General features: G+C 44.3%; 224 protein-coding genes, 1 tRNA gene, 4 pseudogenes, 1 riboswitch and 1 other annotated feature (2 of these 231 running past the window's edge). Of the genes and pseudogenes, 129 read left to right on the top strand and 100 right to left on the bottom strand.

Annotated features, from left to right (window positions below; translation table 11 throughout):
- On the top strand, positions 1 to 238 hold the 3' end of the coding sequence (locus AR1Y2_RS09475; RefSeq protein WP_137328739.1) for a precorrin-8X methylmutase. Its footprint begins 395 nt before the window's first position; 238 of the gene's 633 nt are visible here — the last part of the coding sequence; its start codon lies beyond the left edge, outside the window; the stop codon is at positions 236 to 238.
- A gap of 44 nt (positions 239 to 282) precedes the next feature.
- On the opposite strand, the gene AR1Y2_RS09470 is transcribed toward AR1Y2_RS09475, so the two are convergent.
- From AR1Y2_RS09470 to AR1Y2_RS09420, 10 genes and pseudogenes are all read right to left on the bottom strand, one after another.
- Positions 283 to 744 carry an XRE family transcriptional regulator gene (locus AR1Y2_RS09470; RefSeq protein ID WP_137328738.1) on the bottom strand — a complete coding sequence of 154 codons (462 nt, stop codon included), beginning with the start codon at positions 742 to 744 and terminating at the stop codon, positions 283 to 285.
- 43 nt (positions 745 to 787) lie between these two features.
- The gene (locus AR1Y2_RS09465; protein WP_009243663.1) at positions 788 to 2,401 is read right to left on the bottom strand and encodes a recombinase family protein; all 1,614 of its coding nucleotides are present in this window, start codon (positions 2,399 to 2,401) and stop codon (positions 788 to 790) included.
- A gap of 111 nt (positions 2,402 to 2,512) precedes the next feature.
- Positions 2,513 to 2,722 (bottom strand): hypothetical protein, encoded by a 210-nt coding sequence (locus AR1Y2_RS09460; RefSeq protein ID WP_002303258.1) that lies wholly within the window; start codon positions 2,720 to 2,722, stop codon positions 2,513 to 2,515.
- Positions 2,723 to 3,708: 986 nt separating this feature from the next.
- Complete coding sequence (locus tag AR1Y2_RS09450) at positions 3,709 to 4,923, bottom strand: XRE family transcriptional regulator (RefSeq protein WP_009243662.1); 1,215 nt, start codon at positions 4,921 to 4,923, stop codon at positions 3,709 to 3,711.
- A 399-nt stretch (positions 4,924 to 5,322) separates the two neighbouring features.
- Positions 5,323 to 5,853: a dihydrofolate reductase family protein gene (locus AR1Y2_RS09445; protein ID WP_002303421.1), complete on the bottom strand. Its 531-nt coding sequence runs from the start codon at positions 5,851 to 5,853 to the stop codon at positions 5,323 to 5,325.
- Between the two features lie 181 nt (positions 5,854 to 6,034).
- A complete protein-coding gene (locus AR1Y2_RS09440; RefSeq protein WP_002303420.1) occupies positions 6,035 to 6,691 on the bottom strand; it encodes a hypothetical protein in 657 nt (218 codons plus the stop codon).
- 260 nt (positions 6,692 to 6,951) lie between these two features.
- Positions 6,952 to 7,447 (bottom strand): annotated as a pseudogene (gene dfrF / locus AR1Y2_RS09435) (trimethoprim-resistant dihydrofolate reductase DfrF).
- Positions 7,448 to 7,841: 394 nt separating this feature from the next.
- On the bottom strand, positions 7,842 to 7,988 hold the full coding sequence (locus AR1Y2_RS09430; protein ID WP_456298060.1) for a helix-turn-helix domain-containing protein: 147 nt from the start codon (positions 7,986 to 7,988) through the stop codon (positions 7,842 to 7,844).
- Between the two features lie 149 nt (positions 7,989 to 8,137).
- Positions 8,138 to 8,476, bottom strand: coding sequence for a hypothetical protein (locus tag AR1Y2_RS09425; RefSeq protein ID WP_137328737.1), 339 nt, complete (start codon positions 8,474 to 8,476; stop codon positions 8,138 to 8,140).
- 37 nt (positions 8,477 to 8,513) lie between these two features.
- Complete coding sequence (locus AR1Y2_RS09420; protein WP_137328736.1) at positions 8,514 to 9,344, bottom strand: class I SAM-dependent methyltransferase; 831 nt, start codon at positions 9,342 to 9,344, stop codon at positions 8,514 to 8,516.
- A gap of 535 nt (positions 9,345 to 9,879) precedes the next feature.
- On the opposite strand from AR1Y2_RS09420, the gene AR1Y2_RS09415 reads away from it, so the two are divergent.
- Positions 9,880 to 10,479, top strand: a complete 600-nt coding sequence (locus AR1Y2_RS09415; protein WP_137328735.1) for a TetR/AcrR family transcriptional regulator — start codon at positions 9,880 to 9,882, stop codon at positions 10,477 to 10,479.
- Entirely contained in the window at positions 10,442 to 11,800 is a 1,359-nt protein-coding gene (locus AR1Y2_RS09410) for an MATE family efflux transporter (RefSeq protein WP_330554724.1), read from the top strand. Before AR1Y2_RS09415 ends, AR1Y2_RS09410 begins: the two co-directional genes overlap by 38 nt.
- Before the next feature lie 5 nt (positions 11,801 to 11,805).
- Here AR1Y2_RS09410 and AR1Y2_RS09405 read toward each other — a convergent pair whose 3' ends face one another.
- Both AR1Y2_RS09405 and AR1Y2_RS09400 read right to left on the bottom strand, forming a co-directional pair.
- Positions 11,806 to 12,573 carry a sulfite exporter TauE/SafE family protein gene (locus AR1Y2_RS09405; RefSeq protein WP_024727625.1) on the bottom strand — a complete coding sequence of 256 codons (768 nt, stop codon included), beginning with the start codon at positions 12,571 to 12,573 and terminating at the stop codon, positions 11,806 to 11,808.
- Between the two features lie 19 nt (positions 12,574 to 12,592).
- The gene (locus AR1Y2_RS09400; RefSeq protein WP_137328734.1) at positions 12,593 to 13,030 is read right to left on the bottom strand and encodes a MarR family winged helix-turn-helix transcriptional regulator; all 438 of its coding nucleotides are present in this window, start codon (positions 13,028 to 13,030) and stop codon (positions 12,593 to 12,595) included.
- A gap of 142 nt (positions 13,031 to 13,172) precedes the next feature.
- Between AR1Y2_RS09400 and AR1Y2_RS09395 the strand changes: the two genes are divergently transcribed.
- From AR1Y2_RS09395 to AR1Y2_RS09385, 3 genes are all read left to right on the top strand, one after another.
- Positions 13,173 to 13,736: a TetR/AcrR family transcriptional regulator gene (locus AR1Y2_RS09395; RefSeq protein ID WP_243118718.1), complete on the top strand. Its 564-nt coding sequence runs from the start codon at positions 13,173 to 13,175 to the stop codon at positions 13,734 to 13,736.
- 113 nt (positions 13,737 to 13,849) lie between these two features.
- Complete coding sequence (locus AR1Y2_RS09390; protein WP_137328732.1) at positions 13,850 to 15,244, top strand: MATE family efflux transporter; 1,395 nt, start codon at positions 13,850 to 13,852, stop codon at positions 15,242 to 15,244.
- Positions 15,231 to 16,385: a cation diffusion facilitator family transporter gene (locus AR1Y2_RS09385; protein ID WP_137328731.1), complete on the top strand. Its 1,155-nt coding sequence runs from the start codon at positions 15,231 to 15,233 to the stop codon at positions 16,383 to 16,385. Before AR1Y2_RS09390 ends, AR1Y2_RS09385 begins: the two co-directional genes overlap by 14 nt.
- A 2-nt stretch (positions 16,386 to 16,387) precedes the next feature.
- Here the strand turns inward: AR1Y2_RS09385 and AR1Y2_RS09380 are convergent, their stop codons facing one another.
- From AR1Y2_RS09380 to AR1Y2_RS09370, 3 genes are all read right to left on the bottom strand, one after another.
- Positions 16,388 to 17,722 carry a hypothetical protein gene (locus AR1Y2_RS09380; protein ID WP_137328730.1) on the bottom strand — a complete coding sequence of 445 codons (1,335 nt, stop codon included), beginning with the start codon at positions 17,720 to 17,722 and terminating at the stop codon, positions 16,388 to 16,390.
- Between the two features lie 340 nt (positions 17,723 to 18,062).
- Positions 18,063 to 18,326 carry a CD3324 family protein gene (locus AR1Y2_RS09375; RefSeq protein ID WP_137328729.1) on the bottom strand — a complete coding sequence of 88 codons (264 nt, stop codon included), beginning with the start codon at positions 18,324 to 18,326 and terminating at the stop codon, positions 18,063 to 18,065.
- A gap of 175 nt (positions 18,327 to 18,501) precedes the next feature.
- Entirely contained in the window at positions 18,502 to 19,092 is a 591-nt protein-coding gene (locus AR1Y2_RS09370; RefSeq protein WP_137328728.1) for a hydrolase, read from the bottom strand.
- 188 nt (positions 19,093 to 19,280) lie between these two features.
- Between AR1Y2_RS09370 and AR1Y2_RS09365 the strand changes: the two genes are divergently transcribed.
- From AR1Y2_RS09365 to AR1Y2_RS09325, 9 genes are all read left to right on the top strand, one after another.
- Positions 19,281 to 20,174: a Fic family protein gene (locus tag AR1Y2_RS09365; protein WP_137328727.1), complete on the top strand. Its 894-nt coding sequence runs from the start codon at positions 19,281 to 19,283 to the stop codon at positions 20,172 to 20,174.
- 35 nt (positions 20,175 to 20,209) lie between these two features.
- Positions 20,210 to 20,389 carry a helix-turn-helix domain-containing protein gene (locus AR1Y2_RS09360; protein WP_137328726.1) on the top strand — a complete coding sequence of 60 codons (180 nt, stop codon included), beginning with the start codon at positions 20,210 to 20,212 and terminating at the stop codon, positions 20,387 to 20,389.
- Positions 20,382 to 21,944: a type I restriction-modification system subunit M gene (locus AR1Y2_RS09355; RefSeq protein WP_137328725.1), complete on the top strand. Its 1,563-nt coding sequence runs from the start codon at positions 20,382 to 20,384 to the stop codon at positions 21,942 to 21,944. Before AR1Y2_RS09360 ends, AR1Y2_RS09355 begins: the two co-directional genes overlap by 8 nt.
- Before the next feature lie 2 nt (positions 21,945 to 21,946).
- On the top strand, positions 21,947 to 22,552 hold the full coding sequence (locus tag AR1Y2_RS09350) for a restriction endonuclease subunit S (RefSeq protein ID WP_137328724.1): 606 nt from the start codon (positions 21,947 to 21,949) through the stop codon (positions 22,550 to 22,552).
- 13 nt (positions 22,553 to 22,565) lie between these two features.
- Positions 22,566 to 25,793: a type I restriction endonuclease subunit R gene (locus AR1Y2_RS09345; protein WP_137328723.1), complete on the top strand. Its 3,228-nt coding sequence runs from the start codon at positions 22,566 to 22,568 to the stop codon at positions 25,791 to 25,793.
- A 148-nt stretch (positions 25,794 to 25,941) separates the two neighbouring features.
- A complete protein-coding gene (locus tag AR1Y2_RS09340; RefSeq protein ID WP_175403628.1) occupies positions 25,942 to 26,622 on the top strand; it encodes a response regulator transcription factor in 681 nt (226 codons plus the stop codon).
- Positions 26,623 to 26,625: 3 nt separating this feature from the next.
- Entirely contained in the window at positions 26,626 to 27,753 is a 1,128-nt protein-coding gene (locus tag AR1Y2_RS09335) for a HAMP domain-containing sensor histidine kinase (protein ID WP_137328721.1), read from the top strand.
- A gap of 52 nt (positions 27,754 to 27,805) precedes the next feature.
- Complete coding sequence (locus tag AR1Y2_RS09330; RefSeq protein WP_137328720.1) at positions 27,806 to 28,564, top strand: ABC transporter ATP-binding protein; 759 nt, start codon at positions 27,806 to 27,808, stop codon at positions 28,562 to 28,564.
- 1 nt (position 28,565) lies between these two features.
- A complete protein-coding gene (locus AR1Y2_RS09325; RefSeq protein WP_137328719.1) occupies positions 28,566 to 30,929 on the top strand; it encodes an ABC transporter permease in 2,364 nt (787 codons plus the stop codon).
- 574 nt (positions 30,930 to 31,503) lie between these two features.
- On the opposite strand, the gene AR1Y2_RS09320 is transcribed toward AR1Y2_RS09325, so the two are convergent.
- From AR1Y2_RS09320 to AR1Y2_RS09310, 3 genes are all read right to left on the bottom strand, one after another.
- On the bottom strand, positions 31,504 to 33,549 hold the full coding sequence (locus AR1Y2_RS09320) for a HelD family protein (protein WP_137328718.1): 2,046 nt from the start codon (positions 33,547 to 33,549) through the stop codon (positions 31,504 to 31,506).
- A complete protein-coding gene (locus tag AR1Y2_RS09315) occupies positions 33,536 to 34,396 on the bottom strand; it encodes a helix-turn-helix domain-containing protein (protein ID WP_137328717.1) in 861 nt (286 codons plus the stop codon). The genes AR1Y2_RS09320 and AR1Y2_RS09315 overlap by 14 nt, the downstream gene beginning before the upstream one ends.
- A gap of 69 nt (positions 34,397 to 34,465) precedes the next feature.
- Entirely contained in the window at positions 34,466 to 35,065 is a 600-nt protein-coding gene (locus AR1Y2_RS09310) for a nitroreductase family protein (protein WP_137328716.1), read from the bottom strand.
- Positions 35,066 to 35,195: 130 nt separating this feature from the next.
- Here AR1Y2_RS09310 and AR1Y2_RS09305 point away from each other — a divergent pair, with 130 nt between their 5' ends.
- Genes AR1Y2_RS09305 through AR1Y2_RS09295 form a run of 3 tightly spaced genes read left to right on the top strand, consistent with a single transcriptional unit; the run spans position 35,196 to position 38,757 of the window.
- A complete protein-coding gene (locus AR1Y2_RS09305; protein ID WP_243118717.1) occupies positions 35,196 to 35,801 on the top strand; it encodes a TetR/AcrR family transcriptional regulator in 606 nt (201 codons plus the stop codon).
- Positions 35,798 to 36,499 carry an ABC transporter ATP-binding protein gene (locus tag AR1Y2_RS09300; RefSeq protein ID WP_137328715.1) on the top strand — a complete coding sequence of 234 codons (702 nt, stop codon included), beginning with the start codon at positions 35,798 to 35,800 and terminating at the stop codon, positions 36,497 to 36,499. The genes AR1Y2_RS09305 and AR1Y2_RS09300 overlap by 4 nt, the downstream gene beginning before the upstream one ends.
- Positions 36,499 to 38,757 carry an ABC transporter permease gene (locus tag AR1Y2_RS09295; RefSeq protein WP_137328714.1) on the top strand — a complete coding sequence of 753 codons (2,259 nt, stop codon included), beginning with the start codon at positions 36,499 to 36,501 and terminating at the stop codon, positions 38,755 to 38,757. The genes AR1Y2_RS09300 and AR1Y2_RS09295 overlap by 1 nt, the downstream gene beginning before the upstream one ends.
- Positions 38,758 to 38,868: 111 nt before the next feature.
- Here AR1Y2_RS09295 and AR1Y2_RS18330 read toward each other — a convergent pair whose 3' ends face one another.
- The 5 genes and pseudogenes from AR1Y2_RS18330 to AR1Y2_RS09275 all read right to left on the bottom strand — a co-directional run bounded on the left by AR1Y2_RS18330 (position 38,869) and on the right by AR1Y2_RS09275 (position 42,370).
- Positions 38,869 to 39,657 carry a sirohydrochlorin cobaltochelatase gene (locus tag AR1Y2_RS18330; RefSeq protein WP_243118905.1) on the bottom strand — a complete coding sequence of 263 codons (789 nt, stop codon included), beginning with the start codon at positions 39,655 to 39,657 and terminating at the stop codon, positions 38,869 to 38,871.
- A 315-nt stretch (positions 39,658 to 39,972) separates the two neighbouring features.
- A pseudogene (locus tag AR1Y2_RS18325) lies at positions 39,973 to 40,410 on the bottom strand (energy-coupling factor ABC transporter ATP-binding protein); the annotation flags it as partial.
- 113 nt (positions 40,411 to 40,523) lie between these two features.
- A complete protein-coding gene (gene cbiQ, locus AR1Y2_RS09285; RefSeq protein ID WP_137328712.1) occupies positions 40,524 to 41,297 on the bottom strand; it encodes a cobalt ECF transporter T component CbiQ in 774 nt (257 codons plus the stop codon).
- A complete protein-coding gene (locus tag AR1Y2_RS09280) occupies positions 41,287 to 41,619 on the bottom strand; it encodes an energy-coupling factor ABC transporter substrate-binding protein (RefSeq protein WP_137328711.1) in 333 nt (110 codons plus the stop codon). Before AR1Y2_RS09280 ends, cbiQ begins: the two co-directional genes overlap by 11 nt.
- On the bottom strand, positions 41,609 to 42,370 hold the full coding sequence (locus tag AR1Y2_RS09275; RefSeq protein ID WP_137328710.1) for an energy-coupling factor ABC transporter permease: 762 nt from the start codon (positions 42,368 to 42,370) through the stop codon (positions 41,609 to 41,611). The genes AR1Y2_RS09280 and AR1Y2_RS09275 overlap by 11 nt, the downstream gene beginning before the upstream one ends.
- Before the next feature lie 149 nt (positions 42,371 to 42,519).
- A riboswitch (cobalamin riboswitch) is annotated at positions 42,520 to 42,703 on the bottom strand.
- A 64-nt stretch (positions 42,704 to 42,767) separates the two neighbouring features.
- Between AR1Y2_RS09275 and cobA the strand changes: the two genes are divergently transcribed.
- The gene (gene cobA, locus AR1Y2_RS09270) at positions 42,768 to 44,285 is read left to right on the top strand and encodes a uroporphyrinogen-III C-methyltransferase (RefSeq protein ID WP_137328709.1); all 1,518 of its coding nucleotides are present in this window, start codon (positions 42,768 to 42,770) and stop codon (positions 44,283 to 44,285) included.
- Entirely contained in the window at positions 44,278 to 44,553 is a 276-nt protein-coding gene (locus AR1Y2_RS09265; protein WP_137328708.1) for a cysteine-rich small domain-containing protein, read from the top strand. The genes cobA and AR1Y2_RS09265 overlap by 8 nt, the downstream gene beginning before the upstream one ends.
- On the opposite strand, the gene AR1Y2_RS17795 is transcribed toward AR1Y2_RS09265, so the two are convergent.
- Positions 44,547 to 45,068 carry a DUF305 domain-containing protein gene (locus AR1Y2_RS17795; RefSeq protein WP_175403627.1) on the bottom strand — a complete coding sequence of 174 codons (522 nt, stop codon included), beginning with the start codon at positions 45,066 to 45,068 and terminating at the stop codon, positions 44,547 to 44,549. The genes AR1Y2_RS09265 and AR1Y2_RS17795 overlap by 7 nt on opposite strands.
- A 407-nt stretch (positions 45,069 to 45,475) precedes the next feature.
- Here AR1Y2_RS17795 and AR1Y2_RS09255 point away from each other — a divergent pair, with 407 nt between their 5' ends.
- From AR1Y2_RS09255 to moaA, 16 genes are all read left to right on the top strand, one after another.
- Complete coding sequence (locus AR1Y2_RS09255) at positions 45,476 to 45,814, top strand: helix-turn-helix domain-containing protein (protein WP_137328706.1); 339 nt, start codon at positions 45,476 to 45,478, stop codon at positions 45,812 to 45,814.
- Positions 45,815 to 45,924: 110 nt separating this feature from the next.
- A complete protein-coding gene (locus AR1Y2_RS09250) occupies positions 45,925 to 46,179 on the top strand; it encodes a hypothetical protein (protein WP_137328705.1) in 255 nt (84 codons plus the stop codon).
- Between the two features lie 112 nt (positions 46,180 to 46,291).
- Positions 46,292 to 46,936, top strand: a complete 645-nt coding sequence (locus AR1Y2_RS09245; RefSeq protein ID WP_137328704.1) for a ribonuclease H1 domain-containing protein — start codon at positions 46,292 to 46,294, stop codon at positions 46,934 to 46,936.
- A 24-nt stretch (positions 46,937 to 46,960) separates the two neighbouring features.
- Entirely contained in the window at positions 46,961 to 47,623 is a 663-nt protein-coding gene (locus AR1Y2_RS09240; RefSeq protein ID WP_137328703.1) for an HAD family hydrolase, read from the top strand.
- Between the two features lie 116 nt (positions 47,624 to 47,739).
- On the top strand, positions 47,740 to 48,051 hold the full coding sequence (locus AR1Y2_RS09235) for a hypothetical protein (RefSeq protein WP_137328702.1): 312 nt from the start codon (positions 47,740 to 47,742) through the stop codon (positions 48,049 to 48,051).
- A gap of 3 nt (positions 48,052 to 48,054) precedes the next feature.
- The gene (locus tag AR1Y2_RS09230) at positions 48,055 to 49,104 is read left to right on the top strand and encodes a V0D/AC39 family V-type ATPase subunit (protein WP_137328701.1); all 1,050 of its coding nucleotides are present in this window, start codon (positions 48,055 to 48,057) and stop codon (positions 49,102 to 49,104) included.
- Entirely contained in the window at positions 49,101 to 51,062 is a 1,962-nt protein-coding gene (locus AR1Y2_RS09225) for a V-type ATP synthase subunit I (RefSeq protein WP_137328700.1), read from the top strand. Before AR1Y2_RS09230 ends, AR1Y2_RS09225 begins: the two co-directional genes overlap by 4 nt.
- Positions 51,059 to 51,484, top strand: a complete 426-nt coding sequence (locus AR1Y2_RS09220) for an ATP synthase subunit C (RefSeq protein WP_137328699.1) — start codon at positions 51,059 to 51,061, stop codon at positions 51,482 to 51,484. The genes AR1Y2_RS09225 and AR1Y2_RS09220 overlap by 4 nt, the downstream gene beginning before the upstream one ends.
- A 3-nt stretch (positions 51,485 to 51,487) precedes the next feature.
- On the top strand, positions 51,488 to 51,796 hold the full coding sequence (locus AR1Y2_RS09215) for a V-type ATP synthase subunit F (RefSeq protein WP_137328698.1): 309 nt from the start codon (positions 51,488 to 51,490) through the stop codon (positions 51,794 to 51,796).
- Positions 51,797 to 51,819: 23 nt separating this feature from the next.
- Positions 51,820 to 52,407: a V-type ATP synthase subunit E gene (locus AR1Y2_RS09210; protein WP_137328697.1), complete on the top strand. Its 588-nt coding sequence runs from the start codon at positions 51,820 to 51,822 to the stop codon at positions 52,405 to 52,407.
- Entirely contained in the window at positions 52,400 to 54,166 is a 1,767-nt protein-coding gene (locus tag AR1Y2_RS09205; RefSeq protein WP_137328696.1) for a V-type ATP synthase subunit A, read from the top strand. The genes AR1Y2_RS09210 and AR1Y2_RS09205 overlap by 8 nt, the downstream gene beginning before the upstream one ends.
- A 188-nt stretch (positions 54,167 to 54,354) precedes the next feature.
- Positions 54,355 to 55,803, top strand: coding sequence for a V-type ATP synthase subunit B (locus AR1Y2_RS09200; RefSeq protein WP_137328695.1), 1,449 nt, complete (start codon positions 54,355 to 54,357; stop codon positions 55,801 to 55,803).
- Between the two features lie 29 nt (positions 55,804 to 55,832).
- On the top strand, positions 55,833 to 56,453 hold the full coding sequence (locus AR1Y2_RS09195; RefSeq protein WP_137328694.1) for a V-type ATP synthase subunit D: 621 nt from the start codon (positions 55,833 to 55,835) through the stop codon (positions 56,451 to 56,453).
- A gap of 15 nt (positions 56,454 to 56,468) precedes the next feature.
- On the top strand, positions 56,469 to 57,053 hold the full coding sequence (locus AR1Y2_RS09190) for an SOS response-associated peptidase (RefSeq protein ID WP_137328693.1): 585 nt from the start codon (positions 56,469 to 56,471) through the stop codon (positions 57,051 to 57,053).
- 22 nt (positions 57,054 to 57,075) lie between these two features.
- Positions 57,076 to 58,446 (top strand): aldehyde dehydrogenase, encoded by a 1,371-nt coding sequence (locus tag AR1Y2_RS09185; RefSeq protein WP_137328692.1) that lies wholly within the window; start codon positions 57,076 to 57,078, stop codon positions 58,444 to 58,446.
- 13 nt (positions 58,447 to 58,459) lie between these two features.
- The gene (moaA, locus tag AR1Y2_RS09180; protein WP_137328691.1) at positions 58,460 to 59,434 is read left to right on the top strand and encodes a GTP 3',8-cyclase MoaA; all 975 of its coding nucleotides are present in this window, start codon (positions 58,460 to 58,462) and stop codon (positions 59,432 to 59,434) included.
- Between the two features lie 62 nt (positions 59,435 to 59,496).
- Here the strand turns inward: moaA and AR1Y2_RS09175 are convergent, their stop codons facing one another.
- On the bottom strand, positions 59,497 to 60,696 hold the full coding sequence (locus AR1Y2_RS09175; protein ID WP_137328690.1) for an FprA family A-type flavoprotein: 1,200 nt from the start codon (positions 60,694 to 60,696) through the stop codon (positions 59,497 to 59,499).
- 249 nt (positions 60,697 to 60,945) lie between these two features.
- Between AR1Y2_RS09175 and AR1Y2_RS09170 the strand changes: the two genes are divergently transcribed.
- The 17 genes from AR1Y2_RS09170 to AR1Y2_RS09090 all read left to right on the top strand — a co-directional run bounded on the left by AR1Y2_RS09170 (position 60,946) and on the right by AR1Y2_RS09090 (position 80,527).
- Entirely contained in the window at positions 60,946 to 61,347 is a 402-nt protein-coding gene (locus AR1Y2_RS09170; RefSeq protein ID WP_137328689.1) for a hypothetical protein, read from the top strand.
- A gap of 11 nt (positions 61,348 to 61,358) precedes the next feature.
- On the top strand, positions 61,359 to 61,961 hold the full coding sequence (locus AR1Y2_RS09165) for a SanA/YdcF family protein (protein ID WP_137328688.1): 603 nt from the start codon (positions 61,359 to 61,361) through the stop codon (positions 61,959 to 61,961).
- Entirely contained in the window at positions 61,946 to 62,509 is a 564-nt protein-coding gene (locus tag AR1Y2_RS09160) for a M48 family metallopeptidase (protein WP_137328687.1), read from the top strand. The genes AR1Y2_RS09165 and AR1Y2_RS09160 overlap by 16 nt, the downstream gene beginning before the upstream one ends.
- A 13-nt stretch (positions 62,510 to 62,522) precedes the next feature.
- Positions 62,523 to 63,356 carry a purine-nucleoside phosphorylase gene (locus AR1Y2_RS09155; protein WP_137328686.1) on the top strand — a complete coding sequence of 278 codons (834 nt, stop codon included), beginning with the start codon at positions 62,523 to 62,525 and terminating at the stop codon, positions 63,354 to 63,356.
- Between the two features lie 34 nt (positions 63,357 to 63,390).
- Complete coding sequence (locus tag AR1Y2_RS09150) at positions 63,391 to 64,674, top strand: amidohydrolase (protein ID WP_137328685.1); 1,284 nt, start codon at positions 63,391 to 63,393, stop codon at positions 64,672 to 64,674.
- Positions 64,675 to 64,690: 16 nt separating this feature from the next.
- Positions 64,691 to 65,137: a D-aminoacyl-tRNA deacylase gene (dtd, locus tag AR1Y2_RS09145; protein WP_137328684.1), complete on the top strand. Its 447-nt coding sequence runs from the start codon at positions 64,691 to 64,693 to the stop codon at positions 65,135 to 65,137.
- A gap of 122 nt (positions 65,138 to 65,259) precedes the next feature.
- Positions 65,260 to 65,955 carry a UMP kinase gene (pyrH, locus tag AR1Y2_RS09140; RefSeq protein ID WP_137330237.1) on the top strand — a complete coding sequence of 232 codons (696 nt, stop codon included), beginning with the start codon at positions 65,260 to 65,262 and terminating at the stop codon, positions 65,953 to 65,955.
- A gap of 18 nt (positions 65,956 to 65,973) precedes the next feature.
- Positions 65,974 to 66,519, top strand: a complete 546-nt coding sequence (gene frr / locus AR1Y2_RS09135) for a ribosome recycling factor (RefSeq protein ID WP_137328683.1) — start codon at positions 65,974 to 65,976, stop codon at positions 66,517 to 66,519.
- Positions 66,520 to 66,626: 107 nt separating this feature from the next.
- Entirely contained in the window at positions 66,627 to 67,325 is a 699-nt protein-coding gene (locus AR1Y2_RS09130; RefSeq protein ID WP_137330236.1) for an isoprenyl transferase, read from the top strand.
- 4 nt (positions 67,326 to 67,329) lie between these two features.
- Positions 67,330 to 68,142: a phosphatidate cytidylyltransferase gene (locus AR1Y2_RS09125; protein ID WP_137328682.1), complete on the top strand. Its 813-nt coding sequence runs from the start codon at positions 67,330 to 67,332 to the stop codon at positions 68,140 to 68,142.
- Entirely contained in the window at positions 68,142 to 69,281 is a 1,140-nt protein-coding gene (locus tag AR1Y2_RS09120) for a 1-deoxy-D-xylulose-5-phosphate reductoisomerase (protein WP_137328681.1), read from the top strand. Before AR1Y2_RS09125 ends, AR1Y2_RS09120 begins: the two co-directional genes overlap by 1 nt.
- Positions 69,282 to 69,285: 4 nt before the next feature.
- On the top strand, positions 69,286 to 70,317 hold the full coding sequence (gene rseP, locus AR1Y2_RS09115; RefSeq protein ID WP_137328680.1) for an RIP metalloprotease RseP: 1,032 nt from the start codon (positions 69,286 to 69,288) through the stop codon (positions 70,315 to 70,317).
- 12 nt (positions 70,318 to 70,329) lie between these two features.
- Complete coding sequence (gene ispG / locus AR1Y2_RS09110; protein ID WP_137328679.1) at positions 70,330 to 71,391, top strand: flavodoxin-dependent (E)-4-hydroxy-3-methylbut-2-enyl-diphosphate synthase; 1,062 nt, start codon at positions 70,330 to 70,332, stop codon at positions 71,389 to 71,391.
- 1 nt (position 71,392) lies between these two features.
- Positions 71,393 to 75,820, top strand: a complete 4,428-nt coding sequence (locus tag AR1Y2_RS09105) for a PolC-type DNA polymerase III (protein WP_175403708.1) — start codon at positions 71,393 to 71,395, stop codon at positions 75,818 to 75,820.
- 185 nt (positions 75,821 to 76,005) lie between these two features.
- A complete protein-coding gene (locus AR1Y2_RS09100) occupies positions 76,006 to 77,577 on the top strand; it encodes a sensor domain-containing diguanylate cyclase/phosphohydrolase (RefSeq protein ID WP_243118716.1) in 1,572 nt (523 codons plus the stop codon).
- A 148-nt stretch (positions 77,578 to 77,725) separates the two neighbouring features.
- Positions 77,726 to 80,254 (top strand): heavy metal translocating P-type ATPase, encoded by a 2,529-nt coding sequence (locus tag AR1Y2_RS09095; protein WP_137328677.1) that lies wholly within the window; start codon positions 77,726 to 77,728, stop codon positions 80,252 to 80,254.
- A gap of 9 nt (positions 80,255 to 80,263) precedes the next feature.
- Positions 80,264 to 80,527 (top strand): metal-sensing transcriptional repressor, encoded by a 264-nt coding sequence (locus tag AR1Y2_RS09090; RefSeq protein WP_137328676.1) that lies wholly within the window; start codon positions 80,264 to 80,266, stop codon positions 80,525 to 80,527.
- 116 nt (positions 80,528 to 80,643) lie between these two features.
- Here the strand turns inward: AR1Y2_RS09090 and AR1Y2_RS09085 are convergent, their stop codons facing one another.
- On the bottom strand, positions 80,644 to 82,644 hold the full coding sequence (locus AR1Y2_RS09085) for a BglG family transcription antiterminator (protein WP_175403626.1): 2,001 nt from the start codon (positions 82,642 to 82,644) through the stop codon (positions 80,644 to 80,646).
- Positions 82,645 to 82,876: 232 nt separating this feature from the next.
- Between AR1Y2_RS09085 and AR1Y2_RS09080 the strand changes: the two genes are divergently transcribed.
- From AR1Y2_RS09080 to AR1Y2_RS09020, 13 genes are all read left to right on the top strand, one after another.
- Entirely contained in the window at positions 82,877 to 83,893 is a 1,017-nt protein-coding gene (locus AR1Y2_RS09080; RefSeq protein ID WP_175403625.1) for a thiamine pyrophosphate-dependent dehydrogenase E1 component subunit alpha, read from the top strand.
- Between the two features lie 18 nt (positions 83,894 to 83,911).
- Positions 83,912 to 84,880, top strand: a complete 969-nt coding sequence (locus tag AR1Y2_RS09075) for an alpha-ketoacid dehydrogenase subunit beta (protein WP_137328674.1) — start codon at positions 83,912 to 83,914, stop codon at positions 84,878 to 84,880.
- A 14-nt stretch (positions 84,881 to 84,894) separates the two neighbouring features.
- The gene (gene lpdA, locus AR1Y2_RS09070; RefSeq protein WP_137328673.1) at positions 84,895 to 86,262 is read left to right on the top strand and encodes a dihydrolipoyl dehydrogenase; all 1,368 of its coding nucleotides are present in this window, start codon (positions 84,895 to 84,897) and stop codon (positions 86,260 to 86,262) included.
- 25 nt (positions 86,263 to 86,287) lie between these two features.
- On the top strand, positions 86,288 to 86,530 hold the full coding sequence (locus AR1Y2_RS09065) for a biotin/lipoyl-containing protein (RefSeq protein WP_137328672.1): 243 nt from the start codon (positions 86,288 to 86,290) through the stop codon (positions 86,528 to 86,530).
- Positions 86,523 to 87,176 (top strand): 2-oxo acid dehydrogenase subunit E2, encoded by a 654-nt coding sequence (locus AR1Y2_RS09060; protein ID WP_137328671.1) that lies wholly within the window; start codon positions 86,523 to 86,525, stop codon positions 87,174 to 87,176. The genes AR1Y2_RS09065 and AR1Y2_RS09060 overlap by 8 nt, the downstream gene beginning before the upstream one ends.
- Before the next feature lie 18 nt (positions 87,177 to 87,194).
- Complete coding sequence (locus AR1Y2_RS09055; RefSeq protein WP_137328670.1) at positions 87,195 to 88,235, top strand: alcohol dehydrogenase catalytic domain-containing protein; 1,041 nt, start codon at positions 87,195 to 87,197, stop codon at positions 88,233 to 88,235.
- A 31-nt stretch (positions 88,236 to 88,266) separates the two neighbouring features.
- Complete coding sequence (locus AR1Y2_RS09050; RefSeq protein WP_137328669.1) at positions 88,267 to 88,560, top strand: PTS sugar transporter subunit IIB; 294 nt, start codon at positions 88,267 to 88,269, stop codon at positions 88,558 to 88,560.
- Positions 88,561 to 88,603: 43 nt separating this feature from the next.
- A complete protein-coding gene (locus tag AR1Y2_RS09045; protein WP_175403624.1) occupies positions 88,604 to 89,080 on the top strand; it encodes a PTS sugar transporter subunit IIA in 477 nt (158 codons plus the stop codon).
- A gap of 24 nt (positions 89,081 to 89,104) precedes the next feature.
- Positions 89,105 to 90,373: a PTS transporter subunit IIC gene (locus AR1Y2_RS09040; protein WP_137328667.1), complete on the top strand. Its 1,269-nt coding sequence runs from the start codon at positions 89,105 to 89,107 to the stop codon at positions 90,371 to 90,373.
- 89 nt (positions 90,374 to 90,462) lie between these two features.
- Positions 90,463 to 90,726: an HPr family phosphocarrier protein gene (locus AR1Y2_RS09035; RefSeq protein ID WP_137328666.1), complete on the top strand. Its 264-nt coding sequence runs from the start codon at positions 90,463 to 90,465 to the stop codon at positions 90,724 to 90,726.
- 154 nt (positions 90,727 to 90,880) lie between these two features.
- Entirely contained in the window at positions 90,881 to 92,125 is a 1,245-nt protein-coding gene (locus AR1Y2_RS09030; protein ID WP_137328665.1) for a RuBisCO large subunit C-terminal-like domain-containing protein, read from the top strand.
- Positions 92,122 to 92,922, top strand: a complete 801-nt coding sequence (locus tag AR1Y2_RS09025; protein ID WP_137328664.1) for an MBL fold metallo-hydrolase — start codon at positions 92,122 to 92,124, stop codon at positions 92,920 to 92,922. The genes AR1Y2_RS09030 and AR1Y2_RS09025 overlap by 4 nt, the downstream gene beginning before the upstream one ends.
- Positions 92,906 to 93,895: a lipoate--protein ligase gene (locus AR1Y2_RS09020; RefSeq protein ID WP_137328663.1), complete on the top strand. Its 990-nt coding sequence runs from the start codon at positions 92,906 to 92,908 to the stop codon at positions 93,893 to 93,895. Before AR1Y2_RS09025 ends, AR1Y2_RS09020 begins: the two co-directional genes overlap by 17 nt.
- A gap of 120 nt (positions 93,896 to 94,015) precedes the next feature.
- On the opposite strand, the gene AR1Y2_RS09015 is transcribed toward AR1Y2_RS09020, so the two are convergent.
- Positions 94,016 to 94,453: a hypothetical protein gene (locus AR1Y2_RS09015; protein WP_137328662.1), complete on the bottom strand. Its 438-nt coding sequence runs from the start codon at positions 94,451 to 94,453 to the stop codon at positions 94,016 to 94,018.
- Between the two features lie 204 nt (positions 94,454 to 94,657).
- Here AR1Y2_RS09015 and AR1Y2_RS09010 point away from each other — a divergent pair, with 204 nt between their 5' ends.
- The 38 genes and pseudogenes from AR1Y2_RS09010 to thrS all read left to right on the top strand — a co-directional run bounded on the left by AR1Y2_RS09010 (position 94,658) and on the right by thrS (position 135,366).
- Positions 94,658 to 95,563 carry a metal ABC transporter substrate-binding protein gene (locus AR1Y2_RS09010; protein WP_137330233.1) on the top strand — a complete coding sequence of 302 codons (906 nt, stop codon included), beginning with the start codon at positions 94,658 to 94,660 and terminating at the stop codon, positions 95,561 to 95,563.
- A complete protein-coding gene (locus AR1Y2_RS09005) occupies positions 95,560 to 96,273 on the top strand; it encodes a metal ABC transporter ATP-binding protein (protein ID WP_137328661.1) in 714 nt (237 codons plus the stop codon). Before AR1Y2_RS09010 ends, AR1Y2_RS09005 begins: the two co-directional genes overlap by 4 nt.
- Entirely contained in the window at positions 96,260 to 97,081 is an 822-nt protein-coding gene (locus AR1Y2_RS09000) for a metal ABC transporter permease (RefSeq protein WP_137328660.1), read from the top strand. The genes AR1Y2_RS09005 and AR1Y2_RS09000 overlap by 14 nt, the downstream gene beginning before the upstream one ends.
- Before the next feature lie 56 nt (positions 97,082 to 97,137).
- Positions 97,138 to 97,533 carry a hypothetical protein gene (locus tag AR1Y2_RS08995; protein WP_137328659.1) on the top strand — a complete coding sequence of 132 codons (396 nt, stop codon included), beginning with the start codon at positions 97,138 to 97,140 and terminating at the stop codon, positions 97,531 to 97,533.
- Between the two features lie 98 nt (positions 97,534 to 97,631).
- Positions 97,632 to 100,733, top strand: coding sequence for a UvrD-helicase domain-containing protein (locus tag AR1Y2_RS08990; protein ID WP_137330232.1), 3,102 nt, complete (start codon positions 97,632 to 97,634; stop codon positions 100,731 to 100,733).
- A gap of 197 nt (positions 100,734 to 100,930) precedes the next feature.
- Positions 100,931 to 101,395, top strand: coding sequence for a ribosome maturation factor RimP (locus AR1Y2_RS08985; protein WP_137328658.1), 465 nt, complete (start codon positions 100,931 to 100,933; stop codon positions 101,393 to 101,395).
- 17 nt (positions 101,396 to 101,412) lie between these two features.
- Positions 101,413 to 102,627 (top strand): transcription termination factor NusA, encoded by a 1,215-nt coding sequence (gene nusA / locus AR1Y2_RS08980; RefSeq protein ID WP_137328657.1) that lies wholly within the window; start codon positions 101,413 to 101,415, stop codon positions 102,625 to 102,627.
- Positions 102,628 to 102,644: 17 nt separating this feature from the next.
- Positions 102,645 to 102,914: an RNase P modulator RnpM gene (rnpM, locus tag AR1Y2_RS08975; RefSeq protein WP_137328656.1), complete on the top strand. Its 270-nt coding sequence runs from the start codon at positions 102,645 to 102,647 to the stop codon at positions 102,912 to 102,914.
- Positions 102,904 to 103,218: a L7Ae/L30e/S12e/Gadd45 family ribosomal protein gene (locus tag AR1Y2_RS08970; protein ID WP_137328655.1), complete on the top strand. Its 315-nt coding sequence runs from the start codon at positions 102,904 to 102,906 to the stop codon at positions 103,216 to 103,218. Before rnpM ends, AR1Y2_RS08970 begins: the two co-directional genes overlap by 11 nt.
- A gap of 14 nt (positions 103,219 to 103,232) precedes the next feature.
- Positions 103,233 to 105,554, top strand: coding sequence for a translation initiation factor IF-2 (gene infB, locus AR1Y2_RS08965; protein WP_137328654.1), 2,322 nt, complete (start codon positions 103,233 to 103,235; stop codon positions 105,552 to 105,554).
- Between the two features lie 23 nt (positions 105,555 to 105,577).
- Complete coding sequence (gene rbfA / locus AR1Y2_RS08960; RefSeq protein ID WP_034549369.1) at positions 105,578 to 105,928, top strand: 30S ribosome-binding factor RbfA; 351 nt, start codon at positions 105,578 to 105,580, stop codon at positions 105,926 to 105,928.
- Between the two features lie 11 nt (positions 105,929 to 105,939).
- On the top strand, positions 105,940 to 106,884 hold the full coding sequence (locus AR1Y2_RS08955; RefSeq protein WP_137328653.1) for a DHH family phosphoesterase: 945 nt from the start codon (positions 105,940 to 105,942) through the stop codon (positions 106,882 to 106,884).
- Between the two features lie 8 nt (positions 106,885 to 106,892).
- Positions 106,893 to 107,783: a tRNA pseudouridine(55) synthase TruB gene (truB, locus tag AR1Y2_RS08950; protein ID WP_137328652.1), complete on the top strand. Its 891-nt coding sequence runs from the start codon at positions 106,893 to 106,895 to the stop codon at positions 107,781 to 107,783.
- 10 nt (positions 107,784 to 107,793) lie between these two features.
- Complete coding sequence (locus tag AR1Y2_RS08945) at positions 107,794 to 108,726, top strand: bifunctional riboflavin kinase/FAD synthetase (RefSeq protein WP_137328651.1); 933 nt, start codon at positions 107,794 to 107,796, stop codon at positions 108,724 to 108,726.
- Between the two features lie 107 nt (positions 108,727 to 108,833).
- On the top strand, positions 108,834 to 109,454 hold the full coding sequence (locus tag AR1Y2_RS08940) for a cytidylate kinase-like family protein (protein WP_137328650.1): 621 nt from the start codon (positions 108,834 to 108,836) through the stop codon (positions 109,452 to 109,454).
- A gap of 256 nt (positions 109,455 to 109,710) precedes the next feature.
- Positions 109,711 to 110,082: pseudogene (locus tag AR1Y2_RS08935) on the top strand (SpaA isopeptide-forming pilin-related protein); the annotation flags it as partial.
- A gap of 136 nt (positions 110,083 to 110,218) precedes the next feature.
- Positions 110,219 to 111,076, top strand: a complete 858-nt coding sequence (locus tag AR1Y2_RS08930) for an alpha/beta fold hydrolase (RefSeq protein WP_137328649.1) — start codon at positions 110,219 to 110,221, stop codon at positions 111,074 to 111,076.
- Between the two features lie 77 nt (positions 111,077 to 111,153).
- Positions 111,154 to 111,735, top strand: coding sequence for a TetR/AcrR family transcriptional regulator (locus AR1Y2_RS08925; protein WP_175403623.1), 582 nt, complete (start codon positions 111,154 to 111,156; stop codon positions 111,733 to 111,735).
- Positions 111,736 to 111,838: 103 nt separating this feature from the next.
- Positions 111,839 to 112,684 (top strand): ABC transporter ATP-binding protein, encoded by an 846-nt coding sequence (locus tag AR1Y2_RS08920; RefSeq protein ID WP_132276891.1) that lies wholly within the window; start codon positions 111,839 to 111,841, stop codon positions 112,682 to 112,684.
- Positions 112,681 to 113,364, top strand: a complete 684-nt coding sequence (locus AR1Y2_RS08915; protein ID WP_137328647.1) for an ABC transporter permease — start codon at positions 112,681 to 112,683, stop codon at positions 113,362 to 113,364. The genes AR1Y2_RS08920 and AR1Y2_RS08915 overlap by 4 nt, the downstream gene beginning before the upstream one ends.
- Positions 113,361 to 114,059 carry an ABC transporter permease gene (locus AR1Y2_RS08910; protein WP_137328646.1) on the top strand — a complete coding sequence of 233 codons (699 nt, stop codon included), beginning with the start codon at positions 113,361 to 113,363 and terminating at the stop codon, positions 114,057 to 114,059. Before AR1Y2_RS08915 ends, AR1Y2_RS08910 begins: the two co-directional genes overlap by 4 nt.
- 11 nt (positions 114,060 to 114,070) lie before the next feature.
- Positions 114,071 to 114,982 carry a cation diffusion facilitator family transporter gene (locus AR1Y2_RS08905; RefSeq protein WP_137328645.1) on the top strand — a complete coding sequence of 304 codons (912 nt, stop codon included), beginning with the start codon at positions 114,071 to 114,073 and terminating at the stop codon, positions 114,980 to 114,982.
- Between the two features lie 506 nt (positions 114,983 to 115,488).
- Positions 115,489 to 115,909 (top strand): annotated as a pseudogene (locus tag AR1Y2_RS08895) (site-specific integrase); the annotation flags it as partial.
- Between the two features lie 256 nt (positions 115,910 to 116,165).
- Positions 116,166 to 117,521 (top strand): MATE family efflux transporter, encoded by a 1,356-nt coding sequence (locus AR1Y2_RS08890; protein WP_137328644.1) that lies wholly within the window; start codon positions 116,166 to 116,168, stop codon positions 117,519 to 117,521.
- Between the two features lie 21 nt (positions 117,522 to 117,542).
- Positions 117,543 to 117,968, top strand: coding sequence for a hypothetical protein (locus AR1Y2_RS08885; RefSeq protein ID WP_137328643.1), 426 nt, complete (start codon positions 117,543 to 117,545; stop codon positions 117,966 to 117,968).
- A complete protein-coding gene (locus AR1Y2_RS08880) occupies positions 117,952 to 118,872 on the top strand; it encodes a DNA/RNA non-specific endonuclease (protein WP_137328642.1) in 921 nt (306 codons plus the stop codon). Before AR1Y2_RS08885 ends, AR1Y2_RS08880 begins: the two co-directional genes overlap by 17 nt.
- A 384-nt stretch (positions 118,873 to 119,256) precedes the next feature.
- On the top strand, positions 119,257 to 120,618 hold the full coding sequence (locus AR1Y2_RS08875; RefSeq protein ID WP_137328641.1) for an MATE family efflux transporter: 1,362 nt from the start codon (positions 119,257 to 119,259) through the stop codon (positions 120,616 to 120,618).
- A gap of 43 nt (positions 120,619 to 120,661) precedes the next feature.
- Complete coding sequence (locus AR1Y2_RS08870; protein WP_137328640.1) at positions 120,662 to 121,681, top strand: alpha-hydroxy-acid oxidizing protein; 1,020 nt, start codon at positions 120,662 to 120,664, stop codon at positions 121,679 to 121,681.
- Positions 121,682 to 121,985: 304 nt separating this feature from the next.
- A complete protein-coding gene (locus tag AR1Y2_RS08865) occupies positions 121,986 to 124,628 on the top strand; it encodes a calcium-translocating P-type ATPase, PMCA-type (protein ID WP_137328639.1) in 2,643 nt (880 codons plus the stop codon).
- 59 nt (positions 124,629 to 124,687) lie between these two features.
- Complete coding sequence (locus AR1Y2_RS08860; protein ID WP_137328638.1) at positions 124,688 to 125,746, top strand: tyrosine-type recombinase/integrase; 1,059 nt, start codon at positions 124,688 to 124,690, stop codon at positions 125,744 to 125,746.
- Positions 125,747 to 125,764: 18 nt separating this feature from the next.
- Positions 125,765 to 126,322: a CDP-alcohol phosphatidyltransferase family protein gene (locus tag AR1Y2_RS08855; RefSeq protein ID WP_137328637.1), complete on the top strand. Its 558-nt coding sequence runs from the start codon at positions 125,765 to 125,767 to the stop codon at positions 126,320 to 126,322.
- A gap of 77 nt (positions 126,323 to 126,399) precedes the next feature.
- Complete coding sequence (locus tag AR1Y2_RS08850) at positions 126,400 to 126,864, top strand: helix-turn-helix transcriptional regulator (RefSeq protein WP_137328636.1); 465 nt, start codon at positions 126,400 to 126,402, stop codon at positions 126,862 to 126,864.
- Positions 126,861 to 127,205: a hypothetical protein gene (locus tag AR1Y2_RS08845; protein ID WP_137328635.1), complete on the top strand. Its 345-nt coding sequence runs from the start codon at positions 126,861 to 126,863 to the stop codon at positions 127,203 to 127,205. The genes AR1Y2_RS08850 and AR1Y2_RS08845 overlap by 4 nt, the downstream gene beginning before the upstream one ends.
- 50 nt (positions 127,206 to 127,255) lie before the next feature.
- Positions 127,256 to 129,112 carry an ATP-dependent nuclease gene (locus AR1Y2_RS08840; protein WP_137328634.1) on the top strand — a complete coding sequence of 619 codons (1,857 nt, stop codon included), beginning with the start codon at positions 127,256 to 127,258 and terminating at the stop codon, positions 129,110 to 129,112.
- 11 nt (positions 129,113 to 129,123) lie between these two features.
- Positions 129,124 to 129,483: a YccF domain-containing protein gene (locus AR1Y2_RS08835; RefSeq protein ID WP_024727534.1), complete on the top strand. Its 360-nt coding sequence runs from the start codon at positions 129,124 to 129,126 to the stop codon at positions 129,481 to 129,483.
- A gap of 14 nt (positions 129,484 to 129,497) precedes the next feature.
- Positions 129,498 to 131,213 (top strand): B12-binding domain-containing radical SAM protein, encoded by a 1,716-nt coding sequence (locus AR1Y2_RS08830; protein WP_137328633.1) that lies wholly within the window; start codon positions 129,498 to 129,500, stop codon positions 131,211 to 131,213.
- Positions 131,214 to 131,217: 4 nt separating this feature from the next.
- Positions 131,218 to 132,999: a DUF975 family protein gene (locus AR1Y2_RS08825; protein ID WP_243118895.1), complete on the top strand. Its 1,782-nt coding sequence runs from the start codon at positions 131,218 to 131,220 to the stop codon at positions 132,997 to 132,999.
- Positions 133,000 to 133,086: 87 nt separating this feature from the next.
- Positions 133,087 to 133,295 (top strand) — a binding site (T-box leader).
- 136 nt (positions 133,296 to 133,431) lie between these two features.
- Positions 133,432 to 135,366, top strand: coding sequence for a threonine--tRNA ligase (thrS, locus tag AR1Y2_RS08815; protein ID WP_137328632.1), 1,935 nt, complete (start codon positions 133,432 to 133,434; stop codon positions 135,364 to 135,366).
- A 68-nt stretch (positions 135,367 to 135,434) separates the two neighbouring features.
- On the opposite strand, the gene AR1Y2_RS08810 is transcribed toward thrS, so the two are convergent.
- Positions 135,435 to 135,509, bottom strand: a tRNA-Pro gene (locus AR1Y2_RS08810).
- Positions 135,510 to 135,626: 117 nt separating this feature from the next.
- Between AR1Y2_RS08810 and AR1Y2_RS08805 the strand changes: the two genes are divergently transcribed.
- The 4 genes from AR1Y2_RS08805 to AR1Y2_RS08790 all read left to right on the top strand — a co-directional run bounded on the left by AR1Y2_RS08805 (position 135,627) and on the right by AR1Y2_RS08790 (position 138,988).
- Positions 135,627 to 136,325: a response regulator transcription factor gene (locus AR1Y2_RS08805; protein ID WP_137328631.1), complete on the top strand. Its 699-nt coding sequence runs from the start codon at positions 135,627 to 135,629 to the stop codon at positions 136,323 to 136,325.
- The gene (locus AR1Y2_RS08800; RefSeq protein WP_137328630.1) at positions 136,322 to 137,257 is read left to right on the top strand and encodes a sensor histidine kinase; all 936 of its coding nucleotides are present in this window, start codon (positions 136,322 to 136,324) and stop codon (positions 137,255 to 137,257) included. The genes AR1Y2_RS08805 and AR1Y2_RS08800 overlap by 4 nt, the downstream gene beginning before the upstream one ends.
- A gap of 92 nt (positions 137,258 to 137,349) precedes the next feature.
- Positions 137,350 to 138,285, top strand: a complete 936-nt coding sequence (locus AR1Y2_RS08795; protein ID WP_137328629.1) for an ABC transporter ATP-binding protein — start codon at positions 137,350 to 137,352, stop codon at positions 138,283 to 138,285.
- Positions 138,278 to 138,988 carry an ABC transporter permease gene (locus AR1Y2_RS08790; protein ID WP_137328628.1) on the top strand — a complete coding sequence of 237 codons (711 nt, stop codon included), beginning with the start codon at positions 138,278 to 138,280 and terminating at the stop codon, positions 138,986 to 138,988. Before AR1Y2_RS08795 ends, AR1Y2_RS08790 begins: the two co-directional genes overlap by 8 nt.
- Before the next feature lie 60 nt (positions 138,989 to 139,048).
- Here AR1Y2_RS08790 and AR1Y2_RS08785 read toward each other — a convergent pair whose 3' ends face one another.
- Both AR1Y2_RS08785 and AR1Y2_RS08780 read right to left on the bottom strand, forming a co-directional pair.
- A complete protein-coding gene (locus AR1Y2_RS08785) occupies positions 139,049 to 139,504 on the bottom strand; it encodes a hypothetical protein (RefSeq protein WP_137328627.1) in 456 nt (151 codons plus the stop codon).
- Positions 139,501 to 139,965, bottom strand: a complete 465-nt coding sequence (locus tag AR1Y2_RS08780) for a DUF3990 domain-containing protein (RefSeq protein WP_137328626.1) — start codon at positions 139,963 to 139,965, stop codon at positions 139,501 to 139,503. The genes AR1Y2_RS08785 and AR1Y2_RS08780 overlap by 4 nt, the downstream gene beginning before the upstream one ends.
- Positions 139,966 to 140,146: 181 nt before the next feature.
- On the opposite strand from AR1Y2_RS08780, the gene AR1Y2_RS08775 reads away from it, so the two are divergent.
- The 3 genes from AR1Y2_RS08775 to AR1Y2_RS08765 all read left to right on the top strand — a co-directional run bounded on the left by AR1Y2_RS08775 (position 140,147) and on the right by AR1Y2_RS08765 (position 142,145).
- Positions 140,147 to 140,392 carry a helix-hairpin-helix domain-containing protein gene (locus AR1Y2_RS08775; RefSeq protein WP_137328625.1) on the top strand — a complete coding sequence of 82 codons (246 nt, stop codon included), beginning with the start codon at positions 140,147 to 140,149 and terminating at the stop codon, positions 140,390 to 140,392.
- A 15-nt stretch (positions 140,393 to 140,407) separates the two neighbouring features.
- Entirely contained in the window at positions 140,408 to 140,845 is a 438-nt protein-coding gene (locus AR1Y2_RS08770; protein ID WP_137328624.1) for a GNAT family N-acetyltransferase, read from the top strand.
- A 196-nt stretch (positions 140,846 to 141,041) separates the two neighbouring features.
- Positions 141,042 to 142,145, top strand: coding sequence for a LacI family DNA-binding transcriptional regulator (locus AR1Y2_RS08765; RefSeq protein ID WP_137328623.1), 1,104 nt, complete (start codon positions 141,042 to 141,044; stop codon positions 142,143 to 142,145).
- Positions 142,146 to 142,169: 24 nt separating this feature from the next.
- Here the strand turns inward: AR1Y2_RS08765 and AR1Y2_RS08760 are convergent, their stop codons facing one another.
- Positions 142,170 to 142,904 carry a tRNA lysidine(34) synthetase gene (locus AR1Y2_RS08760; protein ID WP_137328622.1) on the bottom strand — a complete coding sequence of 245 codons (735 nt, stop codon included), beginning with the start codon at positions 142,902 to 142,904 and terminating at the stop codon, positions 142,170 to 142,172.
- Positions 142,905 to 143,073: 169 nt separating this feature from the next.
- Between AR1Y2_RS08760 and AR1Y2_RS08755 the strand changes: the two genes are divergently transcribed.
- Positions 143,074 to 143,817, top strand: coding sequence for a hypothetical protein (locus AR1Y2_RS08755; protein WP_137328621.1), 744 nt, complete (start codon positions 143,074 to 143,076; stop codon positions 143,815 to 143,817).
- 43 nt (positions 143,818 to 143,860) lie between these two features.
- On the opposite strand, the gene AR1Y2_RS08750 is transcribed toward AR1Y2_RS08755, so the two are convergent.
- The 10 genes from AR1Y2_RS08750 to AR1Y2_RS08705 are packed head-to-tail and all read right to left on the bottom strand — an operon-like array spanning position 143,861 to position 153,033.
- A complete protein-coding gene (locus tag AR1Y2_RS08750; RefSeq protein WP_137328620.1) occupies positions 143,861 to 145,300 on the bottom strand; it encodes an NAD-dependent succinate-semialdehyde dehydrogenase in 1,440 nt (479 codons plus the stop codon).
- A 24-nt stretch (positions 145,301 to 145,324) separates the two neighbouring features.
- Positions 145,325 to 146,626, bottom strand: coding sequence for a phosphopyruvate hydratase (eno, locus tag AR1Y2_RS08745; protein WP_137328619.1), 1,302 nt, complete (start codon positions 146,624 to 146,626; stop codon positions 145,325 to 145,327).
- A complete protein-coding gene (locus AR1Y2_RS08740; RefSeq protein ID WP_175403622.1) occupies positions 146,623 to 147,642 on the bottom strand; it encodes a phosphotransferase in 1,020 nt (339 codons plus the stop codon). The genes eno and AR1Y2_RS08740 overlap by 4 nt, the downstream gene beginning before the upstream one ends.
- A gap of 22 nt (positions 147,643 to 147,664) precedes the next feature.
- Complete coding sequence (locus AR1Y2_RS08735; protein WP_137328617.1) at positions 147,665 to 148,522, bottom strand: class II fructose-bisphosphate aldolase; 858 nt, start codon at positions 148,520 to 148,522, stop codon at positions 147,665 to 147,667.
- 20 nt (positions 148,523 to 148,542) lie between these two features.
- Positions 148,543 to 149,316, bottom strand: coding sequence for a DeoR/GlpR family DNA-binding transcription regulator (locus AR1Y2_RS08730; RefSeq protein WP_137328616.1), 774 nt, complete (start codon positions 149,314 to 149,316; stop codon positions 148,543 to 148,545).
- 44 nt (positions 149,317 to 149,360) lie between these two features.
- Positions 149,361 to 150,407 (bottom strand): zinc-dependent alcohol dehydrogenase, encoded by a 1,047-nt coding sequence (locus AR1Y2_RS08725; protein WP_137328615.1) that lies wholly within the window; start codon positions 150,405 to 150,407, stop codon positions 149,361 to 149,363.
- A 14-nt stretch (positions 150,408 to 150,421) separates the two neighbouring features.
- On the bottom strand, positions 150,422 to 151,249 hold the full coding sequence (locus AR1Y2_RS08720; protein ID WP_137328614.1) for a PTS system mannose/fructose/sorbose family transporter subunit IID: 828 nt from the start codon (positions 151,247 to 151,249) through the stop codon (positions 150,422 to 150,424).
- Between the two features lie 14 nt (positions 151,250 to 151,263).
- A complete protein-coding gene (locus AR1Y2_RS08715; protein ID WP_137328613.1) occupies positions 151,264 to 152,082 on the bottom strand; it encodes a PTS mannose/fructose/sorbose/N-acetylgalactosamine transporter subunit IIC in 819 nt (272 codons plus the stop codon).
- Positions 152,083 to 152,106: 24 nt separating this feature from the next.
- Positions 152,107 to 152,583, bottom strand: a complete 477-nt coding sequence (locus tag AR1Y2_RS08710; RefSeq protein ID WP_137328612.1) for a PTS sugar transporter subunit IIB — start codon at positions 152,581 to 152,583, stop codon at positions 152,107 to 152,109.
- Positions 152,584 to 152,595: 12 nt separating this feature from the next.
- Entirely contained in the window at positions 152,596 to 153,033 is a 438-nt protein-coding gene (locus AR1Y2_RS08705; protein WP_137328611.1) for a PTS sugar transporter subunit IIA, read from the bottom strand.
- Between the two features lie 154 nt (positions 153,034 to 153,187).
- Here AR1Y2_RS08705 and AR1Y2_RS08700 point away from each other — a divergent pair, with 154 nt between their 5' ends.
- Entirely contained in the window at positions 153,188 to 153,964 is a 777-nt protein-coding gene (locus tag AR1Y2_RS08700; protein WP_137328610.1) for a DeoR/GlpR family DNA-binding transcription regulator, read from the top strand.
- 94 nt (positions 153,965 to 154,058) lie between these two features.
- Here AR1Y2_RS08700 and AR1Y2_RS08695 read toward each other — a convergent pair whose 3' ends face one another.
- Positions 154,059 to 155,435 carry an MATE family efflux transporter gene (locus AR1Y2_RS08695; protein ID WP_137328609.1) on the bottom strand — a complete coding sequence of 459 codons (1,377 nt, stop codon included), beginning with the start codon at positions 155,433 to 155,435 and terminating at the stop codon, positions 154,059 to 154,061.
- A gap of 84 nt (positions 155,436 to 155,519) precedes the next feature.
- On the opposite strand from AR1Y2_RS08695, the gene AR1Y2_RS08690 reads away from it, so the two are divergent.
- Together AR1Y2_RS08690 and AR1Y2_RS08685 are read left to right on the top strand one after the other, a co-directional pair.
- A complete protein-coding gene (locus AR1Y2_RS08690; protein WP_137328608.1) occupies positions 155,520 to 155,861 on the top strand; it encodes a MerR family transcriptional regulator in 342 nt (113 codons plus the stop codon).
- Positions 155,834 to 156,346, top strand: a complete 513-nt coding sequence (locus AR1Y2_RS08685; protein WP_137328607.1) for a GyrI-like domain-containing protein — start codon at positions 155,834 to 155,836, stop codon at positions 156,344 to 156,346. The genes AR1Y2_RS08690 and AR1Y2_RS08685 overlap by 28 nt, the downstream gene beginning before the upstream one ends.
- Before the next feature lie 90 nt (positions 156,347 to 156,436).
- Here the strand turns inward: AR1Y2_RS08685 and ilvC are convergent, their stop codons facing one another.
- The 7 genes from ilvC to AR1Y2_RS08650 all read right to left on the bottom strand — a co-directional run bounded on the left by ilvC (position 156,437) and on the right by AR1Y2_RS08650 (position 165,838).
- A complete protein-coding gene (gene ilvC, locus AR1Y2_RS08680; protein WP_137328606.1) occupies positions 156,437 to 157,453 on the bottom strand; it encodes a ketol-acid reductoisomerase in 1,017 nt (338 codons plus the stop codon).
- Between the two features lie 70 nt (positions 157,454 to 157,523).
- Positions 157,524 to 158,024: an acetolactate synthase small subunit gene (gene ilvN / locus AR1Y2_RS08675; protein WP_137328605.1), complete on the bottom strand. Its 501-nt coding sequence runs from the start codon at positions 158,022 to 158,024 to the stop codon at positions 157,524 to 157,526.
- Between the two features lie 66 nt (positions 158,025 to 158,090).
- On the bottom strand, positions 158,091 to 159,371 hold the full coding sequence (locus AR1Y2_RS08670; RefSeq protein WP_137328604.1) for an LCP family protein: 1,281 nt from the start codon (positions 159,369 to 159,371) through the stop codon (positions 158,091 to 158,093).
- Positions 159,372 to 159,566: 195 nt separating this feature from the next.
- Complete coding sequence (locus AR1Y2_RS08665; protein WP_243118894.1) at positions 159,567 to 160,631, bottom strand: LCP family protein; 1,065 nt, start codon at positions 160,629 to 160,631, stop codon at positions 159,567 to 159,569.
- 75 nt (positions 160,632 to 160,706) lie between these two features.
- Positions 160,707 to 161,630 (bottom strand): glycosyltransferase, encoded by a 924-nt coding sequence (locus AR1Y2_RS08660; protein WP_137328602.1) that lies wholly within the window; start codon positions 161,628 to 161,630, stop codon positions 160,707 to 160,709.
- Between the two features lie 20 nt (positions 161,631 to 161,650).
- Positions 161,651 to 163,912, bottom strand: a complete 2,262-nt coding sequence (locus tag AR1Y2_RS08655; protein WP_137328601.1) for a DNA gyrase/topoisomerase IV subunit A — start codon at positions 163,910 to 163,912, stop codon at positions 161,651 to 161,653.
- Positions 163,913 to 163,924: 12 nt separating this feature from the next.
- Positions 163,925 to 165,838 carry a DNA gyrase/topoisomerase IV subunit B gene (locus AR1Y2_RS08650; RefSeq protein ID WP_137328600.1) on the bottom strand — a complete coding sequence of 638 codons (1,914 nt, stop codon included), beginning with the start codon at positions 165,836 to 165,838 and terminating at the stop codon, positions 163,925 to 163,927.
- Between the two features lie 169 nt (positions 165,839 to 166,007).
- Here AR1Y2_RS08650 and AR1Y2_RS08645 point away from each other — a divergent pair, with 169 nt between their 5' ends.
- A complete protein-coding gene (locus tag AR1Y2_RS08645; RefSeq protein WP_137328599.1) occupies positions 166,008 to 166,667 on the top strand; it encodes a hypothetical protein in 660 nt (219 codons plus the stop codon).
- Positions 166,668 to 166,733: 66 nt separating this feature from the next.
- On the opposite strand, the gene AR1Y2_RS08640 is transcribed toward AR1Y2_RS08645, so the two are convergent.
- Both AR1Y2_RS08640 and AR1Y2_RS08635 read right to left on the bottom strand, forming a co-directional pair.
- Positions 166,734 to 167,243, bottom strand: coding sequence for a VanZ family protein (locus tag AR1Y2_RS08640; RefSeq protein WP_137328598.1), 510 nt, complete (start codon positions 167,241 to 167,243; stop codon positions 166,734 to 166,736).
- A 40-nt stretch (positions 167,244 to 167,283) separates the two neighbouring features.
- The gene (locus AR1Y2_RS08635) at positions 167,284 to 167,472 is read right to left on the bottom strand and encodes a DUF6472 family protein (protein WP_137328597.1); all 189 of its coding nucleotides are present in this window, start codon (positions 167,470 to 167,472) and stop codon (positions 167,284 to 167,286) included.
- 118 nt (positions 167,473 to 167,590) lie between these two features.
- On the opposite strand from AR1Y2_RS08635, the gene AR1Y2_RS18170 reads away from it, so the two are divergent.
- Both AR1Y2_RS18170 and AR1Y2_RS08630 read left to right on the top strand, forming a co-directional pair.
- A complete protein-coding gene (locus AR1Y2_RS18170) occupies positions 167,591 to 167,722 on the top strand; it encodes a hypothetical protein (protein ID WP_282432144.1) in 132 nt (43 codons plus the stop codon).
- A 61-nt stretch (positions 167,723 to 167,783) separates the two neighbouring features.
- Positions 167,784 to 167,990: a DUF378 domain-containing protein gene (locus tag AR1Y2_RS08630; protein WP_137328596.1), complete on the top strand. Its 207-nt coding sequence runs from the start codon at positions 167,784 to 167,786 to the stop codon at positions 167,988 to 167,990.
- 95 nt (positions 167,991 to 168,085) lie between these two features.
- Here AR1Y2_RS08630 and AR1Y2_RS08625 read toward each other — a convergent pair whose 3' ends face one another.
- From AR1Y2_RS08625 to AR1Y2_RS08615, 3 genes are all read right to left on the bottom strand, one after another.
- Positions 168,086 to 168,304 (bottom strand): helix-turn-helix domain-containing protein, encoded by a 219-nt coding sequence (locus tag AR1Y2_RS08625; RefSeq protein WP_137328595.1) that lies wholly within the window; start codon positions 168,302 to 168,304, stop codon positions 168,086 to 168,088.
- 79 nt (positions 168,305 to 168,383) lie between these two features.
- Complete coding sequence (locus tag AR1Y2_RS08620) at positions 168,384 to 169,301, bottom strand: NYN domain-containing protein (RefSeq protein WP_137328594.1); 918 nt, start codon at positions 169,299 to 169,301, stop codon at positions 168,384 to 168,386.
- Between the two features lie 22 nt (positions 169,302 to 169,323).
- Entirely contained in the window at positions 169,324 to 170,169 is an 846-nt protein-coding gene (locus AR1Y2_RS08615; protein WP_243118893.1) for a hypothetical protein, read from the bottom strand.
- Between the two features lie 185 nt (positions 170,170 to 170,354).
- On the opposite strand from AR1Y2_RS08615, the gene AR1Y2_RS08610 reads away from it, so the two are divergent.
- Positions 170,355 to 171,353 carry an SPL family radical SAM protein gene (locus AR1Y2_RS08610; RefSeq protein ID WP_137328593.1) on the top strand — a complete coding sequence of 333 codons (999 nt, stop codon included), beginning with the start codon at positions 170,355 to 170,357 and terminating at the stop codon, positions 171,351 to 171,353.
- A gap of 9 nt (positions 171,354 to 171,362) precedes the next feature.
- Here AR1Y2_RS08610 and AR1Y2_RS08605 read toward each other — a convergent pair whose 3' ends face one another.
- Both AR1Y2_RS08605 and fliB read right to left on the bottom strand, forming a co-directional pair.
- A complete protein-coding gene (locus AR1Y2_RS08605; protein ID WP_137328592.1) occupies positions 171,363 to 172,541 on the bottom strand; it encodes a GGDEF domain-containing protein in 1,179 nt (392 codons plus the stop codon).
- Between the two features lie 36 nt (positions 172,542 to 172,577).
- Entirely contained in the window at positions 172,578 to 173,642 is a 1,065-nt protein-coding gene (gene fliB, locus AR1Y2_RS08600) for a flagellin lysine-N-methylase (RefSeq protein WP_137328591.1), read from the bottom strand.
- A gap of 146 nt (positions 173,643 to 173,788) precedes the next feature.
- Here fliB and truA point away from each other — a divergent pair, with 146 nt between their 5' ends.
- The gene (gene truA / locus AR1Y2_RS08595; protein ID WP_175403621.1) at positions 173,789 to 174,535 is read left to right on the top strand and encodes a tRNA pseudouridine(38-40) synthase TruA; all 747 of its coding nucleotides are present in this window, start codon (positions 173,789 to 173,791) and stop codon (positions 174,533 to 174,535) included.
- A 7-nt stretch (positions 174,536 to 174,542) separates the two neighbouring features.
- On the opposite strand, the gene AR1Y2_RS08590 is transcribed toward truA, so the two are convergent.
- On the bottom strand, positions 174,543 to 176,036 hold the full coding sequence (locus AR1Y2_RS08590; protein ID WP_137328589.1) for a L,D-transpeptidase: 1,494 nt from the start codon (positions 176,034 to 176,036) through the stop codon (positions 174,543 to 174,545).
- Between the two features lie 232 nt (positions 176,037 to 176,268).
- On the opposite strand from AR1Y2_RS08590, the gene AR1Y2_RS08585 reads away from it, so the two are divergent.
- Positions 176,269 to 176,445, top strand: a complete 177-nt coding sequence (locus tag AR1Y2_RS08585) for a DUF1540 domain-containing protein (protein WP_137328588.1) — start codon at positions 176,269 to 176,271, stop codon at positions 176,443 to 176,445.
- Between the two features lie 479 nt (positions 176,446 to 176,924).
- On the opposite strand, the gene AR1Y2_RS08580 is transcribed toward AR1Y2_RS08585, so the two are convergent.
- The 6 genes from AR1Y2_RS08580 to AR1Y2_RS08555 all read right to left on the bottom strand — a co-directional run bounded on the left by AR1Y2_RS08580 (position 176,925) and on the right by AR1Y2_RS08555 (position 184,201).
- Positions 176,925 to 178,733, bottom strand: coding sequence for an ABC transporter permease (locus AR1Y2_RS08580; protein ID WP_137328587.1), 1,809 nt, complete (start codon positions 178,731 to 178,733; stop codon positions 176,925 to 176,927).
- Positions 178,730 to 179,413 carry an ABC transporter ATP-binding protein gene (locus AR1Y2_RS08575; protein WP_137328586.1) on the bottom strand — a complete coding sequence of 228 codons (684 nt, stop codon included), beginning with the start codon at positions 179,411 to 179,413 and terminating at the stop codon, positions 178,730 to 178,732. The genes AR1Y2_RS08580 and AR1Y2_RS08575 overlap by 4 nt, the downstream gene beginning before the upstream one ends.
- A gap of 73 nt (positions 179,414 to 179,486) precedes the next feature.
- Positions 179,487 to 180,524, bottom strand: a complete 1,038-nt coding sequence (locus tag AR1Y2_RS08570) for a sensor histidine kinase (RefSeq protein ID WP_137328585.1) — start codon at positions 180,522 to 180,524, stop codon at positions 179,487 to 179,489.
- The gene (locus AR1Y2_RS08565; RefSeq protein WP_137328584.1) at positions 180,521 to 181,219 is read right to left on the bottom strand and encodes a response regulator transcription factor; all 699 of its coding nucleotides are present in this window, start codon (positions 181,217 to 181,219) and stop codon (positions 180,521 to 180,523) included. The genes AR1Y2_RS08570 and AR1Y2_RS08565 overlap by 4 nt, the downstream gene beginning before the upstream one ends.
- Positions 181,220 to 181,397: 178 nt before the next feature.
- A complete protein-coding gene (locus tag AR1Y2_RS08560) occupies positions 181,398 to 182,909 on the bottom strand; it encodes a flotillin family protein (RefSeq protein WP_137328583.1) in 1,512 nt (503 codons plus the stop codon).
- Positions 182,910 to 183,349: 440 nt separating this feature from the next.
- Entirely contained in the window at positions 183,350 to 184,201 is an 852-nt protein-coding gene (locus AR1Y2_RS08555) for a hypothetical protein (protein ID WP_137328582.1), read from the bottom strand.
- Between the two features lie 207 nt (positions 184,202 to 184,408).
- Between AR1Y2_RS08555 and AR1Y2_RS08550 the strand changes: the two genes are divergently transcribed.
- The gene (locus AR1Y2_RS08550) at positions 184,409 to 185,329 is read left to right on the top strand and encodes an InlB B-repeat-containing protein (RefSeq protein ID WP_137328581.1); all 921 of its coding nucleotides are present in this window, start codon (positions 184,409 to 184,411) and stop codon (positions 185,327 to 185,329) included.
- Between the two features lie 76 nt (positions 185,330 to 185,405).
- On the opposite strand, the gene AR1Y2_RS08545 is transcribed toward AR1Y2_RS08550, so the two are convergent.
- The 6 genes from AR1Y2_RS08545 to AR1Y2_RS08520 all read right to left on the bottom strand — a co-directional run bounded on the left by AR1Y2_RS08545 (position 185,406) and on the right by AR1Y2_RS08520 (position 191,863).
- Positions 185,406 to 186,614: an iron-containing alcohol dehydrogenase gene (locus AR1Y2_RS08545; protein WP_137328580.1), complete on the bottom strand. Its 1,209-nt coding sequence runs from the start codon at positions 186,612 to 186,614 to the stop codon at positions 185,406 to 185,408.
- A 25-nt stretch (positions 186,615 to 186,639) separates the two neighbouring features.
- Positions 186,640 to 187,197, bottom strand: a complete 558-nt coding sequence (hxlB, locus tag AR1Y2_RS08540; protein WP_137328579.1) for a 6-phospho-3-hexuloisomerase — start codon at positions 187,195 to 187,197, stop codon at positions 186,640 to 186,642.
- A gap of 17 nt (positions 187,198 to 187,214) precedes the next feature.
- Complete coding sequence (gene hxlA, locus AR1Y2_RS08535; RefSeq protein ID WP_137328578.1) at positions 187,215 to 187,841, bottom strand: 3-hexulose-6-phosphate synthase; 627 nt, start codon at positions 187,839 to 187,841, stop codon at positions 187,215 to 187,217.
- Between the two features lie 18 nt (positions 187,842 to 187,859).
- Positions 187,860 to 189,020 carry a mannitol dehydrogenase family protein gene (locus AR1Y2_RS08530; RefSeq protein ID WP_137328577.1) on the bottom strand — a complete coding sequence of 387 codons (1,161 nt, stop codon included), beginning with the start codon at positions 189,018 to 189,020 and terminating at the stop codon, positions 187,860 to 187,862.
- Between the two features lie 247 nt (positions 189,021 to 189,267).
- Entirely contained in the window at positions 189,268 to 189,651 is a 384-nt protein-coding gene (locus tag AR1Y2_RS08525; RefSeq protein ID WP_330576977.1) for a GNAT family N-acetyltransferase, read from the bottom strand.
- Positions 189,652 to 189,817: 166 nt separating this feature from the next.
- Positions 189,818 to 191,863, bottom strand: coding sequence for a BglG family transcription antiterminator (locus AR1Y2_RS08520; RefSeq protein ID WP_243118892.1), 2,046 nt, complete (start codon positions 191,861 to 191,863; stop codon positions 189,818 to 189,820).
- A gap of 297 nt (positions 191,864 to 192,160) precedes the next feature.
- Here AR1Y2_RS08520 and AR1Y2_RS08515 point away from each other — a divergent pair, with 297 nt between their 5' ends.
- Together AR1Y2_RS08515 and AR1Y2_RS08510 are read left to right on the top strand one after the other, a co-directional pair.
- Positions 192,161 to 193,105 (top strand): ABC transporter ATP-binding protein, encoded by a 945-nt coding sequence (locus tag AR1Y2_RS08515; RefSeq protein ID WP_137328575.1) that lies wholly within the window; start codon positions 192,161 to 192,163, stop codon positions 193,103 to 193,105.
- Entirely contained in the window at positions 193,102 to 193,857 is a 756-nt protein-coding gene (locus tag AR1Y2_RS08510) for an ABC transporter permease (protein WP_137328574.1), read from the top strand. Before AR1Y2_RS08515 ends, AR1Y2_RS08510 begins: the two co-directional genes overlap by 4 nt.
- A gap of 151 nt (positions 193,858 to 194,008) precedes the next feature.
- Here AR1Y2_RS08510 and AR1Y2_RS08505 read toward each other — a convergent pair whose 3' ends face one another.
- From AR1Y2_RS08505 to AR1Y2_RS08495, 3 genes are read right to left on the bottom strand one after another with little or no spacing between them, the layout of a single operon-like run.
- Positions 194,009 to 196,567, bottom strand: coding sequence for a hybrid sensor histidine kinase/response regulator (locus tag AR1Y2_RS08505; RefSeq protein ID WP_137328573.1), 2,559 nt, complete (start codon positions 196,565 to 196,567; stop codon positions 194,009 to 194,011).
- A 5-nt stretch (positions 196,568 to 196,572) separates the two neighbouring features.
- Positions 196,573 to 196,935 carry an Hpt domain-containing protein gene (locus tag AR1Y2_RS08500; RefSeq protein ID WP_137328572.1) on the bottom strand — a complete coding sequence of 121 codons (363 nt, stop codon included), beginning with the start codon at positions 196,933 to 196,935 and terminating at the stop codon, positions 196,573 to 196,575.
- Positions 196,936 to 196,953: 18 nt separating this feature from the next.
- Positions 196,954 to 198,606, bottom strand: coding sequence for a diguanylate cyclase (locus AR1Y2_RS08495; RefSeq protein ID WP_137330228.1), 1,653 nt, complete (start codon positions 198,604 to 198,606; stop codon positions 196,954 to 196,956).
- A 161-nt stretch (positions 198,607 to 198,767) separates the two neighbouring features.
- Here AR1Y2_RS08495 and AR1Y2_RS08490 point away from each other — a divergent pair, with 161 nt between their 5' ends.
- The gene (locus AR1Y2_RS08490) at positions 198,768 to 200,231 is read left to right on the top strand and encodes a GntR family transcriptional regulator (protein ID WP_137328571.1); all 1,464 of its coding nucleotides are present in this window, start codon (positions 198,768 to 198,770) and stop codon (positions 200,229 to 200,231) included.
- Here the strand turns inward: AR1Y2_RS08490 and AR1Y2_RS08485 are convergent.
- On the bottom strand, positions 200,228 to 200,770 hold the full coding sequence (locus AR1Y2_RS08485) for a cysteine hydrolase family protein (protein WP_137328570.1): 543 nt from the start codon (positions 200,768 to 200,770) through the stop codon (positions 200,228 to 200,230). The genes AR1Y2_RS08490 and AR1Y2_RS08485 overlap by 4 nt on opposite strands.
- A gap of 216 nt (positions 200,771 to 200,986) precedes the next feature.
- Here AR1Y2_RS08485 and AR1Y2_RS08475 point away from each other — a divergent pair, with 216 nt between their 5' ends.
- Positions 200,987 to 201,970, top strand: coding sequence for a serine hydrolase domain-containing protein (locus AR1Y2_RS08475; protein ID WP_137328569.1), 984 nt, complete (start codon positions 200,987 to 200,989; stop codon positions 201,968 to 201,970).
- Between the two features lie 124 nt (positions 201,971 to 202,094).
- Here the strand turns inward: AR1Y2_RS08475 and AR1Y2_RS08470 are convergent, their stop codons facing one another.
- The 5 genes from AR1Y2_RS08470 to AR1Y2_RS08450 form a co-directional block, all read right to left on the bottom strand.
- A complete protein-coding gene (locus AR1Y2_RS08470; RefSeq protein ID WP_137328568.1) occupies positions 202,095 to 202,607 on the bottom strand; it encodes a hypothetical protein in 513 nt (170 codons plus the stop codon).
- 118 nt (positions 202,608 to 202,725) lie between these two features.
- On the bottom strand, positions 202,726 to 203,442 hold the full coding sequence (locus AR1Y2_RS08465) for an N-acetylmannosamine-6-phosphate 2-epimerase (protein ID WP_137328567.1): 717 nt from the start codon (positions 203,440 to 203,442) through the stop codon (positions 202,726 to 202,728).
- 69 nt (positions 203,443 to 203,511) lie between these two features.
- Positions 203,512 to 204,423: a glycyl-radical enzyme activating protein gene (locus AR1Y2_RS08460; protein WP_137328566.1), complete on the bottom strand. Its 912-nt coding sequence runs from the start codon at positions 204,421 to 204,423 to the stop codon at positions 203,512 to 203,514.
- Entirely contained in the window at positions 204,420 to 206,723 is a 2,304-nt protein-coding gene (locus tag AR1Y2_RS08455; protein ID WP_137328565.1) for a pyruvate formate lyase family protein, read from the bottom strand. Before AR1Y2_RS08455 ends, AR1Y2_RS08460 begins: the two co-directional genes overlap by 4 nt.
- A gap of 24 nt (positions 206,724 to 206,747) precedes the next feature.
- The gene (locus AR1Y2_RS08450; RefSeq protein WP_137328564.1) at positions 206,748 to 207,494 is read right to left on the bottom strand and encodes an N-acetylmannosamine-6-phosphate 2-epimerase; all 747 of its coding nucleotides are present in this window, start codon (positions 207,492 to 207,494) and stop codon (positions 206,748 to 206,750) included.
- 239 nt (positions 207,495 to 207,733) lie between these two features.
- Here AR1Y2_RS08450 and AR1Y2_RS08445 point away from each other — a divergent pair, with 239 nt between their 5' ends.
- Positions 207,734 to 208,591, top strand: a complete 858-nt coding sequence (locus AR1Y2_RS08445; RefSeq protein ID WP_137328563.1) for an AraC family transcriptional regulator — start codon at positions 207,734 to 207,736, stop codon at positions 208,589 to 208,591.
- Position 208,592: 1 nt separating this feature from the next.
- On the opposite strand, the gene AR1Y2_RS08440 is transcribed toward AR1Y2_RS08445, so the two are convergent.
- From AR1Y2_RS08440 to AR1Y2_RS08365, 16 genes are all read right to left on the bottom strand, one after another.
- On the bottom strand, positions 208,593 to 209,300 hold the full coding sequence (locus tag AR1Y2_RS08440) for a hypothetical protein (protein WP_137328562.1): 708 nt from the start codon (positions 209,298 to 209,300) through the stop codon (positions 208,593 to 208,595).
- Entirely contained in the window at positions 209,297 to 209,998 is a 702-nt protein-coding gene (locus tag AR1Y2_RS08435; RefSeq protein WP_137328561.1) for a fluoroquinolone export ABC transporter permease subunit, read from the bottom strand. The genes AR1Y2_RS08440 and AR1Y2_RS08435 overlap by 4 nt, the downstream gene beginning before the upstream one ends.
- Positions 209,995 to 210,849, bottom strand: coding sequence for an ABC transporter ATP-binding protein (locus tag AR1Y2_RS08430; protein WP_137330227.1), 855 nt, complete (start codon positions 210,847 to 210,849; stop codon positions 209,995 to 209,997). The genes AR1Y2_RS08435 and AR1Y2_RS08430 overlap by 4 nt, the downstream gene beginning before the upstream one ends.
- Positions 210,842 to 211,438 (bottom strand): TetR/AcrR family transcriptional regulator, encoded by a 597-nt coding sequence (locus AR1Y2_RS08425; protein ID WP_137328560.1) that lies wholly within the window; start codon positions 211,436 to 211,438, stop codon positions 210,842 to 210,844. Before AR1Y2_RS08425 ends, AR1Y2_RS08430 begins: the two co-directional genes overlap by 8 nt.
- Positions 211,439 to 211,570: 132 nt before the next feature.
- On the bottom strand, positions 211,571 to 213,007 hold the full coding sequence (locus tag AR1Y2_RS08420) for an MFS transporter (RefSeq protein ID WP_137328559.1): 1,437 nt from the start codon (positions 213,005 to 213,007) through the stop codon (positions 211,571 to 211,573).
- Between the two features lie 44 nt (positions 213,008 to 213,051).
- The gene (gene rihC / locus AR1Y2_RS08415; RefSeq protein ID WP_137328558.1) at positions 213,052 to 213,978 is read right to left on the bottom strand and encodes a ribonucleoside hydrolase RihC; all 927 of its coding nucleotides are present in this window, start codon (positions 213,976 to 213,978) and stop codon (positions 213,052 to 213,054) included.
- Positions 213,979 to 214,003: 25 nt separating this feature from the next.
- On the bottom strand, positions 214,004 to 214,909 hold the full coding sequence (locus AR1Y2_RS08410; protein ID WP_137328557.1) for a ribokinase: 906 nt from the start codon (positions 214,907 to 214,909) through the stop codon (positions 214,004 to 214,006).
- A gap of 27 nt (positions 214,910 to 214,936) precedes the next feature.
- Positions 214,937 to 216,118, bottom strand: a complete 1,182-nt coding sequence (locus AR1Y2_RS08405; RefSeq protein ID WP_137328556.1) for an iron-containing alcohol dehydrogenase — start codon at positions 216,116 to 216,118, stop codon at positions 214,937 to 214,939.
- Between the two features lie 2 nt (positions 216,119 to 216,120).
- Positions 216,121 to 216,786, bottom strand: a complete 666-nt coding sequence (locus AR1Y2_RS08400; RefSeq protein WP_137328555.1) for an HAD family hydrolase — start codon at positions 216,784 to 216,786, stop codon at positions 216,121 to 216,123.
- Entirely contained in the window at positions 216,786 to 217,757 is a 972-nt protein-coding gene (locus AR1Y2_RS08395; RefSeq protein ID WP_137328554.1) for a nucleoside hydrolase, read from the bottom strand. The genes AR1Y2_RS08400 and AR1Y2_RS08395 overlap by 1 nt, the downstream gene beginning before the upstream one ends.
- Positions 217,758 to 217,775: 18 nt before the next feature.
- Complete coding sequence (locus AR1Y2_RS08390) at positions 217,776 to 218,732, bottom strand: carbohydrate kinase family protein (RefSeq protein WP_137328553.1); 957 nt, start codon at positions 218,730 to 218,732, stop codon at positions 217,776 to 217,778.
- Positions 218,725 to 219,426, bottom strand: coding sequence for a phosphoribosylanthranilate isomerase (locus AR1Y2_RS08385; protein WP_137328552.1), 702 nt, complete (start codon positions 219,424 to 219,426; stop codon positions 218,725 to 218,727). The genes AR1Y2_RS08390 and AR1Y2_RS08385 overlap by 8 nt, the downstream gene beginning before the upstream one ends.
- 4 nt (positions 219,427 to 219,430) lie before the next feature.
- Positions 219,431 to 220,240 (bottom strand): energy-coupling factor ABC transporter ATP-binding protein, encoded by an 810-nt coding sequence (locus tag AR1Y2_RS08380; protein WP_137328551.1) that lies wholly within the window; start codon positions 220,238 to 220,240, stop codon positions 219,431 to 219,433.
- The gene (locus AR1Y2_RS08375) at positions 220,237 to 221,091 is read right to left on the bottom strand and encodes an energy-coupling factor ABC transporter ATP-binding protein (protein ID WP_137328550.1); all 855 of its coding nucleotides are present in this window, start codon (positions 221,089 to 221,091) and stop codon (positions 220,237 to 220,239) included. Before AR1Y2_RS08375 ends, AR1Y2_RS08380 begins: the two co-directional genes overlap by 4 nt.
- Before the next feature lie 15 nt (positions 221,092 to 221,106).
- Positions 221,107 to 221,898 (bottom strand): energy-coupling factor transporter transmembrane component T, encoded by a 792-nt coding sequence (locus AR1Y2_RS08370; RefSeq protein ID WP_137328549.1) that lies wholly within the window; start codon positions 221,896 to 221,898, stop codon positions 221,107 to 221,109.
- 10 nt (positions 221,899 to 221,908) lie between these two features.
- Positions 221,909 to 222,541 (bottom strand): ECF transporter S component, encoded by a 633-nt coding sequence (locus tag AR1Y2_RS08365; RefSeq protein ID WP_137328548.1) that lies wholly within the window; start codon positions 222,539 to 222,541, stop codon positions 221,909 to 221,911.
- Between the two features lie 269 nt (positions 222,542 to 222,810).
- On the opposite strand from AR1Y2_RS08365, the gene AR1Y2_RS08360 reads away from it, so the two are divergent.
- A complete protein-coding gene (locus tag AR1Y2_RS08360) occupies positions 222,811 to 224,706 on the top strand; it encodes a PfkB family carbohydrate kinase (RefSeq protein WP_137328547.1) in 1,896 nt (631 codons plus the stop codon).
- A gap of 65 nt (positions 224,707 to 224,771) precedes the next feature.
- On the opposite strand, the gene AR1Y2_RS08355 is transcribed toward AR1Y2_RS08360, so the two are convergent.
- Entirely contained in the window at positions 224,772 to 225,131 is a 360-nt protein-coding gene (locus AR1Y2_RS08355) for a helix-turn-helix domain-containing protein (RefSeq protein ID WP_137328546.1), read from the bottom strand.
- 150 nt (positions 225,132 to 225,281) lie between these two features.
- On the opposite strand from AR1Y2_RS08355, the gene AR1Y2_RS08350 reads away from it, so the two are divergent.
- Positions 225,282 to 225,506, top strand: coding sequence for a sporulation initiation factor Spo0A C-terminal domain-containing protein (locus AR1Y2_RS08350; protein ID WP_137328545.1), 225 nt, complete (start codon positions 225,282 to 225,284; stop codon positions 225,504 to 225,506).
- An 88-nt stretch (positions 225,507 to 225,594) separates the two neighbouring features.
- On the opposite strand, the gene AR1Y2_RS08345 is transcribed toward AR1Y2_RS08350, so the two are convergent.
- The 5 genes from AR1Y2_RS08345 to AR1Y2_RS08325 form a co-directional block, all read right to left on the bottom strand.
- Entirely contained in the window at positions 225,595 to 226,392 is a 798-nt protein-coding gene (locus tag AR1Y2_RS08345; RefSeq protein WP_137328544.1) for a class I SAM-dependent methyltransferase, read from the bottom strand.
- 32 nt (positions 226,393 to 226,424) lie between these two features.
- Positions 226,425 to 227,012, bottom strand: coding sequence for a TetR/AcrR family transcriptional regulator (locus AR1Y2_RS08340; RefSeq protein WP_137328543.1), 588 nt, complete (start codon positions 227,010 to 227,012; stop codon positions 226,425 to 226,427).
- Between the two features lie 78 nt (positions 227,013 to 227,090).
- Positions 227,091 to 227,942, bottom strand: a complete 852-nt coding sequence (locus AR1Y2_RS08335) for a BtrH N-terminal domain-containing protein (protein ID WP_243118891.1) — start codon at positions 227,940 to 227,942, stop codon at positions 227,091 to 227,093.
- Complete coding sequence (locus AR1Y2_RS08330; protein WP_137328541.1) at positions 227,935 to 230,415, bottom strand: ABC transporter permease; 2,481 nt, start codon at positions 230,413 to 230,415, stop codon at positions 227,935 to 227,937. Before AR1Y2_RS08330 ends, AR1Y2_RS08335 begins: the two co-directional genes overlap by 8 nt.
- On the bottom strand, positions 230,402 to 230,686 hold the final stretch of the coding sequence (locus AR1Y2_RS08325; protein WP_137328540.1) for an ABC transporter ATP-binding protein. 411 nt of this gene lie beyond the right edge of the window; 285 of the gene's 696 nt are visible here — the last part of the coding sequence; the start codon falls outside the window, past its right edge; the stop codon is at positions 230,402 to 230,404. The genes AR1Y2_RS08330 and AR1Y2_RS08325 overlap by 14 nt, the downstream gene beginning before the upstream one ends.

The raw sequence follows: 230,686 nt of genomic DNA, 5'->3' as shown, positions 1-230,686 counted from the left end.
TATATTTGCAGTTGGGAACGCCCCTACGGCATTGGTCAGACTGTATGAGCTCATCAGAGAGGGAAAACTGGATCCCCATCTGGTTATCGGGGTGCCAGTGGGATTTGTCAATGTGGTACAGTCCAAGGAACTGATCATGGAGGCTGGAGTCCCTTATATTGTTGCCCGGGGAAGAAAAGGCGGGAGCAATATTGCGGCCTGCATTGTAAATGCGATGCTGTATATGATGGAGAAATAGAGTGATGGGCATATCATGCCGGCAGACAGGGATCGTTTGAACCCTTAAAATAAAAGTGACGAAATAAACTTGATAAAACAACTTACCACTGTGGCAGCCACGATGGCCAGTAGTATTAAGATACTCTTTGGCGCTGTACTCTGAATTCTTCGATTTTCCGTCGTTTTCAATAGTCCTGTGGTATATAGTAATATCATAACTGGCGTAACAAAGATCAGTGTATGACAGTAGTTTGACAAAAGCCCAATCCAGGCATATGATGGCATCGCTGCTCCGGCAGTATCAATAACAAAATAGACTGCTAAAGCGGCTACTCCGAATATACTTTGTATACGTATGTTTTTTATAAGGTTTTCCTTTTCTTTTAACGCATAATCAGATAACGACATTGCAACTTCTTTTGACTCTTCCTTCATTTTCTCGCTTTTCCTTTCTCCGTCAATAATCTCTGGAATACTCACATCATAAAACTCAGCGATTTCAACCAGCAGACTGATCTCCGGCATATTATTTCCGGTTTCCCTTAGTTAAAAATATTACTCTTGTTGATTACTCAACTTTTCCGATAAATCGGTAATATATCTCAATTTCCTGTATTCTTTCGTTATCCTCATTCGTTGTTGCTTCATGTATGAGGATTTTTTCTATCATGGCATTTAATAATGGTGCTGTCAGTTCCTTTGGTACGGAATATTCCTTGATTAACTCAATCCACTTTTCAGCACCTATCATATCCTGTTCCATTTTACTTAGTTCTTCTCTTAGGCTTGTTATCTGCTGTTCCAGTTCTATCTGTTCTTTTTGGTACTTGCTGGACAACATCACAAAATTTCGCTCTGTTATCTTCTCACAGGCTCTATCTTCATACATTTTCGCAAATAAACGGTCAATCTCATTTTGTCTGTTCTCGGCTTTCTTCAATGTACTTGCCTTTTTCTTCTTTTCCCGTATTCGCTCTGCATTGCCGACTTTCTGTATCTTGTTCAATACCTTTTCTTCGTCCTGCTGTACTGCCTTAGCCCAATACTGCAAGCGTTCCAATACGGCTTGATACAGCACATCATAACGAATGTAGTGCATAGAACAATTACCTTTGCCAAACTGCCCGTAGTAACTGCAAGCATAATAACTGTAAGGCGTTTTATTTGCCTTATTCGTTCCAAATCTCATAGACCAGCCACAATCCGCACACTTGACAAGCCCTGCAAAAATCGGCGTTGCCTTTTCCTTTGTCTGTCTGCGTCTTGATTTTATCTGCTCCTGCACACGATAGAACACTTCCTTGTCAATAATCGGCTCGTGAGTGTTTTCTACTCGAAACCATTCACTTTCGGGTTTACGCACTTTCTTTTTACTCTTGAACGATACCGTAGACTGCATATTGTGAACACTGTTTCCGATATAAACCTCACTTTTCAATATCGCCTTGACATGAGCAATCGTCCACTCATAACGCTTACTTTCGGGTTTTCCCTCAAAGATATGTGCAAAAGTACCGTATCTTGTAAAATTTAGCCATGACGCTGTCGGAACTTTTTCTGCTCTTAACTGCTTTGTGATTTTTGCACTTCCGTAACCTTGATAGGCTAGGGAAAAGATTTTTTCAATAATCCATTTTGTTTCATCATCAATCAACAGTTTTCCTTTGATGTCAGGGTGTTTCTTATATCCTAACGGAGCATAAGCACTGTAATGAGCCCCCTCCGCAAACTTTGTCTTAAATGCTGATTTGACTTTACGGCTTGTATCTCTTGCCACCCATTCATTGATGATGTTCTTAAATGGTGCAATCTCACTTTCGCCTTTTTCGCTGTCTACACCGTCATCAATCGCTATGTAGCGGACATTATGACTAGGGAAATACAATTCTGTATATTGTCCTGTCATAATATAATTTCTGCCAAGACGGGAAAGGTCTTTCGTTACAACACAGTTGATTTTTCCTGCCTCTATATCCTCAATCATTCTTTGAAAACTCGGTCTGTCAAAATTTGTTCCCGACCAGCCGTCATCAATATATTCATCAATGACATTCAAATGATGTTCTTTTGCATATAAACGCAACATACTTCTCTGTGTGGTAATGCTGGAACTTTCGCCCTGTAATTCATCATCTCGGCTTAACCTAAGATAAAGTGCAGTATTGTAAATCTGTTGTTTCATTGTCAGTTATCCTCCTTTATAACTAACCCGTGTTTACAATACCTGCTTGCAAGTAAAGTATAACACGGGTACTTTTTGTCATTCAATCTATTTCTTACAACTGCACTGATTTTATGCGATTGTCTGCTTTGCTTTTTCCAGCATGACATCAGTTAGAAGTTCTTCCATTGTTTTGCCCTTTTCGGAAAAATGCTCTTTTACTACAATCTTTGTCTTTCCTCTGTTGCCAATGCCACACTTGCCATTTTTCTTTTGAATTGTTTTTACAGCATTATCAATAACACATACCCCCTTTCTGTAAAATCTTTCTAAGCAATTCAACGGCTTTTGTCATAGCCCACAGGAGTTCCACCTCTGCATAGTTCTTATGTAGCCGTACCCATTGCGTGCGACGCTCTGAACGCTCAAGCTGTGGCTGTACGGGAGTATCATTATCTGACAGTACAGGTCATGGCGATAAAAGAGGACAAATCTTTTATAAGAACACAAATAGGTTTTCGCTCGCTCTTGCAGGGGAAAGGTCGTGGCGTATTTGTTTCAACGGCTCGCTGTCTGTCAAACGTATTGAATTGCTTTATTCAGTTGTCAAAGAACACGAAAGAAGAAAATCATCTTTCCTATATACCGCGTTGGAAAAGAGGGGAAACGTAACCAAAATCCAAAACTTTTTCCGTTATTAGTACAAATGGAACGGTTCATTTTGGCAATCAACGGTTGATTTTCTCCTTTTTCACTACTATCTGTACAGCAAACGTCCATTTGCTAAGTTGAAATGGAAAAATTTTAACTTCTTTTCTTGCACCATATAGGGATAGACATTGTCATTTTGCTAAGTTAATGACGAAAAAAGATTATTTTTCTTTTCACACCCTAACTACCCAAACCATACCGTTACTGCCAACAATAGAATGAAATATTTTCTTTGCACCATATAGGGAACGGAAACCTTAAATTGTTAAGTTTAGAATAAAGTATTTTCCTCTTTTCACATCAACACTCAACTGCTAATGCCTGTTTGAATACAAAATGATGATGCTTTTCTTCTTTTCATAGAACACTGTCCACTAATCACGAATTTCCGTCATTTTTTCAAAACTTTTTTCTTCTTTCACTTCATATAGGGACAGCAAGCCCCGATTTAATGACCTATTTTCAAAAAAAGTTTAGATTTCCTTTTCTCGCACCATATCTGTACGCAAGTAGCCGTTTTGTTGCAGATTTAATAAAAAATTTATTTTTCTTCTTTCACTTCACATAGGGAATGAAAACAGCTCTTTGCTGACTAAATCTGAAATTTTTCAATTACATTAAAAAATACCGTCATTCTCTTGTGGAACAGCGGTATCTATACGTTCTTCTATGGTTGATTTCTCTAATTGTAATAAATGTTTATGCTTGTCTTTAAGTTCTGCCTGCTCAATCATATCTTTCAGTATCGTTGTATGATTTTCTCTGTCTAATGCCTGTACCATTTTTATTGTTGGTGCAACTTGTCTTTGTAGCCAATGCAACGCTTTTTGTAAAGTGTAAGGCTCTGGCTTTGTGGTTAAGCGTATCGGCTCTCTGTTTTCCCCTACAAACCATGCCCAATCATCATTTGTTATCCATTGACTTTTTGGCTTGTCGTCCTCTCTGTCAACAAAGCGGACATAATGATTGATGATAGAAAAAGCGGTGCGTTCAGCGTCCCGATAGGTCAGTAAATCTACAACCGCATAATAGGCTCGTTCATTCTTCATGCGTATTTCAAAACGGTTCTTAATCTCCGTATCTTCAATTTCTGTGCCATTCTTGACATACTGCTCATAATTTTTCTGATAAGCACACATATATAATTCGCTACTTGTTGAACCGAGATATAAGGTTTCTCCTGTATTCTTTGGTAAATCGCTACCGCATTTTTCTGTACCGCTGTAATCTTTCTGCATACGAAAATAGGAAACACATTCGCCAGCTTTGTATTTTTCCTTTAACTTTGGAATATCCAATATTCCTGCTCGGTCATTGATAGCCAAATCAAGCCGTTTCATCACACCACCAGCCGTCATACAATCCAGCATGAAGTCATACCATGAGCGTTCCTGTGCCAGCAGATAACATTCCATTTGCCGACAGCCTTTGCCTTTCAGTTCCAATAAAACACCTAAATGCTCCTGCATGGAACACATGATATTGATGTCGCCAAGTACATATTTGCTTTCATATCCGTATTTTCCATAATCTTCATAAAGCATATAATCAGATTTCAGTTGTAATACATCACGGATAATCGCCAATGCGTCCGTAGTAGGAAAGCGGACACGAAAGTAATCAATCAATAAGAATAGTGGTTCTTGCGGATTGAAACGCTCAATCTGTTTTTCTATGACTTCTCTTAATTCGTCATTCAATGGCTGTTTCCCTTTTTCAATGCGGTTGTAATATTCACGGCTGATACCACAGGCAACAGCAAGCCTTGTTTGTGTTACTCCGTATTCCTCACGCTTTTGTCTTAGTTCTTCAATAAAGTTTTTATCATTCATTCTAAAATTCCTCCAATCAAAAAAGCAACTACCGTATTTGATAATTGCCTATACTTAAATTTCTGCAAAAGAAAAAGACAATCAATTTCTCGTTTGAAATCAACTGTCTTTCCTATGTCTTGTTCAATTTTCCCAAGTGATAATGGCATAATTTATATCACACCATGTAAAATGCAGTTTCGCCTTGTAAATACAGCGTTTTCCGCTTGTTAATGTATATTGACTCTTGTTTTTTGTGCCCCCCTTGTTAGATAACGGGGGCTTTGAACGGCTCGCAAGCTCGCCGAACCGCCGAAGCGAACCGCCCCCTTGCAAGCATGGCGGAAAAATCTTAAGGATTTTCCCGCCAACGTGGTCGGATCGCTCCGTCGGTTTAACAGCTTTTCTGTTTCTCTCTAGTTATCTACGCATATAAATCAAATCGGTTATTCCGTTATAAGTCTGTGTTTTACAAAGCCTTAACTTTATTTCCCTGTCTATGTTGCCCAAAAGACGAACCCCATTTCCTAACAGAGTAGGAATAACAGAAATGTAATATTTATCAATCATATTTTTGCTTACCAACTGCTGAACAAGATTTGCTCCGCCACAAATCCAAATATCCTTTCCTGCTTCTTGTTTTAGCCGTTCCAATAATAAAACAGGATTTTCACTTGTAAAATGAATTTGTTGGGAAGAATTGCACTCTTTATGTGTTAATACATAAGTTGTAAATTTATTATATACCCATTCTTGCGGAGAAAGTTCAGTAACAACCTGATGAGAAGTATTCCACCCCATTAAGACAGTATCTATATCTTTGGTAAATTCTGTATAAGTGTCGATGTTTTCATTGTCATTTCCATGACCATTTAGCCAAGCTACTCCACCATTACCGTCCGCAATATATCCGTCAAGGCTCATGGCAATAAATAAAACTACTTTTCTCATTTTTTCTCTTTTATAAATACAAACAGGAATTTATTTCTCTTTTTTACTCATAAGGGAACAACTGATTGCTACAAATAAACCCATTAAAATCCATGGAAATGCTGCTCTTATAAAATCACTAACCATACTTTATTCCTCCTTAAATTCCAATTTCCTTAGTTCTACAAACTGAAATTTTTGCCTATGAATGTATCTTGTTCTTTATACGCAAACAGGCTTCTGTGTGCATAATCCAATGTCTTGAAAACGGCATTTGAATTAGTCCACAAATATCTTTATTACACCAATAATCAATCAGCCAAATTGCTTTTTCATTGTCGTTTACTACATTCAACGATTCTAAGTATCCTTTTCTTTCTTTCGGTATTTTTCTTTTCAATTCATCATAAGATAACCGTTCAAGCATTTTCTCAGTGCTTTCCCATACTTCGAAAATATATAAATATAATTCTTCCAGATTAAGCTGTTTTGAAAAGTCTGCAATCTGCTGTTTCATGAGTTCATTTCCTGTTGTAATGATAGGTGAATTGATACGCTCTTGATAATTGCCTGCAAAAAATACTTGTTCATCTTCATTTATCACTGTATGCACAACTATATCTTCAATGCGGAAAATATGCCAAATAGAATAAGCAATCGTCTTACTATGATAACCATCAGCGTTTATGAAGGGGATTGAGTTAAAATCTTCTCTGCATAATTCTTCTTTGAAAGATACTAAGGTTTGTATTAACTGACTTCGTAAAGTAAGTAAAGTATCAATACCCCTCTTATAAGTATCTTTCTTTTTTATTTGTGCCTGCATTGTTTTATTAAGTTCAGACCATTCCTTATTCATATTCAATACTCTCTCAAATTCTGATTTTATCGCCCCATACAAATTATTTCGTAAACAATCGGCGTCAGGACAGAGGAAAAAGCAGACTACATTTAGAATGTATCTGCCCATTCCTCTGGACTGCACACCGATTTTTACCAATTGAACCAAATCGCTGCGCCACAGCCTTGGCAGGCCATCGCGCAGCGATTTGGTTCAACTGGAATTTGTCTTACAACAATTTATATATGCATAAAAAGCAATATATTTATGAAAACACCCTAAATCCAAAATTTACTCAATTCATTTTTTCCTTACATAAAATGTTCTCGTATATTTCACTTCCTCACCAAGTGTTTCCCCTATCAAAACTTCAAAATCATTGATATCAAATTCTGGAAAGAATGTATCTCCATCTTCAATATTTAAATCTACTTCTGTGATATACATTTTATCTACTATTTGCAAAGCTTCCTTAAATAGTCCATATCCACCAGATATGTATACATCTCGTCCTTTAGCCAATAATAATGCATCTTCTAATGATTTAACTGAAACTAAATTATCTCCTTGATACTCTGTTGTGGTGGAAACAACAATATTCATTCTATTAGGCAACGGATGACCGATTTCTTCATAAGACTTTCGCCCCATAATAACCACATTACCCGTTGTTAACTCTCTAAATTGCTTTTGTTCTCCCTTTATTTTCCATGGTATATTACCATTCTTGCCTATAACATTATTCTTTGACCTCGCAACAATCAAACCTATCATCTATTTCATCCTCCATAATATGATGTCGTACCTGTGATTCCATCAAGTGCACCACATCTTAACAAACTCAAAATTATCTCGAACTAACCAGCTCGACAAATTCCTTTTTTGTCTTCATCTGCATTATATCATATTGTTATAAGCATTGCCATTTCTTTTCTGCTTTTGAAAAGTTACTTATCAGCCTATGTTTTGTAAAGGGTGATATTCAGCATTTCTCACGCAACAAGCCCTTGACAAACCATAGACTAATAAGTTTTAAGGTAATCAAGCAGAAATGAAATAGTCTGCTGTTTCACGGCAACAAAAAAGAGATACCAACACACTTATGTAGTATCTCTTAGTCTAGTAGCAATATTCTTTTGTTTGCAAGCAGGTAAACATGGGCTGTTTCTTAATATCTTTTTGTTTGGGAAACACCAGTTTCCCATCTTGAGACGGTTCTTCCAGATACATTTAATTGTTCTGCCAACTGTTCCTGTGTGAGTTGTTTTTCCTTCCGAAGTTGTTTGAGGAAACCTCCGACCTTTTGTTGATTCATGCTGCACTCCTCCTTTCACTCACAGAATAGCACTGTTTTCTTATCCATAACACGACACGAAGCGAGAAAATGCCGTTTTGGGTGACTAGACAACAATGTCTAGAAAAAACAGATATAATGATTGATTGTACAGTTTACTTTTTTAGAGTTTACCGCAGATATTTCTTTTTTAATTTGTTGTGATACAGAATCATGAAAACTACTGGAATCAAAAGACCTCCACACATTGGTACAACACTCCAAGCGGAATCACCAATCATCGCTCCAATAAAATAGGAAATCATGATGATGATTCCATACAATACCCACATTGTTCCGTGCTTTTTATTCCATGAAATAACATCTGTTAATTCATCTTTATTGGGTGGTTTCTCACCTGAATAAAAGCCTACAGGTTCCTGACTTTTTAATTGGGATACCCCGATACTTATCATGAGCAGTGCAACTAAAAAATAAATAGCAAAGCAAATAATATTTACTGTTGTCATACCATACCTCCATCAAACTAATTTGTCCTAACTCAATTTATTTTTCTAACAGTATTGCAATTGTAGGACTTCCGTTATGATAGGTACATCCAGCTACGTCACCATATAGGTCAATAACCTTAAAACCTGCGTCTGTAGCTTCTTGTTTCAGAGTTCTCGGCGAAAAATAGGTATTCCAAAGATAAAAATTGCGGATAATATCTCCAGAAACAAGAGCAGTATGCTCCAAAGTAACTTTGCCTGAATACTTATAACACCCGTTAAAGCAAATATACGGTTCCAGGCTCCAAAATCCACCATTTTCACAGACATCCCAAGTTTGTATTTCGTTAAACTCTTCATATTTAAAAGTTGAAAAAACATCCAGTAAGAATTTACCACCTTTTCTAAGATGCTGATATACCGTTTGCATTAAAATTTTTCTGTCATTTGTTGACAACGCTCCATAATCACAATAAATCATAGATGCAAAATCAAAAGTTTTGCCTAAATCCATCTTTAGATAGTCGTGACAGAGATAACAAATATCCATGTTCTTCTTTTCCGCTGATTCTATGGCATACTGTATGGAGCGTCGAGACAAATCAATACCTGTTACTTTATAGCCAGCCTGCGTGAATTTTTCGGCATAGATGCCAGGGCCACACCCAAAATCAATCAGTTGATGATAACTGGTGGCAGGTACAAGTTCTTCTATCCATCGTACGGATTTTTCGATAAACTGCAATTTTCTGCTTGCTCCCTCAAAGTCAGGGGCAAGATGAGCCTTAAGCATTTGGCTGGATATATGTTCATCGTCCCAAAATGGAATTTGTGTCTTTGTGTAAAGCGGGGGTTTTTTTAATACTGAATTTAAAGTTTTATACATCCTAAGTTTCTCCTTAATACTTAATAAATGAAGTTCATAAAGTTTTTATATTACTTTTTAAAACACAAATTCTAATTTTCTCCCACTCCTTTTCATTAACTATAAACGGAATATACAAGGCTTTATCTTACTATGAAGCAACAAATTATGATTGTTTTCTGGTGAATACCGGATAACCTTGATTCCAAGATTCATTTCTTTTAAAACATTCTTCATCAGAAAGTTCTTTCAAGAGAAGTCATTCATTTTGGATTTTGTTGTTCAAGCGATAATATTTCATAGCTATTAGTCACATTTTATCATAAGTATCTTGTAAAGTCTTTTCTTTTCCGTTTACAGAAGTGTACTCATCATCCCTATAAAATTTCCCTGTTTTCCATATTTGGTGAATAGACAGAAGAAACAAATAAAAAAAGCCCTCTCTTGGAAGTACTTATAATATCCTAGCATTTATTCGCAAGAATTTGACAAACGAACACTGTTCATATTAGAATATAAACGAACAGTGTTTGTTTGAGCGTGGTGGAGGATTTATATGAGCAGAAGAAGTTTATCTTATGAAAGTATTATGAAAACTGCTATCAAATTGGTAGAACAAAAGGGATTCAACAATTTTTCTCTTAGGGAGCTGGCCGCTGAGCTACAGGTACAGCCTTCCTCGTTGTATAACCACATAAGAGGGATCAACGAGATTCAAAAAGCCGTCGGCCTGTATGGGATACATGAGATGGAAAAAGGCCTGACAGAAGCCTCAAGAGGGAGAAGTATGGAGCAGGCATTAAAAAAAATGGCACTCTGGTACCGGGATTATGCCAAAAACAATCCTGAATTATATCAGGCAGTCATAGGTCTTCAAATGTCGGAGGATGAAGAATTAAAAAATGCACTGAAACGGATCGTAGCACCTATCATCAGGGTGATCTCTGAGAAGGTAAAGGAGAAGGAACCTATCATTCATTTTGAACGGGCTTTCAGAAGTATGCTTCATGGCTTTATTTCCCTCGAAATGACTGGATATATGAACCGCCTGGAGATCGGCCCGGAGGATAGTTTTCTATTTATGGTGGAGCAGTTTATCGATTCGATTGGAAAAGAAGGTGAAAGCAGTGGAAGACAAGGCGTTAGAACATTATAAGAAGATGACGGAGACCCCGGTTTCCAGACTGGTCATATCCCTGGGGATCCCAACCATCATCAGTATGCTGGTGACGAACATTTATAATATGGCAGATACCTATTTTGTTGGAAAGATCGGAACCAGTGCCAGCGGCGCGGTGGGCATTGTCTTTGGCCTCATGTCCATTATCCAGGCAGTGGGTTTCATGCTGGGACACGGAGCAGGAAGCAATATTTCAAGAAAACTGGGAGCAAAAGATACGGAGAGTGCGTCGTCCTTTGCATCCACAAGCTTTATCTGGTCTATCCTTTTAGGAATTCTTTTGGGCCTTTTTGGGCTTATCTTTCTGGATCCTTTGATGCGCCTGCTTGGCAGTACGGATACGATCCTTCCCTTTGCCAGAACCTATGCCGCCTGTATCCTTATTTCCGCGCCCTTGATGACCAGCAGCTTTGTTCTAAACAATATTCTGCGGTATGAGGGAAAGGCATCCTTGGCTATGATTGGTCTGACAGCCGGAGGTTTTCTGAATATTTTTGGAGACTGGGTACTAATGACAAAATTTCATATGGGGATCCTGGGAGCCGGAATTTCAACGGCAGTGTCCCAGGTGGTGAGCTTTTTGATTCTGTTTAGTATATTTTTCGGAAAGAAGACTCAGAGCAGGCTGTCTGTCCGGTTTTTCTCCAGGGACCGCCAAGTTTTTTCTTCCATCATCAAAACCGGATTTCCAAGCTTGATCCGTCAGGGACTGACCAGCATTTCAACGATGGTACTGAATGGACAGGCTGGCATTTATGGTGATGCAGCCGTAGCCGCTATGGCGATCGTCAACCGGATCTGCTTTTTTCTATTTGCCGTGGGCCTTGGCATCGGACAGGGATTCCAGCCAGTTTCAGCTTTTAACTTTGGAGCAAAAAAATATTCCAGAGTACGGAAAGCGTTCCGGTTTACACTGGGGGCGGGGGAGTTATGTCTCGGCAGCCTTGCGGTCATAGGCTTTTTCCTATCCTCACAGCTAGTAGGCTGGTTCCGGAATGATCCCGCTGTCATTGAAATCGGGACCTTTGCGTTGAGAGCCCAGCTTCTCACATTGTTTCTGCAGCCAATGGCAGTATGTGCCAACATGATGTTTCAGAGCATCGGAAAAAATGGGACCGCTTCCTTTTTGGCAATGTTAAGAAGCGGAATCTGCTTTATCCCGGTGATCTTTTTGCTGCCCCGTTTGTTGGGGCTCACCGGAGTGGAAGTATCCCAGACCGTGGCGGATTTTCTGACATTTGTGATCACCGTTCCGTTTGTGGTACAGTTCTTTCAGCATCTTCCGAATGATGACTAGACGTTCTAAAAATAATTCACAGCAACAATAGCCAGTCCAAGTACTGTGAGAACTGCTCCGGTGGCACGGTTTAATACAATGGCGGAAGCTTTGTTGGCAAATTTGGCTGCGACCCTGGCCCAGAGGAAGGTACTTAATACACAGAATATCAGGCTTAACATATCCGGACGTCCTCCGATGGCAAAATGACTTAAAGAGCCAGTCAGCGCGGTAAAAGTCATGATGAAGACGCTGGTGCCTACGGCAGTCTTCAGCTCATATCCCAGGACACTGGTCAGCAGAAGAAGCATCATCATACCTCCGCCTGCACCGACGAAACCGCAGATAAATCCCACAACAGCACCGCAGATGACAGACTGAAGGAATCTCTTTTTTGCGTTCACAGATTCCATGCTGCTTTTTGTGGTCATGACCGGGCGGACGAGGAACTTAATTCCAAGCAGCAAGGTCATGAAAGTAGAAAAACCGCCCATGGCTGTGCTTGGTACAAGGCTTGAAATATAGCTCCCAACTAAAGTAAAGCATAGCACGGAGGCCATCATGACCAATCCGTTTTTAATATCCAGGTTCTTATGTTTGCCATAGGTATAGGCAGATACAGCGCTGGCACACACATCGCTTGCCAGGGCAATGCCCACTGCCATGTAAGGATTCATTCCGAGAAAGGCTATGAGCATGGGACTGATGACAGCAGCTGCGCTCATACCGGCAAAACCTGTGCCCAGCCCCGCGCCGATTCCTGCCAAAAAACAAATGATAAATTTATATAACATAATCGTTACCTCATACTTGTTATTTTTTTTCTTTCAGTGACTTTGTGATATTATCATCGATCCTGCTGAAAAACTCCTGGAGTTTTTCCCGTTCTGCCTTAGAAAAACCATCCAGCAAAAGTGCAAAGCATTGTTCCTGACAGCCAGCCAGGGCATTAATCCGGTCTTTCATATCAGCAGATAGGATCAGCCGGTGCACCTTCCGGTTTACAGGGTCAGGAGAAGAAGTGAGATACTTCTGCATTCTGAGAGATTCCACGGCCTTCGAGACATTGGATTTGGCAAAGCCCCTCATGATGGAGATATCCTTGGCAGTATTATGCATTGGATTATTTTTTAGAAAAAGCAAGACATCAATTTCCAGCTGCGAAAGTTCGTACTGATCCGACAAAGGCTGGAATGTCTGCCGATACAAATGCTTAAAATGGTTTGCATAGGTCAAAACATGATTCTGCATGAAAATCAGTCCTTTCTGTTAAAAGTTATTTTTATAACAGTTCTAATTATAACTATTAGGGCATAGGCTGTCAATGAGTTAAAAATATTGACAAAGAATTAGAACTATTATAATATTGAATTACAGTTCAATATTAGGAGGAATGATGGCACAAGTTTTAAAAGAAGAGATCCGGCAGGGGATTCTCCATGCGGCCCTGGAGGAGTTTTATGAAAATGGATATGTCCAGGCGACCATGCGCAGTATCGCTGACAGAGCCGGGATACCGGCCGGTCTTATTTATTCTTATTATAAAAATAAAGAGGCATTGTTTGATGAAGTCCTACGCCCGGTGCATTTTGACTGGAAGCGGGTCATGAAAGGCAGCGGATCATCGGACCATCAGAATTACCAGTATCTGAGCCAGATGGAAGAGGACTGTATCAGAAGTCTTTTCAGGCACCATAAGGAATTCATCATTATGATGGATAAAAGCACTAAGACAAAATATGAGTGTGAAAAGGAAAACCTGGTCTGTGAGATCGAGGGCCATCTGAACTCGCACCGGGATCTGTGCAGGCATTACGATCCAGTGTTTGTACACATCATAGCCAACAATTTTTTAGATGCACTATTGCAGATCGCATACCACTATGAAAGCGAGGAGTGGGCCATGAAACTACTAAACAAGATATCAAAAATGTATTTACAGGGAATTGGTTTTTAAACCGGTTCCTTTTTTTATTGAACAATATTGAATATATATTCAATATTGAACTGAGTAGGATTTGTACGGTCTTTGGAACCGTTCAGATAAATAAAAATTTGGAGGTAAGAAAAATGAAAGAAGCGAAGAAAAACAATCATCTTCTGGGGGAGGAGACGGTGGCAAAGGCGCTGTTAAAACTTGGAATCCCGACCATGATTGGAATGCTGATCTCTGCCCTTTACAACGCCGTGGATGCCTATTTTGTCGGAGGACTGGGTACCAGCCAGATGGGCGCTGTCTCTGTGGTCTTCCCGATTGTCCAGCTGGTGATCGGACTTGGAATGATGTTCGGGGCAGGAGCATCGTCCTATATATCCAGGCTGCTTGGGGCAAAAGAGTATGAGCTGGCTGACCGGACGGCCTCCACGGCTCTGTTTACCGGACTGTTGACGGGAGGTGCTGTCATCGCCGGGATTCTGATCTTTTTGACACCGGTATTATCCGCACTTGGCGCTACACAGACCATTCTGCCCTATGCCAGGGAATATGCTCTCATCTATGTGACCGGATCGATCCTCAATATATTTAATGTTACAATGAACAATCTTTTGACAGCCCAAGGAGCAACCCGGTTTACAATGGCAGCGATGATGACCGGAAGTATCCTCAATGTTATTTTGGATCCGCTGCTCATCTATGGATTACATATGGGCATCCGGGGAGCAGCGGCGGCTACGGTGATCTCCCTGTGCGTCAATTCCTTCATGTACGTGATTTACCTGATGAAAGGAAAAGGGCTTCTGCACCTGTCTTTCAGGAACATGACACCCAGCAAAGCCATCTACTGTGAGATATTAAAAATAGGGATTCCTGTACTGGTATTCCAGCTCTTTGCCAGTATCGCATTGGGACTGACTAATACTGCGGCAAAAGCATACGGGGATTACGCGGTGGCTGCCATGGGCGCAGTCAGCAGGATCATGACCGTTGGGATCTACGTGGTGTTTGGTTTTATGAAAGGATTCCAGCCATTTGCGGGATTTAATTTCGGAGCCGGACAGTATGACCGGCTGAAAGAGGCGGTAAAACTCTGCTGTCTCTGGTCCACCAGCTTTTGTGTTCTCATGTCGGCCGTCTGCTTCCCCTTGTCCAAACAGCTGATTGGACTATTTGGCACTGATCCGCAGATGATCCTGCTGGGCGGCCGGGCTCTGCGTTTTAATGCAGTCTTACTGCTGACCTTCGGATTCCAGATGGTGTATGCGTCTCTCTATCTCTCCGTCGGAAAAAGCGGAGCAGGAAGTATCTTAAGTCTGGGAAGACAGGGAATCTTTTTCTTCCCGCTGATCCTTGTGCTTCCGAGGCTGTTTGGACTTTCAGGAATCGTCTGGGCCCAGCCGGCGGCTGATGTATGTGCGGCCCTGGTGACTCTATGGTTTGCCTGGAACATGAACGAAATACTTGGGATCAGCTCAAAGAAGAGGGCACCTGGTTCCGGGGAGGAGTGTATACATGAAAAAGGATAAAAAAAGCGCCAGCCTTTTCCAGTTGACTGTATTGGGTATTGTCTTAAATCTTTTTCTGAGCATCCTAAAATTCACGGCGGGAGCTGTCAGCCATTCCGTGACCGTGACGGCGGACGGGTGGAACAACTTAACGGATGCGGGAACAACGGCCGTGACCATGTTCGGCCTCTGGGCGGCAGGCTGCGGCGCGGGGAAACACCATCCATACGGACACGGCAGGCTGGAGTGGCTCCTTGGAATGCTGGCGTCAGCCTCCGTGATCACCATAGGATTTGAATTGTTAAAAACTTCGGTCTCAGCTTTATACAGGGGACAGCAATCGGATTATCAAACCGTCGTTTTTTTCGTATTGTTTCTCTCTGTGGCAGTAAAGATATGGATGTACTTTTATCAAAAAAGGGCTGGTCTTGCCATGGAGTCAGAGACATTAAAAGCCATGTCTAAGGACTCTTTATCAGATGCCTTTGCGACAGGGGCAGTCCTCATTTCTGCTTTCGTCACAAGGTTCACTGAGTGGAACATTGACGGGTGGTGCGGCATAGGGGTTGCAGTCCTCATCCTGGCCAATGGATTGAAAAGTTTTACAGAGATCGTAGAAAAAGTGATCGGAACACAGCCAGAGGGCAGTATTTTACAGGAGGTTGAGGATATCATATCAAAGCAGGAGGGCGTTGCATGTTTTTATGGACTAAACATCCATGACTACGGCCTTAAGCACTACATCGTTTCCGTCAAAATATTGGGTAAGGACAGCGGTATTTTTACAAAAGCCCTGGAACTTTCTTTGATGCTTGAGCAGAAGTACAACTGCAGCTGTACGGTTCAGGCAGGAATTGCAGCAGAAGAGTCCAACGAAATAAAACAACTAAGAAATGACCTGAATGAAAAAGCAGGGGAGATCCATCCGCTGCTGGAGCTTATAAACTGCCGTTTTATCAGGGCAGGAGAACATACCCTGATTACGGCAGACCTTTGTGTTCCTATTTCACTCCAGAAAAAGGAAGATATGATTTTAAAAGAACTCAGACATACGGCAGGAAAGGCCGGAACCCAGTATCAGCTGGAACTAAGTCCTTTTGTGGAAAATAACCATATCCGCTCCTGGAAGACTCTGAAGAAATCTAAAAAACAGAAGGGGTAGGGCTAAGGGTTCATGCCCAGAAAATGACTGCGGTCAGATACGGCAAAGGAAGCCAACTGTCCGGCAGAGTCCCGGTTCAGCGCCATGACTCTGCCATGATACGGATAGTAGATCAGGTTAGACCAGAGAACCTCATAGCCGCCTTTGTCATACTCTTCTGCAGTGGGCAGATAGCTGTCGATCCCGTTGGTGTAGCCGTTGAGAAAAAAGAGCGAATCCTCGGATTTCTGCCACACGTCCAGTGAAATCTCGCACATGATCTCATTGGCAACACCGCAGAAACAGCCGTCATTTAACATAAAATATTGAAATTCAATGTCTGCTGTCTGCGTAAATACTTTCTTTTCCCGAAGTTTGCGGACTTCCATAAGCCATCCATTTCCGTCTATACCAGCTTCAGTTTCGGCTTCCTCTGCGATTTCCTCTGCCCGCTTCAATGATGGGACATCAGCTGCAAAGGGATGAATTACAGAAAACATTGCAAGTCTGTGGACCGGCTCTGTCTTTAATTTTTTCCAAATAGGAACAACAGAAGCTAGGACAGAGTCTGCCATGTTCTCCAATGCATCTAGACTTTGCTGAAAATATTTCTGTTTTTCAGTGTCAGTGTAAGGCTTTTCTAAAGCATCCACACCCTGTATCTCCATAAAATCTGCATTTTCCTGCTGAAATCTTGGACGGAGATTCCCAGATGCCCCTTGGACCATCATAACAGGGCAGCCAAAAGTGTTGGAAAGCTTCTGCCTTGTAAGGCCAAAATAATCAGAAGAAATCTTGTAGTTGTCGCTAGTGAGCACATTGGCATGGGCTGACACTCTGAGAAGAAGCAGTGCCGGTTTCTCGTCCGGATCCTCCAGTTTTAAAATCCCAAGCCGGGGTTCTACAGCGGATGTGTCTGATCTTCGGTTGATGCCGATCAAATGATCCCCGATCCCCCAAGCCACATGAAATGGCCTCATCTGTTTCTCTGCCTCTTTTGCCGCAACACATATCTGATCACATACAAAGGTAAAGTAAGCGGGTTCCTCCGCTGCATTAGGTGCAGAATGGGTATGGGAAAAACATACCATGATCTTATCTGTTGAAATATTGAGAACGCTGGCGATCTCTTTTCTTAACTTCATAGTCAGCTCCACGGTAAAGCCCAGGCTGTCCACAGCTGCCAGGCACATGGTTTCTTCCTGGAATCTGAAGATGAGGATCTGGGCATTTAATGGATGAAGGATTCCTCTGGATTGATTATCAATTCTCGGAAACCCTACCAGCTGGACCGGACCATCCGGGGTAATATTGGTATCAGCAAATCCGAAAGAAGCAGTGTTTTGATTTTGTTTCATAAGTAACACCTCCTGTATCAAAAGATAACAGAAGTGGAAAGAGCCTTCAATATCCAAGATCATACAGAAACAATTTATACCTTAACGCGCGAAGCGCGTGCACCCGAAGGGTATGAAATACGGTGTGCCCTGTGGGTATACCTTAACGCGCGAAGCGCGTGCACCCGAAGGGTATAAAATACGGTGTGCCCTGTGGGTATACTTATGAGGCAGGTTACCATAGGAAGGGAATGAGACGATATTTTGTTATTTGGGTATATTCAAGATAGCCGTCCATTCAGAAAAGCAGTGAATATCAAGTGATAGATATCCACTGCTTTTTCAGATGTTTTCAGCTTATTCATCTGCCGTATACAATCTTTCGAATGGTATGTACGGAAAGAAAATATGTATCTGACAGTTTTTCTATGGACATCCCTGAATGATAATCCTTTCGGATACGTTGATTGCGCTGGGAAGTCCTGGTCCGGCTCCCTGTCTTATCACCCCATTTTTTATGCTGGTCTTCTTTTTTAGGTATGTACAGATAACCTCCCTGTACATAGTCCTGAAGCTGTTCCAAAAGGGATGCGGGAAGAATGGAAGCTGCATTTTTATAATTCATAATTGGTCTCACTCCTTAAACAGTATTGTTTTTGGAAACAAGGCCGTTAAGAATATGAAAGCGCCTTTTACTCCATGCAGCCGGCGCTTCTTTTATTCCATAGGAAATTCCTGGGCCCTGCATGGAGACGTACATCTGCTTTTCTTTTTTTATTAATACACATAATGATCACCGCCTATTGTTCGTATTTCTGCATTTCCTGTTTAATAGAATCTTCACAGGAGCGCATGGCCAGAATTGTTTTTTCAAAGAGCTCGTTTAACTCCCAGCCCAGATTTTGTGCACCCTGGGAGATTACATCCCGGGAGCAGCCGGCCGCAAACTTTTTATCTTTAAACTTCTTACGGATGCTGGAAAGTTTCATATCCTGGACACTTTTAGAAGGGCGCATCAATGCGGCGGCTCCGATCAGGCCGGTCAGCTCATCTGCCGCAAATAAGACTTTCTCCATCTGGTGGTCCGGCTGGATGTCAGAACAGATCCCATAGCCGTGAGAACAGACGGAACGTATCATATCTTCCCCTATGCCGCCTTCCCGTAAAAGTTCCGGGGCCTTTTGGCAGTGTTCCTCTGGGTATAATTCAAAGTCAATATCGTGAAGAAGTCCGGTGATCCCCCAATAGTCTTCCTCCTGTCCGTAACCCAATTCATTGGCATACCATCTCATGACACCTTCGACTGTCAGTGCATGCTGGATGTGAAAAGGCTCTTTATTATATTTCTTTAGAAGCTTAAAGGCTTCATCACGTGTTATTGTTGTTTCCATAGGACCTCCCTTGCTGATATGGTGTTTTGTCATTTGTTCTGGTTTTATTTTAGCACTTGAGATGGGGAAAGTAAAACAGGAGGGGAAGGGAAAATTATATTGTTCCGATACAGGAAAAATATTATTCCGATTACATTGCTATTATTCCGAATAGAGCGTATACTAGTTTTGAAACGAGGTACAGATTTATGTTTATGACAGTGAAAGAAGCTGCAGAGAAATGGGGAATTTCAGATCGGAGAGTGCGAATTCTTTGTTCAGAAGGAAAAATCCCAGGTGTTACCCGTGAAGGACGCAGTTGGGCAATACCGGCAGATGCGGTGAAACCAGAGGATGGGCGATACAAAACGGTTGAAAGTCTGCTGGCAATGATTGATACGAAGAAAGCTGAGCTGGATACCAGGCGACCATTGACAGAAGGTGAAGTAGAACGCTTGACGGAGGAGTTCATAGTTGAGTACACTTATAATTCCAATGCCATGGAAGGTAATACGCTTACGCTGCGTGAAACTGATATGGTGCTACGAGGATTAACCATCGATCAGAAACCGCTGAAGGATCATATGGAGGCGATTGATCACAAAGAGGCTTTTGAATTTGTCCAGGACTTGGTAAAAGAACAGGTGCCCTTGACAGAGAATATCATCAAACAGATTCATTATCTTGTATTAATGGATAAAAAAGATGATCGTGGTGTTTATCGGAGAGTGCCTGTGAGAATCATGGGGGCAAAACATGAGCCAGTACAACCGTATTTGATTCAGCCAAAAATGGAGCAGCTTCTAGATAGTTACCGGAATAGTACAGAGCATGTTATTCCAAGGCTTGCCCAATTTCATATTGAATTTCAGGGAATTCATCCTTTCATTGATGGGAACGGCCGTACTGGGCGTTTGCTCATAAATTTGGAACTGATGAAGGCTGGATATCCGCCGATTGATATTAAGTTTACGGATCGGGTGGCCTATTATAAGGCTTTCGACGAGTATTATGGTAAACATAAGCCGGATGCAATGGGGAAGTTACTTGCTGGATATGTGAATGAGAGGCTGGACAGCTATTTGGCAATGTTGAAGGAGTAGAGCAGAATGTTATGAAATGATACAGATAAAAAGATATGTCAAACACATCACTACAACAGGGGGCTGTATTCTCTGCAAATATGGTCACATGGCTGAAATGCATTGAAGACATATCTTTCGACAGCAAAGAAAACAACTGCCACTTTTTAAAGTGTAGCGTGGATGATATTTTGGAGTTTATTCCAGATGAAGACGGAGGAAAAGAGAATGATTGATACTAAAAAAGAACAGGAACGGGACGAACTGCACCGTGCAATATGGGCAATCGCAGATGAACTGCGTGGAGCGGTTGATGGATGGGATTTCAAAAACTATGTCCTTGGCACGATGTTTTACCGATACATATCCGAAAATTTGTGTAATTATATCAATGAGGGGGAAATCAAAGCCGGAAATACAGACTTTGACTTTGCTATCATGTCCGATGAGGATGTAGAAGAAGCCAGAGAAGGTTTGGTGCAGGAAAAGGGATTTTTTATTTTGCCAAGTGAACTGTTTTGTAACGTAAGAAAACGGGCTGCTGAGGATGAAAACCTGAACGAAACCTTAGAGCGCGTATTTCGTCACATTGAGGAATCTGCAAAAGGCAGCGAGGCTGAGAGCGATTTTGCCGGACTGTTTGATGATTATGATGTAAACAATAATAAGCTGGGTTCTACCGTAGCTAAGCGCAATGAAAAATTGGTCAAGCTGTTAAACGGTGTCGGTGAGATGAATTTAGGTGAGGTCAAGGACCACAGCATTGATGCCTTTGGCGATGCCTATGAATACTTAATGACCATGTATGCGTCTAATGCAGGTAAATCGGGTGGTGAATTCTTTACTCCTGCTGAGGTATCAGAATTATTGACACGTCTTGGTACTGTGGGCAAGACTGAAATCAATAAGGTATATGACCCTGCGTGCGGATCTGGCTCGCTTCTTCTCAAGGCTGAAAAAATTCTTGGTAAGGATGCAATACGTAACGGCTTCTACGGACAGGAAATCAATATCACCACATATAATCTTTGCCGTATCAATATGTTTTTGCATGATGTCGGCTTTGATAAATTCGATATTGCTTGTGAAGATACATTAATATCTCCGAAACATTGGGATGATGAACCTTTTGAATTGATTGTTTCCAATCCGCCGTACTCTATCAAGTGGGAAGGTGACAAAAATCCACTGCTTATCAATGACCCGCGTTTTGCTCCTGCCGGAGTGCTTGCTCCAAAGAGCAGGGCAGACATGGCATTTATTATGCACAGCCTTTCATGGCTTGCATCCAACGGCACGGCGGCTATCGTATGTTTTCCTGGTATTATGTATCGTGGCGGTGCAGAGCAGAAAATCCGTAAGTACCTCATAGAGAATAACTTTGTGGACTGCATTATCCAATTGCCGGGCAATCTTTTCTTCGGCACTTCCATTGCCACCTGCATTATGGTAATGAAGAAAAATAAGAATGATAACAAGACATTGTTCATTGATGCATCTACTGAATGTATAAAGGTCACCAATAACAATAAGCTGACTCCGGAGAATATAGACCGTATCGTGAATGTATTCGCAAAACGTGAGAAAGTGGCACACTTCTCTCATCTGGCAGCCTACGAGCAAATTAAGGACAACAATTACAATCTTTCTGTATCCACCTATGTGGAGGCAGAGGATACCCGTGAGAAGATTGACATCGTAAAGCTGAATGGGGAAATCGAAGAAATAGTCAAGCGTGAAGATGAACTGCGTGAAGCCATTCGAACTATCATTGAAGAAATCGAGGTGTGATTATGAGCAAATTAGGTGAACTGATTCGGGAGTTATGCCCGAATGGAGTGGAGTTTTGTAAAATAAAAGATGTATATACAAGACTCAAGGGTACTCCTATCACAGCTGGAAAAATGAAGGAAATAGATAACCCGGATGGAGAAGTTAGAGTTTTCGCGGGAGGTAAGACGGTAATTAATGCATTTGAAGAAGACATTCCAAAAGCAAATATTACAAGGGTCCCTGCTGTTCTAGTTCAATCTCGTGGAGTTATTGATGTAGTGTACTATGAAGAACCATTTACTTTCAAAAATGAAATGTGGGCATATACAGCGGATGAGAAGATATCAGTAAAATATCTATATTATGTAATGAAGAACAATATTCAGCAGTTTAGAGGTGCGGCTTCTGGTATGGGTTCGTTACCACAGATTTCGCTGAAGGTAACAGAAGAATTCGTTATTCCAATGCCTCCGTTACCAGTACAGAGTGAAATTGTCCGTATACTAGACAATTTCACGGAGCTTACGGCGGAGCTTACGGCGGAGCTTACGGCGGAGCTTACCGCGAGAAAAAAACAATATGAATACTACAGAGATAAATTACTAACATTTAACGAATTATCCTAAGGAGGTGACCCATGTGCCTTATTTCAATATTGTAGCCGAAACATCGGAGAACACTGTTGTTACAGAATATGAGCCAGTCAAGGCTCGTTCCGATATCTATCAGAGTGAGGCTGCATTAGAAAAAGAATTCATTCGTCTGCTCTGTGAACAAGGCTATGAATATCTGACCATTCATACGGAGAAGGACTTGATTGCCAATCTCCGCAATCAACTGGAAGAACTAAACAGCTACCATTTTACTGATAATGAATGGGAGCATTTCTTCGCAGATTCCATTGCAAACCCTAATGAGCATATCGTTGAGAAAACACGAAAAATCCAAGAGGACTCTGTCGAAGTCCTAAAGCGAGACGATGGTTCCACCAAAAACATTGCTTTGATTAACAAAAAGAATATTCACAGCAATCGTCTGCAGGTTATCAACCAGTATGTTCTTGGTAAAGAAGAGGGCGCGAAATATGATAATCGCTACGATGTGACCGTGCTTGTAAACGGTCTGCCTTTGGTACATATCGAACTGAAAAGGCGTGGTGTTGCCATTCGTGAGGCGTTTAATCAAATTAACCGCTATCAACGTGACTCCTTCTGGGCAGGTTGTGGCTTATTTGAGTATGTGCAGATTTTTGTTATATCCAATGGCACGAATACAAAATATTTTTCCAACAGCACAAGAAAGAATGTGGAGAAGGAAAACGAAAAGAAAGGTAGTAGTAAAACGAAAACAAGCAACAGCTTTGAATTCACATCATTCTGGGCGGATGCCAACAATCGCATCATCCCGGATTTGATTGATTTTACCAAGACCTTTTTTGCAAAACATTCCCTCTTAAATGTACTGACTAAATATTGCATTTTCACATCAGAAAATATGCTGATGGTTATGCGTCCGTATCAGATTACGGCAACAGAACGTATTCTAAATCGGATTGAGATTGCTAATAACTATAAAAAATATGGCAGCGTAGAAGGTGGCGGATATATCTGGCACACCACAGGAAGTGGTAAAACTTTGACTTCTTTTAAGACTGCACGGCTTGCTTCAATGCTCCCATATATCGACAAGGTGCTGTTTGTGGTAGACCGTAAGGATCTGGACTATCAAACTATGAAGGAGTATGACCGTTTTGAAAAAGGTGCTGCCAACAGCAACACTTCCACAGTTATTCTGAAAAAACAGTTGGAAGATCCTAACACGCATATTATCATTACAACCATTCAAAAGCTGGCTACCTTTATCAAAAAGAACAGTAATCATCCAGTTTATGATAAGCATATTGTTATTATCTTCGATGAGTGCCATCGTAGCCAGTTTGGGGATATGCATATAGCCATCGTAAAGAACTTCAAAAAGTACCATTTGTTTGGTTTCACCGGGACACCTATTTTTGCGGTCAACTCTGGCAGAGCAAAGAATCCAGAATTCTTTACCACCGGACAGACCTTTGGCGACCAGTTACATACCTACACCATTGTAGATGCCATCAATGATAAAAATGTTCTGCCATTCCGTGTGGACTATATCAAGACAATGGACATGGACGAAGAAATTACAGACGAGATGGTTTGGGACATCAACCGTGAAAAGGCTATGATGGCTCCTAAGCGGATTGAATTGGTGACACGGTATATTCTGGAGCATTTTGACCAAAAGACGTATCGTGGGAATAAAACCTATATATATAATACATTAACAAATATTGCAGAGGTGGCTTCTGCTGATCGTGGTGCTGTGGATGAAATCAAACGAAAACAGCGTGTCAGCGGTTTTAACTCTATTTTTGCCGTTGCCTCTGTACCTATGGCAAAACTATACTACCAAGAATTTATGCGGCAGATGGCAGCAGACCCGACAAGGAAACTGCGGATTGCTACCATATTCAGTTATAGTGCAAACGAAGAGGAAACAGACGGTATTCTGGATGAAGAGAATTCGGAAAATACATCTGCCCTCGACCAACCCTCCCGTGATTTTTTAGAAGCAGCCATCAAGGACTACAACAAGATGTTTCATACCAACTATGACACCTCCAGTGACAAATTCCAGAATTATTATAAAGATGTATCTCTGAGAATGAAGAATAAGGAGCTGGATCTGCTGATTGTAGTGAATATGTTCCTAACAGGATTTGATGCCACTACACTTAATACGTTGTGGGTGGATAAGAATTTAAAAATGCATGGACTGATACAGGCATTCAGCCGTACCAACCGTATCCTCAATTCAATCAAGACCTTCGGAAATATTGTATGTTTCCGAAATCTTCAAAAACGTGTAGATAATGCTATTTCCCTGTTTGGGGATAAGGATGCGGGAGGTATCGTACTGCTGCACAGTTTCAAAGATTATTATTACGGTTATGAATCTGTAGACGGAAAGCCCATGCCGGGATATGTGGATTTAATGGAGGACTTGTCAAATAAGTTTCCACTTACAGCTCCCCAGATTATTGGAGAACAGAATCAAAAGGATTTTATTTCACTGTTCGGAGCAATCCTGCGTATGCGTAATCTGCTCGTTTCTTTTGATGAATTTCAAGGTAAAGAACTGATAACAGAGCGTGACCTGCAGGACTACCTTGGAAGATACCAGGATTTGCGTGATGAATGGAAACGCAGGCGTGATGCCGGGGAAAGTACGGATATCACAGATGATATCGTGTTTGAAGTGGAATTGATAAAGCAGATTGAAATCAATATCGATTATATTTTAATGCTTGTAAAAAAGTATCACGATACCCACTGCGAGGATAAGGAAGTACTCATTACCATTAACAAGGCAATCGATGCCAGCCCGGAACTCCGTAGCAAGAAACAGTTGATTGAAAACTTTATTTCAGGGGTCAATGATGTGGATGATGTCATGAGTGAATGGCACAGGTATGTTGTAAAACAACGAGAGGAAGATTTGGAAACCATTATTACAGAGGAAAAGCTGAAGCCGGAGGATACCCGTAAATTCCTGGATAACGCATTTCGTGAAGGTGAAATTAAAACTGCCGGGACGGACATTGATAAATTGATGCCTCCTGTTTCTCGTTTTGGCGGCAGTGGAAGAGCCAAGAAAAAGCAAGGTATTATTGACAAACTAAAAGTGTTTTTTGAAAAGTATTTTGGCATCGGCGGGCCGGCATCCTTCACAGAGCCGGAAGAACACAGAGCTACCATCTATGAATTGGACCCACAGGCCACCCTTCCTATGGCAGCAGAATCCAATTCACCATATGGAAAGAAAGACGAATAATATGTCGATAACAACTACGCAAGCAATTAACAGCCTGCGTGGTTGTTCTATTATAATTCTTCATATTTTATTTCCTACTTCTCATCATTTCCAACCAATTCCCCTCCAAAGTCATGCTATAATTATAAAACAAACAGGAGGGAAACATATGCTTCAATCAGAAATATTGATCGTAGAAGACGACAGGGATCTTGCAGAGATTGCCATAGATTATATGGAACAAAAAGGACTTGAATGTCTCCGTGCAGGCAGTGCGGAGGATGCATTTGATGCTTTATACCAACAGCCCATCAGGCTGATTATCCTGGACATCAATCTGCCAGGAATGAATGGTTTTCAATTTATAGAAAAACTCAGAAAAGAAACGCAGGTGCCAGTTATCTTTATTTCTGCAAGGACCAGTGACACGGATAAGGTAAAAGGGCTGATGCTCGGCGGAGATGATTACCTCTCCAAACCGTATTCACTGGCAGAGCTGCATTCCAGAGTTCTGGCACTGCTCCGGAGAACTTATGGATATTCCGTATTACAGCCACTCTGTTTTTCTGATATCATCATTGACCAGAAGAGCCAGACAGTAAAAAAGGCGGGCAGGCCATTGGAATTAACCTCAAAAATGTACGAACTGCTTGTCTATCTCGCTGCCCATCCGGAAGAGATTTTGACAAAAGAGCGGTTGTTTACAGAAATCTGGGGGTATGGCTCAGAATCCACACCTTCCGTGCTGGCAGTCCACATCCGGTGGCTGAGGGAGAAAATCGAAAAAAATCCCTCTAATCCGAAGCATATTTTGACTGTTTACGGTAAGGGTTACCGTTTTGAGGAGTAGTAAATGAAAAAGCATTTTTTAAGAGTTGTCCTTGTGTCCTATATCTTATTCTTTATCCTTATTTTTATAGGGGGATGGTACATAAAAAAGAATTCCGATCCTTCCAATAAAATGCTCCCTGTATGGAATGAGATGATCCACGATCAATCTCTCACTAAGACCCAGCAAGAAGCTTTATTAAAAAAGGCTAAAAATTTTCATACAGGAACAGGGGATCTTCCTTTGGTAAGAATTTACGGTACAGTCTGTGGCATACTGTTTGCAGGTATGTCGTGTTTTTTTCTGTACTTCTATTTTTATGCGATACGTCCTATCTCCAGAATGGAACGCTTTGCCGGGGAGATTGCCAGAGGTAATCTGGATTTTCCACTGGAAGCGGAACGTTCTAAGACTTTTGGAGTATTTAGCTGGGCTTTTGATTGTATGAGAACGGAACTCAAAGAAGCCAGAAAAAAAGAAGAAGCAGTCAAAGAGCAGAATAAAACAATGATCGCAGGGATTTCCCATGATATAAAGACACCGGTTGCTAATATCCGAAACTATTGTGAAGGACTATCTGTGAATCTGGATGCCTCACCAGAGAAGCGAAAACGTTATCAGGAAACGATCATGAGGAAATGTGATGAGGTCAGTGCATTAACCGATGATCTGTTTTTACATTCCCTGAATGATATGGACCGGCTGGAAGTAGTACTGATACCAACGGACTTTCAAGATATTTATGAAAGAGTACTGTGCCCGCTTGGTGAAGAAGGGACAGAGGTATTTCCATGTGATATCAAGGAAAGAGTTTTTGCAGATGAGAGGCGTCTGATCCAAGTGATAGATAATATTCTTGGAAATGCCAGAAAATATGCAGAAGGGTTTTCAGTAGAGATCAAAATGGAAGAACAAAAAGAGTACGTTGTCATCTGTATCAAAGATTTAGGACCTGGTATACCTGAGGAGGATTTCTTATATGCAAAGCAGAAATTTTACCGGGGACGGAATGCCCTAGATCAGCAGGGTGCAGGTCTTGGGCTGTACTTGAGTGATGTACTGATGAGACAGATGGAGGGGAGACTGGAACTGGAAAATAAAGCAGGGCTTCAGGTTTCTCTGTATCTTTTAAAAGATAAGCAGACCATTTAAAGACTTTTTAATATTTCTTTTGCTAGGATAGCAGCATAAGGAGGAGTAATACATGAAAACAATCATTGAGACATCAAACCTATGCAAAAGCTATGCCAGCGAAGGACAGCAGCTTCACGTCTTAAGAAATATCGACTTGGAAATTTATGACGGACAATTTACGGTCATTATGGGTCCCAGCGGTTCTGGAAAGTCGACACTGCTTTATATGCTGAGCGGTATGGACACAGCTACCAGCGGGACAGTTTCTGTCTGTGGAGAACCGGTGCACAAAAAGAAGGACCGGGATACTGCCCGGTTCCGCCAGGAGACGGCTGGTTTTATTTTTCAGCAGATGAATCTTCTGTCTCATTTAACCTGCTTTGAGAATATATGTACGGCGGGTTATTTAAAGAAAGGGAGAAGTAAAAAGGAAACACATCAGGAGGCACGGGAGTTGATAGAGAGAACCGGTATCCAGGATCTTTCCCGGAGACTGCCGTCGCAGATGTCTGGGGGCCAGCAGCAGAGATGTGCCATCGTAAGGGCTCTGATTAACCGTCCTAAGATCCTATTTGCGGATGAACCAACCGGTGCCCTTAATTCGGCTTCTGGAAAAGAAATTTTAGACCTGCTTTATTCTCTGTGCCGGGCAGGCCAGAATACTCTGGTGGTGACCCATGACTTAAAGGCGGCCTTAAGAGCTGACCGCATTTTATATTTAAAAGACGGGAAGATTGAGGGAGAATTAAGCCTGCCGCCTTATGAGGAGGCAAGTGCCCCTGTCCGGGAGAAGCAGCTGATCGGCTGGCTGTCAGGAATGGGGTGGTAGCATGGGTATCTTTATGGTCATAAAAAATGATATCCGCAAGCGAAAAAGCCAGACGGTGATTCTGATTCTTTTAAGCCTGCTGATCACCCTTTTGATGACCACAGCAGTATCCGTTCTGTGGCAGAGCAGGGAACAGTATGACCTTATGGCACGGAAGGTAAATGCCCCGGAAGTCATCAATATTTTTACAAAGCAACAAAAACCAGAGGCGGAAAAAGTCTATCAGAAGCTTAAAAAACAAACAGAAACCAAAAGTGTGCAGAAGGAAGATATTCTTTTGCTCGGCCAGGACAACAATGTCAGATTCGGCGGGAACAAATGGTTTTCAAACGGGATCATCATCCGTGCGGTTCCTGGGCAGTATACCTTGACAGAGGGCAACCTGCATAGAAAAGGAATTTTTGTTCCTGTATCCTTACAGTCTTCAGAGCAGTTAAAGCTGCAGGATGATGTAACGCTGCAGATGTCGGGGCAGAAAAAGAAGTATCCGATTGCTGGATTTTTTGAGGATCCCTTTCTGGGAGGAGCCATGACCGGATATAAGCAGCTGTTCCTGGATCAGGAGACCTTCCGTGAACTAATGAAATCACCGGGAGCCCAGCACTATCAGGCTTCTCTGGTCAGCCTTTGGACGAAGGCGCATGCCGGCACAACTTTTACTGACCGGATAAAAACTTTGAATGAAAAGACAGGGTTTTCCAGAACCGGTTCTCTGTATATGGAAAGCTCAATGATGAAGATGTCATCCATGATTCTTACGGATATTTTTATGGGACTGATCTTTCTGTTCAGCCTTCTTTTATTGGTTATCATGCTCATTACCATCCGGTATCTGATTGCCTCATCTCTGGAGGATGATTATAAGGAAATCGGTGTTCTCAATGCACTGGGTTACTCAAAAAGGACGCTGGTGTCGGGGAAGAGGTTGTATATGATACTTTTATTTATGCTTGGTGGTGCAGGCGGATGTATCGGATCGGTATTTACCGTATCCCCGCTGGCCAGGTATGCCATGGACGGTTCAGGGATCTTATGGCACGGCGGTGTCCGCCCAGTACCAGTCCTGGCCTCTGTGACTGTTATGGCAGTATTTGTGCTGCTGGTTTCCTGGCTCAGCCTTAAAAGAATTTATAAGCTTTCTACGATACAGGCGATCCGCAATGGGAAGGAAGATATTTATTTTAAAAAGAGATATCAGGTTCCCATGGAGCGTTTAACAGTCCTTCCGCTGCCGTTTCGAATGGCAGTGAAAAATGTATCCGTCCGTCTGCCTCAATATATGCTTTTAATCATAGTGTGTGGTTTTATGGTTTTTTCATTGGTCAGCATTTCTGCACTGAACGAAAATATGAAGGATATTAAAAAGACAGCGGCGTTGTTTGGAAATACAGACTCTGATATTTCCGTGTCTGAGACGTTTACGCCGGGTACAAAGGAAAACGACAGTTTTGAGGAATTTATGAAGACCATGGAGCAGGAAAAGGATGTCCAGTCTGTTTATTCGTCAGAGCATGAATACGTGGATATGGACGGGCAGAAAATGCTCTTGTCCGTGATCAGCAGGTTTACTGACGGAAATTATCAGGAGCCGCTTGATGGGCGGATCCCGAAGTATGATAACGAGATGATGCTGACGGAAATTTCGTCAAAATATCTCTCAAAGAATATTGGGGATACGGTGCAGATCACTTATGAGGGAAAAGAGAAGAAGTACCTGGTGGTCGGCTTGTATCAGTCCAGCAACGATGGAGGAAAAATTGGATGTATGACTGTTGAAGGATTTCGAAAGATTTTCTCTGGATACAAGTACCATTCTTGTGAGATTCTTTTGAAGGATCAGTCAAAAGAACAAAAAGTGATAAAGAGGATTGGGCAGATAGGAAGGAAAAACGGACTTGATTTGAAGATAGAAAGTGTCAGAGACCAGGTGGAAGAGATGATGTCAGATATCCAGAATGGAATTTTGGCCTTGGTTGTCCTGTTTTACGTCTTATGTCTCTGTATGTCGGGTTTCATCACATTTCTTCTGTCTATGACATTCTTAAAACAGCAGAAGCGCGATCTGGCTATCCAGAGAAGTCTTGGGTATTCAGTCCGTCAGCTGAGGCTTCAGTTTGCATTGGGCTTTGGAATCATTGGGCTTTCTGGGGCTCTGCTAGGGGTACTGTCTGTGGGGCTTTTAACAAACCGTATGTTTGGTGCTTTATTTGGCAGTATAGGGATTACAAAATTTCATGCGGAGATTACAGCAGCGGGGATTGTAACTCCTGTGATTTCTCTGACGGTATTTTTGATCGCTTTTTCCTATTTGATATCCAGAGTGATAAAGAAATATGGGGTCAGACAGCTGTCAGAGGATGTGTAATAAGTTTAAGCGTAACAAGATGATTATTTTTGTAAAAGAGTAACAGCAGTAAGAATACTATGACAAGCAGGGGCAGTAAGAGCCCCTGCTTAGTCTTGAGAAGGATTAATTTGTAATCCTGTACAAGAGTAACATATGTTCAGGAAATAATACAATCAGCATACCAAGCAGTAGGAAAACTATATAGCTTAATACAGGGTACTTTCTTGATATATGTCTATCATAATTAGTATGATAAAATACTTTTGTTTTAATAAACCGTCCAGGAAAGATATTGAACAAATATCAATTCCTGTGTTTTCAGCAGAAGTAGTTTATTTTTTAACATTATAATATGGAATGTTATGCAATAGATCTGAATAGGAAAAATAGGATGTGAGAAAACACGAACTGGACTACTTAACTACTACAAAGAATCATTGTATGCAGATAAACAGAACTTTTGGAGAATGAAACCGGCTGATGGGTCTTTCAGAGATTTGTTGAGTTAAAAGAGAGCATAACGGCGACAGACAACAGCCTGCCGCCGGGGTGAATTATTTTTCTTGTTATTCTTTCTAGATTATCTTAAAACTTAATCAGTCTTAACAAAAGGAGACAACTCATCTACATACATAAGGGTCAGCCGGTGCATTGCCCTAGTGCAGGCGATATACAGCAGATTCCTGTCATAGTCTGTGCGATAAGAGGAACTATCCGCATCAGGAATAAGGACTTCATCAAATTCCAGTCCTTTTGCCATCTGTACAGAAGTGACGGAGATTCCATTATGAAAAGTAGAACTTTCCGGTGAAATCAAGTGCAGGTCAAATTCTTTGGAGAGGATATCGTACAGTGTTTTTGCTTCTGTGTTTGTTTTAGCGATCAGACCGAGAGACATAGCTCCGCTTTTTTCAAAGCTTGAGAGTAGCTTTTTTATCTGATTCATCTTATCCCTGTTGTCACAGCACGCAGTTATGACTGGCTTTTCACCGTGCCGTTTTACAGCTTCCAGGGAGGGATTGTCCTGGAGCTGCTTTGCAAATGATATGATCTCATAGGTAGAGCGGTAGCTTTTGTTAAGCATGACAAATTCCGCGTCATGATACAGCAGGCGGAGATCCTCAAGTGTGTGGAGATGATCTGGGTTCAGTGACTGCCCAAAGTCACCGAGGATCGTTTTGGGACAGGGAAACAAGAGATTGATGACCGCATACTGAACAGGGGTATAATCCTGCATTTCGTCTATGACCAGATGCCTGGTGATCTTGCTTTCTTTTAATCCTTCAAAAGCAGCGGTTAGGTAGAGGTATGGAAAGACGTCTGCCCACTCCAAGGTCCTTTTCGATGGAAGGACTAACATACTTGGTTTCTTTAGACTTTTATAAAAGTCCCTGTATAATGCCAGGCTGTTTTTAATGGTAAGCATGGAAGTCAGGTTTTTTAAGACGGCCCCTGTCCTTGGAATTTCATCCTTCATGATGTTTTCAGAGGCAAATAGATCGCAGATATCGTCAGCGATCATCTTAAGCCGCTGTTTTACTGGATGTTTTTCATATGCGCGGAACCGTTTTTGTATCCATTCTTTCTTTGCGGTAAAGCCGCCAAAAGAATAATCGGAGGGCTGAAAGACGGTATCCGGCAGCTTTTTGATATACGCATCCAGAAGCTGTTTAAATCCTATAGTAGATTTAAACCGGGTTCTCTGATGATATTCATCATGGTCCGGATCCAGAGGGTCCCGTTCCGGTTCAAAACCAACGGTCTGTCCCAGCTGTATTTCTGCCAGATCAGAAAAGGCCAGTTCAAAGATCGGCTCTTCTCCAAGTTCAGGGATGACATTGGAGATATAATCGCCAAAAACTTTGTTGGGAGAGAGGATGGTGACATTTCTTGCACTGAGCTGATGTTTCAGCCGGTACAGCAGAAAGGCAATCCGGTGCAGGGCAATGGATGTTTTGCCGGATCCGGCAACTCCCTGGATGATGAGAGTGTGGGCATGTTCGTTCCGGATGATCTGATTTTGTTCCTTTTGGATTGTTGAAATGATGGATTTCATTTTTTCGCTGGACGTCCGGCTCAGTTCTCTCTGGAGAACATCGTCCTGAATATTAGAGGAGCTCTCGATGGCATATTCCATGAAACCGTCCTTGATACAAAACTGCCGTTTCTTTGTCAACTCTCCGTCTATTCTGCCTGCCGGTGCCTCATAACCTGCCGGGCCCGGCTCGCAGTCATAAAACATGCCGGATATGGGGGCACGCCAGTCAAAGATCAGCAGCTCATATCCATGGCGGAAGGAAAAACGTCCGATATAGTATGAAAAGGACTCTTGACTTCCTGTTTCCCGAAAATCGATCCGGGCAAAGTAGGGAGAATCTTTCAGTTTCGCCAGTCTTAAGCATACCTCCGCGGCAAAGGCCCCTGTCTGGTCAGCCTGTTTCAGCAGCAGTTCCGTTTGGAACATCTCATTGGGATCGATTTCTCCGCGGGCATCCGACATATATTGTCTGGTATTCGTATACTGCCGCTCCATTCTTCCGGCGGACGCCTCTGCGTCCTGGAGTGCAGCATCCAGCCTGGACTGGATCATGGCAAGGTGTTCAAGCTCATCGGGAAATACGGTGTCATGACTCTTCATGTTCTGAATCCTCCTGCTTCAAAATAAATTTCTGTGTGGGATAACCAAACTCCACAAGCAGTTCCGCCTCCGCAAATCCCAGCTCTTGTATCTCCCGGCGCTGTCCGGTATCTGCCTTGTCTCCTGCCCGGTAGGTTGTGATACTTAAGTCTTTCTCTTTTACCAGTTCCCCCATGACTTTAGAAAGGAGTGCTCTGGGAATGCCCATATTCCGGTAGAGGGGATGGCAGCCCATAAAATCAATACTTCCGTTTTCATGAGAAAACAGCAGAATGCCGGCTGCCGCAGCGCCGTCCTTAAGAATCAGTGCTTCCCCGGAGCAGATGCGGGATTGTAATACATCCAGATATTCCTCTTCGTGTAGATGAGGAAAACCGTCGATCACAAGACGGACCAGATCCATCCAGCACGGAATGTCTTCTTCTGAGGCAAAAGAAATATCCCAGTGGGGCTTATTTTCATGTTTCGGCATGGACAGACTCCCTTCAAATTCAAATCGCAGTGACAGAGGATAAAATCTCTCATTTTCTCTGAATCTCCGGGGCGACATTTTGTACATGGCGACAAAAGCGTCGGTGAATGCCTGCTGGCTTTCATATCCTGCAAGCAGTGCGATGTCAAGGATAGGCTGATCAGAAAAGACCAACAGTTTTGCGGCCTCCGTAAGCCTTCGTCTCTGAAGATAATCATGGATGGTAAGCCCAACCGTGTTTGTAAACATACGGTGAAGATGGTATTTTGAATAATGAACCGCCTTTGCCACCGTGTCCAGATCCAATTTTTCAGTCAAATGATCTTCTATGTAATCAATGACTGATTTGATATTTTCAAGTTTATTGTTTGACATATTGAATCCTCCTTTCAAAACACGATTATATCTATACCAGGCAGATATTTTTTCATATATCTTGCTCTTTTATGTTTCTCTCCACTCTGTGATCTCATCCATAGGGTTTCTGGACCGGGCATCTGGGGCCTCATCTGCATATCCGAGGGCCAATGCGGCGTACAGCTGGCCGTTTTTATCTGTACAAAGCCAATTGGACAGCTCTTCATAGGCAAAGAAAATATCACAGATCCACAGGCTTCCAAGTCCCAGTCCGGTGGCAGCCAGGGTCATATTCTGGATTGCCGCGCCGATGGACTGTGCATTGCATATTTCATAGATCCGGTCCTCCGCGGATAGCGGCTTTGACAGATCAAGACCGAGGCTGTTTGTGATAAAGATGATCACAGGTGCCTGTTCCATAATGTGCAGCGTGTGTATGGCTCCGTCCAGATGCTTCCTGCTGTTGGGGAGCATCGGGTCGGCAGCTTCCCTGGAAAGTCCCAGGCTCATTTGCGCCAGCATATCCGTTTTTGCAGCCCCATAGACTACGGTAAACTTCCATGGCTGTCTGTTTTTTGACGACGGGGCAAGGATTCCGGCCTGTATCACTTGTTGAATCATATGTTTTGGCACGGTGGCAGGCCGATATTTCCGGATGCTCCGCCTTTTTTCTATCATATCTGACATATTGGTTCCTCCTTTTTTATTCCATTATGATTATACGTCAATAATGATCACTTGATAAGTTTTGATTTTTATAAGCACGATCGAGTTGTAAGGAACAGGGAAACTGGATATGATGGACCTGGGAGGTAGAATGATGCAGATAAAAAAAGAAGAAATCAGAGAAACAATCTTAGAGGCGGCACAGGAAGAATTTCTGATCCATGGCTACGAAGGGGCCTCCATGAGAGTGATCGCAAAGAAAGCAAATACAACCATCGGCAATATTTATCATTATTATGACAGCAAGGAGGCCATCCTGGAAGAAATGCTGAAGGAGCCTATAAAAGGGCTGCATAAGCTTGTGAAGCAGCATTTTGAAAGAGAACAGCGGGTTTACACCTTGGAGGAGATCGAAGAGGCATTTTCGCAGATGGAGGACGTCGTTAAAGTAATGGAAGAGACGGAGCTTCAGTATATAATGGACAAACGGCTTCTCATCTTGTTTGACCTGAAAACAACACGTTTTTCAAAAGTCAAAGAACACTTTATCGGGCAGTTTAAGGAACATATGGCATGGCATCTGGGACTTGATGACAGCGATTCCCCGTATGTGGATATTATCACGGAAATGTTTATTGCCTGCATCCGGCATGTACTTTTGCAGCACCAGGATTCCATAGAGGCCCAGAAAGAATTCATCAAAGTTTTCCGTATGCTCTGCGCGGGATTAGTCGTTAATCAGGAGGATAAGCCATGAAACAATTGGAATTTGGCCATGTGAATAAGATCTATCATACAGGAACCAGGGAGACTTATGCATTAAAAGATGTCTCTTTTTCCGTCCGTCAGGGAGAGTTCACAGTGATTCTGGGGCCCAGCGGAGCGGGAAAGTCAACCATCTTAAACATTCTTGGTGGGATTGACACGGCAGACGGAGGGACTGTCATAGTTTCAGGGCAGGATATCACCGGTCTGGGAGAGAGGGAGCTGTCCCGGTACCGGGCAGAAAAGGTCGGGTTTGTTTTTCAGTTCTATAATCTGATCCCCACTCTGACGGTCAGCGAAAATGTAGCTTTAATGGGAGAACTGAAAAAGGGCTCTATCCCTGCAAAAGAAGCATTAGATCGAGTGGGACTTCGGGGCCATGAACATAAATTTCCTGACCAGCTGTCAGGGGGAGAGCAGCAGAGGGTTTCCATCGCCAGGGCGATTGCCAAGAATCCGGAGATTCTTCTGTGTGATGAACCCACCGGGGCTCTGGACAGTGAGACAGGCTGCCTGGTGCTGGAGCAGCTGTGGAGGCTCTGCAGGGAAGATAAGAAAACAACACTGATCGTCACTCATAATGCCGGCATAGCACAGGCGGCAGATAAAGTCATATACGTTAAAAACGGAGAAATCACAGACATAAGGATAAATCCGTCTCCTCTTAAGATAAGTGAGGTGGAGTGGTAATGCTTTTGATCAAAAAGACATTTCGTGATATCAGAAAGAATAGAGTGCAGTTTCTGGCTATTTTTCTCATGATGTTTTTTGGCTGTTTTCTATTTTCCGGCATCACAGGAGAGTGGAACGGCCTTAAGACCAGCTGGAAGTCTTACATAGACCGGCAGGAGCTGGCGGACCAGTGGGCTTACAAAAAAGCCTTCTCCAAAGCAGAGTTAGAGAAGCTCAAAAGCGATAAGCGGGTGGAAAAAGCAGAAGGCCGTCTGTTTCTCCCGATGAATCTTGAAGGAAAGGATAAAACATCCATAGACTGCTATTTTGCGCAGACAAATATGGTATCCAGGCTTTATATAAAATCTGGGGAAGCGTTTAACAGCTCGAAAAAGGGAATCTGGCTGGATGAATTGTTTGCCAGAGAAAACGGCTATAAAACAGGTGATATGATGACCGTGGTCCAGGGAAATCGAAAGGTGTCCGGAAGGATTCTTGGACTGGTTTTAAGCCCGGAATATATCTACAGCGCAGGAAAGGGCACCATGGCACCCGACCACAAAAACAGCGGATTTGCATGGATCAGCCCAAAGCTGTTTCCTGTGTCCGGACAGCTTCCTTATAATCAGGTCGCACTGAAAGCAAACAAACCTTATAAAGGGCAGAAGCTGGCCGGAAAGATCCTTGGAGCTGATGGAATGACGGAAGTGCTGGAAAAAGATCATCCAGCGGTGTCCATGATCACTGATGAGATCAGACAGCACCAGTCCATCGGAGATATTTTTTCCGGAGCCTTTCTTTTCATGGCCTTTATGATCACGGTGACTACCATGCACAGAATGCTGAAAAATCAGAGAACACAGATTGGGATTTTGAAAGCGCTTGGATTTTCAAAGAAAAAGCTTACACTCCATTATCTGACCCACAGCCTGCTGATCTGTGCTGCCGGTGTTGGACTGGGCTATATTTTAGGATACAGGATACTTCCAGAGCTAATCTACCGGTTTTTAAAAGAGATGTATGTACTGCCCCGCTGGGAGGGAAGTCTTCCGGCATCATTTGCGGTGCTGCCTGTGGGATGTATTTTTCTCTGTCTGGGCATCAGCTTGTTTGTCTGCCAGAATTATTTAAGGGGAACAGCGGCGGAAAGTCTTGGAGGGGAGGTACCGTCTAAGAGCAGGAAGAATTCCATGAGGCTTCCCCAAAAGCTGTCTTTCTCCAGCCGGTGGAATTTGAGGGATATCAGCAGGAACCGTCTCAGGGGTTTTATGACTTTATGCGGCATCCTTGGATGTACGGCTCTGTTGTTCTGTGCCTTTTCTCTGTATGATACCTTTACAAATCTTTCAGACTGGACCTTTCACAGACAGCAGTCCTACCAGTGTAAGATCACAGATCTGCCGGACAAAAAGGGGAAGAAGGATCTGTTGCAAAAGACGGACGGAGAATATCTAATGGAGGGGACTGCCTCTATTAAAAAAAATGGAAAACAGGAGGAGGTGAGTTTAACCGTCCAGGAGTCAGCCAAGTATCTCCGACTGGCAGTGAAGCTTGACCAGTTTACAGAGATCAGGGATGGGATCGCTGTGTCAAAAAAGACCGCAGATCAATTGAAAATCAAAAAAGGGGATACCGTTGTGTGGAAGGTATCCGGAGAGAAAAAAGAGATCCGCTCCAAAGTACGGGCAGTTATACGGACACCATCCACCCAGGGGATCACGGTGATGAGATCTGATTTCCAGAAAAGCGGTATGGCTTTTAGACCCACGGCAGTCATTGGGAAAATATCGGAGAACGGATTCGGAAAATATAAAAAGCAATGTACAGTTTCCCAGCAGAAGGATCTGACAAAAAGTATGGATGACCTGATGGCGGGTATGGTGATGATGATCGGCATCCTGGTGTTTGGCGCCGTGCTTCTCGGCAGTGTCATGCTGTACAATCTGGGTGTTCTCTCTTATCTGGAAAGATACCGTGAGTTTGCCACTCTAAAGGTCCTTGGATTTCAGGACAGCCAGATCCGGACCATCATGGTTCAGCAAAATGTATGGATTTGTGCGGCCGGGATTCTTCTGGGGCTGCCGGCGGGATATGGACTGCTCTGTTATATGCTCTCCACAGTCCAGGAATCCATGGATATCCCGGTTTATATCCGGTGGAGTTCCTGGCTGCTTAGTGCTGTCGGAACCCTAGTTTTATCTTGGCTCATAAGCCGTGTGGTATCGAGAAAAATACCTGGCATTTCTATGGCAGAGGCGTTGAAGTTAAAAGAATGACGGATCCGTATAGATCAGAAAGTGCTGTCGCACTAAGTACTATCAAATCAAACTTCCGCTGGATGTAGAAATTTTGATCCCGGCAGATGATCCGGTCCGGATACGTTGGTGCTAAAGAACCGCTTCCTCTGCGTGGGTTACAAACAGTTCTCTGACGCCGGGATATTCCCCGAGGCCTTTCATGACGCACTCTGTCTTTAGGCCCTCGGACAGAAACTGGCTATACCAGGAATCCGGGTCATCTCCGGCCATATCGTGTCTGGCATGGTCACCGGCCACAATCATAAAAGGTGCAAGGATCACTCTTTCCGGCTGGAATTCTTTTACCATCCGCATAAGGGACTGCATGCTGGGGAAGGCTTCCACGGTGCCCAGGAAAATGTTTTTATATCCCATATCTTTGAATCGGTAATCTAAAGCTGCATAGACCGTGTTGGCATAGTGGGTGGTCCCGTGCCCCATGAGCACCAGAGCATCCCGGTCAGACATCCAGGAAAACTCAGATGCCACAGCCTTCACCATGGTCTCATTGTCTGACTCAGATGTAAGAAGAGGTGCTCCAAATGAGATGGAATGGAAAGAATCTCTATGGGATTCGGCATCCTCTTTCATCTGGTCGTTCTCCACTCCGTTTATTACATGGGTGGGCTGGATGACCACGTCGGTGATGCCATCTGCTTTCATCCGCTCCATAGCTTCGGAAACGGTATCAATATGCAGGCCGTCCCTCTTTCTGATCTTTTCGATGATCATGCGGCTGGTCCACGCCCGGTAAATCTTATGTTCCGGAAAGTGTGTTTCCAGTGTCTGTTCAATCGCCTCAATAGTCTTTTTTCTTGTATCTTCATAGCTCGTACCGAAACTGACAGCTAAGATCGCTTTCTTTTTGATATGATGCATTGTTTTTCCTCCGTAGACGGGAACTCTCTGAATTCCTTCGATGATATGTTCCAGTTCTGAAAGATTTCTGGGAACCGGAGTTTTGGCGCTTATGATTTCCTTCCGGCACAGGCTTTCGAACATGGCAAGTACAGCCGGCTGGAAGAGATTTGCAGCCTTAAGGGCTGTGTGGTCAGCGAACACTTCCTCAGGGGCTCCGGATATGAGAACCCGGCCCTGGTGAAACAGAATCACTTCATCGGCCCATGAGAAGGCATAGTCGGAGTCATGGGTTGACAAAAGGACAGTGATTCCAGCGTCTGTCATCCGGTCGATGATCTTGTTCACAAGGGAAGTATGTTTGGGATCCAGGGCCGCTGCAGGTTCATCCAGGATCACGATGTCAGGATGCATCACAAGGATATCAGCGATGGCAACCTGTTTTTTCTGTCCCCCGCTCAAGGCGTGGGTGGGCCGGTCTTGAAACTCTGTAATATCCAGCTCCTCCATGATCGTTTCTGTTTCTCTTAAAGCCGTCTCATTGTCAGCCCCGAGATTTAAGATGCCAAAGGAGATTTCCTGGCGGACACTGGCTGAAAACAGCTGGTTATCGGGATCCTGAAATACGATGCCGACCCGGCTTCTCAGAGCCAGCAGGCTCTTTTTGTCATAGGAATATGGGGTGCCGCAAAAAGACAGCGTACCTTTCTGTGGCCTTAAGATTCCGTTGAGGCAGAGAAAAAAAGTTGATTTGCCGGATCCGTTGGCGCCCATGACCGCAATCTTTTTCCCCTGCTTTATTTCCAGAGAAAGTCCGTTTAGAGCCGGCTGCTCCTCTCCTTCATAGGTGTAACACAGATTTTGTGCTTTTATGATAGATTCTTTTTTCATCCGTATATTTTCCTTCCTATTATGAGAAACAGTAGAACAAGTTCAAATATGACAATATAAATGATCTCTTTCTTTTTCGGCGGGTATTCCTCCAGAAGAACCCGTATGGTCCCATCATAGCATCTGGATTCCATGGCATCGTATAATCTGGCTGAACGCTTCATAGCCCGGATCAACAGGGCCGAGGCCATGCCCCCGAAGGAATGGAGGGCTGTCTTAAAGTTCCGGTTGGAAAGCCTTGCTTCCTGGGAGGTTCTGATGGCAGAAGCCTCCGACATCAGGATAAAGATAAACCGGTAAATGAGCAGAAACAGTTCTATGAACAGGGACGGACAGTGAAGTTTTTTAAGAATGTTTACCAGGTCAGTGACCGGAGTGCTGAGGGATAAAAAATACAGGCAGGATACTGCGGAAAGGGCAGAGAGAATCAGCCTGAAACCAAAGATCAGAGAACTGGTGCTCCCAGTTATATAGTAGGAACCTGCCGGAACTGCATAAGCATCCAAAGGGGTTTTAGAGATATTGACGAGGATTGCCAGTGTGCTCAGGAGTAGGAAAGCCGCAGGGACCCGCAAAAGCTTTCCATACTGGCGCAGCGGGATACCGCCCTTTTTTACGGTCAGCCATCCGCAGCTAAAAAGGACCAGGACAGAGGCTGCCAGGGACCTGCTGAGGATACAGAGTAGAAGTGTTGTCATGGAAAAACAGAATTTTTCCATGACATTTACTTTTCTCAACCTGGACCGGTAGCAGTACTTGTCAATCAGCATTTTCTGCTGCCCCAGTTCCGGAGAGAAGGCGTTTGCGTTCCCTTAAACGTCCCAAGTTATAGGCGATGATCCCAACCCCGATCCCAGTCTGTACACAGAACAGGAGGCTTTCCACTTCGCCTGGAAGTTCACCGTCGATAAAGGTTTCCAGTACAGGAGTGAACCAAGGCTGATATTCTTTCCCTTCGATCTTTGATATCATGACACTTCCGGCATCGTCAGAGCCGCCGAATTCAGCTCCCTTTAAGGCAAACAGAGGGACCACGGCGATGAACGCAGCCAGCGCAAGCAGGAGGATGACTTTTTTCTTATCACTTTTCATATGCTTGTCCCTCCTTGATGAAGTTGAGGAGTTTAAGCTCGGGGCGTGCGTAGGATTCCAGCGCAATGATGATCACGACAGTCAGAATCCCTTCCACAATGGCAAGGGGGAGCTGAGTCGGAGCAAATACCCCGAGAAATTTCAGCGCAGAAGCCATAAATCCGCCCTGTTCTGACGGATATGCCAAAGCCAGCTGAATACTCGTTATGCAGTATGTAAAAATATCTCCCAGCATAGCGGCGAAAAAGACACTGACCCGTCGGTTCAGTCCGAATTTTTTACAGAGCTTATAGATGCCGAAGGATAAGAACGGGCCTGCGATGGCCATGGAAAAGGTATTGGCGCCAAGGGTCGTCAATCCGCCGTGGGCCAGAAGAACTGCCTGGAAGATCAGTACGATGATACCCAAGATGCTGACAGCGGCAGGCCCGAATAAAATGGCTCCAAGACCGGTACCGGTCATATGGGAACAACTGCCTGTGACGGAAGGAATCTTTAACGAAGAAATGACGAAGATGAATGCCCCTGACATAGCCAATATGGTCATCAGCCGCCGGTCTTTACGGACCGTTTTCTTGATGGAGAGAAATCCTGCGGCTAAAAACGGCAGGCTTAATGCTCCCCAGGCAATACAGAATTTGGGAGGAAGGTATCCCTCCATGATGTGCATGGCGTTTGCTGTGGGGCCGAAGCCGAAGATAACAGCTGCCGCCAATGCAGCGGTTACAAGGATCTTTTGTGAGTTTTTCATGTTTGCTCCTTTCGATTCACAAATGTGTTTCAGCGGAAACATACACCGCTAAAAACGCCAGTAAAAACTGACGCACCGAATATAAGCGCAGGAGGGTGCGAATCCTCCGACGGTAATATTCTACACTGGCTGTCTTTCGCAGCTTCAGTGTAAATCGCATGCTTACGGCAGGTCTTCTGACTCAGGCCTCACTGCGGCATTTCGCCTTCCCGGTTTCCCAGTGACATGATTGAAATGCAGCTCTTCCTATACAGCGGCGGGACCGTGCGGGATTCTCACCCGCTTTCCTATTCTCCTTCCAAAAGAAAGGCACCTGTAAACATTCAATTTCTCCCATTTTATCGAGTTGTTAGAACCTTGTCAATATGCTATGATGGAAAATAAAAGGAGGGTAATGATGAAGACAGGAAAAGTATGGCTTGCCGGTGCAGGACCGGGAGCAGTTGGTTTGTTGACTATAAAGGCAGCGGAAGTATTAAAAACAGCGGACGTGATCGTCTATGACAGCCTGGTGGGCCCCGAAGTATTGTCATCGCTTCCCAGACAGGCAAAATATATTTATGTAGGGAAACGTGCTGGATGCCATACAATGACACAGGAAGAAATCAATCAGATACTGCTTTCTGAGGCGAAAAAAGGAAATTATGTGGTTCGGTTGAAAGGGGGAGATCCCTTTATGTTTGGCAGGGGAGGAGAGGAATTGGAACTGCTGAGACAGCATAACATTCCGTTTGAGGTCATTCCAGGGATCACATCTCCCGTTGCGGTGCCGGAATACAATGGAATCCCGGTAACCCACCGGGACATAAGCTCTTCCTTACATATCATTACGGGGCATAAAAAGGCCGGCGCCGAATATGATATTGATTTTGAAGCGCTCGTGAGGACAAAAGGAACCCTGGTATTTCTAATGGGAATCTCATCCCTTCCGGATATTATAAAGTCCCTCACAAAAGCTGGGATGAATTCTGAGATGCCGGCAGCAGTGCTCTCAAAGGGAACGACAGCAGGGCAGAAAAGAGTTTTGTCAACTCTTTCTGGATTGGAGGATGCCGTGCGCCGAAGCAGGATCGAAACCCCTGCGGTCATTGTAGTGGGAGAGGTCTGTAAGCTTTCAGAAGAGTTTGCCTGGTATGAGGACCTTCCCCTGGCAGGGTGCCGTATTCTTTTGACCCGTCCAAGGGATCTCATTTCAAGGACTGCGGCCATGTTTCGGGAAAAGGGGGCGGAAGTACTTGAAATGCCCTCAATATTGATTAAGCCAAAAGAAGATCAAAGCATGCTCTCTTCAGCACTGGACAAAATAAGCTCTTATGATTGGATCGTTTTTACAAGCCCAGGTGGAGTCAGGATTTTCTTTGAAGAATTGAGAAAACAAAAGAGAGATATCCGTATTCTTGGCGGCTGTAAGATTGCTGCCATCGGAGCGGGGACAAATCGTGCGTTAGAAGAAAGAGGACTATTTTGTGACTTGATGCCGGAGATCTACGACGGAGTTTCCCTAGGCAGGGCGCTTTTTGACGTTCTGTCCGGAGGGGAACATATCCTGATCCCGCGCGCGGCTTTAGGAAACCAGGAACTGATCCGGATTCTTGAGGGCAAACCGGATATCAGAGTGGATGATGTGGCGGTTTATGAGACCTGCCATGAAAGATGGCAGTTGGTTCCTGTAAAAGAAATGATCGAGAACGGAGAGATCAGCTGGGCTGTCTTTACCAGTGCCTCTACTGTGCGCGGCTTTGCCAAAGCTCTGCCGGACACCGGTATCAAAGGCTTGAAAGCGGCCTGTATCGGGGAGCAGACAGCCAAAGCGGCAAGATCTCTTGGTATGGATGTGTATGTAGCTGACAAGGCAGACATCGAAAGTCTGGTCCGCCTTGTGATCAAGCAGCAGAAGGGAGGGAGACATGGCTAAAAAATCAAAGAACTATCAGTTTTTTAGCCATAGGGATTGTGAGTTTTTCCCTTGTCACGAAACGGACGACCCTGACAATTTTAACTGTCTGTTTTGTTATTGCCCGCTTTATATGCTTGGAAAAGACTGTGGCGGCAATTTTAGATATCAAAACGGTATAAAAGACTGCAGCCATTGCATGGTGCCTCACAAAAGAGACAATTATGACGATATCATCGGAAAGTTTTCCGAAATAACTGCCGCCATGAAGAAAGGCGGATCTCAGTGATGAGAATGGTTCCTTTCTTTTAAAACCACGTTCATCTTACGAATCTCTGCCTGTTGTGTTTTTATGATATTCTTGGCCAGTTTGGTGACATCCTTTTGTTTTGTATATTTAAGGATCAGTTCTGACATATCTACCGCCATCTGATGGTGTTCGATCATACCTTCTGCAAAGGCTTCATCAATGGATGAGGCGTCTGCGGATGAGGTATGACCGGAATGGGATTGGTGAAACATCTGCCGGTACTCCTTCATATAAGAGGATGACCTGCTTCTTGAGTGGTTCTTGCTGCTGTCCAGTTTTTGGATCAGAGTCTGCATCTGTTTGATCTCATCCTTCTGTACTGTGATGATATCCTCCGCAAGCGGCTTTAATGTTTTTTGGTCCCCGCCATGTTTGAGATAGCTTTCAGCCATGGCGACTGCAGATTCGTGGTGGGGGATCATTCCTTCTAGAAAATCAACAGCCTCATTTTCTGATACAGGTATATCTAACATATCCTTCATCATTTTTTCCATAATAGTATCCTGGTCTTTCCTATATAACGAGAGACTCTCAACGGAAGCATTCTTCGAGTTTTTAAAATTGAAGGCTATGGCCCATGCTGCAATGATAACAGCAAAGACTGCTATTCCAATAACCCAAAAATTAATTCTCTTTTTCATATTCTGCTCCTTTCTTCCATAATTATGTTTAGTATGGTTGATTGGAGGCAGAATTATGCGCGACAAAATTCGACATAATGAGAGGAAGTATGAACCTCTCCGCCTGCTGTGTATGCTAAAAGGTACATGAACATACATTTCGGCATCTAGTGGAACAGGAACCCTTTTGTATATAATGAAATGCATGTATTAAAAACTAGTGTGATCAGGCTGTGAAAGGATATGAGAGAGAGAAAATAAGACCGATTGGAACCATACATATGGAACGCAGATTGTTGGGTAAGAGGATCAACCAGATTCGGAAGGAGAGAGGGCTGACTTCCGAAGCTCTTTCAGAAATTTGTGATGTCAATGCAGGGCACATCAGGCAGATAGAATCAGGGATCAGGCTGCCAAGTCTGCCTTTGTTCGTCAAAATATGCCGGGCGTTGAAAACGGCACCAAACGAAATTTTGAAAGATCAGTTTGATCCGGAAATTATTGAAAGCGAAAGCAAACTTCTCCTGAAGGTGGAGAATCTGACACCGAAACAAAAACGGATTTTATCAGATTTGTTGGACACTTTCAATAAAAGCATGAAGGGAGAATCTGTCGAATAGAGACGGATTCCTTCCTTTTATGTCTGTCGAAAAGAATAGACTTTTTCAGTATTTTGCTATAATCTAAGAGTATGAGCTGTGTTACTTTTTAGATGATAAAAGGAGCAAATATGAAATATATGTCTGAAGTTTTTTTAGAGTTGCTTGGAAATGATTTTAGCACAGAAAACGTAAAAAAGACAGCGGCAGCCGTTGGGAAGTTACTAAACGATCGGACAACGGAGCTGAGCGGGCAGGAAGCCAGAGATCTATGGGATGTGATGAAAGAGTTCTCCTATCTGATCGATGACTGCTCTGTAAAGCAGAAGGTCTTGTCCAAGGCAAACGCTACATACAGTTTTTCTGTAAATTTGTCGAATAACTAAAACTTCATCTCTTATTATCAAATATCGACAATCAGACAGGGGGCATCTGTACTTTCAGATGTCTCCTGTTTCTGTTATAATGAAAGTGATAGAAAAAATGGAGGACTAGAACGTGGCAAATAAATATTATGCAGTAAAACAAGGACGGACCCCTGGGATTTACCGTACATGGAAGGAGTGCCAGGCACAGACTTCCGGGTTTGCATGTGCCCAGTTTAAGAGTTTCCCGACGATGGAGGAGGCGCAGGCCTTTCTTGACTCTTCGTTAGGACAGGCCATGGAGATCGATGAGCATACTCTGACCGCTTATGTAGATGGAAGTTATGACCATAGCAGGAAAGAATACTCATACGGTATGGTGCTGAAGGAGAAGGATGGGGAGCTGTATTTTGCGGAGAAGTATGCGGATCCGGCGCTGGCCTCAATGAGGAACGTGGCCGGGGAGATCAAGGGAGCTGAAAAGGCTATGAGATATGCCGCTGACAGCGGTTATGAGAAGCTGGCGGTCTATTACGACTATGAAGGCATTGCAAAGTGGTGCACCGGTGAGTGGAAGACCAAAAAAGAAGGAACAGCCGCCTACAAAAGATTCTATGACGGGATCAAAGACCGGCTTCAAGTGAGGTTCGTCAAGGTCAAAGGACATTCCAATGACGAATACAACGATATGGCAGATATGCTGGCAAAGTCCGCCCTTGGGATCGGCGACGGAAGTTTTGTTCCAAAAGGGGACGGCCAGTGGGTTAAGCAAACATAGACCAGATAAAAAGAGAGGTAGAAGATGTTGGCAATCTTGTTCGATGTGGATGACACTCTTTATGATGTGTCAATCCCGTTTTGTGCTGCCTGTGACCAAGTTTTTAGAGAGAAGTATCCCGTATCTTCCATGGAGTTATTCCTGGCCGGAAGAAAGCATGATATCCCGGTGGTGGACCGAATCCGGAAGGCATTCCTGTCTTATGGCCTCCAGCTTACACAGGCAGAAGTGATGCAGTTTCATGATGTCTACCGTATTGAGCAGACAAAGATCAGGCTTACGGAGGAAAGCAGGGAAATACTGGACTTCTGCCGTGAGAGAGACATATTTATAGGAGTGATCACAAACGGATTTTCACGGCCTCAGTGGAACAAAGTGAAACAGCTTGGGCTGGAAAAGTGGATTCCCAAAGATCGGATCATTGTCTCAGGAGACGAGGGGGTACGTAAGCCGGATCCAGAGATTTTTGAACTTGCCCAAAAACGGTTCGGGCTGGACCGGAAAGAGACGTGGTTTATCGGGGATACTTACGCCACAGATATTTCCGGGGCCATAAAAGCCGGATGGAACAATATCTGGTTCAACCGGAGACGAGATGAGCTTCCGGAAAAGGGAAAGCAGCCGGACTTTATGGTTTCGGACGAACGGCAGTTATTGCACATATTAAAAACAGAGTGTGCCAGTTAAAACTAAGTTTCGCATCTGAAAAGCAGGAAAAATATCCTTAGCTTTTCAGATGTTTTTTTTATATAGAAGGTGTATAATGGAGAGAAATAAAAGGACTGCAAAAAGGGGGCGTAAAGATGGATTCCATTGTAAAAAAACTGACGGAGATTGAGAATGCCGCTGCCGCCATCATAAGACATGCAGACGAGCAGAAAAAAGAGCTGGAACAGGAGATGTGGCAGAAACAAAAACAGTTTGATGAAGCATTAAAGGCGGAGACAAAACAGCGGCTTTCGGGTACCTCTGATGAGGTGGAGAGACAGCTGTCAGAAGAAAAAGCCCGCTTAAGAAAGGAACAGGAGGCAAAGATCCAGGGGCTTATGGCGGAGTATGAACGAAGAGGGGACCAGTATGCCAGGGAGATCGTAAAAAGGATCAGCGAGGTATAGCCTATGGGAAGCATGATAAAATACAGTGCCATGGTCACGAAGATAAGGGCTATGAGCGCAAAACTGCTGAAGGAAGAAGATTTTAAAATGCTGTCAGAGCTTGGAAGTGTCCCAGAGGTAGTCAGCCGTCTGAAAGGATTTCCTGCCTACCGGGATATCTTGTCAGTTCTGGATGATACGGATCTTCATCGGGGGAAGATTGAAAAGGTGCTGATACAGCCCTTGTATGAGGATTATACCAAGCTTTATAGGTTTTCGGGGCTGGAGCAGAGGAGATTTTTGAAGTTGTATCTGAAACGGTACGAGGTGGAGTTGATCAATTACTGTTTCCGCATTATTTTTAATCATTATCAGAAACCCTTTGACCTGGATTATAAAAAGCAGTTTTTTGACCAATATTCCCAGATTTCCATTGACCGCCTGATCAGGGCAGAGAATATCAGAGAGCTGGTGGAAGCCCTCAGGGATACAGAGTATGGTACGCCTCTGTCAAAACTTGTAGAGGCAGGGGCCTCGGAGTTGTTTGATTATGATCTGGCCCTAAACCTATATTATTTTTCATCAGTATGGAAAGAAAAGAAAAAGATCCTTAAAAAGAAAGAACTTGAGATCTTTACAAAAGAAGCGGGCACACAGATCGATCTGTTAAATCTGCAGTGGATCTACCGCTCCAAAAAATATTACGATATGCAGCCTGCGGATATTTATGCGCTGCTGATTCCGATCCATTTTCATATTCCCACAGAAGATTTAAAGAAACTGACCGAAGTTTCGGGGATCAAGGAGTTCAGCGCAGTGGTGTTTGGCGGGTACTATGGAAAACGGTACCGCATGGAGGAAGTAGACTCCATCGAATACATGTATAGAGAATGCCTTCACCGTCTTTATTTGACAGAGAGAAGGAGGGATCCCTATTCCATCGCAAGCCTCACGGCGTATCTTTTCTATAAAGAGGAAGAGATACAGAGGCTGATCACCATTATGGAACGTGTCCGGTACGGCCTGCCCCCTGAACCTGCGGCGGGTTATGTGAAAGGAGTGATCGGCATATGATTGTGAAAATGAAATTTATAACGATTACGGGTCCAAAACACGATATCGACCGGGTCACCAACGACTATCTGTCAAAGTATGAGATCCAGCTGGAGAATGCATTGTCAGAATTAAAAACGGTTGACAACCTGCAGCCATTTACGGAGTCCAATCCTTATAAAAAGGCACTGGAGGAGGCGGACAGGTTTGCCGGGCTTCTGACCCAAAAAAAAGAGGACTATCTTCCGGAGCTGACTTCTGACCAGGCCCTGAGGACCATAAGCCAGGCAGGAAAGATTTTTAATGATTTTAAGGCAAAAAAGGAAGCTCTGGAACTGGAGGAGAAGAACCTGACGGAACGGATGAAGATGATCGAGCCGTTCAGACCCATGCAGTTTGTCCTGCGGGAAGTCTTTCATTACAAGTTTGTTAAGTTCCGGTTTGGACGGGTGCCCTTAGAGTATTTTGAAAAGATGCTGGAATTCATCAGACAGAATCCAGACGTAATTTTTGTTGAGGGAGTACAGAACAACAGCTATGGATATGGGGTGTATTTTACTTCCCGGTCCAAGTCTGAGCAAATTGACGCCATTTTTAAGTCTCTTCACTTTGAACGGATTTTTATTCCAGATGAATTTGTTGGAACCCCGGAGGAAGCCTTCGTCGATCTGGACAAGAAGCTCAAGATTCTCACCGCAGAAAAGGAGAAGCTTAATGGAAAGATGGCTGCGGCTCTAAACGAAAGTGCCGGTAAGATCTATGCCGCCAGAGAGTTGATCGCCACATTGTCTGCTAATTTTGATGTGAGAAAGATGGCGGCCTGTGTGGAGGATAAGCACGAGAACTTCTATATTATATGCGGGTGGATGTCTGAGGAAGATGTAAAAAACTTTTCAGAAGATATCAAAAATGACCGCAGGCTGTTTTTGATGGTGGAGGATGAGCACGAGGACTACTTTGGAGAGCCACCCACAAAGCTTGACAACCCCAAGGTTTTAAAACCCTTTGAGATGTTTGTGAAAATGTACGGTCTGCCGTCCCACAATGAGATTGATCCGACCATCTTTATTGCAATGACATATCCACTGATCTTTGGTATCATGTTCGGTGACCTGGGGCAGGGATTATGCCTATTTGCTGGCGGTCTGCTGCTCTACCTTATGAAAAAGATAGATCTGGCGGGGATCATTGCCGCGGCCGGCGCCTGTTCTGCCTTTTTTGGCTGGATGTACGGCAGTTTCTTTGGATTTGAAAACGTCATACAGGCCAGATGGCTGAAACCTCAGGAAGCCATGATGAATGTTCCCGGCATCGGGAAAATGAATACTGTGTTTGTGGCAGCCATTGTGTTTGGAATGTTTTTGATTCTTCTGACCATGATCCTCCACATCGTGTTTTCAGCACGTTCCGGAAATCTGGGAGAATCTTTGTTCGGGGCCAGCGGAGCTGCAGGGCTGGTATTTTATGGGTCTGCCGTTCTGGCGATCTTTTTGTTTGCCACAGGGCGCAGGCTGCCCGGTGCCGTCATACTGACTGTCATGTTCGGCATCCCGCTGCTGCTCATTGCGTTAAAAGAACCGCTTTCTGCCCTGGCGAAAAAGCACAAGCCGGAGATGCAGGAAGGGCGTCTTATGTTTTTAGTACAGGCATTTTTTGAATTATTCGAGACTCTGCTCAGCTATTTTTCCAACACACTGTCTTTCGTACGGATCGGCGCGTTTGCTGTCAGCCACGGGGCAATGATGGGCGTGGTCATGATGCTCTCAGGAGCCGAGGCAGGACATATCAACTGGGCCGTGATCGTATTCGGCAATCTGTTTGTCTGCCTTATGGAGGGGCTGATCGTAGGCATTCAGGTACTGAGGCTTGAGTATTATGAAATATTCAGCCGTTTTTATCAGGGGGGCGGAAAGGAGTTCAAGCCGTACAGGCATAGAAAAAAACAGGATATCACAGATCAAAGGAGGTCATCATTATGAATACATTGACAAAATTAGTACTGGTTGCGGCTTTACTCTTAAGTGTCATCATACCGTTTGGCTATTTTTTGCTGGGGAAGAGAAAGAAGTCCAGATATAAAAAAGCTCTCGGCATCAATGTTTTCGCTTTTTTCGGCACGCTGCTCATCGCCGCGGTCATCATGCTGTATCCCGACAGGGTTCAGGCAGCACAGGCTGCCCAGAATTCTTCCGCGGGCATCGGCTATCTGGCGGCAGCGCTTTCCACGGGACTTTCCGGTATCGGCGGAGGGATCGCTGTTGCCAGCGCAGCCAGTGCGGCATTGGGCGCTATAAGTGAGGACAGCAGCATATTCGGTAAATCTTTGATCTTTGCAGGGCTGGCTGAAGGCATCTGCCTATATGGGCTGGTCATCGCCTTTATGATCCTGGGAAAGCTGTGAGCTATGAAGATGTTTTTAATCAGTGATAATGTAGACACTTGTACAGGAATGCGTCTGGCCGGCGTGGACGGGATCGTGGTCCACGAAAAAGAAGAACTTTACCAAGCATTAAAAAGGGTCATGACAGATGAGACCATCGGCATTGTTCTGCTTACAGAAAAGTTTGGCAGGGAATTCCCCGATATGATCGATGAGATCAAGCTAAACCGAAAGATGCCCCTGATCGTGGAAATCCCGGACCGCCACGGCACGGGACGCAAGAAAAACTTTATCACATCCTATGTAAATGAAGCCATTGGACTGAAACTCTGATGATATAAAGAAGGTGACCTGAAATGACATTGGAAGAAAAGATTCAAAATCTGCAGAGGGTTTCCATGAAGGAGGCGAGGGCAGAGGGAAATGCCCTGATCCAGGGACATTCTGACCTGCTCTCCCGCAGATTTGAAGAACACAAAGAAAAAGCCAGGATGCAGGCGGAAATCAAAGTAGAGATTGAGAAAAGCCGTACAAAGCTTAAGCTGAACAAGGAACTGTCTGAGTTTCAGCTTAAGCTTCGGAGGCAATTAAATGAACGCCAGAAGGAATTGAAGCGCAAGCTGTTTGACCAGGTTCGGGGGCTCTTGTCTGATTATATGAAAAGTACAAAATACACGGACCTGCTGTGCCGGAAGGTCACGGAGGCCATGAAGTATGCAGGCGGAGAAGGGATCGTCATTTATCTGAATCCTACAGACGAAGCGTTAAAGGCTCAGGTGGAAGAGCGGACGGGAGCTTCTCTTCTGATCAGCAGAGAAGACTTTGTCGGAGGCATCCGGGCCGTGATCCGTTCAAGAAACGTTTTGATCGACCGTTCCTTTGGTTCTGCGCTGGAAAAAGAGTATGCGGATTTTCTATTCCTGGGAGGTGAGGATCATGTCTGAGTCAGGCAGCATTTATGGAATCAACGGGCCAGTCATTTATGTCAAGGGAGACGTCGGGTTTAAGATGTCAGAGATGGTCTATGTGGGAGACGAGAAGCTGGTGGGCGAGGTGATCGCATTGGACCGGGATGCGGCGACGATCCAGGTATTTGAGGATACCACAGGCATTCGCCCGGGGGACCAGGTGAAGACCTCTGGACATGCGCTTTCCGTAACGTTGGCACCCGGAATTCTTCATAACATCTTTGACGGGATCGAACGACCTTTGGAGCAGATCGCAGCCCAGTCTGGCCAATATATCAGCAGGGGCACCCAAGTGGATTCCCTGGACCGCCAAAGACTCTGGAAGACCCATGTGACAGTGTCAGCCGGTGACCAGGTCAAGACGGGGCATGTGATCGCAGAAGTGCCGGAGACATCCGCCATCACCCACCGATGCATGGTGCCTCCGGGAGTTGAAGGGGTCGTGGAGCACGCTGTTGATGATGGCAGCTATACCATTGAGGATACGCTGGTCACGGTCAGGCAGGACAATGGTGATGTGATTCCCCTCTCTATGTGCCAGCAGTGGCCGATCAGGATTCCAAGGCCGGTCAGTTTCCGTTTCCCGGCTTCCAAGCCTCTGATCACCGGACAGAGGATACTGGATACGATGTTTCCCATTGCCAAGGGAGGCACGGCCTGTATTCCAGGAGGCTTTGGTACCGGAAAGACCATGACCCAGCATCAGATCGCCAAATGGTCCGATGCGGATATCATTATCTATATCGGATGCGGAGAGCGGGGAAACGAGATGACCCAGGTGCTGGATGAGTTCTCCAAGCTGATGGATCCAAGAACCGGGAATCCTTTAATGGACCGCACTGTTTTGATCGCTAACACGTCCAACATGCCCGTGGCAGCCAGGGAGGCCAGCATCTATACCGGCCTTACACTGGCTGAATATTACCGGGATATGGGGTATGACGTGGCGATCATGGCAGATTCCACATCCCGCTGGGCCGAGGCATTAAGAGAATTGTCCGGCCGTCTGGAGGAGATGCCTGCGGAGGAGGGATTCCCCGCTTATCTTGCATCCCGGCTGTCTGCATTTTATGAGAGGGCAGGAATGATGAAAAACCTCAACGGCTCTGAGGGCTCCGTATCTATTATCGGCGCCGTTTCTCCTCAGGGAGGGGATTTCTCCGAGCCAGTGACACAGAATACAAAACGGTTTGTGCGGTGTTTCTGGGGTCTGGATAAAAGCCTGGCCTACTCCCGGCACTTTCCCGCCATCCACTGGCTGACCAGCTACAGTGAATATCTGAAAGATCTGGCCCCGTGGTACTCCGAACATGTCTCCATGGAGTTTGTCAGCCACAGAAATCAGATTATGGCGATCCTGAATCAGGAAAGCAGCCTGATGGAGATCGTCAAGCTCATAGGAAGCGATGTGCTCCCGGATGACCAGAAACTGATTCTGGAGATTGCACGCGTCATCCGTCTGGGATTTTTGCAGCAGAATGCCTTTCACAGGGATGACACCTGTGTCCCTATGGAGAAGCAGTTTGAGATGATGGATGTAATTCTCTACCTGTATGAAAAGGCGAAACTGCTCATCTCTATGAATATGCCGATGTCTGTGCTGAAGGAGGAAACGATCTTTGAATCTGTGATCTCCATCAAATACGATGTGCCCAACGACAAGCCGGAAATGTTTGATGAATACAGGAGGGCAGTGGACGACTTTTACCGGAGGGTGATGGAACGGAATGCATGAATTATTTACGACTATTTCCGTCGCGCTTTTGAAATGCGCTTCTCCAATAGTGGTAAATAACTTTCGTAAAGTGGCTCCTTAGGTGCCATCTTACGATCGTTTTTCTTCATTGTCGGAAGGAGGACTTTCCAGAGCCGACTGGAGATAATGAAGAAAAATGATCGAAAATATCTGAAAGGAGTTTTGGTATGCCGATTGAATATTTGGGTCTTGACAGCATTAACGGCCCTTTGGTGGTGCTGGAGGGATGCAGGGATGCTTTTTATGAGGAGATTGTGGAGTTTGTTGTGGAGGGGCAGGAAAAAAAGCTTGGCAAGGTCATTGAACTGTATGAGGATAAGGCTGTCATTCAGGTGTTTGACACCACTGACAATATGGGACTTTCTAATACGCATACAAGGCTCACGGGGCGTCCCATGGAGATTTCCCTTTCGCCGAATATCCTTGGGCGGACCTTCAACGGCCTGGGCAAGCCTATCGACGGATTGGGTCCTGTTGCCTCCAAAATAAAACGTAACGTCAACGGACTTCCATTAAATCCAGTCCGCAGGGAATATCCGAGGAATTATATATGTACCGGTGTCTCGGCCATTGACGGCCTGATGACTCTGATCCGGGGGCAGAAGCTGCCGATCTTTTCGGGCAACGGTCTTCCCCACGACCAGCTTGCGGCCCAGATCGTGACCCAGGCATCTCTCGGGGAAGGCAGCATGGACAACTTCGGGATCGTGTTTGCTGCCATGGGCGTCAAACATGACGATGCTGATTTTTTCCGCAGGACCTTTGAGGAGAGCGGAGCCCTTGACCACGTGGCCATGTTTCTGAATATGGCCAATGATCCGGTTGCGGAGAGGCTGATCACGCCGAAGGTTGCACTGACTGCGGCAGAGTATCTGGCGTTTGAAAACAATATGCACATTTTAGTCATTCTGACAGATATGACGGCTTTTGCGGAGGCTATGAGGGAGGTGTCTTCCTCCAAAGGAGAAATTCCAAGCCGGAAGGGGTTCCCTGGATATTTATATAGTGAACTGGCAATGATCTATGAGAGGGCAGGCATCGTGGAAGGAATTGATGGCTCTGTGACCCAGATCCCGATTCTGACCATGCCCAACGATGACATCACCCATCCCATCCCGGACCTTACAGGATATATCACGGAGGGACAGATCGTGCTGGACCGCAGTCTGCACGGCCAGGCCGTTTACCCGCCCATCAGTGTACTCCCGTCTCTTTCCAGACTGATGAAGGACGGCATTGGGGAGGGATACACCAGGGAGGATCATCAGGATCTGGCGAATCAGCTGTTCTCTGCCTATGCCAAGGTAGGGGATGCAAGAAATCTGGCCTCCGTCATCGGAGAAGATGAGCTGTCGCCCATTGATAAAAAGTATCTGGAATTTGGGAAAGAATTTGAACAACGCTATATCGGACAGGGTATTGAGGAAAACCGGACAATGGATGACACCCTTGACCTTGGCTGGGAGCTTCTCGGCATCCTGCCGAGAGAAGAGCTTGACCGTGTCGACACAAAGGTCTTAGACCGCTACTACAAGAAGACCGGAGACAAAGAATCCTACACTAAGGTACTAAAGGACGGCGGGCCTCTGGCGGCCACAGACTCCCAGATGTATTAAAAGGCTGATGACAGAAAGGAAGTGAGCGTATGGATCCAAGGACGTTTCCCACCAAAGGGAATCTGATGCTGGCCAAGAATTCCCTGGACCTGGCAAGACAGGGCTATGATCTGATGGATAAAAAACGGAATATTTTGATCAGAGAGCTGATGAGTCTCATTGACCAGGCAAAGGAGATCCAGGAAAAGATCGATGTGACATTTACCTATGCTTACCAGTGCCTTCAGGACGCCAACATTGAACATGGGATCAGCGAGGTAGACCAGCTGGCATACACAGTGCCCATTGAAGACTCCATCCGCATCAAGAGCCGCAGTATCATGGGAACCGAGATCCCGCTGGTGGATTACACCGCCAAAAAAAATGTACCGACTTATTCCTTCAGTACCACAAGAGAATCCATTGACAAAGCAAGAGAGGCATTCCGGAGGGTGAAGGATCTGACGGTCCGGCTTTCTATGGTGGAGAATTCTGCTTACCGTCTGGCGGCCAGCATCAAAAAGACGCAAAAGCGTGCCAATGCCTTAAAAAATATCACAATCCCGGCTTACAGCAGCCTTGTATCCGAAATCTCCAATGCGCTGGAGGAGAAGGAAAGGGAAGAATTTACTCGGTTAAAGGTCATTAAACGCAGAAAAAACAAAGCATAACGACAGGAGAGTTTCATGTGCGGAAGATATTTTATTGATCAGACAGTGACAGAAGAACTACATGATCTGTTTCAGATCGTTCCACAAACCGGCCCGCCAAAAGACCAGGATATCCATCCATCGGAGAAAGCGGACGTTCTCGTAAAGATACCACAGGGGATCGGGGTCCAGAAGATGCAGTGGGGATATCCGGGATTTGAAAAAAACCAGCTGATCTTTAATGCCCGGTCAGAAGGAGTCATGGAAAAAAGAATGTTTCAGGACAGTATTCGTTTTCGGAGGCTGCTGGTCCCTTCCCGGGGGTTTTATGAATGGGACAGTCAGAAAAACAAAAACATTTTTCAGAGAGCGGATGGAAAACTGCTTTTGATGGCCGGCTGCTGGCAGCAGTTTGGCAAAGAACAGCGCTTTGTGATCCTTACTACAGAAGCCAATGAATCTGTACGGTCTGTCCACCACAGGATGCCGCTGGTCCTGGATGAAAAGGATGCGCGGGCGTGGCTTTTGGATGACGGACAGACAGAATTTTTATTACATAAAGCGCCAGATGCACTCCATAAGCAGTCTGATTATGAGCAGCTGGTCTTTCCATTTTTCTAAAAAATATCAGAGAGGGTTTGTTATGACTATTGACAGATTGGTAAAACTTCAAAGGAATTTTTATGATACAGGGAGAACACGGCCGTATGCCTTTCGGATAAAAGCTCTCTGCCGTCTGGAACAGGCCCTGCGAAGGAATCAAAAGCAGCTGGAGTACGCACTGAAAAAGGATCTCAATAAGTGTGGATTTGAATCCTATATGACTGAGACTGGACTGGTGCTCAGTGAGCTGGGATATGCCAAAAAGCATCTGAAGAGCTGGATGAGGCTGAAAAGAAAGCCCACTCCTCTGTCTCAGTTTCACGCCAAAAGCTTTGAAGCCGCAGAGCCTCTTGGGGTGGCATTGATCATATCCCCATGGAACTATCCCCTTCTGTTGACCCTGGCGCCTTTGATCGGAGCCATTGCCGCAGGAAATTGCTGCGTCCTGAAACCGTCCAAGGATGCGCCGGCGGTATCCAGAATGATCCGGCGGATTGTAGAAGAAGCCTTTCCGCCAGGTTTTGTGGCTGTTGTGGAGGGCGGAAGAGAAGAAAACCAGCAGCTTCTCTCAGAGAAGTTTGACCATATATTTTTTACCGGAAGTAAAGCCGTGGGCAAGGTGGTTATGGAAAAGGCGGCAGTCCATCTGACTCCGGTGACCCTGGAGCTGGGAGGCAAAAGTCCCTGTATCGTAGATTCCACGGCTGATTTATCACTGGCAGCAAAGAGGATCGTGTTCGGCAAGCTTTTAAATAGCGGACAGACCTGTGTTGCGCCGGATTATATCTTGGTACACGAATCTGTAAAAGACCGCCTTGTAAAAGAGATGGTTCAGTGGATCCGCAGGATGCTGGGAGATGATCCGCTTTTAAACTCTGACTATCCCAGAATGGTCAATGTTAAGCATTATGAGCGGGTTATGAAACTGATGGAGGGAGAAACCGCTGCCTGCGGGGGATACGGATGCAGGGAGACGTTAAAGATTGCCCCATCCATCCTGCCCGGAGTTGCCTGGGAGTCGCCGGTCATGCAGGAAGAAATCTTTGGGCCGGTACTTCCTGTCATTTCTTATCAAAATATCTCTGAGGCAGCAGAGTATATCAAGGCAATGGAAAAACCGCTGGCTCTCTACCTGTTTACCGAAAATAGAAATATGGAACGGTGGGTCCTCAGAAATCTGTCCTTTGGAGGCGGCTGTGTCAACGATACGGTCATACACTTGGCTACTTCTCATATGGGATTTGGAGGAGTGGGAGAGAGCGGCATGGGGGCTTATCACGGTGAGTATGGGTTCTGGACCTTCAGCCACAGAAAAAGTATTGTAAAAAAATCTACATGGATGGATCTTCCAATACGCTACCATCCATATCAAAAGAAGAAGGACAGGCTGCTTCACCTGTTTTTAAAATAGAAAGGATACAGTGATGAACGATATCTACGGACGGAATATTGACTACATGAGGATTTCCGTCACTGACCGGTGTAATTTAAGATGCAGGTATTGTATGCCCCAGGATATCCCGGCAGTGGAACATGCAGAGGTCCTGAGCTATGAGGAATTATTAAGCGTGTGCGAAAGTGCCGTGGATCTGGGAATCTGCAAGTTTAAGATCACCGGCGGAGAACCTCTGGTGAGAAAAGATGCAGTATCCTTTATAGAGCGCCTGAAGCTTCTTCCAGGTGTAAAACAGGTGACAATCACAAGCAACGGACTGCTGCTGGAGCCTTATCTTGAACGTCTGAAGGCTGTAGGAATCGACGGTATCAACATCAGCCTGGATACGATGGACAGGGAGAAATATCAAAAGATTACAGGGACAGACGGGGCAGAAACAGTCTTGTCCGCAGTTCTAAGATCTGCAGATATGGGACTGAAAACCAAGCTCAACTGTGTCATCATTAAGGGGATCAATGACAATGAGATCTTTGATTTACTGGAGATTGGGAGGCAAAAACCGGTGGATGTCCGTTTTATTGAGATGATGCCCATCGGCTATGGCAGGCAGTTTACCGGAATGAGCGGCGATGAGATCCTGAACATTCTCCATACCCGGTACACCGGTATCGAGGAGACAAAACACAAGCGGGGCAACGGACCGGCCAGGTATTTTAAGATCCCGGGATTTCTCGGATTTGTCGGGTTCATCGATGCGGTTCACTGCAATTTCTGTCAGCAGTGTAACAGGATCCGGCTGACACCAGAAGGATGTTTAAAACCATGTCTGTACTACAGCCGCGGCATATCGCTGAGAGAACCTCTGCGTTCCGGGGTGTCAAGACAGGAACTTTCACAACTCATCGCAGAGGCTGTCATGGAGAAACCTGAAAAGCACCGCTTTTCAGAGCAGGGTCTGGATGAAGGGGCAGACAGCCGCAGGATGTCACAGATCGGCGGATGAAAGAATAAAAAAGAAGCTTTTGGAAGTAAAATGGATTCCAAAAGCTTCTTTTTTACGTATCTTTATAATTCCATTGAGTCTAAAATTGCATCAACCATTGCGTCAATTTCTTCTGACTGGTTGTCATTTAATGCGGATTTGATCGTGATAGCTGGCTCTAGAACTGTCATTTCTTTCATACCGGATATCATTTCATTCATCTGTCTTCCGGAAGTGGCAGCCCATGTACCGTTTTGCATGAAAGCAACGGTACGTTTCTGGAGGTTATGTGCTTTTAAGTCTAACAGCACAGTTTCCATGTTCGGGAAGATGCCGCCGTTGTATGTCGGGGAGGCAAATACAAGATGGCTTGCGCGGAACGCCTCAGATACGACCACAGATGGATGGGTCACGGATACATCGTACATAGCAATATTCTTAAGCCCCTTGTCGGCCAGGCGGGAGGCCAGTACATTGGCAGCGTTCTCAGTATTGCCGTAGATAGATGCATAGGCGATCATCACGCCCTGGTCTTCCGGCTCGTAGGTGCTCCATTTCTGGTATTTCTCAACAAACCATCCAATGTTTGTGCGCCATACTGGTCCGTGAAGCGGGCAGATCATCTCAATATCTACCTTGGATGCCTTCTTTAACAGAGCCTGAACCTGTGCTCCGTATTTTCCTACGATATTTGTGTAATATCTTCTCGCATCGTCCAGCCACTTCGTCTCAAAATCCACTTCGTCTGCAAACAGATTGCCGTTGATCGCCCCGAAAGTACCGAAAGCGTCTGCGGAATACAGAACCTTATCCGTGGTATCATAGGTGACCATGACTTCCGGCCAGTGGACCATCGGCGCCATGAGGAAGGTGAAGGTATGCTTTCCTGTACACAGAGTATCGTTTTCTTTTACGATAAGTGCGTCAGTTTCAATTTTGAAAAATTGTTTGATAATGTCCGCTGTTTTGGCATTGCACACGACCTGGACTTTCGGATAGCGGAATATAACTTCCTTTAACATGGCACAGTGGTCAGGCTCCATGTGGTTGATGATTACATAATCCAGATCCCGTTCTCCCAGCACGTGAGTGAGGTTTTCAAAAAACTGTTCTCCTACAGCCTTGTCCACTGTATCCAAAAGTACTGTCTTTTCATCTAACAGTACATAGGCGTTGTAGGAAACACCATTTGGCACAGGAAAAATGTTTTCAAAAAGGGCGAGCCTTCTGTCGTTGCCGCCGATCCAATATAAATCATCTGTAATATTTTTTGTGCAGTACATGATTTCATCCCCTTAACTTATTTTGATTATTTTTTGTCAATGTGATTTCTCTAATAGTATAATATCCAAAAATCCATTTTACAAGTCAAATATACCAACTGAAAAAGATTCTACATAATTCCCAGCGAATTGATATGAATTAATTTCTTTTTAGTAAAATTTGACACACTACCATTCCTCTTTTATAATGAAGACGGCATAAAGAATAAAAATAATACAGGAACGAATATAAGAACAGGAGATAGGACAATGCATATCAGCAAAAAAAATATGATCGCACTGATCTTCGGGACAGTGGCTGTGATCATTTGTATGGTGATCGTTGTGGCATTTTCCGGCGGCCTTAAAAAGGATAAGAAAGAGAAGGCAACAACGGAGACCTCCACAGAGGATGCGTCCGATGAGGATACAACTTATTCAGAGGATGGGCAGACGCCGGAGGATCACACGAACAGTACCGCAACGAGATACCGCAGTACAACCACTGCCCGGCAGAAATCCACCACACGGAAACAGCACCATAAGACTACCACAGAACGTCAGAAGACAACAACGGCGACACAGAAGACAGAAGCGCCAAAACCTACGACCACGGAACAGCAGCCGACCACATCCCAGCAGCAGGAACAAGATCAAGAGGAAAGCCAGTAAGGAGCAGACAGATGAATCATAGAAAAAAACGAATATGGCCCTGGCTCCTTTCGGGGCTCCTGCCTGCCGTATTTTCTTTCTTTGCTTACCGAAAGCTTCACGGAAAGCAGAAACGGGCGGTGCCGGATGTCTTCTTTTGTGAGGCACTAAAAAAGCGGGATGGAATCCTTGTTCCCGGTGCCCTTGTGAAAAACGGTGTCATCGGAGCGCAGTTAAAAGACCGCTTAGACGGAGCGTTGCGGCTTTACCGCTCAGGAATAGGAAGCTGCATTTTAGTTTCGGGTACGGCCAGAGAAGTAAAATTCATGAAGATGTATCTACTTCTAAGAGGGTTTCCCGAAGATAAACTGTATGAGGACCGGAACGGATTTGACACATTTCAAACGATGAAGAATACCCAGTCCGCATTCCAGGGGAAGACATTTTATGTATGTACACAAAAGCTCTACATCCCAAGAACAGACTATCTGGCAGAGACAGCGGGTCTAGATGCCCATGGCATCATCGTGGATTCCATGATCTACCGAAACAGGCATAAAGACAGGCTCCGGGAATACTTTGCGGCATCCAAAGCCTGGATGGAAGGGGTGTATTACCGGTGGAACAGGCATTAGCCTACGAGGTAGTCTACAGCAAGAGAAAAACCCTGGCGGTCTCCGTGGCTTTCGACGGCAGAGTTGTCGTCCGGGCGCCCCGGAATTTCCCAAAGAGTGAGATCACCAGGTTTTTGCAAGAAAAGCAAGATTGGATCGCACATCATGTAAAGAAGGCTGGGGAAAGAGAAAAAAACCAAAAGATCTTCCGTATGACGGCAGAGGAACGGGAAGACTATATCCAGGAGGCAAGGTCTGTGATTACACAGCTGTGCAGACTGTATGCCAGACGGATGGGCGTTTCTTACAAGAAAATAACGATCCGGGAGCAGAAGACACGCTGGGGCAGCGCAAGCAGCAAAGGCAATTTGAATTTTAACTGGAAACTGATCCTGATGCCCCGGAAGGTACTTGAATATGTTGTGGTCCATGAGCTTTCCCATTTAAAGGTCATGAATCACTCCCCGGCATTTTACCAGGTTGTGGCACGGTATATGCCGGATTATAAACAGCAGAAGAAATGGCTGTCAGAACATGGAACAGAATATAAAATAGATTTGATTTCATAAAGGAGGGACCGTGATGAATGCGGTTTATGAAAAATTACAGCAATGCTATGAGAGCATGCAGGAAAAAACAGATTTTAAGCCTTTGGTAGCCATTGTGCTTGGGTCAGGACTCGGAGATTATGCCGAGGAGATCCAGATCGAAACTGTGGTGGATTACCGTGATCTTCCCGGTTTCCCAGTGTCTACCGTGGAAGGCCACAAGGGAAGGTTTATCTTCGGATATATAGAGAAGGTACCCGTAGTGATCATGCAGGGAAGGGTCCATTATTATGAAGGCTATGATATGACCGATGTGGTCCTGCCAATCCGCCTGATGAAGATGATGGGCGCTAAAGCCCTGATCCTTACCAATGCAGCAGGAGGAGTCAACGATGAGTTTGATGCTGGTGATTTTATGATGATCACGGACCAGATCTCTACCTTTGTCCCGTCACCGCTGATCGGACCGAATCTGGAGAAGCTGGGAGAACGATTCTGCGACATGACAGGAATCTACAATGACAGATTTCAGGATGTTCTGTTGAAAGCGGCAAGAAAACTGAATATTGATTTGAAAGAGGGAATTTATGTTCAGCTGAGCGGTCCGAATTTTGAATCTCCCCAGGAGATCAAGATGTGCAGAATCCTGGGGGCTGACGCGGTGGGTATGAGCACTGCCTGTGAGGCGGTTGCGGCAAAACATATGGGCATGAAAATCTGCGGAATTTCCTGTATCACCAATCCGGGGGCCGGTATCACCATGAAACCTCTTTCCCATGAAGAAGTCCAGGAGACAGCGGACAAAGCGGCACCTCAGTTTAAGGCATTAATCCATGCCGCCGTCACGGGGATCGCAGAGCTGCTGTGACCGGACAGGAGAAATTGCCAAAGGAGGTATCCTGATGATACGGATCTATAATGGTAAAGTTCTTACGCTAGAAAACGGGATGAAGTTCCTGGACGGAGAAGTCTGGGTCGAGGATTCCCGCATTGCATATGCAGGAGAAAAGGTTTCCGGCCAGTATTTGTCAGGGCTTCAGTGGGAGAGATCTATCGATGCCAGGGGTGGGCTGATTATGCCTGGATTTAAGAATGCACATACCCATTCTGCCATGACCTTTCTCCGCTCCCATGCAGATGACCTGCCGCTGCTCCAATGGCTGAACAAGCAGGTATTTCCGTGGGAGGCAAAGCTTACACCTGAGGATATTTATCATCTGTCTAAGCTTGCGGTCATGGAATATCTAACCAGCGGAATTACAGCCAACTTTGATATGTACCTGACTCCTGATACCATTGCGCAGGCGTCAAGGGACTGTGGATTCAGGACCGTACTCTGCGGCGCGATGAATGATTTTTCCCAGTCGGTCGAACAGATGGAGGAGTGGTACCAGAGATACAATCAGCCTGGAAGTTTGATCAGCTTTCAGCTTGGTTTTCATGCAGAGTATACAACCTCCAGAGAAAATCTGCGCTGTGTGGCCGCACTTTCCAGCAAATATAAGGCACCAGTCTATACCCACAGTTCGGAAGGTCAGCCAGAAGTTCTGTCCTGCAGGGAACGCACCGGCATGACGCCCACAGCCTATCTGGACAGTCTGGATCTGTTTCAGCACGGCGGAGGCTGCTTTCACTGTGTCCATATGGAGACAGAGGACTTGGAAATCTTAAAGAAAAGAGGTGTCTTTGTCATCACAAACCCTGCATCCAATCTAAAGCTTGCCAGCGGTATCGCCCCGGTGAGGCAGATGATGGATATGGGGATTCCTTTGGCGATCGGAACAGACGGTCCTGCCAGCAACAACTGTCTGGATATGTTCCGGGAGATGTTTTTGGTGACCGGATTATCCAAGTACCGGGAGAATGATGCCTCTGTCACCGATGCCGATGAGGTGCTTAAAATGGCTACCTTAGGTGGTGCGGCCGCCATGGGCCTTGCAGACTGTGATACCCTCAGCGAGGGAAAGCAGGCGGATTTGATCCTCATCGATGTAAACCAGCCCAACATGAGGCCGTTTCATAACTTGACGAAGAACCTTGTCTATAGCGGAAGCAAGCAGAATGTGCGCCTTGCTATGGTCGCGGGAAACATTCTCTATGAGGACGGGGAATTCTTTATCGGGGAAGAACCGGAAAGGATTTATACAAAAGCAGAAGAAATCACGGAAAGAATCTTCGGATCTTAATGGAAAGAGGGACATTATGAAATTTGTGATACAGAGAGTCAGCCGCGCCAAGGTTGACGTGGATCAAAAGACAGTGGGCAGCATTGAGAAAGGATTTCTTGTTCTGATCGGGGTGGGCCACGGCGACACGAGGAATACGGCGGATAAGCTGGTCAAGAAGATGACAGGGCTTAGAATCTTTGACGATGCAGACGGAAAGACAAATCTTTCCCTTAAGGATGTGGACGGCAGTCTGCTGCTTATCTCCCAGTTTACACTCTATGCGGACTGTAAAAAAGGCAACCGGCCTTCCTTTACCAATGCAGGAAAACCGGATCTGGCTGAAGAACTGTATGAATATATCATTGCTCAGTGCAGGGCTATAATTCCCAGGGTGGAAACGGGAATTTTCGGTGCGGAGATGGAAGTGAGCCTGACCAATGACGGGCCTTTTACCGTCATATTGGACAGTGAAACTCTGTAGGAAAGTCATAGATCCGGGCAGCTGATTTTCAGTTGTCCTTTGCTATTGTTTATGCTATAATTCATCAGAGAGAAACAGAAAAATACGATAGATGAGGTATGTTCATGAACGATATAAAGGATATGAAGAGAGTTCTTTTAAAACTAAGCGGTGAAGCCCTTGCAGGGGATAAAAAGACCGGTTTTGATGAAGCCACCTGCATGGATGTGGCAAGACAGGTGAAGGCCCTTTCTGACCAGGGACTTCAGATCTCCATTGTCATCGGCGGCGGAAATTTCTGGCGCGGGCGCACCAGTGAGAACATGGAACGCACCAAGGCGGACCAGATCGGCATGCTGGCCACTGTGATGAACTGTATTTATGTAGCGGACGCTTTCCGCACTGCCGGACTTGACACTGAGGTGTTCACCCCGTTTGTGTGCGGCTCCTTCACAGAGCTGTTTTCCAAGGACAAGGCAGTTAAAGCCATGGAAGAAGGGAAAATCGCCTTTTTTGCAGGCGGAACTGGACATCCGTATTTTTCTACCGATACGGCCACTGCTCTTCGTGCCGTGGAGATTGAAGCTGACGCGATCCTTCTGGCTAAGTCTATTGACGGTGTCTATGACAGCGATCCCGCCGTCAATCCAGAGGCCCAAAAATACGATTCCATTACGTTAGATGAAGTTTTAGACCAAAAGCTTGCGGTAGTGGACTTGACCGCGACTATCATGTGTCTGGAGAATAAGATGCCCCTTGCGGTCTTCGGTCTCAATGAGCCAGACAGCATTGCCAATCTATTAAAAGGAGAATTTAACGGTACCTATGTGACCGTTTAAATAATAGGAGGAAGAAAGATGTTAAAGAAATTTGAAGAAAAGATGCAGAAATCATATGAGAGTATGACAACAGAGTTTATGGCAATTCGTGCCGGACGTGCCAATCCCCACGTTTTAGACAAAGTCACAGTGGATTATTACGGAGTTCCGACTCCGATCCAGCAGGTGGGTAATGTATCTGTCCCGGAGGCAAGGACAATTCTGATTCAGCCTTGGGAACCGAATCTGCTCGGTGAGATCGAAAAAGCCATTATGATGTCTGACATTGGGATTACCCCCAACAATGACGGATCTGCTGTCCGCTTAAACTTCCCGGAACTTACGGAAGAGCGCAGAAAAGATCTTGCGAAGGACATCAAGAAACGTGGAGAGAATGCTAAGGTTGCTGTCCGAAATATCCGCAGAGACGCCAACGATGAGTTGAAAAAGATGAACAAGTCCAATGAATTAAACGACGACCAGCTCAAGGACCAGGAAACGGAAGTTCAGAAGCTCACGGACGTATACATCAAGAAGATTGACGATGCTGTGGAGGCAAAATCAAAAGAGATCATGACAGTATAACAAAGATAAGCTGCAGGGCTGGCTTGAGTCGGCCCTGTTTTTTCAATGAGTGGAGGCGGATTGGTCCGCTTTGTAAATGGATGTAACGGAGGTGTTCTATGGAGTCAATGAGGGTGCCGGAGCATGTGGCGATCATTCTGGACGGCAATGGGAGATGGGCAAAAAAGAGATTTCTTCCCCGGAATATGGGGCATGCGCAGGGCAGCAAGACTGTGGAGAGGATCATCGAGGACGCATATGATATGGGAATCAAATATCTGACGGTCTATGCTTTTTCCACAGAGAACTGGAAGCGTCCGAAGGATGAGGTGGATGCCTTGATGAAGCTCTTGAGAGATTATTTAAAGACCTGTATCAAAAGAGCAAATAAGAATAATATGAGGGTCCGGGTCATCGGCGATGTGACCGGGCTGACTGATGATCTCCGCGAAAAGATCGCACAGCTGGAGGAGGCATCCAAAGACAACACAGGCATTAATTTTACCATTGCCTTAAACTATGGCAGCCGGGATGAGATGATCCGGGCTATGAAGAGGATGGCAGATGACCTTCTTTCCGGAACGTTAAAAAAAGAAGGGATCACAGAGGAAGTGTTTGCGGGATATCTGGACACCAAAGGAATTCCGGAACCAGATTTGATGATCCGTACCAGCGGGGAGCAGAGGTTGTCGAATTTCATGCTTTGGCAGCTGGCCTACACAGAGTTTTATTTTACCGATGTGCTCTGGCCTGATTTTAACAAAAAAGAACTGAAAAAGGCTGTTGAGTACTACAACGGAAGAGAACGGAGATTTGGAGGAATATAGACTTATGTTTAAACAGAGACTTATCAGCGGAATTGCTTTGGTAGCAGTCACTGTCCTTGGGCTTTACCTTGGAGGAATAGTAACTTTATTTTTAACGGCGATCGTGGCATTGATCGGCTACAATGAGATCCTAAAAATTTTTCAGATCGAAAAGTCATCTCTTGCAGTCCTGGGATATACGGGAACGATTCTTTACTACGCAGCATTATTTTTTGATCTGGGACAATGGTCTACATCCATTATCATTTTATTTATGATTTTTCTATTGGGATGTTATGTGATCCGTTTTCCGAAATACCACATGAACCAGGTTATGGCCTGCTTTTTTGGATTTGTCTATGTAAGCGTTATGCTTTCTTATATTTATCAGCTGCGTGTAGGACAAAACGGAGGAGAATTTATTGTACTTCTGTTCCTTGCCGCATGGGGAAATGACACTCTTGCCTACTGCACCGGCATGCTGATCGGAAAGCATAAGATGACGCCGGAATTAAGTCCTAAGAAGAGTATTGAGGGACTGATCGGCGGTATTGTGGGCGCTGTTATTTTAGGAGCCGCTTACGGCATTTATCTGAAGACAAAGATCCGCTTCAATTTTAATCCGATGATGATGTTTGGTATCATCTGCGGTGTCGGAGCTGCGATCTCTGTCATCGGCGATCTGGCTGCGTCCGCTATCAAAAGGGATTCCAAGATCAAGGATTTTGGGACTCTGATTCCGGGACACGGCGGTATTTTAGACCGGTTTGACAGCATCATATTGATTGCTCCGGTTATTTATTATCTGACAATGATGATCTCAGGAGGCACAATGTAGTGAAGTTTATTTCCATCATTGGCTCTACCGGGTCCATAGGTACCCAGACGCTAGAGCTTGTACGGGCAAATGAGGATCTCGCGGTGACGGCTTTGGCAGCCGGAAGCAACGTAACGTTGCTGGAACAGCAGATCAGGGAGTTTCATCCGCGCATTGCGGTACTATATGACAGGCAGAGTGCAGATGAACTGCGTCTGCGTGTCAGCGATCTGGATGTAAAGGTATTCTCCGGTCCAGAAGGACTGGTGGAGGCGGCTGTGGAACCCTCCTGTTCCCTGGTTGTCACTGCGGTGGTGGGTATGATTGGCATCAGGCCTACCATTGCCGCTATCCAGGCAAAAAAGGATATTGCCCTTGCCAACAAAGAGACCCTGGTGACTGCAGGGCATCTGATCATGCCGATGGCGGAGCAATACGGAGTTTCTATTTTGCCGGTGGACAGCGAACATTCCGCCATCTTCCAGTGTCTTCAGGGAGAGGACGCAAAAGAAGTGGATTCCCTGATCATCACCGCATCCGGGGGACCGTTTCGTAAGAAGACACAAAAGGAACTTACGGCAGTTACACTAGAAGATGCTTTAAAACACCCAAACTGGTCTATGGGAAAAAAGATCACCATAGATTCGGCTACTCTGGTCAACAAGGGACTGGAAGTGATTGAGGCCCGCTGGCTGTTCGGGGTGGACTTTGAACAGATCAAAGTGGTGGTCCAGCCACAGAGTATCATCCATTCCATGGTGCAGTTCAAGGACGGAGGGGTCAAAGCCCAGCTGGGTACTCCGGACATGAAGCTTCCGATCCAGTACGCTTTATTTTATCCGGAGCGCAGATTTCTTCCGGGAGAACGTTTAGATTTTGCCGCATTGGGAAGTATTTCTTTTGAAGAGCCGCCCACGGATGTTCTAAAAGGGCTTTCTTTTGCATATGATGCAGGACGGACCGGAGGTTCTATGCCGACTGTGCTGAACGCTGCAAATGAAAAGGCTGTAGCATTGTTTTTACAGGAAGAGATATCATTTCTTGAGATATATCAGCTGATTGAAGATGCGATGAATGCACATCATGTGATAGAGAATCCATCCCTTGAGGAGGTACTGGAAACAGAGCAATGGGTATATGAATTCATAGAAAGCAGGTAATTACTTGAATATTGTTATTGCAATCTTAATCTTTGGTATTATTATCATTGTACATGAGCTGGGACACTTTTCCGTGGCAAAAAAGAACGGCATCCGTGTGGACGAATTCTGTATCGGCCTTGGTCCCACCTTATTTGGGAAACAGGTAGGGGAAACCTATTATTCTATTAAGCTGCTCCCGTTCGGAGGGGCATGTATGATGGGAGAGGACGAGGACCGGCCGGAGGCAGACGCATTCGGGAACAAATCCGTATGGGCCAGAATGGCGGTTATCTTTGCCGGCCCATTCTTTAACTTTATCTTTGCCCTGATCCTTGCGGTCATTATGGTTGGTATATCAGGAGCGGATTTGCCCAATGTAGCCAAAGTGACTGAAAATTCACCGGCATTGGAATCCGGGATTAAGTCCGGAGACCAGGTGGTGAAGGTAAATGGCAAGAGGATTTACAACAACAGGGAGTTGTCCTATTATTTTATTCTGGATTACAAGGGAGGCCAGGTGCCGATCACGGTAAGACGGGATGGACAAGAAAGAGACTTGTCTGTGACACCACAGTACAATAAAGATGCCAAAAGATATATGATCGGGATCCAGTGGGAGGGCTACCAGAAATTAAATCCCCTTAAGACCATAGAGTATGGATTTCACGAGGTGGGATTCCAGATCCGGGTAACAGTAAAGAGTGTTGTGAAATTGGTCACAGGCCAGCTGACCTTAAAGGATCTCTCAGGTCCGGTAGGCATTGTCAAACAGGTTGGGGATACGTATAACCAGGCTGCCACTCACGGCTTTATCGTCCTGCTCTCCACGATGCTGAGCATTGCGGTTTTGATCAGCGCGAACCTGGGTGTTATGAACCTGCTTCCGCTGCCGGCTTTGGACGGAGGAAGATTATGTTTTCTCATCATAGAAGCTATTAGGAAAAAGCCGGTTTCCAGAAATGTAGAGGCCACGATTCACACGGTCGGTCTGTTTCTGCTGCTGGGCCTTATGATTTTTGTCATGTTTCAGGATATTTATAAGATTATGTTGTAAAGGAGTCTCAGTATGGTTACGAGAGAGAATACAAGAGTCATCCAGATCGGAAACCGGAAGATCGGAGGCGGCAATCCGGTTCTGATCCAGTCTATGACCAATACAAAGACGGAAGACGTTAATGCTACCATAGCGCAGATCTTAAGCCTTGAGAAGGCAGGATGCGACATTGTGAGATGTACGGTGCCGACTCCGGAGGCAGCAGAAGCCCTGGGCAGGATCAAGGAAAAGATTCATATCCCTCTGGTTGCCGATATCCATTTTAACTATAGATTGGCCATTGCGGCCATGGAACACGGTGCAGACAAGATCCGGATTAATCCAGGCAATATCGGAGGAGAAGGCAACATCCGCGCGGTCATTGACAAGGCCAGGGAACGGAGCATCCCGATCCGGGTGGGAGTCAACAGTGGTTCCCTGGAAAAAGAGCTGGTGGAAAAATATCACGGTGTCACCGCAGAAGGCCTGGTGGAGAGTGCCGTGGATAAGGTCCGTATGATCGAGGCCTTTGACTACGATAATCTGGTGGTCAGCATTAAGTCATCCGATGTACTCATGTGCGCCAGAGCCTATGAGCTGGTGGCCGAACAGATTGATTATCCTCTCCATGTGGGGATCACCGAAGCCGGAACCGTGTACAGTGGAAATATCAAATCCGCGGTGGGACTGGGCATTATTCTCCATCAGGGGCTCGGCGACACAGTCCGTGTATCCCTGACCGGGGATCCGGTCAATGAGATTGCCAGTGCTAAACTAATATTAAAGACGCTGGGACTGCGAAGCGGTGGAATTGAGGTTGTCTCCTGCCCGACCTGCGGCAGGACCAACATTGATCTGATCAGTCTTGCGGGACAGGTAGAGACCATGGCTGCTGATTTTGAACATTTAAATATCAAGGTTGCGGTCATGGGCTGTGTTGTCAACGGGCCTGGAGAGGCAAAAGAAGCAGATATCGGCATCGCCGGAGGCATCAAAGAAGGGCTTCTGATGAAAAAAGGACAGGTCATCCGCAAAGTTCCGGAAGAAGAGCTATTAAATACCCTTCGATATGAATTGGAGCATTGGGGTGAATAAGATGCAGGCCGTTAAAGAAAATACCAAAGAATTTTTCCAGGTCTTTCCGGACCTGAAGGTATCAAAGGATGTAGAAGAGTTGTTTTGTACTGTCTGCATCCGCCAGGTTGTGTTCAAAAAGTCGGAAAATACGCTTATGATCTCTTTTACAAGCGACCATCTGATCCCAAGGATCGATACATGGCGTATGGAACAGCAGATCAGAGAGCAGCTTTTCTCAAAGCGGTATGTCAAGATCCGCTTTCAGGAATATTTCCAGCTTTCGGCACAGTATGACCTGGAGTATTTATTTGAACATTATATGAAGAGCTTCCTCTTTGAGTTAAAAGGCAAAGGGGAGGTTATTTTTAATGTGGTCAGAAAAGGGGATTATTCCATCGACGGCAACGTGGTCACCTTTATATTTGAAAATACCTTTGTGAACAAGAGCAAAGCCGAGGAGATCAAGGAGTATTTTGAGTCAGCCCTGCGTCACAAATTTGGCATGGATATCAAGGTCGGTTTCGATTTTTCCAAGACAAAGGACCGGTCTCTGAAAAAGGAAAGCCAGTACAAACTCCAGAAGGAGATCGAGGGTATCGTAGAACATGCGGACCTGCTCAGCAAAGAACAGGATGAAGAGAAGAAGGCCAGAAAAAAGAAAAAAGAATCCTCATTCTCTTATGATTCCAAGTTTAAGCGTAAGCCAAAGTTTAAGGATGATCCGACGCTGCTTTACGGTCGTAACTGTGAGGGCGATCTGATGGAGATCAAAGATATATTTGACGAGATCGGGGAAGTGGTCGTCCACGGACAGATCATAAATCTGGATACAAGGGAAATACGGAACGAAAAGACCATCATCATTTTCCATATCACGGATTTTACAGACACCATCTCCTGCAAGATCTTTGTGCGCAATGAGCAGCTGCCGGAAGTGCTCACAGACCTGAAAAAGGGAGGATTCTACCGGGTAAAAGCGGTGGCCATGTATGATAAATTTGACCGTGAGATCTCATTGGGATCTGTGGTGGGCATCAAGGCCATCTCTGATTTCAGGGAAAAACGGCAGGATCATTCTCTGGACAAGAGAGTGGAGCTTCATCTGCATACGGTTATGAGTGACAATGACAGCGTGGTTCAGATACATGACATCGTAAACCGGGCCTACGAGTGGGGGCATCCTGCGGTTGCCATTACCGACCACGGTGTTCTCCAGGCCTTTCCTATCGCAAGACATGCCTATGAGGACTTAAGGCTGCCGGAGGATGATCCGTTTAAGATCATCTACGGGGTGGAGGCATACTTTGTGGATGATCTGGGGGATCTGGCAATCCGGTCCAAGGGCCAGTCTCTGCGCGCAGACTACGTTGTGTTTGATATTGAGACTACAGGATTTAACAGCCAGACGGACCGTATCATCGAAATCGGGGCCGTAAAGGTCGTCGATGGAGAGATCACAGAAACCTTCAGCGAGTTTATCAATCCCCAGATCCCAATTCCGTTTAAGATCACCCAGCTGACTACTATAACGGATGAGATGGTAATGGACGCGGATACCATTGAGGAAGTGCTGCCAAGATTTCTTGAGTTTTGTGGTGATTCCTCCCTGGTTGCCCACAACGCAGGGTTTGACACCGGATTCATCCATGAGAACGCAAAGCGGCTGGGTCTTAATTTTGAACCCACCATCGTGGACACTCTGGGGCTTTCCAGAAGTCTGATGACGCATCTTGCTAAGTTTACGCTGGATAACCTCTGCAAAAATTTAAATATTAAACTGGAAACCCACCATCGGGCAGTAGATGATGCGACAGCAACAGGAAAGATCTTCATCAAGTTCATACAGATGCTGGAGGAAAAAGAGATCTTCAACCTGGATCAGGTGAACGAATTTGTGGCAAGCTCGGAAGATTTTATTAAAAAGGGACGTACATATCACGGGATCATCCTAGTGAAGAATAATACGGGAAGGGTAAACTTAAACCGTCTGGTCTCAGAGTCCCATGTCCGTTTCTTTAACCGGCGTCCGAGAATGCCCAAGTCCCTGATCAACAAATACAGGGACGGACTGATCATCGGTTCGGCGTGTGAGGCCGGAGAGCTTTACAGCGCCATCGTGGACCAGCGCTCAGAGGAAGAGATCGCAAAAATCGTTGAATTTTATGATTATCTGGAGATCCAGCCGGAGGGGAACAATCAGTTTATGATCGAATCCTCCCGGCATGAAAATGTCAATTCCTTTGAGGATATCAGAAATTTCAACCGCAAGATCGTAGAACTGGGGGAAACCTTCCACAAGCTTGTGGTGGCTACCTGTGATGTCCATTTTATGGACCCTGATGACTCCATCTACCGCGCCATCCTCATGGCGGGTAAGGGATTTAAGGATGCAGACAGCCAGCCGCCCCTGTACTTCCGCACAACGGAGGAGATGCTAGGCGAGTTTGAGTATCTGGGCAGCGACAAGGCCAGGGAGGTTGTCATAACCAATCCCAATAAAATAAATGACCTGATCGAAAATATTTCACCGATTCATCCGGACAAATGTCCTCCGGTCATTGAAAATTCAGACCAGGATCTAAGGGATATCTGTTATAAAAAAGCACACGATATCTACGGTCCAGATCTGCCGGAGATCGTAACGACCAGGCTTGACAAAGAGCTGAATTCCATCATAGGAAACGGCTATGCGGTGATGTATATCATCGCCCAAAAGCTGGTTTGGGATTCCCTGGACCATGGCTATCTGGTAGGCTCAAGGGGTTCTGTAGGTTCTTCTCTGGCGGCAACCATGTCCGGTATCACGGAAGTAAACCCGCTCCCGGCCCATTACATCTGTCCTGAATGCTACTATGTGGACTTTGACTCAGATGCAGTCAGGAAGTACTCAAAGATGGGTATGTCCGGCTGCGATATGCCGGATGCAGTGTGCCCTAAGTGCGGAGCAAAGATGAACAAGGAGGGGCATGACATCCCGTTTGAAACCTTCCTTGGGTTCAAGGGAGACAAGGAACCGGATATTGACCTGAACTTTTCTGGGGAATACCAGAGCAAAGCCCATGCCTATGTGGAGGTCATTTTTGGCAAAGGAAAGGCTTACCGGGCGGGGACCATCGGAACTCTTGCGGAGAAGACCGCGTTTGGATATGTGTTAAAGTATCTTGAGGAGCGTGAGGTCACAAAACGCAAATGTGAGATTGAACGTCTGGCTAAAGGGTGCACTGGGGTCAAGAGGACCACAGGACAGCATCCTGGCGGTATTATCGTAGTTCCCCACGACAAAGAGATCTATGATTTTACCGCGGTTCAGCGTCCGGCCAACGATGTGAATTCTCCGATCATCACAACCCATTACGAGTACCACTCCATTGACTCTAATCTATTAAAGCTGGATATCCTGGGACATGATGATCCGTCCATGATCCGAAGGCTTGAGGACCTGACTGGCGTTGACGCCCAGTCTATTCCGCTGGATGATGAATCCGTCATGGCCCTGTTCCATGGCACAGAAGTCCTGGGAATCACTCCGGACCAGATTGGAGGAACAAAGCTTGGATCTCTTGGAATCCCTGAATTCGGAACGGACTTTGTTATCCAGATGCTCCTGGATACCAATCCTCAGAGTTTCTCTGACCTGGTCCGTATATCCGGGCTGTCCCATGGAACGGACGTGTGGCTCGGCAACGCCCAGAAATTGATCGAGGAAGGGGAGGCTGCCATTTCCACAGCTATCTGTACAAGGGATGATATCATGGTCTATCTGATCAACCAGGGGCTTGACGAAGCGTTGTCCTTTACCATCATGGAGAGTGTGAGGAAGGGAAAAGGCCTGAAACCGGAGCAGGAAGAGGCCATGAGAGCCCAAAACGTGCCCGAGTGGTACATCTGGTCCTGTAAACAGATCAAATACATGTTTCCGAAGGCCCACGCCGTTGCTTATGTCATGATGGCGTGGCGGATCGCCTGGTTTAAAGTGTTCCATCCTCTGGCTTATTATGCGGCATATTTCAGCATCCGCGCCAAGTCCTTTTCCTATGAGGACATGTGCATGGGCAAGGAAAAGCTGAACACTAGGATGAAAGAGATACAGAACACACCTAAATTCGAGGTAAAAAATGCCGATCTGGACCTTTTAAGAGAAATGAAGATCGCCGATGAAATGTACGCCAGAGGATTTGAGTTTATGCCTTTGGATATTTACCGTGCAAAGGCCAAAGACTTCCAGATTATAGACGGCAGGATCATGCCCCCTTACTCTGCCATCGACGGCATGGGGGAGAAGGCTGCCAAGGAAGCAGAGGAGGCCTCCAAGGGAGAGCCGTTTACTTCCATGGAAAACTTCCGCGACCGGACCAAGGCCCCGAAAGCCGTCGTGGACAAGATGAAAGAGCTCGGGCTGTTAGGGGATTTAGAAGAAAGCGACCAGTTGACTTTTCGTTTTGTATAATTAGTCAAAAAAGAGGGAAAGTACCCGAAAAGTATGGAAAATTGTCTATTTAATTTTCCGTACTTTTTTTTATACAAATATTATGTTGTATTTTAAAATATGGAAACATATAATAGTCTTGGTATCTATCATACATATAGAAATAATTTACAGCTTGAACATACCGCAAGGGGGAGTTTTCTATTTTGAATAGGCGGGGTTATCAGCATACAGCCGAAAAATTGAATGAAATAAAAGTACAAAAGAAAGAAGGAGAACAATCCATTGAGCAGCTGGCTTCCAAAAATGAAAAGCTCAGAGCACACAATGAGAAGCTGGAAAGACAGCTGAAAGCAAGCCGTCAGGAGGAACAACGGTTCCAGAGTCTTTTTCACAATGCTCCGGCCGGTTATCTGGTTTTTGATCAACATGGTCAGATATGTGATGCAAATCTGCGATTCTGCAGTATGGTATCGATTCCGTTTAAACAACGGCGCAGGATGAACATTCAAGATCTGATACAGGAGGAAGACCGGGAGACCTTCCGTTTTATGATCCATCAGCTTTTGAACAAAAATCAGACATGCTCTATAGAAGCAAGGCTTTTATCCGGCAGCGGATTCCTTCATGTGATCATCACAGGAAATCGGTATGAGTGTCCGGCTTTATCTGCTTCAGAGGATTCCAAAGTATTATTTGCAGGCATCGTGACTGAGGTATCTAAGCTGAAAAGGGAGCAGCAGATCATCAAAGACAGAAGTATGCGTGATACCCTGACAGGGCTTTACAATCGTACATTTTATAATGACTATCTGACCTATCACGGGAAGGCTGATGAACTCCCTTTCTCTGTCGCGATCATGGATCTGGATCGGCTGAAGATGATCAACGATTCCCTGGGACATACCTTTGGCGACCGTGCCATCACAACAGTGACAAAGGTATTAAAAAAGTATGCCAAAGATAAGTATATCTTTGCCCGGATCGGCGGGGATGAGATCGTGGCTTTTTTCCCTGATACAGAATTAGCTGAGGCTGAAAAATTCTTAAAAAATGCGGAGAATCAAGTTGCCAAATACAGTCTCTCCGGCATTCGTCTGTCCTTTTCCTGGGGCTGTGCGGTAAAAACCAATCCTGAACAGGATCTCCACACGGTACTGTCTGCAGCCGAAGATATGATGTACCGGAAAAAGTTCAGAAATAATACAGTGAAAAAGTCCGAGACATTGGATGTGATCCTCAACGCTCTTTTTAACCGAAATCCTAATATCCATAAGCATTGCTTAAGAATGTCCCGTCTGTTGGAACGATTCGGGAGTTATCTCGGTCTGGAAGATAAACGCATTTCATTTCTACAGGGGCTTGGTTATGTCCATGATATTGGAATGGCCTCTATCTCCGATGAAATCCTGAATAAGCACGGCCGTCTGACACAGAGCGAGAGACGGGAGATCAAACGACATCCTGAGACAGGATACCGGATCTTAAAATCCGTACCGGATATGGAAAAGGAAGCGCAGATTGTCTTATACCACCATGAAAACTGGGACGGCAGCGGCTATCCCTATGGGCTGTCCGGTGAGAGCATTCCGGTGGAATCCAGAATGGTCCTGATTCTGGATACCTACGACCGTATGAAATATGCTCCGTTTGGAAGGCACCATTTTTCGGAGGCTGAGATCGTGAGGGAATTGGAGCGCTGGTCTGGACAGCAGTTTGATCCTTTTTTGACCGGACGATTTATTGAATGGCTGGAAGACAGCAAAAAGCAGCATTGAAGGCTGCTTTTTGCTGTCTTTTGCTGTCTTCAGAGATAATCTGGGCAGGTTCGGGGAATACTATCTGAGAAATATTATCGTTGACATAAACTCTGACGTCACATATAATATACCCATACCCCGGGGGAGGGGTGTCTAGGAGGTGCTTATGAAGCAAAAATTTGATGTAACAGGTATGACATGCAGCGCATGTAGTGCCCATGTAGATAAAAGTGTACGTAAACTGGACGGAGTTTCCGAGGTCAACGTAAACCTTCTGCAGAACGCTATGACAGTGGAGTATGACGACTCCAGGGTAAACGATGATGAGATCATCCGGGCTGTCATTGACGGGGGCTACGGAGCGTTTGTTCATGACCGCAGAGAAGAAACCAATAAGAGCAAGGATACCGGTGTGGATGATGAGATCGCAGGAATGAAACAAAGACTGTGGGTCTCTGTCCTGTTTATGATCCCGCTTATGTATATATCAATGGGGCATATGGCAAATCTGCCTCTCCCGGCCTTTTTGTCCGGAACGCAGAATGCGGTATCCTATGGTCTGACCCAGATGCTCCTGGTGCTTCCAGTCATGTATATCAACCGTAAGTTTTATCAGGTAGGATTTAAAACATTATTTAAGGGTTCTCCGAATATGGATTCGCTGATCGCCATTGGTTCCGGTGCCGCGTTTGTCTATGGGGTATTTGCCATTTACCGTATGGGCTACGGCCTCGGGGTGCAGGATCTTGCGTTGGTGCATCAGTATCATATGGATCTATATTTTGAGTCCGCCTCTATGATCCTGACTCTGATCACTGTAGGAAAATACCTGGAAGCCAGGTCGAAAGGCAAGACTTCAGAAGCTATCAGCAAGCTTTTGGATTTAGCTCCAAAGACCGCAACGGTGGAGCGAAATGGAGAAGAAGCAGAGATACCGGTGGAAGAGGTAAATGAGGGAGATATCGTAATCGTACGTCCCGGTGCCAGCATACCAGTGGATGGAATCATCACAGAAGGTATGACTTCCATTGATGAGAGCGCCCTGACCGGGGAAAGCATACCGGTGGAGAAGACTTCAGGCGACAAAGTCATCAGTGCATCCATCAACAAAGGCGGATTTATTAAGTTTCGCGCTACCAAAGTCGGAGATGACACTACGCTGGCACAGATCATCCAGCTTGTGGAGGACGCATCCGGCTCCAAGGCCCCTATCGCGAAACTGGCTGATAAGATCGCAGGTATCTTTGTACCAGTTGTCATCGCCATTGCGTTGGCTTCCGGAATCATATGGATCCTTTCCGGGCAGACATTTGAGTTTGCCCTGTCCACGGCCATTGCGGTACTGGTGATTTCCTGCCCTTGCGCCCTGGGCCTTGCAACGCCTACAGCGATCATGGTGGGAACTGGAAAAGGAGCGGAAAACGGAATTTTAATCAAATCAGCGGAAAGTCTTGAGACAGCTCATGAAGTAAAGACCGTTGTCTTAGATAAAACCGGAACCGTCACGGAAGGACGGCCCCAGGTGACGGATGTTGAGACCTCAATTGGAACCTCCCATGAGGAGCTGGTAAAAATCGCTGCCAGCATGGAGAAGCCCTCTGAACATCCTTTGGCAGATGCCATTGTCTCCTATGGAGAGGAGACTGGCGCAGGCCTTTCTGAGGTGTCAGGATTTGTATCTGTCCCCGGAGAGGGGATCGAGGGAACCATCGCCGGAAAAAAGGTCTACGCCGGCAATTTAAAGATGATGGAGCGCATCGGTGTTTCATTGGGAGACCTGGAAGAAAAAAGCGGGAATTTTGCCTCTCAGGGAAAAACTCCTCTGTACTTTGCCAGAGAAAAGAACCTTCTGGGGCTGATCGCAGTCGCCGATGTGGTGAAACCAACCAGCAGGCAGGCCATCCAGGAATTTGAAAAGATGGGAATTGAGGTCGTCATGCTCACCGGAGATAACAAAAAGACAGCCGAGGCGATCCAGAGACAGCTGAACATCAGCCGGGTCATCGCGGAGGTTCTTCCACAGGATAAAGAAGCGCAAATCCGCAAGATCCAGGAAGAGGGCAAAAAGGTGGCGATGATCGGAGACGGGATCAACGATGCTCCGGCACTGGCCAGAGCCGATGTGGGTGTTGCCATCGGTGCCGGAACGGATATTGCCATTGAATCCGCGGATATTGTCCTGATGAAGAGCGATCTTTTAGACGGGGTCTCTGCTATCCAGCTGAGCAAAGCAGTCATTAAAAATATCAAAGAGAATTTATTTTGGGCATTTTTCTATAATGTGATCGGAATTCCGCTGGCCGCAGGCTGCCTGTATCCATTTTTCGGTTTAAAACTAAATCCGATGTTCGGCGCTGCCGCCATGAGCTTAAGTTCTGTCTTTGTAGTAAGCAATGCCCTGCGCCTGAAGTTTTTCCGGCCAGGTTTTATAAGAGAGAAAGTAGAACCAGTAACATCAGAACCAATTCATGTTGAGGAGGAAACAGCAATGAAAAAGACCATCGCAATTGAAGGAATGATGTGTGAGCACTGTGTAAAACATGTGACCGACGCATTAAACAAGCTTGACGGCGTAGATGCAGAGGTAAGCCTTGATGACAAGAATGCCTGTGTCGAACTGAAAACAGATATCAGCGACGAGGAACTAAAACAGGCCGTGGAAGATGCGGGATACCAGGTGACAGGCATCCAGTAGGGAGGTAGTATGCAGGCAGACCAATCTCAGATCACAAGACTTTTAAAAACCGCCAGAGGCCAGATCGACGGCATCTTAAAAATGGTGGAGGAGGACCGTTACTGTATGGATATCTCCAATCAGCTCATGGCTACGGAAGCCATGATACGCAAAACCAACAAAGAGATTCTCAGGGCACATATGAAAGGCTGCATAGCCGATGCTCTGGCAGAAAACAACGGTGACGAAAAAGTCGATGAACTGATAGAACTCATTGATAAATTTGCCAAATAACTCACAGTTTATATGAAATAAGACGGTGCTTTACGAGCGCCGTCTTATTTTCGTTTCAGGATGTATTCCGTGCCGATGATATTCCGGCCAAACCGGATGCACTGTCTTGAAAATAATCACAATTCCTTTTCTAATTTGTGGATGATCTCATAGGCTTCTTCAGGTGTTTTCGCCTCATCCAGGTACTGGAACAAAGTGGGGCTGGACGCAATATTGATGATGGACAGGATCTTATCGTCATTCTCAGATGTATCTGAGGCTATAAACGTAAAGATATATTTCACCGGATCGTTTAGCTCGTTTCCAAAAAATACTGGATGTGACAGACGGATCAGGCTTGCGGCAAACGGAGTAGAATCTGAGTTGGAATTGGCATGTGCCAGAGCAATATGGGGCCAAAACACAAAATAGGGACCGTTAATATGAATATTCTTGATGATGGAATCAATATAGTTCTGGGTCATCAGACCATCCTGTATGAGCAGATTGCCGCTTAACTGGACAGCATCCTGCCATGTATCTGCGTCCAGATCCAACGCGATCAGATGAGGTGAAAAAATACTGGCAGGCCTGTGTGCCACGGCTTCCTGGTTTTCAGCCCGCTTGACCATCCGCTTATTCAGAATATTGTTTTCATCTTTCCGGGACGCATACATTTTTTCCTGAAGCCTTATGAGATCGGTGGACGGAAGCCCTGGAGATACAATCACCACCGGAATGGAGGTCTCGTCCAGTGGATAGAAGGAGACGATCAGATTGGGCGAAGGGTTACTATGTCTCATATAATTCTTGTATTCAAAGGATATGATCGTCTGGACATCATCCACTTTACAATAGTATTTTAATTTGTTTGTGACATAGGAAGTGGCAGCGGCACCGGCATCGCAGATCAGCAGAATTTTAAATTCCTGCCGCTCTGTCAGGATCTTGGAGACAGCGGCGGCGATATGCATCACCAGAAAAGCGGTCTCATTTTCACTGTAGGTGCGGTGAAAGCTCTGTTCCAGAATATACAAGTTATTTTTAACGGACTTGCAGATGGCCGGATATTCGTCTTCCAGTTCCTTGTAAAAACTCTGATCAAAGGAAGTGTTGCGCTCCAGCAGAGAAAAAAAGCTTTTTATATGGGCTGACAGCTGATGATATAATTTGACATCGTTTGCAAGCTTTAGCTTCAGATCATGGGATACATTCACCAGAAATGTATGGATCACCGTGTTGGATGGAATGGTGCCGAGCGGTGTCTGAGGAAGGTTTGTAAGTACCAGCCCGTCAATATAGGATGCCAGAAAATAGGATTCCTGCGGCGGGATTGTGATGGAATAAACCTTTTCCACCCGTGCGTACAGATCTTTGGATATGCAGACCGTATGGCGGTCAGAAGCACATGGGAAGGAAGTCAAAGGATTTCCCTGGCGGATTCGCTCGATGGTGACCACCAGGATCCAGAGCAGCTGGTAGAACTGATAACCCTCAATGTTGATGTTATTTTCCTTCTGCCAGGTCAGGAGAATAGGAAATACCTGCATCTTGAATGCTTCCAGATCAAAATGTCTGGAGATCCATATGTCAATGCCTGAAAAAGAAGAGTTGTCTCCCACAATATTTAAAAACGTATGGAAACTGTTGATGAGATAATCTCTCCTGAAGACTTCAGTGACATCGATAGAATAGCCGCGGGATGTGGTGATAAACGGAATATCCTGGTTTTTAAGATCTCTGGAGACATGCTTTATGTCAGAAAGGCATGTCTTTTTGCTGACGTCCAGAGACCGTATGATGTCGGCGGTGGAGACTAGATTCTGTCTGCAGAGCAGCAGCTTGATGACAGTACATCGCTCCTCTGATGAAAAATGGTATTCATACAGGGGGCGGGAATAATACCTTTTTCTGATGAGTCCCAGCTCATTGATGGAACTGTCCAGCAGAAGTGAATTGTCGGGAAGGATCCGGATCTTATGGAATCCGTTTTCAGTTAAAAAGTCATTGATCTCTGTAATATAATTGTTGATCGAACGTTTTCCCACATGCAGGATCTCTGTTAATTCTGTATATGTATATTTCTTCTTTTCAGAAGATGTAAATAAAGTTATAAGCTGATATTGTTTTTGATTCATAGCAATCTCCTGATTATTTATCCTTTGCGGTGTGTATAAAATTCGGTTGAACATAAGTAGATTTTAATAAAGAAAATAGAAAAAGGCAAGAAAAAGTGTTCAATATGACGGAAACAAATGTTACCGGAAAAGCTTCGGGGCCGATTGTACGCCAAAAAGTACATTGCTATAATTGCGGTAGAAAGATGGAAATAGCATTAAAAACTTTTACCCCCTACGGGGTAGCCAAAGTATGAAAGGAGAACATCTGACTGCCATGACAAAAGAACAATTATTAGAATTCTACCGGAAAATGATCCGGATCCGTGAATTTGAAAATGAGGCCATTGAGTTAGCAAAAATGAATCTCACACGTGCCGCCGTACACACTTACAACGGTGAGGAGGCAATTGCTGTAGGCGTATGCGCCCATTTGACGGATCATGACTACATCACCTCAACCCACAGAGGACACGGACATTGTATCGCAAAAGGCGCCGATATGAAGCTCATGTTTGCCGAACTGATGGCAAGAGAATCTGGTTACTGTAAAGGTAAGGGAGGTTCCATGCATATTGCGGATATGTCCATCGGTATGCTGGGGGCCAACGGAATCGTCGGAGGAGGGCTTCCCATCGCAGTTGGTGCAGCTTTTGCTCTTAAATATAACGAAAGTGAGGACATTGCTGTATGTTTCTTCGGCGACGGTGCTTCCAACGAGGGGTCCTTTCATGAGTCATTAAATCTTGCTTCTGTCATGAAACTCCCAGTGATCTTTGTATGTGAAAATAACCAGTGGGCCATCTCAACTAGTCAGAAAAAGTCCTGCAATATTGAGAATATCAGCGACAGAGCCGCGGGATACGGAATAGAAGGAGTTACCGTAGACGGAAATAATATCGAGTCCGTGTACGAGGAATTCGGAAAGGCGGCCCAAAAGGTCAGGAGCAAAAGCGGACCAATCCTGATGGAGATGAAGACCTACCGCATTGCCGGACATTATTACGGGGACAACGAAAATTACAGGGACAGAGAAGAGGTCCAAAAATGGAAGGAAAGGTGTCCGATCAAACATGCGGAAAAGCTTCTTTATGAGACCTATGGCATGAAGGAAGAGGAGCTGGATAAGATCCAGAAGGAAGAACTTCAGATGGTTCTCTCTGCCAGCGAAAGTGCAAAAAAGGAGAAAGAACCTTCCCCTGGGGACCTTAAAAATGATCTTTACGACACTTCATTTGCAGATATCCAGTGGAACATGTTTGTGAAATAAGGAAAGGAAGAAGACAATATGAGAAAGATTTCTATGCGGCAAGCAATCAATGAAGCGCTTCATACAGCGTTTAACAGCGATCCGAAGGTGTTTTCCATCGGAGAAGATATTGCAGTTTACGGCGGTCAGCTGCGCTGCTCCTATGACCTGATCAAGAACTTCGGGGAGAAACGGATTATGGATACGCCGATCTCTGAAACTGCTATCGTCGGAACCGCCATCGGCTCCTCCATGCTCGGTCTGCGCCCAGTAGTAGAGATTTCCTACATAGATTTTATCGGAACCTGCTTTGACCAGATCATGAACCAGGCAGCAAAACTGAGATACATGTACGGCGGTCGGGTCAGCCTTCCGCTAGTCATCCGCACGCAGGGCGGGGCGGGACTTGGAAACGGAGCTCAGCACTCTCAGTCTCTGGAGTCTATTTTGGCACACATTCCAGGGATACGTGTGGTGGTCCCGTCCAATGCCTATGATGCTAAAGGCCTGCTCCTGCACGCGATCCGCGATAATAATCCGGTGGTTTTCATTGAACATAAAGGCCTGTACAAGAAGAAATGTGAAGTGCCAGAAGAACCGTATGAGTGTGATTACTGCTGCGACATTAAACGGGAGGGAACCGATATCACCATCGTTGCATACTCTTCCATGGTAGATCAGAGCCTTAAGGCGGCACAGGAGTTAGAAAAAGAAGGAATACAGGCGGAAGTAGTGGATGTCCGTTCATTGGAGCCGTTTGACGCCGAAACGATCCTTGCCTCTGTGAAAAAGACAGGACATGTTGTCGTAGCCCATGAGGCCTGTGTCAAAGGCGGTTTCGGAGCAGAGATCGCTGCGGTGATCCAGGAAAAAGCTTTTGATCAACTAAAAACCCCTGTCAAAAGAGTAGGCGCTCCTAATGTTCCGGTTCCGTTTGCGCCGGTGCTGGAAAAGGCGTATCTTCCTGATGCCCAGGATATTTTAGAAGCAGCCCGCTCTTGTCTGTAAAAGAAAGGAGAACTATGGATATCTTAGACTTGATCGTAATCGGAGGAGGACCTGCCGGGTACCTGGCAGCCCAGAGAGCTGCTGAGGGCGGTATGAAAGTAATGCTGTTTGAGAAGAAAAGACTTGGCGGCGTGTGTCTAAACGAGGGATGCATCCCCACAAAAACTCTGCTGAATTCCGCCAAAATATTTGATCACGCAAAAAATGGACAGGCCTATGGGGTGAAGGTTTCGGACGCCGTCTTTGACTCGAGAGCTGCGCTTGCCAGAAAGAACAAGGTCATTCAGATGCTGGTTTCCGGCGTTGGAATGACCATGAAGAAAAACAAAGTGACAGTTATCTACGAGAAAGCCAAACTGAAAGAAAAAACCAGCGAAGGATTTCTGGTAGAAGCCGGCGGGGAAGTTTACACAGCGAAACATGTACTGGCTGCGGCGGGTTCTGACACCCTGATCCCCCCAATTCCAGGAGTAAAGGAAGCTCTCATGGACGGACTGGCGGCAACCAGCAGGGAGATGCTGGAATTGGAAGAAATGCCGGAACACCTGGCGGTCATCGGAGCAGGCGTGATCGGATTGGAAATGGCGGCTTACTATTGTACCGCCGGTGTAAAAGTCACTGTGATCGAAATGCTTGATAAGATCGCGGGAACGATGGATTTCAAAGTTTCCAAGATGCTTCAAAAGGAACTTCAGAAGAAGGGCGTATCCTTCTTACTTGGACATAAGGTGACAGAAGTAAACAGCTATGGTCTTGTATGCGAAAAAGACGGGGAGACAAAGCAGATCACAGCGGACAAAATCCTGCTCTCCATAGGCAGAAGGCCTTCCATTGAAGACTGTGGACTCCAAAACGTCGGTGTTGTGGTTGAACATGGAAAAGTAGTAACTGACGAAAACTTATGCACCTCCGTGGAAGGTATCTATGCGGCGGGTGATATCAATGGAAAAGTCATGCTGGCCCACACAGCATACCGGGAGAGTGAGGCAGCAGTCAATCATATGCTCGGCATAGACGATGAGATGAATTATCAGGCGATCCCGTCTGTCATCTATACCTTTCCGGAATTTGCCGGTGTGGGAGAGACCGAGGAGTCAGCGAAAGAAAAAGGATTGAAAGTAAAGACTGCAGAGCTCCCAATGGCATATTCCGGCCGTTTTGTAGCTGAAAACGCAGGTGGAAACGGAGTCTGCAAGCTGATCATGGATGAGAAAACAAGATGTCTTGTAGGGGCCCATCTTCTTGGAACCTACGCCTCTGAGATCATTTGGGGCGCAGCGGCTCTGATCGAACAGAAGGTGCCAGTGGAAGAGATCAAAAAAATTGTTTTCCCGCATCCGTCGGTGAGCGAGATCATCAGAGAAACAACATTTCAATTATAAACCAAGAAACGAAAGGAGAAGCAGCATGAGAAAAGAAGTGATAATGCCTAAGATCGGATTGGATATGGAGGAAGGTACGATTTTAGAGTGGAAAAAGAAAGAAGGAGACAAGATTTCCAAGGGAGAGGTCCTCTTGGAGATCGAGACAGACAAGGCTGTCACAGAGGTAGAGTCAGCTTTGGACGGTATGTTGGCCGAGATCGTGGCTGACGAAGGCGATACCGTTGAGATCACAAATACGATCGCATGGGTGGAAGTCGATGACTGAAAAAAAACTTTCGCCTTTAGCCAAAAGTATGGGGAAGCAGATGATAAAAAGCTGGGAAGCTCCACAATTTACACATTTTTCAGTCGTAAACTGTGAGCAGATGGCCGCTTACAGAAAGAGTCTGCCTTTTAAGGTCTCATACACAACCATTTTGATCAAAGCCGTGGCAGATACCATCGCCGAGTATCCTGTCATGAACGCTTCCTGGGATGATGGAACAGTTATCATTCAAAATGAAACTATCAACATGGGTGTTGCCGTAGATACAAAACGCGGGCTACTGGTTCCTGTCATAAGGGATGCCGATAAACTTCCCCTTGAGGAGATCCATCGATGCATGGAAGATATCAAAAACAGATCAGGCAAAGGGAATTTTACGATGAATGACCTAAGCGGCGGAACGTTTGTCGTGAGCAACCTGGGCATGTTCAACATCTCCACATTTACAGCTATCGTCAATGCACCCAATTCCGCCATTATCTCCGTGGGAAAGATGGAAGAAGTCCCTCTTGTAAAGGACGGTGAGATCGTCATAGGAAAAACCATGACCATCGCGCTGAACATGGACCACCGTGTGATCGACGGGGCGACGGGAGCTAAATTTCTGACAGCCCTGGTGGAGCGATTGGAAACTTTAAATGAATAAGGAAAGGAAGATGTGTCTATGAAAGCTGCTGTATTATATGGAGCAAACGATCTACGTTATGAAACGGTTACGACTCCTGTGTGTCCGGAAAAGGGAATTTTGCTAAAGACCATAGCCTGCGGTATCTGCGGTTCTGATTTAAGGACCTATGGGGGAGGCTCCTCCAAAGCCCGGTATCCATCCATTTCCGGCCATGAGATCGCCGGAGAAGTGGTGGAGAGCGACAATGAAAAGTTTCCAAAAGGTTCAAAATTATCTGTGGCGCCTGTGATCGCATGCGGACACTGCTGGTACTGTAAAAACGGCATCCAGAACCAGTGTGACAATATGAAAATGATCGGAACTGCGGAAGGAATCCCAGGAGGATTTGCCGAGTATGTGTCATTTTCTGCGGATATGCTGGAAAACGGATGCTTTAACATCATCCCGGACCATGTGGATCCTATCGATACGGTGATCGCGGAGACCGCATCTTCTGTACTGAATGCACAGATCAATACAAATATCGTCATGGAAGATCTTGTGGTCGTCATCGGAGCTGGTACTATCGGCTGCCTCCACAGTGAGATTGCCTCAATTCGGGGAACGAAGGAAGTGATCATCGCTGAGATGAATCCGGAAAAGGCTGATCTTGCCAGAAAACAAGGCTTTAAAAATGTTCTCACCATGGGCAGCGGTGATCCCGAATTAAAGAAACTCATCATGGAAAAAACCAACGGACGGGGTGCGGATACGGTCATCTGTGCGTGCCCGGTGGGACAGGCGCAGGCAGATGCCATCGGACTTGTGAGAAAAAGAGGAAAGGTGATTTTCTTCGGAGGGATTTCCGCAAGCAGCGCCGCTGTCATTGACACCAACGCCATTCACTATAAAGAAATCACGGTTTATGGAGCGTCAGCGTATTCTCCCGAAGTCAACCGGCGCGCGTTGGATCTTGTTCTGAGCGGCCAGCTTGACGCTTCAAAGTTTATCACCCACCGTTATGAATTGAAAGATTTGGCACAGGGATATGAGGATATGCGCCAGGGAAAGATGATCAAGGGTATCGTAGTCTTTTAAACAGAAAAATACAAAAAATGAGGTGAACAGTATGGAAAATAAAACAATTTTAGTATTGTGCGGAGCAGGATTTGCAACTTCAACGGTAGGTGCCAAAATGTGTGAGGATGTATGTAAAGAGCTGGGGATCAAAGGCAACGTCCAGAAAAGGCCTGCAACCCAGGGAAAGACAGCCATCAAACAGTTGGAGCCAGATGCCATTCTCTTGATGGCAAAGATCACATTGGATTTTGGAGATATTCCGGTGGTAAACGGAATCCCGCTGATCACAGGCAGGGGAAAAGACGAAGTGAGAAAGAATCTGAAAGAGGTACTGTCCAAATAAACGGCAGACACCAGGACTGACCGAAATGAAACATCAGGAGGTGATGAAAATCGAAAACATAACAACAGTACCTCAAATCCTAGGGTACCAAATATCAGGAACAAGCAGAGATGACGTTCTTCAGGAAATGGCAGATTACCTGGCATCAAAAGGCATGGTCAAATCAACTTACGGCCAGGCTGTCATTGACCGGGAAAACATATATCCCACCGGCATCTGCACAGAACCGATCGCGGTTGCCATTCCGCACTGTGAACGTGACGGTGTTATAAAAACTGCCATTTTAGTAGGCCAGACAAAAGGCAGCGGGATCACATTTCAGCGCATTGATGACACGGAACTCATGGTGGATGCCAAGGTTGTCTTTATGCTGGCAGTGGACACAAATCAAGGCCAATTGGAGGTGATATCAAAACTTATGGATGTGATACAGGATGAAAAAGTGATTGAAGCAATCGCAAATGCCGACACATGTGAAAAGATAAGAGAAATCATGACAGATGCGTTTGTCATGAGATAATCACAGAATTGAAAGGAGATTTATATGGAAGCTTTTTTTAATGGATTGTCCTCCGCTTTGTCCAGCTTGGGATCCAACGGTATTCTGCCGATCGGGCTGTTTGTCCTTGCCCTGGTTTTTCGGATGAAAATCGGGGAAGCCCTCCGCGCAGCACTTACAGGCGCCGTGGGTATGGTCGGAATGAACTTGACAACCGACATGCTGGTGGCACAAATGACACCGGCGACCCAGTCTATGGTGGAACGTCTTGGCTGGAAACTGGATATCGTAGACACCGGATGGTCGCTGATTTCCTACGCATGGGGGTCTCCTGTTTCAGGAATTCTCATCCTTCTGGGAATCGGGCTTAACTTATTACTTCTGGTAACAAACTTCACAAAAACACTTATGATCGACTTTTGGAATTACTGGAGTTTCCTTGCATGCGGCGCTTTAATTTACGGTGCCACGGAAAGTGTTCTGTGGTCCGTAGCAGCCACAGGAATCTATATGATCATCACCTGGAAATGGTCTGACCATGTTGCCCCTATTTACCAGGAGGCAAGCGGTATGGATGCCGTTACCTGGCCTACAGGCGCGATCATCGCACCGGCTATGATCGGTTTTCCTGTGATCAAGTTATGCCAGAAGATCCCTGTAATCAAGGATATCAAAGCTGATCCGGAACACCTCCAGAACAAACTAGGTGTGTTCGGCGAAACCATGGTGGTCGGCTTTTTCATCGGTATTATCATCGGTATCTTAGCAGCTTTTGATGTGATCAAATGCTTCCTTTTGGGTGTCAACATGGGCGCAGTCATGGTACTGCTCCCGAGAATGATCGCCATTATGATGGAAGGTCTCCTTCCCATCGCCAATGCGGCGCAGGAATTCTGTGAAAAGCATCTGCACGGCAAAAAAATCTGGATCGGTATTGACGCTTCAACCCTAATGGGGAATCCGTGTAACATGACAAGTATCATGATCATGACACCGGTTGTAACCGTCATGTCCATCATCCCTGGAAACCGTATGCTTGCTGTAGCCAGCCTTGTGGCGGTTCCATGGTTCATTATTCCACTGGCTTATTATGCAAAAGATAACATCCTGCATACTTGTATCGCGGCATTTGTGGTATTCAGTGTGTACTTCCTGTGCGCCACAGCTTTGGCCGGAGCCCACACGAACATTGCCCATATCTGCGGTTCACTGGCCAACGGAAACACACTGACAAGCTGTCTGTCTGAAGGCGGTAATCCAATCACCTGGATCATTTACAAGCTGTTACATATATTCGGACAGACTGTCGTATAACACGAAACATGTTCTTCCTCTGATCAGATGGAGACGGTGAAGACAAATTTACTGTCTCCATCTGACAATTTTAAGATAGGAGTTTTATCATGGTGAAGAGAAAAGTCGTTGTAACAAACGCATCGGGGCTTCATGCGAGACCGGCATCCACATTCGTAAAAGAAGCTAAAAAATATAAGTGCAGTCTGACGATCAAAACAAAGGGCAAGGAAAAAGACGGAAAGTCGATCATGGGCATATTAAGCTGTGCGATCTGCCAGAACACAGAGATCGAACTAGTCTGTGATGGCGAAGATGAAGAGGCGGCAGCGGATGCGCTGGCAGAACTCATAGAATCCGGGTTCGGCGAATAAAAGAGCAGGGCAGAAGGAAGGTGATCGTATGTACTATCTGATATTCCTGGTCATTGGCGGGGCAGTCTGGACGCTGGTTCTGAGAAACCGCCGGGAGAAAAGAAATCGTATGTACCGCAAATTTTAACAAACAGAAAGAATGGAGGAGTTTTACATGAAATTTGAAACAATGAGATTACCGGAAAGTGTCGATGAAGACTTTTTGATCGCAACTTACTATATGAACTCAGAAAAGGAGCCGGATATCTATGACTGGGTCAAACTTGTGGCGGCTGACCAGAGTGCAGGCACATGGACCCATGTAGAAGGAGAGACCCCGGAGGTCATCGAAAAGTACGGTGGAAAGGTCATAGGCATCTACCCCATGGCGGAAGAACATGCGTGTATCGCACGCATCGCTTTTCCTACTGCAAACTTTCCGGCTTATCTTCCGATGATCATGAGTACGGTAGCGGGAAATGTACTGGGACAGGACGGGATCCGTCTCGCAGACATCGAGTTCCCGGAAAAAGTCTTAAGAGAGATTCCCGGACCTTTGATGGGAGTAGAAGGAATCCGTCAATTGATCGGAGTGCCTGAACGTCCTTTGGTAGGCGCTATCTTAAAGCCGTGCATCGGAGTGCCGCCAGAGATCAGCGCGAACGGAGCGCGGCAGGCTGCTGTCGGCGGGGCAGATGTGATCAAAGATGATGAGCTTCTTTCGTATCCGGAATATTCTCCAATGGAAAAACGCGTTGCAGCTGTCATGGAACAGCTCAAAGATGTTGGAAAAGATAAGAGCTGCCTTTATGCCGTCAACATCACCGGAGAAAATTTATTTGACCGGGCAAGGCGGGCGATCGATGCCGGAGCCAATGCCCTGATGGTTAATTATCAGGCGATGGGCTGGGGCGCAGTGGAAGATTTTATCCGTGCGATGAAGCGGGAAAATCTGATCTATCCAATCTTTGGCCACTGCGCAGGAATGGGAGCTTATTACCGTTCCAAGACCAACGGCATTTCAACAGCACTTTCCATGGGTAAGCTTGCCAGACTTGTTGGTATGGATATGCCTTTGGTATATCCGGACAGCGGAAGGTTCGGCCTTTCTACCAATGAATTTGTAGAAACTCATGCACAGTGCATTGCACCAATGAAGAATATCAAGAGAGCATTTATGACGGTGGCAGGAGGCGTACAGCCGGGCGCCATAGAATACTTGATGGATCTGCTTGGCAATGACTGTATCCTCATGGCTGGCGGCGGTATTTACGGACATCCTATGGGAGCAGAAGCAGGGGCGAAAGCGATCCTGTCTGCCATCAATGCCAAGATGGAAGGAAAAACGATCTTGCAGGCGGCCGAGGAATGTGAAGAGCTAAAAGCAGCCATCGATGTCTGGGGAACAAAAGGCCATTGAAAACCTGCCAGATCCATTTGATCGGAAATGCGGGTGTTCTGGTCTGTGTTGGTAAAACCTCTGTGCTGATTGACGGTCTGTACAGTCCCAGGGGAGAGGGGTTTCATACCAGCCCGATCCCCAAAGGTGTGTTTGCAGATCTCTGCCGTCCAGAGGGCCGGCTGCCCAGTCCGGATTATCTGATCTTTTCCCATCATCATTTCGACCATCTTTCAGAGAATCTGCTGGGTTCCTATCTGGATGCCAGGCAGCCCGGATGTGTGTTTCTGCCCGGCGGAGAGGATTCCGGGGATGGGCACCTGGTCCGCAGCCTGGGACAGAGAGGCATCAGCCATGAGGTTGTCACAGGAGAGAGAAGAACTTATCAGCCGGAAAAGGATCTTGAGGTTTCTTTTTACAGAACCAGGCATTTAGGCCGTCAGTTCGGCAGGGTTCTCCACTACTGCATTCTGATCACACTTTGTTCCTGCCGTCTGCTGTTTACTGCAGATGTGGATTTTTTTACGGAATCACTTCATCAGTTTCAAGGACTTCCCCTGCATGCTGTGTTTGTAAATCCTTTGTTTTACCATAATAAAACAGGTCAGCAGATCCTACATGATACTCTGAAGGCAAGAAATACTTTTATTTATCATGTACCTTTTCAAGAAGATGACATCTATCATATGCAGCATATGGTAAAGACGGATATCCGCAGATATCAAAATACATCGCCTGCCATACTGCTTGGCAGGCCGAAACAAAACCACGGTCTCGCCATCCAGGAAGGAGAACAAAACTATGATGTATTATATTGAAAGTAAAAGCAGCGATCCCTGCTTTAACTTGGCACTGGAGCAGTATGTATTTGATTCTCTAAGCCGCTCCCACAGTTATTTTATGTTGTGGCAGAACGACAATGCCATCATTGTGGGAAAACACCAGAACACCGTTGCCGAGATCAATGAGGGTTATGTGAGGGAACACGAGATCCGAGTGGTGCGGCGTCTTTCTGGGGGAGGTGCGGTTTACCACGATATGGGGAATATTAATTTTACCTTCATCGTGGATAAAGAAAGCGGTCTGTTTGACTTTTCAAAGTTTTGTATGCCTTTGGTCCGCGCCCTGAAAAGCATCGGGGTGGAGGCAGAAGTCAACGGCCGCAATGATATGACCATTGACGGCAGGAAATTCTCAGGGAATTCCCAATATTCCAAAGAGGGGCGGACCATGCATCACGGGACTGTCATGTACGATAGTGATTTAAATACGTTGGAAAAGGCATTGAATGTCTCCAGCGATAAAATAAAATCAAAAGGATGCAGGTCCGTAAGGAGCAGAGTGACAAACGTACGCCCCTATGTCAAAAATGATATGGAAACAGAACAGTTTTTTAAGATTCTTAGGGATTATATGTTCAGGGAAAACCAACTGGTTCTCTATGAACTGACACAGAAGGATCTTGAGGCTGTGGAACGCCTCAAGAAGGAACGTTACGGCACATGGCATTGGAATTATGGATTTTCCCCTAAATATGCAGTGGAAAAAAAGCGCCGCATAGAAGGCTGCGGCAGTATAGAGGTTCATATGAATGTAGAACACGGGGTCATCACCGATATGGTTTTTTTCGGCGATTATTTCTCTGACACTGACAGTTCCTCTCTGTCAGAGCTGTTAAAAGGCTGCCGGCTCTGCCGGCCGGATCTCTCCGAGAGATTAAAAACTGTTCAGGCGGGCCGTTATTTTCATAATCTGACCAATGAACAACTGCTGGATATACTGCTGCAATGAAAAGCACGTAAGGATTTTACGTTCGTCATAGCTTTTTGAAACAGGAATTTAGTTGAACTATAACGGTAAGAAAAACAAGCCCTTGAAAGTCAGTTTACTGTACTTTCAAGGGCTTGTTTTTTAGTTGTGGAAATGTCCAGCTTTGTTCCGCTTTATAAAATAAGATACAGCTACAAGCATACCGAGCACAGAGCTGATCAAGAAAAATCCATTGCTGGATATAGATTCTGTGATCAGAAAAAAGCTGTCCTTACTAAAAAATATCAAGTATGCCTGATTTGCAAAGACTCCCAGACTGCCAATCCCCACAGCTGCTGCCAACGCGGTCCAAACTGGATCCTTCAGGTTAAAAGCATTTTTAAAGATCATCTCTAGAATGACCACAGTAAAAGCCACAATGATAATAAACGTATTATCCCATATCCCATCGATGAGGATATAACTCCTTGTCCTCAAATATGTATCTGCTATAAGCAGTAGAGACATCAAAAGAATGCCATGTAATAATGCGTTTCCTCGATCCCTGAGCTGTTTCTTCACGATTGCTTCTTGACTCATAAAAAAGTACCCCTTTCTCTTTTAAGATTCCAGTATAAGATATTTCGACAAAAAACACAAATCTATCTATTATAATTGAGATAAAAACCCCACATTTGCATTGAGAAGTTTTTCCTGCTATCATATTCAATTAGATATCGTAAAGAAAGGAAGTTTTTAGTGAAACGATGGATCGCTATATTGCTCTGCTTCACTGTTTCCCTGATGGTACTGTCAGGATGCAGGCCTGAAAAGGAATCAAAAAGCAGCAGTTCTAAAAAATTAAATGTCGTAACCACGATTTTTCCATACTATGACTTTATAAGACAGATTGGGAAAGATAAGGTCCATGTGAAGATGATCGTCTCTGCAGGCAAGGACAGCCATACCTTTGAGCCGACCCCCTCTGACCTGATCACTATACAGAAAGCGGATGTCTTTTTATACAACGGCGGCGCCATGGAATACTGGGTTCAAAAGGTACTCAAATCCCATAAAAACAGCCGTCAGATCACCTATGCCTTTATGAATTCCGTCCATCCGGTGGAAGAAGAAGTGACAGAGGGCATGAGTCTTCCAAAAGAAGAGGAGGGGGAGACAGAATATGACGAACATATTTGGACTTCCCCTGTCAATGCCCAGATCATCGTCAAAAAAATCTGTGCTGTTTTATCAGAAAAGGATCCGGACAATGCCGGCTTTTATGAGAAAAACACAAAGGCTTACTTAAAAAAGCTGAAAGCACTGGATCAAGATTTCCGTGATACAGTAAAGCACGGAAAACGAAACGTCATGGTTTTTGGTGATAAATTTCCAATGCGTTATTTTACAGATGAATACGGGCTCTCCTACAGAGCGGCATTTCCAGGGTGTAGTGAAGAATCTGAACCCAGTTCCAGGACACTGTCCTATTTGATCAAAATGGTTAAAAAAGAGAAGATTCCTGTGGTTTATCACATGGATTTTGGCAGCAGTAAGATTGCAGACGTAATCTGTGAGGCGTCAGGCGCAAAAGTTTTGACATTCTATTCCTGCCACACCGTGACGAAACAGCAGTTTGACCAGGGCATCACTTATCTGGACCTGATGAAAAAAAACGTAAAGAATCTGGAGAAAGGACTGAGAAAATGAGTTCAATCATAACATGCAGCCATGTGGATCTTGGTTATGACGGACATGTCATCGTCAAGGACCTGAATATGGACATAGAGCGCGGATCTTATATCTCCGTGATCGGACAGAACGGTTCCGGAAAAAGCACTTTTATCAAAACTTTACTCGGCCTGGTGCGCCCGGTTTCCGGAAAAATCCACAAAAACCTACCGGCAAACGGCATCGGGTATCTTCCTCAGCAGACGGAAATGCAGAGAAATTTTCCTGCCACTGCCATGGAAGTCGTCTTATCGGGTTTTCTGAGCCAAAAAAAGTACAGGCCTTTTTATACGAAGAAGGAGAGATTCACAGCTTTGGGACAGTTGAAAAAGCTGGGAATCCTGGATCTTTCAAAAACCTGTTACCGGGAGCTCTCCGGGGGCCAGCAGCAGAGGGTTCTTCTGGCCAGGGCATTGTGTGCTTCCGGCCATCTGCTAGTTTTAGATGAGCCGGTTACCGGGTTGGATCCGGCAGCCGCAAAAGAGCTCTACCGTTTATTAAAGAAATTAAACGAAGAAGATGGGATGGCAGTTTTAATGGTTTCCCACGATCTATCCAACGCATTAAAGGATGCGGATCATATTCTTCATATCGGACATGAAGACTATTTCTTCGGAACAAAAGAGAGTTACCGGGAATCCGAATATTATCAGAAGATCAGTGGAGGTGCTGTCCATGGAATTAATTAAGGAAATGCTCTCCTATCCGTTTATTATAAGGGCTTTTATCGTAGGTATTTTGATTTCACTGTGTGCTGCGCTCCTGGGGGTCAGCCTTGTGCTGAAGAAATTTTCTATGATCGGAGACGGGCTGTCCCATGTATCCTTCGGGGCTCTCTCCATCGCTGTGGCTCTGGGTATCGCTCCGCTGAAGCTATCTATACCGGTCGTTGTCATTGCGGCCTTTTTTCTGTTAAAGATCACGGAAAACGACCGGATCAGCAGTGACGCGGCTATCGCCGTCATGTCCGCGTCAGCGCTGGCAGCCGGAGTACTGGTGACCTCCTTTACTTCCGGTATGAATATGGATGTATATAGCTATATGTTCGGCAGTATTCTGGCTATGAGCAGGGAGGATGTCAGGTTCAGTGTCATCCTTTCCGCAGCGGTCCTGATCCTGTTTTTCTTCTGCTACCATAAGATCTTTGCGGTGACCTTTGATGAAAGCTTTGCAAGGGCATCGGGAGTGGATGTGTCCTTTTATAATTCCCTGCTGGCCATCCTGACCGCTGTGACCATTGTCATCGGTATGAGGATGATGGGGGCAATGCTGATCTCAAGTCTGGTCATTTTTCCGGCGCTGACAGCAATGCAGCTTTTTAAGAGCTTTCGGGGAGTAGTCATCTGCTCAGGATGTTTGTCTGTTGTCTGCTTCTGTGTGGGTCTGTCCGCATCCTATTTATGTTCGGCGCCGGCAGGGGCCAGTATCGTTATTGCCAACTTATGCGGATTTCTTGTTTTCCGTTTTCTGAGAATGGTTTTCGGTAGGAATGTTTGATTTCCAAAACATTCTGTGATAAAATAATTCCATTATCGACAAGTTAGGAGAAATATATGAACAATAAGAGAAATATGATGTTAACAATTATGAGTGTTATCCTGCTGATTGCCGGGATACTAAACATTGTTTCTAATGTCACATTGCTGACAAGTGGTAAGTTGATGCAGATGGCCATGGAGCAGGTGAAGCTGAGCGGCGTAATCTTGAGTGTATATCTTGTCATCTGTATCATCTTTGGGGCACTTGAAATAGTGTGCTGTATTTACGGCTTAAAAGCAGCAAAACATTTTGAATTTGGGGAAACCTGTTTTAATCTTGCGATTGGGTTGTTAGCTGCCGCTATCATCATATTTATTTTTAACTTATTTGCAAACGGTTTTACTGTTTCCAGTCTGGGTGGATTTGTATTCCCGTTGCTGTATCTTTTTTCAATTAAATTCTGCAAATAATTTTATAGGTATTCATATAAAACAGATGATCTTTTTTGATTGTCTGTTTTGTTCATTACAGCTGAATTGTTTTTCGATTACACAAGAAGGAGATCATGATGTACATTGCAGATTTACATATCCACTCCAGATATTCTAGAGCCACCAGCAAAGATTGCGACCCGGAACATCTGGAGCTCTGGGCCAGAAGAAAAGGCATCGATATTGTGGGCACCGGTGATTTTACCCATCCGGCCTGGAGGGAAGAATTAGCCGAGAAACTGGAGCCTGCGGAGGAAGGTCTCTATGTCCTGAAGGAAGAATTCAGGATACGGGACGGAATCGCTTCGGATGGAAAAAGGCCGCGTTTTGTAATCACAGGAGAGATTAGTTCCATCTATAAAAAGAATGAGAAGACGAGAAAGATCCATAACCTAATCCTGCTGCCGGGACTGGATGCCGCATCCAAGGTTTCCGCCAAGCTTGAGACCATCGGCAATATCCACTCTGACGGCAGGCCGATCTTAGGGCTGGACAGCAGAGACCTGCTGGAAATCCTGCTGGATATATCCCCCGATTCTGTGCTGGTGCCCGCCCACATATGGACACCCCACTTTTCCCTCTTCGGCGCTTTTTCAGGCTTTGACACTATAGAGGAATGCTTTGAAGATCTGACTGGGCATATCCATGCACTGGAAACCGGTTTATCCTCTGATCCTCCTATGAACTGGAGACTGTCGGCGCTGGATTCTTTCCAGCTGATCTCTAACTCCGATGCCCACTCTCCCGGTAAGCTCGGCAGGGAGGCCAATCTGATGGACATTGACCTTTCCTATCCTTCTCTGACAGAAGCGATCCAGACGGGAAAAGGCCTTTACGGAACCATTGAGTTCTTCCCGGAGGAAGGCAAATATCATTTTGACGGCCATAGGAAATGCAATCTGGTTTTGACTCCTTCTGAGACAGAAGAATACGGCGGTATCTGTCCAGTCTGCGGAAAGAAAATAACCATCGGGGTTCAGCACCGGGTGGAACAGCTGGCCGACCGGGGTGAAGGATACATGAGAGCGGATGCAAAACCCTTTGAGAGCCTGGTCCCTCTCCCTGAGGTCATCGGTGCATCCACAGGCATGTCCGCCGCAGGAAAAAAGGTCAATGCCCAGTTTGAGAAGATGCTTGCGGAACTAGGGCCGGAATTTCATATTTTGCGGGAAGTGCCTTTGGAAGACATCCGCCACAGCGCCGGCGCCTGTGTGGAAGAAGGTATCCGTCGCTTAAGGAAAAAGGAAGTCCGCCGGGAACCTGGATTTGACGGTGAATACGGAAAGATCCATCTCATAGAAAAGGATGAGATCGACGCCATCAACGGGCAGATGACCTTCTTTGACGCTCTGGGAATCGCAGCCACGGCAGAACCGAAAAAGCAGAAAAAGAAGCCCGTAAAAAAAGAGAAAAAGAAACCGGCCGAAAAGCCATCAGCATTGTCAAAAAAGGACTCCGGCGTCAATGAAGAACAGCAGGAGGCTGTTGTCACCGAACACCGAGCAGTGGCTGTGATCGCAGGCCCCGGGACTGGCAAGACAAAAACACTCATAGACAAGATCGCTTATCTTGTGAAGGAACGCGGAGTATCCCCGGCTCAGATCACAGCTGTTACATTTACGAACCAGGCAGCGTCGGAGATGAGGGAACGTCTGGACAATAGACTTGGGAAAGAAGTACATACGCAGGATATGACCATAGGGACCTTCCACTCTATTTGTCTCCATCTGCTCAGGCAGAGGGGAGAAGAGATCGTATTGGCCGACTCCGCGGAGCTTTTGGAGGCGGCAGAGGAGACATTGACCCGTCTTAAGTCAGATAAAAAGCCAAAGAACTTCTTAAAACAGATCTCCAGCTATAAAAACAACATAAAAGGACAGGATTCTGCCACAACAGAAGAGGCAGACTGCTATCAGGAAGTCATGGATGAACTGGGGCTTACGGATTTTGACGACCTGCTCCTTAAGGTGCTGTCACAGAGTGATGCGGCACCGGAACAGACCAGTCAATTTTCTTATCTCCTTGTAGATGAAATGCAGGATATGAATGATATCCAGTTCCGTCTGGTCCTCTCTTGGTCCCGCCGTGGAAAAGAGCTGTTTGTCATCGGAGATCCAGACCAGTCTATCTATGGTTTCCGTGGATCGGACGCCCGGTGCTTTGACAGGCTTAAGGAAGAAATGCCGGATCTTAAAACCATTTATTTAAAGAAGAATTACCGCTCCACGCCGGAGATCATCGGGTCCGCCCTCTCCGTCATCAGTGAAAATCCCGGGGAGGAACGCCGTCTTCTGGCAGTCAGGAACAGCAAAAGCCCAGTGCGTGTGGTCACTGTCCAGAACGACTGGTCCGAGGCCATCTTTATCGCCAAAGAGATCAACCGCCTCACCGGAGGGATGGATATGATGGATGCCCAGAACTATGCGGCCAAGTCAGAACGGCCCAGGGGATTTGGAGAAATCGCTGTTTTGTACCGCACCCACCATCAGGCCAGGGCTATCGAAAAATGTCTAAGACAGGAGAGCATTCCATGTGTCATCACCGGACAGGACAGCTTTCTTGAGGAAGAGCAGGTAAAGGGAACAACCTCCTTTTTCCGGTATCTTTTGAATGAAAAAGATTCAAAGGCGCTCTCCATTGCCCTGAAAGCTTTTCCTGACTGCGGGGAGCTGGCAGAAGAATTCAAACTGCTGATGAAAACGGAACGGCCGGACAGGATCTTGAACCTGTGGATGGAAAAAAACAGCCTCACAGAGGACGAGTTCCTGTTGAGCCTTAGTAAAATGACCCTGTTCCACGATGATATGGCTGCCTTTCTGTCCAACCTTTTACTCGGAACAGAAGGAGATCTAAAACGGAGCGGCGAGAGAGAATATACTTCGGATGCGGTCACCTTAATGACGCTTCACGGCTCCAAGGGCCTGGAATTCCCGGTGGTCTTTATAGCCGGTGTGAAGCAGGGCAGCATCCCTTTGGAATCTCCTGTGCACCCGGCGGATAAAGAGGAGGAACGCCGTTTGTTCTTTGTGGGCATGACCAGGGCAAAGGAGGACCTGATCCTTATGACACGGAAAGAAAGCTCTGAATTTCTTTCGGCCCTTCCCAAAAAATATAGAAACGATGAGTCCGCAGGGAAAAAGCAGCCAGAGGCAGAGCAGCTCTCACTGTTTGATATTTAAACATCAGGCTTTACGAAAAACTCTTTTATAAAAAAAGCAGAAGATGAAGAGAAAACGGTCTCAAATAAGATTTTCCATGCAAACCCTTGTATTCTGAAAACCGAAGTGCTATAATAACTAATAACATATAGGATGAACTTAAGGAGTGGACGAAAGTCCACTCTTATTGTTTGCGCGGAAAAGGAGGCAGGATCAACTTGGCAGGAAGAGTAGAAATAGAACAGAAAACAGAAGCACTGGTTGCGCCGATCATTGATGAAAACCACTTCGAACTTGTGGATGTGGAATACGTAAAAGAGGGTGCCAACTGGTATCTGCGTGTTTACGCAGACAAAGAAGGTGGAATCAGTATCGATGACTGTGTGCTGATCAGCCGGGCACTGGAAGCCAAATTGGATGCTGATGATTTTATCGAAGACGCATACATTTTGGAAGTCAGTTCACCGGGACTTGGAAGAACGTTAAAAAAAGAAAAACACTTCCAGCGAAGCATAGGACAGTCGGTGGATATCAAACTATATAAAGCCATTGATAAGCAAAAGGAATTCACCGGCATTTTAAAAGAGTATTCAAAGGAAAAGATCATACTTTCCATCGATGGCGCTGATCAGGAATTTGAAACAAAAAGTGTGGCATCAGCCCGTTTATCATTAGATTTTTAAGGAGGACAACAGAAAAAATGAGTGAATTAATTGATGCATTAAACCAGTTAGAAAAAGAGAAACATATTGATAAAGACGTCATTATGGAAGCGATTGAAAACTCTCTGGTTGCTGCATGCAAAAGGGACTTTGGAAATGCGGACAATGTGGTCGTAAACATGAACCGTGAGACCGGAGACATTGTGGTATATGCTGAAAAAGAAGTCGTGGAGACTGCGGACGGGGAGGAATTTGACCCGGCACTACAGATCAGCCTTGCCAAAGCAAAAGCCATGGATCCTAAGTATGAGCTGGGAGACATTGTCCGTGTGGAGATCACCCCGAAGGATTTCGGAAGGATCGCGGCGATGCATGCCAGAAGTGTTATCGTGCAGAAGATCAAAGAAGAGGAGAGAAGAGTGGTCTTTGACCATTTCTACTGCAAAGAAAAAGACATTGTCACCGGCGTGGTACAGCGCTATGTGGGTGAAAATGTCAGCGTCAGCTTAGATGACAAGACAGACGCTCTCCTGATGAAGTCTGAACAGATCAGAGGAGAAGTGTTCCAGCCTACAGAACGGATCAAACTTTATATTGTGGAAGTCAAGGACACAAACCGCGGACCGAGGATTTTAGTCTCCCGCACACATCCGGATCTGGTAAAACGCCTTTTTGAAAAAGAAGTGGCGGAGATCCAGGACGGCATCGTGGAGATCAAGAACATTGTCCGTGAGGCAGGCTCCAGGACAAAACTTGCGGTCTGGTCCAACGAACCCAACGTAGACCCTGTAGGTGCCTGTGTCGGCATGAATGGTGCCAGAGTCAATGCGATCGTCAACGACTTAAAGGGAGAGAAGATCGACATCATCAACTGGAATGAAGATCCTTGTGTCTACATTGAAAATGCATTAAGTCCGTCAAAGGTTGTGTCTGTATCCGTGGATGTAGAAGAAAAAAGCGCCCAGGTAGTAGTTCCTGATTACCAGTTATCTCTGGCCATCGGAAAAGAAGGGCAGAACGCAAGGCTTGCGGCAAGACTGACAGGATATAAGATCGATATCAAGAGTGAGTCCCAGGCTGAGGAGGAAGAAGAACTCCGCCAGATGCATCCGGATATGGAAGAAGATCAGGATATGGAATGGACAGAAGAATTTACTGAGGAGGAAGCGGCAGAGGAGGCAATGGCCTACGATGATGAGAATGCCGTGGAAGAAGAACTTCTCACTGAAGAATCTGAATCGTTGGATGAATAAAAATAGGATGTGATCGTATGAACAAAAAGATGCCCATGAGAAAGTGCATTGGATGCCAGGAATCAAAAGCAAAGAAGGATCTTGTAAGAGTAGTAAAGCCGAAAGAAGGAGATATTTTTATCGACCCCACAGGCAAATCCAACGGGCGAGGAGCCTATATCTGCCGGTCATTAGACTGTCTGAAAAAGGCCAGAAAGTCCAAGGGGCTTGACCGCTCATTTAAGACATCGATCTCCGAGGAAGTCTATGACGCACTGGAAAAGGAGATGATAGATCTTGAATCATAAAGTCTTGTCTCTGCTCGGGCTTGCGGCCAGGTCAAGAAATCTGGTCAGCGGTGAATTTGCAGTGGAAAAGTCTGTGAAGTCCGGCCATGCATGCCTGGTCCTTGCGGCCAATGATGCTTCCGGCAATACGAAAAAAATGTATCAGAATATGTGCGAATATTATCATGTGCCGCTGTATTTTTTCAGCGATAGAAGCGAACTGGGCCACGCCATCGGAAAAGAATTCCGGGCGGCGGTAGCTGTGGAAGATCAAGGATTTGCAAAGGCCATTCGCGGGAAACTAGAAAACAGTCAGAATGAATAGTGGAGGTGCAATCTATGGGAAAACCTAGAGTCCATGAGATAGCTAAAAAATATAACAAACAAAGTAAAGAGATCATTGAAATATTAAAGAAAAACAATATCGAAGTAAAGAACCATATGAGCACGGTGGAAGATGCCCAGGTAGCGGTCATTGAAAAGGCCCTTGGAGCAAAAAAAGAAGAGAAACCGGCCAAAAAAGAAAACCGACCGGATAACCGTCAGGACAAATCCAGAAACCAGCAGAGGAACAGAGGACAGCAGAGACCTCAGAACAGTCAGAATAACCAGAACCGTGGCGGCAAAAAACCGGAGGGACAGCTGAAGGATAAAGACGGCAGCCAGAATCAGGGAGGCCAAAAGAAGGTCCTGAAAAAAGAAAATCCTCAGAATTCACAGAAATTCTCCAATAATAATAACGGACAGAATGGGAAGAATAAAAACAATAAGTTTAACAAAAACAACAAAAAGAACAGAAACAATAAGTTCAACAATAAAAATCAAAATACCCAGAAGAAGAAAAAGACAGGACCGGGAGCTTTCATCAAGCCGGATCCGGTCAAGAAACCGGAATATGATCCAAGTGAACCAGTAAAGATTCCTGAGATCCTGACATTAAAAGAGTTTGCGGAGGCGATCCATATTCCTGCAAATGACATCATCAAAAAGCTTCTGATCTCCGGCGGCGGCCTTGTGAACCTCAACACGGAATTGGATTTTGAACGTGCAGAAGAGATCGCTTTAGAGTATGACCGTATCGTGGAATTAGAAGAAACCGTGGATGTCATTGAAGAACTATTAAAGGATGATGACGAAGAAGATACAAAAGATCTTGTGACCAGACCTCCGGTTGTGTGCGTTATGGGACACGTTGACCATGGTAAAACATCCCTTTTGGATGCCATCCGTTCTGCCCGTGTCACCGCTGGTGAAGCAGGCGGGATCACACAGCATATCGGTGCTTATACGGTACAGACGGAAAGTGGAACTATCACCTTCCTGGATACACCTGGACATGAGGCTTTCACATCCATGCGTATGAGAGGTGCACAGTCTACCGATATCGCGATCCTTGTTGTGGCTGCGGACGACGGTGTTATGCCACAGACCATCGAGGCGATCAACCATGCAAAAGCAGCAGGTGTTGAGATCATCGTAGCCATCAATAAAATTGATAAAGAGAGCGCCAACATTGAGCGTGTAAAACAGGAACTGACAGAATACGAACTGATCCCTGAGGACTGGGGCGGAACAACCATTTTCTGTCCGGTATCCGCACACAGCAAAGAGGGAATCGACGATCTCTTAGATATGATCTCCCTTACCGCGGAAGTGCTGGAGTTAAAAGCAAATCCAAATCGTAAAGCGAGAGGAATCGTCATCGAGGCTGAGCTTGACAAGGGACGTGGTCCTGTGGCAACTGTACTGGTACAGAAGGGTACCCTTCACGTTGGAGATGCTATTGCGGTGGGAAGCGCTCACGGAAAAGTCCGAGCTATGATCGATGACAAGGGAAAACGTGTCAAAGTTGCAGGACCGTCAACTCCTGTGGAAATCCTTGGATTGAGCGAAGTGCCGTTTGCAGGTGAAGTCTGCATGGCAATGGAAAATGAAAAAGAAGCCAGATCCACTGCAGAGAAGTTTATTGCATACGGCCGTGAGAAAATGCTCTCTGAGACAAAATCACAGCTGTCACTGGATGATCTGTTTGACCAGATCCAGGCGGGAAGCGTAAAAGATCTGAATATTATTGTAAAAGCGGATGTTCAGGGATCTGTGGAGGCTGTAAAACAGAGCCTTTCCAAGCTTTCCAATGAGGAAGTCGCAGTCAAGGTCATCCACGGCGGAGTCGGTGCCATCACAGAATCTGACGTTATGCTTGCATCTGCATCCAACGCCATCATCATTGGATTCAACGTGCGTCCGGACCCTGCCGCAAAGGATGCCGCTGAGGGCGAAAAAGTAGATCTCAGGTTATACCGTGTCATCTACAATGCCATTGAAGATATCGAGGCAGCCATGAAGGGTATGCTGGAGCCGGAGTATGTAGAGAAGGTCATCGGCCATGCCGAGGTACGCCAGACATTCAAGGCATCCGGTGTGGGAACCATTGCAGGTTCTTATATCCTGGACGGTGTGATCCAGAGAGGAAGCACTGCAAGACTGATCCGCGACGGCGTTGTTCTGCACGAGGGTGAGTTTGGATCTATTAAGCGTTTTAACGACGACGTAAAAGAAGTCAAGACCGGATTTGAATGCGGACTTGTACTTGAAAATTATAATGATATCAAGGAAGGCGATCAGATTGAAGCCTATATTATGGAAGAGATCCCTAGATAAGCCTTCTTGACAGGAGGGAAACAATGAGAAAGAACAGCATTAAGAATACTAGAATCAATGGGGAAGTACAGCGGGAGTTAAGCCGCATCATCAGCCGGGAGATCAAAGATCCACGCATCGCGCCTATGACTTCCGTGGTGGATGCCGTGGTCACTTCCGACTTGAAACAGTGCAAAGCCTATATCAGTGTCCTCGGTGACCAAAAAGCAAAGGACGATACACTAGCAGGCCTTAACAGCGCTGTCGGCTATATCCGAAGAGAACTGGCCCATTCCATCAATCTCAGGAATACCCCGGAAATCACTTTTGTTTTGGATGATTCCATTGAATACGGAGTGGAAATGTCAAAAAAGATTGACGAACTGAACAAATAGGAGAAGCGATCATGAATGAATTCATATCATCCATCGAAGCTGCAGATTCCATTGCCATCACCGGCCATATCCATCCGGACGGTGACTGCATTGGGAGCTGTCTGGGGCTTCGGCAGTACATTTTAGATAATTTCCCCGGAAAAACTGTCGCTGTTTATCTTGAATTACCCGCACCGGAATTCCAGTTTCTTTCCGGCGCAGATTCTATCAGACAAGAGGCAGAAGCGGTCCGATATGACTTGTTTTTTGTTTTGGACTGCAGCTCACTGGATCGGATCGAACCTTTTATCTCCATGTATGAACATGCTGCTAAGACGTTTTGTATCGATCATCATATCAGCAGCAAGGGTATAGGACAGGAATATATTTTAAAACCCCAGGCCAGCGCCACCTGCGAAGTGCTATATGAATTGTTCGATCCTGAACATATTTCGCTGGATTGTGCTTACTGTCTTTACACCGGTATTGTACATGACACCGGTGTATTCAAACATTCTAATACGACAAAACAGACCATGGAGTATGCAGGAGATCTAATTTCCAAGGGGATTAACACTTCCAAAGTGATCGACGAGACATTTTACCAAAAGACATTTACCCAGAACAGGGTTCTTGGACAGGCTTTATTAAACAGCTGTCTGTATGAAGACGGACAGGTCATCCTTTCTTATCTTACAGGCGAAGAGATGAAGCAGCTGGAAGCTGGTTCTGGAGATACCAACGGTATCATCGATCAGCTCAGAGTCACAAAAGGCGTGGAGGCCGCAGTCTTTTTATACGCACTGGATGCTGACACATATAAAGTCAGCATGCGTTCCAACGGAAAGGTAAACGTGGCTGCTATCTCTGAAGAATTTAAGGGCGGAGGACATGTCCGTGCCGCCGGCTTCAGCATGAAAGCGGATCTTGCTAAGGTGACCGATACCGTTCTTTCAAGAATCCAAAAACAATTATAGAGGTGCTTATGATAAATGGTATCTTAAATGTATACAAAGAACCCGGCTTTACCTCCCACGATGTGGTGGCCAAGCTCAGAGGCATCATAAAACAAAAGAAAATAGGACACACCGGTACCCTGGATCCGCAGGCCACCGGTGTGCTTCCCGTCTGTCTGGGCAAAGCAACAAAGCTCTGCGACATGCTCACCGACAAAAAAAAAGAGTACCGGGCGTCGTTCCGGCTCGGATTAAAAACAGACACCGAAGACATATGGGGGACAGTCACTGAAGAGTCAGAAGTCAATATTTCCGAAAAACAGGTTGAGGACGCTGTATTCTCGTTTGTAGGAGACTATGAGCAGGTGCCGCCAATGTATTCTGCCCTGAAAGTGGGCGGTAAAAAGCTGTATGAGCTTGCCAGAGAAGGCAGGGTGATCGAGCGTAAGACACGCCCTGTCACCATTTTTGAGATCAACGATTTGAGGATTGATCTTCCGGATATCCACATGACTGTGGTCTGCAGCAAAGGCACCTATATCCGCAGTCTCGGACGCGATATAGGGGAAAAGCTTGGATGCGGAGCCTGCATGACTGCACTGGAGCGCACCGCTGCCAGTGGTTTTTATAAGTCAGGCAGCCATACACTGGAAGAGATCGAAGAACTCATGAGGGAGAACAGGATCATGGAGGCGGTCATTCCTCCGGACCAGATATTTTCAGATCTTCCTGAACGCACAGTGAAAAAACAGCATGCCAAGATTTTGTATAATGGAAATCCGCTGAAAAAGGATTGCTTTACAATGCCTGTAGGCACAGAACAGCGTCTTAAAATCTATGATGAAGACGGCCATTTCATCGGGATTTATGACTGGAAAGACCAAAAGAGCATGTACTTTCCGGATAAAATATTTTACTGAAAGGAGCACTATGGAATACATACATCAAACGGAGAACTTTCAATTTCATAACTCTGTGGTAGCGCTTGGAAAATTCGACGGACTGCACAAAGGACATCAGCTTATTTTTGACGAGCTGTTGAAATACAAAAAACAGGGATATCAAACGGTTGTCTTTTCTTTTGACCGTCCCCCAGTCAATACCCTGAAGTCAGAAAACTATCATATGATTTATTCAAAAGAGGAAAAAGAACGTTTACTTGCAAAAAAAGGACTGGATGTCCTGATTGAACATCCTTTTACAAAGGAATTCTCCAAGCTCTCCCCCAGGGATTTTGTCACTGAAATACTGATCAAAAAGGTCGGAATGAAGATTCTAGTGGTAGGGGATGACTGCGGCTTTGGTTATAAACGCCAGGGCAACGTGGAACTCTTACAGGAAATGCAGAGAGAGTATGATTTTAAACTGATCGTGATTCCAAAGCTGGAATTAAACGGCGGCATTGTCTCCAGCAGCCGTGTCCGCAGTCTGCTTAAAGAAGCCAGGATTGAAGAAGCCAACCGCCTTCTTACCTCCCCGTTTCTCGTCTACGGTCCTGTTGTAAAGGGAAACCATATGGGCAAGGATGTTCTGGGAATTCCCACCGCTAATCAGATCCCGAATCCTGAAAAACTGCTTCCGCCCAACGGAGTCTACGTTTCCAGAATCACCATCAGAGACCAGGTCTATTATGGCATCAGCAACATTGGAGTAAAACCTACTATTGAAGGCAAGAAACATATGGGTGTGGAAACCTATATCCTGGATTTTGATAAGAATATTTATCACAAACCTATTTCTGTGGAGCTTCTCTGTTTTAAGCGTCCGGAAATGAAGTTTGATTCATTGGAGCGTCTGTCAAAACAGATGAAAGAAGATGCTGATTTTGCCAGGGAATGGATAAAAAAAGAAGGTCTTATGTAGTAGAAACCGTATAAAATACGGTACGCCCCTGGGTGTACTTTTTTCCCAAGATGCGGTATAATGGATGTAACTTAAATGAAGTTACTGAAAAGAAGGGAGCGGTTCATATGGCTACAAAGACGATTATTACGATTGAAAGACAGTACGGAAGCGGCGGGCATTTGATAGGGAAAAAGCTTGCAGAGGATCTGAATATTCCTTTTTATGACGGGGAGTTATTAAAAGTCGCAGCAAAGGAAAGCGGAATCTGTGAGGAGATATTTGAAAGCTTTGATGAGAAGCCGACCACGAGCTTTTTATATTCCCTTGTCATGGACCCATATTCTTTAGGATATAACGCCAATTCCTTTGACCTTCCGCTGAACCACAAAGTATTTCTGGCCGCATTTGACACCATCAAGGACATAGCCAGCAAAGGTCCATGTGTTTTTGTCGGAAGATGTGCCGACTATGCACTGGAGGATTTTGATAACTGCCTGAGTATTTTTATCCACGCTCCTTTTGAAGATCGGATCAAACGGATTGAAGAAGTATATGAAATCCCGAAAGCCAAAAGCAAGGAAGCTCTTCTAAAGAAGGATAAACAGAGGGCCAGCTATTATAATTATTACAGCTCAAACAAATGGGGCGATGCCAAAGCCTACGATTTCTGTATCAACAGCAGTCTTTTAGGCATTGACCAGACCGTGGATCTGCTCAAACAGGTCATCGCAGAAAAAGAGAAGTGATCAGAAATATTTTATGATCTGTACATTTTCCAATCATTTATCATCTAAGAAAGTCCGTGGAATATTCTCACGGACTTTCTTTTGTCTAGTGCATCATTAAATTTTTGAAAAATATGTCATTTTTTTATAAAAACGCAATACAAATCTGATTATCCGCTTCTATTTCCAGCTGTTCTTATTGGACAGCTATTTTATTACCCAAAATGAAAGGAGCATTAGAATTATGAAAAAGTAATGAATGACGGTTCGATTGGTCTTTGTCAAAGAAAATAAAGAACGCCATGAATGTAGCGGTTATATCTACTCTGGCGAGGGGCAGGAATTAGGACAATTCTGGGCGAAACTGAATGTAGGAAATGCGAAACTGCAAAAGACTTCCAGTAATACCAGCATTACAGACGTTAACGGAAATTACTCTATCGCTGGTAGAACCTATGGTGTCTCTTCTGATAAGGACTGCACAAAACAGCTTGCCACCCTTACGACTGATGAAAGCGGAAATACGAGCGTTGTGGAGGTAAAAGCTACTATTGTATATATTAAAGAACTGTCTGCACCTTTGGGTTTTAAGGTTGATACAACAGTATATTCCTTAAAGGTTGAAGCTGGAAAAACAACAACCTTGAGATTTCATTGTATTTTAAGCAATGAAATTTTTCTTTACAATTTACCATAAATCATATATTTATAGCTATTGACTTTCTGCTTGCAATAAGTTATGATATGACTATAAAATCAAATCGGTCATATAGGAGTTATAAGGTATGTATAAAGAAGTTAACATTGCTTCAAATAATGTTCCGATAACACTTTCTATTTGGTATACAGAAAGAAGTAGTCCTACCATTGTTTTTTTGCCGGGTACTATGTCACACCCTCTCATGTATGAGAATTTTCTATGTGGATTGAGTGAAAGAGGATTTAATATAATAGGTGTTCACTATCTTTCACACGGAAAAAGCCCTAAACTCAAAAAAAATTATACAATGGAAGATATGTTGCATAATGTATATGACGCAACAACTTACGGAATAGAAAAATTCGGTGAAAACATAGCTGTCATGGGTTCCAGTCAAGGTGGGATTTTAGCTGCAATGGCGGCGGGTAGGGACACAAGGTTAAAAGCCGTTTTTCCACATAATATCATGCTAACTACATTAAAAGAAACTATGAGCTTAACAAAATATCCCGCATGGTCACACCGTTTTATGGGGCTGATACAGTGGGGCTTTCGTGTAGGTGGAAAATTGCTGCCTAACTACAAGGTTCCAGGAGACGCTTATTTAGACTATGACAGAGTATTTTATAGTGAACAGGCAAAACAAGATTGCTTAAATGACCCTATGCTTTTACCTTATTATCCTTTAAGATTTGTCGCCAGCTTATTTAATGCTGACTTATCGTGCCTGGAGAATGGGGCTATACAGTGTCCTGTTATTTTAATTACTGCCAAAGGCGATCCGCTTTTTAGCCTTGATTATACCAACAAAGTATTTGATTTAATTCATGTACCGCAAAAGGAATTACTTACTTTAGAGCTTAATCGTCACATGATTTTTAATGAGGACACGGACACTACAATAAACGCATTGGAAGCTACCTTGCATAAATATCTTGGATAGCATATTGATTATATAATCAGAAAATGTTATACTTTTTATGACGATGCAAATATTTTAGTCATAAGGAGGCCATGAGTTTGCCACGATTTACGGAACAAGAAAAAGAAATCATAAACAGTAAACTTTTGATAGAGGGAGAAAAGCTGTTTGCATTACACGGCTTAAAAAAAGTAACAGTTGATGATTTAGTAGCTGCTGTAAACATATCAAAAGGTTCTTTCTATGCTTTTTATCCCAGTAAAGAACATCTATATGTTGAAATCAATTTTCGCTTACAAAAAGAGTTATTTACAAGTATAGAAACAACCATTAAAAAGAAAAAGTATAAGAACCAAAGAGATTTAGCAAAGGACGTTATTATGCTAAGTTTAACGGGGGTGATTACTTCGCCTATTCTTTCACAGATTGATTTATCTTTAATGGACTATCTGCAAAGAAAAATATCGTCAGATATTTTTGAAAATCATATGTACAGTGATATTCGTATATTGGAGATACTGGAAGATTTAGGAGTTGTATTTTTGGTTCCGCATACGGTTATCATAAAATCTCTGTATTCTGTTTTATCCTGTTTGGAACAATTCAAAGAGGACGAAGAACTGAATATGATACAAAATCTTTTAGTGAATGGTATTATTCAGCAAGTAGTAGCAGAGTAACAATTTTGTTTGGTTATTTGACAGGCAGGTAGCCAAACAAATTTTTTACAGTTTATATGACTATATGTCTATAAACGTCATAAAGTTAGAGGAGGAAATAATAATGATTGATGTAAAAAAACTGTATTTTAGCTATACTGACAAACCGTTTGTTGAGAATGTAAGTTTCCATGTTGGGAGAGGAGAAATTTTCGGTTTTTTAGGACCCTCTGGTGCTGGAAAATCGACTATTCAAAAAGTTTTAACTGGGCTTAATACAAGATATAAAGGCAGCGTAAAAGTTGCAGGTACAGAAATAAGGGAGCATACAAATCGGTTTTATGAAAATATTGGAGTAGACTTTGAATTTTCAACCTGCTACGAGAAATTCACCGCACGACAAAATCTCGCCTATTTTGCTTCTCTATATGAAAAGCAACCTCGGTCTATTGATGAATTATTGCATATGGTAGGCTTGGAAAATGATGGGGACAAAAAAGTTGCTGACTTTTCCAAAGGTATGCGTTCTCGCTTGAATTTCATTAAAGCGTTAGTCCATGACCCTGATATATTATTCCTTGATGAACCTACAAGCGGCCTTGACCCTACAAATAATCGTTTAATGAAAGATATTATTCTTGCGGAAAAGAAACGCGGAAAAACGATTATCATTACTACTCACAATATGTTTGACGCAACAGAGCTATGTGACCAAGTAGCCTTTATCGTTGCCGGAAAAGTCAGTGCATTGGATAGCCCGCATAATTTGATTATGTCAAGGGGAGCTGCCAAAATACAATATACCTACTATGATAAAGGCGAGAAAACCGGAGAATGTCTGCTTGATAGAACCACAGAAGATAAATTGTTAAAAAGTTTAATTTCCGAAAACCGTTTGCTTTCTATTCATAGTAGTGAGCCTACATTAAATGATATTTTTGTTGATATTACAGGGAGGACACTTCAATGAGATTGGGACGTTTAATTTGTGGTGATATACATTTCCAATGGAAATATGGTTTCTATTTTATCTACTTTATATTAACAGTTTTATATGTGTGTGGGATTGCCGCTTTGACGGGACATTGGAAAACGGATATTGCTTCTATCATGATATACTCTGACCCGGCAGCAATGGGATTGTTTTTTATGGGAGCGATTGTCCTCTTGGAAAAAAGTCAAAAGGTGTTAAATGCTATGGTAGTATCGCCTGTAAAAGTATCGGAGTACATACTTTCAAAAACAGTTGCGTTAATTGCCATATCTACAGTAATTGCAATGATATTAGGATTCGTTTCCGGTAGCAATCAGTTACTTAGTATCGCAATTGGTACAGCTTTGACATCAGCAATCTTTACTATGCTTGGAATTATTGCGGCTACAAAAATTTCAAACTTGAACCAATTTCTCATTGTGATTATGCCGATAGAAATTGTTTGCTTTGTTCCACCTATCGTTGGTCTGTTTGTAAAGCTACCAGATATATTCCGCTTTTTTCCGTTCACAGCTTGCATGAACCTCATAACTGGAAAAAGTATTTTACTATCGTTTGATATGGTACTTGTAATTGCTACGTTGATTATCCTCTACATAGTTGCGCGACATACAGTTAAGCATATGTGGAGAAGTTTAGGAGGTGTAAAGCTATGAAAAGGATATTATCCAGTACCATACAGGTATTTAGACAAATCAAGAGCGACCCTATGATGTTTGCAGCTTGTTTTACGCCTTTTGTCATGGGAACTTTGATTAAATTCGGTATTCCCTTTCTTGAAAGAATAACAGATTTTTCTTTGCAAGCATACTATCCAATCTTTGATTTATTACTTTCAATCATGGCTCCTGTATTGCTCTGCTTTGCATTTGCAATGATTACATTAGAGGAAATCGACGATAAAGTGTCACGGTACTTTTCGATTACCCCTCTTGGTAAGTCGGGGTATCTCTTTACAAGGTTGGGAGTACCCTCAATTATTTCGGCAATCATCGCTTTTATTGTACTGTTACTTTTTTCATTAGAAAAGTTGTCCATTGGAATGACAATATGTTTGGCGCTTCTCGGCTCAGTACAGGCAATTATTGTTTCACTTATGATTATTACATTATCAAGCAATAAATTAGAGGGTATGGCAGTTACAAAACTAGCTGCACTTACATTACTCGGAATACCAGCCCCCTTTTTTATTGATAGTTACTACCAGTTCGCGGTTGGCTTCCTTCCATCATTTTGGGTAGCGAAAGCCATGCAGAATGAAGCGGTTCTTTATTTCTCCATAGGATTGGTGGTAGCTTTAGTCTGGTACTACTTCCTTACAAAACGTCTGTTTCGGAAGCTGGCAGGATAAGGAGTCATATTATGGAAAAAGGTAGACTTCTGCAAAACAAAAATGTAAATAAGGCTATTCAGGTTTCCAAAATCACACTAATCCTCAACCTGAGTTTATCGCTACTTAAATTTGTTGCCGGATATATAGGAAAGTCAAGTGCCATGCTGTCGGACGCTGTACACTCGGCTTCTGATGTATTAAGCACAATCGTTGTGATGGTTGGAATTAAAATATCAGAAAAACAGCCTGATAGAGAACATCCTTATGGGCATGAACGTATGGAATGTGTGGCTTCCATTATTCTTTCTGTTGCATTGGCTATAACAGGTGCTGGAATTGGATATTCAGGTATCAAGAAAATCTTTTCAGAACAGTACAATACGCTTTCTGCTCCTAGTGGAATCGCACTTACGGCGGCAGTCTTATCCATTGTTATAAAAGAGTGGATGTACTGGTTTACAAGAAGTGCTGCAAAGCATACAAATTCTGACGCACTTATGGCTGACGCATGGCACCACCGCTCTGATGCACTCTCGTCGGTTGGTTCCTTAATTGGCATTTTAGGAGCGCGTTTAGGCTATGCTATTCTCGACCCTATTGCAAGCGTTGTGATTTGCGGTTGTATCTTAAAAGCTGCTTTGGACATTTTCAAAGAAAGCATTAACAAAATGGTAGACCATAGTTGTGACAATGCTACTGAAACAAAGATTAGGGAAGTTGTGCTTCAGCAGCAAGGGGTTGATGGTATTGATGAATTAAAAACCCGCATGTTTGGAGCGAAAATGTATGTAGATATTGAAATATTAGCTGATGGTAATTTAGCTCTTTATGACGCTCATAGAATTGCTGAGGGAGTCCATCAAACGATTGAAAACAACTTTCCACAATGTAAACATTGTATGGTACATGTTAATACGAATGAACTTCTCTATTCTGCGTAGGACAGGGAAGATGATTTAAGACTATTGAAAGGGAAAGGGGGGAAGTAGGTATGGAACAATACTGGTGGATTATCATTGTTGTGGTTTTGATTGTCGTTGGCTTACTTAAAATTGTAATTATGAAGAAGTATAACCAAAGGAGAAATTCTAACAATCGTTCAAAAGATAGCGAGGACGACAAGATGTATTAAGGTTTATTGAAATCTGTTATGTTGAAGAATGATGTTTTTAGATACTAGAAAGTGCTTTAAGGGGGCTAATGTTATGGAAAGCTTTAAGTACAATTCCATACAATCAAATACAATTTAATAAATCTTTACAAAAAATTGAATGCAATACAGCTTTAAAGGCTCGTACAAACCATATGTTTTGTGCGGGCTTTTTTAGTGCAAATAATTTTTTTAATTTTTTCGGTTTCAAATTAGCAAATCACACCTGCAATTCCCTATATGGTGCGAAAAGAGGAACAAACACTTTTCACGTTATAACGGAAAGGCGGTAATGATATTCATATTTCTGAATTTTGTGGATTGACAACGCATATTGATATGCAGAACAGAATACTCAATATGTACCACCAGCTATTAAGAGATATCGAAATCGGCTACTATATTGATACTCCAAAAACAAAGAACGGAAAACGAGAACTTCCATTGGCAGAAAGAGCTTATCAAGCACTCCAAAGAATACTAAAGAACAGAGGAAAAGCACAACCGCTGATTATGGCTGGTTACAGTAATTTCCTATTCCTAAACCGCGAGGGATTGCCTAAAGGACAAGTTACCGAACATCACACCTCATTCATTCAGACATACCTATTATACGAATATGGAAAACAAAGGAATGAACCCTAATACTCTGCAATATCTCATGGGACACGCTAACATAACCATAACACTTGGCTATTATGCACAAGGTACATTTTAATCTGCAAAAGCGGAACTGGAAAGACTGGTAAGCTGGGATAATTTAAAAATCAGCTTTCTTTGAAAATGTTAAAACCCTTTTCAAAAGTAAGACAAGCAGAATAAATGATCCATGAGACGTTATCATGGATCATTTTTCTATCCATTCATTATTATGAGACTATCAAATAATTTAAATTTATACAATATAGTGAAGATATCTTGATTGCTTTTTGGTATAATAAAGATAATTATCAAGGAAAGATGAGAGTATTAATATGATATCTGAAAAATCTTTTTATAAAACCTTCGCTCTGCTGACGTTATCGCTGGCATTGCAGAATCTGCTCACCTACGGTGTCAATCTCGCGGACAACCTGATGCTAGGTTCTTACAGTGAGACGGCTTTGTCCGGCTCGGCCCTGTGCAACCAGATACAGTTTTTTTTACAGATGCTGGTGGTGGGTGCCTCGGAAGGGGCAGTGGTCATGGGAACCCAGTATTTCGGAAAAGGCAGGTTTGAGCCCATCGTACATACCATCGGGACCGCAGTGCGCTTCGGCGGCGGTATTGCTGCAGTCATGTTTCTGCTGATTCTGTTCTTCCCAGGACAGATCCTGGGCCTTCTCACCAATGACGCCGCTGTCATTGCAGAAGGAGTAAAGTATCTGCAGATCATTTGCTTTACCTACCTGATGTTTACAGTGACTAATATTTTGACGGCATCCCTGAGATCCGTCGGGATCGTTAAAATAGGATATATCATCTCAGCATCTACGCTGATCCTGAATATGATCCTGAACTCATGCCTGATCTACGGCAATTTTGGATTTCCGGAGCTGGGTATCCGGGGCGCAGCCGTTGCGACGCTATGTTCCCGCACGGTGGAACTTCTGATCGTGATCTGGTATTTAAAATATAAGGAACATTCCCTGAATCTGACCTTAAAAAAGCTGGTCTTCATCGATCGGTCGTACATCAGAGACTATAAAAGGACCGCACTTCCGGTACTCACAAGCCAGGCACAGTGGGGCCTCGCCCAGATGGCACAGACCGGGGTGCTCGGACATTTAGGAGCCCCGGCCATTGCGGCCAACTCCATAGCCACCATTGTATTTCAGATCATCACGGTGGTGGTCTACGGCTCTGCCAGCGCCTCAGGAATCATGATCGGATGGACCATAGGGGAGGAAAAAGAAAAGAATATAAAACCTATGGTAAAAACCCTGGAGATTTTATTCCTCTCCATCGGTATTCTATCGGGACTGGCCATTTTCCTGATCCGGGAACCTGTCCTGTCCCTGTATCAGATCTCCCCGCAGGCAAAGGCACTTTCCATGCAGTTTATGGCAATACTGTCGGTGACAACCGTTGGGACCGCTTATCAGATGTCCTGTGACAACGGTATTATCCGCGGGGGAGGCAACACCAGCTTCAGCATGAAAATGAACCTGATCAGCATGTGGCTGATCCTTCTGCCGATCTCCATCTTTGCCGCCTTTGTCCTGCATCTGCCCCCGATCGTCGTCTTCTTCCTGCTGAAATGGGATCAGCTTTATAAAGCAATCCCTGTATTCATAAGGCTGCACCGCTGGAAGTGGATCACCAAGGTCACAAGGGAAGAAGCTGCCTAGAGAGAAAGGAGAGAACCTGTCATGAAACTGATCACCTGTCTGGATGACAAAAACGGCCTATTATTCCATTGCAGAAGGCAGAGCCAGGACCGTGGGCTCAGGGCTTTTATGAAAGACATGGTAAAAGAATCCAGAGTATATATGAACTCTTACACCTATGGGCTCTATAAAGATATCCCAAACGCTGTGGTCTGCGATGATTTCTTAGAAAAGGCAGACACCGGGGATTACTGTCTGGTAGAAGACTGCACGGTAAGGGATTATGAGGACCGAATTAATGAATTGATCCTTTTCCGTTGGAATAAGATCTATCCGGCAGACTTGTATTTTGACCTGGATCTGTCGGCATGGCATCTGGAAGAAACAGAGGAGTTTGAAGGATCCACCCATCATATCACAAAAGAAAGATATACAAAGGAGAAACATCACTATGAAACTGCGAAATAGAATCTCAGCCGCATTATTGACCCTGATCCTGGTATTCAGCCTCGGAGCGTGCCAGCCAGCGGACAAAACCGATTCAGCTGTCAAAGAGACGGCAAAAACCGAAACACAGAATGTATCCATAGACAATATCCCCGACTATTCGGGCAAAATGTATGTGGAGCTAAATAACAACAGCCCTGATTTTACTTCAAAGGATTTAAAATCCAAATCCTACGAATCCTACAGTAAACTGGATTCCCTGGGCAGATGCGGCACAGCACAGGCAAACATCGGAAAAGACATCATGCCCACCAAAAAGCGCGGAGCCATCGGAATGGTGAAGCCTACCGGGTGGCATACTGTCAAATACAACAACGTAGACGGCAAGTATCTCTATAACCGCTGTCACCTGATCGGCTATCAGCTCACCGGAGAAAATGCAAATGAAAAGAATCTCATCACCGGAACCAGAGCCATGAACGTGGACGGGATGCTGCCGTTTGAAGACATGGTGGCCGACTATGTAAAGGAAACTGGAAACCATGTTCTGTACCGGGTCACTCCAGTCTATGAAAAGAAGGATCTGGTAGCAAAAGGTGTCCAGATGGAAGCTAAATCTGTGGAGGATAAAGGAAAAGCAGTGGAGTTTAATGTCTTTGTCTATAATGTACAGCCAGGTATATCCATTGACTACAAAACAGGTGAGAGCACGGCTTCAAAAGCGGCATCCGGCCAAAAGAGCACATCTTCCAAAAAAAGCAGTCATGAAAGTACCTCAAGCTATATCTGCGGTAATTCCAGGTCCAAAGTTTATCACTGCCCCGGACAGAGAGATTATGAAAAGATGAAATCCTCTAAGTATCTTGTGAAGTTCCAGAGTGAAAAGGAAGCACAGCAGGCAGGATACAGAAAAGCGAAACGATAGCGATTTTAATTGGAGTATTGATACAGATGCCTTTCTCCAGACATTGGATCATACATGTAGAAGCAAGTCTGCGTATAAAAAACAAGATACTTAGAAGTTCATCTTTTTTATCATACGAATAACAGAACATAAAAAACATCCATGAACAAGAGTAAAAAAAAAGCTCTTGTACCATGGATGTTTTTTTATGTTCTGTTACATACAATGGTTTATCAAAGTCCATCTTAGGTAACAAAAAAGTAGTTTTGGACTTATTCATTTTATGAGACATCTATAATAGAAATGTTGACAGATACTATAATTTATAGTACTATCAACTTTGTGTTTGTTTATTGCTATAAATTATAGTAGTATATCTTAGATTAAGAAAAGGAGAAAAAAACTATGAGTAAACCGAGCAAGAATACACAATTACTTGGAAGTGCGCCAATCCCAAAGGCGCTGTTGGCATTAGGGCTTCCGACCATGATCGGGATGATGGTCAATGCGCTTTATAACCTGGTGGACGCCTATTTTGTGGGAGGGCTGGGTACCAGCCAGACAGGGGCCATCACAGTGGCCTTTCCCCTTGGGCAGATCGTCGTGGGATTAGGCCTGCTGTTTGGCAACAGCGCTGCATCCTACATTTCCAGATTATTAGGCCGAGGCGACAAGGAAACTGCAGATAAAGTTGCCAGCACAGCTCTTTACAGCAGTGTTTTGGCAGGGGCGGTCCTGATCCTCTGCACCATACTCTTCCTTGAGCCGGTCCTGAGAGTACTGGGTGCCACCGACAGCATACTGCCCTATGCTTTGACCTATACGGGCATTTATCTGATCTCATCCATCTTTAATGTGTTTAATGTCACAATGAATAATATCGTAACCAGCGAAGGAGCCGCAAAAACTACCATGTGCGCACTACTGACAGGCGCTGTCCTGAATATCATATTGGATCCGGTCTTTATCTATGTTCTGAATCTGGGAATCGCCGGAGCAGCGGCAGCCACAGCCATCTCACAGTTTGTCTCTACACTGGTATATCTGTACTATATATTCAGCCAAAGAAGCAATTTCAGCTTCCGCCTGAAACAATGCTGTTTTTCAAGGGAGATCCTGTCTGAGATTTTTAAGATCGGCATTCCCACGCTAGTATTCCAGCTGCTGACCAGCCTTTCCATCGCTTTAGTCAGTATGCAGGCAAAGATCCACGGTTACGGAGATTCCGTTATCGCCGGGATGGGGGATGCCTCAAGGATCATTTCTATGGGAAGCCTGATGGTGTTTGGGTTTATCAAAGGCTTTCAGCCTGTTGCGGGATTTAATTACGGGGCAAAAAAGTATGACCGCCTGCATGAGGCCATTCGGACCATGGTCCTATGGTCAACCGTCTTCTGTGTCATTTTTGGTCTGTCTGTTGCTTTGTTTTCTACATCTATCATATCCCAGTTTACAAAGGATGACCTTATCATGATCGATGTGGGACGGAAAGCACTGAGGGCAAACGGACTGTCATTTTTTGTGTTTGGGTTCTATACAGTATATTCCTCCCTTTATCTCGCGCTTGGAAAGGCAAAAGAGGGTTTTATCCTGGGAACCTGCAGACAAGGGATCTGTTTTCTTCCTATCATCCTGGCAGCTCCGGCGGCTGTAGGGATCAGCGGAATCCTTTATGCCCAGCCTGCTGCTGACGTTCTGGCCGCTGCGGTCACTGTTTTTATGGCTTTCAGCCTTCGCAGAGAGTTGATTGCCTTTTCCTGTGCCTGATGATAAAATGAAATCACATTTTAAAAACAGATTGGAGGATCATATGACTTATGAAGAATTGCTGGCTTCAGCCAGAACCTGTATGGGGGCTTACTGCAAGGCCTGTCCTGTGTGCAACGGAAAAGCCTGCGGCAGCCAGATCCCTGGACCGGGAGCTAAAGGATCAGGGGACACAGCGATCCGCAATTATCAGAAATGGCAGGAAATACGGGTAAATATGGATACCCTGTCTGAAAACCAGCCGGTGAGCACCGCACTTGAATTGTTTGGACAGACATTTCGTTATCCGTTTTTTGCCGGTCCCGTAGGCGCTGTAAATCTTCACTATGGTGATAAATACACAGATGTGTCCTACAATGAGATCCTGGTCTCGGCCTGTGCACAAGCGGGAATTGCTGCTTTTACCGGTGACGGAGTTAATCCGGAAGTGATGACGGCAGCCACTCAGGCCATCAAGGCAGCCGGCGGTATGGGTGTACCCACAGTAAAACCATGGAATCTGGAGACGATACGGGAGAAGTTTTCTCAGGTTCACAGCTGCGGTGCCTTTGCGGCGGCGATGGATGTGGACGCAGCCGGGCTTCCTTTCTTAAAGAATATGACACCTCCCGCTGGAAGAAAATCGGTAGAAGAATTGGCAGAGATCATCAAAGAATCCGGACTGCCTTTCATCGTAAAGGGTGTCATGACGGTCAAGGGTGCGCTAAAAGCCAAGGAGGCGGGTGCCTCAGCCATCGTTGTGTCCAATCACGGAGGGCGTGTTCTGGATCAGTGCCCGGCCACGGCAGAAGTGCTGGAGGAAATCACAGAAGCAGTAGACGGCTCTATGAAAATCCTGGTTGACAGCGGACTGCGTTCCGGAGCCGATATCTTCAAGGCGCTGGCATTAGGGGCAGACGGGGTCATTATATGCCGTCCGTTTGTGACCGCCGTGTACGGAGGCGGAGCAGAGGGTGTCCATACATATATTGAGAAAATTGGAGCAGAGCTTCAGGATACCATGGCCATGTGCGGTGCAAATTCTCTGGAGGAGATTACAAGGGATATGGTCCGCTGTCTCTAAACGAAAAGATTGCAGAAAAGCAGTTGACAAACCCAATAGAACAATGGTAATATTTATCAACAATTAAAAAACCCGTGAGGGAGTAGTTAGCATATGGATATGTGGCAAGTCAACATACTGACCGTCTAGGTCTGGCTTGTCTTAAATAACGAGACTCATGTATAGCCGTCACCAGTTATATATCGTCTTTTGGACCCAAGTATAGCATGATCGGCTGTACTTGGGTCTTTTTATATTGTTTGAGCGGGCTTGCCTGCTTGATTCCAGGAAACAAAACATTGCAGGAAACAACAGGAGGATAAAGATGAACATATTCATGGAATCTCCACAGGAGACGCTCAGACGGCTGGGCGTGGAGAAGGAAAAGGGGCTTTCCGGCCCCCAGGTAAAAGAAAGCAAAAAGATCCACGGTGAAAATTCATTTTCCCGTGAAAAACCGGTATCCCTTGTGAGACGGATATGGGAAGCGTCCACGGAGCCTATGCTGATCATGCTCTTGACAGCCGCTTTTATCACGCTGGGAGTCAACATCACCAGATATTATTCTGGAGGAGAAGCAGACTTTCTGGAATGTATCGGTATCTTTGTTGCCATATCGCTGTCTGTAGCCATCACCGTTGTTATGGAAGGAAAAAGCGCAAAGGCCTTCGAGGAGTTGAATAAAATAGGGGAAGACACCCCGGTGAAAGCAGTGCGCGGCGGGAAGGTCTGTCTGATTCCCCAGCGGGAAATTGTTGTGGGCGATATCCTCTGTGTGGGGACCGGCGACAAGCTTCCGGCAGACGGACGTCTTGTGGAGTCCAGCGAATTGATGGCAGATGAATCCGCCCTTACCGGTGAAAGCATGCCAGTACATAAAGAAGCTGACATTGTTTATCAAGATCCGGCTCTTCCTGTTGCCGAACGCAGAAACGTCCTGTATTCCGGATGTTTTATCACCGGAGGCCACGGCACCGTTTTGGTGACCAGCGTGGGAGACCAGACGGAATTCGGTAAAATAGCGAAGGAGTTGTCATCTACAGACGACAGCAGCACGCCGCTTCAGGAAAAAATGGCATCCCTGGGCAAAAAAATCACGGTTCTAGGTTCAGTTGCCGCAGCTGTTGTATTTCTGATACAGCTGGCAGTCTTTCTCATGAATGGCACTGCCTCTCTGGATACAGTGTCCGACGCGTTTATCACCAGTATTGTCCTGATCGTAGCAGCAGTGCCGGAAGGGCTGCCAACCATTGTTGCCGTTTCCCTTGCAGTCAACATCATAAAGATGTCCAGACAAAATGCTCTAGTCAAAAAAATGATCGCCTGTGAGACCGTGGGCTGTATCAATGTAGTCTGTTCAGATAAAACTGGTACACTTACAGAAAACCGCATGACCGTGACGGATATTTTCAGCCAGGGCAGACTTAAAAAAACAGAGAAATTAGATGATAGGCATCTGATACAGAATTTTTGTATCAACAGCACCGCTGATATAGAGGTGGAAGACCATAAGGTAAAATTTATAGGAAATCCCACAGAATGTGCCCTTCTGGCGGCGGCCCGGCAGGCAGGTACCAATTATACTGATCTTAGGGAAAAAACGGAGATTCAGTATGTGTATCCGTTTTCTTCTGAATCCAAATATATGACGACGGTTATAAAAAGAGATGAGGGCATTGAGGTGTTTTCAAAGGGGAGTCCTGAGAAAATTATGTCATTGTGCGGAATTTCCCCTGAAGAGAGCAGTGCCGCGAAAGAACAGATTGCATATTTCCAGAGAAAAGCGTGCAGGGTCATTGGATTTGCCCATAAAGAGATGGAAGCTCCTATGGATTATAAGTTAGATCGGAAGCTTCTGGAATCCCATATGATCTTTGACGGGTTTGCCGCCATCACGGACCCGGTAAGACAGGATGTCTTTGAGGCAGCAGCCAGGTGTAAAGCTGCGGGGATCGAACTGAAAATGCTCACCGGGGATAATATCCTGACGGCTTCTGCTATCGCAGCAGAGCTGAAGCTTTTGGATGAGGACCATATGGTTGTGGAAGCCCAGCATATAGAGGTCTTGTCAGATCAGGAGTTAATGAAGGAAATCCCCCATATCCGGGTCATCGCCAGAAGTACTCCGACTGTAAAAATGCGCGTTGTAAATGCCTTAAAGCAGCTGGGCAATGTCGTTGCAGTAACCGGGGACGGGATCAACGATGCTCCTGCCATAAAAAATGCCGACGTGGGAATCGCCATGGGGATCACTGGCACAGAGGTTTCCAAAGAAGCAAGCGATATCGTACTTTTAGACGACAGTTTTTCAACAATAGTAAAAGCCATACAATGGGGAAGGGGAATCTATGAGAATTTCCAGAGATTTATACAGTTTCAGCTAACCGTCAATTTATCATCTGTTTTTGTTGTCCTGGCGTCCATCCTCGCCGGATTTTCTGCTCCATTCACCGCACTGGAGCTTTTATGGATCAATATTATCATGGACGGTCCGCCGGCACTGACCTTAGGACTGGAACCTATCCGCAAGGATTTGATGGACCAGAGTCCCACTCCCAGGAACGAAAGCATCGTAACAAAGCCTATGCTTTCACGGATTATCGTCAACGGCCTTTACATCTCCTTTGTCTTTATGGCACAGCACTGGCTCCGTTTCCTGGGAGGCAGCGACGCAGAGCAGCCCACCATCTTATTTACCCTGTTTGTGGTATTTCAGCTTTTTAATGCTTTAAATAGCCGGGAGCTTACGGATGTGAGTATCTTTAAAAATATTGGAAATAACAAACTTATGCTCTGGGTGTTTGCAGGGACGTTTGCGCTGCAGTTTTTCATCACCCAATTCGGGGGAATTGTCTTCGGCACGGTTCCCCTGGATTTCAGTATGTGGATCAAAATTCTTTTTACCGGTCTTACAGTCGTACTGCTCTCAGAGGCACTCAAATGGATAAAAAGATTCGTCAGCCAGTGACAGGTTTGTGCTATAATATGATTCAGAACACTTGACACGGAAAGGAGCTTAAAGACATTATGAAACCTCAATCTTATTATGATGAACTGAGCATGCAGCAGACCTTAAAGCTAAGAGAACTGATCCGAACACTGCCTCCTTTTTCAAAGGAATTTTTCCGGGCGATCGATACCACGACCCAGGTACGGACCCGGATCGCATATGCGTATGACCTGCGGGTGTTTTTTCACTTTCTGATGGATGAAAACCCCATATACAAAAATTATACGGTACTGGATTTCAAACCTGAAGATTTGGATAGGATTGAATCAGTGGACCTGGAAGAATATATGGAGTATTTAAAAACCTATATATCCGATGACAAACGGATGCAGAACACAGAACGGGGAATTTTTCGCAAAATGTCCTCTTTGAGAACGTTTTATGCCTATTATTATAAACGCCAGCTGATCAAGACCAATCCAACCCTTCTCGTGGATATGCCAAGAATCCATGAAAAAGAGATCATCCGCCTGGAGGTGGATGAGGTTGCCTCACTTCTGGACTTTATCGAGAGAGGCGGCGATAATTTAACCGGGCAGAAACGGATGTACTATGAAAAAACAAAAGAACGGGATCTGGCTATCATAACCCTGCTTCTCGGAACTGGTATTCGTGTTTCAGAGCTGGTAGGACTGGATATGAACGATGTGGATTTTAAGAACAATGGGCTTCATCTGATCAGAAAAGGCCGGAAAGAAATGACCGTCTATTTTGGGGACGAGGTGGCAGACGCGCTGCTTCAGTACATAGAAGGCTCCCGGGGCAAAATAATCCCCCGAGAAGGGCATGAGAATGCTTTGTTTTATTCTATGCAGAGGAAACGAATCGGTGTTCAGGCCGTGCAGAACCTGGTGAAAAAATATGCAAAACAGGTGACGCCGCTGAAAAAGATCACCCCTCATAAGCTTAGGAGTACGTATGGTACAGCTCTCTATGAGGAAACCGATGATATTTACCTGGTGGCCGAAGTCCTGGGGCATAACGATGTGAATACTACCAGAAAACACTATTCTGCCATGTCTGACACGAAGCGGAGACAGGCGGCAAAAAAAGTGACTTTAAGAGAGAAAAACTAGAAAGAGAGAGCCATCCAAATGTTTCAGAAAAAAGATCTTTTTACTATACCGAACCTTATGGGATACTTTCGCATTCTGCTGGTCCCTGTGTTTATCTATCTCTATATCAACGCGCATTCTGTGACAGACACATACAAGGCCCTGGCTGTTCTCATTCTCTCAGGTGTCACAGACTTCTTTGATGGAATTGCCGCAAGAAAGCTTCACCAGGTCACGGAGCTTGGCAAGGCTCTGGACCCTGTGGCTGACAAACTTACCCTGGGCGCGGTGATCTTTTGCCTGATCCACAGAATCCATGGTTTCCAGTACCTATTTCTCGTTTTTATTGTCAAAGAACTGTATATGCTTCTGGGCAACCTGGCCGCCATGAAGCTCAATGGAAAAAAGCTGGACGGAGCAGCCTTCATCGGCAAGGCGGCTACCATGATCACCTACTGGAGCATGGGATTTTTTCTCCTGTTTCCCGGAATGCCAAGGGCCATCCAGATCTTCCTGATGATTCTGTGCGGAGGCATGATAACTGCTACAGGACTGTACTATCTTCCTGTGTTTTTCAGGCTTGCCAAAAAAATTTGACAAAGTTCCAAACAGATTTGCTGGTACTTTGTTGTGGGATTCAATATAATGATGGCACGGAAAGGAGCACCGTTTGTATGATAGAAGAAAAATTATTAAAACTTAGAAAGAAACAGGGATACAGCCAGCAGGAAGTAGCCGATTTTTTATCCGTTACCAGGCAGACCATCTCTAACTGGGAGTGCGGCCAGGGAATGCCATCCTTAGATAAAGCGGCGGAACTTGCAAAACTGTACCATATCAGCCTGGATGATTTGACAGGGAATGAAGTGGAGGTTGTCACGAAAGAAGAAAAACCAAAGGACCTCCACCTGCTCCGGCAGCTGATTGGAAAGACATGCAGAATTGACTGTGATGACTTATCCTTAACGCTGGATATCGGCGGAAATGATAAGGTTAAGATTCTGGACGTGAATGAAGACTGGCTCCGGGTGCAGTATCTTAGAAGAAAAGAAGGCAATCTGCTGAAAAAGGAAACTGTGGTCAAATTGATCGATCTGTCTGCGGTGAACGGCTTTGAATTCATGGAGGAAGATATATGACAACTTTTTTATTGTTTGTAGTGATCGGATTGCTTGTCTATATCATTTCCAATTTAGAAAAACAGAAAAAAGAAAAACCTGCTGATGAGAAAAAACAGGCATCCATCAAACAGACCCTTGTAAGGTGCAAAGGGCGATTCTGTGAGATCACGGTCAAGGAACCCCTGGCATCTGTTGATATTATGAACCAGATCAAAGGAATTTTGATAGACTCTGATGACGAATGGGTACTGATTTCTTATTCCAAGAGAAAGAAGACAGTACAGAAGCTGTTTCGTATATCTCTCATCTGTGATATCAAAGAACTTTCTGCGCATGGGGAAGATGAAGTACTTCCATAACAGGATATATGATAGAATAAGAATATATTTATGTGATTGGAGAATTCTTTATGCAGATCACCAGCCTTTCTATTCACAACTTTAAATCCATTAAAACCATGCATTTGACCAATATCAGAAATGCTCTGATTCTGGTGGGCAAAAATAACGCGGGAAAAAGCTCTGTCTTAGATGCCGTGCGGGCAGCCGGAGGGCAGTACGAGATCACGGAAGATGATTTCCACTCATCAGGACAGAATATCGAGATCGGCATCAGCCTTTCCATCACCCAGGAGGATTTAAAGCTTCTCCACTTAGAAGGGATCGTAAGTCACTATAAGAGATATGAGATATGGGAGAAGAATTTCCGGGAACGCCTCCCATCATTTCAGGATGGCAGCCTGACCTTCTCTTTCATAGCCAACAGAAATGGCAGGATCCTGTATCAGGATGGATTCCAGAAAAACAATCCCTATATCCCGAAAGTTTTTCCAAAGATCTATTACATGGACACGGAGCGGGACATATCCCAGATCCAGGAAGATCTGTTCATCAGCCAGGAGGATAAACTGCTGACCCAGATGCGCTCCGATTGCTGCATGTTTGACAGGAAGAAGCAGTGCACCCACTGCTTTCAGTGTATCGGTCTGATCCATCAGAAAATGCCGGAGGAATTAAACGCCTTCGAGACGTCCAAGTTATTTGAATACAAGTTGTATCACCTGAATCTGGACCGTTTTGTGGAAAAGGTCAATAAAAGTTTCCACAAAAATGGAGGAGTAGGCGATGTATTTTATTATATGAACTACGACATGAATGCTCTGCTTAAGGTCCGTTCCATGATCTACAGCAGAGAACACCAAGGGGCCAGGACCGTGGAACAGCAGGGAAAGGGCATAAGGAGCATCTATATTTTGTCGCTGCTGGAAGCCTATGTGGAGGAATCCGCTAAAATCCCGTGTATCATCATGATGGAGGTCCCTGAGATCTACCTGCATCCGGAGCTCCAGAAGGCGGCGGGAGACCTTCTTTACAAGCTTTCCGAAAAGAATCAGGTCATGTTCACCACCCATGCGCCGAACTTGATCTTTAACTTCAACAGCCGCCAGATCAGACAGATTCTTCTTGATAAGGATGCCTATTCCGTTGTACGGGAAAAAACAGATCTGGGAGTCATCCTCAATGATCTGGGCTACACCGCCGCGGACCTGATGGATGTGAATTTTGTCTTTATCGTGGAAGGAAAACAGGACAAAAGCCGCCTTCCTCTTTTGCTGGAGCGTTATTACTCTGAGGTCTGTGATGAAGACGGACGGCTAAAGCGAATCGCTATCATAACCACAAACAGCTGCACCAACATCAAGACCTATGCAAACTTAAAATATATGAACCAGATTTATCTAAAGGACCAGTTTTTAATGATCCGGGACAGCGACGGAAAAGATCCGGATGTCCTGGGAAAACAGCTCTGCAGGTATTACGACGAGCGGAGCATATCCGATGTGGACCCTCTTCCTAAAGTTACCAGGAGAAATGTGCTGATCTTGAAATACTATTCCTTTGAAAACTATTTTCTGAATCCTGCAGTTATGGTAAAATTAAACCTTATCAATACAGAGGAAGAATTTTATGAAACGTTGTTTCAGAAGTGGCAGGAATACTTACACCGTCTTAAGAGCGGCAGGCATTTGATGGAGGTGCTCGGAAGAACGCTGACATCCCCTGATGATGTCAAAGCTCATATGGAGGAGATCAAGATTTATCTGCGGGGACATAACCTGTTTGATATTTTTTACGGTCCTTATAAGAAAGAGGAACGGGAACTTCTGAGACAATATATTGAATTGGCACCAAGAGAAGATTTTCAGGATATCCTTGCTGCCATTGATGATTTCATTTACTTTAAGAGTAAAAGAACAAGAGATTAGGAGGAGATATTATGGGCTGTTTCGGAAATATATTATGGTTTATCTGCGGAGGTTTTGTAAGCGGACTGGGATGGTGCCTTGCAGGATGTCTCTGGTGCATTACCATCGTGGGAATCCCGGTGGGTATCCAGTGCTTTAAGTTTGCATCCTTAAGCTTCTGGCCGTTCGGCAAAGAGGTCCGCTATGGCGGAGGTGCCGGCTCCATGCTGTTAAATATCATCTGGCTGATCGTCACAGGACTTCCCATGGCTGCCGGTTCTGCCATCATGGGGGCTTTTCTGTGCATCACTGTCATCGGCATCCCGTTTGGGCTTCAGCACTTTAAGATAGCAAAATTAGCATTGATGCCGTTTGGGGCAGAGATCATATAAATACAGGAGACAAGATGAAGGTTATACTTACTGCAATCAACGCAAAATACATTCATTCCAATCTGGCTGTCTACTGCCTGCGGGCCTATGCAAAGCCCTACCGGGAGGAGATTACCATCGCGGAATATACGATCAATCAGCAGACAGACGATATCTTGATGGATCTATATAAACAAAAGCCGGATCTACTCTGCTTTTCCTGCTATATATGGAATATAGAATATGTTGAAAGCATCCTCCGGGAGATCAAAAAGCTTTTTCCCGCCCTGCCAGTCTGGCTGGGCGGCCCGGAGGTATCTTATGATGCCCAAGATGTGCTGAAACGTTTTCCCCAGGTCACCGGAGTAATCAAAGGAGAAGGGGAAGAGACCTTTTTGGAACTGATGGACTATTATCACGGCAAAAAAGATGATCTTTCACAGATTGACGGCATCACCTGGAGGAGCGGAGAAACAATCACAGACAATCCATGGAGGCCGGTGATGGACCTTAGCAAGGTCCCTTTTGTATATGACCATATGGAGGACTTTCAGCATAAGATCATATATTATGAATCCAGCCGCGGCTGCCCGTTTTCCTGCAGCTACTGTCTTTCTTCCATTGATAAATGCCTTCGGTTCAGGGATCTTTCCCTGGTAAAAAAAGAGCTCCAATTTTTTATTGACCACAAGGTTCCCCAGGTAAAGTTTGTTGACCGGACTTTTAACTGTAATCGTACACATGCTATGGCTATATGGAGGTATCTCAAGGAACATGACAATGGAGTCACGAACTTTCATTTTGAAGTGGCAGCCGATCTGCTCAATGAAGAAGAACTGCAGCTGATCTCAGACATGCGTCCCGGCCTGATCCAATTAGAGATCGGTGTTCAATCCACAAATCCTGAGACCATCCGTGAGATCCACCGGACAATGGATTTTAAGAAGGTGGCAGGAATCGTCAAAAAGATCAATGAGGGGCACAACATCCACCAGCATCTGGATCTGATCGCAGGACTTCCATATGAGGACCTGCAAAGCTTTGCTTCGTCATTTAATGACGTTTACAAGGTAAGGCCGGAACAGCTTCAGCTGGGATTTTTAAAGGTGCTCAAAGGCTCCCATATGGAAAAGAAAAAGCATGAATATGGCCTTGTATACAAGGATACGCCTCCCTATGAGGTTCTGTATACCAAATGGCTTCCCTATGAGGATATGATGACTCTGAAATCCATAGAGAATATGGTGGAGATCTATTATAACAGCGGGCAGTTTGCCAACACAATGGAATATTTGGAGCATGAGTTCTCCTCGCCCTTTCACATGTATCAGTGTCTGGGGAATTTTTATGAGGAGAAGGGATATCACAAGATGAATCATTCCCGGATCGCCTCCTATGAGATACTGGAGGAATTTATCTGCCGGTATGCAGGGAATGAGAGTCTTCCGCTTTACCGGGAACTGTTAACCTACGACTTATATTTAAGAGAAAATATCAAAAACAGGCCGTCTTTTTCCGGGGAATACACGGTAAACAAAGACGAGCTGTATGATCTCTATGACAATATACTTCCAAAGAATCGGGAACTTTCTGCCTATGCCAATAAAAATCTGCGGAAGATGTCCCACATCGAAAAGTTCCAGTTTGATGTTGCGGGGGACGGGAGCCGGAAGGAAACCCTCCTGCTCTTTGACTATCAAAAAAGAGACCCTTTAAACCGCCAGGCTTATGTGGTCCGGATATGGAGATAAGATCTTGACAAGAAAAGAAATGAAAAAACAAGCCAGACAGACGGTGAAAAGGCATTACGCTCTATTTCTTGCCATCTGTCTTGTTTCCGCATTCCTTGGTTCCGAGTTTTCTGACTCGATAAAATCCATCAAAACATATTCTACGGAGTTCACTCATGCAGCAGTATCCGGCACAGTGGCCACTTCAAAAGGTGTTGTGGATGTGGCAGAGGATATCGCGGCAGGGGACACCGAATCCGGCAGAAAGCTTTCCAAAAAGATTGAGAAAGAACATATCGACGCATCCAAAAAGCAGAACCCCGCATTCGGACGGAGCAGAGGAGTCTTTGCACAGATACTCAATGGCGTCACCTCTGGATCTCTCCTGGTCACACTGGCATCGGGTATGAATTCCCTGTTTGGCTCTCAGAATGTTACTCTAGCCATATTACTGGTTTTTTGCCTGGCTGCTGTTTTATCCTTTTGGATTCTCATTGTCAATACCTTCGCCGTCATCTCCCGCAGGATGTTTCTGGAAGGGCGTATTTACCGCAAAGTTCCGGCCCAGCGTGTGTTATTCCTGCTACGGGTAAAAAAATGGCTCCGTGCGTCCAAGACGATGCTTATCGTTTCTATTTTTCTGTTTCTGTGGTCTTTTACGGTCATAGGGGGCATCATAAAAAAGTATTCCTATTACCTCGTGCCTTACATCATGGCAGAAAATCCGTCGATCAAATCCCGGGATGCAATCCGGCTGTCCAGAGAGATGATGAACGGACATAAGTGGCAGTGTTTTTTATTTGAAATGTCCTTCCTGGGCTGGTGGCTGCTGGAACTTATGACACTTGGCCTGAGTGCAGTTTTTTACTCCAATGCCTACCGGACGGCGGCTTTTTGTGAATACTATACATACTTAAGAAATAAAGCAAAGGAAAAAGGAATCCCTAATTCAGAGCTGCTCAATGACAAATATTTGTTTGAGAAAGCAGACGAACAAGCAATTCAATCTGCATATGGAGATGTACTCCAGATTATAGAAGCAGCTAGTCAATTTAAGGACCGCCGCACAAAGCTCAGCAGGTTTTTTTCAGACTATCTTGGCATCGTATTGATCAACACAGAGGCCGAAAAAGAATATGAACGATACCAGACAGAGCAGCTTCACATCCAGGCCATGAAAAATGCGGCAGACAAAGATTCTTATCCCACTAGGCTGAGTATGATGCCGGAAAGCAAAAAACGCCGCAGAATTGAGACTCTGCATTATATGCGCCGTTATACCTTATGGTCATTGACGCTGCTTTTCTTTATCTTGTCCTTTCTGGGCTGGATTTGGGAAGTGAGCCTGCATTTAATCGCCAGCGGTGTTTTTACCAACAGGGGAATCCTTCACGGTCCCTGGATTCCCATCTACGGAGCCGGCGGAATCTTGATCCTGACACTGTTAAATAAACTGAGACAAAAACCGATTCTGGAATTTATCAGTATCGTGGCTGTCTGCGGATGTGTGGAATATTTTACTTCTGTCTTTCTGGAAACGATGCATCACGGGCAAAGATGGTGGGATTACAGCGGATACTTTCTGAATATCCACGGCAGGGTCTGCGCGGAAGGCCTGCTTGTTTTCGGTATTGGCGGGCTGGCCATTGTATACGTCCTGGCGCCGTTTCTTGACAATATGATACAGAGACTTCAGCCGAGAGTCATGGTTTTTGTCTGTTCTATGCTGCTGGGACTTTTTCTGACAGACCAGGTTTACTCAGCGGGATCTCCCAATGTCGGAAAGGGGATCACTCAGAACGATTAGAGATAAGTTTGTTTCTGGCAGCTAAATTTTTTTGCTATGAAAAAGGATTGATTTCACAAATTAACAGTGTTATAATATGTGGGAAATAAAAAAGCGTTGAAGAGAAGAGTAATCTGTGAAAGTCTTCCAGAGAGAGATGCATTTGGTGAGAGCATCTTAAGTACTAAAACAGATGAAGACCACCTCCGAGCGGCTGCAAACCAGCCCGGCCGACACCGTTATCGTCAACGAAGTGGTCTGCTTTACGATATGAAGCAGGCAACCAAGGGTGGAACCGCGTGAATAACGTCCCATGGATTTTTCCATGGGGCTTTTTTTATTCCATAGGAATGTTCTCCCTATGGAATAAAAAAGCCCTCCGGGCATGATGCACACGATGTGCCAAGGAAGGCTGCTTTGTTCTTAATTACAATACAAGAAAGGAAAAATACTATGAAGATTACATTAAAAGATGGATCTGTTAAAGAGTACGGCCAGAGCATGTCTGTCATTGATATCGCAAAGGATATCAGTGAAGGACTTGCAAGAGTTGCTTGTGCAGGGGAGATCAACGGGGAAGTCGTGGATTTAAGGACGATTGTAGAGGATGACTGCGAGCTGAGTATCCTTACCTTTGACTCGGAAGGGGGAAGACACGCTTTTCGCCATACTGCATCCCATATTTTAGCCCAGGCTGTAAAACGCCTGTACCCGGAGACAAAGCTTGCTATCGGGCCGTCTATCGACAATGGATTTTATTATGACATGGAGAAGGATACTCCATTTACACAGGATGATCTGGAGAAGATCGAAGCAGAAATGAAAAAGATCGTAAAAGAAAATCTGGAGATCACTTGTTTTACGAAACCAAGAGAAGAAGCAATCGCATTTATGAAGGAACGCAAGGAACCGTACAAGGTCGAGCTCATCGAGGATCTTCCTGAGGATTCCGTTATCAGTTTCTATCAGCAGGGTGAATTCATTGACCTGTGTGCAGGACCTCATCTGATGACAACAAAGCCTGTGAAAGCGTTTAAGCTCACAAGCATCGCCGGAGCCTACTGGCGCGGTAATGAAAAGAATCAGATGCTCACCCGTATCTATGGAACTGCATTTGCAAAAAAAGCAGATCTGAAAGATTACTTGACCATGATGGAGGAAGCGAAAAAACGTGACCACAGAAAGCTTGGAAAAGAACTCGGACTCTTTATGATGAGAGATGAAGGGCCGGGATTCCCATTCTTTTTACCTAATGGTATGGTGCTTAAAAATACTTTGCTGGACTACTGGAGAGAAATCCATAACAAAGCAGGATATGTAGAGATCTCCAGTCCGATCATGCTGAGCAGGCACCTGTGGGAGACATCCGGACACTGGGATCACTACCAGGAAAATATGTACACAACGGTCATCGATGAAGAAGACTTTGCCATCAAACCTATGAACTGCCCAGGCGGCGTTTTAGTATACCAGTCAGAGCCACGCTCTTATCGTGACCTGCCGCTGCGTATGGGAGAACTGGGATTGGTACACCGCCACGAAAAATCCGGACAGCTCCACGGACTGATGCGTGTCCGCTGTTTTACACAGGATGATGCCCATATCTTTATGATGCCGGAGCAGATCAAAGATGAGATCAAAGGCGTCGCAGCGTTGATCGACCAGGTTTACAGCCTGTTTGGATTCAAATACCATGTGGAATTGTCCACCCGGCCGGAAGACAGCATGGGAATTGATGAGGACTGGGAGATGGCTACAGATTCTTTGAGGAGTGCACTGGATGATCTTGGACTTGACTATGTAGTCAATGAAGGGGATGGAGCATTCTACGGGCCGAAGATTGATTTCCATCTGGAAGATTCCATCGGAAGAACATGGCAGTGCGGAACCATTCAGTTAGACTTCCAGCTTCCTCTGCGGTTTGACCTCCATTACACTGGAGCAGACGGAGAGAAGCACCGTCCGATCATGATCCACAGGGTTGCTTTTGGTTCCATCGAACGGTTTATCGGTATCCTGATCGAACACTTCGCAGGAGCATTCCCAACCTGGCTGGCACCAGTGCAGGTGAAGGTCATTCCGATCTCTGACAAGCATTTAGACTATGGAAACAAGGTGCTGGATGCGTTAAAAGAAGCCGGCATCCGCGCTGAGATTGACACCAGGGCTGAAAAAATGGGTTATAAGATCCGGGAGGCACAGCTTCATAAGATCCCATATATGCTAGTTGTGGGAGGAAAAGAAGAAGAAAACCAGGCCGTTTCCGTAAGAAGCCGTTTTAAGGGAGATGAGGGGCAGATGTCCTTAGATGAATTCCTTTCTGCGGTCAAAAAAGAAATTAAAACAAAAGAAATTCGCCAGGTAGAAAAAGAAGACGAAGAGAAATAAATGAGAACATCCCGAATACGGCAATGAACGTATTCGGGATGTTCTTTAATTACTGACTAAATGATAAATCGGGGTAACAGGATTTGAACCTGCGACCTCACGACCCCCAGTCGTGCGCTCTAACCAAGCTGAGCCATACCCCGCTAGAGATATTTTATCGAATAATATCGAAGAGTGCAAGCATTATTTGAATATACTCAAATTGTTTCTTATGATAAAATAAAGACAATAGATACAAAACAGAAAGGAACCGGGGTATTGTGAAGCTATTATTGATTGAAAATGATATGGAAATCAGCGAGATGCTGGAAGATTTTTTGAGCAGAGAAGCATTTGAAGTGGAAACAGCTTTTGACGGTGAGATGGCCTGTCAGAAGTTTTTTGAAGGTTCTTATGATCTGGTGCTGCTGGATCTGATGATCCCGAAACTGAGCGGAATGGAAGTTATGAAAAAAATCAGGGAAGATAGTGTTGTTCCGATCATCATTCTATCAGCAAAGGATACGGAACTTGATAAGTCACTGGGACTTCTTTTAGGTGCAGATGATTATATTACCAAACCCTTTTCTGTGACAGAGGTATTAGCAAGAATTAAGGCAAACATACGCAGGACAACCCAGTATTTAACCTTTGCAGAGCAGCCTGAATCTTTGCAGCTTCTGAAAGCCGGAGAACTCACCATGAATCTGGATGATTACACGGTTTCTAAAAATGGAAAGAAACTGGATTTAACTGCAAAAGAATTTGAAATTCTTAAGCTTCTTATGGGGAATCCCAAAAAAGTATATACCAAGGAACAGATTTATTCTGCTGTATGGAAAGATTACTACATGGGAGATGAAAATGCAGTGAACGTCCACATCAGCAGACTGAGGAATAAAATAGAAAATAATGCCCGGAAACCCAAGTATATCATAACGGTTTGGGGAATTGGTTATAAGCTGGGGGAAAATCTATGACAATGCCCATCCTTTACATATTGGTAGTATTAACTCTGCTTTTCGCTGTTTTCTTTACAGCAGAGTACTTTCGATATAAAAACCAGACGAAAAATATTGCAGAGCTTACTAGACAGCTCGACAGGATTTTAACGGAGGATACGGACGAAAAAGTAATGTCCTTTACCGGTTCGGCAGAGATTGCAGATTTAATCTGCCAGATGAACCGCCTGCTGGAGGACCGCCAAAAGGTAAAAGCTGATTATAAAAAAGCAGAGATTGCCTCTAAAAAAATGCTCTCGAATGTATCTCATGATATTAAAACTCCGTTGACCGTTATCCTTGGATATCTTGAAATTATGTCAAATCAGCCGGGGGAAAATAAAACAGCATTAAAGAAGATTCAGAGAAAAGCCACCCAGTTGATGGAATTGATCAATGAATTTTTCACATTGTCAAAAATAGAGGCCGGTGATACAGATCTGACCATGTCAAAACTTTCGATCAATGAGATCTTAAGACAGAACGTTGTGGATTTCTACAATATTCTCACAGCAAAAGATTTTGATGTGGAAATTGATATTCCCGAAAAAGATGTGTTTGTATATGGAAATGAGGATGCCATAAGCCGCATCTTATTTAATTTGATCACAAATGTCATCCGCTATGGATCAGATGGAAGCTATCTTGGGGTCAGACTGAGAGAAGAAGAATCTACAGTTTTTATTAATGTGACGGACAAAGGGAAGGGGATAGCCAAGGAGAATTTGTCCCATGTGTTTGACAGATTGTACACGCTGGACGATTCTAGAAACAAAAACATGGGCGGCAACGGACTTGGCCTTACAATCGCAAAAGCACTTGCGGTGAGGATGGGCGGGAACCTTTCTTTACAGAGCATTCCATACGAAAAAACTACATTTACGCTGCAATTAAACAAATTTAATTATTAAATCTTTCTCCGAAAGAAATTCGTAAGATTTATTCAACAGTTCTGAAAATCCAAAGCTGTATGATAAATGAAAAAGGAAGGGAGAAACATATTATGAAAGATGTATTGAAAACATCTCATCTTACCAAGACCGTTGACGGAAAAGAAATTCTTTCAGATCTGAATATGTCGGTGCACAAAGGTGAGATTTACGGATTCCTGGGACCAAACGGTGCAGGAAAGACAACAACCATGAAGCTTGTCACAAATCTTTGGAAGCCAACCTCAGGAGAGATCGAACTGTTTGGGAATAAACTTGGCCCCTCCTCCCATGATCTTTTAAAACGGATGGGGAGTATGATCGAGTTTCCTGTGTTTTATGAAGAACTAAGCGGAGAAGAAAATTTAAAGCTGCACTGCGAATATATGGGATACTACAGTCCTGACTGTGTGGGCAGTGCACTTGACATGCTGGATCTCACAGGTGCAGCCAGACAACATGTGAAAAGCTATTCTCTGGGTATGAAACAGCGTCTTGGGATTGCCAGGGCAGTTCTTGCTAAACCGGAACTACTGATTCTCGATGAGCCATATAACGGGCTGGATCCTGCAGGAATGAAGCAGATCAGGGATCTTTTAAGAACTTTGTGCGATGAATATGGCATTACAATCCTTATATCCAGTCACCTTTTATCAGAAGTGGAAAATCTGGCGGATACGATCGGGATTATCCATCACGGCCATATGCTCAATGAACTGTCTATGCAGGAGATTTCCGAGGGAAGTCTTGCCTATATCGAACTTGTGACCTCTGACGTGAAGCACACCTCATTTGTCCTGGAAGAGAAGCTCTCGGTTTCTGATTTTAAAGTAATGGATGAAGGTGAAATTCGGATCTATGACAGTTCTGTTTCCACTGGCACTTTGTCCAGAGTGCTCTCACAAAATAACGTGGAAATAGATGCATTGAAAAGAAAAAATGATTCACTGGAAGATTATTTTTTGAAACTTACAGCACAATCAGAAGGGGAGGGAAAGTCCTATGTTTAAATTAATAAAGTTAGAATGGCAAAAGCATAAAATCAGCAAATATATTGCTGGTGCTGCAATCTTAATCGCAGTATTAGCAATATTTAATTTTGCTATGGCATTTCTGGGGATTGCCGATGATTCCGCAACAGGAGTCCCGGATATGGCTTTGAAGCAAATGGGGATCTCCACAAATGTAGAACTATTGACAGATATCTCATTTTTAATCTTTGCCGCTGTCATGCATGCTACATTTATTATATCTGAATATAAAAACAAAACTATGGAGCTGATGTTTACTTATCCGGTAAGCCGAAAGAAAATTATGATCTCCAAAATCGCAGCTGTCTGGATCTTTAGTTTTGTATCTTTGGTTGCTGCCAAATTGATATGTTACGCTGTTGTCCAGCTTGGTATGAATTTTTATCAAAATTCCTCTTTCCCGATGGATGTATCGCTTACTGATCCAATGTTTTATCTGACAACGCTTTTAAAATCTGCTTCCACAATCTGTATTAGTTTTATCGCACTTTTTATCGGGATGAAAGCTAAATCCTCAAAGGCAGCCATTGTCTCCTCTTTTTTACTGATTGTTCTTATGCAGGGAAACATCGGCGGAGCCTCTCTGCGGGAAAATATCTTTATACCGTCTATCCTTACTGTTATTTCATTGCTGTTTGCCGGGATATGTGTTCGGATGGCAGAGAAGAAGGACATTACATGATCATATAATTAATAGAATCCCGGAGATTGAATTGCTCTGGGATTCTATCATATTAAGAACTTATTCAATTTTTCCATCTAAAAAAGCATTTAAAATATTTTGTGGAGCGTCATAATAGAAGCTGCTGTTATAATCATCAATTTTATCACTGACAAACGAATTGTATGCAGCCAGCAGAGCATCAGGGATATCCATTTCTTTTTCTTTCGCAATACCAAGAATCAGGCGTTTGTAGACTTTTCCAATATCCCAGTGGCTTGGAACAGCATATTTTGCAGAAGATACATTATCAAAATCACCATTCTGAAGTTTGGCAGCTGAGATAAAATCATCGCTCACTCGGTCGATATTGTCACTGTGATATACATCTGCTAAATCATAAATTTTTGTAATTAAATCTTTGCCTAAAGCATTTGCCACAGCAGATCTTTTATTTTTTGTTTTTCGGGCTATATAATCAATCAGACTACAGGTAAAAAAAAGATCGTTCTCTTTTTTGTCTTCTCTTCCTGTCATCGGTCCACCTCCTCACATGATACAAAAGTCAGACATTTTAATGCTTCTACAGAGCAGAAGTTAATCTGATGGGTTGGATACTTGAATTTAGCCAAAGCCCAAAACTGTTCTCTGGTAATGATTCCGTCAATAAAATCCGCAATATAGTTGTAAATTTGATCATTTGCCATTGCACCGATGACAATGTCATAATCATGCGGTACTCCATTCCTGCAATTAATTATAAAATCAAGCCACTGTTCCGACATTTCTTTAAACTCTAGAATATTCAAGCCTGAATTAAAACGAACTGTATAGACATTAACCATTGGCTGGTCATATCTTTTTGCCCATCGTTCTGCCTGTTCCCGTATTACAGTACAGTAAAATCCAGTTCCAAAATCTTTTGTATTTCTTCCTTTTCTAATTTCAGGATACGGAACAGAAGTATAGCTGCCGTGATACACTGTCATTTTTCCCATAGGTGAGGAACCTCCTTGATTTTATAATACTTGACCAAAACCTGAATAATTTTTCTAAACTGCACATTAATAATATATCAAGTTCTATATTATGTCAAAATAGAATCAGAAGAATGCAGAAGATCTAGTTGTGTGTTAAAATAAAAAAAGAACATAGGAGAGAATCATTACAGGAGAAAATATGGGTGAATTAAGGAACATTCCCGGTGTGGGAAAAAAGACAGAAGAGGCCCTTCAAATGCTCGGATATACTACCATACAGTCATTAAAAGGGGCAGACCCGGAAGAACTATATGAGAGAGAATGTATGATGAAGGGCTGCCATATAGACCGATGCCAGCTTTATGTATACCGGTGTGCTGTATATTATGCCTCCACAGAGGTACATGAACCGGAAAAGCTAAAATGGTGGAATTGGAAAGACTAGGAAGGGGAGTGCCAAATGACGATTAATTATGTTGGATACAACGATATAAATATATGTATTGAATTTGTAGAGGTCGTCAAAGATGACTTTGCAGGATATGAGAAAGAAGGATTTAAAAAAGCTCTGGAAAACTGTATCAAACACAGAGAGGCTGTATTGGCCGTGAACGAAGCTGGGAATATCATTGGCTTATTGCTTTATTCAAAAGCAGACTGTGAGCTTGAGTTCCTGGCAGTACATCCTGAAGCCAGACAAAAAGGAATTGCAAGATCCATGATTGAAAAAATGAAATCTGACTTCAGAACAGGCGATCAGATCCAGGTGGTGACATTTGCATCCGGTGATCCCAAAGGGATTCCTGCAAGAAAGTGTTATCATAAATGCGGATTTAAAGATGATGAATTACTCACCGTGTTTGATTATCCGTGCCAGAAAATGATCCTGACAGTATAATGATCTGTGGGATTTTCCTTTATCTATAATTTAAATTAGTATTTTGCGTATAGATGAGGATGTTTCTTATTTCCTATGTTTTTCAATCATCATAGCTTCTGCTTTCATTTATAATAGATTGTGATATAATAAAAGCAAATAACACATTAAGATAATGTATTGCTTATGCTCGTAACTATCAAAGGGAGAGAGCCTCATGACAAATAAAAAGAAAATTACCCTGCAGGATGTAGCAAAACAATCCGGTGTATCGATCTCAACGGTCTCCATGATTGTAAACCAGAAAAGTGATGTAACATTTTCTGCAGAGACAATAAAGAAAGTTATGGATGCTGTCAAAACGACCGGCTATATCATCAAACAGTCTTCATCTGCCCAGCATCAAAAAAAAGACTCCGAAAAACTTTCAAAGATCATCGCTGTATTTTGTCCCAACGTAACGAATCCTTACTATTCCACTATCGTTCAGTCTATCGAACATACAGCCCACCTCTGCGATTACCGTGTTTTTAACTTTAATACATTCCGGGACCCGTCCTTAGAAAAGGAAATGATTAAAGACGTGCTGGAAATGAATGTGTCCGGTATCATCTTCGCCATGATGCCAAGTGCTCCTGAGTTTGTGGAACAGATCGGTGACAGTGTGCCTGTGGTTGTCATTGGGGATAAAGATTCTACTATCCAGCTGGATACCATTGAAACAAGCAATTATATAGCCGGGGTTCTCATAGCAGAGCATCTGTTGGAATTGGGACACCGGCATGCTGCTTTTATCTCCACTACCCTTGAGCGTCCCAACACCATGCGTACAAGAAGGCTCCAGGGGATTCAGGACACTTTCAAAAAGGTCTCACCTGAATGTACCGTTTCAGTCTACGAAAAAAAGATCATACCTACTTATGAGCGCCAAAATATTTTTCTGGAACACAGTATCGGGTTTGAACTGTGCGACCAATGTCTGCACAGTCCGGAGGCTGAACGGATCACTGCCCTCATCGGCGTCAATGATGTGATTGCTTACGGGGTTGCCGACGCTGCATTAAAGGCAGGTTATGAGATACCAAAGGATTTCAGTGTCTGCGGATTCGACAACAACTTCCCTTCCCGCCTGATCTCTGTCTCTCTCACGACGATTGAACATTATATGCAGGAAAAAGGAAGTGAGGCATTCCAGATGCTCTATAAGAAAATAGGAAAAGACCGCTCCTCTTCCGACAATGCTGAGCGGATCACAAGAATTGAATACCAGCCAAAGCTCATTGTCAGAGACTCAACAAACAGGGCACCGATCAGAAAATAATCCTGATCGGTGCCCTGTTCATTTTTATCTCTTCCGCTCTTGTCTCTTAGGCCATCCTTCCAGATTTCCGTGAAGCATAGCCCGGAACATATGATCCTTGGAGCCAGGATGGTCTTCGTCTAATTTTTTTAAGGTCTCTTTGGCGTACTGTCTCTTTGTGTAACCGTCCATCGGACATGGACTCTTCTCTACCGGAAGATTCATTTTATTTTTAAACCCGATCACATCTGCTTCATCCATATACATCAGCGGCCGGATCACTTTAAGATCCATCCGGTCAAGATAAGTTACAGGAGAAAAACAGTGCAGACGTCCTTCAAACAGCATCGACATTAAAAATGTCTCCACCAGATCATCCTTGTGATGGGCATAGGCCACTTTATTGCAACCCAGTTCCTTGATCTTTTCATTCAGAGCACCCTTGCGCATCTTGGCACAGAGGGAGCATGGGTTGGTCTCTTTTCTGCGATCAAACACCACATCCGCGATTTCAGTCTTAACGACAGTATAAGGAACTTTCAGTTCTCGACAGAGGGCCTCTACCTGTGTAATGTCAAAATTTCCGAATCCCAGATCCACAGTGATCCCATGTATCTCAAACTTATTGGGATAAAAGATCCGTAAATGCGCAAGGGCATACAGCATGGTCAGACTGTCCTTCCCGCCTGAAATCCCTACTGCGATCTTATCCCCTTCCTGTATCATCTGATAATCGTCCACAGCCCTGCGGACATAGCTCAACACTTGCTGTAACTTCATATTCTTTTCCTCAGTTCTTGTTAAGTTTCTGCTTTTCAGTATAACATATCTGCGGCGGAAGTTCTACTTCTACTGCTTCTTATGATATCATTCAAGTTCTGCTTATGATAAAATGTATTTAAAAGAAATCTACAACATGAATGAGAATTTTATACAAGGGAGCCTTGAAATGATAAATCTAACAAAATCAAAAATGAATCAGTACGATTACCGGGATTGGATTTCTTACTTTCAAGAAAACAATCATCAAAGACTGGATATTGATTTTTCTCAGGAAAAGCAATTATCAGCATCAGAATGTGATCTTATTTTTCCTTCCATAAAGGCATTTCAAAAAGGGGAAGGTTCTGACGGCAGACATCTGATGAAGGCTGCCAGAAGATTTATACAAGAGTACAAAGAGACAGACTACCAGGAAGCCGTACAGTGGTTTATCAGAGAAGAAAACTGGCATTCTGCATATCTGAGAACGTTTATGGATTTTTATCATGTAAAAACCGCAAAGAAATCTCTTCCTGATAAATTATTCCGTAAATTAAGACAGACGGGCGGAATTAAAAGTGAGATTACGATTCTTGTGACAGCGGAGATCATAGCTCTGACCTATTATGATGCGCTGTCAAAAAGCACAGAGTCTTCTGCGTTAAAAAGCATCTGCAGCCAAATGCTTAAAGATGAACTGCCTCATATTATATTTCAGTCTTATACCCTAAGCCGCTTAAAAAAACGCGCATTCGATAAAGTTATAAGAATAATGATTATGGAACTTACCATGCTTTTTGTATGGCTGCTCTTCCACAACGTCTATCAGGCAGGCGGATACAGTTTTGTACAATTTTTAAAGGCATCTATGGGCTATCTGCGTCAGTCTATAGTTCTTGTCGAACAAAACAGAGAAAGCAGCCCCTATTAAATACAGGACTGCCTCCATTACTTCTTCTGTTTTCTATATATCGTTACGGAACGATCTTCACTCTCTTAAGATCAAAATATTCCTCCAATGACCACAGGGAATTGTCACACCCAAGTCCAGAATTCCCAATGCCGCAGTGAGGCAGAAATTCCACATCCCCGATTCCATCCACATTGATCAGGACTTCCCCGGACTTAAAGGTCTCCACGGCTTTCGCGATCTCTTTTGTGTCATGGCTGAACAGATAGGAAGAAAGACCTCCGTCTGTGTCTGCGGCTTCCGAAAGGATCTCATCATAATCACTGTATTTAGAAAGTGCAGCGATAGGGCCAAAGATTTCCTGCTGATACACCTTCATAGAACGGTCACAATCAAGCAATAGTGTAGGCTCAAAGAACGAACTTCCCTCTGGTTTTCCGTCCGGGATCTTTCCACCCAGAACAAGTCTTGCACCTTTCTGAACCGCATCCTCAACCAGGGAAACCATTGTCTTCTGGGCAGACTGGTTGATCATAGGGCCTATGACCAAACCGTCGTCCGCACCCTGTCCGATTTTATATTCCTTCAAGCGGTCAAACATCAGATCACAGAACTTGTCATACACAGATTCATGGATATAAATCCGGTTATGGTCAACGCACATCTGGCCTGAGTTTCCCATTTTCATAGAAGCTATAGTGTCAGCTGCCGCGGACAGATCTGCGCTTTCTGAAACAATGGTAGGGGCGTTCCCGCCCAGTTCAAAGGAGAACCGTTTTACGGAAGTCGCACTGTCTTTCATGACCTGAAGGGCTGTGTCTGTGGAACCGATTAAGCCGATCAGTCTCGGGATCGTGCTGGAATTTAAAGTATGTCCCAATTCAGAGGATGAGCCTGCCAGAATATTGATGACACCGTCCGGAATGCCGGCTTCCTTGATCAGTTTTCCCAATAAAAGTGTCGCAAGAGGCGTCTGTGAGGATGGTTTTAAAACTGCGGTGCATCCGGATCCGATGACAGGACCGATTTTTAATGCCGCATTATACATGGGATAATTCCATGCCAAATGTCCCACCACAACTCCCACTGGACGCTTTTCTACCATATGATAGACACTTCCCCTCTCTGAGTTATAATCATTTAATGTAGTGCCATAGACCCTTTTTGCCTCTTCCGCATGAAAACGGAGAACATTCAGGCAAAAACCTGTATCTCCATATGCTTCCCCGTAAGGTTTTCCAGTCTCCAGGGAATTTAACTGGGAGATCTCATCCTTGTGTTCTTCTACTAAATCCGCGAACTTCGAAAGAAGCCGGCAGCGCTCCATGACCGGTGTTTTCCCCCAGGTCTTAAATGCTTTCTGGGCGATTTCTAATGCCTCTTCGGCCTGCTCTTTTGTTGCCGAACAAAAAGTACCTGCCACTGTACTGTCCGCAGGGTTAATCACATCGATCTGTTTTCCCTTTCCGTCTACATATTGTCCGCCCATAAATAACTGATACATATAATACCTCCTATAAATTTACCGTTATGACCTTTTGATCCGTTCAAAAATGGAAGCTGACGGATATTCTGCCATGGATCCCAGTTCCTGCTCCATCCGGATTCCCTCGTTCCATTTTACAGTTCTCTCTGAACGGGCAATGGATCCAACCTTTAACTGCCCTGCATTTGTAGCGATCGCCAGATGGACGATGGTTGCATCTTCTGTCTCCCCGCTCCTGGCGCTGATCACCGGAAGATATCCTGCATTCTTCGTACATTCAATGGCATCCAGAGTCTCTGTGATGCTGCCAATCTGGTTCATCTTGATTAGTACAGAATTACATGTTCCCTGAGAGACGCCATACTGGATTCTCTTAATGTTGGTCGTAAATAAGTCATCTCCGATGATCTGAATCTTATGGCCCAGCTTTTCCGTGATCAGCTTATTTCCTTCCCAGTCAAATTCTGAACAGCAGTCTTCCATGGATACGATGGCGTACTTGTCTGCCCATTTACACAAAAGGTCAACGAATTCATGGGTTGTGTACTCCTGCTCCTCAAGCGTAAACTTATAAACTCCAGACTCTCTGTCATAAAATTCACTTGCGGCGATATCCAGGGCGATGCCGATATCTTCTCCAGGAACATAACCGGCTTCTATGATTCCTTCTGTGAGAAGCCTAAGGCCGTCTTCATTGCAGGAAAAACCGGTGGGCCAGAAGCCGCCCTCATCAGCGATGGACAGGGGGCGTCCTGTTCGTTCAAACACCTTCTTAGTCCCGCTATATACATTTGCGATCATTTCGATTCCCTGCTCAAAAAAAGAGGCACTTAAGGGAATGGCCAGAAAGTCCTGTATGTCGATGGAGTTTGCTGCATGGGCTCCGCCTCCTATGATCTGGATCATAGGAAGTGGGATTGTTTTCGCGTTGGCACCTCCCAGATACCGGAACAGAGGCTCATGTTTTGCATTGGCAGCCGCGTGGGCAATAGCCATACTGCATCCGAGGATCGCATTGGCGCCTAGTTTGCTTTTGTTTTCTGTCCCGTCCAAACCGATCATTAAGTGATCAAGCATAACCTGTTTTGTTGCATCTTTGCCCAGCAGGGCCGGCGCAAGGATCTGTTCTATGTTTTTTATAGCCTGGCGGACACTTTTCCCGCCGTACTCTTCGTTTGCGTCCCGCAGTTCCAAAGCTTCATAAGCTCCGGTGGAGGCACCGGACGGGACTGTACCTCTTCCCACAGCACCGCAGTTTAAGGTGATATCCACTTCCACCGTCGGATTGGCTCTGGAATCTATCACTTGTCTTGCGGTGACTTTGCTGATTGAATAATCTGTCACTTTGTCAACCTCCTTATCTCGTTTCTAAGCATTTTTATTGTGTCACTATAGGTATCCATTTGATCTTTGATCATTGTGAGACTTAACCGCCTTACAAGCTCCTGTTTTCCTTTTTCTTCTGTAAGGTATTCCACAGGGCTTTTCCCATCGATTCTCGCAAGCATCAAAAGGGCCAGTGTCCGGATATAGACTGGCTCAAATTCCTTGAGATCCATGCATGTGAGGGACTTAAAATATCGTTTCACAGTATAGTCGAGCAGATCTAAGTATTCTCCTGGGCGGTCCTGGAATTTTACCGCTTTCAAAATAAAATGATTGGAGAGGAACGCCAGATCAAATGCCGGATGGCCGTAATTTGTCACTTCATAGTCCAGAACTTTCATGCCGTCCTCTGTCACCATGATATTTTTCGGACTATAGTCCCCGTGGATCAAGGTTATTTTGCTGTCCATCATCTCATCAGAAACTCTTTGGGCAAACTCAGTTATTTCAGGGTGTTTTGTCACTGTAAAATCAATATAAGGAGAAATCCTCAGGGCATGAAAAACGTCCTTGTTCTCAAACATCCGGGCGATATCTTCCCTGTCGGCACAGTGATTGTGGACGGCAGCCAATGTATCAACCGCTTTTTCGGCTACCTTGTAATCGATGAGACCCTTCATTAAATCATCTTTCCACATCTGGCATCCGTCCGGCACCGCTTCTCTTCCATAAATATAATTCTCCTTGTCATAAAAATATGTCTCGGGAGCATTCTCAGGTAAAAGGTCATGGTAGATCTTATTGCTCTCATATTCGATATACATACGGTTTGGATCACACAGCCAAGTATCTTTTGTCTTCAGCTGCTCCAAAGCCTGTTTTATAATCATCGGCCGGCCGTCGATCTCCACGTAGGCAACCGTACAGGAAACGCCGCCCTGGCAATAGTGGATCGTACAGGATGACGGATCCTTTAACAATCCCCGCTCTTTTAAATATCCTGCTAAAACATCTTCATTTGAAATATAGATCATTTCACATCTCTCCATTGATGGTTTATTCACGGCTTTTCTTTGTCATGAACACTTCATAGTACTCTTTGAGCTTCTCTGTGATCGCTTTCTGGGAGACCGCGCACAATTCAAAGTAATCTGTTTTGTCGATTTGATTTTCATATGCGCTTTTGGCCGCATTCATTAAATCTGTGTAAATATTCACCTTACTGATCCCTAGAGAAACCGCTTTGTTCAGATTCTCATAGCCGGTACCGGAGCCTCCGTGCAGCACCAGCGGGATACCGATGTGTTCCCTGATATCCTTCAGCCTGTCAAAGTCCAATTTCGGTGTTCCCACATAATTTCCATGGGCTGTGCCGATGGATACGGCCAATGAATCCACCCCTGTGGCCTCGGCAAAAGATACCGCTTCCTCCACGGTTGTCAATTTTGAGGAATCCTCTCCTTCACATTCCTTTACTTCATTGGAACCTGCGGCTTCTGATCCCACATGTCCGATCTCGGCCTCCACAGTTACGTTGTGCTTCTTTGCGTATTCCACGATCTCTTTTGTAGCCTTTACATTTTCCTCAAAAGGAAGGCTTGACCCGTCATACATGACGGACGTAAAACCGCAGTCAATGGCCTGTTTGACCAGAGACGGCGTAAATCCATGATCCAGGTGCAGAACAATATCCTGATCCATGTTGGATGCAAAATATTTCACAAGCAGTGCACACTCTTTAAGCGGCAGGGTTTCTACATGTACCTCTGCCAGTGCAATGATCAGCGGGCAGTCACATTCTTTTGCCGCGTTCAATACACCTTTTAAAGATTCCAGGTTAAATACATCGGTTGCCGGAACCGCATACCGCAGGTCCCTTGCCTTATTTAACATACTTTTACTGTTTACTAACATGTTGTTTTCTCCTTTTAATCTCAATTCTTTTTGTTGCCGGATACAATGATATGGCAGGCAGAGATATATTTATCATATAGATCACTGGCCGCTTTCGAATCTGTTATAATGTGGTCCACGCAGTCCAAGGGCACGATCTGAAAGGCTGACTTTCTGTCAAACTTCTGATGTTCACACAAAAAGAAGGTTTCGTCAGACGCATCAATGGTCGCCACCTTGCTGCTCAGTTCAAACTCCGTTATGGTGGAAAAGCCCATTTGAAGGTCCACTCCGTTGGCTCCCAGAAAGGCCTTTTGAAAATGCATGGAACGGATCTGGTCCACGGTCATCATCCCCTCGATGGCTTCTGCATATTTATAATAGATCCCGCCTAAAAGGATCAGCTGGCAGTCATCACTGTCTTTCAGGCTCCTGGCAATATTCAGTGAGTTGGTGGCCACCGTGATATTCCTGCTGGTTATGAAAGGCGGCATCAGATCCGTGATGGAGCTGCTGTGCAGAAAGACAAAGTCATCATCTCCGATATAAGAAGCCGCTTTCTTGGCGATCTCCATTTTCTCATGATAGTTGTGGTACCTCCGCTTTGTGTGATCCAGGATCTCATCGTTTTTATTTACCTGCACCAGAGCTCCTCCGTGGGTCCGTATAATAAGCCCCAACTGGTTCATACTGTTTAATTCCCTCCGTATGGTGGAAGCTGAGACATTAAATTTCTGGGCAAGATCCTCCACAGAAACCTCCTTCTCCTCATCCAACAGATTCAGTATCTTAAGCTGCCTTTCTTTCTGTTTCATGTTGTCACCTCTCTGCCTGCACGGTCGCTATAGACTGGTTCTTTTTAAAACTTTACAACAACCCTGAATTTATCTCCCTGAATTGCCGACTCAAATGCAGTTTTGATATCTTTTGCTTCATAGATCTCACTGACAAATGGCTTCAGGTCTAAAACTCCTGAGGACACCATCTGGGCTGCCCTCATAAAATCACGGCTGTTGGAGTTTGCTGTTCCCAAAATCTGAATGGATTTTCCGTGGACCCAGTTGGGATCAAACGGCACGGGCTCGGCCGGATGGATGGAACTGTACAACACGATCTTTCCTGTATTTCCGACACACGCAAACGCATCCTCCACCACGGAAGAAATCGGCGTGGTATCAAAGATCACCTGGGCTTTCCTTCCTCCTGTAATCTCCTTTACACGCTCGGAAAGATTCTCTTTTGCCGGATTAACTGTAAACTTGGCCCCCAGCTCCTTTGCCAGGGCCGTCCGTTCTTCGTTTACGTCAGATACAATAACTGCCGCTCCCTGTTTGGCACAGATTGCCGTGTGGAGCAGTCCCATAATTCCGCATCCAATGATAAGGACTGTGTCTCCCAACTGTACATCTGCTGTCTCCACACTGTGGACAACGCAGGAAACCGGTTCGATCACTGCGGCCTGCTCCGGCTCCACATTGTCGTATTTAAACAGGCATTCGGGAGCCGCAAGCATATATTCGCTCAATCCGCCCATTCCGTGGTACGGCAAGCCTTCCAAATGAGCACTGTGATTAAAATGTTCACAGCTCTGCTCATTTCCAGTCTTACAGTAGTAGCAGTTGCGGCATGGAAGTGTGGCTCCTATGACCACCTTGTCTCCAATGGCCCACTCTGTATGATCTACGTCTTCCCCCATCTCCACGATATGCCCAGCTATCTCGTGTCCTCCGATGAACGGAAATTCTACTTTATTCACCCCGGTATAAACCCTCTGTTCCCATGTACAAATCGCAGAAGCATCAATCTTAACAAGAATTTTATTTCCTGATGCCTTTGGTTTCTCACATATCTCCAGTTCAATCTGCCTGATATCCCTAAACACTGCCGTCTTCATTGTCTCAGCCATTTTCCTTCTCCTCCTTATCCTAAGATCCCAGTAAGTCCTAACACTGCCCCCAATACTGCAAGGATCAGCATAACGGTTGTTGATTTCATCTTCTTGTCTTTCAGCAGATATAACGTCAATAATGTGATTCCCAAAGGCAGCATTCCCTTGAGAAGCTTATCCAGCACATCGGCCTGCAGTGCCAGTTTGGTAGCGCCTACCTTGATCTTCATAGTAGATGCGGCACTGACATAGTTTGCTGTCAGGGAACCAAGAACAGTCGCACCCATGATGGACGCCGCCGAGATCAGCTGTTTCATCTTTCCTCCGCTCAAGATCGCCTCCACTCCGGTCTTTCCTGTTTTATATCCCCTCATGTACATAAAGTAGGCGATGGGAAGCATGATCGCAGCCATCAGGGCTGAGAAGGCCACCGCTCCCATGACATTTCCGCCGGATGCGATGCTGATCCCCACAGCCAGCAGAATTGGTGTCAGTGTTCCCTGCCATAACGTATCTCCAATTCCGGCCATGGGCCCCATCAGTCCGGTCTTTACGCTGTTGATGGCATCATCCGTGATCTCCGCCCCATTGGCACGCTCTTCTTCCATAGCGATGACCATACCGTTGACAATGCCTCCGAAATGGGGTTCCGTGTTATAAAATGCCATGTGCCTTTCCATAAATTTTTTCTGTTCTTCCGGGCTGTCCGGATATAATTTTTCCGGAAGATGGGACATGGACTGTAAAACACCGCTGGCCTGAAGCCGTTCGTAATTATAGTTGGAATGTGAAAAAAACGTCCATTTCCAAAATGCCTTCACTACATCTTTTTTGCTCAATGCTACTCTTTTTTCTGCCATTGTTCCTTCCCTCCTTATTCAAAATCATCGTCAAAGTCGTCATCCGGATCCGGCCCGCCTGCCATGGCCGGCACTCCGGTCTCATCGATCTTTGCTATGATGGATGTATAGATGTACGCGACGATACCTGCGATGATGGCGATTGGCATAGTTTCAAGATTCAGATATACTGCGACGATAAATCCCAAGATGTACCATAGGAGAATGCCTGGTTTGCTTATGGCACGCAGATTCATGGCGATACCGATAGCCGGCAGAAGTCCCCCGATGACCTCCAAAGCCTGCAGCGGCCTGCCCTCCAGTGCCTGGATAATGTTTGTCACAACTCCTGACCCGTAATAACAGCCCAGAGCCACTGGGATACATCCGATGATAAAAGCAAAGATTTGAGGCGGTACAATATGTAAAAATTTTGCCTTTTTCATATTTCCTTCAGCCGCAGCCCGGTCAATGGCATGGACAAAGAAGACATCCACGGTCATATGGATCACCCAAATAATGGTCCCTAAAAGTCCGATGGGAACTGCCAGAGCAATAGCTGCCGTAGGCTTAACCCCTCCTGCAATGGCCAATGCCGTTCCCAAAGTTCCTGCAAGACCCGGGTCTGTAGGAGGGGCTCCTCCTGCTGAAATATAAGCGATGAACGGCAGCTGGATTGCCGCTCCGATGATCGCTCCCTGTACCGGATCCCCCATAATACATCCTACCAGCACACCTGCCACCAAAGGCTTTTGGATGATGGTGCTTCCCAAAGCTGTAAGCCAGGGAGTTCCTGTGATTCCCAGATAATAGACAACACCGATTAAGATTGCCTGCCATAATGAAATATTCATAGTTCTTCCACCTTTCCCACACATTTAAAGTAATTTTGAAACATCAACTTTTGCATCCTCTGCGATAATTTGTATTTCTGTCTTACAGCCGGATTGGATGATCTTTTTTACGATCTCCTTTTCTTCCTCTGTGGCAGAAATATTTTTGTAGAATTTTTCTCTTCCCGGAGCTGCCCCCATTCCTCCGATGTTTAAATGCTCAAATGCCACCCCCTCTTCGATCAATGAAAGCACCGTGTCCGGATACTTGACCAGGATAATGACTTTGTCCCCCGGCTTAAAGCCTGTCTTTAACCTGGCTGCCGCTCTGGGAACCGTAAACAGTCCGAGTCCCACGTTGGACGGCACTGCATTTTTTAATACGGTTTTCATGAACGGATCCCCTGCGGTCTGGTCATCAATCACCATGATTTTATTTGCGCCTGTATAGTTTAACCATGAAGTCATTACCTGTCCGTGGATCAGCCGGTCATCAATCCTTGTCAATACGATTTCTTTCATTGCATTTCCCTCCTAAATCTCATCATCCATTTCCGATGCTTCTGCCATGAGTTCTTCAAATCTTTTATGTAACAGAACAGGATCTTGTTTTCCCGCCTCTTCACAAATATCACATAGATCCTCAAGGCTTGTTCCGTCCCTCATCATAACCGCCTGGACAAGCATTCCCATGTTAACGCCAGCGATCGCGCGTATTTCATGATTCATGGAAAGACATTTCATGACGGTGTTTGCCGGGCTCCCTCCCAGAATGTCCACAAATACCAGCACTCCGTCCCCGTCATCCAGTTCACGGATGAGCATTTTCATTCTGTCCTCAAATTCCCAGATGCCGTCCCCGTGAAACAATCCTATGGTCCCGGTTTTTTCCTGCTTACCTGCAATCAATTCCACAGCGTTTAACAGCCCTTCTGCGAACCTGCCGTGGGTTGCCACTAAAATTCCAACCATTCTTCTCCCTCCTTCTATATCTTGATTATAGGAGGTTTGTAGTGCCCATTCAATCGAATTGCTCACTTTTTTCATCTATTATATTCCCATTTGAGCATTTTTGGTTTGAATATGCGCACTTCAAGTGATATGATGTTGATAAGGAGGTTGAAATATGAAACATAAAGAAAGACAGCTGCAGATCTTAAATCTGTTAAACGAAGAAAAAGAAGTATCGGTAGAGGAGCTGGCTGAAAAGTTTGATGTCTCTGCTTCTACCATACGGAGGGAATTAAACATTATGAACCAGCTGGGGCTCATCATACGGACCCACGGCGGGGCATTGGCACAGGTGAACAAAAACGATGAGATTCTGGACCACACAAAAAGAAAATTCCATAATTACCACGAAAAAATGGAAATCGCAAAAAAAGCTGCCTCTTATGTAAAAGACAACGAATTTGTCTTTCTCCACAGCAGTTCCATCACGGATCTGATGCCGCCGTTTTTGACCGCTAGAAATATCACGGTGGCGACCAATTCTCTAAATATTGCAAAAAGCCTGGCAGACGCTGATGACTGCCAGCTGATCGTTGTGGGTGGTCTTTATTATAAATTTGCAGAAGCCGTGGAAGGAATGATGACTGTAGAACAGATCCAGTCCATGCATTTTAAAAAGGCATTTTTGGGTGCCAACGGAGTGGATCTTCAGATGGGTTTTTCAACCATAACAGAATATGAATTGGGAAGTAAAATTGCGACCGTTGCTTCTTCAGATGAGACATTCTTTTTGTGTGAGCACCAGAAATTTGATAGAAAGTCGGCGTTCCAGATTGTTGATTTCAGATCGGTGAATCACATTATAACGGATTCAAAGGTGTCAGATCATTTATACAACAAGTATTGTACTGCCTGCCATATTATTGTGGCTGGCAGCCGCGGCCATATATAAAAATACTCCCTTCTAAGTATAATGTGATGTTTTATCTCACTTATCTACCTAGAAGGGAGTATTTTTTCCAAAAGCCCCTTTCAAAATTCTCAGATTATACATTATATTTTTGCTTTTTTCCTAAATCATTGCCTGCGCCTTTTCCGGCATAATGATACACATCCTTCATCTTCCAAAAGAACCAGACCGAACCCAGAATCGTCAGTAATTCTGCTAAAGGTACTGCCAGCCATATGCCGTCTATTCCCATTATGCGCGGCAGGATCAAAATACTGCCTATAATAAATACGAAGGTTCGCATAAATGATATGATTGCTGATATTTTACCGTTGGAAAAAGCCGTAAACATGGCTGATGCAAATATATTCATTCCGGCAAACAGATAATTAAACGAGAATAAGAAGAATCCTCTCCTTGCTAAATCATAAGTGCCGGACTCTTTCGGTGTAAATATCTCTACAATCAGTGAGGCTCCGGACAATGCCGCTATCGTTACAATGACCGCCGATACTGCGATAAACAGGATGCAGATGCGGAATATCCTTCGGAGCAGTTTCCTATTTCCACTCCCATAATTGAAACTGAACACCGGTCCAATCCCCATTGAAAATCCCAGATATAACGCATTAAACAGAAACTGCCCATACAATACAATTGTCATTGCGGCAACACCTTCTTCTCCTGCCAGCTTCAGGATCATGATATTAAATAAGAAAGTCACCATAGCAGTGCATAGATTTGTCACCATTTCAGAAGAACCATTCAGACAACTATATTTTAGTACCTTCAGATCTATGTTGGGCTTCACAAAGTACAGCTCTTCTTTTACAGCGAAAAAATAAACTACACCGATCACAGCCGGAACTGCCTGCCCTAAACCGGTTGCAAGAGCTGCACCGGCTATCCCCATCTGAAGAGGTCCCATAAATACATAATCAAGCACTGCGTTCGTAATGCCTCCAACAATCGTTGTGACAAGTCCGATTCCTGGTCTTCCTGCGGTTACAAATAACATTTGGAATAGAAGCTGCAATACACACATTGGTGCAAAATAAAGTAATACACTTAGATATGTTCTGCACAATTCAAATATACGATCTGTTGCACCCAGCATTTTAATCAATGGAGTGATCCCCATATTTCCTAAAATAAGAGCCGCAGCGCCAAAGGCTGCCCCCGTCGCTACGATCAAGGAGAAATTCTTTCTGGCTTCCCCTGATTTTCGTTCTCCAATTTTCTTTGCAATAATTGCACTGCCTCCCGTTGACAGCATAATACCAACTGCGATCAATACATTGATGGCCGGATATACAATATTGGTAGCTGATAATGCATCACTTCCTATCAGTCTTGAAATAAATACTCCGTCTATAATTGTATATAATGACATAAATACCATCATGATCATAGACGGCAGCGCAAACTTCAGCAGTGAGAACAACTTAAAGTCCTGTCCGATTGATTTTGTCATAATTCCACCTCTTTCTCTTGATTATCTCCACTGCATTAGTTATGATAAACTATCGGGTAGTCCTATAGTCAAGAGGTAATTAAAATGATTAATAAAGATTTATATTTATCCACTGGTGAATTTGCAAAAGTAGCCGGTGTCACAAAACATACGTTATTTCACTATGACGATATCGGCCTGTTTTCCCCTGAAGTAAAACTGGAAAATAACTACCGATACTATTCTATTTCGCAGTTAGAAGTGTTTGATGTCATCTTTACACTGCGCCAGCTGGGTGTTCCCCTGTCAGATATTAAAGAATATCTCGATCACAAAAGCCCTGAAGCCCTGTTTACGCTTTTGGAGAGAGAGGAACATTCCATTGATCAGAAGATCCGTAAATTAAAAACCACAAAAAAGTGGCTGCAAAAAAATCTGCCCTGCTAAAAGATGCTTTGCAAAAAGATTTCAGCCAGATCGAAATCTTAAAAACACCGGCTCAATACTATATTGCCACACATTCTTCTTCCGCAGATGATAAGATTGTGGCAATTAAGATCAGTGAACTTTTGATGCACTGTGATAAGCTTGGTATCAAAAGCCCATATAACATTGGTTTTCTCCAAAGTGCAGTGGATATTCATCAAGGTATCTATGATAATTACCTGCATGTGTACATGTTGTTTGATACCCCTCCTAAGAAGATCACTTATACAACGAAACCGGAGGGTCATTATCTATATGCCTATCATCATGGTCATTGGGATACGATCGGAGAAACTTATTATAAAATCTTAGCATATTCGGAGGAACATAAGCTTACGTTGGGAACTTCTTTTTATGAGACGACAATTCTTGATGAACTGACTCGTTCCGGTTACGATAATTATGAGACACAAATTTCTGTTCAGATTATGGACATGGATAAATAAGATAAAACCTAAAAACACCTCAGGCAGAGAAATCAATTGCTGTAAGCATGATTCTCTGCCTGAGGTGTTTTTATATTATGTAGTTATTTTTTAGTTATTGATCAGTTTGTCTTCGTCAGACCAGCTGTATAAGCTTCTGATCTCTTCTCCAACTACTTCTGAAGAATGCTCAGATGCTAACTTTCTCATAGCCTTGAAGTGAACCTGGCTTCCTGCGTCAGACATATCTACTAAGAAGTCTTTTGCGAAAGTTCCGTCCTGGATGTCGGAGAGGATCTTCTTCATTGCCTTCTTTGTGTCTTCTGTGATGATCTTAGGTCCTGTGATGTAATCACCATATTCTGCAGTATTAGAGATAGAATATCTCATTCCTGAGAATCCTGACTGGTAGATCAGGTCAACGATGAGCTTCATCTCATGGATACACTCAAAGTATGCATTTCTCGGATCATATCCAGCTTCTACTAATGTCTCAAAACCAGCCTGCATTAACGCACAAACACCGCCGCACAGTACTGCCTGCTCACCGAATAAGTCTGTCTCTGTCTCTGTTCTGAAGGTTGTCTCAAGAACTCCTGCTCTTGCTCCACCGATAGCCAACGCATACGCTAAAGCTGTATCTAATGCTTTGCCAGTAGCATCCTGCTCTACAGCTACTAAACAAGGAACACCTTTTCCTTCTTCGTATTCGCTTCTTACAGTGTGTCCAGGTCCTTTTGGAGCGATCATTGTTACATCCACGTCTTTTGGAGGCACGATGCATCCAAAATGGATATTGAAACCATGAGCGAACATTAACATGTTTCCTGCTTCTAAGTTAGGTTCGATGTCATTCTTGTACATTGTAGCCTGTTTTTCATCGTTGATCAGGATCATGATGATATCTGCTTTTTTGGCAGCTTCAGCGGCTGTATATACTTCAAATCCCTGCTCTTCTGCTCTCTTCCAGGATTTGCTTCCTTCATATAATCCGATGATGACGTTGCATCCGGATTCTTTTGCATTAAGGGCGTGTGCATGTCCCTGACTTCCGTAACCGATCACGGCGATGGTCTTTCCGTCTAAAAGTGATAAGTTACAGTCTTCTTGATAATAAATCTTTGCCATTTTACATTCCTCCATTTTCTAGGCTTTATAAGTAAGGGGTATTCCCATACCTTTTGAATTAAATGTGTGCCTACTTGACAAGTCTCGGCACGGTTTCCCCGCGGGACAGACCGGTAAGCCCTGTTCTCACAAGTTCCAGAATATCAAAATCTTCCAGTAAACTTATGAAAGCTTCAATCTTATTGACATTTCCGGTGAGTTCAATCATCAGTGAATCCTTTGCCACATCCACAACTTTCGCTCTGAATATATCAGCAATCGTGATGATCTCCTGCTTTTCAGCCTTGCCTGTACGGACCTTGACCAAAATCAGTTCCCTGCAGACAGATGTGGGGTCTTCAAGTTCCACAAGTCTTATGACATCCTCAAGCTTGATCAGCTGGTTCTTGATCTGAGCCAGGATGGTGTCATCCCCGCTCACTGCGATGGTCATTCTTGAAAACTTCTCATCCTGTGTCTTGCAGGCTGTAATACTGTCAATATTATAACCTCTGCGGCTGAACAATCCGGAAATACGGCTGAGCACTCCTGGATTATTTTCAGCTACAATCGATAATACAATTTGTTTCATAGACGACTTAATCCTCCTAACAATTCTATCAATTCTAATAATCAGTGTCAAGAAATCACTTAAAATCTATTCTTCTGCGTTTTCCTGACCTGTATTATCCGGTTTCGCAGCAGTTGTGGCATGAGTCGCCTGGGTGGACTGCGCCGTAGTCGCATGGGTCGCAGATGTGGACGGCTTTGAGGTAGATGTGGAAGCCGGCCTTCTTGTGCTGCTGGTGGATGATGTGGAATAACTGCTCCTTGTGGAACCGCCGGAATTATAGGACCCAGTATTCCCGGAACTTCCCGACGAGGTGCTGGTGTTTGAAGAAGTGTCAGATACCCCTGAATATCCAAATGTCTCCACACCTCCGGTTCCGCCGTATTCCTTGGCAAAGGCCTCATCTGATCCGTCACCGACCTTGCCGTCACCGAAAATAAAGTAATTCATCGCCGCTTTGTTGGCATTAAAGTTAATAAAGAAGACAAACATATTGTGCTGTGCTCTTCCCATCTTATAGGAGCCCTCGATCGGTATCCTCATCTGATCAATATCCGTGGTGCCCATTTTGATCACAGACGCCGCAAGGCTCTTCATATAATCAGCATCCATATCTGTGGAGACATCACCCAGCACCTTCAACGCGATATCCAGAATCTTTGTCAGGCTCTGGCCTTTCACCTTATTAAAAGTAGCTTCCAGGACAGCTCTCTGGCGCCCGGTACGGCCAAAGTCACCATCTCCGTACTTCTTGGATACTACATACCGGATCCTGGAATATCCAAGAGCCTGGTTTCCATTTAACGTCTGTTTCCCGGCTTTTACAGTGCGGTATTTCTTTTTGGAAATGTAGTTGGTCGTATTCAGATACTTTGCCTCTTTTTCTTCCAGATCGATCTCGATGCCGCCCACTTCATTGATCACCTTTTCGAAGGTATCAAAGTCTACGACACAGTATTTGTCAATCTTAATCCCAAAGTTTTTGGCAATGGTCTTATATAGGAGTTCCACACCACCGTATGCATATGCTGAATTCAGCTTATCTTTACCGTGTCCCGGGATCTCCACATAGATATCCCTCATGATTGAGGTCAGTTTTAACTCCTTAGTCTTGAAATTGATCGTTGCGATCATAGAGGAGTCAGACCGTCCGGCGGCTTCCTCGTCGGAACGCCTGTCTGAGCCTACCAGCAGAATGTTCACAACATCTTTATCAAACTTGACGTTTCCAACGTCCACATTGCCCAGATCTCCATTTTTGTTAATGGCGGCTTCCAGCCGGGCATCATAATATCCAAGAACTCCTCCGGCCGCGACGGATATTACTAAAAATATGCTCAAAATGATTTTATATGTCTTCAGCGTCATGCTAATCCTCCTGAATTTGTATGCCCGCAGTGCATCCCGTGCTTTATGTCCTCCGGACGGCACGATCTGCGCCATAAGGCATATATTAGTCTCCAATTATAGCACATTATATCAGAAAACAATAGGCAGTTTCTTAATTAAAACTGAAGTTTTTACAATATCTATGCTAAATCGACTTTATGTAACAGTAAAAAGTTATCTTTTATAACTTCCAGGGGAACTGTCCACCGCATCCTCAGAATCCGGTTTTGCTGAATACCCATAGGTCTCTACATTTTGATATCCGCCGTATTTCGTGGCAAAATCCTGATCCTTTCCTTTGCTGAAAATAAAATGCTCCATGGCCGCCTTATTGGCATCAAAGTTGATAAAGAAAACGAACATCCGGTTCTGGGCTCTGCCCTGCATATAGGTTCCCTCGATCGGGATTCTCATCTGCTGAACCTTCGGCACTCCGAACTGGACCACAGACATGACCAGACCTTTGATGTAGCTGGCATTCATGTCAGTAGAGACATCATCCAAAGCGCTGAAGCCGATATCCAGGATCTTCATTGGATTCTGTTTGATGATCTTCTTATATGTGGCTTCCAGAACAGCCCTCTGACGGCCGGTCCTTCCGAATTCCCCGTCGCCGTATCTGCTGTTTGATACATAACGCACTCTGGAATAGCCGAGGGCCTGATTTCCGTTCAGCGTCTGTTTTCCCGCTTTTACGTTGCGGTACTTCTTTTTGGAAATATAGTTGGTCGTATTAAGATAATTAGCTTCTTTCTCCTCCAGGTTGATCTCGATGCCTCCAACCTCATTGATTACCTTCTCAAAGGTAGAAAAGTCTACGACACAGTATTTATCAATCTTAATATCAAAATTCTGGGCGATTGTTTTGTAAAGCAGATCCACACCGCCGTAAGAATATGCTGAATTCAATTTATCTCTTCCGTGGCCGGGAATATCCACATACATATCCCGCATCAGAGAGGTCAGCTTTAATTCTTTTGTCTTCATATTGATCGTGGCAATCATAGAAGAGTCGGACCGGCCTGACTCTGTTTCATCTGACCTGCGGTCAGAACCCACCAAAAGAATATTAACTACATCTTTATCAAATTTAACGTCGTCTCCCACATCTACTTTGCTCAAATTTCCCTTTGGTGTCACCGAAGCCTCCAGCTTCGCATCATAGTATCCTAAAACTCCTCCGATTGACAGAGCAATTACAAGGAAAACAGCCGTAATAATTTTAAATTTCTTTCCCAATTCCTTATCCTCCAAACGTATGTCTGTAATTTTATCTATTGTAACAGAAAAAAAAGCTAGAAATATTAAGAAAATCTAAATCTTTTCATACGAATCCCAATAAGAGCGGTTCATGGTCAGTTTCAGGATCAGGCTTTTCGGGAGCTTTTTATAATTTCTTCCCAGTTTGTATCCAATATATTTGCAGACAGTGTCTGCCATGAATTTAGGGATCTTTAAGAATCTCCCTGTAAACAGTAAATGCTTTAATGTGTTGAGCACCATCTTCATGCCCTCTGATTCCGATGACACTTCTAGAAACATGCCTCCGTAGGAAACCTGTGAGACTGCCAGGTCAAAGTTTCTGTGCAGTTGGTCAAAACAGCGGTAATTGTGCCAGTGCCATACGGCGGCGTCTGCCTCATAGGCAATGGTTCTGCCCGCTTCAATCAATTTAGAGGCCATGATCATATCCTCGTTAAAGATCGTCTTCTTTATGAAACCGCCCATCTCGTCATAGTCCTTTTTACGATATGCGCTGCAGACATTGGAGCAGAAAAATGTCTTGATCCCAAGCCTCGGTAAATCTGCCTTTGTCTTTTTAGAACTTTCGGCGGGATAATTGAACGTCCTTGTATAGTACTCCAGATAATTGTCCTTCGGATCTGCCAGCTGTCGTCCGTATGCGGCTCCCACGTCCGGGTCTTCAAACGCTTCCAGCAGATGTTTTGTCAGGTATTTATCTCTCGGCACAGCGTCATCTGTCATAAATGCTATGATGTCCGCATCTGACAGCGAGGCACCATAATTCCTTGTACCACCGTGGTCAAACTCTTCTTTCTTAATATGCTTCACAACCACGTTGGGGTATGCATCGTTCAGATGTTTTGTGAAGAATTCCTCCTCCGTGTTAATCAGATAAATAGTATCAAATGTGACCGTCTGCAGAGACAGGCGCCGGAGGGATTCCTCCAGCTTTTTCCCTGGCTTATAGGTTGGAATTACAAGATCAATCGTCATGTTCTCTCTCCTTTTTGTTCTCAGCGCCGGATCTTGGAGCCTTTTGTATCCCGTCTTGCAAGTTTTAACTTATTAAAATCCAGCCGCTTGCCCTTATAATCTATGGATGTAATATCGTCAGATTCCATGAGATAAATGTGAAGCAGAATATCATCCTTGGAAAGCTTGATCCCTCTTACGCCCACGGCACCCTTTTTCTTTTCAGGAACCTCCTCCAGAGAAAATCTCAGAAAGATCCCCTCTTTTGTCTCTAATATTACCATATCCAAAGCCGCCGTTCCACCTTCGGTTTTCAGAGGTTTCACTGAGAGCAGGGCATCCCCGTCTGACAGTTTTGTTGCGGATACCGTCCTCTTTGTCACCTGGAACTCACTTCCGGAAACGATCTTTAACATTCCCTGTTCTGTTGCAAATAAAAGACTGGCATGGATCATATCCTGGGCAGCCAGCACAGCGATGATGGCTTCATCCGCGCTGTCGTAATTGCCCAGATTGTCGATCGGGGTTCCTTTATCCTTATATTTCCCTGCCGGTATATCCAGTACCTTGATCTGATGTAAAACACCGGTGTCTGTAAAAATACAGATCTTGTCTGTATTCATGCACGGAACAATATATTTATAATCCTTCGGTAAATTTTCCTGGTTTCTCTGGTAAACTGCCTTATCCAATGTCTTAGCATAACCAAAACGGTCCATGACAAAGTAAACCTGCTCCTCTTTCACCGGCTCTTCCTCGTAGACAGCCTCTGCTCCGTCCTCAATGGCAGTTTTTCGTTTTTTCTGGTATTCCTTCTTTATAGCAGCCAGATCTTTTTTCATCACATTCCGCATAGAATCTGGATTATTTAAAATATCCTCATATTCCGCGATTTTGGACACAATCTCATCGTATTCTTCCCGCAGCGCCAGGATCTCCAGCCCGATTAATTTTCCAAGCCTTAAATCCAGAATTGCTTCCGCCTGTTTTTCTGTGAAAGACAGCTTGCAGGCTTCGATCATAGACTCTGAGGATTTAAAGCGGATATTGCCCACTTCTCCCTTTGTCAGGCAGGCTTTTGCCTCTTTCAGGTTTTTACTGCCTCTTAGAATCTCAATGATCAGATCGATCATGTCACAGGCTTTGATCAATCCCTCCTTGACTTCACGCTGGTCGTAAAGTTTGTTCAGAAGAGTCTTATATTTCCGTTTCACAAGACCATAGTGGAAGTCCGTATGATGCGCAATGATATCCCGGAGGCTTAGTGTCTCCGGCCTGCCGTCCACAATGGCAAGCATATTCACGCCGAACGTATCCTCCAGCTTGGTCTTTTTATAAAGCAGATTTTTCAGGCGCTCCACATCGGTGCCCTTTTTCAGCTCCAACACGATGCGGATCCCTTCTTTGGACGATTCATTGGAGATATCCGCAATATCTGTCGTTTTCTTTGATTCAATGAGACCTACAATATCAGAAAGGAACTTACCGATATTGGCTCCGATCATCGTATAGGGTATTTCCGTGATGACCAGCTTGTCCTTTTCTCCCCGCTTCTTTCCTGGCTCAAAGACAACCTTTCCTCGCAGCTTCAGCTTTCCGCAGCCCTGGGAATAAATATTCCTTAGATCCTTTTTGTTTACTACCAAACCTCCGGTAGGGAAATCAGGTCCCTGGATATAGGTCAGGAGTTGATCATTGTCCACCGATTCATCATCCAAATATGCGGTCATAGCATCCACCACTTCCCCAAGATTGTGGGGAGGAATGCTGGTGGTCATACCGACGGCGATCCCCTCTGCGCCATTGATCAGCAGATTGGGCACTCTTACCGGGAGTACCTCCGGTTCCTTTTCCGTCTCATCAAAGTTGGCTGTAAAATCCACCACATTTTTGTCCAGATCTGCCAGGTATACCTCCTGGGTAAATTTTTTCAGCCTAGCCTCCGTATAACGCATGGCCGCAGCCCCATCGCCTTCAATCGAACCAAAGTTTCCATGTCCGTCTACCAAAGGCATTCCTTTTTTGAAATCCTGTTCCATCACCACCAGTGACTCATAGATGGAACTGTCTCCGTGAGGATGGTACTTACCCATGGTATCACCGACAATTCTCGCAGACTTTCTGTGGGGCCTGTCGTATCTTAAATTCAGCTCGTCCATGGCATACAGGACACGGCGCTGCACTGGCTTTAACCCGTCTCTGATATCAGGGAGAGCCCGCGCACAGATTACGCTCATGGCATAGTCAATATATGACTTCTGCATGACCTCAGAAAACTCTGCCCTTATAATATGTTCCGCCATCTTTTTTCCTTTCTATATATCCAACATCGCATCACTTGCATTATCATAAATAAACTTTCTCCTCGGCGGCACTTCGCTGCCCATAAGCATGGAAGTCACATCGGAGGCCATTCTGGCATCTTCGATCTCGATCTGCTTTAAGGTCCTTGTTTCTGGATCTAACGTCGTCTCCCAGAGCTGGCTTGCATCCATCTCTCCGAGACCTTTGTAGCGCTGGAGAGTGAAGGATCCCTTGTGGGAAGCCTTATATCTTTCCAGAGCCGTGTCATCAAACAGATACGTCTCCTTTCCCTTTTTAGGAATCGCTTTGTACAGCGGAGGTGTTGCCAGATAAACATGTCCGTGGGTGATCAGCTCCGGCATAAACCGATAAAAAAAGGTCAGCAGAAGTGTAGCGATATGGGCACCGTCCACATCCGCATCTGTCATGATCACGATCTTTTGATAGCGCAGCTTTTCAATATCAAAATCATTGCCGTAGCCTTCTGAGAATCCGCAGCCAAATGTATTGATCATCGTTTTGATCTCCGCATTGGCGAGGACCTTGTCCATGGTTGCCTTTTCTACGTTAAGAATCTTTCCCCTGATGGGAAGAATGGCCTGGGTACGCCGGTTTCTGGCAGTTTTTGCAGATCCCCCTGCGGAGTCTCCCTCTACGATAAAGATCTCACACTCCTCTGGCCTACGGCTCTCACAGTTGGAAAGCTTGCCATTACTGTCTATGGAAAGTTTCTGCCTCACAAGCAGGTTAGTTTTGGCTTTCTCCTCCGCTTTGCGGATCTTTGCTGACTTTTCCGCACAGGCCAGGACCTTTTTCAGCGTGTCTAAGTTTTTGTCAAAAAATAATACCGTCTCTTCGCCGGTAATTTCGCTGACCACTTTATTGGCATCGGGGTTGTCCAGTTTGGTCTTTGTCTGACCCTCAAATCTTGGCTCTGGATGCTTTACGGATATGATTGCTGTCATCCCGTTTCTCACATCTGCTCCAGTAAAGTTTGCATCCTTATCTTTTAATATGCCAAGCTCTCTCGCATATTGGTTCATCACCGCCGTGAACTTGGACTTAAACCCTGTGATGTGGGTTCCGCCCTCCGTGGTATAAATATTATTGCAGAATCCGAGAATATTCTCTCCGAAATCTTCCGTATACTGAAAAGCGATCTCCGCCTCAATCCCGCCGATCTCTCTTTTATAGTAGACAGGATCATGCAGCACGTGCTTTCCTTCATTCAGCTTCTTCACATAGGCACAGATTCCTTCCGGCTCATGGTATTCGACCATTGTCTGTTCTCCTGCCCGTTCATTGACATATGTGATCTTTAATTCTGAATTTAAGTATGTGGTCTCATGCAGACGGTTCCGAATCATGGCAGCTTTAAAATAGGTCTTGTCAAATATTTCAGGATCCGGATGAAACTGAACCTTTGTGCCTGTTTCAGATTTTTTGCAGCTTCCGATGACTTTCAGCGGCTCTGTAACCTTTCCCCGCTCAAACTGCTCCTGGTAGATCTTTCCGTCCTGTTTTACCGTGACACACAGCCAGGTGGACAGGGCATTGACTACAGACGCGCCGACTCCGTGGAGTCCTCCTGAGATCTTATAGCCTCCGTCTCCAAACTTTCCTCCGGCGTGGAGCATGGTAAATACCATTTCCACAGCTGAGATCCCGGTATGCTCATTGATGCCCACAGGGATCCCGCGCCCGTTGTCTTCGATCACCGCTGTCCCGTCATCCTTTAACGTGACGGTGATCTGATCACAGTGCCCGGCGAGAAACTCGTCCACGGAGTTGTCAACGATTTCATATATCAGATGATTCAATCCTTTTGTTGAAACGCTTCCTATATACATTCCCGGCCGTTTGCGGACTGCCTCCAGCCCTTCCAGCACGGAAATGCTGTTTGCGTCGTAGTTTTGATTACTCATGTTTTCTATTCTCCTCCCATTACCTCAAGGATTTTCTAAAGTATTCTATCACACAACCGTCGGAAAAACAAACTTTCGATTCTATTCGTCATTCATTGACACCCTTCGTCGAAACTATTATAATAGAACAAGTATTTATCATATCATTATAGGATTGGGGAAATGAATTATGAAGAAAATAACAAAATTGACAGCTCTGGTTATGGTTACAGTCTTTGCTATGACTCTTCTTGCCGGATGCGGAAAAAAAGAAGCCCCGGATGCAGATAAATCCATGGACGCCTATTACCAGCTGATCGTCCGCCACAAAGCTGATGGAATGACAGGCTTAGGAATTGACTCAGCCGAGGTAAACGACACATTGGATGTGTATAAGAAATCCACGATTTCTTCCCTGAAGGATAATTTCAAGTCCGCAGGCATCACCTTATCTACAAAGGATGCAGAGAACATCTACGATTCTCTATCCCAGGCTTTATCCGATCTCAAATATGAAGTGAGCGTAGACAAGCAGGAGGATAAGGAAGCATCCGTCACTGTGAAAGCACAGTACATTGACTATCTGTCCGTATTTAAGGATGCCAAGAAAAAAACAGTGGATGCACTGAAGCCTCAGCATATTGAGACAAAGGAAGATGCACAGAAGCTGTTAGTACAGAACGTGGAGAAAGGCTTTAAGAAGATGAAACCGTCTTCTGACATGAAATCAAAGACCTTTACTCTGACGAAACAAAATATAAAGAGCGGAAAAGAAACCGTTACTTTATATTTCCCGAAAGATTCCAAGCAGACAGGTTCTGATCTGATCAACCTTGTGACTGGAAGATAGTTATTAGAATGTAAGACAAAACAGCACCCCAAATGTAAGATTTTAATCTTACATTTGGGGTGTGTTTTATTGGCACGCTGCGTTTCTCTTTTTGATCCGTCTGAACACCGTACCGGCCAGCATACAAATACAAATGCCGGTCAATGCTCCTGCGCTGTCAATCATAACATCCCTGATCTGACAGCTTCTTCCCGGGACAAAATATTGATGAAGTTCATCTGTTGCTGCATAGATAATGCATATGACCCAGGCAGTAAAAAAAAGATGTATCTTCTGGTATACGTCAATCTTCAGCGCCCTGAATACCAACACTGCAAGAAGCGCATACTCCATAAAATGTGCTGTCTTTCTGACGTAATGATCTATGACAGAGAGCATATCGTACAGACTGCTGCCGATTGTTCCGGCCTCAGCCTGGGTAATCCCCATTAGTTTTGTCACCAATCGAGTGACTCCCATGCTCATCTGCTCTGAATCATTGGCTGTCTTCGCTGAAAACATAAAAATCACTGTCATCATTACAATAACCAATGCCCAGGAAATGATTCGCCTTTTTTGCAAATTACTCTGTTTCATGATCTCTTATCTGTCTTCCTGTCTCTGCTGATAGTTTGTATCACATCTGTTTTCTGACGATTTTGTATTCATCATTATATTGAAAATATGGACAGTTAAAATTAGAATATGTCATAAAACGTATCAGTTCGTCTTCATCTAAATTCACATCGCACACATAAGAGCCATAAAGATCATCGTACACGTAGTTGACACAAGATTCGCAGTTGCTGCTTCGTTTGCCTGTCAAAAAAAACACCTCCTATTCTAATTCTATTTGCTGCCTTAAGTTCCTGTCTTTATTATACTGTATAGTTCCGTGTTTTTGCAAACATACTAAAACAAATAAAAAGAAAGGAGTGATCTCAATGCAAGAATCAAACTGTCACAGACAGCATAAACAGCAGGATCCAGAAAAAACAAAACGAGAGCGTCCGCATATTGTGGAGCCGCTTCCTGAGTCCCAACGTCCGAGAAAAGATGGTCCCGGCGGAAATTAAATCTGCGTCATGCATATTTTTTCAAAAATTGGAGAGATTATAAATAGAAAAGGAGGTTGCTATGGGAAGTAAAACATTAGATTATATAGCACTGACAATTACAATTATAGGTGCGATCAACTGGGGCCTGATTGGCTTCTTCCGGTTTGATTTAGTAGCTTTTCTCTTTGGCAGCATGACGATGCTTTCTAGGATCGTCTATGATATCGTCGGCATCTGCGGACTTTATCTGTTGACCTTTTATGGCCGCTGTGGAAAGGATCTCTAATACCAATTATCCTCATATTCGTTTGACAAAGGACTGCTGCAAGACCAAAGATTCTGTCATAACATACAGAATCCCGTGTCTTTGCAGCAGTCCTTTTAATTTGCCTGATTCACCTGAATACCCGGCCGGAAATCAAACAGGCGGTATGGACTGATCCGCATGACGCCTGCAAGCTTCTCAATCTCCTCCAGCGTCGGACTGACCAGGCCTCGTTCAATGTCATAGATATGCATATGGCTGATGCCCGTATATTTTTCGAGGTTTCTCAAGCTGTAACCCTGTTCTTCCCTTATTTCCCATAAAAAAATTCTCATTGTTAAAATACCTCGTTTGGTTAGTATGTTGGTCTACTTCCGTATTTTGAATAAAAATTTTTCTGCAGTAACTATCTGATTATTTTGTAAAAGTAACTTTTGTTTTATTATTTTTAATATCCAGCTGCATGCCTGGTATGCTTCTCACATAAGAGCTGAACCGGTTGTATCCGAAGTCCTGGACCTTGAAATTGCCAAACTCCGCATAGACTCTGTTGGCGAGGTCGGAGAGATCCATGCCCTTCTTACCAGCATTCTTCGTGAGCGCTGTCACATAATGATCCAGCTGTTCCTTCATGTCAATATCTTCTCTGAGGGAAACTGTCACGATATTGCCCTCTTTGATCAGGCGGAAATGATCAAACTCTTCCAGAAACTTTGAGAGCAGGCTGTAGCCGTAACTTCTCACATCAAAATCAGGATATCTCTTGAGCAGTCTCGTGCCGATCTCACCAAGTGTGGTCTCCTTGTCACTGTTCTGATTGTCGGTGATGATGGAATGGATCGCCGCCTCAATATGCTGCCGGCTGATTGGCTTGTTCTCCTTTTCTTCCTTGTCTTCAATCAATAGTTCCAAATTGGTGAAGACATCGCACGCCTTACGGAATGCCGGCGGTGTCTTCCCTTCTCCCATACCTACGACGGTGAGTCCTGTCTCTCTGATCCTGCTGGCGAGCCTTGTAAAATCGCTGTCGCTGGAAACGATACAGAACCCGTCCACACGGTTGGTATACAAAATATCCATAGCATCGATGATCATGGCAGAATCCGTGGCATTCTTGCCCTGTGTGTAAGAAAACTGCTGAATCGGTGTGATGGAGTTGGCCAGCAGTTCTTCCTTCCAGCTGGCATGCAGAGTACTGGTCCAGTCACCATAGATCCTTTTATATGTAATGTTGCCATACTGGGAAAGCTCATCCAGGATCGGCTTGATATACTTTGCCGATATGTTGTCGGCGTCGATCAGCATTGCAAATCTTTTTTCTTTATTTTCCATGTTTTTCTTTTTATCTCCCTTTTTAATAATATCGTTTTAAATACTGCAGTGCCATATAGTCCATGATCCGGATGGTAAATATCTTCCCCCGTTTCATGATCGTCTCAACATTCTGGCGGCTTTTTTTTGCGATCACCGCGATGTTGCTGGACACATTTTTAAGGATTACCGCTTCTTCCCCTTCCTTTTTCTCCCCTGTGATAAAAATCGGTTCCTGAACGTATACGTTCTTTTTCCATGAGATCGTCTGCTCTGGTACTTTTGCGATCTTGTCCACCATCTGCTTTGCAGGTTCAAAATTCTCCTTTAACGTAAGCAGCTTCAGACCATGGTTTTCAAACCGGATCCATGTTCTGTTCTCCACGAATGGGTATAGAATCTCCGCAATCAGCTGCAGGCGGTTCTGGATCGAGTTCTGCTCACTCAGCATATCCATGGAAACGTTCAGAAGATAGTTTGTCATACCGTCTTCCTTGGAGGAATGAATCCTGAGCCGCTGGGTTTTTCTCTTTTTTGCCGCCTTAACCGCATCTTCTGCCCGGTCATAGGCAGATCCCTGCTGCTGGGCCGATGTACCCTGCTCCATCCTCACGGTCCACTCACCGATGCCGATGCCTCCAGTGATGGAGACCGGATAGCACATGATCTCAAACAGACGGAAATAAGAGGCCGCTGACAGGGAAGACGAAAACAGTCCCTGGAGCTCATCATGCCTTCCGAAAATGACCGGAAATACCAGACTGTCGATAAAAAGACTGTTTAGTTGTTCTGCCACCTTTGTCAGATAAACTTGCAGATTCTGCTCCTCTGTCCTCTCATACCTCATTCTTTTTTTTATATGTATCATCAACGCTGAATATTCGTCCAAATTAAAACTCCCATCATTTTACATGCAAACAAATATGTTTGCATTTATTATAACACAATAAAACTGTTTTAACTAGAGAATTTTCTAGCATTTCCAATGAAATCCTTTCCAGAAATCAGACAAAAACTCATAAATATTCTTATTATCTGAAATACTAACCATAAATTTAAAAAGGAGTGCTGCTTATGAAACTTTTTACTGCTGTATACTATGAGCCGGGAATCCTTGATTATCCTCTCGGTCAAAAATTAAAACAAGATTTTGCAGATCTACCCTGGCATGAGATTGATAATCACAACCGGATCGAAGAAATGACAAAAAGACCGAACAGCGATTTCACGAAAATGAAACGATACCTGATCATTGGAACGAGAAAAACACACCGCTATGTAGAAAACCAAAAAATTTCTGATTACCTGGTTCCATTCACCTCTTCCGGATGTACCGCCATGTGCCTGTACTGCTATTTAGTATGTAATTATAATAAATGTGCATATCTAAGGCTGTTTGTAAACAGGGAACAGATGATGGACCGGCTGATCCGGTCATCTAAGAAGAGTGAAAAGCCACAGACCTTTGAGATCGGCTCCAATAGTGATCTTGTCTTAGAAAATATGATCACAGAAAACCTTAAATGGGTCATACCAACCTTCGCCAGGGAAGGAAGAGGCCGCATTACGTTCCCGACAAAGTTTGCTTCCGTCAAACCTCTGCTCGATCTCCCTCATCAAGGTAAGACTATCTTCCGAATGAGTGTTAATCCCCAAGAGATCATCGACACCATCGAACTGGGCACCTCTCCGCTCAACCAGAGGATCGAAGCGGTCAATGCCATGTGTGAAGCCGGGTATCCCGTGGGAATTCTGATCGCCCCCATCATCCTCAGTGACGGCTGGGAAAAGCAGTATCTGGACCTGATCGACCAGCTGGCTGACACTCTGACGAAAAAAACAAAAAAAGCCATGACGATCGAAATGATCTTCATGACTTACAGTTATGTTCAGAATGCCATTAACAAAGAAGCATTCCCGGATGCTCCGGACCTCTATGACAAGCAGAACATGTCCGGCGGCGGCCGCGGCAAATACCGCTATAAAAAAGACCTGCGCCTGGAAGCGGAACCAATCCTCACAGACTATGTAAGGCTGCGTCTCCCGGAAGCTGACCTTGTCTATGTATGCTGAGCACGATCCTCATATCTGCCTGATACAGTTCCTGCCCTGGCGTTTGGCTTCATAGAGCGCATTATCGGCTTTTACAATAAATTGATCCAAGGAAGTCTCTCCCGCAGGACATTCTCGATAAAGGCCTATGCTGATGGTGATGTGCCTGTCATCAGCACCGGCACAGAGGTAGTCACCAGCCTCTACAGAACTGCGCATGTGCTCCGCTAAGTCAATGGCATCATCGGCATCCTGGTCAAACAAAAACAGCAAAAACTCCTCGCCGCCGTAGCGGACCAGACTCCCCATCCTGTCCTGCATCTCTTGTTCAAGGAAGCCCGCAAATGCCCTGAGGCACTGATCCCCGGACATATGCCCGAACTTGTCATTATACTGTTTGAAATAGTCGATATCGATCATCAAACAAGCAATATTCCCCCGCTCACTGCGCACATTCTGAAACTGCTTTTCCAACACCGTATCCAGATAATTGCGGTTATAAAGACCTGTCAGGTGATCCCGTATCACCTGCTGGTTCAGCTTCTTGTTAATATCAACGATCTTATCATACTGCTCTTTTATGATGATACTGTCATATTCCGACATCACTCGGTTCCGATAGAAGGTGACCGAAATCACAATACAGAGAACCGAGATAAAAAAGCTGTTTGTCATGTTGTTAAAACTCTGGTCAGCTCCATACGGATCAGGAAAATAGGGGAGAAGTACATTCAGGAGCAGAAAATTACCTCCGAACAGAAGAAGACTCTGCCACGGTTTCATCAAACCCACCGCAGCTGCCAGAAGACTCATATAGATAAAAACATTGAGCCCATTGCCCCCGAGCTGATCGTTTAAGGTCACCGCAGTTCCCCAGAAACAGATCAGAATGATATATGCAAGCTCCATCCTGCTAAATAACCCGTAACGTTCCATGATCTTTTCTTTCAGCAGAGCTTTGGTCAAAAGGCTCAGAAGGGTACACAGAACCAGGACCATATACATGCAGAAATAAGCGGTCCTTCTCGGCTTCACAAACGGTCCGCCCGGGAGAGTTGAAATGGAGAAAAGCATCAAAATCTGGCATGCCAAAATAACCAGCTGAAAAACCGTATGCATTTTATAAGTATGCCTTGTAAGATTTTGTTCAATCTGGGCCCGGTAAGAAAGATCTGCCGGAAACCCCAAATATCTTTTTAAATCATTCATAAATTACCTCTGTTCATGATACTGAAAGCTTTACGGTTAAAATACGATGGACACAGCGTTCAGAAGCTTCTGCTTCTCAAACATCTCGGAAAACAAAAATTCTTCATTAAGAGCTTCCATGTTCTCCTCCGAATACTCAATCTCCTTGGAATACAGCCTTGCAATCTCCTTTGGAGGTATATTTTCCTGATCTGAAACTGCCGTCTCCAGCACCCGGACGGCCAGACAGCTAAAAATTGCAAACCTTATTTTGTCCAGCAGCTGGAAGTCATACACGGATCTCAGGAAATACCGGTATACAAAATAAATCATCAGCTGCTCATAAAATATTGGATCTGGATCCGAAAAAACAATATTTTCTTCCCGAACTTTATCATATGCCAGATCTAATATCTTTTCCCATTGGTCTGTGAGAAGTTCAAGACTTTGTAAAAACTCAATACAGTCCAAAAACCATCCCTTAACATCAGCCGGATCTTCATGAGGTCTTTCCACCGTCCACTGTCTATGTATATGCGCTGACATAGACTTCTTATCCTGTCTACTATAATCTTCCTGAAGGATCATTGCCTGGGACAATACCAGTGCCAGCCGTTCCCACAGCGGACGTTTCCTTTCCTGGAGCAGCAAAATCACTTGCTCCCTGACCTGATTAAGCATCTGAAGCCATGGATCCTCTGCCTCCTCCTGCCCTTCTCCTTCGTCTATAAAGAGAAGCTTATCTTTGTTGTTTAAGATCAGTCGGGCTGCCTCCTCACAGACAAGTCCGAGCCCCGCTTCCAGCCTGTCTCCATAAGTCTCATAGAACCTGGGATGATCTGTGCAGATCTGGCACAGCCGGTCTTTACCCAGATTCATATAAATATCGCACAGATTCCTGGTGTTCAAAAAAGGGCATCTGTCCCCCTCCATAATGAAATGATAAGGACGTCTATGATCAATATATTCCATCAGGCGCTGGCCAAATGCTCCCTGGACACTGCAGTAGTCACCATATGCCTCGTCATCTATGTCAATCTCCCACCCCACGCAGCAGTTATCCCTGCAGGCAGAGCCGATACATTCAAATCTATGATAATAGTCCGGTGTCCGGCGCTTCATTTTATGCCTCCTTGATCTTCATGTTTAGATTATTGTATCATATTTTGGCACTAAAAAAAGAAATATGATTTGTATTTCTTTTTTTCTTCCACTATAATAACTTCATCAGCAGCCAAAAATGAGCACAAAAGGAGTTCGAAACCATCATGAGACGCAATATCCGCTTAAACATAGAATACGACGGCACCCGCTACCAAGGCTGGCAGAAGCTTGGAAAGAGTTCCGGCTCCAATACCATCCAAGAAAAACTGGAATCAGTGTTAGAAAAAATGACAGGGGAACCCATTCAGGTGATAGGTTCCGGCCGCACGGATGCAGGAGTCCACGCTTATGGACAGGTGGCAAATTTCCATACAGATTCCGAGCTGTCATGCCGGGATATCCAGGAATATCTTATAAGATACCTGCCTTCTGACATCGGAATTCTTTCAGCCGATGAAGTTTCCGAACGGTTTCACAGCCGGTTGAATGCCAAAGAAAAGACATATCAATACCGCATTGCCATTCCGGGCACATCACATGTATTTGAAAGAAAATACTTGTGGCATATTCCCGAGACCCTGGATATCGGACGGATGGAACAGGCAGCCTCCTTATGCGTCGGCACCCACGACTTCCTCGGTTTCTCCTCCATTAAAAAGACAAAGAAATCCACCGTGCGGACATTGTCCTCTGTGGAGATCGAAAAGAATTCAAAGGAGATCCGCATCACCTTCACAGGCAATGGCTTCTTGTACAACATGGTCCGTATTCTAACCGGGACGCTGGCGGAGGCCGGCGCTGGATCCCGTAAACCAGAATCGGTTCTGGAAGTCTTTCAGTCAAAAGAACGGAAAGATGCCGGCGTCACTGCCCCGCCTCAAGGTTTATTCCTTATGGGTGTCAAATATTAAAAACTGTTTAATAATGGATAAACACCGGATCACCGCTTTCCACCAGCTTATAAATCGCTGCCGCGTCTGAGAGCTGAAGATTGACGCAGCCATGAGAGCCGGCCACTTTATATCTGCTTGGAGACCACTGTCCCCAGTCACTTCGCTTACTCCAGTGGTAACCGGTTCCTGTCCACATGATCCTGACCCAATACTTTGTATCAACGCTGTAATCTGCACCGACCAATGTCTTTGTCAGCCGCTTTTCTTTTACATAGTAAGTCCCTGTTCTCGTAATTCTGTCAGCCGTCGGCTTTCCTGTGATACAGTTGGCAGAAAATACTCTCTTGCCGTTCTTATAGACAAATACTTCCTGGGCGGACAGATCCACTTCGCTGTAGTTTTTTTGGTCCCAGTCATTCTGTGGATTCTTATAATCCTTCCTATATGCCTTGTTAAAATAGATCGGTTCCAGTTTGGAAGTCATCGCTTCCTGATTTTTCTTTGACGGATCCTTTTCGTAGGCACTGATCTGGTCATCCTCCGCCGCTTTTTTTAAAAGCTTCAGGACCCGGCTGATCTCTTTGTCATAGTCGATCCTCCAGCCGTAATCTCCGCCTTCAACTTTTATTTTCTTTCCTGAGTGTGTCTTAAAGGTTCTCTTAATTCCCACGGTCTTATATTTCAGGCAGAACTTTTCCACCCAGTCTGATACTGCAGTTTTATCCAGCTTGACTGTACGTTTCTTCGTGTTGATCTTAATACAGTCCTTCAGAACTTCAGGAGACATCGTCTCCGTTGTGTTATTGCCCATATCCCATGTGATCCAGTGCAGCAGATATTGATTGTATTTCTCCTGCATCTCAGTAAGTTTTGCGTCCTCTTTTCTAAGACCCGGCTCCTTATAGACTTCAGGATATGTCTTTTGATCCGTAAGATCCATCTCCGGGGTCAAGTTTTTTACGGCTTCCGATAATTGCTTTAAAAACTTATCCTGGTCTAAAATATTTCCTTCAATCTCTTCTTTTATAACTCCGTATTTCTTTTTTTCGGAATATACAATGGTTGCGTCCTCCGGTTTGACCAGCTTATAGCTGTCACTTCCGGTGACAAGTACCGATTTCTTGGCCAGGCGCTCCAGCTTCTTTTGTGAATATACGATTGTGTCTTTCAGGTCCCCCTGAACCTTAGCCGTAAAAGAAAAAAGAACACTTTTCTTGTGCTGTTTTTCGTACAGCTTCTTTATGGAATTTTCAGACTCTATCTTTAGTCCGATATCCTTTCCTGTGACTGTAAAGCTTCCGTTGTCTCTGCCTTTAATCTTAATCTGATAGCCTTTCACGGTATCCTTCATCTGGCTGAGTGATTCTTCATATGTCATTCCAGATACCTTTATTCCGTTAATGCTGCTTCCCGGATGCCACCGGTCTTTGTAATATATATGTACTGCAACAAGTGATGCGGCCAGAACAACCGCCACGGCACCGATGATATAAAGGTATTTTCGTTTTATTTTTGCCATATATTTCTCCTGTTCTTATTTTTAGTGAATGATAGAGCTGATATTTCGCTTGCCACGTATAAGGATAACGAACAATTTATTTAGTGTCAACCATGGGGGGTGTCTTTAAAACAATTGTAACATGACGTTGATATCTATTTAATTTTTGACATTTAACGGTAATTAAAGGATGCATCCTTTTTACAATTAGGGAGATAATAATGATGTATCTTAAATTGAAAGGAGTCTTACAATGAAAGCAAACGGAAAAAACGAATGTATTGAATGTACGATCAACAACTGTGCCTACCATGCAGGCGATGTAGATTACTGCACTTTAGAGTCCATCAAAGTCGGAACACATGAACCAAACCCGACAACAAAAGAATGTACAGATTGTGAATCTTTCGCAAACAAGTCAGGATGCTAAGATTGTAACATCCGCCAACTCATTTTCTTTATTCCTTTAAGTCTGGGAGCAGCAGAAATCAATTTTTTTAATTTCTGCTGCTTCTTTCTTATGTCATAGGAAATCATTTGACTACGTCAAATCGCATTTGGCGCGCAAAGCGGAACAAGTCCCTTATGATTGAGGGATTTAGGGAGTTGAAGCGGACTTGTCCGCTTTGTTCTACAGTTGAGTATTCCCTTATAAAACAGTATAGCAAAACTACGGCGGCTCTGAAGATCAAAGCCGCCGTTTAAAGTATGACATTTTCCACATGATTTCCGTTCGGCTCTTAGAATGCCTCACTCCAATCATGTAGAAAATGGACGTAATGTCTGCTGGAGAAGGGCTTCTGTCAAAAAGGAGCCATCTTACGATAGTTTTTCTTCATTGTTGGGAGGAGGCCTTTCCAGAGCCGACTGAGAACAATGAAGAAAAACTCATAACAAATCTTAATCTATCTACAATTCATTGATCGTTTCTGTTACCGATATATTCCGGATCCGTTTTGCCGGAGCCCAGACTGCGGCAACCGCAGCGGCAAAGACGAAAATCAGAATGACCAACAATGGAACAACAGGAACAGTCCAGACGGCATAGCTAAAGTGAGACGTAATCATTATGCCATATAAGAACTTGCTGATCAGAAGACCGGCAACACAGCCGATAATACAGCCAGAAATTGCATAAGTAAACGCTTCAGCAGCAATCATTTTCATGATCTGGTGTTCATCCATGCCAACCGCCCGCATTGCCCCATATTGCTTAATCCTTGCGGATACACTCATGGAAATGCTGTTGATAATATTCAATACCGTTACTAGAGTAATGATTGACAAAAAAGCGTATACACAAGATACAAATGCTATATATGTTCCTGTGGTGCGTTGATCCCGTCTGTCCTTAAAGACTTCGTTTTTGTTCAACAAGCCATTAATAGCGCTTACTTCTTTATCTGATATATTTTTTGCCGTCTGTATCATGATAAGTGAGTAATCGGTTATGCCGGTGAGACGGGAAAAAGTTTGTCCAGAAGTAATAAGTGTGATTTTGCCATTTGTGAGACCATTACTGCTAAATGGATCATGCTTCAACAAACCTGCTATTTCAAGTTCGTCATTGTCTATTTTGATTTTAGAACCAATTTGTAAAGAACTGTCTTTGTCCCAAGTAGCAAGTACATATCTGCTGTCTTTATATACTTTGGATAGATCACTTCCCCTTTTCAGCATACGGTCTTTTTTCAGACAGTCTAAGTCAAAATCATCATAAGAAATAAGATCTACATCTCTTGAACGCTGTTTATCTTTTAATTCTGCAGGAACCTGAAAGCAGCTTCTACGTCCGTAAACACATTTCACACCCTTCATACCGCCGATTTTATCTCGCAATTCAGGATTGATTGAATTTGAACCGTCACGGCTTGATATATCAATGTCCGAAGTGCTGGAGGACTGGGGCATAAGACAGTCAACAAAATCGATCAGCACCGAAAAACTCAAAAAAAGAATAATACTGAGGGCAAAGGAACCTATCATAAGGATGAAGTTTTTCTTTGCCGATACTGCGTGATGAATGCCAAGAGCGGTTTCTATCTTGAAAACATGATGCTTGACTGCGTGGCCGCTGTTGTTTGTACTCTCTGCATTTCCCGAAGCTGCCGTAGCAGGGGATACTTTTGCTGCCCGTTTTGCCGGAGATCTTGCGGCAAGCAGGACGGTAACAAGACCTACGATAATTCCACCGATTATGCCGATTCCGCTGAAACCAAAGAGGGGAATATGAGAGAATTCTTCGCCGACACAGAAACGTAAAACAGCACACAATCCCCATGTGACAACAATTCCGAGTACAAGGCCTATCGGAACCGCAGCTTTACACCAATTCAGTGCTTCCAGCCTGACAAAACGGATAATTTGCCGTTTGCTCATTCCGATACAGCGCATCATTCCAAAAAACTTTGTCCTTTGAGCAACATTGCTGTTGATACTGCTTGAAACCATCAGCACTCCCGCAATCAGTATCATGATAAATAATACCGCGGCAATCAGAAAAATGGATTGTCCCATGGCACTATTTGTTATATCTTGAAACGAAAGATTGTTGTGTTTATCTAATAATCTTAATTGCTCCATCCGGATGCCCATCTCTGCCATGCTGAAAACAGCCGTCACTAAAAACACAGCAAAGACAATACACAGAAGGGTCATACGGTTCTGGCGTTTATGCACTTTGGCTGAAATCGGAATAAGGCTTAGATAGCTTTTCATTCACGACACCTCCCAAAGTCGGTCAGGACACCGTCTGACACCTGCAGCACTCTGTCTGCTGTCTGCGCAATGCTCCGGCTATGTGTGATCATAATGATCGTCTGCTCATACTTCTTTGACGCTTCCTTTAGAAGCGCAATGACCTCGCTGCTGTTCTGTGTATCCAGATTACCTGTAGGCTCATCCGCAAGGATAAGGGCCGGGCGGGTGATCAATGCACGTCCAATTGCAATACGCTGCTGTTGTCCGCCGGATAGCTGGCTTGGTAGATGGTTGCGGCGTTCTCTCAAGTTAAGCACCGTAAGCAGCTCTTCTAAATACCTTTTGTCAGGCTTTTGATAGTCCAGCAGTACAGGGAATATAATATTTTGCTCAACGGTCAATTCCGGTATCAGATTAAAGCTCTGAAAAATAAATCCAATATTCCTCCTGCGAAATACCGTCAAGCGTCTGTCATCCATTGCAAAAATATCTTTCCCGTCAATCAGAACTTTCCCCGAAGTAGGCGTATCAAGTGCACCGATCATATTTAAAAGTGTACTCTTTCCAGATCCGGATTCGCCGACAACCGCCACAAACTCGCCTTTTGGTACAGAAAACGCAGCATCCTTTAATGCGTGTACAGCAGCTTCCCCGCTGCCGTAGGTTTTAGAAATTGATTCTACTTCCAATAAATTCATAGGATCATCACCTCTTTCTTCTGTTGATACTGAAAGGGTATCATGTCAACCTTACTGTCAGCTGACACGAAGCCTACAATTTTGTAGGAATTAAAAAATTGATTGTAAAAACTGTACCGATACCTAACTCACTGTCAACCTCGATCGTCCCGTTATGTGCCTCTGCGATTAATTTTGCAAGCGGCAGTCCAAGCCCGATCCCCTGTGTATCCTTGGAGAAACGGCTGCGGTAAAATCTTTTGAAAATATAGTGTAGATCTTCCGGGTGGATACCGCTTCCGTTATCCTTAATGACGATTTGTACCACGGACGCAAATTGTTTCCATTCTACACTGATTGTATTTCCCGCCACGGTATGGTCAAACGCATTCTTTACAATATTGCTGATTGCCTCAATCAGCCAGATACGGTCACAAGATAACACAACTGTATCATCCCCGGAAAGGCATAAGAGCTTTTGTTCCTGTTTTGCGCGATAGGTAAAATGCTGTTTGATGCTGTCCATCATTTCAGACAGATTTTCTGTCTTCTTTTCCAATGCCATAGTTCCGGCGTCAAGTTTTGTTATTTTCAACAGGCTTTGTACCAGTGTCTCAATTCTGTCAAGTTCCTGCTCAGAAAGGCCGGTAAACTCTTTGATTGTAGAAAGTTCCCCCGCTTCTTCCTGCATGATACCGTTATAAATATTAAGGGCGGCAAGAGGTGTCTTCAATTGATGGGAAATATCCGATATGGTGTCCTTCAAAAACTTCTTAGCTTTTTCCTCATTTTCAGCGTGTGCGTTCAGAATGGAAACTAAGGAGTTTACTTCGTGGAACAGCCTGTACAATTGGCCCTCGTCATCACATTCAATCCGGGCATTTTCATTGCCGGAAATATAATCCTTAATTTGCATGACAGCATGTTCCATAATTTCATTCTGCTCCTTAAAGTACCGGTATAGGAACAGCAGAATCAAAACACTCATACACAGGCAACATATCCCAATACAGACTGCGGCATTTTTAAGTTTCAAGCCTGCAAGCGCAGCCGAAAGCAGGGTAAGTACTGTTAAAAGCAACAGTACCCGGCAAAATAACGATTTTGTTTTCCTGTTTACCAGTATCTTCATTTTCCACCCCGATCAACCGTATTCCACTTATATCCCATGCGCCGCACTGTCACGATCTTATCCGGTTTTCCTGGATCGTCCTCAATTTTTGTGCGCAGCCTGCGGATATATACAGTAAGCGTATTGCTGTCAATATAATTTTCATCACAGTCCCACAGCCTGCTTAAGATCTGTTCCGGCGAAAGGACAATATCAGGATTTTCCATAAATAGACACAGCAGCTTATATTCATTGGCGGTAAGATCAAGCAGTTCCTCATTTTTAGAAACTTCCTGTTTTAACAGCTGTACCTTAATTCCATTGGATTTTAATTCGGTATCTTCCTGATTAAAATTATCACTTCTGCGGAGAAGGGCATTGACTCTTGATAAAAAGACTGCCAGCTTAAAGGGCTTTGTTATGTAATCATCGCCGCCCAGATCCAGCCCCATGATAATGTCTGTTTCTTCATCAGCTGCAGTAAGAAACATAATCGGCACTTTTGAAGTTTTGCGGATTTCCCGGCACAAATCATAGCCGGAACCGTCTGGAAGCGACACATCCAGGATCACCAAATCATACTCTGCGTCCCTCCATAATTTTTTCGCCTCAAGGCTCGTGCGGGCAATGTCTATTTCATATCCCTGCTTTTTCATGGCAAAAGATAAACCACTGATTAAACCTAAATCATCTTCGACAAAGAAAATACGTTTCATTTATTACCACCGTCCTCTATTTTTCTGCGGGTATGCGGTTTCCCCGGGTAACTTTTAAACCTGTTACACGTCCTTTCAATTATATACGGTCAGCTGGACAAACTCAAGAAACAGCATACTGGAAAGTCAAAACGGTTCGTAGAATTCACTCTACGAACCGTTTAGTATCACTATGCCTCTATTCTTGTTCCGTTGGCTCACTGGTTTCTTCAACCTTGCTTTCAGGCTCAATCTCCTTTTGCACTCCCACAGCGGCCACTTTACCGCCGATCACTCCGGCCAGCAAAGATTTGATATCAATTCCCATGGACTTCTGCAGTCCCTGGTCTACCTGTGTTACAGATTTTACAATATCTTCGGTCAGTTTAGCAGAATTGCCTTCCCCGTACATGACGATGGAATCTACCTTAGACAGCGGTTCTGCAACACTCTTGGCTACCTCTGGATATGCTTTAAAGTACATTTCCAAGATCGCAGCTTCACCCATCTTGGCCATGGCCTCTGCTTTCTTTTCAATACCGGCGGCTTCCGCAAGCGCTTTTGCCTTGATCGCCTCTGCCTCCGCTTCTCCTTTGGCTTTGATACCCCATGCTTCCTGTTCCGCCTGGTACCGGTCAGCTTCCGCGGTGGCCTTCAAAGCATCCGCTTCTTGAACCGCTTCATACGCCTTTGCCTCAGCTTCTTTCTGGCGCTCATATAATTCCGCCTGAGCCTTCTGTTCTCTGGCAAAACGATTGGCCTCCGCCTGTTTGCGCACTTCTGCGTCCAGAGCTTTTTCCTTTACTGCCACTTCCTTAGTCTTTAATTCAACTTCTTTTTCCTGTTTTGCGATATTTGCATTGGCACTGGTGATCTCCAGCTGTTTCCTCTGCTCTTGTTCTACAATTCTGTAAATAACATCGGCCTCAGCTTTTTTTGCATCCGCTTCTTTTTTAAGTTCGGCTTTTCTAATCTCCAGCTGATTATTCTTAATAGAAATCTCTGTCTCAGAGGCAACTCTGGCATCATTGGCTTCTTTGTCCGCCTGAGCTTTAGCAATTGCCACCTCTTTTTCGGACTCAGCCTTAGCAATAGACGCCGATTTCTTGATCTTAGAGATATTGTCAATACCAAGATTTTCGATCACTTCATTGTTATCAATAAAATTCTGTACATTGAAACTAATGATCTCCAGTCCCATGGCCGCAAGATCCGGAACTGCATTGTCTCTGACTTTTTCAGCAAACTTTTGTCGGTCGGAAACCATCTCTTTTAATTCCATCTGTCCGATGATCTCTCTCATGTTACCTTCCAAAACTTCTCTTGCAACATTTCCTATTTTGTCAGTGTTGCAGTTCAAAAAGTTCTGGGCTGCCCGTTTTAACATTTCATCTGAGATACCTATCTTTATGTTAACTGCGGAATCTACGTTAATATTAATATAATCGGCGGTCGGCACCGGACTGGATGTTTTTACGTCGACAGAGACGAGTTTTAAGCTTAACTCATCTTTTTTTTCAAAAAACGGAATCTTAATCCCTGCTTTACCGATCAGAAATCTTGCATTCTTCCTCATTCCTGAAATAATCAGCGCTGTATCCGGGGAAGCTTTTACATAACCGGTTAAAAGTATGATGACAACAGCGGCAATGACCAATGCGATAATTACAAAAGGAATTAAATCTGATACATCAAATAATAAATCATCCATATGTATGCTCCTTTCCAAACTCTTTCCACGTGATCAAACTCATATTCTCTCCTCCTTTGTAAAAATATTTGTATCCTTTCCCTCTGAGTGAGTTTCATAACATTTTAATAATATTGGCAGGACATCTCATACATCCTTAAGTCCATGTCAGCGAACAAAGCGGACAAGTGCGCTTCATGCCTGGAGGGCTTTTATATTCCTTTCTATAGAATAAAACAGAGACGCACATCTGAGGCGTCTCTGTTAATGTATGAAGTATATACTGCTGTCATTCCAAAGATAACCTAATGAAGGTTACCCATAGGGCAAACTATGATTCAGGTCCTATATTCCGGTTCAACATCATAGTAAAATAGTGCAGTCAATTCTTATTATTAAAACACTCTCTCATGTAATGATTATACACCACCAGCAGTCAGGATTCAACAAAAAAGTGTGTCTCACCCGGCCCAGAACACCTCCTGAAACATCCGGTTATCAAAGTCTGAATATTTCAGCTGCCCTTTGATCCAGCCAGTCTTTTTGTTGGACATCCTGATCTTTAAAAAATGGTTTCTGCCTTTTACATAAGCCTTTAAAAACTGCACCCTCTGTCCTCTTTTTAGGACTGTATAAGATGATCTTACCTTTGCTGTTTTATAGACCTTGATATTTTTCTTTGCGGTTGCGGTATTGTTGTAAAGCGCGGTCGTTACTTTTCCTGTAGAACTTGTACGCTTCAGGGTTCCCTTTTTATATTTGTACTGATATTCATAGGAAGAAGGTCCTATAGTCCAGGACATCAGATCAAACCTGGCGGTTACTGTATTGCCTTTTACTTTTACCACAGACCCGCCTGGATGGGTTCCGTAGGTGCCGTATTTGGTTCCAAACAGTGCCTGAAAGTTGATCACCTTTTTCAGCTTCCTAGACTGATACTGAAACAAAGCATTGACAGGGCCATCCCCATTGTCCGCCCAGCTGTTCAGATACAAAAATGGCTTTTTATTTTTTAATGTGTAGATTTTGGCTGTTATGCCATAACAGTATCCCTTCTTGGAATAGACTTTTTTGCCGTTAACATAAACGGTAGTCTTCATCTTGATGGACGGGTCTTTCTTGTGGCTGCTCAATTTAATTGAAATCCTGTCCTTTTTCTTATCTCCGGTAATGTCATATTTTTTATAGGTCTTCCCTGGTTTTAAAGTTACCTCTTTCGGGTTCTTTGCCGACACCTTTACCGGAGAGACCAAAAATACACCCAATACCAAAAGTGCCGCTGTTAATAAAGTACGTAAACGAATTCTGTTCATTTCATCACCATCCCCTTCCTGTCTCTATTATACTTTAACTAGAAGAATAAAGAAACCAAGGATGTTAAACTTAGTTTAATTCTCAATTACTATCAACAAAATAAGATTCACCTTTTTCTTGTAAAAAAGGTGAATTATATTTCTTCATGCTTTATAATGTTTTTAAGAGGGACGTAACAAAGATACAAAACTTTAAGGAGGGAACCTATGAAAAAAAGATTATTAATCATTGGAATGGTATTTGTAATTGCGTTATCAGCAGTTCCGTTATCAGAAAAAGCACCAAAAGCGGCCGCCCCGCAGGCAAAGTATTCGAAATGCAGGATCAGTGCACCTAGCAATGTCAAAGCAGGAAAATCTTTTAAAGTGACCTTCATCGGTGACAGAGTCAATGCAAAAGGCGGTATTGACGGGGAAACAAAGATATTGCCGACAGCTTACATGATATTTAAAAATAAAAAGGATATCGGCAATGAAATCTGGCCTGATGATTGGTGGGAATGGCGCCCTATGGGTACTACTTATACGAAAACTTTTAAGATTAAAACCCCGGGAAGATATGTTATCTCGGCTGACTATGAATTGTTCACTTACGACAAGAATTACGGATTTGACGAAGATTCAGCTGATTTTTTGGGCGAAAAAGATAAAGTCATCAATGTGCTAGGACAAAAATATAAGATAAGATTTAATGCCAATAAAGGCAGAGTCTCCAAGAAATCAAAAAAGGTCCAGGCGGGTAAGAAATACGGCAAACTGCCAACTCCAAAACGCAGCAGATATAAATTTAAAGGATGGTACACAAAGAAGTCCGGCGGCACCAAGGTTAAAAAAAATACAACCATAAAAAAGCTGAAAAAACATACCTTATATGCACATTGGTTCGGCCCAAAAGGCAGAGGCAGGACAATCACCAAGGCTGAATATAAAAGGATCAAAACAGGCATGTCCTACAGCAGTGTCAAATATTTGATCGGCGGCCCTGGAACATGTATTGCCTCCTCTTCTGTGAGCGGATACCATACGAAAATATATTCCTGGAAAGGCTCAGGCAGTATTGGAGCAAATGCAAATGTCACATTCCAAAACGGCAAGGTTGTCTCCAAGGCTCAATATGGTCTTCGTTAACAGGAAAGGCAAAAAAATCCCACAGATAAAAGGAACCTTCCTTTTCATCTGCGGGATTCTTTTCTTCTGGCTATTATTACATGGCCAGCTTGAATATTTCTACAATATCCTTTGTATTTAACCGGCGCACCCAGCCGATGCTTCCGTCTTCGTGGACAACACGTACACGTTTTGCCATACGCTCCATCACTTCTTCGTCCAAGTCCTCAACTCCCGGAACCTCGCTTAACTTTGTAGGCACACCAAGACTCTGGAAGAATAATTCCAAACGGTCGATTGCCTCCAGTACCGTTCTCTCCGGATCACTGTAATCCATGGAAACACCCATGACACGGGTCGCCCATTTGATGAATTTATCCATGTTGTCCTTATACACATATTTCATCCATGCTGGGGTAATCACTGCCAGTCCTGCTCCATGGGTAACGCTCTGATATTCACCAGACAATTCGTGCTCGATGAAATGGGATGCCCAGTCTCCAGTTCTTCCCATACCGGTCAGTCCATTATGGGAAAGAGTGGATGCCACCATGATACTAGCTCTCGCTTCGTAGTTCGCCGGATCTTTTACAAGAATCCGTCCGCAATCCATACATGTATGGAAAATAGCCTCACATAAATAGTCTGTTAAAATATCATTCTCTTTTTCTGGTGTAAAATACCGTTCAAAGGAGTGGGACATAATATCAATCACTCCACAGGCTGTCTGGAACGGCGGCAGGGTCATCGTAAGCTCCGGATTTTCAATGGCAAACCTGGCACGGTTAATGTCATTGTCACAGAAACGCTTCAGATTTTCATCCGCTTTTGTAATCACACAGCTGTTGGACGCTTCACTTCCTGTGGCAGCAATCGTGAGGATAACACCCAGCGGCGTACTCTTTTTCGGTACATCGTGCGGCACTCCGTCCTCTTCGATAAAGAAATCCCACACATCTCCCTCATACGGAAGTCCCATGGCGATAGCCTTAGTGGAATCAATGACACTTCCTCCTCCAATGGCCAACAGAAAATCCACGCCTTCTTTTTTGCACAGTTCAATGCCTTCATACACCTTTGATAAATGAGGATTTGGGACAACGCCTCCTAATTCTACAACCTTTAAACCGTCCGCTTTTAACATATCGATTACTTTGTCAACAAATCCATTTTGTTTTACGAATCCGCTGTCATGATGTACTAATACGGTTGTTCCGCCGTACTCCTTGATCCATTTTCCTGTTTCTTTTTCAGCTTCTCTTCCTACAACTAATCTGGTAGGACTTAAAAATGTAAAATCGTTCATGAAACTCCTCTTTTCTTTTTTATTCTTATTCCATGTTTGCGTGGCGGGCAAATAATTCTTTGTCTCCCTGATTCGTGATTCTCATTAAATCCATGACAATGGCATCATAAGTGATCCATGTCAGTTCTTCAAATGAAGATCCTGAAGACTGGACGCTGCCTTTTCCCTGGCCTGCGCATTTCTCAGTTACTCCTGGGATACGGATTGCTGCATCTGCCATAGAACCGATCTTGTTTTCCGGAAACATTGTAACGGTAGCGACTTTTGCACCCTGAGCCTTTGCCTTTTGGGCGTTGGAAACAAGACTGGCTGTATTGCCGGAACCAGAGCCTACGATCAATAAGTCCCCTTCCTGGATGCTTGGCGTCGTAGGTTCTCCCACAAAGTAAACCTGGAAACCTAAATGCATTAAGCGGTTGGAAAATCCTCTAGCTGCAAAACCGGAACGCCCTGCTCCACCCACAAAGATCCTTTTTGCGTTCATAATTAAATCTTCTACCTTTAATACATCTTCATTCTGGATCTCTTTTGCATTTTCCATCAATTCATTTAAGATTGAAAATACGTTTTTACATTCACTCATCTTTTTTTCCTCCTGGATTATAATAAGGCATCTTGAATTGCTTTTGCTTCGGCAACCGGGTCATCCGCATGTCCGATGGCAGATCCCACGATCACAATGTCTGGCTTTAATGCCACGTACTTTCCGATGGTCTTACTGTTGATCCCTCCTGCAACCGCAATCTGGGATTTCTTTGCGTTGGCTGTCATGACCTCCAGATCCTGGATCGGCTCTCTTCCCGCCGCCTGCTGGTCAGCTCCAGTATGCACTGCCAGGATATCCACTCCGATCTCCTCCATCTTTGCGATCCTTGCAGGCAGATCCTCCACGCAGATCATATCCACTACCAGTTTTCTCTCATAAGCTCTGGCTGCCTTTAAGGCTCCTTCAATAGTCAGGTTATCGGAGACTCCCAGGATCGTTGCATAGGCAGCCCCAGCCTCATATGCATAGCTTGCCTCCAGATATCCTCCATCCATGATCTTTAAATCCGCAAGGATCTCTTTTTCCGGGAAGAAACGGTGGAATTCGCGCACTCCCCGCATTCCTTCATCCATGACAAACGGTGTTCCCACCTCAATGATGTCTACATGTTCTGCTACTTTGTCAGCAAAACGCAGGGCATCCACAAGGTTCATTTCATCTAAAGCCAACTGTAATTTCATTTTTCATTCCTCCTGTTTTTAGTTTGATTTTTTTGCTTTATATTCGTTATAAGCGTTTAATATCTCTTCATAGATATGGCTTCCTGACTCAATACCAGTGTAATGTGTGACGGCTTTTTCGATTCCATTTTCCTCCACATATGCCTTGATCTCCGCGGCCTGTTCATCCCCTTCAACATCATATAAAAATGCCGCTGCGATCCCTTTTAGGATCAAATCATTGGCAAGTCCATACTTCTCACACTCGATCGCGGATTTTACCATGCGGTCTTCCGGATCCAGCTTACGGATCGGTGCCTTGGCGATCCGTTCAATGGTATCCTTTACGCCCGGTGTGGACCAGCGGCCGATGGTGGCGTCGATGTAATCTGCCATTTCCTCATGCGCAAATCCGTGCTTTTTCTCAATAAAGGCCCCTGCCTGCAGCATAATATCCCTTGTCAGTTTTGTATTCTCCGGAACCTTAAAGTAGTCCTGGATGATGTCATACCCCATCAAACGTGCAATGTATGCTGACATTGTATGCCCGCCATTGACAACACACAGCTTTCTTTCCAGATACTTGTCAAGATTTCCTGTATATTCAGCGCCTTTGATCGGCTGTGCATCAGGATCCACTAACTGATTCTTTTCGATGACAAGTTCATAAGTATTTCCAACATCAATTCCATCTCTTCCATCGCGCTCAGCTGCAAACACCATACGGTCGACTGCTGTGCTTGGGATACCTGCGATCTTTTCCAGTTCCTCTTCTGTGAGAAGACCTGTTTTCAGCAGTTCATTCTTTAACATCACTCCACAGTAGAATGCATTCTCACATGGAATTACATTAACTCTTTCTTTGCCTGCATCCAATCTTGCTTTTAATCCGGCTGCCAGATTGTTTGCAATCTTTGGAAAGTTATCTGCAATGACTGCGGTTGTCACCAGATCGGCATCCACGATGGCTTTGGAAACCTCCTCCGGCTGGGTGATCGGGGATAGCGCTGATACCTTGTCGATCTCTTTGCGTCTGTAATCTTCCTGGATCACATACAGATAATAATTGTGGTACTGGTTCATCTCTGCGTTCAGCTTTTCGTTGACATCCACAAATGTGATCTCATATCCGGTATTGTGCAGTAAGTCTGCGATAAACCCTCTGCCAATCTTACCCGCTCCAAAATGTACTGCTCTCATAAATAATCTCCTATTCTAAACCTGGTGTTCTTGTTCCTGTTTTTGTCTATGGTTAAATTATAGAAAACTTATTCCGGAAAATCCACTTCATCCAGTTCTGCATTTTTCAATTTTATTTTGACAAAAGTATCACTGTACTAAAATGTAATTAAAAATATGTTGGTCGTTTTAAAAAGAAAAAAACTTGCAGGTAATATTACCTGCAAGTTTTTTATACCCATGCGTGCTTCGCACGATAAAGAACTTTTTATTTTCTGGTCTTGTTAATCATAAAGGACTGCAGCGATTTTCGTAGGTTGAGTTTTTCGTAAAACCCTTCTGCTTCTGGCTGAGCGCCAAAAAACAAGGAGGTTGGCGAGATCTCCACTGCCCGTCTCATCAATTCTTTTCCAATTCCTTGTTTTTGATATTCTTTTAGAACAAGAATCTCTGATATTGTGCCAAACAAATAGCCGTCACTCAGTATCCGTACGCAGCCAACCAGTTTACCCTGGTCCCATGCCGTAATATTTATTGTCTTTTCAATGGCTTTTTGCATTAATTCAGCATCATAGGAACCGGGCCACACTTGATCTGCCATCTCAAGAACAAAGCGGACAAGTCCGCTTTGCGCGCCGATGTGCGGCTGCAAAGCAGCCTTCCTTGGCACATCGTGTGCATCATGCCCGCAGGGCTTTTTTATTCCATAGGGAGAACTTTCCTATGGAATAAAAATAGCTGCCTGAAGTCTTTTATCATCATTCATATAATGGATCATAGTACCCACCTTTCCTTTTTATTGTATATTTTATTGTCTTTTACAAAGACAGCAGTTCCGCCAAATACTGCTTGAACCGATATCCGATCCACTGTCTGATCCCCTTCTCATCTGCTTTATGGATCAAGTGCTGGATGTCCTTATCATCGATCACACTTTCCAGTACATGATTTAAAGTATTCTTTTCATATTCTGAGGGGTTTTCCGGATAAACAGCATAAATCACATCTGTATACTTTTCTCCGCTGCTCATATATTGTTCATCTTCAAAATGAACAGCAAATAATCGTGGCTCTGACATCTGTGAAAAAACCGCTTCATAATATACCATATCAGTTGCCGGTATCAGATAAAACTGCTGTTTTCTATTCCTGGCATCCAATTCGCTGGCCTGCCTGCCGCTTTCCTCAGACAGAATCCGGAGCAGGTTATTTTTTAAATTCTTTTCCTTTGCCTGAACAACTTTAAATCTCTTGATGACTCTTAAACCTACATCCATCAGAGCCCGCAGTTTTTCCAGCGATTCAATATGATCCCGTGTTTCCAGCTGGCGCTGTTCCTTCTCGCGGATGGTGATCTTACGCATAGTCTTGTACTTATGGCGTTTGATCGCCTCATGAATCTGTTCTAATTCGTTGCGGCTCAGCAGAGGGGATACCTTCAGATAGTTTCGTTTATCAATATAAAGAGGGATCGTGGATAGGATCAGGTCATATTCATCCAGGTTTTCCTGTCCAAATCCGATCAAAGACACTTCTTTTCTCACACAGATTTCTGGTATTTCCTGTTCCAGGCGGTGGGAGAGCATCTTAGATGATCCCATACCCCCTGAACATACTACAAGGATTCGGAAGGAGCGTTTCATGACATTGTCCAGGGATACTGCAAAATAAAGCACTAAATATCCAATCTCATCGTCCGGAAAGAAATCACCGTCAAAAATCCTGTCTGCACCCTCCCGGATCACCATAAACAACTCCTCATAGTCTCTCTTCACATCTTCAATCAGAGGATTGGAAATACACATACCGCTTCTGATCCTGATCAACGCACGGTCTATATGGATATATAGGCTTTCTTTTAGCTCTTTGTCCCGAATCAGCTGAATCCCCATACGGTCTTCCACATATTGAATAAAATTATAGATCTTGGCGTCCAGCAGATGATTCTGGATCGTATAGACTCTCGATGTATCCTGGACCATGCCCACATGAAGGACCCATCTGATATACTGCTCTTCTTGTTCGCTTAACATCACATGAAATTCTTTTTCCAGAGATTTTTTTACCTGCCTGGTGATCTTCTGCTCTTCTTTGTTGAAATTCTCAGTCTCAAATTCTTTTTTATAAGGCCTGCCTTTTTTATGACAGTCAATCATCATAGCGATCAGAAGAATATACTCCAAATACTCCCGGTCTTTGATCATCGTTGAAAGTTCATATTGATCCTGAACAATACTTTTAATGATCCGGTGACATACTGTCATAACATGGTGGTACCCATACTCTTCCATCCTCCTGACAAATGGATTTGACAGATCCCCTTCCTTATTCAGCCACTGATACAGGCTGGATTCATCTACATGATTCAACAATGTGTTGACTGTCAAAGCATTTTTTTCAATCTCACTTCCAGTGATCAGAATCCCTTCACCCTTTTTCTGAATCAGGTGCAGATCATACCCGCTGAGTTGTTCCTTTACTTTTTTGAGATCATTCCTCACTGTGGGGATGGATGTATCATTGTCAATGGCCAATGCCTCTGTCTTTATGTAATCGTTTTCATGAAGCAAATACAGCAAAATAAAATCTACCCTTTCTTTGGGGTCCACAATATAGATCTGATTTTTCATGCCCAGAAAACTGCGCAGATTCCTCATATCTTCCGCACTTCCCACTGCAACCATACCCTTTTTACTCGCTGTATTTAACTGAACACCGTATCCTCTCATGACTTCCATGACTTCAGGAATCTCACGGTACACTGTACGGTCGGATACCTCGATCTGTTTTGCAATCTCCCCGACGGTAACATACCCCCTGCTGTTTAATATGACTTCTATGATTTCTTTAATTCGATTTGACATCAGCATAGCTCTCACCTCGGTTATATTTTAGTACATACTATAATCCCTTTTCCATCTCAGCCAGCAAGTCGGTCATTAACAGGTCTGCATTTCGCACAATCTTCCGCCTGCTGCGGACATTTTTCTTTCATTCTAAGTTTAAACACAAGAACTGTCAAGCTGGGCTGTAACGCCCCGTCTTCCCTTCCACTTCGCTTTTGTTTACAAAACCGGACAGAAAAAGAGAGGAATGAAATATTTTCTCAAGCTATGATGATTGCGAAATTGACATAACAAATCTAAGAAGGAGGACTTATTATGAACGCTATTCAAGTTCAGAACGTACACAAAACCTACAAAAATGGGATCAAGGCATTAAACGGATTAAATCTGACCGTAGAATCCGGAGAAATCTTCTCCCTTTTGGGACAGAACGGTGCCGGTAAATCAACTTTGATAAAATTATTGACAACTTATCTAAAGGCTGATTCCGGCAACATGGCAGTCTTTGGGAAAGATATCAGGGCAGACCCTTTGTCCGTCCGTTCCAAGATTGCATGTGTATCTCAACAGTTATCCATTGATCCTCATTTGTCACTTAAAGAAAATATGATGTTCCAAAGTGAACTATATAAAGTTCCGCAAAAGCAGGCAAATCAGCGTATGGAAGAGTTGGTCAAAGTATTTGACCTGGCTTCCTTTTTGAAATATCCTGTAGCTTCGTACTCCGGCGGTATCAAAAGACGTTTGGACATTGCCATGAACATGATGTCAGGTCCCAAGATTTTATTTTTAGATGAGCCGACAGTTGGAATGGATATCCAGTCCCGCTTGGCTATGTGGAATATGATGAAAAGAATAAAGGCTGAATTTGGTACTACCATCTTTTTGACAACCCATTATTTAGAAGAAGCCGACAGCTTAAGCGATACCATCTGCATCATGAGAGACGGGCAGACGGCGGTTCAGGGATCCCCTTTTGAATTGAAGGGATATCTCCGCCAAGACAGTGTCAAGGCCGTATTTTATACAAAAGAACACGCAAAGGCAGCTAAAGAACAGTTATTCAATCATTTTGTTGAATATAAGATTACGGTACAGGATACTGTGATGACTGTGATCTCACATGACAGCAGGCATACCATACAGACCGTCATCCAGTTTTTTTTTGAGCATCAGATTCTCTTCAAAGGAATTGAGATAACACAGCCAAGTTTAGAAGATGTATATATAAGACTGACAGATAAGGAGGCAATAAAATGAGTACAATCACAATATTAAAAAAGAACATCAAATGGCGTTTTCATAACCGTTTTACAATCCTGATCACCATATTACAGCCCGTTTTATGGCTGCTTCTCTACAGTGGGGTCGCAGGACAGACGATGAACAATACTGGGATAAAAAATTACACAGCATATATATTTCCCGGGCTGATCGTTCTCGTTAGTTTTTCTGTGTGTTGCAGCAGCGGGATGATGAATTATATGATGAAATCAGATGGGAGCTTTTACAGGATCCTGATTGCCCCCATAAACAGGAATTCCATTATTTTAGGACAAGTATTAGAAGCGGTGCTTTGCTCATTTCTGGAAGCAGGCATTCTATGTCTGCTCGGCCTGCTCTTCTCTATAAACTTGTTCCAAAACGCCGCAGGATTATTCGTCATTGTTTTACTGATTTTTCTGACCGCATTTTTTATGGCCGCAGTATCATATGGGATCAGCCTGATTCTGCCCAATGAGATGATGTTTGAAACACTTATGAACGCAGTTGTTCTGCCCCTTTTCTTTTTAAGCTCTGCCCTGTTTCCGGTAGATGAAATACGGGGTGTGTTAAAAATATTGATCAATCTCAATCCCTTTACACATGTAATCAGCAGCATACGTTCTATTATATTTTATGGAACAGTCCGATGTAATGAACTGCTGTTTCCCATAATTCTTCTTACTGTGATGTCAATTCTGGCTTTTTTGTTTGCCAGATATAGATTAGAGAAAGAGACTGATCTATAAGGAAGAGAATCTGTTTCTACAGATTCTCAACTTTCTGAACGAAAACAGACTTTTTTAAAGGTTCAGCTTGGATGCCCGGCACCTCTCTGTATTCATCCTTTGTAACAAATATAAAAGCGCATGCCGCGAGACATACGCTTTTTAACTCAATTTATATTAGATATCTTTTTAACAAACGAGTTAATTCTAAAACATTGATTGGCTTTGCTATATGGGCATTCATACCGCACTCATAGCAACGTTGTATGTCGTCAGAAAAAGCATCTGCACTCATAGCGATGATTGGAATAGATAGAGCATCAGGATCATTTAGCCCCCGTATCGCTTTTGTTGCCTCAAACCCTGTCATATGCGGCATACGGATATCCATAAGAATGGCATCGTAATACCCTGCTGGAGATTTTTGAAACTTGTCCAGACATATCTGTCCATCTTCTGCCCAATCCAGTTCCACACCCAAGTCAGACAACAATTCACTTGCAACCTCCCAGTTAAGTTCATTATCCTCAGCAAGCAAGATACGGCGTCCAGATAAATCAATAGTTTGGTTCAATGTCTGGTCATATTCTGTTTCAATATCCATATATTGACGCAAAGCGTGATACAGCGTAGATTTAAAAAGAGGCTTGCAAATAAACCCACTAATACCCGCTTCACGGGCCTCCGCTTCAAATTCACTCCAGTCGTATGCAGAAATCAGCAGAATCGGTACTTCGTCTCCTAGATTCTTCCGGATTTCTTTTGCCACCTGAATCCCATTCATGCCAGGCAGTTTCCAATCCAATAAAATGATTTGATAATCCTCCCTCTTTATGTGGTGTTGGATTACCAGTTCTATCGCCTTTTCTCCACTTAATGTCCATTCAGCTTTTATTCCGATGTCTTTTAGTGTATCAATGGCTGCCTTACATAATAATTCGTCATCATCAACCACCAGCATATTCCAGGAGGGAAGAACCATATCCATTTCTACTTCAACCACTTTTTCAAAATCAAATGTGAGAAGAAATTCGGTTCCTTTATCAGGCTCACTTTTTATATCAATGGTTCCTTCCATTGCGTCAACAATGTACTTAGTAATCGCCATTCCCAAACCGGCACCCTCAGTTTTATGTATTCTGGTTCCATCCGCACGGCTATAAGATTCATATATTTTTTTCAGGAAATCTGACGACATACCAATTCCGTTATCTTTGACCTTGATATGAATTCGGACATAGTTTTCTCCTTTCGGAGATTTTTCTTCAGTAAGGGATAATTGTATCGAACCGCCCTCCGGTGTATACTTCGTTGCATTTGACAAGAGATTTAGCATAACCTGATTCAAGCGGACACCATCGCACCACACATTTTCTGTTAAAATATTTTCAATATGTATATGAAAGGTTTGTTTTTTAGTCTTAATCTGTGGCTGCATAATGTTAACAATTCCTTCAACAACTTCCTTTAAAGAAATTTGTTCTGTTGTTAAAGTTAATTTACCACTTTCAATTTTAGACATATCTAAAACATCATTGATCAATCCTAACAGATGCCTGCTCGATAAAGTAATTTTTCTAAGGCAATTCTGTACCTGTTTCTGGTCATCTATGTGAGCTGTGGCAATTGCGGTCATGCCGACGATTGCATTCATGGGTGTACGGATATCATGACTCATATTTGCTAAAAATTTGCTTTTGGCTTTGTTCGCTTCAAGAGCCGCCTGCTGAGCATTCTCCAATTCATACACCTGAGATCGGGTTATGGAGAAATACCGAAGAAAAATCAATGTTAAAATAATTAAAATAGAAGCACAGGACAATAATGTCATGAACATACGCTGGCTGCCCAGATTGTTTATAGCATCATCCAATCTACTATAAGGCATTACCGATACTAAATACCACTCAGAATAGGGCAATGATATACCGTATATTTGCCGTTCCTCACCATTTACTTTAAATGTTGTAGCATATTCTTTGCGATTTTTTAGTGCAGCACCAAATTCTTTAATAGAATTTTCTACAGATAACTCATTTGTAGTCGAATCAAGCTGCTTTTGTAGTTGTCCAAAGAAAGAGCTTAACTCAGTGTTAGGATTCTGTATCACAAAACTACCATCCGGCCTGATAATATGATAATACATCAGCTGCCCTTCATCCTCTAAGGAAAGGAAATCAGTAATATATTCCAGAGGAACGGCTGCAATCAAACCAGTACTCTTATCGCCATTGTGCATCGGATAAGCAGCATCAATGCCAAACAATACCACTTTATTTCCGGCAGAATCAACGCCAACAGCGACTCGCCGTTCCCCCTGTAATAATGCTTCTACAAAAGGTTTTGGGTTAAGTGGCTGTATGGATTTCCCATAAAGTGTCTGAAAATCTCCCTCGGCAGAACAAAGCGCTAAATAGTCAAACCCCCTGACCTGTGCCCTGTAAATGAGTTCCTCATATAGATTCTTTCTGTCTTTGTTATCTGTTGATACAACAGAAACAACTCCGCTGACCTGATCAAATCGCAATTTAATCACATTTTCAAAATGTCTGGACATTTGTTCATTCATACCGGACATATAAATATTTCCGATTTCATAAACAGTTTTTTTACTTTTTCGGCTCATATAGATGCCGAGCAGACTGAAAATAATAATACTAAAGATCAAAAGCCCAATAAAGCTGAATATTAGAAAACGTGTTGTAGAATTCTTGTTTTTGCTGTTTTCCACTGATGCTATTCCTCCTTAGAATTCTTAAAGTCTTCTATAACATTGATTATTTCATAATAATCCTTTGATAATTTCGGCATCATATCAACAGCTTTATTCCAATCATTTTCTCTTAATGCCTTTGTTACCAGACTACTGCTTTCAAACAATCTGGTAAAAGAAAGATTTTGACAAATTCCTTTGAGTGTATGAACGGCTCTTAGCGCCTCTTCATGGTCTTTATTCTCCATAGAGGCTTCTAATAAGTGAAAGCTTTTATCGTGCAGGAATTTATATACAAATTTTTGAACGATTTGTTCACGCCGCAGTCTGCCCAATACTTCCTCAAAATCGCCGCCAAATTTTATATAACAATCTTTTAGATTCATAATCATAATTCCTCCTTTTTAATTGTTGTCTGTAATATCCTCATTCTCGTCCAGAAAACATACAGTCACCTGATTTTTTGCTTTTTTTGAAAGATACATCATATTGTCTGCAGCTTTAAAAAGTTTTTTTATGGTTCCTATTCCATATGCTCCGCCTATGCTGACAGACATATGTAGTTCGGGATGGTCATCAATTATCAGACGATCAACAGAGTGTCTGATTCTCTCCAATTTTTGCTCAAATATATCTGCAGGTATACTAAAAAAGATAATTAAAAATTCATCGCCCCCATAACGGATAACGGCATCTGTTTTTCGTACACAGGATGAAACAGTTTGTGCAATGTTTTGCAATACGATATCGCCTACATCGTGGCCATAATTATCATTGATGTGTTTGAAATTATCTACATCGATTACGACCATTGCCTGAATACCATCTGCGCCTTGAAAATGCTCATCATAATAACGGCGATTGTAGACACTGGTTAAGGAGTCAATATATAATAGTTGAAGATCTCGTTGTTTGCGAGACAGAAAGGTGTATTTTTCATAGGAAAACAGCCTGTCATAGTCTATTTTATTTCTTATATCTTGAATATTTTTAGTCTCTCGTTCTGTGGAGACATCCATAAGTTCACTTTCAAGTGTGTCCGCAATTTCTTGCAGGCACAGTAAAAGAGTAGGATTAAATGCACCACATCGTCCTTCTAAAATCATTTTCAAAGCTTCTTCATGTGAATAAGCTTTCTTATAGCATCGTTCACTGATCAAGGCATCGTATACATCAGCCAGCGCAACCACCTGGGCAGCTATGGGTATTTCTTCTCCCTTTAATCCATCCGGATAACCACTGCCATCATACCTTTCGTGGTGCCATCGACAAATCTCAGAAGCTACTTTGACAAGCGGGGCTTCCTGTTGCTCAATGGACAAGTCTAATAGCATATTAGCTCCAACCATTGAGTGAGTTTTTATCACTTCAAATTCCTCTGGCGTAAGCCGTCCAGGTTTATTCAATATCGCATCTGAAATCGATATTTTTCCAATATCGTGCAGCGCAGAAGCGGTGCTGATCAAAGAAATATCTGCTTTGGACAAGGGATATTGATCAGTAAGCTGTACCAGCTGATTTAGCAAATATTTTGTAATAGTATTAACATGCAATATATGCAAGCCACTCTCTCCATTACGGAATTCCACAATGTGAGACAGGATTGTAATCATCAGCTTATTATTTTTTTCCTGCTCATGAAATTGTTCTGCAATAATTTTTTCAAGACGCTGCTGTCGTGCATATAAAAGCATTGTATTAGAAATTCGGCGCTGGACAATGGTCGAATCAAAGGGACGGCTGATGTAGTCAAAGGCCCCCAAATCGTAGGATCGCTTTATATTTAAAGGAGAGTCATCAGCCGAAATCATAATAACAGCAAAGGTGTCATTCCAGTGGTATTTGTTTATGTAAGCTAATACTTCAAATCCATCCATGCCAGGCATCATAATATCCAGAAGTAGAAGAGAAAAATCTGTTCTTTGCCTTGAAAGGATAGAAATTGCTTCTATACCATTATCAGCCTCTACCACATCATATTGTTCTTCCAGGATATCTGCTAAAAGGGCACGATTCATTTCTGAATCATCGACAATTAAGATTTTTTGTTTTTCCATGATACTCAAACCTTTTCTTTTAATTTTTACAATTTTATTATAAATGTCATCCTTACATACTGGCAATATCCATATTGGTAAGGTGTGCAAATAGGTTTGCGTTTTTACTACTGACAAAATAAATTCATCATGATATAATTCGGACAGATAGGAGACGAGTTATGAAGCCACAAGAAACAAAATTTACATTTGTATATAATGAAATTAAACAATGTATTTTGGAGGGCCAAATACCTCCCGGAAATGCTTTGCCATCTTCAAGGATGTACTGCGAGCAATTTCATGTAAGCAGATATACGATTAACCGTGTCTTTGACGCATTGCGGACAGAAGGACTGGTTGACATTCAGCCCCGTCTTGCACCAATTGTTGTTTCAAAAAAAGATACTTGTCATTCATCAAATACTGTTTTCGAGATTTTAAAACAAAAGGAAGGCATTTTACAGGTATATCAGACTTTTGCTCTAATACTACCTTCACTTATGGTTTTTGCTTTGCAGGGGTGTGACGTGGAGATAATGCCTCACTATAAACAGGCTGTGAAAGCATTACGTTTGGGATATGTCTCAGGTGGATGGTCATCTCCTTCTAAATTAGGATATGATATCTTAAGAATCGGTGGTAATTCCCTATTCAGCGAACTATATTCTACATTTGGCCTTTATAACAAGCTTGCATTTTTTACTGAAAATTGTCCCTATTTCTCTAAGCACTTTTTGCAGGGGTCTGCATCTGTAACCAATGTTATCATAGATATATTAAAGGGCAATGATCCACTCACAAAGTACAACCAGTTATCAAATATGTACCAAGAACTTACGGATTCTATTGAAAATACGTTAAATCATCTGTCAGAGAGAATGCCAAAATGTCCTGCACAGACTGGCTTGAAGTATTCGTGGAATCCCATGCGTGGTCAAGATTATTACTACTCAAAAATTGTTGATGACATTAATCTAAAAATTGGTCTTGGAGAATATCCTGTTGGAATGTATCTTCCATATGAAAAGCAGCTGGCTAGTCAGTATGATGTCTCTTTATCGACAGTCAGAAAGGCATTGTCAGAACTTGAACAGAGAGGTTTTGTAAAGACGTTAAACGGTAAAGGCACTATAGTTATAGAACCAGATGATACTAGACTTCATCAGCTGGCTCTTAATTCCGGGTATGTAGATAAGGCATTACGTTACCTTCATGCCTTACAGCTAATGGTACTGATTATTCGCCCGGCTGCTTTAGCTGCAGCTCCGCACTTTACGAAAGCAGAACTGGACGAGTTAGAAGACGGATTTACTTCTTCTGGATCTATTTATTTAACAGCTATTTTGGAATCCATAATGAAACATACCAGATTAGAACCTTTCTATGTTATATTATCTAAAACCAATCTTCTTCTTGAGTGGGGGCACCATTTTGCTTATTATCCGTCCAAGAAACACACACTTTCAAATCTCAACAAGCAAGTCATTCTAGCGTTCCAGCAGTTAAGGAAAGGGAATGCGAGCTCCTTTGCAGATGGCATAGCAGATTGTTACCGTTACAATTTGGTTTGTATGAAGAAGCATATGTTAGAAAAATATAGGTTTCACAATGTAGCTAACATTCGGATTCCAGAAAAATATTAGATTAAAAGATCCTCAGATGCCAGATCCTCCACTGTCATGATTGTTGCAAATTTTTGATTCAAAGAAGCCAGAAAGACATTCTGCTCAATTTCTGCAGGTATCTTTTCTCCCTGCCATTCTAAATCTTTTGTGGCACAGGCATCGGATATGAGTGTCACCTGATAGCCCAGATCCTTCGCTGCTCTGACCGTTGTATCAACACACATATGTGTCATCATTCCGCACACGGTCAATTCTGTCACAGAAGATTTTTTCAATTCTGCCTGCAGCTCTGTCTCAAAAAAACTGTTTGGATAGTGCTTTTTGATGATCTTTTCTGTATCAAGAGGCTTGATGTTCTCAGAACTCTTTACCCCCTCTGTATTCGGTACAAAAAAAGGCGCATCTTTTGCCGCAATATGCTGGATATAATAAACTTGATAGTTCATATCTCTAAAATACTTCAAAAGTCTCTGGATTGCCTTTAATGCGGCTTCCGGTTGATGCAGCCGGCATTTCACATTCTCAAAATAATCATTTTGAACATCAATGATCAGCAAAGCTTATTGGTTTCCACTTCCCTCTTGTAATATCGTGTACTAACTCTAAAGGACAAGTATATTGATTCCGAATCTTCATCTTATCACTTCCTTTCAACAACAAATATATCATTAAATATTTTTTAAAAATAGGGCTTGTAATCAATTTTTAATGGCTTTATCCTTAATCTTAAGGATATCCTTTATCACAAAAAATGAATGATTAAAGGAGGAATTATGATAAATCAATCAAACATGCAGGAGCTGGAAACCATCATCACTAAGGACTGCGGTAACATTGCAGGCGTAGTTATATTAAAGGACGGTGAAACTCAATACGAACATTATTTTAATGGCTGTACTGCCGTAAGCCGCATCCACATATATTCTGTGACAAAAAGCATCATCTCTATTTTGATCGGAATTGCCATAGATAAAGGGTACATTGCAGACATTGGCCAGAGGGTGCTGGATTTTTTCCCTGATTACATCCCAAAACAGAGAGAAAAAACAATACAAAATGTAACGTTACGGGATCTGCTGACCATGACAGCCCCATATAAATATAAATTCGCACCTTACGTCAAATATTTCACTAGCGATGACATGGTAACATTCAGCCTCGACTTGTTGGGAGGCAGGGGAAAAATAGGACAATTTAGGTATACTCCACTCATAGGACCTGATATTTTATCTGGCATTCTAAGAAACGCCACTGGACAGTCTGTATTTGACTTTGCCTCTGAACACCTTTTCCGCCCTCTTGGGATCACGGTAGAGCGCAGTGTAATATTTCATTCCAAAGAAGAACAGATGGCATTTAATAAAGCCACGGATATCAGCGGCTGGGCAGTTGATCCATCCGGGACTAATACTGCGGGCTGGGGTCTTACACTCTCTCCTGTGGATATGGCAAAGCTGGGCCAGTTATACCTAAACGGCGGCCTGTGGAATAAGAAACGTATTGTCTCTGCAGAGTGGGTCAGCGAGAGTACAAAGGAACACAGCCGGTGGGAAAGGATGAGTCTCTCTTATGGATATTTATGGTGGATTCACGAGGACGGCTTTGCGGCCATGGGGGACGGCGGAAATGTGATCTACGTCAATACAAAGAAAAATCTGACCGTCGCCATCGCTTCTCTTTTTAAACCAAAGGTGACCGACCGGATAGAATTTATTAAAGAATATATAGAACCAAGATTTGAAGACTGTAAGGAATAAGGGCGGGAAAACATCCAAACAGAATAAAATTGGCAAGCCCATAGCCTCTCCCCATCGTAAGAACAAAAATAATCTGTGTGCGGTAGTTCTACCTGCCGTACACAGATTATTGTAATTACACATGCTAGCAAAATCTAATTTTTCTATCACCAGTCACGGAAAAGTTAGTAAAGCCATCGATTAAACATACGTGATCAGTCCCATATGCGGCAACTAGATTATTTGCGACTGTACCATAACTGCCATCTAATTCAGGTCTGGCCAGGATTGCCCACGTTTCGTCTCCAAAAGCAGGCATCTCTCCCACTGCAGTATCCAGATGTGAAATCTGAAAATGACGTGCATACACGCAGTCCGGCTCTCCTATATGATATAGTACAAGTACAAAACAAGAAGTAAAAACCCCTCCTGCAAGAACATATTGATTGCTTGCTACCCTTGTTGGCTGCTCTGCCCGCTCATGAAGGATTTCCCGCATCTCTTTTCCTTCAGTAGCTTGCATTCCCATATGTAAGGGTACAGGAGCCGTGAGAACCTGGGCATATCCGCTTGGATTATCTGGAATCGTGCTGAATAAACTAGGCAGAGTTATCAAATCTCTCACCGGCATATGCATGTCTATGTGATAATATCTCATAAAATACCTCCCTGTAAAAATAATAAGTTCCGTTTTGCATATGATAGCACAGTCTTTTTACAGTCTCTATATTTTATGGCGAATGACGCATCACAGAATGTGAATAACTTCTTAAGGCCTACTCCTGATAGCCTGAAATCAAATCCGTAAATCGTTTTGCAGTCAGATGAGGCCTTGTGATCGCACTTCCGACAACCACCGCATGTGCCCCAAGATACAGACATTTTACCGCCTCTTCCGGAGTATTGATATGCCCTTCCATCATCACATACACATCATCTTTAAAATCCCTGCACATCTTTGCAAAGGCTCTCATATCCTGGCTCTCAAAATGTTTGGTCGCTTCTGTGTATCCAAACAGAGTAGGCGCTACAATGTCCACGCCCAATTCCACAGCTTTTTTTGCTTCATCGTAAGTAGAGACATCAGCAAAGATCATGGCTTCAGGGATTTCCCTCTTTACATCTTCCACAAGCTCCCATGCATGGCGGCCTTCCTTTGTCATCCGGTCCGTGCAGTCCATTGCAATGATTTCAGCGCCGGCTTCCCAGACCTGCTTTGCTGCTTCCAGTGTAGGAGTGATAAAAACCTCTTCATCACCTCTCTTAATTTTATATAAACCGATCAGCGGCAGATCCACTACATTTTTGATGGCCTTGATCTGCTCCGGAGAATTGGCGCGGATCCCGACAGCTCCCGCCCACTGTGCAGCTTCTGCCATCTTAACGACCATATTATCTGTATAGATCGGATCCTCCGGCTGTACCTGGCAGGATACGATCAGACCCTTCATAGATTCTAAGATTGCTTTTTTTCTTTCATCTGCTGTTTTCATGTCATTAACTCCTTTTTGGTTGCCTGTTTTTGTTTCATAAAGGTATCATAACATATTATCCGGTAAGTTTCAGTCTCCTCCGATCTGAATTTCCAATCCTTTTTCCTGTCCCATGGAACAAAAACGCTCCAAGTCCTTCTTTTTTAAGGATTCCTGGCTTTTGAGAAGATATGGCATGCCCAGCCTCTCATATTTTCCAATGCCCAAGGTGTGGTAGGGAAGCAGCTGAACCCTTTTAATGCCAAGGGAAGCCGTTTCTTTAAAAATCCCTGTGATGGATTTCTCATCAAAATTAAATCCGGGGATGACAGGTACCCGCACGATGATTTTTTCGGGAACTTTTCTTGCAAGGTACTTTAAATTACCCAACACCAGATTCAGGTCCCCTCCCGTATACCGGTAAAAGTACTCAGGATCTGTATGCTTTAAATCAAATAGAAAAAGATCAATCCACGGAAGGGCTTGTTTCACTTGATCTGCCGGAACATGGCCGCAGGTCTCTACAGCGGTGGATATCTCGGCTGCCCGGCACTGTCTTAAAAGCTCCATAAATCCCTCAAATTGTACAAAGGCCTCGCCCCCTGACACGGTCACCCCACCTCCGGATTCTTCATAATAATCCCTGTCCCGGAGAACCTCCGCCATGATGCTTTCCACAGTCCGTTTTTCCCCTGAAAAACGGATAGCGTTCTGAAGGCAGCTTGACTCGCATCTGCGGCATTGCCTGCATTTATCCCTGTGGATCAGCGGCCTGCCCTCTTTCATCTCAATGGCCTGATTCGTACAGACACCGGCGCAGGTTCCGCAGCCCACACATTTTTCCTTATAGTACATCAGTTTACTTCCTATAGTCTGGGATTCCGGATTTGCACACCAGAGGCAGTGAAGAGGACACCCCTGCAAAAACACAGTGGTACGGATCCCCGGACCGTCATGGATGGCAAACCGTTCAATCTCCATAACAGACAGCTGTTTTTTCATCCCCTCATCCCAAACCTTTCCTCATCATAGGTGGACCGGCTCAAAAGCTCCTGCTGCACATTCGGTGTCAGGTTGACAAACACCGCCGAAAAACCGCTGACCCTGACGATCAGATCCGGATACATTTCCGGATGCTCCACAGCATCCTCCAACGTGGCTTTATCCACCACCGTCACCATAAGATGACAGCCTCCTTTTTTAAAATACGTCTTCATCAGCTGCTTGATGATCTGTCTGTTTTCTCTGAACATGGACGGCGAGAACTTAATATTCTGTACGGATCCTCCATGGTATCTGGCATCAAATTTGGAAAGCGAATTTAACATTGCAGTGGGCCCGCTCTTATCCGCTCCTCCCTGTGGGTTGTTAGCCGGATTCATGTACATCCCGGACAAACGTCCGTCTGGTGAGGCAGCAGTCCTGTTTCCCCACTCTGTGTTTAGCTGGTTATTGCTGATGACAATGAGAAAATACTGCATTCCCTTCCTGATTCCACGGTCCCGGACTCCCTTCGCCACAAATTCATACAGATCATTGGCCATGCCGTCGGCTGTATCCAGATCATTTCCATATTTGTCACAGGCAAGACAGTCTTTCCTGACAGCTTCGTATCCCTCAAAGTTGTGCAAGACTGCCTCATGCAGTTCTCTTAATGTATACTTCTTCGTGTCATAGACCAGATGCTTCACTGCCCAGAGGGAATCCGAGGTATTGATATTACCGTAAGTCTCATTTGTCCCACCCAGATAGCGGACTCCGCCGTCTAAAAGAGCCTTTCCCCGTTCCAGACAGTCATCGGTCAAAATGCTGGTGAACAGAAAAGACACCTGCCGGTTCATGACCTCATAGGAATGGTACTGTGCCTCTACAGACAGATCCAGGTAATAGTCAAGAAAGCTTTGATAACCCTCATAAAAGGATTCAAACGTACGGTATTCCTCCAATTTCTTTAGCGGAAATCCTCCAGACTTGTTTTTCCCGTCCATAGGATCCACGCCCTCATTCATAAATATATTGAGAAGCTTTAAAAGATTGATACAGACATTGGGAGTTCCTGTACTCTGCCCCTGTATAACATATTCCGTACATCCAAAAGGGACGTACTGCTCTGCCGTTTTTTCGTCTACCCGCATCCCATAAGCAACTGCCGGAATATTTACATCATCATTATAGAGAGTTGGATATGTTGCTCCAACCTCTAATGCATCAAAGGCTTCATTCCAGATCTCGTCAGAAGTATCCTGATCCAGACGAAGTGTAAACTGCGGTTCTACATAACGACAATTTTTTGCCACTTTCATGGCAATATGCAGAAACTGATCCGCTTCCTGCGGATGTTTCCGTCCTCTTCCCCCTACGATGATCCTTCCGTTGACTGTGGTCCTCCTGTTTTCGATCATGGTCCACAGGGAATGGACATAACGGTAGGCCTCTTCCTTGGTAATCCTGTTGTTTTTTAGATCCGCGGCCAGATACGGGCCCAGATAATCATCCAGGCGCCCGTAGTTGATGACCCCCGAAAGCAAGGCGTACAGCCAGATCAGCTGTAGGGCCTCATGGAAGGTTTCCGGTTTCTCTGACTGAATCTTTTTTAGAGATCTGCACATGGTCTCCAGCTCTTTCCGGCGTCCCTCATCACAGGTTTTCTTTTGTTGTTCCGCCATCTCACAGAGATACTGCGCTGACTGCACGAAAATGTCAAGAGTTCCCAATGCCCCTTCATAAAAATGATTGCCAGGACTCTGCCTGCTTTTTTCTTCGATGTCCTTTCTTAATCCGCCGATGCCTTTTTGAAGGAGCTTCGGATAGTCCAGCATCATACCGGACAGCCTTGCAGTGGCAATCAGTGGATATTCACAGTCTATAAACCGTCCGATGGTATCTTCGGTGAGTACCTCTCTGCAGTAAACCGTTTTCAGGTCATGCTCCAGCCAGTAATCATAAAGAATATCTGTCCGCTTTTTTTCTGATTCTGTAGTAAGCTGGGACTGAAATTCTCTGAGCTTATGAAATACACAGTAATGGCCGACTCCGCCCAGGGAAGTGACACACCCAAACCCGATAGGCAGAAAATCCAGCCTCCCTGCGATCAGATCCTCAGATTCAATACTCCTAAACATTCTCGGATATAAGACCTTCAGGCATTCCACTTCCCGGACTTCCTTCGGGGCATCCGCATAGGTCTGATGCACCTTCGTGTATTCCTCCATAATCAAAAGCTGTTCCTTCAAAGACTTTTCACACGGGATTTTTAAACTTACCTCTACATTCTGGGCTCCGTCCACATCAAATTGAACCATAGCTGTTCCTCCTTCCGGCAACGTCTAATGCTTTGCCTTTTCAGCATCTCTCCAATTACTCTGATAGCCTGAGATCAGGTCCACAAAACGTTTTGCTGTCAGATGGGGCCTTGTGATGGCACTTCCTACCACAACCGCATGCGCTCCCAGATACAAGCATTTCATAGCATCCTCCGGGGTATAGATATGTCCCTCCATCATCATATAGACATCCTCTCCAAAGTCACGGCACATCCTTGCAAACTCCCTTAAATCCGGCTCTTCAATGTGTTTTGTTGCCTCTGTGTACCCATAAAGAGTCGGTGCCACAATATCCGCTCCCAGTTCCACGGCCCGTCTGGCCTCCTCATAGTTGGACACGTCAGCAAAAATCATAGCTTCCGGTATCTCTTTTTTAACCTCTGGCATCAGTTCCCAGGCCGGACGCCCCTTGTCTGTCAGCTGGTCCGTGCAGTCCAGAGCAATGATCTCGGCCCCGGCTTCCCATACCTGCTTTGCCGCTTCCAGGGTAGGTGTGATAAAAACGTCCATGTCTTCATTCCAGATCTTATAAAGACCAATCACCGGCAAATTCACTGCCTCCTTGATAGCACGGATCTGTTCCGGAGTATTTGCCCGGATCCCGGAAGCGCCTGCCCATGCCGCCGCTTCTGCCATCTTCACTGCCATATCTTCCGTATAGATTGGGTCATCAGGCTGTGTCTGGCAAGATACGATCAATCCTTTCATAGAATCTAACATTGCTTTTTTCCCTGCGTCTGTTGTGTTCATAATTTCTTTCTCCTTTTTCACTCTATATCATCAGATTGCTTTTCAAGTTCCTTGTATCAGCAATAGCTACAGGCTTCCTGTTAAAGTTATCTTAGCACAGTCTGTTTGCTGTTACACTATTCGGTCTTGCTATAAAGTTTATTCAAATTGCTTTTTTTGATATCTCATAATATAATAAAAAAAGAACTTTAACACTATAGAATATTTCTGTTTTCTAGTTTTAGATAAGGAGGGTTTTTATGATATGCCGGGAACCAGGCGTACTTCCGGAATCGGAGTATTTTTTCTTTGCACCATCGGATACCTTCACGGACTATTACTACTATATTATCAACTGCGGACATTTTTACTGCCGCCAGGGATACCGCATACAGCGTCAGGGAAACCATTCCCCCCTGATGCTGTATGTGACGGATGGTACATTTTATCTTGAATATGAGGGAAGCTGCTATACCGCGGCAAAGAACGATATCATATTAATTGACGGGGAAAATCCCCATGTTTATTATTCCGGTGATTCCTGTGAATTTATCTATATGCACTATTGCGGGAGTAATGCGGTCTCTGTCACCAGACATTTGATCAGCCAAAACAAAGGACCTCTTTTTAATCTGGATAACCACAGGCAGATCTATGATTTGGCTAATTCACTGGTCACAAAACTCCGGTTTGAACAGGAGGTCACAGACGCAGAGCTGTCTTCTGTCATCTATAGCTGCCTCTGCCAGATCCAGTCCTTCCGGCATTCTGTACCCGGAACCGGTATGGAAAGCTCTCCCGCTGTCTCCGATGCCATTCGGTTTATCCGGGATAATCCCTGTAAGAACCTTACACTTAGGGATATTTCCGGACATGTCAATTTGAGCCCTTACTATTTTTCTCATCTGTTTAAGGCTGAGACAGGGTACTCTCCCATCGAATACGCAGCGCTCTGTAAGATTAATCTGGCCAAAACCATGTTAAAAACCACGTCACAGACCATTGAGAGCATTTCTGAATATCTGGGATACAGCTCCAGTGCCAGCTTTATCAACGCATTCTCACGGAGAGAGGGGATATCGCCTCTGAAGTTTAGAAACGGCCTTCAGGAATTGTAAACTACACTCTATTCAAAAATCTTCTTGTGAAAAAGGCAATCCATAAAAAACAGGAGATAAGTCCAAACATAAATGAAAAGGGATCCGCTCCGTTCATCAGCAGTTTCCCTATCCAGAAAGAAGGAAGAAAAGCCATGATAAAATGATACGGAGCAGGAATAAACCATATTAAAATAAGTCCGATAAAGCTGATTCCCATCAACTTAGACAGAGCAAGCCCTTCCACACGGTTTCCTGCAATGGAAACAACCATCATCGCCAAAGACATCCCCGTTAAACTGCTGATGAGGGCGCTTAAAAGTATCACTTTAAAGGATAGAGGGGAAATTTTAAAGAAACAAACAACAAAAATTGTCGTAAGAAATGCCCATATCATCGGCAGGCCGATTCGAGCGTTTAGGTAAGAAGATCCTTCTGCCGGTGTAATCTGATAAAAGGCGCTTAAACCCTCATCCCTCTCCTCCAAAAGCAAAAACGCCGAGATCATTGCTGCAAACATAGGGGTCAGGCAAAGTAACATACCGTCTGCCAGACCATACCAGGCTGTGATAGAAAAAAAGAATTTTCTTGTCAATATGTCATTGATGATAGGAATGGCAAATTTAAAAAAGATTCCTGCGAACACAGGTGCCGGAAGGAGAACAAGCAGCATTCCGTCTTTTGCTATTTGTCTCAACCCTATTTCAAAAAGTTTCATCGTGTGCTTCATAAGTTCCCGCCTCCTTCCGACTGCAGCGCGGCTCCAATCCGTTTATTGGCAAAGTATAACATCATCCCGAACCAGAAGATCAGATTGACCCACATAAAGCCATTTATATTTTCTGCCATATGGATCGAATCTGCAATCAAATACCATAACGCTGTACCAGGGAACATCTCCAAAAGCGGATGAGTGATTCCAAACGCTGTCAGGACAGGCGGTACGGACAAAAAGACCGCAGGAAATATGACAATGATCATATAGTGGTTGACTGAACGGGCATAGGATGCCAGAATCAGTCCAATGACATTAAAAACAACCGCACCAGTAAATACACTAAAAGACAAGAATACGAAATGGATTGTGCTCCTCATAGCAGCCAGCACGATGAGATCCGCTGATACCGTTGACAGGATTGCCAGGGATATGGCTTTTGACAATGTATATTCCATAGGACAAAGCGGTGAGATACTCCAAAAACGGTGCAGCCCTTCCCCTTTTTCCAGCAGCCATATACCGCCCATAAAGAAAATACCTAGCATTGCGGGGTCAGTCAAAATAATAAGGGACGCTGTCATTTTTTTATATTCCTGGGGTATGATCATCAGCACAGCAATATAAACCACACTGAAAAAAGCGTACAAAAGATAGAATCCATATTTTATTTGAAAATGGATGTCGTTTTTTAAGGCAGATAAAAATCTCATTGCAGGCCCCTTCCTGTCAGCGCAATAAATACATCCTCAAGGGTTTGCTCCTTTGAATGAATGCTTGTCAGTAACCCCTTTTTCAGTACGGTTTGAAAGTCCTGTGAATGTGCCAGATTGGAAAGAGTGCAGACCTTTCTTATCTCTCTTGTATTGTCTAAAAAGGTATATTCTACTTGTGTATTGGTCCCGCCTTTGCGCAGGGCGTGCGGAGAACCGATGGCCTTGATCGTTCCGTCCGCCATAAAGGCAACACGTCCGCAGAGTTCCTCTGCATCCTGCATATTATGGGTTGTTAAAATGATCGTTTTTCCCATCTTCTTTTGCTCCAGGATCATATCCTTTAAGACTCTTGCATTTGCAGGATCAAGACCGCTGGTCGGCTCATCCAGAAAAAGAAGCTGCGGGTCATGAAGCAGAGAACGTACAAAACCAAGCCTCATTTTCATCCCCTTTGAATAACTAGAAACCTTCTTATCAGCATCATGCAAAAGGCCGACCTTCTCTAAAAGCTTCAAGGGATCAGTTGTTCTGCCTGAATATAGAGAAGCAAAATACTTTAGGTTTTCAAGGGCAGTGAATTTACCGTAAAAGTTCGGAAATTCAAAATCCACTCCTATTTTTTCATAATAATCATGTGTTCTCTGCCTCATCTCTGTATCAAAAATATGTACACTCCCCCGGTAATCCCGGAGGGTTCCTGTCAAGATTTTCTGCATGGTGCTTTTCCCTGCGCCGGACGGCCCAAGAAAACCGAAGATCTCACCTTCCTTTACGTCAAAACTGATCCCATGGATCGTATCATTTTTTGAAGATGGATATTTAAGATAGACATTCTGGACCTCAATCACATTTTTCACTGATGATCTCCTTTAATACACCATCCAGCATGATCCCCATTATCGTCTGTTGATCGGCAGGGGAATCTTGCTGTAAATTGAGGAAACTGATGGCAAGCGTCTGTAATGTTTTTGTGGCAATTTCGATTCCACAGTTAAAATGAATGCCGAATTCCTGTAGTCTGATAAGTTCATGACTGTCATCTTTTGTATGTGCCTCAATCACTTCATTGGGCAGCTTGCGGTATAGATATTCAGCAGTTTCACTGTCAGCTTGTTTCAGCATAGGATAACGCTGTATTCCGTTAAACATTAGAATAAAACATTGCTTACAGAGTTCTCTTGGCTCCAGAGAACGGTTTTCCTTTAAAAAATCATCCATCTCACGCCACATCTTCATCTGTAGATTTCCGGCAATCTCCATATAGAGATGTTCTTTACTCGGGTAAAAAGAATAAAATGAACCTTTGGCGATCCCGGCAGCCCGTACGATTTCGTCAATGGATACTTTTTTAATCCCAAAAGAAGTAAATAGATGTTCTCCTTCCTGCATTAATTTTTGCTTTATTCGTTCTCTTTCTGTGTCGCTGAACCTTGGCATTTATATCCCTCCAATCTATATGACTTTTTATTCTCTTTTAGTCATATAGATTATAAATCTTAAAATATCTTTCGTCAAGAAAAAACAAGACAGGGATCTATAAAGATTTCCCGTCTTGTTTTGATAATTATTTTATCCGTCTTTTCTGGAACGGCTGTATATCATTTTCTTTGTGAGGATAAAGATGACCAATGCCGCAAGCACGACAATACCGCCGATTAAGAATACATTTGCGTATGTGGAAGCTGCTCCGGCTTTTACTCCTGTGATGCTTCCTCCTGACATGACGCCGGCTGACATCATTTGTCCGAATACTGCTACACCGACAGATCCAGTGATAGCCTGTACAAGGTCATTGATCCCCAGAACACGTCCTGACTCTTCCGGTGAAACCGTCAATGTCGCCGTATCTACGATCGGAGAGTAGAAAAATGATGTTCCGAAGTAGTAGATACACGGTGCTGCAGCGAGGGCCGCAATCTTTCCATAAGGAATCGCAAACGCAATCGCGATAAGGCCGATTCCCATTGCCGCTAAAGCCATAATGATAGCCGCGGATCGTCCAATCTTCTTAATTACAGGTCCACACACAAAACCAAGGACTGCTGCCAGAAGAATGGACCACACAAGCAGGTTGGAAACCTGGGCTGAGTCAATACCAAACACTTCAAGCCCGATGGCATTTACACCTGCATTCAATGTATAGCTGAAGAAGTAACCCACGAAAATGACCACCATGGTTGCCACAAATGCAGGATTCTTTAAAAATGCCGGTGTGATGATCGGATCTTCTGCTTTGTTGATGTATATGATGAAAGCTGCCAGAGTCACAACCGATGCAACGGACCAGAGCAGATTCATATCAGTGAAGAACATTGTGATAGCTCCGGCAAAAGCTCCGATCAGTGTAAAGCCCCATCCGTCAATCTTTGCGCCCTTTGCATGTTCATCCGGAAGGTTTTTCGCCAGTGCCGGCATGAATACAACAGAGATTACTGGAATGGCAAACATCCACCGCCAGTCGATCTTTGTCACATAACCAGCCGCGACCACGCCCAGTGCCGCCGAAAATCTGAAGACTGCCACAAAAATCCCGTAATAAACAACCCTCTCTTTCTGGGAGATGTATTTCGATACAAGTACCAGGAATACGGAGCCTGCAACCTGTCCACCGATGGACTGGAGCATACGTGCAGCTACAACAGCCCAAATGCTCACAGGGCCAAGTAGAAATCCGATGGCGGAACCGATAACAAAAACAACGGTTCCGAGCAGTGTCATCTTTTTCAGGGATACAAAGTCACCCAGCGAGCCGTAAATGACACACACGATTCCAAGGGCTATGCCTGGAAGGGATGTGATCAGAGACGCCAGTTCCGGGGTTCCCAGCTGTTTCCCGATATTTACAAAAATCATCCCAAACGCCTGCTGCTCCAAAATACCAAAAATAAAAATGATTAATACCAGCGGAATCGCACGTTTTGCCATTCGGTTCATTGTCTGGAATTCCGGTGTCCCCTCTGCAGGCACCGGGATTCCTGTTGTTTTTCTCTCATCTGTATTGGACATTACCTATACCATACCTTTCAAAACTATTTTTTACTGTTTTCTTGTTACTTACGTTCTGCTTCTGCGACTCTCTGCACATAGCGCCTGCGGAAACGCTCCACATCAACATCAACGCAGACAGATACATTCTTTGTCCCGTTTAATGTTTCATCAAAATCCACGACAGTGGCACCCATTGTGATAGGGCTTGCGGTCTCGACATCGACAAAAGCCTTTTTTGTCTCAAAAAGTTCCGGTTCCATAAGATACATGGCCGCGGACGGATCATACATCTTCACTCCTTCTTCAATATGTCCTCCATCGTAGGAACGGAACAGAGAGCTGATCATCATTCCTGTCTCTCCGCCCTTTTCAAGCTCTTCCAGGTCTCCAACCGTAAGTCTGGCTTTTCTTCCGATATCCAATCCTACCATAGTGATCGGAATGCCGGAACGGAAAACGATTTTTGCAGCCTCCGGGTCAATGGTGACATTGAATTCTCCATAAATCCCGATATTTCCTCTCTCTGTGGAACCTCCCATCATAATGATCTCTTCAATTTTTCCCTTCACTTCCGGAAATGTTAAGATCAGCAATGCAATATTGGTCAGAGGCCCAAGAGTTAAAATGGAAACCTTCTCTTTGCAGTCCATCAGTGTACGGTATTCACTGAGCACTGCATTTTCTTCCAGCAGCAATTCATTCTTAGGTTCCGGAAAATCAAAACCTCCCATTCCGGATTTCCCATGTGCATTGGTTGCAAACCTGTTATCTCTTAAGAGCGGAGCCGCAGCGCCCTTTGCTACCGGCACGTCTTTTTTTAGGAAAGCCAAAAGCTTCAGCGCATTGTTAGTGGTGTGTTCAATCCCCACGTTTCCAGACACACTGGCGATCAGCTTTACGTCCAGTGACGGCTCTGAAAGCATAACCGCAATCGCCGCTGCATCATCAATGCCAGGGTCTGTGTCAATGATTACTTTTCTTGTTTTCATTTCATTCCTCCTTTTATCTTTATGCCTATTCTGAAAACGAATCTGCCGCAAACTCAAGCACTTGATCTCTTTTTGGAATGGACGGTGCCGCACCCATTTTAGATACCGCGATTGCCGAAGCCTTGGCGGCCATATCCAGTGACTCTTTCACTGTTTTTCCCATCAGACGGCTGGATGTATAATATCCTGTAAAGGTATCCCCTGCCGCTGTGGTATCCACTGTGTCCACTTTGTATGCGGACTGCTCTATCATCCCCTGTGCACCAGCGTATATGGAACCCTTTTCTCCCAGCGTAAGTACGATCTCCGCATGAGGAAATCTCTCGTTAAGCTTTTTTAACAAATCTTTGCTGTCCCCGTCTGACTGGAGCAGTGCCCGGGCTTCCACTTCGTTCAGGATGAAGCAGTCTATAAAATCTAAATTTATCTCAAAAATTTTCTCATTCATCGGAGATGGATTCAGGACAGTCTGCATGCCCCTGTCATGAGCTTTCTCAACAAGATAAGGAATCTCACTGATCTCATTTTGAAGGATCAGACAGTCTCCTTTCTGAAAATCTTCCAACACCATGTCGACCTGGTCCTTTGTAACTGCCTGGTTTGCGCCGCCGTACAAAATAATACAGTTGTCTCCTTCTCTGTCTTTTTGAATCACTGCGTTGCCCGTGCGGATTTCCTGGCTGATCTTAAGATAACGGGTATCCACCTCTGCCTCACAAAGAATTTCTCCCAAAAAAGATCCATCTGTCCCTATGACACCCGCATGATAGACATCTGCCCCGGCTCTGCTCAGGGCAATGGACTGGTTAAGCCCCTTCCCTCCGGCAAATACCTGAAGCGTATCAGAAGAAATAGTCTCTCCCTTTTCTACAAAATGACTTACGCCATAAACATAATCGATATTTAAAGAACCAAAATTTAGTATTTTCATGTCTCCCTCACTCGTTCTTTTCCAAGTTTAAAATGCCGTCTCAAATATTCTGCGGCAATCCTCCCGGTTTAGTCTTTTGATACCTCCGATGCTGTCATCCTCTCCGCCAAAAGCGATCTGGTCAAGCATCTTCTCCACTTCGTCTGTTGGAATGCCATAATCCCCAAATGAGACTGGCATTCCCATACTGCGGAAATATTCTTCCGTTTTCAAAATCCCCTGAAAAGCTGCTTCCAGTGTATTGTTCCCGTTCCACTGCACTCCAAATACTTCTTTGGCAAACCGGGCAAACCGTTCCGGCTTCTCCTGATAGACATATCTCATCCAGGCTCCCATAATAATCGAGAGGGTAGCACCGTGCGGCGTGTCGTAAAGTGCACTCAGCTCATTTCCGATTACATGAGTGGACCAGTCCTGGACTCTCCCTATGCCTACCGTATCATTATGCGCAATGGACCCAATCCACATGATCTCAGCCCGATAAGCATAGTTGTGCGGCTCTTGCAGTACTTTTGGCCCAATATCCACCAAGGTTTTCAGAATTCCTTCCGCCATTCGGTCGATCACTCCGATCTCCGTGTCTGGTGTAAAGTATCTCTCGCATACATGTGAAAACATATCCACCACACCGCATGCAGTCAAAAACGGAGGCAGGGAACAGGTCAATTGAGGATTCATAAATGCAATGGCCGGACGTATGACCGGACTGCTGACCAAAAGTTTTTTCCCAAGCTCCACGTGATTAATGACAGCTACATCGCTGGATTCACTTCCGGTTGCCGGACAGGTCAGAATCACTCCAGTGGGCAGAGAACTTTTCGGAATTTCTGCTCCTGTGAAAAAATCCCATACATCTGTATCTGACACAGCTCCCAGCCCGATGGCTTTGGCAGAATCTATGACACTTCCTCCGCCAATGGCGAGTACCATGTCCACCTGTTCTTTTTTTGCCAGATGGATGCCTTCCCGTACAAGAGATAATCTGGGATTGGGCAGGACCCCGCCCAGCTCCAGGCTCTCAATGCCCTTCTGTGAAAGCTGCTTCTTTATCTGATCCAGAAGGCCGCCGTCATATAAAAACTTCCCGTTATCATGATGGATCAAAACCTTTTGGATGCCCATCTGCTTTAATTTACTTCCAATCTGATTTTGCGCATCTTTTCCAAACACAAAGTTTGTATTGATACATATGTTAAAATCCTGAAGCATGTTTACACCCTTTCTTTTAAAATTCTACGGATCTCAGTAACATTCTCCGCGCAATACCGGGGCTTTAGAGAACAGACCGCTTTCGCATCCCCGTCTCCGTATGTGACCCCGATACAGTCTATCCCATTTTCGTCTGCGGCTTTTACGTCGCTCCATGTATCTCCTATATAGACACATGCGCTGGTTTGTATCCCCGTTTCCTTCAGTACCTGGGCGATCATTTCGCCTTTTGTTCTTTCCTCTCCCGGGAGAGAGTCCGGAGAAATCCAGCCGTCAAACAGTTCTGCCCAGCCTTTTTTCTCAAGGATCCTTTCCAGCGCTTCCTCTGCTTTCATTGTGACGATATAGTGCCTCACTCCGGCCTCTCTGGTTTCCCGGATCAGCCTGCGGATACCCGGATAGAGATATGTATGTTGGTATTCACATACCGTCCGGTAATGGACCCGGACCAGCTCCTCATACCATTCATATTGTTCCTCTTTTGGGGCCGGATAAATCTGGAGGAACACATCCTTAACGGTTTTTCCCAGATTGCTGTCATCGCTTTTAAACTCTTTTGGCAGCTGTCCGCCGCATTTTGCCGCAGCATATTCCAAAGAATTCCATACATCCTTTCCCGTATCCGCCAGAGTTCCGTCAAAATCCCATAGGATCATTTCATATTTCATCAGTTATAGTGCTCCAGCGTCCGATATAAAAGTTCCATAAATCCAGGGAAATCCAACTCAAGAGCGGCTTCCGCATTTGGCTGTTCTCCTCTGTAGTCCATCTGGGGTTCTCTGCACAGATCCACTGCCGGATCTGTCCCTCTTAAATGCCGATAGTCGCATACGGTCATTCCCCTTGTAAGTTCCCCTTTCAACTCCACATCAATATGCATATCCGCCGCTTTGATCAATGACGGATCCACCAGCCATGCCACCGCACAGGCATCGTGCATGTTGGCTCCAGAAAGAGATGCACTCTTTACAGTCGTATCGATAAAGAATTCTGTCAGATCTGCTGCAAAATTTGCCGCTTTTGTCCCGATCTCACGGAATTTTGCAACATGCTCTGCCGTAAGACAGCACTGTCTGGTCAGATTGATGCCAGACATTTTTACGTGAATGCCTGAATTAAAGACTCTGTAAGCCGCTTCCGGGTCCACATAAATATTAAATTCTGCGGCAGGAGTCCAGTTCCCATAGGTAACGGAGCCTCCCATGATGCTCAGTTCTTTGACACGATCTACGATCCCAGGTTCTCTGTTGATCGCCGCCGCAATGTTTGTCAGAGGGCCTGTAGCGATCAGTGTGACGTCCTCTGTGTTCATGACGGTCTCTACGATAAAATCCACCGCATGTTTGTCCTGGGCTTTTGTGACAGGCTCTGGAAGGACCGGGCCGTCCAGACCTGTCTCCCCATGAAACTGGGGCGCAGTCACCAGCGGTACTGTCGTAGGGCAGGAATGTCCCGCAAATACAGGAATATCAGTTCTTCCCAGCACTTCCAGTACCTTCAGAGCATTTTTTGTCACATTTTCAAGCGTACAGTTTCCGCCGATGGTAGTGATTCCCAGCACATCCAAGTGCTGTACCGCAAGCATCATAGCAAAAGCGTCATCATGTCCAGGATCACAATCTAAAATTACTTTCTTCATCACTGTCTCTCCTCTCTTCTACTGATGTTTCTTTAAAAACGTTTGTAACTGTTCCAGATTAGGGCAGGTTCTGGCTCCTTTTCGTTCCACAGTATATCCAGACACTGCATTTCCGGCAGCCAGACATTCCCTCAGATTTTTGCCTTCCAGTACCGCACTGATAAATCCGGCATTATATACATCTCCAGCCCCCACGGTGTCCTCCACAGTGACTTGATATGCCGGCACCTCTGTCTCTTCCTCTAAAGAAAATCCGTAAGAACCGTCTTTTCCGTTTCTCACGACCACCACACGGCTTTCGGAGACAAACGATCTGGCATTTTCCATCCAATCCCGCTCTGTACCAAGATAAGCAAATTCATCCGTCCCGGATCCAAGCAGATATGTGGTATATTGGATAATCTCGCGGACTGCTTTTTCATATTCTGGATCTAGGATACCGTCATCCACTCTTAGATTCAAATCAAAGGACGTGGGAACTCCCGCTTGAAAACTCTCTTTGAAAATTCTGATCACAGTTTCCCTTGCTGAAGTGTCATAGGCCAGACACATCCCAGAGGAGTGTACCCAGTCTGCTTTCTGGATCTTTTGAAAGGGTACTTTGCCCGCATCCAGCACTTTAAAGGACTGGTCCACCCTCGGCCATCCCCATAGATAGCGTTCCCCGTTTTCATCAATAAACGCAAATACTCCGACTGTGTTCAGTTCCGGCTCAACAATCATATCTGAGATATCTACGCCTTCTTTCTGAAGATCATCCTGAATGTACCTTCCGTACTGGTCATCCCCGACAGTGCCGATCAGACTAGTTCCCACACCGAGCCTCGCCAGCGCAACCGCTGTGTTGGCTGAGGTTCCGCCTCCCAAAAGAGAAGGCTCTGGGTAGTCTACCAGGGTTCTCTCTTTATTCAAGAACCGGGGATAAGGTACGATGATGTCCACATTGGCATCGCCGACAACGATCACATTATGCATTCAGCGCCGCCTCAATAAACGCCTGCACTTTTGCCGGATCTTTGCAGCGTTCTGTGTCAGCACGCTCATCATCATAGTTGGTCAGACTAAAGGAATCCACGCCGTATGGATGTGTGATGTGGATGGCCTCCGCTACATTGGACGCTTCCAGCCCCCCAGCAATGATGCAAGGTACCTTCGTGCTCTCAATGATCTTTTTATCAATATCCCGGTCATGAGTGAGTCCTGTAGCCCCGATATCTCCTGCAGCTGGCGCTTTCGTGTCGATCAGGAAAAAGTCTGACACCCCTTCATAATCCTTGATGTATTCCATGACCTTCTGTTCTTCCAGAGGTACACCCGCCAAAACTGGGATTGCCTGCATGATTTTAAGTCCTGGAAATCTGTTTTTCAGTTCCTGCACCTGAGCCGGGGTGATTCCCTCAATATCTCCGGATAAATGCATCACATCCGGGAATGCGGCTTTTAAGTCCTCTGTGATCTCATCAATATCCTCTGACACTGTCAGGCCGATTCTCACCGCTTCTGGCTGAACACCCTCAAAGATCTCTTTTGCCCGCTCACAGCTCAGCTGCCCCGGAGTCCTCTTGATCTTTCCGTAGGATACTCCAAGATGATGTCCTCCCATCTCCACAACCATCCTTGCGTCTTCCACTGTTCTGATCCCATAAATCTGAATTTTTACATCTGCCATTTCCTTAAACCATCCTTTCGTTTTCTAATGCTTCCATAAATGCTTCTGTCGTAAAAACTGTCTGTTGTAATCCCGCCCCCTGCGCCACTCTTGTAATCGGCGGAGGCAAAACAAAACTTCTATTTAATATATCAACCTGCGCAAACACCTCCTCGGCACTGCCGTCCAGAATCACCTCCCCTCTGCGCATGACAACAATCCGATTAAAATTATCTGCGACAAATTTCATATCATGAGAAATAGTAATACAAAGTTTTCCTCTCTCTTTCAATGTCTGAAGAATCCTGTGCAGTCTTAGATTTCCTTGTACATCCTGCCCACAGGTAGGCTCGTCAAAGATGAAGACGTCTGGGTCCATCATGATCACGGCCCCGATGGTGCAGAATTTTTTCTCTGCCATGGTCAGATCAAAGGGATGCATATCCAGTTTTTCGGACAAACCGACCAACTCTGCCGTCCACTCCATTCTTTCTTTGATCTGTTTTGCTGGCAGCCCGATCTGCTTTGGACCGAATTCAAATTCTTTCTTTACCGATTCCAGAAACAGCTGGTCATCGGGATTTTGAAATACGTAGCCAATCTGTTTTGCCCACTGTGCCGTGGAACGCGTTTCAATCCTTTCCCCGTTGATCTGAACCTCCCCTGAGACAGGCCTCAAAATCCCGTTCAAATGTTTTACAACCGTAGTCTTACCGGCACCATTCTGTCCAATGAGTGCCACAGGATCAGTTCCTTCTATTATAAGATCAACACCTTTGAGAGCTTCTTCCCCGGACGGATACACATAACGTAGTTTTTTCAGTTCAATCTTCATCTTCCGAGAACCTCCTTTGCCAGTTTTATGGTCGGCTCCTCAGTGATCTCAATATCAGAGACGGTATCATACCGCTGTTTCATAGCCCGGCTAAGCTTGACATAATCTGGTATTCCAATACCATGATTTTCTATGAGGGGGTCTCCGAAAATGCTTTTCGGCTTACCAACAAAAGCCGCCTTCCCCTGATCCAGGACAAGAATCTTGTCCGCATATCTGGCCACACGTTCCATGTCATGATCCACCATGACAACTGTGATCCCCTTTTGATTCAGACGCTTTACAATATCAAAAATCTCCTCGCTTCCTGCCGGGTCCAGCTGTGTAGTACATTCATCTAACACGAGGATCTCCGGTTCCATGATAAACGCTGAGCCAAACGCAACTCTCTGGACCTGGCCTCCAGACAACTCCAGTGGATTTTTGGAAAGAATATGGTCAATCCTCATCAACTTTGCCACATACTCTACTTTCTCGAACATTTTTTCCCTGGGTATCCCCCGGTTCCCAAGACCATAAGCCAGTTCCTCAGCCACTGTACCTGCTGTGTAGGACAGCTGGTTAAACGGATTCTGGAAGACAAAGCCAACCTTAGATGACAACTCCGCAACAGAGCTTTCGTGCACTGGAGTACCTTCTACCAAAACTTCTCCCGACGATCTTCCCATAAAATAGTGGGGGACCAGACCGGTCAGTGCATTGCAAAGAGTAGATTTCCCCGAGCCGTTGGCACCGATCACACAGAAGAAGCTTCCTTTTTCAACCTGAAAGCTGACATTCTTTAACGCTCTGCGTTTTGTCTGTCTATATTTAAAAGAAAAATCTCTGACTTCTAGTACTATCTTGCCCATTTCCTCTCCTCTTTTCTATATAAGTCCAAATTTCATCAGAGCTGACGCCGCCAAAGCAACGATGAAAAAAAGGACCAAAAATACATTGACTGCTTTGTCTGTATGAGTCTTGGAAACCTCAACATAAGTTGTCTGCTTGACTCCCTGAATCCCAAATCCTCTGGTTTCCAGTGTCATTCCTCTCTCCTGTGCATCTGTCAGAGATGACATGACAACCGGCCCCAGCAAAGGTATGTAAGCTTTTATTCTGGCAAACAGGTTCCCTCCGGTCTCAACGCCTCTTGCCTCCTGTGCTTCTTTGATCACCGCCATTCTTTTCTGCATCTGGGGAACCACATTCAGGCTTGCAAGCACCAGATATCCAGCTTTCGGGGGCAGGCCGCTTTGTGTCAGCGCAGCTACCAGTTTCCCTGAGTAAGTCGTTTTGTTCATGATATAGAATGTCCCCAGGAATACAAAAAGCGTACATATGATTTTTGCCGCATAGCGGATGCCTTCAAGTCCCACCTGAGCAAACCCTAAATCCGCAATCACCGTCACATTTCCCGGATAGTAGCATCCCTGAATGAACAGAAGCATAGCAGTGACCGGTATGCCAAATCCAAACATAACCCTTGTAAATTCTTTTAAGATACGGCCCAGCCAGGCAACAGCAAACAATCCTATGACGATCACCGGTCCGATCCATAAATATGGAAAAACCAGTGTGCCAAGTCCCAAAGAAAACACAGCCAGAATCTTTGTCATAGGATGAATCTGCTCAATCACTGTATGTTTCGGAATAAATGTATTTGATATCTTCGCCATACGCTCCTCCTTAGTCCTCATCATCTTCCCAATCATCTCCGCCACTGTCCGGCGCGTACTGGCTCAGGAATCTCTTAGGTATTTTTTGCATGATGACAAAGGCGATCAGGAATGTGATCCCTTTGTCAACAAGATTTTCAAGCATGGACGTAGACAAAACAGCCGTTATGATATTTTTTGTGGCTACGGTCAATGTGGCCGTTAAAACAGAGGTGCCGGTTACGCCGGTTGCTCCGCCGTATACAAAGATCGTAATAATAGATGCGGAAACGGTGTTGGTCAATGTACAGACCAGCCATGTCAGTATGGCTCCCCAGACCTTTTGGAAAAGCCCTGCTCTCACCATGCATCCTGTCACCACCGCACATAGAACGCTCACGACAGAATACGGCAGATAGACCGGATTGGCCGCCAGTGCCAGAAAAATGTTTGTCAGCAGTCCGCACAAGGCAGAAACCCATACGCCGGAGAGACATGCAACGACGATTGTTCCGATCATATCCAGAAACAGCGGCAGCTTTAGCGCAGAACACAGCATCCCGCCGGTTAGGTTGATCCCGACTGCAATAGGGATCAGCACTAAGGACTTGGTCGAAAATTGCGCCTTAACCCTTTCTGCTAATGTGGTCTTTTTCTTTCTCATAGCTTTCTCCTCCTCTTTCCATAGCTTTGTCTCACAATCTCTGTTTCCTCTTTGTATCTGCATCATTTTGTTTTAAGAAACTATTTTCCGAAATCATTTTCCTATTTAGAATTTATCACTCAGATCATCGTTTGTCAATATTTTTATCACTTTTGTTATTTCTGCCTTTTTTTCTGTTATTCTGTTGTATATTTTGCACATTTGGACATATTGACATCTATTCTTTCTTTGTCTATTATGGGATGTAGGATAAAACTGGAGGTAACTATATGAACATAAAAGAAATTGCACAGCTGGCAGGTGTCTCTGCTTCCACTGTTTCAAAAATCGTCAATCAAAAGGATCAAAGCATCAGCAGTGAGACTAGAGAAAGAGTTTTAAAGATCGTAAAAGAGTACAATTATACTCCTTATGCCGCTGCCACTGTAAGTCCTGCGAAGACATGGATCCTCGGTGTCCTGCTCCGTTCTTCCATTTCCCTGGATTCTACACTGGACGGGATCATGCAGACTGCCCAGGCCAATGGATACAGCACTCTTGTATATAACAGTTACTCCGATATGGAGCAGGAACTTAAAAATATAACTTCTTTGTGCAAGAACAATGTGGACGGCATTATCTGGGAGCCGGTGACCGCTGAAAGTCTTTCCTATACCTCCCATTTTCAGGATATGAACATTCCCATGATGACCATCGGACCCAACGGCGGTGATCATTCTCATATGATTCCATACGAAGAAGCTGCATACCGGATCACCCAGGAATTGATCAACCGACGCCACCGGGATATTGCTTGTATCCTGAAAGAAGGCCGCCGGACCTCCGCTTTCCTGAACGGATATAAAAAATGCCTGTTTGACAATCACAGAAAATTGGACAAGGATCTGATCTTTTATGATCTGGACGAGTCTCTGATACACAAAGTAAACTCCCACAGCATCAGTGCTGTTATATCATCTCATTACCGTGAGGCATTAAAGTTCCATCAGCTCATGAACACGCTGAACTATAGAATTCCGGAGGATATCTCACTCATCTCCCTGAAAAATGACACGATGGAGGATCTGGCTTTCCCTGATATTTCTGAGATCTCCACCTATACGATGCTGAATGCAGATTTTGGCTCCTATTTATGCAATAAGATGATCGCCGAAATTGAAAAACGGACAGATGACCTGCATTCTTTTGTCCAGGAGTTTCATCTGGACAATCAGACTACCGTCAGTGTGCCTTTTAACCTAAACGCTCCGAAGATCACCGTGGTGGGCAGTATCAATATCGATACTTACCTGAATGTACCGCAGCTGCCCCACAGCGGCAAGACGGTCAGCACTTCATCCTCCTTTATCTATCCCGGAGGAAAAGGCGTAAACCAGTCCATCGGCGCGGCAAAACTGGGACACCGTGTAACTCTGATTGGAAATGTAGGATCTGACCTGGACTCGGCCTCGATCTATAAAGCGCTCAAGGAGTACGGGGTAGAGCCTTTCGGCGTGAAAAGATGCAGCCAGGCTGATACAGGAAAAGCATTTATATTTGTGGAATCCGGCGGACAGTCCATCATCTCGATCCTGCCGGGCGCAAACGACATCCTGGCTCCAGAGGATATCAGGAAACGGCAGCGTTTCTTTAAAAATACAGGCTACTGCCTGATCCAATCAGAAATCCCACTGGATACGGTCGCTGAGGCCTGCCGGATTGCCCATGAATATGGGGCAAAGACTATCCTGAAGCCTTCCGTGTACGGACAGATGCCCAGTGAGGTGCTGTCCGGAGTAGATATCCTGATCCCAAATGAAGATGAATTGAATGACTTATGTCCGGGATCTTCTACCCTGCAGCAAAAAACCGCATTCCTGCTGGAATGCGGTATCAAAATCATCATCGTCACACGTGGTGAAAAGGGCTGCTATGTCCGGACAAACGAACTAGAAAAGCATTTCCCGGCGGTTTCCTTTCCGTCCGTAGATAATACTGGCGCCAGTGATGCCTTTATCAGCGCCCTGGCGGCCTATCTGCTTTATGGATATTCTCTGGAACGGGCAGTACGGATTGCCACTTACGCGGCAGGTTTCTGCGTCTCACGGGAAGGTGTCGTGCCTGCCCTAATCGATCAGAGGAGCCTTGAGACATTCATCAAACAAAAAGAAGATTCTTTGATCTGACACAAACAAAAACCGTAGCTGTAATTCACAGTATTGTGATCTACAGACTACGGTTTTATTCATTCTCAATTAATTTTGGTTTCAAATAGTTTTACAGTTCTTATAGAATCCTTTGTTGCCTTCAGAACATCTACCAAAATACGTACTTCATATTCACTGCAATCGCTGAACAGCTCATTCGCTTCTCTTTCAAAGACTGGTTTTGCAATTAGGATTGTATCACACAGCAATTCATCAGCTGACACCTTCAAAAGATTAGAAATCGCGACAAGTGTCGTAAGACTTACGCTGGAATTTCCGGTTTCTATATTACTGACGTGCTGTGGAGTGACACCTATTTTATCGGCAACGGTTTCCTGCGTCAAATTTTGTTTGATTCTTGCGATCTTGATTCTTTTTCCTATGGCTTTAAAATCAAGCTCCATAGACGGCACACTCCTTTCTTCAAAACCATTCTTATATATTGTAACCTTTCCCAAAATGTATTATAATGGTGTCACAAAATAAATCATTCTATAAGTTATAGTCGATATCCGTTTTACGTTCCAGTGATAATTTTAAGATGAGGTGTACATATGATTGGATTTAAAAGAGTAGATACAAGAAGTTTAATAAAAGAAGTCGCCCGCGCACATGGGATTTCTGTTGCCGAGGTCAGAAAAGAAATGCAGCAGACCATTGAGGACGCAAAAAATAACCCAGATCCGGAAAAACAGGCAGAGTTTCAAAAGTATTTTGGAAACAGCACGCCTACACCAGAAGAATTTATCTATGTGGTGACGAAGAAAATGAAGTATTAAGACAGGATATAGCCGAAACGAAAGAAATACGCCCGTCTGGTTTTGTGCCAGACGGGCGTATTTGTGATGATTTTTTGTGAAACGTTTTCTAGGATACTTTTCTGAAGATGTCAACAGCATGACTCGTAATACCTAATAAATCTTCCCGCTCACAGACAGAGAAATGATACTTTAAATATAATTCAAACGTGCTGCTGTCCATAGCATCTATGGCTTCCCGCATAAATAGGGCACAGCCGTCAGCCGCCACATAATGCAGTCTGTCTACGGGAAACGAAGTCATCAATTCATCGATGTCTTCTTTACGGACCAATTCAAATAAATCCTTTGGCTCGGACTTGGCCGCGAACGTGGAAGGATCCAGCAATCCCTTTTTGATATATTCTGTGACACTGATATTCCCACGTTGGAAGCCTTCATCAAGGAGGCAGCCATCAGAGATGACATACGCAGCAAAGATCACGCCTCCTGGCTTTGTCACGCGAATTGCCTCACTTAAAGCCTGTAGTTTATCTTTCGCAGTGTAAAGATGGTACAGAGGCCCCAGCAACAGCGTAATGTCATATTCATTGTCAGGGAAAGCAGACAAGTCCATCGCATTACCCTGGGTTATGGTGACTGGCTCGCCGGATCGTGTATTCTGACGGAAAACGTCAATATTATGCTCTACTAACTCCACTGCATCGACAGCATATCCTTGGCGTGCCAGCGCATGGGAATACCGACCTGTTCCCGCGCCAACTTCCAGCACACGGTCACCTGGTCTTAGATATTCCTTAATGTAGCGCATTGTAGTAAGGAACTCAACGGAACCGTGTCTTAACACCAGCCGGCTGTCTTCGTCGTATTGATTGTAAAAGTCAATTAAATACTGGTTTGTTTTCATAATAGCACCCCTTTTGTCATGATCCGCATGCCTCAATTGCATATATCCCAACCTGGTATTTCTTCCCGTATAAAAAGTGACAAGATATTTACTACCCTTTTCTCAGCACTCTTCCGGTCCAGCGTTAATTTTTTTGTCGCTGTCAAAACTGCTATACCGTGGGTATAGAGAAACAAATCCAAAAATATTACTTTTGCCTTTTCAAGCCCTATCCCAATAATTTCGGAAAACTCTTCCGCCCTTTTTTCATTGTCCGCCTCCTTATAAAAATCCTTTGCCTCTGTCATATCCAAATCCATATCATTTACAAACAGCAGCTTAAATAAGTGTGTTTCTTCCCGGGCAAATTCAATATAAGAGAGGGGCAGGACTAAACAGGGGCTGATATTGACTCTATTGCGGTAATCTTCCACATACCACTCGTAGTATTCATATGCAAATGCGAGAAAATCTTTCTTTAATGCATCCATATTTTCATAACAAGTAAAAATCGGCCGGGTAGAACATTGTAGTTTACCCGCGATACTCCTGGCATTGACAGTTTCAAAACCTGTTTCCCTTGTCAGATCCAGGGCAGTGTTCAAAATCATTTGCTTGGTTATCTTTGCTTTCGGCGGCATTTGTGTACACTTCCTTCGTAATCATATCGTTATGTTACTTATGTTACATAACAATTGTTGTACATTAATCCAATCTTGTCAAGAAGAAATTTCTGCAGCCATACGATACCCTTCCTTCATTTTTGTAAGTACATGCCCAAACTTTTCAGGAAGCTTTTCTGTTTCATCCCCTTGACCGGACAGGTAACGGATCAGAATACCCGAGATCTGTTCCATCACATCCGCTCCCTCATAAAAAATGACAGCGGCCTTATTCCAATCATCTCTGTCGTATTCTTCTCCCATTTGAGAAAGCATGCTTCCCATCTTTTCAAATCCGCCCTTAAATTCAACTTCATCAGGCAGGTCAATGCCTCTCAGCACATTTGGCACCATAGGCACTGTTCCAAAAAATGTGACCATATTCTTCAATATCTTATCATAATCCTCCCGGCACAGGTCTGTTTTCCACTGAGGAAGCTCCTTGATAAACCTTTCAAAACCTTTGTATCCCAGAAACGGCATCGGAGGATTTAAAAAAAGATCCCCTTTTACAGCCAGCGCCTCCTTTGCGATCTGATACTTATTCTTTTGAGACTCCATCCGGATGGTACAGACCGTATTGGGCCGGCTCAGGCCAGGGCAGCTGCAGTCCATGGCAAGACGCAGATCCATATAGGATAACTTTAATTTCTCTCTGCGTCCACAGTCATATAAGGAAACCGTCTGCTCCCCGTCATCATATCCGGCCATCAGCACATAATGGAATGGGATATGCTCCCTGTGATAGAACTTCTCAAAATAGGATAAATGAAACATATCCAGGGTACCGAGCACGACCGGAAAACCGGAATCGATCTCTGCCCTTGCCTTTGCCATCGCACGCTCAAATGTCTTATAAACATGATGTCTAAATCGAAATCCAACAATAGGCGCCAGAGTTTTATTCAAAACCTTTGATTCTCTCTGCGATAGCTGCTTCCCCTTCCAGAATCCGATATGCTGCCAGAGGGATCAAAATACATGCCGTTACAGATATCAGCACAGCGGCCAGTACTGGTATCCACGGAACCCTAAACGGTATGCCCATGTAGTTCATGGACTGGTAACACAGATAAGTGGCAGCCAGCCCTGCCGTGGCTGCGATCAGAATTGAGGATGCTGCATATAACACTCCTTCCCGCACGAGCATAACCTTCACCTGCTTTCTGGTCATTCCCACGCTTTCCATGACCGCCAGTGACACCCGGCGGCTCTGGATGTTTCCGAAAACAGTATTGACGTAGTTCATCAGACCGATCAGCGCAAGGATCACGGCGATCCCCACACCTACCCCGGTCATATTTCCCTGTGCTTTTCTGGTTTCCTTCATGTTTTCGATCTTAGAATCAAAATAAAGGTCCTTTGAGGCAGTTCCCTGTTCCAGACTTTTCTTGATCTGAGCCTCTGTTTTTTCATCGTATTCCTTCCGATAGCGGATATTTAACTTCATGATATAAGGGTTCTTTACCTGCTGCTTTAGAAAACGGCTGCTAACGATGACAACCGGCCCTTTTCCCATAGATCCTCCATAATAATCATCGTCCGTAAATCCGGCGATCTTCAACTGAAGATCTTTTGTTTTCTGCCCCGGCAGGCGGTATTTTACTCTTTTTGTCTTACCTGGGTCCAATTCCAGGCCGCTTCTATAGATGATACAAGTATTTCCGTTGATAAATTGTCTTTTATCTACCGGATGTTCCAACCCTTCGTTAAGGTATTCAAATTCATCATCACCGATACCCACCATCACTGATCCGTATTTTTCAGGGTGCTTCTTATAGTCATTGATATCATCTTTATAAGACGTATACATCCACATTTCATAAAATTTTCTCATCCATGTATCAGAGAATTCCGGCTCCCACGGCACCACGATATTTGTTCCCAGCATGGTGTAAAGTTTCTTCACTCCTTCATTTTCTTTGACCTCTCTTACAACTGAGGGCTTTATGATGTGCTTCCATTCTTTCCCGTTTTCCTTCATAGCCGTGTCATTTCTCACCACCAGATCTGTGTCCATATAATTGGACACAATCGTTCTGGCCCCATGGCTGTCAATGATCGTAATCAGACAAAGGCATATGGATAAACTGGCTGCAAGGGAGAAAACCGCAATTCCTGTTTTTTTCTTATCCCTTCCAAACTGCTCTCTTGCCATTTTCCAAAGAAGATTGCCTCTGCCCTCCCTGCGGCGGCTCTTTTTCCCTGTTGAGACCTGATAACCCAGAGCCTCCACAGGGGAGACAGATACTGCAATCTTCACTGGCTTCAGGCTTCCCAAATATATCGTGACTGCCGCAATAAAAATGCTCACAAAGAAAATGGAAGGATGGAAAGAAATATTGATGGAACTTTCCCGGATACCGAGGGTCCTAACAATATGAGGGATGATCAGAAAAGAGGTCGCCAGTCCGAGCAAAATCCCGCTTCCGATTCCTGCTGCACCCACAATCAGCATCTGTTTCTGCAAATACTGATAAATCTGTTTTGAGGTCATACCCACCGTCCGCATAAGCCCGTAATAACGGATATTTCCTGAGACAGACAGATACAAGATATTATAAATGAGCAGATACGCACTCAGACAGGTGATCAGCACCAGCCCGGCCATGCCTGCCAGGACTCCAATGGACTTTTCCATTTGCCCCGTAAACTGAAAATTTTGGCGGCCGCTCAGATGAAGTCCCTCCTGAAACTTCTTCTGTTCTCTATCAGAGAGGATCTTGCTCTTAAACTTCACCTGCAGCACACCCATGTTACTGAGCTGATATCCTGTTTTCTTGTAAAATGCTTCTGATACACCGAACATCTGCTGTTCCCCATAACCTTCCCAGATACCGGATATAAGAAAAGTTTTTGTATGTGTTCCCTTTTTGTCCGCATAAGTCAGTTCAAAAGAATCCCCGACATCCAAATGCTCCTTTCCGCAGTCTTTTAAGGCCTCCTTGGTGACCATCAGTTCATTTTCTCTATGCGGATAGTAGCCCCGTACCTTTTCCCTGGCCGGTTTCATCTGACGTGACCAGGATGTCTCATCGTACCAGACCAGTCCGGTGTGCAGAGTGTCATCCGCATCAGTTTTTTGCGCATATCCCGCATATGCACTGATCCCTGCTGACAATACATCCCGGTGGTCTTGGCAGTAAGCCTTCTGCCTTTCTGTAAATCCGCCCATCAGCACTCCGTCATAATCGGCTCCCTGCATATGAATGTTTTGTATCCTCTGCATTTGAAAATAGGTGGTTCCCACGGTCAGAACACTGAACAGCATGAAAACAGAGAGCATGACCGCAGCAGTCATTACTGCAAACTTCTGACGGCTGCCTTTGAGAGAGGACACCGCCATTTTTGTGATGATTTTATGATTATTATTTTCCAGCATAGTTCCCACTTCCTCTCACGATCCTGCCATCCTCAATATGGACGATCCGATCTGAAAGCTGTGCGATATCCTGGTCATGGGTGATCAGCACAACGGTTTGCTGGAACTGTCTTGCCACTGACCTCAAAAGCCCCAGTACATCATGCCCGGATGCCGTATCTAGATTTCCCGTGGGCTCATCCGCAAGAATGATGGCCGGTTTTGAAGCAATGGCTCTGGCAATAGCCACACGCTGCTGCTGTCCGCCGGACAGAGTGTTGGGCATCGCCTC

The sequence above is a fragment of the Anaerostipes rhamnosivorans genome, from assembly GCF_005280655.1.
Lineage (GTDB): Bacteria > Bacillota > Clostridia > Lachnospirales > Lachnospiraceae > Anaerostipes > Anaerostipes rhamnosivorans.
This window is presented reverse-complemented; position numbering and strand designations above follow the sequence as displayed.

What these genes read in the sequence shown, in the direction of transcription:
- AR1Y2_RS09265 (WP_137328708.1), top strand. Translation starts at nt 44,278, where the DNA reads ATGGCTAAAAAATCAAAGAACTATCAGTTTTTTAGCCATAGGGATTGT.
- AR1Y2_RS08425 (WP_137328560.1), bottom strand. Translation starts at nt 211,438, where the DNA reads ATGCCAAGGTTCAGCGACACAGAAAGAGAACGAATAAAGCAAAAATTA.
- AR1Y2_RS08465 (WP_137328567.1), bottom strand. Translation starts at nt 203,442, where the DNA reads ATGAAAACAGCAGATGAAAGAAAAAAAGCAATCTTAGAATCTATGAAG.
- AR1Y2_RS09050 (WP_137328669.1), top strand. Translation starts at nt 88,267, where the DNA reads ATGGAAAATAAAACAATTTTAGTATTGTGCGGAGCAGGATTTGCAACT.
- AR1Y2_RS08855 (WP_137328637.1), top strand. Translation starts at nt 125,765, where the DNA reads ATGTTTCAGAAAAAAGATCTTTTTACTATACCGAACCTTATGGGATAC.
- AR1Y2_RS09380 (WP_137328730.1), bottom strand. Translation starts at nt 17,722, where the DNA reads ATGAAACAAAATCAAAACACTGCTTCTTTCGGATTTGCTGATACCAAT.
- AR1Y2_RS09250 (WP_137328705.1), top strand. Translation starts at nt 45,925, where the DNA reads ATGAAATATATGTCTGAAGTTTTTTTAGAGTTGCTTGGAAATGATTTT.
- AR1Y2_RS08405 (WP_137328556.1), bottom strand. Translation starts at nt 216,118, where the DNA reads ATGCTTCAGGATTTTAACATATGTATCAATACAAACTTTGTGTTTGGA.
- AR1Y2_RS09150 (WP_137328685.1), top strand. Translation starts at nt 63,391, where the DNA reads ATGATACGGATCTATAATGGTAAAGTTCTTACGCTAGAAAACGGGATG.
- AR1Y2_RS08455 (WP_137328565.1), bottom strand. Translation starts at nt 206,723, where the DNA reads ATGGTTCAATTTGATGTGGACGGAGCCCAGAATGTAGAGGTAAGTTTA.
- AR1Y2_RS08520 (WP_243118892.1), bottom strand. Translation starts at nt 191,863, where the DNA reads ATGTCAAATCGAATTAAAGAAATCATAGAAGTCATATTAAACAGCAGG.
- AR1Y2_RS09075 (WP_137328674.1), top strand. Translation starts at nt 83,912, where the DNA reads ATGAGAAAGATTTCTATGCGGCAAGCAATCAATGAAGCGCTTCATACA.
- AR1Y2_RS08390 (WP_137328553.1), bottom strand. Translation starts at nt 218,732, where the DNA reads ATGCATAATGTGATCGTTGTCGGCGATGCCAATGTGGACATCATCGTA.
- AR1Y2_RS09080 (WP_175403625.1), top strand. Translation starts at nt 82,877, where the DNA reads ATGAAAGGAGAACATCTGACTGCCATGACAAAAGAACAATTATTAGAA.
- AR1Y2_RS09295 (WP_137328714.1), top strand. Translation starts at nt 36,499, where the DNA reads ATGCTTTTGATCAAAAAGACATTTCGTGATATCAGAAAGAATAGAGTG.
- AR1Y2_RS09060 (WP_137328671.1), top strand. Translation starts at nt 86,523, where the DNA reads ATGACTGAAAAAAAACTTTCGCCTTTAGCCAAAAGTATGGGGAAGCAG.
- AR1Y2_RS08550 (WP_137328581.1), top strand. Translation starts at nt 184,409, where the DNA reads ATGAAAAAAAGATTATTAATCATTGGAATGGTATTTGTAATTGCGTTA.
- AR1Y2_RS09045 (WP_175403624.1), top strand. Translation starts at nt 88,604, where the DNA reads ATGAAAATCGAAAACATAACAACAGTACCTCAAATCCTAGGGTACCAA.
- ilvC (WP_137328606.1), bottom strand. Translation starts at nt 157,453, where the DNA reads ATGGCAAAGATTTATTATCAAGAAGACTGTAACTTATCACTTTTAGAC.
- frr (WP_137328683.1), top strand. Translation starts at nt 65,974, where the DNA reads ATGTTAAAGAAATTTGAAGAAAAGATGCAGAAATCATATGAGAGTATG.
- AR1Y2_RS08710 (WP_137328612.1), bottom strand. Translation starts at nt 152,583, where the DNA reads ATGAAAGAAATCGTATTGACAAGGATTGATGACCGGCTGATCCACGGA.
- AR1Y2_RS09275 (WP_137328710.1), bottom strand. Translation starts at nt 42,370, where the DNA reads ATGAAAAACTCACAAAAGATCCTTGTAACCGCTGCATTGGCGGCAGCT.
- pyrH (WP_137330237.1), top strand. Translation starts at nt 65,260, where the DNA reads ATGAAGAGAGTTCTTTTAAAACTAAGCGGTGAAGCCCTTGCAGGGGAT.
- AR1Y2_RS08780 (WP_137328626.1), bottom strand. Translation starts at nt 139,965, where the DNA reads ATGGGAAAAATGACAGTGTATCACGGCAGCTATACTTCTGTTCCGTAT.
- AR1Y2_RS08380 (WP_137328551.1), bottom strand. Translation starts at nt 220,240, where the DNA reads ATGAAGATTGAACTGAAAAAACTACGTTATGTGTATCCGTCCGGGGAA.
- AR1Y2_RS08590 (WP_137328589.1), bottom strand. Translation starts at nt 176,036, where the DNA reads ATGGCAAAAATAAAACGAAAATACCTTTATATCATCGGTGCCGTGGCG.
- nusA (WP_137328657.1), top strand. Translation starts at nt 101,413, where the DNA reads ATGAGTGAATTAATTGATGCATTAAACCAGTTAGAAAAAGAGAAACAT.
- AR1Y2_RS09470 (WP_137328738.1), bottom strand. Translation starts at nt 744, where the DNA reads ATGCCGGAGATCAGTCTGCTGGTTGAAATCGCTGAGTTTTATGATGTG.
- AR1Y2_RS08785 (WP_137328627.1), bottom strand. Translation starts at nt 139,504, where the DNA reads ATGACAGGAAGAGAAGACAAAAAAGAGAACGATCTTTTTTTTACCTGT.
- AR1Y2_RS08565 (WP_137328584.1), bottom strand. Translation starts at nt 181,219, where the DNA reads ATGAAACGTATTTTCTTTGTCGAAGATGATTTAGGTTTAATCAGTGGT.
- AR1Y2_RS08860 (WP_137328638.1), top strand. Translation starts at nt 124,688, where the DNA reads ATGAAACCTCAATCTTATTATGATGAACTGAGCATGCAGCAGACCTTA.
- AR1Y2_RS08640 (WP_137328598.1), bottom strand. Translation starts at nt 167,243, where the DNA reads ATGAAACAGAGTAATTTGCAAAAAAGGCGAATCATTTCCTGGGCATTG.
- lpdA (WP_137328673.1), top strand. Translation starts at nt 84,895, where the DNA reads ATGGATATCTTAGACTTGATCGTAATCGGAGGAGGACCTGCCGGGTAC.
- ilvN (WP_137328605.1), bottom strand. Translation starts at nt 158,024, where the DNA reads ATGAAACAAATTGTATTATCGATTGTAGCTGAAAATAATCCAGGAGTG.
- AR1Y2_RS09330 (WP_137328720.1), top strand. Translation starts at nt 27,806, where the DNA reads ATGAAAACAATCATTGAGACATCAAACCTATGCAAAAGCTATGCCAGC.
- AR1Y2_RS08575 (WP_137328586.1), bottom strand. Translation starts at nt 179,413, where the DNA reads ATGAATTTATTGGAAGTAGAATCAATTTCTAAAACCTACGGCAGCGGG.
- AR1Y2_RS09210 (WP_137328697.1), top strand. Translation starts at nt 51,820, where the DNA reads ATGACATTGGAAGAAAAGATTCAAAATCTGCAGAGGGTTTCCATGAAG.
- AR1Y2_RS08770 (WP_137328624.1), top strand. Translation starts at nt 140,408, where the DNA reads ATGACGATTAATTATGTTGGATACAACGATATAAATATATGTATTGAA.
- AR1Y2_RS09405 (WP_024727625.1), bottom strand. Translation starts at nt 12,573, where the DNA reads ATGTTATATAAATTTATCATTTGTTTTTTGGCAGGAATCGGCGCGGGG.
- rnpM (WP_137328656.1), top strand. Translation starts at nt 102,645, where the DNA reads ATGAACAAAAAGATGCCCATGAGAAAGTGCATTGGATGCCAGGAATCA.
- AR1Y2_RS09430 (WP_456298060.1), bottom strand. Translation starts at nt 7,988, where the DNA reads ATGAATCAACAAAAGGTCGGAGGTTTCCTCAAACAACTTCGGAAGGAA.
- AR1Y2_RS08945 (WP_137328651.1), top strand. Translation starts at nt 107,794, where the DNA reads ATGGAATACATACATCAAACGGAGAACTTTCAATTTCATAACTCTGTG.
- AR1Y2_RS09315 (WP_137328717.1), bottom strand. Translation starts at nt 34,396, where the DNA reads ATGTCAAACAATAAACTTGAAAATATCAAATCAGTCATTGATTACATA.
- AR1Y2_RS08450 (WP_137328564.1), bottom strand. Translation starts at nt 207,494, where the DNA reads ATGAACACAACAGACGCAGGGAAAAAAGCAATGTTAGATTCTATGAAA.
- AR1Y2_RS09190 (WP_137328693.1), top strand. Translation starts at nt 56,469, where the DNA reads ATGTGCGGAAGATATTTTATTGATCAGACAGTGACAGAAGAACTACAT.
- AR1Y2_RS08910 (WP_137328646.1), top strand. Translation starts at nt 113,361, where the DNA reads ATGAAAAGGATATTATCCAGTACCATACAGGTATTTAGACAAATCAAG.
- AR1Y2_RS09445 (WP_002303421.1), bottom strand. Translation starts at nt 5,853, where the DNA reads ATGAGAAAAGTAGTTTTATTTATTGCCATGAGCCTTGACGGATATATT.
- AR1Y2_RS08690 (WP_137328608.1), top strand. Translation starts at nt 155,520, where the DNA reads ATGATTAATAAAGATTTATATTTATCCACTGGTGAATTTGCAAAAGTA.
- AR1Y2_RS09385 (WP_137328731.1), top strand. Translation starts at nt 15,231, where the DNA reads ATGAAAAAGGATAAAAAAAGCGCCAGCCTTTTCCAGTTGACTGTATTG.
- AR1Y2_RS08400 (WP_137328555.1), bottom strand. Translation starts at nt 216,786, where the DNA reads ATGAAATATGAAATGATCCTATGGGATTTTGACGGAACTCTGGCGGAT.
- AR1Y2_RS08930 (WP_137328649.1), top strand. Translation starts at nt 110,219, where the DNA reads ATGTATAAAGAAGTTAACATTGCTTCAAATAATGTTCCGATAACACTT.
- AR1Y2_RS09185 (WP_137328692.1), top strand. Translation starts at nt 57,076, where the DNA reads ATGACTATTGACAGATTGGTAAAACTTCAAAGGAATTTTTATGATACA.
- AR1Y2_RS08790 (WP_137328628.1), top strand. Translation starts at nt 138,278, where the DNA reads ATGTTTAAATTAATAAAGTTAGAATGGCAAAAGCATAAAATCAGCAAA.
- AR1Y2_RS09010 (WP_137330233.1), top strand. Translation starts at nt 94,658, where the DNA reads ATGGTACTGTCAGGATGCAGGCCTGAAAAGGAATCAAAAAGCAGCAGT.
- AR1Y2_RS08915 (WP_137328647.1), top strand. Translation starts at nt 112,681, where the DNA reads ATGAGATTGGGACGTTTAATTTGTGGTGATATACATTTCCAATGGAAA.
- AR1Y2_RS09095 (WP_137328677.1), top strand. Translation starts at nt 77,726, where the DNA reads ATGAAGCAAAAATTTGATGTAACAGGTATGACATGCAGCGCATGTAGT.
- AR1Y2_RS09200 (WP_137328695.1), top strand. Translation starts at nt 54,355, where the DNA reads ATGCCGATTGAATATTTGGGTCTTGACAGCATTAACGGCCCTTTGGTG.
- AR1Y2_RS09340 (WP_175403628.1), top strand. Translation starts at nt 25,942, where the DNA reads ATGCTTCAATCAGAAATATTGATCGTAGAAGACGACAGGGATCTTGCA.
- AR1Y2_RS08940 (WP_137328650.1), top strand. Translation starts at nt 108,834, where the DNA reads ATGGCTACAAAGACGATTATTACGATTGAAAGACAGTACGGAAGCGGC.
- AR1Y2_RS09105 (WP_175403708.1), top strand. Translation starts at nt 71,393, where the DNA reads ATGCAGGCCGTTAAAGAAAATACCAAAGAATTTTTCCAGGTCTTTCCG.
- AR1Y2_RS08835 (WP_024727534.1), top strand. Translation starts at nt 129,124, where the DNA reads ATGGGCTGTTTCGGAAATATATTATGGTTTATCTGCGGAGGTTTTGTA.
- rihC (WP_137328558.1), bottom strand. Translation starts at nt 213,978, where the DNA reads ATGAAAACAAGAAAAGTAATCATTGACACAGACCCTGGCATTGATGAT.
- AR1Y2_RS08755 (WP_137328621.1), top strand. Translation starts at nt 143,074, where the DNA reads ATGATAAATCTAACAAAATCAAAAATGAATCAGTACGATTACCGGGAT.
- AR1Y2_RS08850 (WP_137328636.1), top strand. Translation starts at nt 126,400, where the DNA reads ATGATAGAAGAAAAATTATTAAAACTTAGAAAGAAACAGGGATACAGC.
- AR1Y2_RS09350 (WP_137328724.1), top strand. Translation starts at nt 21,947, where the DNA reads ATGAGCAAATTAGGTGAACTGATTCGGGAGTTATGCCCGAATGGAGTG.
- AR1Y2_RS08765 (WP_137328623.1), top strand. Translation starts at nt 141,042, where the DNA reads ATGACAAATAAAAAGAAAATTACCCTGCAGGATGTAGCAAAACAATCC.
- AR1Y2_RS09215 (WP_137328698.1), top strand. Translation starts at nt 51,488, where the DNA reads ATGAAGATGTTTTTAATCAGTGATAATGTAGACACTTGTACAGGAATG.
- AR1Y2_RS08620 (WP_137328594.1), bottom strand. Translation starts at nt 169,301, where the DNA reads ATGGAAAATAAAGAAAAAAGATTTGCAATGCTGATCGACGCCGACAAC.
- AR1Y2_RS08530 (WP_137328577.1), bottom strand. Translation starts at nt 189,020, where the DNA reads ATGAGAGCAGTACATTTTGGAGCGGGTAAGATTGGCAGAGGGTTTATC.
- AR1Y2_RS18330 (WP_243118905.1), bottom strand. Translation starts at nt 39,657, where the DNA reads ATGCATCATATCAAAAAGAAAGCGATCTTAGCTGTCAGTTTCGGTACG.
- AR1Y2_RS09300 (WP_137328715.1), top strand. Translation starts at nt 35,798, where the DNA reads ATGAAACAATTGGAATTTGGCCATGTGAATAAGATCTATCATACAGGA.
- AR1Y2_RS09090 (WP_137328676.1), top strand. Translation starts at nt 80,264, where the DNA reads ATGCAGGCAGACCAATCTCAGATCACAAGACTTTTAAAAACCGCCAGA.
- AR1Y2_RS08435 (WP_137328561.1), bottom strand. Translation starts at nt 209,998, where the DNA reads ATGAGATTTTTATCTGCCTTAAAAAACGACATCCATTTTCAAATAAAA.
- AR1Y2_RS09000 (WP_137328660.1), top strand. Translation starts at nt 96,260, where the DNA reads ATGGAATTAATTAAGGAAATGCTCTCCTATCCGTTTATTATAAGGGCT.
- AR1Y2_RS08605 (WP_137328592.1), bottom strand. Translation starts at nt 172,541, where the DNA reads ATGAATGATTTAAAAAGATATTTGGGGTTTCCGGCAGATCTTTCTTAC.
- AR1Y2_RS08955 (WP_137328653.1), top strand. Translation starts at nt 105,940, where the DNA reads ATGAATGAATTCATATCATCCATCGAAGCTGCAGATTCCATTGCCATC.
- AR1Y2_RS09450 (WP_009243662.1), bottom strand. Translation starts at nt 4,923, where the DNA reads ATGAATGATAAAAACTTTATTGAAGAACTAAGACAAAAGCGTGAGGAA.
- truA (WP_175403621.1), top strand. Translation starts at nt 173,789, where the DNA reads ATGAGACGCAATATCCGCTTAAACATAGAATACGACGGCACCCGCTAC.
- AR1Y2_RS09065 (WP_137328672.1), top strand. Translation starts at nt 86,288, where the DNA reads ATGAGAAAAGAAGTGATAATGCCTAAGATCGGATTGGATATGGAGGAA.
- AR1Y2_RS08625 (WP_137328595.1), bottom strand. Translation starts at nt 168,304, where the DNA reads ATGAGAATTTTTTTATGGGAAATAAGGGAAGAACAGGGTTACAGCTTG.
- AR1Y2_RS08340 (WP_137328543.1), bottom strand. Translation starts at nt 227,012, where the DNA reads ATGCCGCCGAAAGCAAAGATAACCAAGCAAATGATTTTGAACACTGCC.
- AR1Y2_RS09005 (WP_137328661.1), top strand. Translation starts at nt 95,560, where the DNA reads ATGAGTTCAATCATAACATGCAGCCATGTGGATCTTGGTTATGACGGA.
- AR1Y2_RS08650 (WP_137328600.1), bottom strand. Translation starts at nt 165,838, where the DNA reads ATGAGTAATCAAAACTACGACGCAAACAGCATTTCCGTGCTGGAAGGG.
- AR1Y2_RS08670 (WP_137328604.1), bottom strand. Translation starts at nt 159,371, where the DNA reads ATGACGCTGAAGACATATAAAATCATTTTGAGCATATTTTTAGTAATA.
- AR1Y2_RS09440 (WP_002303420.1), bottom strand. Translation starts at nt 6,691, where the DNA reads ATGAATAAGGAATGGTCTGAACTTAATAAAACAATGCAGGCACAAATA.
- AR1Y2_RS09015 (WP_137328662.1), bottom strand. Translation starts at nt 94,453, where the DNA reads ATGAGTCAAGAAGCAATCGTGAAGAAACAGCTCAGGGATCGAGGAAAC.
- AR1Y2_RS08740 (WP_175403622.1), bottom strand. Translation starts at nt 147,642, where the DNA reads ATGATCTATATTTCAAATGAAGATGTTTTAGCAGGATATTTAAAAGAG.
- AR1Y2_RS09425 (WP_137328737.1), bottom strand. Translation starts at nt 8,476, where the DNA reads ATGACAACAGTAAATATTATTTGCTTTGCTATTTATTTTTTAGTTGCA.
- AR1Y2_RS08375 (WP_137328550.1), bottom strand. Translation starts at nt 221,091, where the DNA reads ATGGGCAAGATAGTACTAGAAGTCAGAGATTTTTCTTTTAAATATAGA.
- AR1Y2_RS09320 (WP_137328718.1), bottom strand. Translation starts at nt 33,549, where the DNA reads ATGAAGAGTCATGACACCGTATTTCCCGATGAGCTTGAACACCTTGCC.
- AR1Y2_RS08585 (WP_137328588.1), top strand. Translation starts at nt 176,269, where the DNA reads ATGAAAGCAAACGGAAAAAACGAATGTATTGAATGTACGATCAACAAC.
- AR1Y2_RS08475 (WP_137328569.1), top strand. Translation starts at nt 200,987, where the DNA reads ATGATAAATCAATCAAACATGCAGGAGCTGGAAACCATCATCACTAAG.
- AR1Y2_RS09415 (WP_137328735.1), top strand. Translation starts at nt 9,880, where the DNA reads ATGAGCAGAAGAAGTTTATCTTATGAAAGTATTATGAAAACTGCTATC.
- dtd (WP_137328684.1), top strand. Translation starts at nt 64,691, where the DNA reads ATGAAATTTGTGATACAGAGAGTCAGCCGCGCCAAGGTTGACGTGGAT.
- AR1Y2_RS09055 (WP_137328670.1), top strand. Translation starts at nt 87,195, where the DNA reads ATGAAAGCTGCTGTATTATATGGAGCAAACGATCTACGTTATGAAACG.
- AR1Y2_RS08420 (WP_137328559.1), bottom strand. Translation starts at nt 213,007, where the DNA reads ATGTCCAATACAGATGAGAGAAAAACAACAGGAATCCCGGTGCCTGCA.
- AR1Y2_RS09305 (WP_243118717.1), top strand. Translation starts at nt 35,196, where the DNA reads ATGATGCAGATAAAAAAAGAAGAAATCAGAGAAACAATCTTAGAGGCG.
- AR1Y2_RS08995 (WP_137328659.1), top strand. Translation starts at nt 97,138, where the DNA reads ATGAACAATAAGAGAAATATGATGTTAACAATTATGAGTGTTATCCTG.
- AR1Y2_RS09230 (WP_137328701.1), top strand. Translation starts at nt 48,055, where the DNA reads ATGGGAAGCATGATAAAATACAGTGCCATGGTCACGAAGATAAGGGCT.
- ispG (WP_137328679.1), top strand. Translation starts at nt 70,330, where the DNA reads ATGGTTACGAGAGAGAATACAAGAGTCATCCAGATCGGAAACCGGAAG.
- AR1Y2_RS08580 (WP_137328587.1), bottom strand. Translation starts at nt 178,733, where the DNA reads ATGAAAAGCTATCTAAGCCTTATTCCGATTTCAGCCAAAGTGCATAAA.
- AR1Y2_RS08730 (WP_137328616.1), bottom strand. Translation starts at nt 149,316, where the DNA reads ATGAAACAGAAAGAAAGGCAGCTTAAGATACTGAATCTGTTGGATGAG.
- AR1Y2_RS09205 (WP_137328696.1), top strand. Translation starts at nt 52,400, where the DNA reads ATGTCTGAGTCAGGCAGCATTTATGGAATCAACGGGCCAGTCATTTAT.
- AR1Y2_RS08800 (WP_137328630.1), top strand. Translation starts at nt 136,322, where the DNA reads ATGACAATGCCCATCCTTTACATATTGGTAGTATTAACTCTGCTTTTC.
- cbiQ (WP_137328712.1), bottom strand. Translation starts at nt 41,297, where the DNA reads ATGCTGATTGACAAGTACTGCTACCGGTCCAGGTTGAGAAAAGTAAAT.
- AR1Y2_RS08630 (WP_137328596.1), top strand. Translation starts at nt 167,784, where the DNA reads ATGGGAAGTAAAACATTAGATTATATAGCACTGACAATTACAATTATA.
- AR1Y2_RS08360 (WP_137328547.1), top strand. Translation starts at nt 222,811, where the DNA reads ATGAACATAAAAGAAATTGCACAGCTGGCAGGTGTCTCTGCTTCCACT.
- AR1Y2_RS09035 (WP_137328666.1), top strand. Translation starts at nt 90,463, where the DNA reads ATGGTGAAGAGAAAAGTCGTTGTAACAAACGCATCGGGGCTTCATGCG.
- AR1Y2_RS08735 (WP_137328617.1), bottom strand. Translation starts at nt 148,522, where the DNA reads ATGTTAGTAAACAGTAAAAGTATGTTAAATAAGGCAAGGGACCTGCGG.
- AR1Y2_RS08555 (WP_137328582.1), bottom strand. Translation starts at nt 184,201, where the DNA reads ATGAACAGAATTCGTTTACGTACTTTATTAACAGCGGCACTTTTGGTA.
- AR1Y2_RS08365 (WP_137328548.1), bottom strand. Translation starts at nt 222,541, where the DNA reads ATGAGAAAGAAAAAGACCACATTAGCAGAAAGGGTTAAGGCGCAATTT.
- AR1Y2_RS08795 (WP_137328629.1), top strand. Translation starts at nt 137,350, where the DNA reads ATGAAAGATGTATTGAAAACATCTCATCTTACCAAGACCGTTGACGGA.
- infB (WP_137328654.1), top strand. Translation starts at nt 103,233, where the DNA reads ATGGGAAAACCTAGAGTCCATGAGATAGCTAAAAAATATAACAAACAA.
- AR1Y2_RS08345 (WP_137328544.1), bottom strand. Translation starts at nt 226,392, where the DNA reads ATGAAAACAAACCAGTATTTAATTGACTTTTACAATCAATACGACGAA.
- AR1Y2_RS09375 (WP_137328729.1), bottom strand. Translation starts at nt 18,326, where the DNA reads ATGAATTATAAAAATGCAGCTTCCATTCTTCCCGCATCCCTTTTGGAA.
- hxlB (WP_137328579.1), bottom strand. Translation starts at nt 187,197, where the DNA reads ATGAGTGAATGTAAAAACGTATTTTCAATCTTAAATGAATTGATGGAA.
- AR1Y2_RS09235 (WP_137328702.1), top strand. Translation starts at nt 47,740, where the DNA reads ATGGATTCCATTGTAAAAAAACTGACGGAGATTGAGAATGCCGCTGCC.
- AR1Y2_RS09125 (WP_137328682.1), top strand. Translation starts at nt 67,330, where the DNA reads ATGTTTAAACAGAGACTTATCAGCGGAATTGCTTTGGTAGCAGTCACT.
- AR1Y2_RS09420 (WP_137328736.1), bottom strand. Translation starts at nt 9,344, where the DNA reads ATGTATAAAACTTTAAATTCAGTATTAAAAAAACCCCCGCTTTACACA.
- AR1Y2_RS08610 (WP_137328593.1), top strand. Translation starts at nt 170,355, where the DNA reads ATGAAACTTTTTACTGCTGTATACTATGAGCCGGGAATCCTTGATTAT.
- AR1Y2_RS09370 (WP_137328728.1), bottom strand. Translation starts at nt 19,092, where the DNA reads ATGGAAACAACAATAACACGTGATGAAGCCTTTAAGCTTCTAAAGAAA.
- AR1Y2_RS08355 (WP_137328546.1), bottom strand. Translation starts at nt 225,131, where the DNA reads ATGGAGCTTGATTTTAAAGCCATAGGAAAAAGAATCAAGATCGCAAGA.
- AR1Y2_RS08370 (WP_137328549.1), bottom strand. Translation starts at nt 221,898, where the DNA reads ATGGCGAAGATATCAAATACATTTATTCCGAAACATACAGTGATTGAG.
- AR1Y2_RS09030 (WP_137328665.1), top strand. Translation starts at nt 90,881, where the DNA reads ATGAAATTTGAAACAATGAGATTACCGGAAAGTGTCGATGAAGACTTT.
- thrS (WP_137328632.1), top strand. Translation starts at nt 133,432, where the DNA reads ATGAAGATTACATTAAAAGATGGATCTGTTAAAGAGTACGGCCAGAGC.
- AR1Y2_RS08890 (WP_137328644.1), top strand. Translation starts at nt 116,166, where the DNA reads ATGATATCTGAAAAATCTTTTTATAAAACCTTCGCTCTGCTGACGTTA.
- AR1Y2_RS08495 (WP_137330228.1), bottom strand. Translation starts at nt 198,606, where the DNA reads ATGGAAAAACAAAAAATCTTAATTGTCGATGATTCAGAAATGAATCGT.
- AR1Y2_RS09155 (WP_137328686.1), top strand. Translation starts at nt 62,523, where the DNA reads ATGAATGCGGTTTATGAAAAATTACAGCAATGCTATGAGAGCATGCAG.
- AR1Y2_RS08715 (WP_137328613.1), bottom strand. Translation starts at nt 152,082, where the DNA reads ATGAATATTTCATTATGGCAGGCAATCTTAATCGGTGTTGTCTATTAT.
- AR1Y2_RS09280 (WP_137328711.1), bottom strand. Translation starts at nt 41,619, where the DNA reads ATGAAAAGTGATAAGAAAAAAGTCATCCTCCTGCTTGCGCTGGCTGCG.
- AR1Y2_RS09465 (WP_009243663.1), bottom strand. Translation starts at nt 2,401, where the DNA reads ATGAAACAACAGATTTACAATACTGCACTTTATCTTAGGTTAAGCCGA.
- AR1Y2_RS08460 (WP_137328566.1), bottom strand. Translation starts at nt 204,423, where the DNA reads ATGAAAAAACAGCTGTCTGTTATGGAGATTGAACGGTTTGCCATCCAT.
- truB (WP_137328652.1), top strand. Translation starts at nt 106,893, where the DNA reads ATGATAAATGGTATCTTAAATGTATACAAAGAACCCGGCTTTACCTCC.
- AR1Y2_RS08920 (WP_132276891.1), top strand. Translation starts at nt 111,839, where the DNA reads ATGATTGATGTAAAAAAACTGTATTTTAGCTATACTGACAAACCGTTT.
- AR1Y2_RS09195 (WP_137328694.1), top strand. Translation starts at nt 55,833, where the DNA reads ATGGATCCAAGGACGTTTCCCACCAAAGGGAATCTGATGCTGGCCAAG.
- AR1Y2_RS17795 (WP_175403627.1), bottom strand. Translation starts at nt 45,068, where the DNA reads ATGGAAAAAATGATGAAGGATATGTTAGATATACCTGTATCAGAAAAT.
- AR1Y2_RS08560 (WP_137328583.1), bottom strand. Translation starts at nt 182,909, where the DNA reads ATGGATGATTTATTATTTGATGTATCAGATTTAATTCCTTTTGTAATT.
- AR1Y2_RS08720 (WP_137328614.1), bottom strand. Translation starts at nt 151,249, where the DNA reads ATGGCAGAAAAAAGAGTAGCATTGAGCAAAAAAGATGTAGTGAAGGCA.
- hxlA (WP_137328578.1), bottom strand. Translation starts at nt 187,841, where the DNA reads ATGAAATTACAGTTGGCTTTAGATGAAATGAACCTTGTGGATGCCCTG.
- AR1Y2_RS08445 (WP_137328563.1), top strand. Translation starts at nt 207,734, where the DNA reads ATGATATGCCGGGAACCAGGCGTACTTCCGGAATCGGAGTATTTTTTC.
- AR1Y2_RS08655 (WP_137328601.1), bottom strand. Translation starts at nt 163,912, where the DNA reads ATGGCGGAACATATTATAAGGGCAGAGTTTTCTGAGGTCATGCAGAAG.
- AR1Y2_RS08350 (WP_137328545.1), top strand. Translation starts at nt 225,282, where the DNA reads ATGATTGGATTTAAAAGAGTAGATACAAGAAGTTTAATAAAAGAAGTC.
- AR1Y2_RS09165 (WP_137328688.1), top strand. Translation starts at nt 61,359, where the DNA reads ATGAATCATAGAAAAAAACGAATATGGCCCTGGCTCCTTTCGGGGCTC.
- moaA (WP_137328691.1), top strand. Translation starts at nt 58,460, where the DNA reads ATGAACGATATCTACGGACGGAATATTGACTACATGAGGATTTCCGTC.
- AR1Y2_RS08725 (WP_137328615.1), bottom strand. Translation starts at nt 150,407, where the DNA reads ATGGCTGAGACAATGAAGACGGCAGTGTTTAGGGATATCAGGCAGATT.
- fliB (WP_137328591.1), bottom strand. Translation starts at nt 173,642, where the DNA reads ATGAAGCGCCGGACACCGGACTATTATCATAGATTTGAATGTATCGGC.
- AR1Y2_RS08840 (WP_137328634.1), top strand. Translation starts at nt 127,256, where the DNA reads ATGCAGATCACCAGCCTTTCTATTCACAACTTTAAATCCATTAAAACC.
- AR1Y2_RS09360 (WP_137328726.1), top strand. Translation starts at nt 20,210, where the DNA reads ATGTCAAACACATCACTACAACAGGGGGCTGTATTCTCTGCAAATATG.
- AR1Y2_RS08470 (WP_137328568.1), bottom strand. Translation starts at nt 202,607, where the DNA reads ATGAGATATTATCACATAGACATGCATATGCCGGTGAGAGATTTGATA.
- AR1Y2_RS08660 (WP_137328602.1), bottom strand. Translation starts at nt 161,630, where the DNA reads ATGACGATTGATCTTGTAATTCCAACCTATAAGCCAGGGAAAAAGCTG.
- AR1Y2_RS08700 (WP_137328610.1), top strand. Translation starts at nt 153,188, where the DNA reads ATGAAACATAAAGAAAGACAGCTGCAGATCTTAAATCTGTTAAACGAA.
- AR1Y2_RS08880 (WP_137328642.1), top strand. Translation starts at nt 117,952, where the DNA reads ATGAAACTGCGAAATAGAATCTCAGCCGCATTATTGACCCTGATCCTG.
- AR1Y2_RS09225 (WP_137328700.1), top strand. Translation starts at nt 49,101, where the DNA reads ATGATTGTGAAAATGAAATTTATAACGATTACGGGTCCAAAACACGAT.
- AR1Y2_RS09220 (WP_137328699.1), top strand. Translation starts at nt 51,059, where the DNA reads ATGAATACATTGACAAAATTAGTACTGGTTGCGGCTTTACTCTTAAGT.
- AR1Y2_RS08440 (WP_137328562.1), bottom strand. Translation starts at nt 209,300, where the DNA reads ATGAAGCACACGATGAAACTTTTTGAAATAGGGTTGAGACAAATAGCA.
- AR1Y2_RS09325 (WP_137328719.1), top strand. Translation starts at nt 28,566, where the DNA reads ATGGGTATCTTTATGGTCATAAAAAATGATATCCGCAAGCGAAAAAGC.
- AR1Y2_RS08870 (WP_137328640.1), top strand. Translation starts at nt 120,662, where the DNA reads ATGACTTATGAAGAATTGCTGGCTTCAGCCAGAACCTGTATGGGGGCT.
- cobA (WP_137328709.1), top strand. Translation starts at nt 42,768, where the DNA reads ATGAAGACAGGAAAAGTATGGCTTGCCGGTGCAGGACCGGGAGCAGTT.
- AR1Y2_RS09085 (WP_175403626.1), bottom strand. Translation starts at nt 82,644, where the DNA reads ATGAATCAAAAACAATATCAGCTTATAACTTTATTTACATCTTCTGAA.
- AR1Y2_RS09240 (WP_137328703.1), top strand. Translation starts at nt 46,961, where the DNA reads ATGTTGGCAATCTTGTTCGATGTGGATGACACTCTTTATGATGTGTCA.
- AR1Y2_RS08865 (WP_137328639.1), top strand. Translation starts at nt 121,986, where the DNA reads ATGAACATATTCATGGAATCTCCACAGGAGACGCTCAGACGGCTGGGC.
- AR1Y2_RS08845 (WP_137328635.1), top strand. Translation starts at nt 126,861, where the DNA reads ATGACAACTTTTTTATTGTTTGTAGTGATCGGATTGCTTGTCTATATC.
- AR1Y2_RS08875 (WP_137328641.1), top strand. Translation starts at nt 119,257, where the DNA reads ATGAGTAAACCGAGCAAGAATACACAATTACTTGGAAGTGCGCCAATC.
- AR1Y2_RS08395 (WP_137328554.1), bottom strand. Translation starts at nt 217,757, where the DNA reads ATGAAGAAAGTAATTTTAGATTGTGATCCTGGACATGATGACGCTTTT.
- AR1Y2_RS08885 (WP_137328643.1), top strand. Translation starts at nt 117,543, where the DNA reads ATGAAACTGATCACCTGTCTGGATGACAAAAACGGCCTATTATTCCAT.
- AR1Y2_RS08760 (WP_137328622.1), bottom strand. Translation starts at nt 142,904, where the DNA reads ATGAAGTTACAGCAAGTGTTGAGCTATGTCCGCAGGGCTGTGGACGAT.
- AR1Y2_RS08750 (WP_137328620.1), bottom strand. Translation starts at nt 145,300, where the DNA reads ATGTATCAGTTATTTATGGGCGGACAATATGTAGACGGAAAGGGAAAA.
- AR1Y2_RS08500 (WP_137328572.1), bottom strand. Translation starts at nt 196,935, where the DNA reads ATGAATCTAAAAGATTGTTATATAAAATTTGGCGGCGATTTTGAGGAA.
- AR1Y2_RS08515 (WP_137328575.1), top strand. Translation starts at nt 192,161, where the DNA reads ATGAACGCTATTCAAGTTCAGAACGTACACAAAACCTACAAAAATGGG.
- AR1Y2_RS08330 (WP_137328541.1), bottom strand. Translation starts at nt 230,415, where the DNA reads ATGCTGGAAAATAATAATCATAAAATCATCACAAAAATGGCGGTGTCC.
- AR1Y2_RS09020 (WP_137328663.1), top strand. Translation starts at nt 92,906, where the DNA reads ATGATGTATTATATTGAAAGTAAAAGCAGCGATCCCTGCTTTAACTTG.
- AR1Y2_RS09335 (WP_137328721.1), top strand. Translation starts at nt 26,626, where the DNA reads ATGAAAAAGCATTTTTTAAGAGTTGTCCTTGTGTCCTATATCTTATTC.
- AR1Y2_RS09170 (WP_137328689.1), top strand. Translation starts at nt 60,946, where the DNA reads ATGCATATCAGCAAAAAAAATATGATCGCACTGATCTTCGGGACAGTG.
- AR1Y2_RS08385 (WP_137328552.1), bottom strand. Translation starts at nt 219,426, where the DNA reads ATGGCAGATGTAAAAATTCAGATTTATGGGATCAGAACAGTGGAAGAC.
- AR1Y2_RS09175 (WP_137328690.1), bottom strand. Translation starts at nt 60,696, where the DNA reads ATGTACTGCACAAAAAATATTACAGATGATTTATATTGGATCGGCGGC.
- AR1Y2_RS09040 (WP_137328667.1), top strand. Translation starts at nt 89,105, where the DNA reads ATGGAAGCTTTTTTTAATGGATTGTCCTCCGCTTTGTCCAGCTTGGGA.
- AR1Y2_RS09400 (WP_137328734.1), bottom strand. Translation starts at nt 13,030, where the DNA reads ATGCAGAATCATGTTTTGACCTATGCAAACCATTTTAAGCATTTGTAT.
- AR1Y2_RS08570 (WP_137328585.1), bottom strand. Translation starts at nt 180,524, where the DNA reads ATGAAGATACTGGTAAACAGGAAAACAAAATCGTTATTTTGCCGGGTA.
- AR1Y2_RS08775 (WP_137328625.1), top strand. Translation starts at nt 140,147, where the DNA reads ATGGGTGAATTAAGGAACATTCCCGGTGTGGGAAAAAAGACAGAAGAG.
- AR1Y2_RS08830 (WP_137328633.1), top strand. Translation starts at nt 129,498, where the DNA reads ATGAAGGTTATACTTACTGCAATCAACGCAAAATACATTCATTCCAAT.
- AR1Y2_RS08545 (WP_137328580.1), bottom strand. Translation starts at nt 186,614, where the DNA reads ATGAACGATTTTACATTTTTAAGTCCTACCAGATTAGTTGTAGGAAGA.
- AR1Y2_RS08510 (WP_137328574.1), top strand. Translation starts at nt 193,102, where the DNA reads ATGAGTACAATCACAATATTAAAAAAGAACATCAAATGGCGTTTTCAT.
- AR1Y2_RS09395 (WP_243118718.1), top strand. Translation starts at nt 13,173, where the DNA reads ATGATGGCACAAGTTTTAAAAGAAGAGATCCGGCAGGGGATTCTCCAT.
- AR1Y2_RS09255 (WP_137328706.1), top strand. Translation starts at nt 45,476, where the DNA reads ATGGAACGCAGATTGTTGGGTAAGAGGATCAACCAGATTCGGAAGGAG.
- AR1Y2_RS09390 (WP_137328732.1), top strand. Translation starts at nt 13,850, where the DNA reads ATGAAAGAAGCGAAGAAAAACAATCATCTTCTGGGGGAGGAGACGGTG.
- rbfA (WP_034549369.1), top strand. Translation starts at nt 105,578, where the DNA reads ATGAGAAAGAACAGCATTAAGAATACTAGAATCAATGGGGAAGTACAG.
- AR1Y2_RS08990 (WP_137330232.1), top strand. Translation starts at nt 97,632, where the DNA reads ATGTACATTGCAGATTTACATATCCACTCCAGATATTCTAGAGCCACC.
- AR1Y2_RS09310 (WP_137328716.1), bottom strand. Translation starts at nt 35,065, where the DNA reads ATGTCAGATATGATAGAAAAAAGGCGGAGCATCCGGAAATATCGGCCT.
- AR1Y2_RS08695 (WP_137328609.1), bottom strand. Translation starts at nt 155,435, where the DNA reads ATGACAAAATCAATCGGACAGGACTTTAAGTTGTTCTCACTGCTGAAG.
- AR1Y2_RS08705 (WP_137328611.1), bottom strand. Translation starts at nt 153,033, where the DNA reads ATGGTTGGAATTTTAGTGGCAACCCACGGCAGGTTCGCAGAAGGGCTG.
- AR1Y2_RS08645 (WP_137328599.1), top strand. Translation starts at nt 166,008, where the DNA reads ATGAAGAAAATAACAAAATTGACAGCTCTGGTTATGGTTACAGTCTTT.
- AR1Y2_RS08410 (WP_137328557.1), bottom strand. Translation starts at nt 214,909, where the DNA reads ATGAAAATACTAAATTTTGGTTCTTTAAATATCGATTATGTTTATGGC.
- AR1Y2_RS09365 (WP_137328727.1), top strand. Translation starts at nt 19,281, where the DNA reads ATGTTTATGACAGTGAAAGAAGCTGCAGAGAAATGGGGAATTTCAGAT.
- AR1Y2_RS18170 (WP_282432144.1), top strand. Translation starts at nt 167,591, where the DNA reads ATGCAAGAATCAAACTGTCACAGACAGCATAAACAGCAGGATCCAGAA.
- AR1Y2_RS08490 (WP_137328571.1), top strand. Translation starts at nt 198,768, where the DNA reads ATGAAGCCACAAGAAACAAAATTTACATTTGTATATAATGAAATTAAA.
- AR1Y2_RS09355 (WP_137328725.1), top strand. Translation starts at nt 20,382, where the DNA reads ATGATTGATACTAAAAAAGAACAGGAACGGGACGAACTGCACCGTGCA.
- AR1Y2_RS09130 (WP_137330236.1), top strand. Translation starts at nt 66,627, where the DNA reads ATGAGGGTGCCGGAGCATGTGGCGATCATTCTGGACGGCAATGGGAGA.
- AR1Y2_RS08905 (WP_137328645.1), top strand. Translation starts at nt 114,071, where the DNA reads ATGGAAAAAGGTAGACTTCTGCAAAACAAAAATGTAAATAAGGCTATT.